Raw genomic sequence first — 230,686 nt, 5'->3', positions numbered from 1 at the left:
GCTTTCGGTACGCCTTTTTGACATCGTCCTCCGAGGCCGACTTCTGAACGCCCAGAACCTCATAATAGTCTCTTTTGTCCGCCACTCAAATCAACTCCTGAAAACCTCGGTTAGTTCACATCTTTAAAATCCGCGTCGTATACGTTTCCGTCGCCGCCAGGATTTCCGCCGTTGGGGTCAACAGAGCCCTGGGCGTTGGGATCACCTTGAGGCGCGGCCTGCTGATACAGCTTCTCACTTACAGAATAAAGGGCCTTCTGTAAGTCGTCCATATTGGACTTGATAGTGTCGAGGCTTCCGCTGTTGATACTGTCGCGCAATGCGGCCACTTTGGCGTTTATTTCGTTCTTATCAGCTTCGCTCAGCTTATCGCCGCTGTCGGAAATAAGTTTTTCAGCAGAGTAGCACATGCTCTCGGCATTATTTTTTGTATCGACCTCTTCCCTGCGTTTCTTATCCTCCTCGGCAAACTGCTCGGCAGCCTTCACAGCTGCATCAATGTCCTCCTTGCTCATATTCGAGCTGGAGCTGATAGTAATATGCTGTTCCTTACCTGTGCCCAGGTCTTTTGCCGAGACGTTGACAATACCGTTCGCGTCGATGTCAAAGGTGACCTCAATCTGAGGAATGCCCCTGGGAGCCGGAGCAATGCCGTCCAGTTTAAACAGGCCCAGCTGCTTATTGTCCCTGGCAAATTCTCTCTCGCCCTGGAGGACGTTTACCTCAACCTGAGTCTGACCATCCGCAGCGGTGGAGAAAATTTGGCTCTTCTTTGTCGGGATAGTTGTGTTGCGGTCGATTATCTTTGTCATAACGCCGCCCATTGTTTCAACGCCCAGGGACAGGGGAGTAACGTCCAGCAGCAACAGGCCCTGGACCTCGCCGCCCAACACGCCGGCCTGAATGGCCGCGCCTATGGCCACGCACTCGTCAGGATTTATTCCCTTGAAGGGGTCCTTGCCGATAAAGTTCTTAACTGCCTCCTGGACAGCCGGGATGCGGGAGGAGCCGCCTACCAGCAGCACCTTGCTGATATCATTAATAGACAGGCCGCTGTCCTGCAGCGCCTGGCGCACAGGGCCCATGGTCTTCTCCACCAGATCAGAGGTCAGCTCGTTGAACTTAGCTCTGGTCAGAGTCATCTCCAGGTGCTTTGGGCCGCTTGCGTCCGCAGTAATATAAGGCAGACTTATAGTTGAGGTGGTTACGCCGGACAGGTCGATCTTCGCCTTCTCTGCGGCCTCCTTAATGCGCTGCATGGCCATCTTGTCAACGGTCAGGTCCACGCCCTGCTCCACCCTGAAGCTGTCTACCATCCAGTTTATAACGCGCTGGTCAAAGTCATCGCCGCCCAAACGGTTATTACCCGCTGTGGCAAGGACCTCCTGTACTCCGTCGCCCATCTCAATGATGGACACGTCAAAGGTGCCACCGCCCAGGTCATACACCATAACCTTCTGGTCGTTATCCTTATCCACGCCATAGGACAGAGCCGCAGCCGTCGGCTCGTTAATAATACGCTTGACCTCCAGACCGGCTATCTTGCCAGCATCCTTTGTGGCCTGGCGCTGGGCGTCGGTAAAATAAGCGGGTACGGTGATAACCGCGCTGGTGACGGTCTCGCCCAGATATGCCTCCGCGTCGGCCTTCAGCTTCTGAAGGACCATGGCGCTTATTTCCTGGGGGGTGTAGTTCTTGCCGTCAATACCCACCTTATACGCAGTGCCCATTTCACGTTTGATAGAGGAAATAGTGCGGTCGGGGTTCGTGATAGCCTGGCGCTTTGCCACCTGGCCCACCATTCGCTCGCCGGTTTTGCTAAACGCCACCACAGACGGCGTAGTGCGCGCGCCTTCTGCGTTGGCGATAACCACTGGCTCGCCGCCTTCAATAACCGCTACACAGGAATTTGTAGTACCTAAGTCAATGCCGATCGTCTTTGCCATAATAAATTACCTCTCTTTAATAGTTTTTTAGATTCATATGGTTACCGTGCTCCCACGGCTGTAACAGTTCTAGTTTGCCACCTGCACCACGGCGTGGCGCACCACCCGGTCGCCCAGCATATAGCCCTTTTGATATACCTGGGATATGACGTTTTCCTCAAGGCTCTCGTCCTCGATATGGGCTATGGCGTTGCACAGATTGGGGTCAAAGGTCTCCCCCGTTTCCCCCACTGTGGCGATACCCAGCTTTTCAAAGGCGGCATCGATCTGGGTCTGTATCATCTCAATACCCTTTCGCATATCCTCAGCGGAAGCCTTTTCCTGGCTCAGCGCCAGCCCGATATTGTCCGCTATTGGCAGTATGGCCTGGACCGTATCAGAGACCGCGTTATTATATATAGCGCTTTTCTCGTTTGCCGTGCGTTTGCGGAAGTTGTCGTATTCCGCAAGTACACGGAGATATTGCTGTTTATGCTCGTCCAGCTCTTGGCGCAGCTTTTTAAGTTCTTCCTCCAGCCTGGACATTTCCTCGATCTCTGGCGGGGCCTCAGCTTCTGGCGGTTTCTTTTCTTCTTTATCCTTCATGTTGAGCAGCTCCTTTCCTGCTATTTTGTTATTGTATATACGCTCCCTAATTATCTCCTGTCAGCTGTGTCAGCTGGGCGCTGAGCGTATCTGTCAGATATTCCAGCACAGCGGTGAGCCGTGGATAGTCCATGCGTACCGGTCCAACCACCGCAACCGCCCCGGCGTCCTGTCTGTCTATAGTATAGCGCGATACCATCATAGACACTGTATCCAGTTCTGGCCGTCCGCACTCTCGGCCTATCATAGTGGTCACTTTGCCCGGCTTCTGCCGCAAAAGCATAGAGAATTCCTCTTTATTTTCCAGCAGACCCAGAATATTCCTGGCGTTTCTGGGCTCAATCTCCGGGTAAAAAAGCAGATTCATCTGTCCCCCAAGCAGCATCTCAGTACGCGCGGTGTCATGGGCCGCCTCCAGCAGCGCTCTCAACGGTGCGCCCACTAGAGCGTACATTTCACCAAGAGACGCTCCGAGACTCTGCAAAAACGCTGGGGTAATGTCAGAAACCTTTTTACCAGCAATCCTTTCGTTGAACGCTCTGAAGAACACACGGAGAATATCTGTGGTCAAATCATAATCACATCGAAATATGCGATTCTTCATAGTTCCTGTTGAGCTCATCATCAGCAGCATAGCCGTGCGCCGGCTGGTCTGCACCAGCTGTATCGCCCTGACCCTAGCTCCTGCACCACCTGGAGTGGTGACAGCCGCCGCACATCTGCTTATAGAAGCCGCCAGCTCAACAGTGCGCACCAACAACTGCTCCGTATCGTACAATACCGGCGCCAGCTTCGCATCTATCAGCCGCTTTTCCTCCGGGGTCAGCGAAGGCACCTCCATCAGCCGGTCCACAAATTCCCGGTATCCCTTCTGAGAAGGCACACGGCCCGCCGAAGTGTGCGGCTGCTCCAAAAGCCCCATTTCAGTTAGGCCGGACATTTCGTTACGAACGGTGGCCGAAGAAACGCCTATCTCCTCGGCGATAACTTTGCTTCCAACCGGCTCTCCACTCTTGAGAAATTCCGTGACTACCGAGCTCAATATCTTTTCTTTCCGCAGGGTAAGTTCCACTTGACAGCCCTCCCTTCTGTTGGGCCTCGCTTAGTTCTCCTGCCGCATTTAGCACTCATTATTATCGAGTGCTAAACTGTATCTATAATGTACCACGATGGTCAGAAAAAGTCAAGACAGTAATTTGTAAATTGTTTATGAATTACCAGAATTTTCAAAAAATTTGCCGTAGGAAGGAGAATGCCCTTTCCCCTGCCTACGGCGTGATACTTATTTCTCTGTTTGCAGCGCTGATGTTTTAACCTGCATTACCCATTGTCCTATCCCCAAATAGCTCACGGCAAATAGGGCTCCGGCCGTGACTGTTTGAATAAAGACCTGCAAGAATCTGTTGGATATAACTAAATTTACTAATAGCAATCTGCTCAAACCTACTGCCAGAACCGCACAGAACATTGGAAGCAGAATATGCTGAACTACGGAAATGTGCAGATGGCTTACCTTCATTAACCGGTGCAGGCTCAAGGATGCGTTAAAAATCGTGCTGAAAAATAGTATACATACATAACTCTCCATTCCGAAAAAGCGCAAAAAACATAATACCAGTATAACGCGTATCAGTGAATCTGTAAAGTTATATTTCATGGAATTGAATTGTTCGTCCAGACCTTTTAGGAGATTGTCAACCACTACATCCAAATATGTCAAGGGAACCAGTGGAGCTAGTATCCGAAGGTACTGGCCAGCACTATCGCTTTTGTAAAACGCCTGGCCCCAGCTGTCTCCGAAAGCCATAAAAAGCGCCGCAAAGAACATTCCAAAGGCCAGAGCTGCCTGCACGGCCCGCCCCGATATATATGCAACCGCGTTTTTATGGCTCAACTCCCGTTCCTTCGCAATCTTCGGTATCAACAGTGAGGCAAAGGATGTCAAAAATGAAGACGGAAAGTATAGCATTGGCATTGCCATACCCTGTAAAAGCCCATACTGGGACAAGGAGGCTGAGTAGCCAAGGCCATACTTTTGCAGTTCCCGTGGTATCAGCAGGTTCTCCCCAGTATTCAGCAGGCTTCTTGCGGCGGAGCTGAGTGTACAGGGCAGCGCAATATGCCCCAGACTGCGAAGCACGCCGCTGCTCTTTTCCCCTCTTTTGGGCGTGTGTCTGCGGATACTTCTCCTATACGCGCACCAGCTTACTGCAAAGGAGACCGCCTCGCCCAGGGTCGATGCCGCCATAGCGGCCAGACACGCGGACTCTATACTCTGCGGGGCAAATTCCCAAAAGAAAAACACTGTCGCGCCGATGGTAAGTATCTGCTCCAAAGCGTCGGAAACCGCGGTTGAGAGCGATTCGTCAACGGCCAGAAAATAGCCCTTCATACAGGTGCACATGGACATAAATGGAAGCCCAAACCCTAATATTCTCAGGCAAGGCGCGGCCGTAGGATCCCCGAGAAAAATCCCCGCCGCAAAGTCCGCGGTTAAAAATAGGCCCACCGCTATACAGACACTGATGGTCAGGCAGAACCCAAAGCACTTTGCCACAACGGAGCGCACCGTCTCTCCCCTGCCCTTTGCCAGCGCAGCGGTTACCATCCTTGTCACAGCCAGGCTTATGCCGGAGGTGGAAAGGGTCACCGTGAGCATGAATATGGAGAATATAAGCTGATAAAGCCCCATGCCCTTTGCTCCTATCTGCTGGGACAGATAGGAGCGGTACCCCATATTGGTGATGCGCAGGAATAGGGATACTAGGGTAAGCAAAGCTCCCTGGAGAAAAAATTTTTTCTTAGTCATGGGGCCACTCCTTCTAAAGCAGTTAAAATGGTAAAGATTTCCGTAGAAATATTGACAAAAAAACCTGCGGGGTTTAAAATGGCTATCAAGATAATGGTGGAAATATACCAGGAAAGAGTTGAGCATATGAGTGAAAACTGGACCGAGATAAAAATATGCGTGCCCTCGTCAAAGGCTGACCTTGCCGGGGACATTGCCAATATGACGGTGCCTCATGGTATCTATATTGAGGACTACTCCGATTTAGAAGAAAAAGCCCTGGAAATAGCCCATATTGACCTGATAGACGAGGAGCTGCTTGCCAAGGACCGCACCAAGGCCATCATACATATATATATTAGCCCCGAGGACAACCCCACCGAAGCGATCTCTTTTCTTGAGGAGCGGTTGAGCTCCTGCGGTATCGAGTACAGCATCGACCGGGTGGACTGCGCCATGGACGACTGGCTAAACAACTGGAAGAAATATTTTAAGCCTATACCCGTGGGCAAAAAGCTGCTTATACGCCCCATCTGGGAGGAGGACTTTGACAACATGGGCCGCGCCGTGCTGAACCTGGAGCCCGGCTTGGCCTTCGGTACTGGCACCCACGAAACCACACGGCTCTGTATGGAGCTTATCGAAGAGTACCTGACCCCCGGAACAGATTTCCTTGACGTGGGATGCGGCAGCGGCATACTGTCCGTGGCCGCGTTGCTGCTGGGCGCGGGCTCCGCTGTTGGTGTGGATATAGACCCTCTGGCGGTAAAGACCGCAGCCGAAAATGCCCGGCTCAACGGCGTTGAAGGAAAGTTCATCGGTATCTGCGGCAATCTCGCGGATAGGGTCTCCGGGAAGTACCAGATGGTAGCCGCGAACATTGTGGCCGATATCGTAATCGAGCTGAGCTGCTCTGTGCCGGAGTTTCTTGCACCCAATGGAGTGTACATCATCAGCGGCATTATCGACACCAGGGAGCAGGATGTACTGGATGCGCTGGCGGGCAGGTTCACCGTCCTACAGCGGAAAACGGAGCGAGGCTGGGTGGCAATGGCACTGAAAGTGAAGGAAAGGTAAGCAAAATGGAGTTTATTCATAAAAGCGCTGTGCCCTCACTTAGCAACCCCGGTGTGATTTCCCGTCAGCTGCTGAACCCAGATAACTCCTCCAGCACCCGGGTCACCATCACAGAGGTGCATTTGGAGCCAGGCGCCTGTCAGCCCCGGCACGTCCATGATTGCTCGGAGCAGATATGGTACGCCCTACAAGGCTCGGGCAAGCTGCTGTTTGAAAGCGGCACAGAGATGCAGTTCAACGCCGGAGATGTGGTCCGCTTCGGAGATGGGGATATCCATGGGCTGCAAAATGACGTACAGGAGAAATTTGTGTACCTGTCAGTTACTGCTCCGCCCATACACTTTGGGTATGCCTATCAAGATAAAAATAACGAAGAAGGAGACTAGAACCATGAATATTGCGCTGGAAACAGACCGAATACGATTACGCACCTGGCATATGGAGGATTTGCAGGATTTCTACAATTACGCCAAGGATCCAGACGTTGGCCCTTGGGCGGGCTGGGAGCCCCATGGGAGCATAGAGGATTCCCGGAAAAGACTCAGTAGGTGGGTAAACAATACTGACGAAAATGACATCAAGCTGGCTGTTGAGAATAAAGAAAACGGCAGGGTAATCGGTTCTATAGGCATTGAGCCTGACGGCAGCCGTCCAGACGTTAAGGGTTGTCGGAACCTTGGATATGTACTTGGCAAGGACTATTGGGGCCAGGGGCTCATGACCGAGGCGGTCCGCGCCGCTATAGACTATGCCTTCCGAGCGCTGAAGCTGAGACTGCTGACCGTCAACCACTACACCATAAACCAGCGTTCCCGCAGGGTGATAGAGAAGTCCGGCTTCACGTACGAGGGCACTCTGCGTTCCGGCAGCGTAATCTATAACGGCGAGGAACGCGACCTGTGCTGCTACTCCATGCGCGCCTGGGAATACTGGGCGATGCGTGCAAAGGAAGCTGGGTTTTCACTGGAGCTGCCAGAGAATACCGACCGTATAGAGCTTGAGAATATGCAGCGTGAGTTCATCGAAGTTGACAAAGACGTTACCCCCTTCGGTCTGGACCCAAAGGATATGAGCTTTGAGCGATGGCTGGAGCGCAGTATAGCTTGGCGTTTTGTTGTGCCGAAGCCCACATATGCTAAATCAACGCTGTACATACTCAACAGCCAGCATACCGGCCCCACAGGCGCACTGGACCTGCGTCACTATCTCACCGAGCGTCTCCTGAACGGCGGCGGAAACATCGGCTACGGCATCCGCCCTAGCCAGCGTGGGAACGGCTTTGCGCCATACATGCTGGGGCTGGGTATTGAGAAAGCTAAGGAGAGGAATGTAAGTAAGGTTCTGGTCTGCTGTGACGACAATAATCCAGGTTCCGCACACACTATTGAGGATTGCGGCGGCGAATTAGAAAACTTAATCGACGGCCTACGGCGCTACTGGATAACAATATAAAATTAAAATCCTAGAGGTCAGTACCCTTCACATGAAAGTGAAGGGTACTATGACAACTATGTGTTAAATTACGGTACAGTCCTAGAGAGTGTTTTTAAACCATCAAAGTAGCCAAACGGGATACAAGAAAGACAAACAACGGCCTGGAAATAAAGAGCCTTCTTCTCGTATCTGGTAGCAAAGCGGCGGTTATTTTTGAGCTTGAGGAGCAGATTTGCCACCAGATGACGTTCTTTAATATGTGTGCCCTTAAGCTTTTCTGGGAGGTTTAGCGATGCTTTAGCTGGGGATCACCACAATCTCGCCCCGTTCCTCCAGCCAACGTATAAACTGATCGCTGTTATATCCTTTGTCCGCCAGTATGTGTTGCGGGTGTTCAGTTCGGGCTACTCGAGAAGTTCGCATAGCTTGTATGGACTGCGAGGTGCCTATGGTGCAGGTAAACAAAATTGAATGTTAAATCAAAACCACTAGTAAACTAGTGGTTTGCACAGACCCCAGAGGGGTCAGAATATGCTGACCCCTGGAAGGGGCACTGAGGATTTGCCATCGCACCACAATTACAGGCAGCCGCTGAAAGCGACTGTTTTCTTTGCCTACTTTCTCTTGCTATTCGTAAACGGGTCCATGTACTCCTTCAGTGATATCTGGTCCACCGCCAGCTCCTCCAGTTGGTTCTGGATGCACTCCCATTTTCTTTGCATTCTTTCCCACTGTATCCACATAGTCCCTCTGCACCAAAAGTTTCGGCTCCCATATTTATACTTCAAGTTTGCATACCGGTCGAATGTCCTCAAGGCACTTTTGCTCTTGAGGCTTCCCACAAACTATGGTAAAATCTTATTTTCTCTTATTTTGACCGCGCAAGATACCGGTCATAGCCCGCTTGCCGGAGCTCCAGGTAGCGCTCCAGCCCAAGATCCTTCAGTTGCTGCTGATAGGCGGCAAAGGTATCGGGGGTTAGCTCGTCGCGGCCTATGATGAAGTTGGCGATCTTGCCGTTGGCATAGTCCTGCATATTTGTGTTGATGGTGTTTATCTCGCTGGTCTCCTCCGGAGTAAAGGTCACGGAGAGCGGGAATACGTTGGCGTTGCCGTACTTTGTCCAGGCCTCGTGACCTACGTCAGTATAGTAGATGCCATCGATAAGGTCGCTCTCCCGGGCGGGATAGTCCACTTTTACGCCGGGCATACGGTCAGAGGCAAAAGCGGTAACGCCTTCTGTGTTTTTCTCCATCTCGGCAGTCCACTTGCGGGAGTTGGGCTCGCGGGTACCCTTGGTGATACCCTTTTCGATGTAGTCCTGGCACTCAGCCGCACCCTCCTCGCTGGTAAGGCCCATAGTGCGCACACAGGAGCCCTCCTCCGTATAGAAGTAGTCGAAGGCGTTCAGCACGCGGATCAGTTTCTCCTCGTCACAGGCGGTGGAGACGGCGAACCCGGCATTGTTGCTGGCCCGGCCCGAATCCAGGTAGATGCCAAGAGGCTTTTCTATTCCGTGCTCTGTGTCAGCCGGCGAGTTGATGGGCTGGACGTCCATGATCAGCTCATACTCCGGCAGAGACATGGCCCCGCCAAGATTGGCGGCAAGCCCGTACCAGACCCCCGCCGCGCCGCCGTAGGTCAGAGCGGTGTTGGGCAGGTAAAACAGATCCTGGGAGCGGCTTGCGAAGTCGGCGTAGACGTAACCTTTTTTGTACCACTCCTTCATTTTGCTCAGGTAGTTGTAGAAATTGTCCTCGGCTATGCCATAGGCCGCCTTGCCGTCGTCGGTGATGTAGTCCACGCCGCCGATGCCGAAGCCGCCCATCAGCTCGCCAGTGGAGAAGTAGCCGGAGGCGGGAATGATAAGACAGGCTGTCTCGGGCATCCCGGACGTGTCAAAATACTGTTTCATCAGGCCCAGCATATACTCCCAGTCCTCTACGGTGGAGGGCTCGTTGTTCCCGCTGGGGAAGGCGATATTTCCGCCGGTCATGGTCTCAAGAATGTCCCGGCGGTACACCAGCCCGCCCCACTGCTTGGGGTTCTCCTGCACGGTGGCAATGCTGTAGATATGCCCCTCATCGTCATACAGCGCTGACTTCACATCGGGATTGGCTTCCAGCACGGCCTTATAGTTGGGCATATACTTGTCTATGTACTCAGACAGCTCATAGATAACCCCATCCTGACAGAGGGTGCTGAGGTTCTCGGTATTGAAGCCCAGGTCTATCACGTCCGTGTAGTCTCCTGTGCCGAACATCATGCTCAGCTGCTCCTGCTCACTGCCCTGGGGCGGTTTCTGCCACTCGATCTCCAGGTTAAACATTTCCTTCCAGTAGTTCAGCACAGCGCCATCGTCCCCGGGAGTTCCCTCTGGTACATCGTCAGCCTGCATGAAGATGCTGATGCTCTGGGTCTCGCTGGTGTCCACCGTGGGTTCCTCCGGCTGGCTCGCGGCCTCGGAGCTGCTCTCGCCGGTGCTTGCGGCACTGCTGCCGGAGCTGCTGTCCGGCTTACCGCCGCACGCCCCCAGTAAGGTCAACAGCATGGCAAGAGCCAGTGTCAGTGCCAGTAATTTCTTTGACATTTGGTTTTCCTCCTTCATATTTTCGCTCAATTTATCCTTTAACCCCGCCCAGGGTAATACCTGAAACAAAATATTTCTGGGCAAAGGGGTAAGCCAACAGAATAGGCGCTGTGCCAACTACAGTGACACAGTATTTCACCAGGTTCCCCGCCATATTTATAGCGGCGTTTGCGTCGTTGGCGTTGGTAACTATTTTGGACGCGTCGTTCTTCACCAGCAGGTCGCGCATGAATAGCTGCAGGGGCCACTTGTCCCGGGCCTTCACGAGATAAATAGATGCCAGGTACCAGGAGTTCCACTGCATGATTACCGTGAACATCACCACCACCGCCAAGGTGGGCTTCACCATTGGCATAAGTATCTTAAAGAGGATGGTCAGCGAGTTTGCGCCGTCCAGCTTTGCCGACTCCTCAAAACTCATGGGCAACTGTTCAAAAGCCGACTTCATGATGATAATATAGTAGGTGTTCATGAGCCCCGGTACCAGGATAGCCCAGCGGGTGTTGAGCATACCCATATTGCGTATCACCATGTAGGTGGGGATGGTTCCGGCACTGAAAATCATCGTGAACATGATAAACAGCGTCAGAGGCTTTGCCAGCTTGAAGTCCGTCCGGGATACAAGGTACCCGGCAATGGCAGTGAGTATCGTACCGAACACACTGGTGAACAGCACATAGAAGATGGTGTTCCCATAGCCTACCAGAATGTTCCGGTTTTGGAGCACCATGCCGTAGCCCTCAAGAGTGACCTTACCCAGTGGCTTCACCAGTATCCCGGAGGCTCCCATTAAGAGCCGTGGGTTGCTCAGTGAGGCCATCACCACGTGCCACACGGGCATGATGCACAAGAGTGCAAAGATTATCATAAAGCCATAGTTAAAGACATTGAACACAAGGCGCGAGGGCGTTCTTTTTTCAATCACACTGCTCTCCCCTTTCTCAGAAAATAGACGTTTCGGCATACTTGCGGCTCAGGGCGTTGGACAGGAACAGCAGTATAGTGCCAACCACCGAATTGAACAGCCCCACGGCTGTGGAATAGCCATACTGTGCCTGCTCAATACCCAGGCGCTGGACGTGGGAGCTGATTACGTCCGCTGTGGAATAGATGCTGGGGTTATAGAGCAGCAGTATCTTCTCAAAGCCCACGCCTAAAATCGTGCCGCACTTGAGTATCAACATGGTGACGATGGTGGGCATAATGCAGGGCACCGTTACGTGCATCACCCTCTGCAGCCGGGAGGCCCCGTCCGGAGCTGCGGCTTCGTGGAGCTCAGTGCTGGCCGAGGTAATAGCCGCCACGAAGATAATGGAGCTGTAGCCCAGATTCTGCCACAGGTCGGATATGATGTAGATGGCCCAGAAATAGCTTGGATTGGTCAATAGGTTCTCCCGCTGTATGCCGAACACTGTTACGAGAAAATCTGTAATGACCCCCTGGGAGGAGCAAAACTCCGTCACCAAGCCGCATATCACCACCAGAGAGATAAAGTAGGGCATATAACTGATGGTCTGAACGGCCTTCTTAAATGGCGTCAGGTTTATCTCGTTGAGCAGCAGGGCGAATATGATGGACAGCGGAAAGGACACAAACAGTCCCAGCATACTGATAGCCAAGGTATTCCGAAGCAGCTGCCAGAAGTTGGGGCCTGTAAAGAAGTCGATAAAATGCTTAAGCCCCACCCATTCGCTGCCAAAAAGGCCGCGCTGGGGCTTGAAGTTTTCAAAGGCCATCAGCAGGCCGCCCATGGGTATGTAGTTGAACACAACAAAATAGACGACCACCGGAACTGCCAGCAGGTACAACCACTTGTTCATACGGAAATCGTGCCTCCAGCCGGTCTTGCTCCCCGCCTGGGTTTTATAGGTTGACATAAGCGCTTGCTCCTTCCTTACACTCAAACTCATATGATTATACTGTACAAGAGGAAAAGCCTCTATCACCTTTCACACTTTTTTGGCAGTATTCTTTTATGAAATTTGCAAATCTATAAAAATCCTGCTATAATGGTTTATATAGCTGTCTATTATGTGGAGGAGGACACCTATGCAGCACACCGTCATCCTAAAGCACCTGTCAGAAATAACAGGCTCGCCCCTGAGAGTATTCACCTTGTCCCCAGATGGGCTTTGGAAGGAATCCATTTGCTACGCTAAAAGCGCCGCCCCCGCCCTGTCCCCTCCGCTCGCTGAGTGGCTTCGGGAGGACATCTCTGTGCCGCCCCTTGCCGCCGTGGACGGCACAAGGTATTATGCCATAATACCCCTGGGAAGCGTGCGGTATCTGCTGGGGCCGGTGCGGCTTGCCTCGGCGCTGTCCGTGCGGCGGCAGTTTGCCGTGGAAGGCGAAACACAGGAGGACACTGTTTTCCTGTGTGATACCGCCGTGTTCCTACAAGCGGTGCTGCTGCCCTGGAACCTGCACACGAAAAAGGAGATGCTCCCCCAGGAGCTGATCGCCTCCAACTGCTCCGACCGCTCTAACATTGACGTGTAGAAATACTATGCCCGCCTCACCTACGAAAATAGGGAGACAGGCAGTCATCACAACGCCTACAGCCAGGAGCTCCGGCTGCTGGGCAGTATTGAGTGGGGGGATATAAAGCTTTTGGAGCAGTGCCGGGATGAAGGCGGCTCCGGCAAGCTCGGCACCCTCTCCCCCAACGCTGAGCGGAGCTATCGGAATGTAAGCATCGCCGCCGTGGTACTGGCCAGCCGGGCGGCTATCCGGGGCGGCATGAACCCCGAGGCGGCTTTTTCTCTGTGCGACGCCTATATCATGAAGATAGAGGCCCTCCGGGACATAAGGGAATTGCAAGGCCTGGTGGGAGGGGCACAGAATAATTTTGCCTCCCTGGTGCGCTTTCTCCGGCAGGACAGCGGCAGTGCCCGGCAGGTTCAGCGCCATCCGCTGGTGGAAAATGCGAAGAACTATGTGTACGACCACCTCCACGAAAAAATAAGCCTGACCAATGTGGCCAGGCTTTTGCATACGAACCCTAACTATATCTCAAATCTTTTTGTACGGTGCGAGGGCATCTCCTTCACCGACTTTGTGCTCAGGGAAAAGATGGCCCTTGCCCGGAGCCTCTTGGTCTACTCCCAACTCTCCTGCCGGGAGATAGCCAGCACCCTGGGCTTTTCATCTCAGAGCCACTTCGGCAGACATTTCAAGCGCTTCAGCAGCATGACCCCCGCCCAATTCCAGCGGCAGTATGCCATCACGGAGCTTCCTGAGACATCACCCGAAGCGTGACGCTCACCTCCTGAAGCCCCTCCGCCGAGAACGTGACCCTGCACTCGCCGGCGTCCATGCCGCCGCGAATAACCGCCATCACCCGCCCGTGAAACGCCGGGCAGGTATTGCTTTGATAGCTCCCCTCGCTGCTGGGATCAGCCGAGCCGAAGCCCTGCAAACTGCCCGCGCCCTCGACCTTGACCGTGACAGTTCTGCCGTCAGACAAATTGGCAGCACCCTTCTCGTCCACCAGATCAGCCATAACAAAGCTGAGACCCTGTCCCCCGGCCTGGACAGTCTCGTTGTAAACAGTCACCTTTATGGCTGCAACAGCACCCGCCGTGCTGAGTAAATCCTCACCGCAAGGCTTGTCGTCCCGGTAGCCCACGGCTTTCAGCTGGCCCGGCTGGTAGTCCACTTCATAGGCGGCGGTGTAGGGCAGCACTTCGCCTATCTTCTTGCGGCCCAGTGGCTTGCCGTTCACAGTCAGTTCTACCTCGTCACAGTCGGCCAGCACGTACACTCGGGTAGGCTTGCCCTCCTGACCGGGATACGTCCAACTGTGCAGGGAGTCAAAATATTTCCAGTTGTTGCTGTCGAACGCCTTGCCGAAAACCTCCGGCCGATGTACGGCAATGTACGGCTCATGGCGAAGCCCAAAGGCTATCTCTCTCAAATAGCTAACCGGCCTTCTGGCGGCATTCAGGTCGATATCCCCACAGTAGGCCAGCCGGTCGGGGAACATTCCCTGGGCCGTGACCTCGCCATAGTGGGGGATGCCGATGCCCGCCTCGCCCAGGTAATCATAGCCCGTCCAGGTGAAGTCGCCGATGACGTGGGGGTTGTCCCGGACGATGGGCCAGAGACGCCCGATCTCCGGGGGGAAGGTCTCGCTACCCACAACAACCCGGTCAGGGTGCCGGAGGTTCTCGGGGATATGCCGGGCGGTCAGGTAGTTGTAGCCGGCAACGTCCACGCTGCTGACAGAGGGCTCCAGGCGCTCCGTGAGCAGGGCACTTTCCGAGAACTTGTCGGTCTGCTCCCACTGGGACGCGCCCATCATGCTGTTCAATGCCTCGCTGCCCGCCCCGGCATTGCTGGCGTTGATGGTCTCCTGCTTCTCCTGCTCCATCATGCTACCCAGAGCGTCCGACACCGCCAGAAAGCCGTTGATACCACAGGTTGTGTACCTGGTGGGGTCAATACGCTTTATCTTCTCCGTAATGGCCCGATGCAGGGCGTAGCCCTGGGCCTTGCTGATCTCCGGAATTTCGTTGCCGGTGCTGTAGAGCACCACGCTGGGGTGGTTGTAGTCCTTGGCCACCATCTCAGCCGCCGCGTCCTCCCAGAACTTGGCGAAATCCAGGCCGAAGTCGTGGGGGTTCTTGGGCTCGTTCCACATATCCGCCAACTCGTCCATCACCAGAATACCCACGTCATCACAGGCTTTCAGCAGGGACGGCCCCGCAGGATGGTGGGCGCTGCGAATGGCGTTGAAGCCCGCCGATTTCAGCCGCTCCATGCGGAAGCGCTCAGCCTCGTAGAGGTTCGTGCAGCCGATCACGCCGTTGTCGTGGTGGATGCAGGCTCCCCGCAGCTTCACGGTCTTGCCGTTGATGCGAAGCCCCTGGCGGGCGTCCAGCTGTAGGGTGCGGATACCGAAGCGGGGTGTTTCAGCGTCCAGCATGATCTCGCCCTCATAAAGCTCGGCTTTGCAGGCGTACATCTTTGGGGTCTCCGGCGACCAGAGGGCGGGACTGTCCACCGTCACTCGCTGGAAGAAGCTGTTCTCCCCAAGGGCCAGACACAGCATTGCAGAAAAGGGCGCCGCGCCCTCAATGTTCAGCCGCAGCTCCACGGTTTTGGGTTGGGCGCTTTGGTTCACGGCTCTGCCGTCCACACGGAGCACGGCGTAACCCTCCTCGATAGTCTCAGTGGTAATCTTAATATCACTTATATACGCACTTCCCCCCTGCAAGAGGTACACATCACGGTAAATCCCCATGCCGGAGTACCACCGGGAGGCCTTCTCCTGGCCCAGAGCAAGCACCTTCAGCTCGTTCTCCTGACCGTAGCGGAGATAGGAGGTCAGGTCCACGGTGAAGCCGGTGTAGCCGTAGGCGTGGCTCATAAGGAACTCACCGTTCAGGTAGACCATGGCTTTCTGCATGACGCCCTCGAACTCCACCAGGGTGCGTCGGCCCTGCCAAGTCTCGGGGGCGGTGAAAACTTTGGTGTAGGTGTAGGACTTCGCCGGGTAGAAGCCCGCCTGACCGCCGCTCTCGCAGTTGGGGTCCCGGTCCTCCTCAATCATGGCGTCGTGGGGCAGGGTCACGGGCTTGCCCTGGGCCGCGCCGCCGAAGAGGGCTGAGAAGGGGTCTTGAACTCCTGGCTTGACTGTCCAGTTTTCGTTGAATAGTGTTCTTTTCATGTGTGCCTCCTTATATAGTTATATTTGATGTTTAGCATATCCGTTGTCCGGCGTGATTCAGGTCAGCCTGCGCGCCTGCTGGGGACTAAAAAAATCTCACGTAGTCACGCTGGGAGCACGCTCGCTTATTCGCCGCTCTCTTCGGTAACGCATAGGCGGCACGCCGAACCTCTGCCGGAATAGCTTCACAAAATAGCTGCTGTCCCCGAAACCGCAGGCATACCCGGCCTCGGTAACGCTGCACTCTGTCTCAAGCATAAGGGCAGCGGCCCTGTTCAGGCGGTAGTCGTTGAGGTATGCCACCGGGCTCAGCCCTGTGTACTGCCTGAACTGGCTGTAGCACTGGGTGCGGCTGACTCCCGCAAAGGCGGTCAGCTGGTCTATGGTGATTTTCTCCTGATAGTGGTCATGGATGTACGCAAGCATTTTCTTCACCGGCCCATGAGCAGCCCCGCCGTCGTTCCGCTGCCCGCCCTGCTGCATACGCCGGGAGGCATAGAGCCATATCCTGCTTATCTCCGAAAGGCACATGAGCTCATAGCCGTACTCCCCCTCCCGGAGCCCCGCGAGCCGCTCAAGGGCCAGGCGCACGGGAACCTCCTCCTCGCCGGCGCCGTCCCAGACAAGGCTCTCCTCCGAGCCGGAAAAGTATCTGAGAAAGCCCGAGTCCGGGTGCTCCTTGGCAAACAGGCTGGGCCGAAACACCACCACCATGATGAGGGCGCTCTCCATATCCTCCCGCTGGCGGGCTGTGTGCAGAACTCCGGAGTTGAGGAACAGGCACTCCCCGGCGGTCAGCATCTGCGGGCGGCCGTTGATGGTGAAGTCCACGCCGCCGCGCAAAACGTAGTCCAGCTCCAGCTCCGGGTGCCAGTGGCAGTTCAGGGTGCGGCCTATTAGGGCTGAATAATCCTCAAAGAAAATGTAGAAGGGAAAGGAAGGGTCTGGAAACAGGTTCTCCTCCATGCCCTCATGGTTCACCTGGACGTTATACACTGGCGTCCTCCGTATGATCATTATATAATTCGGGACAATCTATATATAAATTCTCCAAATATAGTATTATAATCATAGCATATATGAATTTATATTGTCAAGAAAAAGAGGGTTGAAATATGGAGCGGGAAAAGAATATGACCACAGGCAGACCACTGAGGCTTATCGTGACCTTTGCGGTCTCGCTGATGATTGGCGGCATCGGACAGCAGTTGTATACGTTAGTGGACTCCGCCGTGGTGGGCCGGGGCGTGGGCGTGGCGGGCCTTGCGGCAGTGGGCGCCACGGACTGGACTTACTGGGTATTCTTGTGGGGGATTCTCGGCCTGGCCCAGGGGTTCTCCATCCCCATCGCCCAGGAGTTCGGCAAGGGCGATAAGGCCCGGGTGAAAAGGGCCGTGGCCATGTCCCTCCTGCTGTCGGCAGCGCTGAGTATCCTCCTGACCCTGCTGGGGCTGGCTGCCCGGGGACCAGTGCTGAGACTGCTGAAAACCCCGGAGGATATTTTCGACAGCGCTGTGGCGTACATTACGGTGCTGTTTATCGGGCTCAGCGCGGTAATGGCCTACAATATGGCCTCCTCTATTTTGCGGGCCTTCGGGGACGGGCGCACGCCACTTATCGCTATGGTGGTGGCTTCGGCGATAAATATCCTTCTGGACTTGCTGTTCGTGCTGGTGTTCCGCTGGGGCGTGGTGGGCGCGGCGGTGGCGACTGTAATCGCTCAGGTTTTGGCGTTTCTGTACTGTGCCCTGATCCTCTCAAAAAGTCAGTGGCTGGCCCTAACAAAAGAGGACTGGAAGCTGGACGCGCCCATGCTCCGCTGGCTGTGGAAGACCGGGGCTACCATGGCGGCGACACAGATCCTTATTGCCATAGGCGGCATGGTCTTGCAGTCGGCCATCAATGCCCAGGGCAGCGTGTTCCTGGCTGGAGTCACGGCGGTGAACAAGCTTATTGGTCTGCTGGAGAGTTCAGCTATCGCCCTGGGGAGCGCTGTGACTACTTATATAGCGCAAAACTTTGGGGCCGGAGAGTACGGGCGGCTGCGTAAGGGACTGAAAGTTTCGCTGGTTGTGGGTGTGCTGCTCTCGCTGGCCATCAGCGCTGTGATGATTCTTGCCGGGCGGCTGATTCTAAGCATGTTCATCGACCCCGGCGACCCCAGCGCCGGGACTGTGCTGGACATCGCCTACCACTACCTGTTCATCATGAGCGTGCTGCTGTCCTCGCTGTACGTGCTCCACGTCTGCCGCAACACCCTTTTGGGCATGGGCTGCAATATGGGCACGGTAGTCTCGGGGCTGATGGAGTTCTTCGCGAGAGCCTCTGTGGCGGTGCTCTTTTGCGGGATATGGGGCGTGGAGACGCTCTATTTTGCGGAGCCTTTTGCCTGGTGCGCGTCTACGGTCAGCTTGATCTTTATGGTGATTTGGCAGGTGAGGAGACTGCCAGGGTAGGTTGTGGCTGGAGCTTTTCTTTGTTTAGCGGCGCAAGTGTAGTCAAAGTCTATGTCTACCAGAATGCGGTCACGCAATCGGACAAGCCGTCTGAAAATGCCTAAAAATTGCAATTCGAAGGGCAATTTCATGGATTGTCAACATACCTAAACTTTCAAGCGGTACTCCGAACATACCGGCGGCTGGGCGCACTTTTTGTGAGCCTGCAATTTATTTTCATAGTTTCTTTACTCGTCAGCAGCCTCCTCAGGCTCTTTTCCGCAGCCGCCTTTTCGGTAAGCGGATGGCGTGACCCCATATCGCTTTTTGAACAGCGAATAGAAATAATTAGTGTTCAGCACACCCACCGACTCGCTGACGCGGCTTACGGGCATACGGGTGTTCCTCAGCAATTCTGCGGCTTTTTCCAGGCGGACCTGATTCACATAATCATTGAAAGCATAGGCGGTCACGGCTGTGAAGACCCTGCCCAGGTAGGCCGGGGAAAGCTGGACCCGCTCCGCAAGCATACGCAGGGAAAGCTCCGGGTCGTCATAATGCTCGTCAATATATGCCTTGGTCTGCAACGCTGCATCCTGATTGCTGTTCTTTCGGCCCACCGACAGCCGGTAGCTCAGAGAGGAAAGCAGTTCTAAAAACACCGAGCGCAGGGCCCGGACGTTTTCGCACCGGTCCAGACTTTCCAGGCGCTCCATCATTTTGGAAAAGAATTCATTGTCCCGCTCCAGCGCCGCGAAAAATACATCCAGCACCGACATCAGAATATGCCGGAAATAGGTACGAGCTGACTTGAAGCTGATCTCCTTCATAGCCGCCAGGGCCTGGTCAAACTCCCGGGCACAGGCCTCCAGGTCCCCGCTTCGCACACAATCCGCCAAGCGAGTATGCAGACCGCTGTAGTACAAATCACTGCTCATGGCCTCCGGGGCGTCCCACGCGAAGAACACCCGTCCATAGTGGCTGGCCGTGCGGGAATGCAGGGCGATCTTCTCCTGCTCATATACCAGATTGATGTCCATCCAAGAATCCACCACCTGCCCCACACAAATACTGGTATCTATATGAAATTCCCTGGGCATCAGGTCCACGATAGTCTCCAGCCCCTGGCGCAAAGTGTCGTTAAGCTGGGGCTCCTCCAGATACAGCAGCACGGCAAAGTGGTTTTCACCGATCCTCATAAACTCCACCCCCAGGGCAGGACCCATCAGTTCCCTGGTAATATTTTCCAAGGCATAGTATGGGATAAATAGGTTTTCCTTCCCGCCTACTTCTCTGCTCATGTCCTCCTGGGGAACACATTCCAGCACGACCACCTCATAGTATGGGGCGTTAAGATTGATCCCCAGCCGCCGGTAGGTAGACAGAGAACCCTGCACCCGCTCCCTTTCTCCAGAGAGCAAGGCCCGTAGGTAAAAATTTTTAGATTCATGGAACGAGGCAATCAGTCCTCTCTCCAACTCGTCCGCCTTCAAATACATATCAGAGAACGCCTGGCTCAAAAGTTCCAGTTCATTCCCCTTTTTCTCCCCAGCGCTGTCCACATAATTTTCATACAGGGCCTTTATGGGCTGATACAGATGTGTACTGAGCCATCGGGACAGCACATAGCCAAAGGCCAGCGTCAGAAGGGTCATGGTTACCGTCAGAATAGCCGGTGTCACTAAGGCCCCTAGTACCACCTGATATGGAAGCATATTATAAAAGGTCCACCCGACTTTTGCGCTTCGGACATATGTAGTGAACCAAAACTGCCCCGGCGTATGGAAGAACATAGAGCCGGAGCTTTCCATTGACTTAGCCTCCGGATAGTCCGCGCCACTGCCGCCCGCAGCCACAGAGAAAAGCTCCTGGGCCGGCAGGGCAGACATCTCAGCGATAAACTCCTGCTCCGTTCCCTGAAGCAGCACCCGCTGCTCATGTTCCTCCACGCGGATTGGCGCCAGAGCGTTGTTGAAATAGCTCTCATTGACATCAATAATGACCAGATCCGAGGAACCGGAATTGGGTTTGAGGTTTATACGGAACACAAAAGTATAGGCCATAGCCTTTTTGTTGAGCTGCACATTATAGGCGTCGCCAATGGGCCTGAAAAAACAGACATAGGGTTGATCCCCCAGGCGGTCGTAAAACTCCTGGGCATTCAACTTAATGTCATCTCCCGCATAGCCGCTGGAAACAAAGCGCTTACTGGTATCATTATATAATGTAATAAAGCGAAGATATGGATTGGCAGTACAGAGGGTACGTATTTTCAGGCCAACCGCCGCTTCCCGAAGGCGGTTGGTGGACTCGCCAAGCAGAAATGTGGCCGTGTCCGCGTCGTTGGCCAGCTGGTTTACTACAGCCTCCATGGACTCAAAGAGGATATCTGTGGAGGTGCGTACCTGTTCAAGCTGACTGACTGAGTTTTTGGCAGCTGTGGAGATCTGAGCGGCGCAATAGATGGAAAACAGCGCAACAGTAATGAGAAAGTCGATAATGATAACGACTATAAAAATTGACCACAGATATGTGGTGCTGAGTTTTTCCCTGTTTTGAAGCTTCTTTATCATTTGACCCTCCACAAACGTCCCTGCTGCCAGTGTTCTACAAACAAGTATAACAATTTTCTGACAAAAGTCAAGTGAGGACAGCAAAGCCTCACTTTTTTCAATTATGGAATAATTTTTGTAGTGCACGCTCTCCCAGTGTTAAAAAATGCAGATTTCCTCATAAAACTGAGTATAAAAAATCTGCAATTTTTTCGCATCAGTGAAAATAAATGGAGAAAAAGCGGATAATAGAAGTTTACACCAGTTCCGCCTTGTGCTATAAATATTGGTATCAGGTACATCTGCTGTAATTTTTGGCAAGATTGATTTCGACAGGTAAAGAAAGGATGAAAGGAAATGATGAGGAACCAAACAGTCGCCGCGCCCCGCCGGCGCATAAACCCCCTCAAAGAGCTCTGGAGAAACAAGTTTTTATATCTGCTGGTTCTACCGGCCATGCTGTATACTTTTGTATTCTCCTATATGTCCCTGCCGTATATGGCCATCGCCTTTGAGAAATTCAACTATAAAACCGGCATCTTCAGCGAGTTTGTAGGTCTGAGGAACTTTGAGTATTTCTTCAAGTCCAGCTGGGCCTGGACCATCACCCGAAATACTTTGGTCATAAACGTGCTCTTCCTGGCCGTGGGCACCGTATGCGCCGTGGCGCTGGCCATCGCCCTCAACGAGGTGCACGCCAAGCGCCTTTTGAAGGTCAGTCAGTCCTTTATGCTGTTCCCTTACTTCATCTCCTGGGTAATTGTCAGCTATATGCTCCAGGGCATCTTGGGTACGGACAACGGCCTTATCAACAACATCATCGTCAGCATGGGCGGACAGAAGGTCAATTTCTATGCAAATCCCGGCTATTGGTACCCTATCCTGCTGATTTTGAACATCTGGAAGACCACCGGCTATAACGCCATCGTGTATCTGGCGGCCATTACCGGCATTGACGAGGGGCTCTATGAGGCCGCCTATATAGACGGAGCTACCCGCTGGAAGCGTATTCGTTATATTACCCTGCCACTTTTGATGCCCACTATCTGCATTTTAACGCTGATGTCCGTGGGGCGCATCTTCTACGGCGACTTCGGCATGATGTACGCCATAATCCGGGACAACAGCTCCCTTATGCCCATCGCGGAGGTTATCGACACCTATGTGTACCGCACCTTCAAAAATACCGGCGACCCCAGCCTCTCCATGGCCGTTGGCCTGTACCAGTCCATTGTGGGCTTCATTCTGGTGTTCACCTCAAACTGGATTGTGCGCCGGCACTTCCCTGACGGGGCGCTGTTCTAAACTAATTACCTATACACAGAGAACAATAAGTGAAACCGTGCGGTTTCACTTTCCCAGAGCTGCCGGCAGCTCCCGCATATATCCATGAAAAATGAAAGCTTGAAAGGAGTTTTGCACCATGTCCGCTAATCCAGCCGGCGCACTCAGCGCCCGGAACAAAATAAAGACCAGCAGTAGCGACAAGCTGGCGCAGTTTCTTATTTATTTCCTGGTGATACTATTCGCCCTGGTCTGTCTGATACCCTTTATCCTCGTAATTATCGTATCTTTTACAGAGGAGAAGTCCATCACCATAAACGGCTATTCCTTCTTCCCCGCCCAATGGTCCCTTGACGCTTACCAGCGGCTCTTCTCCAAATCCTCCAATGTGCCCAGGGCCTATCAGGTTACCGGCCTGGCAACGGTGGTGGGCACCCTGATAGCGTCGCTTATCACCTTTGGCGCGGGTTATACTCTTGCAAATAAGCAGTGCCGCTACCGCAACGGGCTGTCCCTGTATTTCTACATCACGATGGTCTTTTCCGCGGGCATGGTGCCCTGGTACATGATCTCAAAAATGGTAGGCTGCTACGATAATATCTGGGCATTGATAGTGCCCTCCCTTCTGTTCTCCCCCTTCAATATGTTCCTGGTCCGCAACTTCGTGCGGGGCATCCCGGACGCATTAAATGAGTCGGCCCGAATTGACGGAGCAGGAGAAGTGCGGATCGCCTTTACCATCTACCTTCCCCTTTGTATGCCGGTGCTGGCTACCATAGCCCTGTTCTATGCCATCGGCTACTGGAACAACTACTTCAACTGCGTCATGCTCATCAACGACCAGAAGTATTATAACCTCCAGATGATGCTGTTAAAAATACAGTCCGAAATTACCGCCATGCAGAAGGTGGCCCAGGGCGCGACCCGGAGCGCTCCCCCCAAGGAGAGCTTCAAGATGGCTACCTCCGTTATCACCATGGGGCCTATCATTCTCCTCTACCCCTTCCTCCAGAAATACTTTGTGAAGGGCATGGTAATCGGCGCGGTGAAGGGCTGAATTTATCCTGGTTTTATCAGGCCCTGCCTGTTGAAACAATAAAAATCCTATATGAAGGAGACGAAAGAAATGAAGAATCTGAAAAAGATCGCCGCTCTGTTGCTGGCGATGGCTCTGGTGCTGTCCCTGTTCGCCGCCTGCGGCAACGACAGCGGTAGTTCCGGCAGCTCCACACCTGAAAGCTCTACCGCCAGTGGCGAAAGCTCCGAGGAAGCCCCGGAAAGCTCCGAAGCCTCCACCAGCGGCGACGACGGGGAGATCCATCCCATGCGTATCGTGCAGCCCGGCAACCTGCCGGACGAGTACGAGCAGGGCATCGCCGCCGTCAATGAAAAGCTGAAGGCCGACGGAGTGAACATCGAGGTTTCCGTCCAGCGCATCCCCTGGGATTCCTATGCTGAAAAGCTGAACCTGATGCTTACCACCGGCGAGGAGTTCGAGCTGCTGCACGTGATGCAGGACGTGAAAAACCTGTCCTCTATCGCGGGTATGGGCGCTATTATTCCTCTGGACGACCTGCTGGAGAAGTATCCCGACCTGGTGGGCCGCTTTACCGAGAACGAGTGGCTGGGCGCTGTCTACGCCGGCGACCACTACGCTGTACCCTGCTCCTGGAGGAGCTTTGAGAACACCATGTCCTACATGAACCTGCGTACCGACGTTATGAAAAAGGTTGGTTATGAGGAGTTCCCCGCCGACAGTGTGGAGGACGTGCTGGACCTGATGAAGAAAAGTCAGGACTATATCCTTGAGGAAACCGGCATCAAAGCCTACAACTGGTTCCACCAGAACCAGGACACCGCCCACTGGCTGCACAGGACCTATGATACCTATCCCTTCTATGTTGAGAACAGTCTGGGCATAATTCTCGCCCGCCAGGACGGCACTATCGATTCCTTCTATGAGAGCGAGGAGTTCAAGAAGGACTGCGAGACCTACTACAAGATGTACCAGGAGGGTCTTGTGAACCCCGACGTGCTGAACATCGACCACTCCGCTATGTACGACGAGGCCAAGCTGGGCGCCTTCCTTCCCTCCCAGACCTTTGACCCCTCCGAGGCGAAGATAATCATGCAGAACACCGACCTTAAGGACGTCACTGCCGACTGGGTGAAGATGTGCCCTGAGAAGCCCGAAATGGTCTACACCTTCGTGCAGAATCTGAACGCCATCTCCTCCACCTCCGAGAATCCCGAGTCCGGTCTCAAGTTCCTTGATTGGCTCTATAGCAGCCAGGAGAATCACGACCTGTTCCACCTGGGCACCGAGGGCAAATACTTCACCGATGAGGGAACCGGTATGTTCTCCCGCACCGACGAGATGAAGAATGAGAATGGCGACGCTCTGTACCAGCTGGACACCTGGATGACCGGTTATATGCCATATATGCGCTATGATGCGGCCACCACCACCGACGAATATCTGGACTATATGAACTATAAGGCCGATAACTACGTGGTCTCCCCCATTGCCGGTTTCCTGTTCGATTCCAGCAATGTGACTACGGAGCTTACCAACCTGCAAACCGAGATTATTGCCTCCATCTACCCCATCAAGATAGGCATGGTCCCCTATGAGGAGAACATCGACGCGGCTATCGAGAAGCTGAAGGCCGCCGGCCTTGACAAGTACCTGGAGGAGTACCGCACCCAGTTCGCCAAGTATCTGGAGGACAACCCCGACGTTATGGAGATCGCTAAGGGCTCCACAAAGTAATTCGATTATTCATTGACCAGGGCCCGGGACTTTTGCCCCGGGTTCTGATTATTTTTCCCAGGAGAAAATTCAGTATGATAAATATTTTGGACTATGGAGCCTCAGGCGACGGTCTGACTCTAAATACCGGCAGCTTTTGCAAAGCCATAGCCGCAGCTAAGGCCAGCGGCGAGGCCGTGCTGGTGCCCGCCGGAGGTTTCCTTACCGGCACCATTGATCTGCAGGGAGTGTCCCTCCATTTGGAGAAGGGCGCTGTGATCAAAGGCTCGCCTAACCGGGAGGACTACCCAATAATGCCCTTTCACCATAATGAGCTGGGCGATCTGCAGGCGTTGATAGTGTGTCTCGAAGGCGAAGATGTTGTAATAGACGGAGACGGCGTTATTGACCTTAACGGCTCGTCCTTCTTCGACTTTTCCCGCCCGATCATACCCGAAAGCCGGGTTGAGATGACCCAAAGCCAGCTTGAGGAATGCACCGTTGAGCGGGAATGGCGACCTACCCAGTCCATCTTTTTCTACAAGGTAAAAAAGCTGACCATGCGCGATGTCACCGTGCTGGACGCTCCCTGCTGGACTATAACCGTCGCTGAGTGCGTAAACGTAAAGCTTACCGGGATGAACATCGACACCAACCTTAGGGTGCCAAACGACGACGGGATACATATTTCCAGCTGTGACGATGTGATCATCTCAGGCTGCAATATCTCCAGCGGCGATGACTGTATTGCCGTCTCAGGAATCACCAACTGGGCGAAGCCCTGTGAGAACCTGGTCATATCAGACTGTATCCTACGCTCCTGCTCCAAGGCCCTCGTGCTGGGGTATATTTACAGCCATGTCCGCAATGTGGTCATTAACAATATTATAATCAAAGGCAGCAACCGCGGGCTCACCTTTATGTGCAACGACAAGGGCGGCCTTGTTGAAAATGTTCGGGCCTCAAATCTGCTTATCGACACCAGGATACAGGCAGGCAACTGGTGGGGCAACGGCGAACCCATCTTCTTTATGGGCGTGGAGCACGACTCCCATATTCCTCCCGAGCAGAACCCACATCGGGATACTCCTGCAAACTTCAGGAATATTACTGTCCAAAATGCGTTCTGTACCTGTGAAAACGCCGCTGGTGCGGTGGGCACAGGGGATAACTTTGAAAATGTCCTCCTTAGGGACATCACCGTACAGATGAAGGATTCGGAGAATCTTACCCTCAAGGGGCACACCTTTGATATCGCGCCGTCGCCCTGCATATGCGAAGTGCCGGAAAATACAGGGGTATACGTAAAATCGGCCGGAGGGTTGAGCCTTGAGAAGGTCCGCGTGCTGCCCTTCCATGGAACAGAGCAGAAAATTCTCGTAGAGTAATAGGAGACGCTTTATTATGAAAACAGTTGGATTCATTGACTACTATCTGGATGAGTACCACGCCAATAATTACCCTCAGTGGCTCAAGGACGCCTCGAAGGGCGAGCTGGAGGTCAGGTACGCCTATGGGAAGATAACCTCGCCCATCACCGGCATGACAAGCGAGGAGTGGTGCGAGAAGCACGGCATGGAGCTGGTGGGGAGCATTGAGGAGCTCATTGAGAGGAGCGACTGTCTGAATGTGCTGTCCCCTGATAACCCTGAGATGCATCCTGAGCTCTGCCGCCTGCCTTTAGAGAGTGGCAAGCGGGTGTATGTGGACAAGACCTTCGCAAACTCCAAGCGTGAGGCCCAGGAGCTCTTTGACATTGCCGAAAGAAACGACACCCCTTGCTTCTCCGCCTCCGCCCTGCGCTTTGCGGAGGAGCTAGAGCCGGTGGACCGTGCCCGGCTGGCCGGGCTGGTTAGCGAGGGCCCCGGTCCCCTGGATAACTACGCCATCCACCAGATAGAGCCTATCCTAGCTCTGATGGGCAGGGCGGTGAAGCGGGTGAAATTTACCGGCACCCAATCCCTGCCCGCCGGGGTGCTGGAATTTGCCGACGGAAGGCTCTCTCACTTCTCCCACCACGGCTGGGACTGTCCCTTCGCCATGACCTTGGACAAGACGGACGCCTCCACCCAGCGCATAGAAATCGTCTCTGACTATTACCACAGGTTCATGAAGGAGATGGCCCGGTTCTTTCTGGGGGAAGATCCACCGGTCTCTCACGAGGACACCATTGCCGTAATTGCCACCCGGGAAGCTTTGCTGAAAGCCTCTGTTCAGCCAGACGAATGGGTGAAGCTCTAAGCGGAGGAAACGGACGCAGCCTTAATGGCCGCGTCCGTTTTACTCATAGTTGACTTAACTGCTCCTGCCAGCGGCGCTTCTGGTCCGGCGGGACCGTCTTTAGATCCTCAAAAGCGTAGGACCGCCCCAGCGCCTGCCACTTGCCCCGGCCGACGTCATGATAGGCCATGACCTCTACCTGCTGAATTGAGGCATACTTTGCCCGGATATCCCGAAGCGCCGCAAAATGGGCCTCACCGTCGTTCACCCCGGGGATTATTGGACAGCGTAGGATAACCTTCGCCCCGGCCCGGTCCAAAGCCTGCAAGCTGTCCAGTACCGGCTGGAGAGGAGCACCTGTCCAGTGAAGATGGGGCTCTGGGTCCGTGTGCTTGCAGTCAAAGAGAAACAGATCTGTCCTGGGAATCAGGGCTTCCAAGCGCTCTGCAGAGATAAGGCCGTTGGTTTCCAGTGCCGTATGAAACCCCTGAGACTTACAGGCGTCCAGCAGCTCCCGAACAAAATTAAACCAGATGGAGGCCTCTCCCCCGGAGAGCGTGACCCCGCCGCCGGAGGCGGCATAGTATTTATCGTCCTTTCGAAGCTCCTCCATGACCTCTTCTACGGTCATCTCCCGGCCGGATAGCTCCAAAGCCCCATTTGGACAGAGACTGGCACAGACTCCGCAGCCAGAACAGTTCTCACGATGAAAGCTGTGAGAGCCGTTCTCCCTTCGGTGCGCCCCCGAAGGGCAGGCTTCACAGGCCCCGCAGGCGGTGCATTTCTCCGGGCGAAAGAGTAGCTCCGGCCTTTGTGAGAAGCTCTCAGGGTTGTGGCACCAGGCACAGCGCATATTGCAGCCTTTGAAAAATACCGTGCTGCGAATGCCCGGACCATCGTGTACACAGAAGCGCTGGACATCGAAAATCAGGGCCTTTTCTTCACGCGTCATAGGTGGTCCTCTCCAATATCTCACGCTGCACAATGGGGTTTAGGGTAACAAACCGGGCGCTGAAGCCGCCGATGCGTACCATAAGATTCTGGTACTTTTCCGGGTGCTCCATAGCGTTTTCCAGGTCCTCCCGGCCCACCACGCACAGGTTGGTCTGAACCCCGCCGTTCTGGTAGAAGGCCTTGAGCACCGCCGCCACCTTGTCGCCGGACCGGGTGAAGAGCTCTTTGGTAAAGCGCACGTTGTTGATGACTCCCACATGCTTTGTGTTATCAAATTTAGACATAGAGTTGAGAAGCGCCGTAATACCGCATTTGTCCGCGCCGATGGAGGGGCCGTTGGCGTTGGCCATGGGATCGCCTTTTTTCCGTCCGCAGGCGGAGGCGGAGCAGAAATTGCCCCATTCAGCGCTCATGGAGTTGTTAACGCTGACAATATTGTACCGATGCAGTCCTGCCTTCTTCCCTGCCTCTAAGGTGATATCTCCCATGTCGCTGAAAAGCCGCTGGGCCATGCTGTCGGCAATGTCGTCGTCGTTGCCGTATTTGGGCGCTTCCAGGCAGAGCCGGCGTATCTCCTCCCTGCCTTCAAAGTTTTGGTCCAGGACCTCCACCAGTTCCTCTAAGCTCAGGCGTTTCTCCTCATACACTAGTTTCCGAATGGCTGTAAGGCTGTCCGCACAGCTAATTACTCCAAAGGTCTCGCTGGAAGCATTCAGGTAACGTACACCTCCTTCAAAGACCGGCTTTCCAGTCTCCACACAGTCGTGCAGCAGCAGGCTCAGATGCAGATAGGGAGCGTTCTCTCCGGCGACTATATAGTTGAGGTACTTATGCTCAGCAAATCGCTCCATTACCGGCTTAAGCTGATTGAGAACCGCCTCATAGAGCTTCTCGAAGCCGTCAAGCTCTGAGAGCTCCCCGGTTCGAGGCCCACATAGGACGTTGTGATATGAGTCCCGCCCGTTATGCAGGGCCAGATCCAGAGCCTTCAGGGCATTGATGCCGTTGTTGGGGGTGCCCACGCTGTACCCTGCCAGCACGTATTCCCCGCAGCCAAAGGGCACATACTGCTCTGCCTCCTCCCTGCCGACCCCATATACCTGCTGTACCGCGGGCACGTTGGTGTCGTCAGAGTAAATAATGGGGAAGGTGACCCCTTCGGCGTTCACCTCCATGGCCTTATGGAACACCGCTTCGCTCATGCCGGTATAGTACCGCAGGGTCAGCTGGGGCACCGCCTCCCGGAAGCGCCGGGTCGCCTCCATAATGGCAACGGCCAGCCTGTCCGCCTCCCGGGGATGCCGGCGGCCTACGCCTCCCACAATCACACGGCAGTCGTGGATCTTGTTTATCTCCAAAAAGTGCTTATATAAGTATAGGATAATCTGCACGCCCTCCTCCTCCGTAAGCCGTCCGGCATCTAGGTCCCCGGCGTAGAGCGGACCCAGATAGTCGTCCATACGGCCGTAGTTCATCAAATCACAGCTTACGGAGTAGATCCACATAAGCTGCACGCCCTCCAGGAAACTCTGAGGAGGCTGGTGCTGGAGGTGCTCCAAAGCCCCCGCTAAATCCAGGAACCGCCGTCTGGACTCCTTGGAGGTGCTGTGGGCCGCCAGCTCCAGGGCCTGGCGGCGGTAGCGCTCACAGGCTTTTTGCAGGCTCCCGATCCAGAGCTTAAGAGCTTCATAGAAGCTGGAGTCTCCGTTTTCCTTTATCTTCTGTTCAATCTCCTTTTCAAGGCCGTCAAAACCAAGGTCCACAAGCTTGTGGAAGTCAAGGTTGGTCCCCGCCACCCGGCAGTCGCAATTTCCCACGCCCGGGGCAGGATAGCCCTTACCCGGGACATAACCATACCGGCGGGCAAAGGCCAGGTCCAGCTTTCTGGAGGTATTCTCCTCCTTCCAGAAGGCTTGGGCTGCCTGCAGGGCATAGTTCTCGGAGGCAGTCAGTTCCCCGGCACAACGCTGCAGGGCGTTTACGAACTCAAACTCCTTAAAGTAGTAGGTGTACCCGGCACCCAAGACAGAGTAGCCCCCAGTCTGGGAGCTGAATCCAACAAAGCCATGGTCATAACGTCCGGCAATTCCCGCCTCTTCGTCCAAAGGCACCAGGATATGCTCCAGTTGGTAGTCTAAGCAGCGGGCCTCTCTCAAATAGATATCCCCGCTGTTTTCCTGGTAGATGCGTGTAAATTCCAGAACCTCCCGAAGCTTCTGTAAATCAGTTCGGCTCATAGCATAACTTCCTTTCTGAATTTTCAGTATAATTTCTTTCCAAAGTTCTCGTTTATTGATTTTTCTCTTGCGCTTTCCTCCTCCGAACGATATAATGGGGATAAACCAAAAAGGAGGCGGTTTTATGGAGGCGGTCCTGCTGCGCCAGACGGAGGAGGAAATGCGCCGGACAGGTGGCAAGGCCCTGCACCAGTACGGTGTACACTCCACCTACCGGCTGCACACCCACGACTTTTATGAGCTGTTTCTGGTCCCTCAGGGCAGCGCGGTCCACGTAATCAACGGTCAGACCCAGCTGCTGACCGCGGGTTCCCTAGTGCTGATCCGTCCCACGGACACCCATAGGTACGAGTTCCTCAATAACAGCGACTTCGAGATAATCAACATCGGTATCCCCTGCCCGGTCTTTCTCCGACTGTGCGAATATCTGGAGATAGACAGGGCCAGGTTTGATGCTCCCCCGATATCCCCCTTGCGGGTGCTCTCCGGCCCAGCGCTTTGGGACGCCCAGAAGAAACTCCTGGAAAATCAAACCATTTCGGAGAACGAGACCTCCTACCGGCATATGCTCAGCGTGTTTCCATACCTAGTAGGGCTGTTCCTTGCAATGCCAGAGGAAACCGACCGCCTTCCCTCCTGGTTGGCTCAGCTCGTGGATCAGATGGAAAGCCCGGAGCACTTTGTCCCGGGACTTTCCCATATGCTGACACTAGCAAGGCTCTCCCAGGAGCACCTAACCCGCTCCTTCCGCCGGTATCTGGGGGTTACGCCCACAGAGTTCATCAACGCAAAACGCCTTAGCTATGCGGCGCAGCTGCTGCTCACCCAGGATCTGCCGGTGATCGAGGTTGGCGCTCAGTGCGGCTTCAACAGCCAGAGCCACTTTTACAGGCTCTTTACCCAGCGCTACGGCTGCCCGCCCAGAGCCTTCCGAGAGACCTTTGGCGACTAGGAACACTCTCTGTCTCTATTATATCGGCAGTAGTCTTTGGTTTCTACCCTCTCTTTGACTTCTTTTTCCACTATATTGATTTTATATTCCCCTAAGAGAATCTATTTTCCATAAGCTCGCAAGATAGTGCACAATTTTCAGACCGCAATTAGCTTTGCTGTGCAGAAATCAAACCCCTAGTAAACTAGGGGTTTGATTTCTCTTTTTGCGGCTCCGGCGTATTAGTCCTACTCCCCGGGGTCCACAAATACCGTCTTATAATTCACATATATCACCATGCCCGGCCTTGCCCCCTGAGGCTTGCTGACGTTACGCACCTGGGTATAGTCCACCGGCACCTGAGAGGAGCCCTTGGCCCGACTGTGTCGGGCGGCCAGCACGGCGGCCTCCTCCATGGCTTTCTCCGTCGGCCTACGGCCCTCTGTCACCAGTACGGTGTGGGAACCGGGTATATTCTTGGTGTGGAACCAGATATCGTTATTGCTCGCCAGCTTCATGGTCAGCCGGTCGTTCTGGCGGTTATTCCTGCCCACAAGTATTGTGAAGCCGTCAGAGCTCTGAAAACTCATGGGTGCGCTTACAGCGGGGGGCCGCTCCTTTTTGCCGCGACTGGTCTTGAGATACCCCTGCTCCTTGAGCTCGGTGCGTATCTCCATAAGGTCCCGCTCGGTCTCGGCCCGAGCCAGGGCCTCCAGCACCGACTCGAGGTAAGTAAGCTCCCTGCCCGCCAGCTCTATCTGCTCGGTGAGCTTCTCCTCGGCGGTCTTTGCCTTGCGGTACTCCTTATAGTATTTCTGAGCGTTCTGGTTGGGGGTGAGGGCCGGGTCAAGCTTTATCCTTACCGTGGGCCCGTCCTCCTCGTAGAAGTTTTGCAACTCTACCGATTCCCTCCCCTTTTCAAGGCTGTAGAGGTTCGCACTGAGAAGATCGCCCATCACCCGCAGATTATCCCGCTGGGCACACTGACTGAGCTCTGCCTGCTGGGCGCTTATCTTCCTTGAGAGCCGCTCGGAGTGGTTAGAAAGCAGCCGCAGAAGGTCCTGCTCCCGCACCCGCATACGCTCCAACTGGTCCTTCTCCTGATAGAAGCTGTCCAGAAGCCCCGAAAAGCTCTCCCCCTTTCGCACCACGGCCGAGGTACCGTACTGCTGTATGTCTATAAACGAGAAGTCCATGGGCTTTTTCTGCATATTCACCGCCATATACGGCTCGCCACTTACGTCCCTCACCGTCTCCCGCAGCTTCTGGTAGAAGAAGCCAAGCCGGAAAAGCTGCTCCTCGTCCATTGTCATCACCGTCAGCTCCCGGCCCCGGCCCACCCGGTGGGCCAACTCCCGGCAGACCACCGGGGAAACTCCTTGCAGCACGCTTAAAAGCCCCTTGGAGAGCTCCATATCCCTTGGCAGCCCCTGCAGCGCCGCCGTCAGCTCCTGGGGGGCGGCCGTCAGCATACAGAGCTTGTCCTGGGGCGGGGGCAGCTGGTAAGTAAGCCCAGGCAGGACCAGACGCTGGGAGGTCATGGACGCGTCCACCCGCTTTAATGCGTCGATTATCTTGCCGTCGGGGCCGCTGAGGATTATGTTGCTGTACCGGCCCATTATCTCCATCGTCAGGGTCAGCACCACCCGGTCCCCCAGTTCATCTATGCAGTCGAAGTCGAAGTGCAGAAGCCGCTCCAGCTCCGGCTGGCGTATCTCCCGAAGCTTTGCCCCCAGCAGCCGTTTTCGAAGGAGCATACAAAGCATCGGCGGCTGGGCCGGGTTTTCCAGGGGTATCGCAGTTAGGTGTACCCGGGCGCTGTTGGCCCGGGCTGAAAAGAGCACCTTTTCGGCTCCCTCCCGGCTTCTGAAGGATATCACAAGTTCCTCGCGGTTGGGCTGGTGGACCTTGTCCACCCGAGCCCCCAGGAGCCGGTCCTCCAGTTCTTTTTTTATGTGGCGTAGAAACGCGCCGTCAAGTGCCATTTTGTGTTCCTTTCTGTCCGTAGATTTACAAATCCATCTGCATTATTTTTCTGGAATCCCTAAAGCCCAGGTTCTCATACAGCCTGATGGCCCCCTCGTTCTGCGCCAGCACGCCCAGCTCGATAAACTCCGCGTTCCGGCTTTTAGCCCACTCCTTTACCGCACCCATCAGCGCCCGGCCGACACCTTGTCTGCGGCACTCCGGGTCTACCACCAAGTCCATTAGGTATGTATACCGCCGCTGGATAAACGCGGGGTATGGCGGCGTGTCCTTATCCTGCACAAGGGCCAAGCCCAGGACCCTCCCGTCCTCCCGCGCCAGGAGGAGGTCACCTCTTTCACTTTCCAGCACGGAGCGGATAAACCCGCCGTCCTCCCCAGCAGGCCGGAACATCTCCGGCTGCAGGCGGGACATATCGGTGTTGAGCGCTTTGTAGAGTCTGGAAATACCCTCCATATCCTCAAGCTTTGCCGGTTCTATTGTCATACCGTTGTCTCCTCTATACCGTCGTGAAGGGCGCGCTCTCCGCCCTGCTCACCAGGAATCCGGTATCAGGCGCCCTCTTTTTAAGGTACGCCGCCAGATACTCGGCAAAGACCCGCTCCGTCTCGTAATGCCCGGCAACCACGCAGGTAAGGCCGGTTTTTCTAGCTTCAAGAGCCTCGTGGTGTTTCATCTCGCCAGTCAGGTACGCGTCACCGCCGCGCATGGCGGCGTATGGGGCGAACTCCCCGCCTGCGCCGCTGCACAGGAACACGCGCTTTACCATGCCGTCGCCGGGGAGGAGCTTCAACGCGCCGGCTGAAAGCCGCCCCTTTACGTGTAAGGCGAATTCCTCAGGCTCCATGGGCTCCAGGAGCTCCCCGGAGTAGAGCACGCAGTCCTCGCCGAAGGCCTCCTCGGGCCGGATATTCCTAAGCCCCAGTCTATTTGCCAGGGCAACGTTCACCCCGCACACCGGGGAGATATCCAGGTTGGTGTGGCAGCAGAGAGCCGCTATGCCGTTCCTCGCCAGCAGATAGGCCGGGTCCTGGCTACTCAGGGACTTTATAGGGTCGAATATCACAGGATGATGGCTGATTATCAGGTTAGCGTTCATGGCCCCTGCCTCGTCTATTACCTCCCGGGTTATGTCCAGGCAGATAAGCACCCGGGTGACCTCCGTGGCCCTGTCCCCCACCAGCAGGCCGGAGTTGTCAAAGGCCATCTGGCTGTCAAAGGGGGCGGCGCTGTTTATAATGTCGTATATGTCGCAGATTCTTGCCATATTGTGCTCCTTATTATAGGTATTCCCTCTCTATCCCCTCTACCACTTCCCGAAGCCGCCGGGCCTCCTCGGAATTGTCGTTGTGCTCCGCGCCCTGCAGGGAGTTTTTAATGCCCCGCAGGGTCTTTTTTGCATATGCAGATACTTCGCTGGTGCCAGACTCCAGCCTGCCCATATATGGGTAGATACTGCCCATCTCCCCCAGCTCTCCCTTATACCGCACAGAAAATGCCGAGTAGACCTTACCGTTCTCCATAGCCGCCAGCTCCTTCTGCACATTAAAACCCCGCTCCCACAATCCAATCCGAAGCTTGTCTGCGGCGCTCATGGGCTGCAATACTATATTCTTATCTGTACATTTGACCCAGGGCGCGCCGTCGATTATACGCAGAATGAGCTCCCCGCCCATGCCCGCTATAACTATATCCTCCGCGTCCTCCGGCGATATGGCCGAAAGGCCGTCCGAGAGGACCAATCTCAGTTTCACCCCATACATCTCCGCGTGCTTTCTTGCTGCCTCCAGTGGGCCGGGGTTTATATCGCAGGCTATGGCTCTTGGGGCCGCACCGGTCCTTAAAAGCCAGATGGGCAGATAGCCGTGGTCCGTGCCGATATCCGCCATGGGTCTGCCCGGGCGCAGAAGCCGGGCGCACAGGCTGAGCCTCGGGCCCAGGGAAAAGGGTTCCTTCATCGCTGTACTCTCCAATAAACGAAGCCGCCGCGAAGCTGCGGGTCTCCCCTAGCCGCGCGGCTGCCTTTCGTCGCTCTCCCGCTTACTTGCTCAGATGTGCGTTGATCTTGCTTACCAGCTCCTCCGGGTCCACGCCGTGGACGGCGCAGGCCTGCTCCAGGGTCTCGCCCCGGGCAGAGGGGCAGCCCAGGCAGTGCATACCCATCTCCAGGAAGAAGGGGGCTGTGGTCTCGTCCAGATCCAAAATCTCGCCGATAATAGTGTCTTTGGTTATAGATGCCATTTTTTGTTCCTCCATATTCCGGCTTATTCGCCTTCTCTTTTTGTTATTATACTATTTTTGCCGGAAATATGCAAGACCTAAAAAGGGAAAATATACTAAATTGGTGTAGTTTGTTTTTCGCGCCTCGCTCTCTCGAGACCTTGGGGCGCCGCCCCAAGCCCCGCAAAGGGCCTAACGCCCCTTGACCGCGCACCTAGCCGTCACCAAACTCCTGCCGCATATACGCCAGCAGCTTCTTCTCCCTGCGGCTCACCTGCACCTGCGTCATTCCCAGCTCCTCGGCGGTCTTGGCCTGGGTCATGCCCTTGAAGTACCTGCATCGGATAAGCTCTCTGTCCTTCACTTCCATCCTCTCAATAATGGCGTAAAGGGTCAGCCGCTCCGCCGTCTGCTCCTCCGAGGCCTCTACTGGTATCTCCAGCTGCTCCCCCTCCTCCCCGCCGGTCAGGGACATGGGCCGTCTCAGGGCCCCCAGAGCCAGCGCCGCACGCTGTGGGGTAACCCCCAGCTTATCCGCTATCTCCCCAACGGTGGGCGCACGGCCAAGCCCGGCCTCCAGCCCCTCGGAGATCCTCTGGGCCTGCTGGGCCAGCTCCCGAAGGCCCCTTGAGACCCGCATGGCCCCGCCGTCCCGAAACAGCCGCCGTATCTCTCCCAATATCACCGGCACGGCGTAGGTGGAGAACCGAAGCCCCCGCCCCGGATCAAAGTTCCTCGCGGCCTTCACAAGCCCCAGGGATCCGGCTTGGACCATGTCCTCATAGTCTATCCCACGGCCAACAAACCGCCGGGCGCACAGGTGCACAAGGCCCATGTTCTCGGTGACCAGGGGGTTGTCCTCCTTCAGCATTTGGGTGTAAAACGCTTTATAAGGGTCACGCTGGTGCCCTTACCCACGGTGGAACTCACCCGCACGCTGTCGCAGAAGCTCTGCATGACGGCAAAGCCCAGCCCTGCCCGCTCCTCGCCGCCGGTGGTAAAAAGGGGTTCCATGGCCTGCTTCACGTCCGGGATGCCGCAGCCCTTGTCCCGCACCCGCACCTGGGCATGTCCGTCCTCATATATCTTCACGCTTATGTACACTGTGCCAAGCCTGTCCCTATAGCCATGCACGATGGCGTTGGTGACGGCCTCGGAGACCGCCGTGCGGACATCCGACAGGTCCGCCACCGTTGGGTCCAGCTGGGAGAGGAAGGCCGCCACCGCCGCTCTGGCGTAACCCTCGTTCACGGAATTCGATGAAAAGCTTATCTGTGTCTGGTTTATGGGCTTCATCAGCCGGCCCTCCTCTCTATGGCAGCCACGCTGGCTATGCCGGAGAGCTCCACCATCTTGTTTAGGTTTTGCGACAGGCCGCAGAGGACCACCCTGCCCCGCCAGAAATTGCACATACGCACCCGCCCCAGTATCAGCCCCACCCCGGAGCTGTCCATAAAGGGCACCCGGCTGAAGTCCAGCCGCAGACAGTAGGGCTTCAGCTTCTGGGCGGTGTCGTCGATGGCCTCGCGCATCTCCCGGGCGTTGTGGTGGTCTATCTCCCCGGAGAGCTTTGCAGTCATTACCCCTTCCTTATAGCTTATCTGGACGCTCATATTTATACTTCCTTTCTTTAATTATGATTCACATGATATGTGTTCCGCTAAAGAGAAAGTCCCGGCAAAAAGCTGGTTTTCGCTGGGGCTTTTCAAGCTTATTCTACACGGCGCGCGCCGCGCTTTTTGTTAAAGTCTGTCACCTTGCCGGAAATTTTTCCAGCAGAAGGGGCCTGAGCTCCCCGGCCAGATAGAAGGAGCCGCAGGCTATCAGCGCCTCCCTGTCAGAGACATCCTCCAGGGCCATGTCCAGCGCCTCCCGGCAGCTGCCCACTGGGACCGCCTCAGGGCAGAAGCGGGCAGCGGTCGCCGCCAGGTCCTCCGCGCTGAGAGAGCGGGGGTTATCGGGCCTTACCGTAATCACCTTACTGAACATGGGCCCCAGTATCTCAAGGGCGGCGGCGCTGTCCTTATCGGCCATCATGCCCATTATGGCCACCTTGCGCTCCGGCACATAGCGCTCCAGGACCCCCCTCAGCGCCAGGGCGCAGCCGGGGTTGTGTCCGCCGTCCAGCAGGCAGAGGGGGCGCTCGGACAGGAGCTCCATCCGGGCGGGGATAAAGGCCTTTTTAAAGCCCACCGCCAAATTCTCCTCCGAAATATTAAAGCCCTGCTCCCGCAGCACCTTCACAAGCTCCAACGCCACGGCGGCGTTATTTATCTGGTGCCAGCCCATAAAAGGCGTGTGCAGCTTAATACCGCCCATCACAAAATCCGTGCCGTCGACGCCCTCTGTCCACACCTGTGTCTGGCGTATGTCAGGTATGTGGAGCTCTGCCCCCCGCTCGGCACAGACTCCCTCAATTATTTCCGTTACCCCGTACTGCTGCTCCGGGTAGAGCACCACCCGGCCGTTGCGCTTTATTATGCCGGACTTCTCCAGGGCTATCTGCTCCACCGTGTCCCCTAGCCATGCGGTATGGTCCAGGGAGATGGACATGACTGCCGCTGCCGCCGGGGTGGGTATCACATTGGTAGCGTCATGCAGGCCGCCCATACCCACCTCAAGTACCGCTATGTCGCAGCCTTTCTTTGCGAACCAGTGCAGAGCTATGGCCGTCACCAGCTCGAATTCGGATATCACGATATTCCGGGCGTCCAGCCGCTCTACTGCGGGCCAGATTACGTCCATCTCCCCCGCCAGCTCCTCCTCGGTGATCATCTGGCCGTCTATCTGAAAGCGTTCCCGGAAGTTCAGCACATATGGCGAAATGTTAAGGCCGGTCTTATAACCGCTCTCTTTTAGGACGCTTGAGACCAGGGCGCAGACGGAGCCCTTACCGTTGGTGCCGCAGATATGCACAAACTCCACCTTCTCCTGGGGCCCTCCCAACTCATCCATAAGGGCACGCATACGCTCGAGCCCTGGCTTCATACCGAAAAGCAGCCTTGAATCTATCTTTTCCACGGCCTCCTGATATGTCATCGGTAATCCCTCGTTTCTGCAATAATTTAAATACCTGATAAATTTTTGTATAACACTATTTTGTACCCTTCCCTTGACATTTCGATCGGGTTCCGGAGGTTAGGAGCGGTGTGGTAATTTGTCGCGGTCCATCGGGGAATCATCACATGGATTAAGTTTATAGATATACCGCCCCTTGATTTTCATTTTTTGCCCAGGGCTTCGTCCTGCAGAGCGTCAAAGGCTACCATGCACTCGTCCACCGACGCGCCGGCCAGCAGGTCCCGCACTATAAGGCAGGTATTGCCCCACTGCTCCACGTCCATCTCGGCGTTGGAGCCCAACACATAGACCCCTTCTTCAATGCGGTCGTTAAGAGAGCGGAGTGCAGGGACACATTCCACCTTCACATTCTTGGAGGGTGAGATGACCCGGTTGGTCTCGGCAAAGAGCTGCAGCGCTTCGTCGGACATCATAACGTCCATCACCAGCAGGGCGTCCTCGGTATGCTCCGCTTCGGCGCCCACCGCCCAGCCGGTCATGGGTATAACAGGCATCTGGCCCCGGCTGCTGGGGAATCCTATGACCTGCATCTCAAAATCAGTCTCGCCATAGGCGGTCTTGGTGTTGGCCGCTCCCCAGTAGGCCATGACTATTGGGGTCTTTCCAGAAAGGAAATCCGCGCCCTCTCCCTCTATGGCTTCGCTTATAAGCGCCTTTTCCGCGTCTATATAGTCCTTATCAATAAGGGTCTTGAGAAACTCGAAGCCCGGACGCATATAGTCGCTGTACCGCGCCCTGCCGCTGTTGAGGTCGGCAATTTCCGCCTCAGTATTACCTCCGTTATAGAGGTCCGCATAGGCCTGGGCAAAGACGAAGGTCTCCAGCCACCAGCGGTTCGCGCCCACCGGAGTCTCGATGCCGTTCTCCTTAAGCACCCGACAGCACTCCAAAAACTCCTCCGGCGTGTTCGGCAGTTCCAGGCTGTACTTCTTGAAAATATCCATATTCACAAACAGGCCATAGGCCACCACCTCCTGGGGAATGGCCACCAGCTTGCCGTCCACCGTGTTGGCGACGCGGATAATGTCCCTCAGATTTTTTGCGCTGTCCAGCCCGGACAGGTCCCGAAGCTTACCCTCCGCTCCCAAGGTCAAAATAACGTTAGGGTTCAGCAGATACAGATCGTCCATATTGTTCCTCGCCCGGTCCAGGGCCACCTCGTCATAGGTGCGATCCTGGTAATTTTCTGCTGTATAGGTCCAGTAGGCGACATTTACTCCCAGCTCCTCCTCGGCCATAGCCACCGTCAGATCCGCCGCAGTTCGGGCTACGTTCTCAGCATCAGGGTTGGTCTTTTCCATGGGGCTGAACAGGTCTACCACCCGCTCCTCCGTCGGCGTATTCTTCTTAACTAGGTTCCTTGAATCCTCTTGGCCGCAGGAGACTATTGTCATGACAACAAACGCTGACAGACATAAAGAAATGAACCCGCGCTTTTTCATATTTGATCCAAACCTTCCTTTCGCTGTTTAAGCTGTCGGATAACCTTCTTCAGCGCCTCTATATCCAGAGGCTTCGGCACGTGTGCGTCCATTCCGGCATCCAAAGCGGCCTTTTCGTCCTCAGCAAAGGCGTTTGCCGTCATGGCAATAATAGGAATGCCGCCAGCCTCCTCCCTGTCAAGAGCGCGAATAGCCCGGGCGGCCTCGTGGCCGTTCATCACAGGCATCTGGACATCCATCAGAATCGCGTCGAACTCGCCCTTTTCAGAGCTTCGGAAACGCTCAAGCGCCAGAAGGCCGTTTTCCGCAATCTCACAAGCAGCCCCCTCCAGTTCCAGAAGCTCCGTAAGAATTTCTGCGTTTATCTCATTGTCCTCAGCGGCCAGGAAACGCATACCGTCCAGAGTATAACCTTTCTCCGGGCTCTGAGGCTCTGACTTTTGCAGCTCCTGTATCTTAACGCGAAGGGCCGAAGCAAAGAAGGGCTTGGTGAGGGTGTCTATGGAGCCAAGCCGCAAGGCCTCCTCCAGGCCTTCAGCGTCATACTCTGCCAGAAGCAGGAGGAGGACGCCCTCCGGGAGTACGGCGCGAAGGGCCCTGGCCTCGGGCATGCCCCCGGTCTCCCAGTCCAACAGTGCCAGCTGGCAATTTTCGGTATTGTGAGCCTCCTTCGCTGTGGCGGCGGTGTCCACCCGGACGCCTGTATTTCCCATAAGCGCCAGTATATTCTCCCTGCTTTCCGTGTCTCCGCCCACAGCCAAAATGCACGAAATGCCCCGCTGCTCCCAGAACTGCCGGTCCGCCGTCTCCTCCAGGATACGAAGCTCCAGTTCCACCCGGAAAAGGGAGCCCTTATCGACTTGGCTCGTGACCTCTATGGTTCCGCCCATAAGCTCGACAATGCTCTTAGTGATGGCCATACCAAGGCCCGTGCCCTGCACCTTATTGGTCGTACTGTTCTCCGCCCGGGTGAAGGCATCGAAAATGGTCTCCAAATACTCCGGCGTCATACCATAGCCGGTATCCTCCACCTCAATGCAGATATGCTCATACTGACTGGACCTCTGCCCAAGCCCAATGATGCGAAGCCAGATCTTTCCGCCCTCCGGGGTGTACTTGACGGCGTTGGAAAGGAGATTGATAAGTATCTGGTTTATCCGGGTCTCGTCCCCAACCAGGTATTCATGCCGGAGGCCTGTCATCTCCTGGTGAAATTCCTGTCCCTTGGCCTTTGCCATAGGCTGGATAATGGCGTCCACCGAGGAGATCACGTCGTTAAGGGCGAACCTTTCCGGGTTCAGCACGACTTTTCCGCTCTCGATTTTTGAAACGTCCAGAACGTCATTGATAAGGCTTAAAAGGTGCTGGCCGGAGGCGGTAATCTTCTTTGTATATTCCCGCACCTTGGCCGGGTCCTCCGCGTCCCTGGCAAGCAGTGTGGTAAATCCCAGCACAGCGTTCATGGGCGTTCGGATATCGTGGGACATATTTGAAAGGAAGGTGGTCTTGGACTCGCTGGCTATCTGGGCGGCCCGAAGAGCCTCAGATAGCTGCTGGGCATGGAGTCTCCGCTCGGCCTCCCGCTCTTGGCGGACCTTATCCTGCTGCCGCCAGTTTAGATAGTATACGACAATGCACAGCGAGAACGCCGCCAGCAGAGAGATTACAACAGTGGCTATATTATGGTTGACTGTCCTCCCCTCCTGCTGAATGGCCTCCACAGGGACATAGCCCACCAGAAAAATGGTGCCGCCGTTCACCGCCCACATATAGTTCAGAGCGTCCACCTGACGGATGTCATGATAGAACAGGACATTGCGCCCGTTGAGAAGGCAGTCCTCCACCTCCGCCTTTATATCCGCCTCCTGAATACTATTCGCCCGATAAAAATCCGTCAGGTTCAGATGCCCGGCGCTTCGCATCCCCATGCCCTTGGGCTTTAAGACAAAGCGCTGGCTCTTTGAGTCCATAATATACAGCGACGCCTGCTTGTTGTAAAACCCATCTGGGAGGGACTGATCGATATAGTCATAGACATACTCTATATAAAGGGTACCGATGCTCTGCCCATTCCGCTCCACCGGGCATTTCATGGTATAAGACCAGGTACCCATGTGATTCACATAGGACTGGGAAACCGGCAGGCCGGCTACTGTCCCGCCCGCGGAGAAGTCTATGCCCTCCTCGGTAAACCGCTCTCCGTTGTTGGAGACTCCCTCAGTATGGCCGGAGAGGATAAACGACATTTTCGCAACGAAATCATTTCTTTCACATGTGCGGATATACGCCTCCGGGTCCGATGCCCGACCAATCTCCTTGGCAATCGTTTTCTGGAACTCCGCCTCGCTTTGGAGAATGGCTTCGATGGTGCTCTGTATCAGATCCAAGCTCTCGCTAAGGTTCTGAATGGCAGATTCGGACATTTCCCTGGAGATTTTCTGTGAAACCGAAAAAACTATCGCGCCAAAGATCCCGAAAATCACTATAATTGCGAGGAGCAAGGGGAATCCGCCCGCTTTTTTTCGTGCCCTTCCCTTTTCGTTCATTGACGCACTCCCCCTTCCCTATTATCTGTGACAGCCTTTCGCGCCAAAAGAAAAATTCCGGCGGCTATATTACATTTTATTATACTATTTTCTTTTGGTTGATGTCAATACATTTGAAGCCGCATTTTTCTTTCTCCCGCCTTTTTGGACAGCCGCATTTAAACCCTGGCTTGTCCGCACATACCCGAACAAAGTTCGGTTCAGTAAATATGCTTTCTTCCTCCTCCAGCCTTTCTTGGTCAGTCCTATATTATATGCCATGATCCCATGAAAGGCATCAAAATCTTCTTCATCGGAGCAGATATTCCTGTTTTTCTGGTAGAAATAATCGAAAGATATTTCATCTGCCTTGCAGTAAATCGAATTGGACAGAAGGTCCCTTGCTTTTATTCCGTTTTTTTGTTTTAAGGCGCAAAATTTAACGGCACTCTGCAGCTTTGCAAAGTGCCGTCTATATTTATCAATCATATGGAGGGCAAGCGGTTTGGAAAGGAATCGCTGTCACCAAAATGAAACCTAATACCCCTGTTTCCCCTTCCATTTTCCCCCGCGCTGGGTATGGCCACCACCGGCAAGTACAGCGGACCAAGAAACAGACACTGGAGCGTGTGCCCATATTGTGGGCGCAAAGTCGGGAAGCATCGGTGTTTTGGCACTGACAAAGATAAAATCCCCAGCGAAAGCCCTCCCCGGTCACATTCCATCACATCTTTTCAGGTTTTTGGGACGGCTGCCTCCGGTCAATGTCCACCCTTGAACTGATGGCCTTCGTGGGACAAATTTCCCGGCACCTCCCGCAGCGGAGGCACTCCCCGCTGTTGATATCCTTGGTGACCTCCACCGCCATGGGACATACCCGCTCACATTTTTTGCAGCCCACGCACTTATCCCTGTCCAACTTCATCTGGTAAAAGCCAAAGCGGTTAAACAGCGAGTAGAAGGCTCCTAACGGACAAAGGTACCGACAGAAGGCCCGGGGTATAAACACACACGCCAGCAGTATCAGCGCCAGCACCAGCGCCTTCCAGCTGAACAACGCGCCTGCCAGCGCCCTTAGAGACGGGTTTGCCGTCAAAAGAGGTATGCCCCCGCCCAAGGTGCCTGCCGGGCAGAGGTATTTGCAGAAGTATGGCGGGGTCACGCCGGTGTCAGTGACAGCAAAGGCCGGGAGCAGTATAACCATGACCGTCAGGACTATATACTTTAACCAGCGTAGGGGCCGGTCAATTTTCTTCGGTACCTTGAGCTTTGGCGAAGGTATCTTGTGCAGCAGCTCCTGCACAAGCCCAAACGGGCACAACAACCCGCACACCAACCGTCCCAGCACCACCCCAAAGAGCATTAACAGGCCCAGCACATAGAAGGGGAACCGATGGCTCGCACCGCCCAAAACGGCCTGGAGGGAGCCGATGGGACAAGCCCCCAGGGCTCCCGGGCAGGAGTAGCAGTTGAGCACGGGCACGCAGACGGCTTTGGTGCCGCCGGTGAAGATTTTCCCCTTGGCAAAGCCCACCGCGTATCCGTTTATCAGCACGGCGGAGATGAGCTGTACCTTACGCTGAAAGCTGAGCTTAAAGCTTCTTAGCCTATACCTATGCATTCCAGGCATATTTTCACCGCCTTTTGCAAAACCTCGATATGCTCCCGACCCAAAAGGCCTATGACGATAAACGCTATTGCCAGGGCGAGCAGGCCGTACCTGACAGCCGTGAAAGCTTTACTTTTCAATGCTTATCTCACCCTTTCCCAACTCCTTCAGGCACGAGTTTATGGCCGACAGGTAGGCGCTCTCCAGGTCCGGCTGCATACCGATGATCTCCTCCCCTATCTGACTTCCGTCAGGTCCCACAAATACGGTAGTAGGCACAGCCTGTATGCCGTTGAGAATACTGTTGAAGCTCTCGTCACCGGCAGTAAGCGTTATGCCGGTATAACCCGCCTGGTCCAGCAGGTATCTGGCAGTCTCCTCGTTTCCCTGGGCGTCCACACAGATTGTGATAAGCTGCACATTGTCCGGCAAGGACTTTTCAAAGGCCGCAAGGTCCGGCATCTCGGCAATGCAAGGGGAGCAAAAGGTGCCCCAAAAGTTTATGACGGTCAGGTCCTTTGCCGCTATGTCTCCGCCCTTAAACGTGCCGCCGTCCAGAGTGTCGGCAGTAAACGAGCCGTACTCTCCTCTGGCCTGAGAGCAGCCGGTAAGAATAAGGGCTGTAACCATAAGGAGGGTCAGAAGTATCAAAACTGCTTTCTTGCTTTTCATGCTGAGAACCTCTTTCCTTAGTTTTGGGGGATAAATCTTTGAAAGAACACCCCATATTTTAACATTATACACCATATACGGCAAATTGCAAGCGAAAAACCGATCGGTCTCGGAATGCGTCAACAACACAGCGTACAGCCCTTGCGGGGAAAGTCCTCTGACATTTTTACTTTTTCTATGTTCCCGTAAAACCTTTTTCCTTACTTTGCGGCGCAAATCTTGATCGCAAAATAATGTTCTTCCTTCTCCCCTCTAGAAACAGGGAAGAAAGCCGAAAATTTCCGGCTCCTGCCTTCGGCGTATAGCCAAATATTATGTTACAATCTTGGATATGAAAAGGGAAACTGTGTGACACAAAAAGCAACGAAAACACGGAAGGCTTATGCACATGATAGAATCTGGTATTATAAATCTCAATATAAATTCATTTTCCTTGATTTCACAAAAAAATATGTTGTATAATCAAATATCAGCGCAAAAGCTAAAAGGAATCTGCGTGTCAAAGGGGTTTGAATATCGGAATAATTGAAGTTTCCTCCGAGTGCTCTTTTTGTCCGATATATTTTCGATAAAAAGCCGTATACAACGAGCAGTAATATTTCACATGAGATAAGCATGAAACCATTTCAAAGCGCTTCCCGCCATGTTTCCCGCTTTCCCAAAGTGGAGGTAAAACCATTGACCAGGAAATTTATCAGCAGGAGCCGCGCTCCCTTACCGGTGATGGAGGCAGGTCCGCCTTTCGGCATGGAAAAGAGCAGTACCACGGAGAGGAAAAACACCGCCGCGCTGAGTTCAAAAAACCGCTGATCTGCTTGTTGCAATTCGCTTGTATAATGCGCAGTATGCCGTTTCCGACGGAGAACACAACGGCCGCCTCCTGGCAGAGCTGTATAGGCTCGCGCATATGGAGTCTGTCCTGATTGAAGCAGACGTTCGGCTAACCAATACTCCAACCCCAGGCCATCAGGTCCCTCGGCTTTCCGTGGTTTGACATACAAAGTCCCGCAAACCGGCCGGAGCCGACACTATTCGTCCCGAAAAAGTCTATTCCTCCGTCAGGCCTTTTGGGCATAGTGCCGGGGTGGATTGGTGTCTGATACGCTGTAGCTTCTCCCCTTTTCATCAAGTGCTGACCACTCCGGGTGCTGTTCGACATCGTTTATCTCAAAGGTGCCGGAATAGTGCGCGAACAGACCCACGCCGTACTTGCCGGTTATCTCACGCCATGTTTTAAGGATATCGACGCCACTGTCTATCTCGATATGACCGCCCACCTTAGTGGGATAGGCGGAGAGCCGAAGTGGTCCTTTGTGTCCCAATCAGCGCCCAGACTCATTTCGCCGTTGATAAAGGCAATACGACTGCCGTCAAGATAGGCTTTCATGGATGTCTTCAGCTGAGCCAGCTCCTGAGATGTCTCAGCTTCATATACGATAGGCCCAAGAGGGTACTTTCTTGCCTGCATACTCCTCATAGCGGTCGGTATAGTATCCCAGAATACACACGATGGCATTGCTATGGTTCTAGTCCTCAAGCCCGGCTATCGTAAGCGAACCCGCCGTAGTCGTAATCCTTGCACATGAAGCCAGGGCGCATGAAGAGCAGATCGTTCACGGCGGACATCTCCTGGTATGAACTGTCTTTGTCCTCTTCTACTAGATCGACGATAGCTTTCGTGCCGGCTTGAGCCTCCTTATCCGTGTCCTCGGTGATATATTCCCAGTTTCCCAGGCCAACAAAGTCGTTCAGGGTATAATCAATGCTGAGTATGTAGTCGAAAAAGCGGAAGGTAATTTCAGGATATTTACACTCTTTGGAGATCGCCAGGGACGCGCCCGAGCCGATGCCCTGGGCACGTAGAAGGAGGCTCTCTGCCCGCTTGTGCCCCGGACACGGTGCTCTTAACGTGGCTGCCGGTGCCCTGGGTCGACCGCCGCCCGCCAATAGCAGGCATACAAGCTGCTCGCTGATTTCACTTTTCATGTTAAAACTCCTTTTCAGTTGATTTTATTTTGACAGAGCTTTCACTCCCCAAAGTACGAAGGTTAGACTTTCCTGCTGCGCTTATCCCTTGATTGCCCCGATCATGTGACCCTTCACAAAATTTTTCTGGATAAAGGGATAGAGCATATGCATCGGCGCGGTGGCCAGCACGATACAGGAACCTTCAGCATATACTGCATTTTCCTCCTGATAAACAGCTTCGGGTCCTACAAGGTTCATGGTCTTAGCGGAAATCTTTGTCGAAAGCAGGATATTCCGCAGGATAAGCTGTAGAGGATATTTGCTCTCGCTGCGCAGGTAAATTGAGGCGGCAAACCAGCTGTTCCAATAGCCCACGGCGTACATCAAAAAAGCTACCGCTAGGATCGGCATAGAAAGAGGCAGCACGATCTTGAACAGCCCTACGGCCCAAAGCTATACTGTCCCCACTGGATACCCACTTTATAGACATAAGTGGAGATGATTTCAGAAACCGCCATATTGGCGCTGGTCTGCATAAGCAGAGCCTTTTCAAAGCCCACCCCCTGCCAGCCCCCGGATCAGACGTACATATTTCTGAAAGCTATGCCGACTACACTCAGCACAGGAAACCCGACGATAAGGGAATAGACGCTCAGAGCGAGAGTATTTCACAAAAGCGTGGCAAAATTCGGAGAATTGAAGAACATAGCAAAATACTTGAGGCCTACCCATTCGCTGCCAAAAATCCCCTTTGTTATTCAATAATCCTCAAAAGCCATAAGAACTCCGCCCATAGGCGTGTACTGAAATATGAGCAGCCATGCCAGTAGGATTACCAGCAGCAGGTACAGCCTTCATTTCCGGGCGATAAGCTGCGCCGTTTTTCGACGAAGGTGAGGAGGGCCAGCAGAGTTTGCTGAGTGGAAGGAACAGCGGAAAGCGGACGAACAAGAGGACAACGGAGAATAAGGACGAACAGGGCGGGAGCACCGTAGAAACGGCTGCGCCCACCCTGTTCGCGGTTATGGGGTCTACTTCTTCCATGGGCCTCTCGGCTTAAAGGTTGGTTTGCGCTCCACTCCGTTGCGGAAATGGATGCTTTTGTATCAGCCAAAGAAACTAAATAATCCGAACCCATCTCTCCTATTGGAAACAGGTTCGGATTATTTAGATTTGGTGCGCGAGACGGGACTTGAACCCGTACGCCAAAGGCACACGCACCTCAAACGTGCCTGTCTGCCAGTTCCAGCACTCGCGCAATTACAATGCTATTATATCACTTAATTGTCGAGTTGTCAATCGGTAATTTAGATATTATTAGAAATTTTCTAAAAAAAATTCAAATAGCTTCTTTCCCTCCACTGCATCTGTGCGTTTATGCCTTAATGTCAAACGCTCTGGATGCCACTGCACAGCATAAATTTTCTTTACCGGCGACTGTATAGCCTCTATCCCACCCTCCTCAGCCCGGGCAGCTATTTGAAAACTGTCACCAAGTCTCCCCACACCTTGGTGGTGGGCACTGTTAACCGCGAAACGTCTACCATATAATTTGAAAAGAAAGCTCTCCTTAGACACTATGACTGTATGTACACGATCACCAATACCCTCCTCCCAACGATGTGCAGCGGCAGTGGGAAGGTTCTGTATCAGGGTACCGCCAAAAGCTACATTCAGTACCTGCATACCACGGCATATTCCAAGGATTGGCCGGCAGCTATCAGAAAAAGCCTGTGTCAGCTCCAGTTCGGTTGTGTCCAGAGCCAGGTCTATTCCATGACTACACAGATTTTCCTCGCCGTAGAGTCTGGGATCCATATCGGCCCCTCCGGGCAGGAGAAGAGCATCGCAGTGTTCAGCCTCATGTGTGTCCAACGACACCAGGACCTGCGCACCGCAGGCCTCAATGGCCTCTACATAGTTTTGGCGCTTTTCTCTGTCTCCATAAATATAGATTTTCTTCATTTACATAATCCTCCTTATGTAATAAAAATAGCAATTTTTGAGCTTAACTACCGTTCCCCACACCAATGTTTTTTCTATTTGTCTCTTAAAACTTTCTTAGCTAATCACGCGAAAAATAGGAAACTGCAATATATTGAGGGAACTTTGTAGTATTGTGTCGTATACTGTAGAACGATTTTCCCCATATGGCAGAAAGTTTACAGAGTATCTGTTGACTTGGTGGTTTTTACCCATTATAATATATTTTAAATATCTTAAATCACGAAACTAAACTTACCTTTTCCAGCCATTTTCCGTCTAAACCTTGGTTGACAGAAAGGGTCGTGAAACAGCATTATATATCTAACAATCTTTTTCTGTCAAGTATTTTCTTCATAACATCGACAGGATAGTAGGACAATTTTTACCGGCCGGGCCCACATCCCCAATATTATGAAGATAACTCAGAGAGGATGATTATAGTGACAGAAAATAGGACGCGTGAGTATAGAGACATACCCAACGGCAAAAGACGCAAAGCCAATCGCAGACCGTCAGAGAGGACAGTGGGGAGGACATCACAGGAAAATGTCTCCCGCCGCCCAAAGCAGCAGCAAAAACGAATCAAGGAGACCTTGGCGGCGGTCGTGGTCATTATCGCTGTGCTTGTATGTATGTCTGCGGTAATTATATCATTATATTTTGCCGGCGGATATGAAGACGAGCCGGTACAGCCAACTGCCGGAACACCCATACGCATGGAGAGCGGAGCACAGCAGGCAACGGAGGCCGGACAGGCACAGGCGGCGTCTAATGACAGCGGCTTCAAACAGCTTTCAGATCCGTTCCTGGTTCTGGTAAACGACGAAGTTCCACTGCCGGAGGGTTGGGAGGTCACTCCCAGCTTTATCGGTGAGGAGTCTGTGGATATCCGTGTATATGACCAGTTGAGCTCAATGATACGTGACGCCCAGGAGGACGGCGTTAGCATTTGGATATGCTCAGGCTACCGCAGCGTTGAAGAACAGGAGATAATCCTAAATCGTGATATAGAGCTGCACATGAGCGAAGGGATGTCCGAGGAGGAGGCAAGGGAGCTTGCCTTGCGTACCATTGCCCGCCCGGGACACAGTGAGCACCACACGGGCTTTGTGGTGGATCTCAACGATGTTGACAACGCTTTTGAGGAGACAGAAACCTATCGGTGGCTTAGCGAGCACGCGGAGGACTACGGCTTTGTGCAGCGCTACCGCTCAGATAAGGTGGACATTACCGGCATTGACAACGAGAGTTGGCATTACCGCTATGTGGGGGTTGAGAACGCCAAAAAAATGAATGAGCTCAACATGTGCCTGGAGGAATACGTCCAGTACCTGAAGGATCAGGGAATCGCATAAAAGACCCAAAGGCTTCTTAATCAGCCGTCCCGTGGCAAAATTTTGTCCGGGCGGCTAAATTTTTTCTTGCCAATTACGGCGGTTTATTGTATTATAAAAGGCAAAGCTAACGAAGTGGAAAGAGGGAACATCATGAGCAAGGTAAGGACAAGATTTGCGCCCAGCCCCACAGGGTTTATGCATGTGGGCAATCTGCGCACGGGGCTCTACGCGTATCTGACCGCTAAAAGCCAGGGGGGCCAGTTCGTTCTGAGGATAGAGGACACCGACCAGGAGCGTTTGGTGGAGGGCGCGGTAGACGTTATCTACCGTACTCTTGACCGGGTAGGGCTGAAGCACGACGAGGGGCCGAATATAGGCGGGCCATATGAACCGTATGTACAGAGCCAGCGGCTGGAAACCTATAGGCCATACGCCGAGCAGCTGGTCAGGGAGGGCAAGGCATACTACTGCTTCTGCACCAAGGAGCGCCTGGAGCAGCTTCATGAGCAGGGCTTCGGCGGTTATGACCGCCACTGCCGGGAGCTCCCCCGGGAGGAGGTCCAGCGACTTCTGGAGGCTGGCACACCCTATGTTATACGACAGAAGGTGCCGCTTACCGGCTCCACCACCTTTAAGGACGCGGTGTTTGGAGAGATCACCATTGAGAACAAGGAGATAGAGGATCAGGTGCTTATAAAAGCCGACGGCTATCCCACATATAACTTTGCAAATGTGATAGACGACCACTTGATGAGCATTACCCATGTGGTGCGCGGATGCGAGTACCTAACGTCTACACCCAAGTACCAGATGCTGTATGAGGCGCTGGGATGGGAGCAGCCCACTTATATCCATCTTCCGCTCATTATGGGCCGAAACGAGGACGGCACTACCTCGAAGCTTGCAAAGCGCCACGGCTCCACCAGCTTCGAGGGGCTGGTACAGGACGGCTATCTGCCAGAGGTCATCACCAACTATATTGCGCTGCTGGGCTGGGCCCCAAAAGATAACCAGGAAATCTTCAGCCTTGAGGAGCTTGTGAAAAGCTTTTCTATTGACCGTATAAGTAAATCTCCGGCAGTGTTTGACTATGATAAGCTAAACTGGTTCAACGGTGAGTATATCAAGGCAATGAGCAGTGAAGACTTCCGTGCCCAGGCCATGCCGTTTTATAAAGAGGTCTTCGGGGACGAGGAAAAGCCCTGGGAGGTCCTGGACTCTATCCTGCGGGCGCGGCTGACGAAATTTAATGAGATACCCGGGCTTTTGGGCTTCTTCAAAGAGCTGCCCGATTACCCTGTAGACTTTTTCGTAAATAAGAAGTCCAAAACAAACCTTGAGAATTCACCAAAGATGCTTGAAGCGGCAATAGAAGCACTGGAACAGCTATCCGCATGGGAACTGGAGACTATCCATGAAGGGATGATAAATTTGGCCCAGAAGCTAGAGGTTAAGAACGGCACCCTGCTCTGGCCGGTGCGCATCGCGGCCGCAGGCACTTTGGTGACCCCGGGCGGGGCTATGGAAATACTGACACTGCTGGGCAAAGAAGAAGCACTCAGGAGACTAAGGGCCGGGCTCAGCAAGCTGGCATGAAAAGAAATAATATGAAAAGAAGGGAATATCATGAGCGAGGAATATAAAGGCGGGAATACGGAGATTGTCAGCACAAACTTTATAGACGAGTTTGTAAAGGAGGATATCGGGCCCGGGGGACGCACTGAGGGTATGCAGGTGCACACACGGTTTCCGCCGGAACCCAACGGCTACCTGCACATTGGCCACGCAAAGGCAATTTATGTGGACTTTGGCACAGCGGAGCGTTTCGGTGGTATCTGTAACCTGCGGATGGATGACACCAATCCCACCAAGGAGGATGTTGAGTATGTGAAGGCCATAAAGGAGGACCTTCACTGGCTTGGATACGACTGGGGGGACCGCTTCTATTACGGATCGGACTTCTTCGAGGAGATGTACCAGGGCGCTGTCGAGCTGATAGAGAAGGGCCTTGCCTATGTCTGCGAGCTCTCCCAGGAGCAGATGAGGGAAATGCGCGGGGACTTGACTACTCCCGCCAGGAGCCCTTACCGGGACCGTCCCAAGGAGGAGAGTTTGGAGCTGTTTAAACGTATGCGGGCCGGAGAGTTTGAGGACGGCCGCATGACCCTGCGGGCCAAGATAGATTTGGCCTCGGGCAACTTCAATATGCGCGACCCGGTGATATACCGCATAAATCACACCTCCCACCATAGGACCGGCGACAAGTGGTGCATTTATCCCATGTACGACTATGCCCACCCCTTTGAGGACGCTATGGAGCATATCACCCACTCGTTGTGCACCGTAGAGTTTGAAGCGCACAGGCCCTTTTATAACTGGGTGGTTGAGAACGTGACGCTGCCCTCTAAGCCCCGCCAGATTGAATTTGCGCCGCTGGGCATCAATAATACGGTGCTGAGCAAGCGCAAGCTGAGAGTGCTGGTGGAGAAGGGCTATGTTGACGGTTGGGATGACCCCCGTATGCCCACTATCTGCGGCCTGCGCCGCCGGGGATATACCCCCAGGGCCATACGCAATTTCTCAGAGAGGAACGGCGTGTCGAAGGCTGCTTCCACGGTGGAGTATGCGTTTTTGGAATACTGCCTGCGCGAGGACCTGAATATGACAGCCCGGCGGGTGATGGCAGTGCTGCACCCGGTAAAGCTGGTTATTACTAACTACCCGGTTGACAAGTCAGAGACGTTTACAGTGGAAAACAACCCCAACCGGCCCGAGGACGGCAGTAGGGAGATAACCTTCTCCAGGGAACTTTGGATAGAGGCCGAGGACTTCCTTTCGGAGCCTGTGCCCAAGTATAAACGCCTGTACCCTGATGGGCCGGAGTGCCGGCTGAAGGGGGCGTATATCGTGAAGTGCACTGGCTTTACAGCTGATGGAGACGGCAATATAACGGAGATAACCGCCGAATACGACCCGGACAGCCGGGGCGGAGATCCTGCGGACGGGCGCAAGGTAAAGGGGGCCACTTTACACTGGGTGGACGCTGGAACGGCTGTGGACGCCGAGGTGCGTATATACGATAACCTGTTTACAGTGGACAACCCGGAGGAGGGCGACTTTCTGGACTACTTGAACCCGGACTCTTTAGAGGTGCTCACAGGCTGCAAGGCTGAGGCTTCACTATCCGGGGCGAAGCCCGGCGAGAGCTACCAGTTCATGCGTCAGGGGTACTTTTGTGCGGACAGCAAGGACAATAAGCCTGGGCGCTTGGTGTTTAACCGCTCGGTAAAGCTCAAGGATGGGTTTAAGCCTGGGAAATGATTATCCAATATCTTTAATAGCGCTATATGAACACATAAGCGCTGATCCCTCCATAAGCTATTTGTTCCGCGCCATGAACTCTTTAACCCTCTCCCTCCCAGGTATGGAGGTTTGGGCTCCCCGCCGGGTCACCACGAGCCCCGATACGTATATGGCAAGCTCCAGTGCGTCCCGGAGCCCTCTCCCCTCTGAGAGCCCATAGGCCAAGGCGGCGGTGAAGCTGTCACCGGCGGCAGTTGTATCTACCACCTGCAAGCCGGTGACAGGCGGAAAATTCCGGGTCCGTCCGGCTTCGTCCCGGAGGAACGCCCCCTTATCCCCCATAGTCACCACCACGTTCTTTACTCCCCAGCTCTGTAAAACCGCTGTGGACTCCTCCAGATGATTACGAGCCTTGCTGTCCTCCAGAAGCATACCCAGCTCCACCTCGTTAGGCTTGATATAGTCCACACACCGATAGAGTTCCCTTGGTATGTCCGCCCGGGCAGGGGCAGGGTCCAGTATCACCGTCTTTTGAAGCTCCTTTGCCCGCCTGGCGCAATACAGCACCGTGTCCAGAGGTATCTCCAGTTGCAGCACCACTATATCGCATTCCCTGAACCTTCTATCATGCTTCTTGATATACTCCTCGTTTACCCGGAGGTTGGCCCCCTGGGAAACGAGGATGCTGTTGGAGCCGGCGCTGTCCACAAATATAAATGCCGTGCCGGTGCTCTCTCCCGGGAGGGTCATAATCTCTGAAACATCTACCCCCACCGCTCGGAGATTCCCAAGAAGTTTCTCACCCGGCCCGTCGTCTCCTACAGCTCCCAGCATGGCCACCTTGCCGCCCAGCTTGGCGAGAGCGTAGGCCTGATTGGCCCCCTTACCTCCGGGTGCCAGCTCATAACCGCCGCAGAGCAGGGTCTCCCCTGTTTCGGGCATTTTGGGGACGTTTATCACGTAGTCACAGTTAATGCTGCCTATTACTAGAACTTTTTTCACTCTTTAGCACTCCTTTTCAATTAGTTATATTTTATTTGAATAGTGGGGAAAATTAGCATTGGATCTATTTTTAACCAGCAAGATTGACGCTACAGCCAACCTGAACGGCAGGCGTATGGCCGGAAAGATTGACGACCGTTTCGGCTTCCTGACCCTTTTTAAAAAGTGCCTGCGGGAAACGAAGCTAATGCTATACATTTCCAGCAGTCCCGAACCAAACGAAAAAATATCCGACTGGTTCCAGAATACGATAGACGCTCTGGAAAGGGAGGATATACGGTTCGGCGAATGTGTGCTGATCGATGGGCGCAACGCATGGGCGCTGGAAAAGCTGGCAGCTCAGGCAGATGTAATATTCCTATCCGGCGGACATCTCCCTACCCAAAACCTATTTTTCCAGAGGATCGGGTTAAGAGACATTCTAGCGGAATTTGACGGAATAATCGTAGCTCAAAGCGCAGGCAGCATGAACTGTGCAGAGGTTGTCTATGTCTGCCCGGAACTGCCCGGCGAGAGTAAAGATCCAAATTTTGAGCGTTTTCGTCCTGGGCTGGGGCTGACGGACATCAACCTCCTTCCACACTATAACGATAACCAAAACCTTACTCTGGACGGCAAAAGCTTCTATGCTGACATCGTATGCCCGGATACTTTCAAAACGCCTATTTACCTTCTCACTGACGGCTCATATTTTTACATACACGAGGGCAAGGCCGAACTTTTCGGTGAGGCCTATTTGTTCCGCTGTGGAAAACTTGAGCGGCAGAAAAGCCACCTGGAGCCTCCTCTTGCTTTTCCAGGCAGTGTGGTGGACAATATACATAAAACCTATAAAGGAGTTACTCATATGACAAAGGAAGAAGCCAGGATAAACAGAGGCGTACTGTTCGCCCCCGGGGACCCGGAGCTTGTGGCCATAAAGCTTCGCACCCATAACCTTAATGTGGACTACAATATGACCCATGAGGACGAGTATGAAAAGCGCTCCGCTATACTCCATGAGATTATCGGTGAGTTTGACGAGGGCGGCCGCATACAAGGGCCCATCGCCTTCCATTATGGAAAGCACACTAAGATAGGCAAGAGGTTTTTTGCCAACTTTAACTTTACCGTACAAGACGACGCAGAGGTTACCATCGGTGACGACTGCAACTTCGGCCCAAACGTCACCATCGTAACCCCGGTGCATCCCCTGCTCCCCGGTGAGCGCCGTGAGCTCTATGATTCCGAGGGCAACCCAAAGCATCTCTGTTGGGCAAAGCCTGTACATATCGGCAGCGACTGCTGGTTCGGGGCCAACGTGGTGGTCTGCCCAGGAGTCACTATCGGCCACGGCTGTGTTATCGGCGCGGGCAGCGTTGTTACCCGGGATATTCCCCCAAATTCTTTTGCAGCCGGTGTCCCCTGCCGTGTGATACGCGAGATAACAGAGGCGGACTCTGTTGAGAATTTCCCAGAAATTTCCGAGGGCTTCTCTGCCCATAAGCCTGAATAATCAAGGAAAAACATACCCCTGCGCAAAGTCCCTGAGCACGGCCCTATCCGTCTCATAAGTGACAAGCTTTAGCGCCTGTCCAAGTGTCAGCCAGCGGAGGTCCACGACCTCCTCCTCTTGCCGCCGGAGTTTCCCTCCTATGGGCTGGGCAGCAAAGTATACCACGTCCTTCATTACCCCGGGCTTTGGGGAGAAGGTCACCACCCTGCGAAAGCCCGGGTCAAGTTTAACTTTAAGCCCGGTCTCCTCCATTATTTCCCTGAGCGCCGTCTGCTCCTCTGTCTCCTTCCCCTCTACATGGCCCTTTGGGAACGCCCAGTGCCCACCGTTCTGGTGCTGCAGGACCAGAACATGGGGCAGGCTCTCCTGCTCCCGCCAGATTACAGCGCCGCAGGATTTTTCCATCTTTACGTTCAGTTTCATATCTATTTCCTCCAAATCAAAGAGGGCCTGGCTTGATTTCACCAGGCCCTTTTACTTTTACTTTACAGAGAACTTATAGGAGGTTTTGCTGATAAACTCCTCCTCCGGGCGCAGATATCCCCCGGGGAAATCCGGGTGATGGACCGTGTCCGGGTAAAACTGGGTCTCAAGGCAGAAAGCCGTGTGGGGGCCCATCTGCTTGCCGTCCCTGCCAATAAGCCCCTCGTCGGGCCTGTTGAAGGTGTACAGCTGCATACCGGGCATATCGGTGAAGGCCTCCATCACCCTGCCGCTGTCCGGCTCATAGGCTTCGGCTACCTTGCGGAAGCCTGTGCCGTCCAAACAGAAGTTGTGATCAAAACCGCCGCATAGGTTTACCAGGTGGTCGGAGCTGAACATATCCTCCCCCAGCTTCTTGGGGCTGCGGAAGTCCAAAGGTCCGCCGTCTACCGAAAGAAGCTCCCCGGTGGGTATTAGGTCGTCACTGACTGCGGTATACCTTGTGGCGTTGATGGTTAGATATGTGTCCAGCACCTTCTTTTCCGGGTCGCCGGAGAGATTGAAGAAGCTGTGATTGGTGGGGTTAAAAAGGGTCAGCTTGTCCGTTTTTGCCCGATAGGTGATAAGCAAGGAATCCTCCTCGTCCAGCCTATAGATCACCTGCACCCTTATGTTCCCGGGAAAGCCCTCCTCGCCGTCGTGACTCTCTAAGGTGAAGATGATCTCAGGCTCGTCGCCGTCCCTCACCTCAGCCTGCCAGAGGGCCTGATGGAACCCCCCTGGCCCACCATGAAGGGAATTCTCTCCGTCGTTCTTTGCCAGGTGATACTCCTGGCCCTCAAGGGTAAAACACGCGCCGCCTATACGGTTGCCCACACGGCCTATCGTGGCCCCCTGAAAGTTTTTACCCAGGTATCCCTCAAGGGTATTATGTCCAAGCAGCATATCCCCCCTTCTGCCGTCCCTGTCCGGGGCCATCAGGTGCAGTATACGGCAGCCGTAGTCGCTGGCGGTCAGCTCTAAATTCCCCTTGCCCTTCAGGGTATAGGCATGTGCAGGCCTGCCGTCCGGCAGAATCCCAAACTCTTTTACTTCTACAGACATAGGCTCAACCTTCCTTGCCCAGCATGGCCGCGCCGATTATGCCCGCGTCGTTACCCAGCTGAGCCTTGCAGATCTTGGTGGCCGCGTCGGGATTATGGCCGTACTGCTCCTTCTCAACTATCGCGCGCACAGGCTCCAGCAGACTCTCGCCCTCGTTGCCAACGCCGCCGCCCACACACAGTATGTTGGGCTGGAAGATATTGATCATGTTGATAAGTCCCACGCTCAGATATTTTATGTACTCGTCTACTATCTTCTGTCCCACCGGGTCGCCCTGGCGCATAGCGTCAAAGGCAGTGCGGCCATTGACCTTATCGATGTCGCCGCCCACCTGGTTCCAGAGGGCAGACCCCTTTGGCGCGTCCTGCATATGCTTCTTGGTGCGCTTGATAAGGCCGGTAGCAGAAGCGTAGGCCTCCCAGCAGCCAAGGCGCCCGCAGGTACAGGGCCAGCCGTCGGCAACTATTACAGTGTGGCCAAGCTCTGCCCCGGCGAAGTTGCTGCCGGAGAAAATCTTGCCATCGATAATGATGCCGCCGCCCACGCCTGTGCCAAGGGTAATGGCCATGGCGACCTGCGCCCCCTTGAGGGCCCCAGCCATGTACTCGCCAAAGGCCGCAGCATTGGCATCGTTCTCCATATAAACCTGCTTGCCGTCCAGGCGCTCGGAGAGCATCTTCTGCATGGGGGTGTTTAGGAAGGGGAGATTATTGGCGTACTCAATAATGCCCGTGGCCTTATTGATCGTACCAGGAGAGCCCAAGCCCACCCAGGGCACATCGTTAAGAGTGATCCCGGCCTTTTCAAGAGCCTGCCTGGCAGTGGCGGCCATGGCGTCGGCTATCTGCTCGGCGTTTTCGGTGGCAGTGGAGGAGCTGGCCTTAGCGACTATTTTACAGTCCTCGTCCACAACTCCCACGGCGATATTGGTACCGCCCAGGTCGATTCCCAGATAATACATAAGCAAATGCTCCTTTACGATAATTGGGGCCACCCATATGAGGGCCCTCTTCTGTTAGTAGTATACTATATTCCTGGCTGGAAAGCAAATATTTTCAAGAAGTTTTTTCAAAAATTTTTAGGGGTAAAATTTCCCGCCGTACTTGATTTTTTCTTCGGTACATGTTAAAATATTACAGATGAGCCGCTGTGGTGGAATGGCAGACACAAGGGACTTAAAATCCCTCGGCAGCGATGCCGTACCGGTTCAAGTCCGGTCAGCGGCACCAAAACCTTGGACCCGCAGGGTCCAAGGTTTTCGTTTGTGTAGTCCGTGGCCCAAGTCCCCAAGTTCCTGGAATCTTCGATTCCAGGAACTTTTGCGTGTGTGTAACTTTTTGGCGGATGCGTTTCTGTACCCGCTATTTTTGCGTCTCCCCCTTTATTTTCGGCTCTTTTACCTTCAGCATGTAGTAAGCCAAGCCCACAATATCTGCCAGCACCCAGCCTATGGGGACGGACCACCATATGCCCGTTACGCCCACCAGGCCCGACAGGATATATGCCAGCGCCACCCTGGTGCCCAGAGATACCGCCGTCAGCACCACGGACATCCCTGGCCTGCCAAGGCCCCTATACAGGCCATACAGCAGGAAAAGACAGCCGATGCCCCAGTAGAACGCCCCCTCTATGCGCAGATACGCAACGCCCTCGGCAATTATTGCGCTCTCTCCGGCGTCTACAAACAGCCCCATCAGGAGCCCTGCAAAGATAAACACCAGCAGGGACACAGCTGTACAGAAGATAAACGCTGCCAGCACTGCGGAACGAAGCCCTTTTCTTATCCTCTCCTTTTCCCCTGCGCCGTAGTTCTGGGCGATGAAGGTGGAGAAGGCGTTGCCGAAGTCCTGCACCGGCATATAAGCGAAGGCATCTACCTTCACCGCCGCTGCAAATGCCGCCATGACCGTAGGACCGAAGCTGTTGACCAGCCCCTGCACCATCAAAATGCCCAGGTTCATGACCGACTGCTGCACACAAGTCAGCACTGAGAAGCTTGAAATAGATTTAACACTTTGAAGGCTTATGCGCATTTGCTTTCCGGGACGAAGCTGAGGGAATTTAATAAGACTGTACACTGCTATACCAAGCCCAGACAGATACTGTGATATGACCGTGGCCGCTGCCGCGCCCGGCACTCCCCACTCAAGGCCGATAACGAACCATAGGTCCAGCACAATATTCAATAGCGCCGACACTGCTAAAAAAGCTAGAGGTACTACGGAGTTCCCCACAGCCCGCAAGAAGGAGGCAAAAAAATTATAGAGAAACACTGCCAATATGCCGGTATAGATGACGAAAAGATACTCCCGCATCATTCCCCAAACCGCCCCGGGCACATTGAGAAAAAGCCGGATATCCTTTAGAGTGGCGAAAGCGGCAGCTATTAGCACCACTGTAAGCCCTGCTACCAGCGCGAAAGCGGCGAATACTCCCTCCCGCAGCCCCGCCTGGTCCCTCTGGCCAAAGCGTATAGAGAATACGGTGCCGCTGCCCATGCAGAGGCCCAGGAGTATAGAGGTGAGAAAGGTCATCAGCGTGAAGGAGGAGCCCACCGCAGCTAGAGCGTTTGGCCCAAGGCACCGCCCTATTATCAGGGTATCGGCAATATTATAGCACTGCTGCAAAAGGTCGCCAAGTATCATGGGCACGGCAAAGCGAAGCAGTCCGCCCACAACCGGGCCCTGGGTAAGGTCCTGGTTCATTCTGTCTATCCCTCCTGTTCCTTCTCTTCCCACTCCCTGAGCTTCTGGAGAAAGGCCTTGCCGTACTTTTTGGCCTTGACCTCCCCCACGCCGGAGACCATAAGAAATCCTTCCATATCCCTTGGCCTGCGTCGGGCCATATCCTCCAGGGCTGCGTTACTGAATATCATATACGGCGGTATCCCCGCGGCCTGGGCCAACTGCCGCCGAAGGGCCCGAAGCTCCTCATACAGCGGACCGCCCTCCTGGACCTTCGCCGCAGCGGCAGAGACGTTCTCGGCCCATTCGGTCTTTCTGTATAGATAAGTCACGCGCTCCTCCCCCGACAGCACTCCCCGGGCGTTTGCGCCAAGGCGCACCACCGGGTATTCACCTCCCTCGGTGCAGAGATAACCCTCCTGTATCAGAAAGTCCATGTAGTCCCGGATAAGCCCCCGGTCCACGTCCTTCATTATGCCGTATGTGGACAGCCGGTCAAGGCCCAGCCTGGAGACCTTCTGTTCCCTGCTTCCCACGAGCATAAGCGCAATGGAACCGGCACCAATCCCACGGCGGTATTTGCGCTGTGCTCTGGCCACTGCCGATAGTATTTTCCGGGCCTCAACAGTGATATCCCGGCTCTCAAGCCCCTTTTGGCAGTTTCCGCAGCTGCCGCACTCCCCGAGGGTCTCCTCTCCGAAATATTCCAGAAGGTAGGACCTAAGACATCCAGCCGTTTTGCAGTAGCCAGTCATTTTATCTAGGCGCTCCATATCCCTTTGGCGCAGTATGTCCTGCTCCGCTTCTGTCAGACTCTCATTATCCTGGGAGTTAAATATAAGATACTTTGCCGTGTTCACGTCGCCCGGGGAAAACAGCAGCACACATTGGGCGTTGGAACCGTCCCGGCCCGCCCGACCGGCCTCCTGATAATAGCTCTCTATATCCTTTGGCATGTTATAATGCACCACAAAGCTCACGTTGGACTTGTCTATGCCCATACCAAAAGCGTTTGTTGCCGCCATAACCCGTACCCTGTCGTTTACAAATTCCTCCTGGTTCATGCGGCGCTCCTCGTCGGAGAGCCCCGCGTGGTACCGGGCGGCGGCTATGCCCCTTGCTCCCAGCATCTCGTAGATAGCTTCTACCTGCTTGCGTGTGGAGCAGTAGACTATGCCGCTCTCCTGTGGGCGAGACCTCAAAAAGCTGCAAAGCCAAGCGGCTTTATTTTTGGGCCTTTCCACGCTGAAAAACAGGTTGGGACGGTCAAAGCCGGTGGTCACCCCCAGCGGTTCCTTTAGCAGAAGGAGCCTTGCTATGTCCGCCTTCACCTGCCGGGTGGCTGTGGCCGTAAAGGCCCCAAGCACTGGGCGCTTTGGAAGGGCTTTGATGAACTCAGGTATCTGTAAGTAGCTGGGCCTAAAATCCTGGCCCCATTGGGAGACACAGTGGGCCTCGTCCACCGCCAGCAGGGATATGGGCGTCCTTTTTGCAAGGGACAGGAATCCTTCGGCCAGCAGTCTCTCGGGGGCAACGTATAAGAGCTTGTACTCCCCCCGCCGCACTCCAGCCATAACCTGATAATACTCCTCCTGTGACAGGGAGGAATTGAGGTACGCCGCCGGTACGCCGGACTGTAAAAGGGCCCCCACCTGATCCTTCATCAGAGAGATAAGCGGGGATATCACCAGAGTGATCCCCGGCAGCATCAGGGCCGGCAGCTGATAGCATACCGACTTGCCCGCCCCTGTGGGCATTACCCCCAACACGTCCCGGCCGGAAAGCAGGGCGTCTATAAGTAACTCCTGCCCGGTCCTGAACTTGTCATGGCCGAAAAACGTCTTCAATAGAGATAATTTTTCCATACTGCCGGCTCCTCGCTTTTAAACGCTCTCATTTCTATTCAAGCAAAAAAGGGCACATTATGCGCCCCTTTTCCTGATGTGACCAAGTCTGTAAGCCGAGTTCTGTCTTGAGCAGTCATCTATCTTGGCCCGCCGTTGCCGACGGGCTCGCGCCACCTCCACGGAACGCGCGGGCCGCGCTGAAGACATTTAGCTGACGCTAAAGTCTCCTGTTCCTCCACGGTGTTGCTTCGGATAGGGTTTACAGGGCCGCGGGGTCTCCCCCGCGCCGGTGAGCTCTTACCTCGCCTTTCCACCCTTACCATGATATTGTGGCTTGCGCCCCAAATCAGGCGGTATATCTCTGTTGCACTTTCCCTGGGGTCGCCCCCGGCGGCGGTTAGCCGTTATCCTTGCCCTATGAAGCTCGGACTTTCCTCAGACGCGGGTTTTCACCCTGCGCCCGCAACTGCCCGGCTTGCTCACGTTATCATTTTAATTCATACTCTCTTTTATGTCAATAGTTTTTTTCTGAGAGCATACGGTTCTTCTCGTCCCAGAGCTTCTGGGACAGGTCCACATAGTAGCTGTGCGGGTTTTCAAACCGGGTGACCTCCTCCCATAGTGTGTCCACCTGGGCCGCGCAGTAGGCCTTGATGGCGTTAAGAGCCCGGGGTGTGTAGACGCACTCGCCGTTTTTAAATATCTGTGTCAGCAGGGGCACAGCGTGGAAATTCTCCACTGTCTTGCGTTTCCAGGTATGGTTTGGGTCGAACAGCACATAGGGCTGTTCCTCGTCTATCACCTCGTCGTGCATAGTGACCACGTCGGCAATGGCCTTGTCGGTCTCTTTATCAAAAAGCCGCCACACGTTCTTGAAGCAGGGCGTGGTTATCTTCACAACATTCTCGCTTATCTTTATCTTGGGCTTTACTGTGCCGTCCGGGTTCTCAACGCCCACCAGCTTGTATACCCCGCCGAACACAGGCTCGGAGGAGGAGGTTATCAGCCGCTCGCCCACGCCGAAGGAATCCACCTTCGCCCCTTGGATGAGCATATCGCGGATAATGTATTCGTCCAGGGAGTTGGACGCGCATATCTGGCAGTCCTCAAAGCCCGCATCGTCCAGCAGCTTGCGGGCCTTGCGGGACAGATAGGTGATATCGCCGCTGTCTATGCGGATGCCCGTGGGCCGGTAGCCATTTGGCACCAGCACCTCGTTAAAGACCTTTATGGCGTTGGGCACGCCGGATTTCAGCACATTATAGGTATCCACCAGCAGCACGCAGTTGTTGGGATATGCCTTGGCGTAGGCCTTAAAGGCCTCGTACTCGGAGTCGAAGAGCTGTACCCAGCTATGTGCCATTGTGCCCAGTGCCGGAACCCCAAAGAGTTGGTCGCTGATGGTGCAGGCCGTGCCGGCACAGCCGCCGATATATGCCGCCCTTGCGCCGTATACGGCCCCATCGAAGCCCTGTGCCCGGCGCGAGCCAAACTCCATTACAGCACGCCCCTGGGCCGCGCGGACTATTCGGTTCGACTTGGTGGCTATAAGGCTCTGGTGGTTTATGCACAGCAGTACCATGGTCTCGATAAATTGGGCCTGTATGACAGGGCCGCGAACGGTAACAACAGGTTCGCCGGGGAAAATAGGCGTACCCTCCGGGATAGTCCATACGTCGCAGGAGAACTTGAAATTGCGGAGATACTCCAAAAACTCCCCGCTGAACATATGCCTCCCCGAGAGGTATTCAATATCCTCCGTGGAGAAGTGCAGGTTTTTCAGGTACTCCACCAGCTGCTCCACCCCAGCCATTATGGCAAAGCCGCCGTTATCGGGCAGCTTGCGGAAAAACATATCAAAATAGCATATAGTGTCCTTAAAGCCCTCCAAAAAATATCCGTTGGCCATGGTTATCTCGTAAAAGTCGGTGAGCATGGTCAGCTCGCGCTGTGAAAACATCTTGCTCATTAGGAATCGTCCTCTCTGATTTCTCATCTGTGTATCTTCATATTTTGTATATTATAGCAGGCCAAAGATGAAAAGTACAGCCTTATTTTTCCTTTCTGGCACAATGACAAATTTATTTCTAAAAGGTACTTGATTTTTTACAAATATGCTATTATAATGTATATATGTAATGAGGGAAAATATATTATATAAAACCTAAAGTTAAAACTAAGATACTCAAGGGAGTGAATATGCTATGAGACTGCGGGGGCAGCCATTAGGCACAAAGAATCTGATCGGTGCACGGGTGGAGAATGCCCGCAGAAATCAGGGCATGAAGCAGAAGGAGCTTCTTGCCCAGCTACAGGTGCGGGGCGTTGACCTTAACGCCTCCGGGCTTTCAAAGCTCGAGGGGCAGATACGGTACGTGACGGACACGGAGCTCCTGGCCCTTTCCCAGATTTTGGGCGTATCGGTCATGTGGTTGCTGACAGGCGAGGAACGGCCCCAGCAGCATAATTCCTAAAAAAGCATATCTATATGCCCCGCTGCGGCTTTTGACGCCGGCGGGGCATTTTCATGTGATGCGCTCACGCATATTTTGTCCAAATGTCCCCATATTACCATAGTGTATTTAGTATCGGATATGGAGGCGTATATGTTTCACACAGAGGAGCTAAAACGTCTGGCCCCCATTGGGGTGTTTTTTGCCGTATACAGCCTTGCCTTCCTTCTTTGGAAAGCCACCTTTATCTATTCATTGCCGTTCCTGTTGGGCCTTCTTATAGCTGCGGCGTTGCAGCCGGTCATAAGGTGGACTCAGGGTAAACTGCGCCTAAGCAGGGCTGCCGCCTCCGGGGCAGTCACGGCTTTGGCGCTGGCGCTGCTGCTCTCGGCGCTGATACTCTTAACGTTCCTCGGCGTGCGGGAGTTGGCGGACTTTCTCGCAAGGGCCGCCGGCGGCGGGTTTCCCGAGTTTTCCCCGCCGGTGCAGAGATTCTTTCGGTGGCTTGGGGATCTAGTTCGTCAGATAGACGCGGAGTTTCTGGAGCGTCACCGGGAACAACTGATGGAATTCTTGAAGAACAGCGCGGACCTGGCCATGGCCGCGCTGAACAGAGTGCTGGGCGTGCTGGGGTCGCTGCCGGTCCTGCTGGCAATGGCCCTGGTGACGGGCTTTTCAGCCTTCTTCCTTGCCCGGGATTTTGACAGGCTGCGCGGCTGGGCCAGGGGATTTTTAAGCGATAAAGCTGCCGGTCAGCTCCGGCGTGCTGCTGCGCACTCCTCCGGCGCCGGAAAAAAGTATCTGTTGTCCTATGTGCTGATATATTTAATCAGCTTCTGCGAAGCCTTCGTTATACTGTCCATCTTAAACGTGCCGTACCCCCTCATAAGCGCAGTTATCACATGCTTCGCCGATATACTTCCCGTGCTTGGGCCCGGCTTTGTCCTGGGCCCCATAGCGGTCTGGCAAGCCCTCTGCGGGTCCTATGGCCGGGCGGCCGGGGTCCTGGTGGGGTGGGCAGTAATGGGCTGCGTGCGCCAGGTTATAGAGCCGAAGCTGGTGGCCTCTACGGCAAAGCTACACCCGCTAACCATGCTGGCGGCGGTCTATTTCTCGCTGGCGGCAGGCAGCCTTTGGGTATTGGTCTACACCGCCGGGCTCTTTATGCTGTACTCCCTATTGCGTAATGCCGGGATACTGCCTAGGCTTATTTCGCCATCGTCTTCACCATGACCGCCTTCTGGGCGTGCAGGCGGTTCTCGGCCTCCTCAAAGATATGCTGGGCGTTCTGCTCGAATATCTCTTCGGTAATCTCCTCTCCCCTATGGGCTGGCAGGCAGTGCTGTACCATGGCGTCGGGCTTGGCCTGGGCCATTAGCTCTTTGTTCACGCAGTAGCCCTTAAAGGCCGCCTCGCGCTTTTGACGCTCCTCCTCCTGGCCCATGGAGGTCCACACGTCGGTGATGACCACATCGGCGTTTTTTGCCGCCTGCATAGGATCGTCAGTCAGCTCGAAGCAGTCATAATTCTTTGCAAAGTCAAGTATCTCCTTTGGCGGGCGGTAGCCCTCCGGGCAGGCAACAGAGACGGCCATACCGACCTTTAGTCCCCCCACAACAAGGGAGTTCATCATATTGTTGCCGTCCCCGATGAAGCACATTTTCAGGCCATCCAGTGAACCCTTAAATTCCCGGATAGTCATAAGGTCCGCCAGCACCTGACAGGGATGGCAGAAGTCTGTCAGGCCGTTTATCACCGGCACACTGCCGTATTTTGCCAGGTCCTCCACCTCCTGCTGGCTGAAGGTGCGTATCATAATGCCGTCCACATATCTTGACAGCACCCGCGCCGTGTCCTGCACCGGCTCGCCCCTGCCTATCTGGGAGCCCTCTGAAGACAGCACCACGGCGTAGCCCCCCAGCTGATTTATCCCCACCTCAAAGGAGACTCTTGTGCGGGTGGAGGACTTCTCAAAAATCATTCCAAGGCACTTGCCCTTTAAGTGCGGGTGCTCGATGCCGTGCTTTGTCTCGTATTTAAGCTGGTCGGCAAGGTTCAGCACCTCGATTATCTCCTCGCCGCTCATGTCCAAAAGCTTTAGTAAATGCTCCATATCAGTTTTCCTCCTGCAAAACTTTTTCAAATATCAAAAGTCCTTTATCGATCTCCTCCATGGTGATAGTCAGTGGCGGCAGGAACCGCACCAGCTCTTTAGCGGTGAGCACCAATAATCCCTGCCGGGCACATTTTACAAGCACGTCATGGGCGTCGCCGGATTTCAGCTTGATCCCAAGCATCAGCCCTCTGCCCCGCACAAATTCCACCTGGAAAAGCTTCTCAAGTCTCTTGGAAATATACTCCCCCTTCTCCCGGACAGTCTGCAAAAACTCCGGGGAGCTTACCCGCCGGACCACCTCTCTGGCCCCGGCGCATACCACCGGGTTGCCGCCGAAGGTGGAGCCCTGCTGGCCGGGCTTCAAGATATCCCGGAGCTTTTCAGCCACCAGACATATTCCTATGGGTAGGCCGCCCGCAAGACCCTTGGCGCTTGTCACCACATCAGGCTGAACGCCATAGCCCTGATAACTGTAAAAATGCCCCGTGCGGCCCACTCCTGTCTGTACCTCATCGATAATTAGAAGCACGTCCCGCTCATGGCATAGTTCGCCGAGAGCCTTAAGGAAATTCGGGTCCATGGGCACCACACCGCCCTCGCCCTGAACGGTCTCTATCATAACGGCGCATACACTGCCATCTAATAACGCGTCCATAGCCTTGATATCGCCCGCCTTGGCGTATAGGAAACCCTCTGTAAGGGGCAGAAAATCCTTATGGAAGCCCTCCTGGCCGGTGGCGGCCAGGGTCGTCAGGGTGCGTCCGTGGAAGGAGTTTTCAAGGGTGGCAATTTTATATGCGCCCCGCTTTTCCCCATATTTCCGCGCTATTTTTATTGCGCACTCGTTGGCCTCTGCCCCAGAGTTGCAGAAGAAAGCCTGGGCCATTCCGGCGGCTGTGCACAGTTCCTGTGCAAGGGCTGTGTTCTGGGGCGAATAGTAATAGTTACATAGGTGCTGAATCTCCCCTGCCTGTTTTGACACGGCGGCAGTCCAATCCGGGTCGCTGTATCCAAGGCTGTTCACACCTATGCCAGAGGTGAAATCAATATACTCCCTGCCCTCCACATCCCAGGCGGTAGCGTTTCTACCCTTTACCAGCGCCGCGTCCACTCTGCCGTAGGTGTGTATGATATACTCTTGCTCCTGGTCCTTTATCTCTTGAAATTTCATAGCCTGATCTCTCCTAATAGAACATAGTACCGATGCCCTCGTCGGTGAAAAGCTCCACGAGGATCGAATGCGCGATGCGCCCGTCAATTATATGGGCCCGGTTCACACCCCGGCGGACCGCGTCCACACAGCAGTCTATCTTGGGTATCATGCCGCCGTTTATCACGCCCTCTTTTTTGAGTCTCCGCACATCGCTGACGTTCACCACCGGAATAAGGGTGTTCTCGTCATCCTTGTTCCGCAAAAGGCCGCATACGTCCGTCATAAGTATCAGCTTCATGGCCCCCAGCTCCGCAGCTATCCGAGCGGCGGCAATGTCCGCATTGATGTTGTACACCTCGCCGTGATAGCCCGCCGCTACAGTAGAAACGATGGGGATATAGCCGTTCTGGGCGGCGTCACGCAGGATATCCACATTGACCTCCCTTATCTCCCCCACGAAGCCTAGGTCCTCCTCCAGCCGGTCTGCCTTTAATAACGAACCGTCCAGGCCACAAAGCCCTATGGCCCTGCCACCCGCGTCCTCAAGAAGCTGCACAAGGTCCTTGTTCACCTTCCCTGCCAGCACCTGCTGAACGATACCGATAGTTTCCTCGTCCGTATAGCGCATACCGCCGATGAATTTGCTCTCCTTGCCGATCCTTTTCAGCATGGCGTTTATTTCCGGCCCGCCGCCGTGGACCAGCACCACGTTTATGCCCACCAACTGCATCAGCACGATATCGCTCATAACCGCCGATTTCAGCTCGTCGTCCAGCATGGCGTTCCCTCCGTACTTCACCACCACCGTGGCCCCTGCGTACTTTTTGATATACGGCAGGGCCTGCACAAGGATATTAGCCCTCTCGCTGTTTGATACCTGCATTTTTCCGCCCCTCTCAATTTGTGGCCGCCAAACCGCCCCAAGCGAATATGAACAGGAGGACCGCTGCCACAAAGAATATAATTATAAGGAAATCAGCCGCTATCCCGCCCAGCAGCAGCCTGCGCCAGAGCTTTGACGACCTCCTCCTGGTAATAAGATGGGTAATGATTGCCGCGATAAGCAGCGCCGCCGTCAGCAGTGACGGCGCTGCATATAGGAGCAGCACGCCGGTGGCGGCAAAAAGCAATATCACAAACACAATAAAGTTTAGGTACAGCAGCACCGAAAGTACCGCCGGAACAATATCCCACCGGCTCTTTACGCCGAGCTTTTCCAGCATATTACCCTCCTCAAGTGCGGTAGTCCGCGTTTATCTTCACGTAGTCGTAGGTGAGGTCGCAGCCATAGGCCTCGGCGGATACATCTCCCATATGCAGGTCTATAAGCGTCTCTATCTCCGGCTCCTTTAGGACCTCAAGGGCCAGCTCCTCGGAGAACTCTATGCCCAGGCCAAACTTCACCACCTCTACCCTGCCCTTTGCGGACTTAAAGGCAATGTCTATCTTCTCCACGTCCACCCGGGCCCCGGAGTAGCCCACGGCGCACATGGCCCGCCCCCCGGCGTTGGCGTCCGCCCCGAAGAAGGCGGCCTTTACCAGTGTGGAGCTGCTGACGGCGCGGGCCACTGTGCGGGCGGTCTCAAGGTCCGGGGCCCCGCTCACCCGGTAGATTATCAGCCTTGAGGCCCCCTCGCCGTCCTTCGCCATCATCATGGCAAGCCTCCGCCCAACCGCCGTAAGGGCCTCTACAAAGGCGGCATAATCTTCGCTTTCTTCTGTAATCTCCACATTCCCGGCAGCTCCGTTTGCCAGCACCATAAAGGTGTCGTTGGTAGAGGTGTCGCCATCCACGCTTATCATGTTGAAGGTGGCGTCGGCGGCGGTCTTAACGGCCTTTTGCAGCAGTGCCGGGTCGATGGCGCAGTCGGTGGTCACAAAGCAGAGCATGGTGGCCATATTGGGGTGAATCATGCCGCTGCCCTTTGATATGCCGCCCATATAGGCAGTTTTTCCGCCCACGGTAAATTTAACGGCGGCCTCCTTTGGTACGGTGTCGGTGGTCATGATAGCCGTTGCCGCCGCCAGAGAGCCTTCCCCGCTAAGGGAGGCCTTCAACTCCTCTATGCCGTTGGCTATGGGCTCTATTGGCAGAGACGGACCGATAACGCCAGTGGAGGCCACTATAATGTCCTCCGGCTTCAGCCCCAGCGCCGAGGCCGCCACGCGGCACATGGCTTCGGCCTTTTCAAGGCCGTCCGGGGCACAGGTGTTTGCTATGCCGGAGTTGCAAATGACGGCCCAGGCTCTGCCGTCTGCTATGTTCCTCTGGGTGACCGTTATGGGCGCTCCCTTCACCAGATTGCGGGTATAGACCCCGGCGGCGGCACATTCCCGGTCGCTGAGGATAAGTGCCAGATCCGGCTTCGTCTTATTCTTGCGGATCCCGCAGTGGAGGCCACCCGCTGAAAAGCCTTTGGCGGCGGTTACGCCGCCCTTGATAAATTCCATTTCTCATTCTCCTAAAAATTTTTTAAAACGCCGGCGGTACCAGCTTAAGCCCGGCAGTCTCGTCAATGCCCAGGGCAAGATTCATGTTCTGTATGGCCTGGCCCGCCGCGCCCTTCACCATATTGTCAATAGCCGAAACAGCTATGAAGGTGCCGGTGCGCGAGTCAGCAAAAAGGGATATGTCACAGAAGTTTGTGCAGCGCACATTCTTCACATTTGCGCACTGTCCGTCTGGCAGCAGTCGAATGAAGAACTCCCCGGCATAGCGATTTTCATAAGCTTTGCGTATGGCGGCAAGCTCCGCGCCCGGAGCCAGCTTCGCGTAGCAGGTGGCCAATATTCCCCGGTTTATGGGCAGCAGATGGGGCACAAAGGTCAGCTTTATCTTCTGTCCGGCTATATGCGAAAGGGTCTGCTCCATCTCCGGGGTGTGCCTGTGGGCCGCGACCTTATAGGCGGTGAAGCCCTCGTTCAGCTCCGGGTAATGGTTTCCCTGGGTGGGCTTGCGCCCCGCGCCGGTCACGCCGGACTTGCAGTCTGCAATTATCCCCTCCGGCTGTATTAGCCCCGCCTCCAAGGCCGGGGCTAGAGCCAGGGGCACGGCTGTGGTATAGCAGCCGGGGTTCGCTATGAGCCGTTTACCCCTTATCCGCTCCCGGAAAAGCTCCGGCAGTCCGTACACCGCCTCCTGGTGCAGCGCCTTATCCGTGAAGCTGCCGCCGTACCACTCCTTGTATTCCTCCTCGCTCTCAAGCCGGAAGTCCGCCCCCAAGTCTGTGAACGCCTTACCGGCCTTCACGCACTGGGCCGCCAGCTCCTGGGACAGCCCGTGGGGCAGCGCGGCAAAAATAACCTCGCTCTTTTCCAGCACTTGCTCCTGGGTTCCGCATATCATGTCGCACATATGGAAGTATGCCGGGTACACCTCCGAAAGGGTTTTGCCCTCAAAGCTCACCGAGCTTATAGCTGACAGTTCCGCCTGGGGATGGCCCATTATCAGCCGGCAGAGCTCCACCCCGGCATAACCTGTAGCCCCCACAATTCCAACCTTTACTCTGTTCATTATCCCTCTCCTCTTTCCAGCAACGCCAGCACATATTCCGCTTGGGCCCTTACATTCTCCGGCGCGGGCCCGCCCAGCACCTTTCGGTCACCAACACATTTGTCCAAAGAAATAACGTTATACACGCCCTCGTCAAAGGCCGGGTGCACGCGCCTATACTCCTCTAAGGGAAGGCTCTCCAGGGTTTCGCCATGCTCAATGCACAGAGCCACAACCTCGCCGGTTATCCTGTAAGCGTCCCTAAAGGGCAGGCCCTTCGAGGCCACCAGCCAGTCCGCGCAGTCCGTAGCGTTTATAAAGCCGCCCGCCGCCGCTTTGCGCATATTCCGCTCCAAAACCTTCATTGTCTCCAGCATGGGTGTCAGAGGGGTCAGGCAGAGCTTTAAGGTGTCCACCGCGTCAAACACAGCCTCCTTGTCCTCCTGCATATCCTTGTTATAGGCCAGCGACAGTCCCTTCATCATGGTCAAGAGGGCCGTAAGGTCCCCAACGACCCGCCCGGATTTCCCCCGGATAAGCTCCGCAAGGTCCGGGTTCTTTTTCTGAGGCATTATGCTTGAGCCAGTACAGTACGCGTCGTCCAGCTCGATAAACTTAAACTCCCAGGAGCACCAGAGCACCAGCTCCTCGCAGAGCCGGGAGAGATGCACCATGCACAGCGAGACCGCAAAGGCTATCTCCGCGCAGAAGTCCCGGTCGGACACGCCGTCCAGGCTGTTCCGGGTGGGTGATGAAAAGCCCAGAAGCTTTGCTGTCATTTCCCGGTCCAGGGGGTATGTGGTCCCGGCCAAGGCTCCGCTGCCAAGGGGGCACTGGTCCATGCGCTTTAAGGTGTCCTCAAAACGTGAGATATCCCGCAGGAGCATTTCGGCATAGGCCATCAGATGGTGCCCGAAGGTCACCGGCTGGGCCCTCTGCATATGGGTGTACCCGGGCATTACCGTTGCGCTGTGCTGTGCGGCCTTCTTGCAGAGCACCCGCACCAGTTCCTTTATCTGTTCCATAAGCCCCGCACAGTCCTCTCTGAGGGTCAGGCGTATGTCAAGGGCCACCTGGTCGTTGCGGCTGCGGCCGGTGTGCAGGCGTTTGCCTGGGTTTCCCAGTCTGGAGGTCAATTCCTGCTCCACGAAGGTATGAATATCCTCGGCGTCCGGGTCGATAGCCAGCACACCGCTGTCTATATCGCTGCGTATCTTTTTAAGCTCCGCGCATATTTTATCGCTCTCGTCCATGTTGATAATGCCCTGCCGCCCCAGCATTGTGGCGTGGGCAATACTGCCCTCTATGTCCTGGCGGTACATACGGCTGTCAAAGGCTATGCTGGAGTTGAAATCGTTGGTCCTGGGATCTGCCTCTTTTTTAAAGCGGCCCTTCCATAGCTTCATTTTTATTCCTCCGCTGTCAAGAAGTCAAGAGCCGTACTGCCCGGGTGTTCGGTGAAGTCCAGAAACGCATCTCTATAGTCCCGCATATGGTCCGTAAGGGAGGGTGCAAACTCCCCCGCCCGGGCCATTTCGGCGAACTCCTCAAAGGTCACCCATTTGGCGTCGCAGGTCTCGCCTTTCTGGAAACGCACATCGTTCAAGTCTACGTCCATGCGCACCCCGAAGTCCCGGCCGATGTACGGCCAAGTGCAGGAGCGGCCAAGGAGAGTTATCTGCTCCTCCTGGACAGTGAGGCCGGTCTCCTCAAAGAGCTCCCGAATAACGGCGTGGACCGGGTCCTCGCCCGCCTGCACGTGACCGGCGGGGTTCTCCCACTTGCCGGGGGCGTACTTCTTTTCCATGCTCCGGCGGGTGAGGAATATCCTGCCGCCCCTGTCCACTATCCACATACCCACAGCCATACGGTACTCCCCCGGCCCAAGGGGCGCTTCTTTGTCGCGAACGGCGCCGGCCTTATTGCCGTCTTTATCGTATATATCTATCAGCTCCATCTAGGAGGCCTCCCCTTACTTATCGTAGGTCAGGCCCTTCTTCGCCTGTACCTTGATGGGCAGCCCGAACAGGTTGATGAATCCGGCGGAATCTGCCTGATTATATACCTCGTCCTCATCGAAGGTAGCTATGTCCTCGTCATAGAGAGAATAGGGCGAGGTCACTCCCGCGTCGATAATATTGCCCTTATAGAGCTTCAGCTTTACGTCGCCGGTGACGGTCTCCTGGGTGTTGTCCACAAAAGCCGACAAGGCCTGGCGCAGCGGAGTGTACCACTGGCCGTTATAGACAAGGTCGGCAAACTTTAGGGCCACCTGCTGCTTATAGTGGTAGGTTTCCTTGTCAAGGCAGAGCTCCTCCAGCTTGTTATGGGCGTGATAGAGTATTGTGCCGCCGGGAGTCTCATAAACTCCCCTGGACTTCATACCCACCAGGCGGTTCTCGATAATATCCGCAAGGCCGATGCCGTTCTTGCCGCCCAACTCGTTGAGCTTCGCCACCATCTCAGCGCCGGAAAGGCTCTCGCCGTCCAGGGCCGTAGGCACGCCCTTTTCGAAGTGCAGGCTGATATATGTGGGCTCGTCCGGGGCCTGCTCGGGAGATACCCCCAGTTCCAGGAAACCGGGCTTATTGTACAGCGGCTCGTTTGAAGGGTCCTCCAGGTCCAGGCCCTCGTGGGACAGGTGCCAGAGGTTCTTGTCCTTGGAGTAGTTGGTCTCGCGGCTTATTTTCAGAGGAATATTGTGGGACTCTGCGTACTCTATTTCCTCCTCCCGGGACTTGATGTCCCATATACGCCAGGGGGCGATGACAGTCATGTCCGGGGCGTAAGCCTTTATTGCCAGCTCAAAGCGCACCTGGTCGTTGCCCTTGCCGGTGCAGCCGTGGCAGATAGCGTCTGCCCCCTCCCTCTTGGCGATTTCAACTATGCCCTTGGCTATGATGGGCCTTGCGAAGGACGTGCCCAGCAGGTACTTATTCTCATAGACAGCCCCGGCCTTCAGAGTTGGGTATACATAATCCTGCACAAACTCCTCCTTCAGGTCCAGCACATAGAGCTTTGAGGCCCCGGTCTTCTTGGCCTTTTCCTCCAGGCCGTCCAGCTCCGTACCCTGTCCCACATCGCCGGACACGGCAATTACCTCACAGTTATTGTAGTTCTCCTTGAGCCAGGGAATAATAATAGAAGTATCAAGACCCCCGGAATACGCCAGCACTACCTTTTTTATTTCTTTAGCCATAACGGACATTCCTTCCCTCTATGTTTTCTTTCATACATCATTATACACTAAAATCCCAAAAATCAAGGTCCAAAATGAATAATTATACATTTTGGACCTTTTGTCATACATTTATTCAAGTCTGGCGGTAATTTCGGGAAACTTGCCCTTTAGAAAATGCTTGTATGTGGGGATATCCGCCGCCTCATACTGCTGCTTGATAGAGCTTTCTATCCATGCCAGCATTTTCTCCGGCAGCTGCTCATAGCGGCGTATAAATATCTGTCCCAGCTCCGCCGCGATAAGGAGGGCTTCGTATGCGTCCGGCACGTACTCGCAGCCGGTGACCGGTACCGGCTCTGAGGTTATCACAGCGTCCGGGATGCCCTTCAGCTCCTCCCGCCCGGGCACGGTCTCGGCGGCGTAGATATAGCCGGATACTCCCTTATAGGTCTCCTCAAGTGCGTTCGGCCAGTATTCGTCAATGCGCAGCTTTCCCTCAAAAAAGCCGTAGCTGCCCCACTTATACCAGGGCCCCTCATGGGGAAAGCCGGTCTCTCTGCAATACTTTTCCACAGCGTTGGAAAGGTACGGCAGCACGTTCTCCCTCTTTTTCGACAGATATACCAGCGGCTTTCCATGATTAGAAACTCTCGGCTCCAGCACCTCAATACAGTGCGTAGGGCTTGCATGGTAAAACATACTCACTCCTCCTCTCTTGGGTTGAGGTCATACTCCTTTACAAGGCCGTAGAGCCGCCCATCAACCCTGGCAGTAATTCTCAGTCCCTCCTCTACATATTCCTCGCTAAGCAGTGCGCCCTCGTCCCGGAGCCTTGCGGCAAGGCCGCTCTTTGCAAAGGGCAGCAGCAGCTCTACGTCAAAGGTTTTCTCGGGCAGGTTCTCCTCCACCGCTTCCAGCAGCCGGTCAATCCCCTCGCCGTTCAGCGCGCTGATGCGCACCGCCCCCGGCAGGCGCGGGGCCAGCTCCTCGTCCCCAACCGCGTCCCATTTATTGAGCACAGGTATCACCGGGCGCTCCCCTGAGCCAAGGCTCTGGAGCAGTTCCTCTGTCACCTGTAGGTGCTCCCGGGCTTCATCGCTTGACGCGTCGCAGATATTCAAAAGTATATCAGCCGTGGCCGCCTGCTCAAGGGTGGACTTGAAGGCCTCGACCAGATGATGCGGCAGTCTCCGTATAAGGCCGACAGTATCTATCAGCATGACCGTCTTCCCGCAGGGCAGCTTTAAGGCCCTGGCGGTCGGGTCAAGGGTGGCAAACAGCTTATCCTCGGCCAATACCCCCGCCTGGGTCAGACGGTTCATAAGCGTACTCTTGCCGGCGTTTGTATAGCCCACCAGAGCCACAGAGATCACCGAGTTCTTCCTCCTGCGCTTTCCTGTTACCGCCCGGGCGGCTTCGGCCTCCTCCAACTGCTCCTTCAGGCTCCCTATCCTTCGCCGGATATGCCGCCGGTCCGTCTCAAGCTTTGTCTCGCCGGGGCCCCTGGTGCCGATGCCGCCGCCCAGCCTTGAGAGGGCAGTGCCCCGGCCCGTGAGCCTTGGCAGCATATAGCGAAGCTGGGCAAGCTCCACCTGGAGCTTGCCCTCCCGGCTCTTTGCCCGCTGGGCGAAGATATCCAGTATAAGCATGGTGCGGTCAATTACCCTAACGCCGAAAAGCTCCTCTAAGTTCCGTATCTGGGTGGGGCTCAGTTCCCGGTCAAATATGCACAGGTCCAGTCCCTCCCGCTCTATCAGCTCCGCCGCCTCCTGTGCCATGCCCGAGCCAATACAGGTGGCCGCGTCCGGCGCAGGGCGCTTCTGCATAAGGGTAAAGGCCGGGTCCGCGCCGGCGCTCTCCACAAGCTCGCAGAGCTCTGCTAAAGAGGTTTCAGCATCGTATTCCCCAGTGTCCAGGGACACCAGCAGCGCCCGCTCCCGGCTCTCCTCATTTTCAAACATAGAACCCCTCCTCCGTTATATCTTACCTTCCGTTTATCTCCGTATACTGGAGCACGTTGCGGCAAAGGAACATTACCAGCAGCGCAACGGGCACGTTGGCGGCTATAATGCCCAGCAGCATACCGATAAACCCCGGCAGAAGCTCCAGGCTCAGCAGCAGCACGCCCAGCACGATCCCCGGCGCCGCCAGTATCATCAGCGAAATGATGTAGAAGAACAGTATCAGGCCCTTGGAGCGCACTGTGCCGAATACCCTCTCCACCAGCATATTGCCCGAGGTGAACAGCAGCGCGAAGGATATCCGTGCAATTATGCAGAGGACAGTTTCAATGGGGCCGATATTTAGGATAAGCCCGATGGGTACAAACAGGAATACCGCCTCTACGCAGTCGGCCAGCAGAGTCTCCGCCGTGGCCCAGAGCAGCTTCTTAAAGGGCGGCTCCGGGATAAGATAGATATAGGGCTTCGATATCTCCCAGCTGAACCGGCCCATGCTCTCAGAGAACATCTGCATATAAGTGCTCATGGTGAACACGGCCACAAAGGCGGCGGTGCTGTCACCCTCGTCAGAAAATATGAAGCTGTACATGACAGCGCAGCCTATGGTGATGCCCATAAAGATCAGGGTCATCTTGGAGAACATGAACACCCCGGAGCGCCGGTTCTCCAAAAGGTGCTTATAGAACATGGCGCTGGAGCCGCTGCCCTTATCAAGGCCGGTCTTGCCCACGCGCACCTTCTTGGGGGTCACCTCGGCGGGCTGGCCCTCCTTCTTGGCGGTAATGGCGGACTGAGCCACCTCGGCGGTTTGCAGCACGTCCTCATAGTAGTTGTTCTTATTCTTTATCACCAACAGCAGCGCTATGGCAAAGGCCGCCAGCATCAGCAGGGCGCATATGCCCGCTGTTATGTACTCACCGGTAAATACGCCGCCGATGAGCCCTGCCGCCCAGCCGGACACCGGGAAGAAAACGCCTATAGCGGAGAGGAATTCCGCCCCCGCATCAAGAGCGCCGTACAGGGCAAAGGAAAGCATCTCCTCCGAATTTGCGCCAACTGTTATCTTCGGCATGCAGCTATAAATCAGCCCTGCCACGAAAGCCACGGTTATGCCATAGACAAGATATCTCACCACGCGCCGGGCGCTGTCGTTGCCGCTGGTGCGGGTATATGCCGCCATGGCGCAGATCTGTCCAAGGAACAGGCAGAGAGCATATCCCAACACTATCAGCACCAGGTGCAAATATCCAACGCCGTATGCCGCGTGCATCCAACTGTATTGGAACAGCAGGAAGAAACCCAGTAGAAGCGACAGACCCAGCTGCCGGGTCAGGCCATAGAACAGGACCTTATTTGGCTTTAAGGGCGACGGGAACAGCATACTCACGTCGGACAGGGTGAACATGGGATAATTCCCCGCCCCGCCGTTCAGTCCGTTGATAAAGGTCATCAGGAACATCAGGCTGTAGAACAGTACCATTATGGCCGTCAGTTCAGAGAGCGGGCGGAGCTCCATCTCCGTGTCCCGCCCTCCTATGGCGGTAAGCAGGAGCATAGCGGCCAGGAACACCACATAGAACAGCTTTGCCGGATGCTTCACAGCCTCCTTTAGCTGGTTTTTCAGCTTAACTAGTGTCAGGTATACCAGCGGGCTTCTCATTTTGCTCCCCCCTCTGTTATCTGGAAGAACAGGTCCTCAAGACTCTCACCCTCGCTGCCGTCGTTGAGCATGGTGGCGGCAAACCGGCCGTTCATCATGATGTTCGCCACGTCCCAGTAGTCCTCGACGCTGTCTATCATGTGGGTGCTTATGAGCACAGATACGCCGTCCGACTTCAGTTCCCTAAAGATATTCTTCAACTCCTTGATGGCGTGGGGATCAAGGCCCACCAACGGCTCGTCGAAAACGGCGACCCTGGGCCTATGGCACAAAGCGCAGCAGATAGAGAGCTTCTGCTGCATACCTTTTGAAAGCTCTTTGCCCAGCTTATCCTTCTTATCCCAGAGCTCCAGGCGCTCCAGAAGCTGCTGTGAGTAGGCCTCGTCCTGCACCTTATATGCCCGGCGTATGAACTCCAGGTGCTCGGACACGGTAAGCAAGTCGTACACGGCGGGCATCTCCGGGATATAGCCCAGCTGGCGCTTGGCCTCGACCGTATTATTGAGCGCGCCGTTTATTTCTATGCGCCCGGTAAAGCGCAGAAGGCCGGTTATGCACTTGATGATGGTGGACTTTCCCGCGCCGTTTGGTCCCATAAGTATCCCTATCTGCCCGTCGCCAACGGCAAAGCTGATATTGTCGTTGGCAACGGTCTTGCCGTACCTTTTTGTGACTCCGCTAATTGACAGCATAAATAAACCCCTTTCTCTTATTCGCAAGCTTACAGCCATATATTTTAGCACAGTAAAAGGGCCCTAGGCAAGAGCCCTTACAAAATCGTAAGATATATGAAAGATTTTTGTTTGATATCATTTTGATATTATATTTCTGCCTTAGGCCTATTCAGATTCCTGCGGGCCCATGTGAGGAAGGAGATCGTCGTGACAAGGGCGGCGGTGATATCCGCAATGGGCTCGGCTATAAACACACCGAACAGCTTGTTCTCAAAAAACAGCGGCATTACAAAGATAAGGGGTATCAAAAGCACTATCTTTCTAAGCAGCGCCAGCAGCAGGGACACCTTGGCCTGGCCCAGGGCCAGAAAGGAGTTCTGAAAGGCCCCCTGGAACCCGAAGGCGAAGACTCCCGCCAAAAATATACGCATAGCCCAGACGGTCATTTCCGTCAGCTCAGCATCGCCGGTAAACATCCCCACAAACACCTGGGGCACCAGCATCAGCGCCAGCCAGAACAGAGTGCCATATATAACGGCCGTGGTGGTAAGAAGCCGCACAGATTTTTTCACCCGGTCAAAGTTCTGCGCGCCGTAGTTGAAGCTTGTGATGGGCTGGGCCCCCTGAAACAGGCCCTGCATAGGCAGGTTGACTATCTGCATAACGCTGCCAATAACAGTATAGGCCCCCACGGCGATGTCCCCGCCGTACTTTAGCAGGGAGGTGTTCAGCACCACGCTCAAAAGGCTCTCGGTACTCTGCATGATAAAGGGCGATACGCCCAGAGCCAGCACCGGCAGCAGGATCTTCGGCCTTATCCTCATACCGCGCTTTCTGATGCGCAGGGTAGTCTTTCTCCCCGTAAGGAATTTCAGCACCCACGCGGCCGAAACCCCCTGAGATATGATAGTTGCCAGGGCCGCTCCCCGCACACCCATGTTGAACACAAAGATAAACACCGGGTCAAAGGCTATGTTCAGCGCCGCGCCGATAACTACGGTGAGCATACTTATCTTGGCAAAGCCCTGGGTGGTGATAAACATATTCATGCCGAGAGCAATCTGGACAAACACCGTGCCTATCACGTATATCTGTAGGTAGTCGTTGGCATAGCCGATAGTGTTGTCGCTGGCCCCAAAGGCTCTGAGTATTGGCTCGCCGAAAATGAGAAACACCGCTGTAAGCGCCGCCGCCACTATAAGCAGGCTTGTGAAACAGTTGCCCAGTATACGCTCGGCCTTCTCGTTGTTCTGCTGGCCCATGGCTATGGCCGCCTGGGGCGCGCCGCCCATGGCCACAAGAGAGCTGAAAGCCATAATCAGCATGATTATCGGGAAACAGATGCCCACGCCTGTGAGCGCCGCAGAGCCTATCTCAGGGATATGTCCGATATATATGCGGTCCACGATATTATAGAGCAATTTACCAGCTGGGCGGTTATAGCCGGGACAGCCAGGGTAAACATAAGCTTTCCTATATTATCAGAGCCCAAGTCCTGTTCCTTTTTAACCTTTGTCGTGCCCTTCATAGCTATTCGTCCTCCTTCTCACCGTCTTCGTCTATGGGAGGCAGCTTAATAATAAGCAGACGGTAGAGCCGCCTGTCCTCGACCTCCAGCACTTTTATGCTGAGACCCGCCACCTCCACCTGGGGCTGTTCCCCCTCCTTTGGGATATACCCAAGCATCTCAGTGACAAGGCCGCCAATAGTATCGTAATTGCCCTCGGGGAGCTCGGTCTCCGTCAGGTCCGATATTTCATCGATAGAGGCGGTGCCGTCCACAGTGAACTCGGTCTCGCTGACCCGGTGTATCTCCTCCGTCTCGTTGTCGTACTCGTCCTGGATGTTGCCCACAATAGACTCCACCAGGTCCTCAAGGGTTATAAGCCCGGCTGTCCCGCCGTACTCGTCCACTACGATGGCTATCTGTACCTTGCGCTCGGTCATCTCGGTAAAGAGCTGGCTGCACTTTTTAGTCTCAGGAATAAAGTATGCGGGACGCATAAGCCGGGTAACGGAAACGGCCTTCGGCAGAGTCACCCCCACATATGGAAGAAGATCCTTTACGTAACAGATTCCCACAACAGAGTCGATATCCTCGTGATACACCGGCACCCTGGAGCAGCCGTGCTCCAGGGCCAGAGCCACCACCTGGGTCACGTCCGAGTCATCGGAAACGGCAGCGATATCCGTGCGGTGGGTCATTATTTCCCCGGCGGCGGTGTCGTTGAAGTCCAGGATATTGGCTATCATGTCCTTCTCCGTCTCCTCAATAACGCCCTTTTCCTCGCCCTCGCCCACCATCTGCATTATCTCCTCCTCGGTGACCGCGTCCTCAAGGCTGTGGGGGTCTATGCGCAGCAGGCGCAAAATGCCGTTTACTATGGCTTTGGTTGCGGCAAGGAAGGGCATGGCCGCGCCGGAAAGCCTTTTTATAAACTTATGGTGGCCGTATGCAAAGCTCTTGGCCCAGTGCCTTGCGGCCTTCTTCGGCAGCAGGTCGCACAGCAGGAAAAACAGAACGATGTACCCCAGCGCGGCAAGCAGACTGCCAAGGGCCAGGCGCAGCCCGGCCCCTATTGTATCCGGGAACAGCGAAGCTATAGGGCGCTGCAGGGCCGTGATACAGCAGGCGAGCCCCAGAAGCCCGCAGAGAAGCAGGCCCGATTGCAGAGGCGATACCACGGTCTCCTGGGCCTCAATGATCTTCAATAGGGCCTTTGCCCTCCTCCCGCCGGAATCCGCCTCTCGCTTCACCTGGGAAACTGACAGGGCGGAAACCGCCGAGGCCCCCGCTGCGTAGAGCGCAGAGAGGAGCATGAATATGACGGTCAGTATAATCGGTATGACGGCAGTACCGTCAGGGTCTTCTGGCATGGCTGTGGAAACTCCTTTCTTGAATAGGAAAATTCGGTAAATTATTTCTTATTTTACAGTAAAGGGGCCGCATTGTCAATCATAAAGTCGTTTTAGGCTTTGGAAGACACCTTATACCTATGAAAGAGAAGGTTTATCAAAGGGATTCACCCAAAAGATGAACCCCCTTGACAAATCGATATTATCCATTATTGGGCCGATAAGTCCGAAACTCCAGCCCACCAATATTCTGTGTACCCAACTGTCGTTTCTCTTTTACCGAACGGTTCAGCGTCAGAGTGTTTAGATTGGTGAAACCCAGCCGATGGTAAAGCCGGATAGCCCCTTCGTTAGCAGGAACTACCTCCAGATACATGGTTTCCAGCCCCTTCTCCCGCAGCATAGCCCAAGCCGCCTCAATGGCCGTACTCCCAATACCTTGTCTGCGGAAGTCTTCCCGGACAAACACCTCCTCCAGCCAGTCACAGGCATCGCCCCGACTTCCCATATGAAGGAAACCCACCTCCAAACCATTGGAAAAGATAGCGTACAGTGCGTGCCCCTCTGATGTCCATTCTTCTATTATTGCCCGCCGCCTGAGCTGGAGTAACAGTCTGGTAATGGGTGCTCCAGAAAGCTGCAATATCCTCCAGCATAGTTTCCTTGTGGGCGTTTTCATATAGTTTAAGCTCTACTTTATTCATGCAAGATTCCTCTCTCAACTAATCCGTTTGTACGGGTTCTAATCCCAAATTGCTGACTTTTAATAGTTTTCACAGTATACTGCAGGCATGGACTGATTGTCAAGCCGCATTTGTTAAGTGCTCCCTATCGGTGGCCTATTAATAGAGAAAGTAGCGTTCAGATTACCCTCAGACGCTCCTGCACTGATTCTTTTTGGGCACAAAAAAATCGCAAAATGGCGATTTTGTCCTTTACAGAAGCCAAATTTAATGGTAAAATATATTGGTAAGTGCGAAGGTCCGGCTCTGGCCGCCCGGCACACCGAGCATCCTAAAAGGAGGAAATCGTTAAAATGCCAAGAAAAATGAAGACCATGGATGGCAACAACGCCGCCGCGCATGTTTCATACGCGTTCACGGACGTTGCCGCCATCTACCCCATCACGCCCTCTTCCGTGATGGCCGACGAGACCGATAAGTACGCTGCCGCAGGCCGCAAGAACCTGTTTGGCCGCGAGGTGCGTGTCACCGAGATGCAGTCTGAGGCCGGCGCCGCCGGCGCTGTCCACGGCTCACTGGCCGCAGGTGCGCTGACCACCACCTACACCGCCTCCCAGGGTCTCTTGCTGATGATCCCCAATATGTACAAGATCGCCGGCGAGCTGCTGCCCAGCGTCATACATGTTTCCGCCCGCACAGTGGCCACCCACGCTCTGAACATCTTCGGCGACCATTCCGACGTGTACGCCTGCCGTCAGACCGGCTACGCCATGCTGTGCTCCAACTCCCCTCAGGAGGTCATGGACTTGGGCGCGGTAGCCCATTTGGCCGCTATCAAGGGCAAGGTGCCCTTCCTGCATTTCTTCGACGGCTTCCGCACCTCCCACGAGGTACAGAAGATCGAGACCTGGGACTATGAGGACCTGGGCGAGATGCTGGACTGGGACGCTGTGGACGAGTTCCGCCGTCATGCCCTGAACCCCGAGCATCCCGTGCTTCGCGGCCAGGCCCAAAACGGCGACATCTTCTTCCAGGCCCGAGAGGCCTGCAACAAGTACTATGACGCCGTACCCGAGGTGGCCGTCGAGTACATGAACAAGGTAAACGAGAAACTGGGCACCGACTATAAGCCCTTCAACTACTACGGCGCTCCCGATGCGGACAAGGTCATCATCGCCATGGGCTCCGCCTGCGAGACCATCGAGGAGGTCATCGACTACTTGGTGGCCGCCGGCGAGAAGGTGGGCCTTGTGAAGGTCCACTTGTACCGCCCCTTCGTGGCCAAGTACCTGCTGAACGTTATGCCGGAGACTGTCAAGACCATCTCTGTCCTGGACCGTACCAAGGAACCCGGCTCCATCGGCGAGCCCCTGTACCTGGACGTGCTGGCCGCCATCAACGGCACCAGCTTCGGCGCGTGCCCCGTCTACACCGGCCGCTATGGCCTGGGCAGCAAGGACACCAAGCCCAGCGACATCATCGCCGTCTACCGCAACATGGAGAGCGCAGAGCCCAAGAAGCGCTTCACCATCGGCATCGTGGACGACGTGACCCACCTGTCCCTGGACGTGAAGGAGGATCCCGACACCGCTCCCGCCGGCACCACCAGCTGCAAGTTCTGGGGCCTCGGCTCCGACGGCACTGTGGGCGCCAACAAGAACTCCATCAAGATCATCGGCGACCACACCGACATGTATGCCCAGGGCTACTTCGACTATGACTCCAAAAAATCCGGCGGTCTGACCATCAGCCACCTGCGCTTTGGCCACACCCCCATCAAGAGCACCTACTATATCTCCAAGGCCGATTTCGTGGCCTGCTCCAATCCGGCTTACCTTGACACCTATGATATGGTGCAGGATCTGAAGAAGGGCGGCAGCTTCCTTCTGAACTGCTCCTGGGACGCGGCGGAGCTTGACAAGCGCCTGCCCGGCAAGGTCAAGAAGTTCATCGCCGACAATGAGATCAACTTCTACACCATCGATGCCTTCGCCATCGGCAAGGAACTGGGTCTTGGCACCCGCACCAATACGGTGCTCCAGTCCGCCTTCTTCTCCATCGCCAAGATAATCCCCGAAGAGGACGCCATCAAGTATATGAAGGATGCCGCCACCAAGTCCTACGGCAAGAAGGGCGAGGCCGTGGTCAAGATGAACCACGACGCTATCGACCGGGGTGCCAACGGCTATGTGAAGGTGGACGTGCCCGCCGCCTGGAAGGACACCGTGGACGACTCTCAGAAGAAGGTCGCCACCGGCACCCGTCAGGATTTGGTGGATTATGTCAACAACGTGGTGTTCCCCGTGAACACCTTCCACGGCAAGGACCTGCCAGTTTCTACCTTTGAAAAGTATGCCGACGGCACCTCTCCCCAGGGCACCGCTGCCTACGAGAAGCGCGGCGTTGCAGTGGACGTTCCCGAGTGGATACCCGAGAACTGCATACAGTGCAACCAGTGCTCCTATGTGTGTCCCCATGCGGTCATCCGTCCCATTGCCATGACCGACGAGGAGCTGAAGAACGCTCCCGAGGGCACAAAGAGTAAGCCCATGACCGGCGTGCCCGGCATGAACTTCGCCATGGTCATCTCCACCCTGGACTGCACCGGCTGCGGCAGCTGTGTCACCACCTGCCCCGCCAAGCAGAAGGCCCTGCAGATGGCCTCCATCGACTCCCAGCGTCCCCAGCAGGCCGTGTTCAACTATGGCATTGACCTGCCCGCAAAGGAGGCTGTGGCTGAGAAGTTCAAGGAGACCTCCGTCAAGGGCAGCCAGTTCAAGCAGCCTCTGCTTGAGTTCTCCGGCGCCTGCGGCGGCTGCGGCGAGACTCCCTATGCGAAGCTTGCTACCCAGCTGTTCGGAGACAAGATGTTCATCGCCAACGCCACCGGCTGCTCCTCCATCTGGGGCGGCTCCGCTCCCGCCACTCCCTACACCGTCAACAAGAAGGGCCACGGTCCCGCCTGGGAGAACTCCCTGTTCGAGGACAACGCCGAGTTCGGCCTTGGCATGTGCCTGGCTCAGAACGCCGTGCGCGGCAGGCTGGCCGAGCTCACCGAGAAGCTCATCGCTGTTGACTATGTGGAGCAGGAAGTTAAAGATACCGGCAAGGCCTGGCTGGAGACCATGAACGACTCCAAGGCCAACGAGGCCGCTGCCGAAGCGTATATCGCCGCGCTGGAGTACAGCCGCGCGTCCATCGACTGGGTCATCGACTTTGCCAAGTCCGATAAGGCCGTGGAAGTCTTTGGCAGCCGTGAAGCCGCCGACAAGATGCTGGCCCATCACGAGGAGCGCAAGGCTGCCGGCGACAAGTATTGTGACTGCGAGGCCTGCCATCTGTGCAACGAGATACTGAAGGACAAGGATTACCTTGCCAAGAAGTCCGTCTGGATCCTGGGCGGCGACGGCTGGGCCTATGATATCGGCTTCGGCGGTCTGGACCATGCCCTTGCCTCCGGCGAGAACATCAACGTGCTGGTCTTCGACACCGAGGTGTACTCCAACACCGGCGGTCAGGCTTCTAAGTCCACTCCCTGCGGCTCCGTGGCACAGTTCGCCGCCACCGGCAAGGCCCAGAAGAAGAAGGATCTGGCAGCCATCGCCATGAGCTACGGTTATGTGTACGTGGCCCAGGTCGCTATGGGCGCCGACATGAACCAGTGCATCAAGGCCTTCGCCGAGGCCGAGAGCTATCAGGGCCCCTCCATTATCCTGGCTTACGCCCCTTGTATCAACCATGGTATCAAGGGTGGCATGGGCATCTCCCAGCTTGAGGAGAAGAAGGCTGTTGCGGCCGGCTACTGGCACAACTTCCGCTTCGACCCCCGCAGGGCTGACGCTGGCGAGAACCCCTTCCAGCTGGACAGCAAGGAGCCCACTGCCTCCTATCGCGACTTCATCATGGGCGAGGTGCGCTATAATAGTCTGACCCGGGCTTTCCCGGAGCGCGCTGAAAAGCTGTTCGCCAATGCCGAGAAGTTTGCCGAGGAGAAGTACGCCAAGCTGAAGAAGATGGCTGAGTAATTTTCCGAGAACAGTGAAATAGCATAAGAAATACCCGCCCGGGTAACTGGGCGGGTATTTTGATGTTCTGTGATTTATCCCTCTGCCAAGTGGTAGTTCACATTGCGTATAAACTCATTTGCAGCCTTTGCCGCGTCGGCCTGGCTATAGTCCTGCACTTCGATAGTGTTCCCCACGGTTCTGGTATACTGGTAAAATTCCTCGTCTATCGACGAAATAAACCGCGCATTGTCGATGGGCACCTCCAGGAAGGGCAGATCGCTGTCCTCCACGGTAACGCTCAGCAGCGCCTCTTTCCTCTGGCTGTTCCCGCCATCTGTCGCCTTGAAACCCTCCAGCGTACTGTTCCACCTACTCTCGGCGAAGCCCTTATACCTCACCGGCCAGCCAGGGAACGGACCTCCATGAATACTCTCCTTCGCCCACTCAAAGTTCATATTATATGTCTTTGCAGGGGTTTTCAACTGTCCCTCATGCTGCACCTCCGGCGTAAGGAAAAGCCGCAGGAACTCATAGGCAAGCTTTTTGTTCTCGCACCCCGCGCCTATGGCCCCCCAGTAGGTTATCTCCGCGTTCAGGGTCCCGTCTATAGCCCGGACAGGTATTATCTCCATCTCATGGCCCATAGACTTGCCGCAGCCTACGGCATCGATCACCTCGCTCATGGAGGAACAACTGCCCGGATAATCCTCCCCAACCGCAAACGCCACGCTGGTGTCCTTCGGGGATGAATACAAGTATGACTCAGCATGAAAGGTCCGGCCAGGGATTGTCTCGCCAGCACTCAGCTTTTTCTGCCACTCCTCATCGACTATCCTCGTACACTCGGCCAAGTCCAGCAGAAGGCTCTCCACCTGCTTGCTGTCTATCAGCGCCTCCTCTTTCTCATAGTCGCAGGCCTTCGGCAGCAACGAAAGGTCCAGACCATAACCAAAATACGAACTGGCAGCCCAACGTGAGTCCCCCTGCTCGCGCAGTTCCATAAAGGTATCCATCATGCTGTCCACCCCGGCGTTAAGCCGCTCCCGGTCTATGCCCGCGTCCTCCAGCAGGTCCTTGCGGGTTATGTATACCGGCATTTCATACCCAAGGGGCAGCACATACCTTGCCCCACCGATGGTCCCCGCGTCCATCACGGCTTTATTCAGCTCCTCAGTGTGCAGCTCCGTGTCGCCGTTATAAAGCCCGCTGATGTCCGCAAACCAGTTATTGCTCATGGCCTGGGCCACATCCTTAAAAAGGGGCTCCATTGGCTCATAGCTTATCTCTGCAAGACTGGAGGTGGGCATCAGATAGATATCCGGCACCTCCTTTCCAGCCATCATAGCTGTCCGGCGCTGCTTAATATTGGCCTCCCGCTCCTCCTGGTCCGTGGGGAGATATTCAATATCAATCTTCACGTCAGGGTACAGTTCCTGGAAGTAAAACATGACGTTTGCAATATTGTCCCGCACCGGCGAAAAGTTGTTGGAATTCACGTTACTCATGGGACTGTTCCAGCAGAACCGCTCGCTTAACACTTTCAGTGTGCCTTTCAGCTCGCTTTCCTCCGCCCTGGGCTCCGGCGGGGTCTCGCTTACCTCGGGCTCCTTTGGCTTTGCGCACGAAAACAAGCTTACCAGCACCAGCGTGACCAATAGAAGCGCAGTAAGTTTTTTCATTAGCTTCACGTCCTTTCAATTATAGTTTTCCGATCGGTACTATTATATCATAACGCGCTAAAGTTGTAAAGCAAAAACCCGCCCAACTGAAGGGACGGGTTTTCTATAAAGTTACGTCAACTTACAGATTCCTGGCGTTATACAGGAACGTGACGATCTGCCCGCGCGTGCAGGTCTTTTCATGGCTGAATTTGCCGTTGCCGGTTCCAGCAATTATGCCGCTTTCGACGGCCCAGTTCACCGGCTCGGCGTAATATGCCCCAGGCTTTACATCGGTAAATGAGGTGAAGGAGGTTGGAGGGGTGGGAGGATTGGGCTCCGAGGGGGCTATGCAAACATAGGTGGCCTTATCTCCTGACGATGTTTTGGGCATTTGAAAAAAATCATATTTTGTTTCTGATTTGCATAGCTCTAATGGGAAATCATCGTCCTCTTTGGTTCCGCCTGTTAAAACTAAGCCATCTTCTATAGAAAGTTCTGCGCGAGTATAATCCGATAGAAGCCTTATGGACTAGATAAGAATATGGGTATGAAATATACATACCAGCCAGACTGTTTATGCTCCCTTTTTCAAGGACTACCTTTTGCAATATCCCATACACGCATCTTCCATGATAGCCCTTCAAGGTTAGTGTTTCTGTTCTCCGGTCATAGGTCCACGTCTTTCCATCGCCATTATCTCCATTGTATACTGTAAGCTCATGAACGGTTCCATCCATATCAACAAGGTATGCCCCTCTCCCACCAGCAGAAACAAAAATAGGGCAAAACCCGACAATCAAACAAAAAGTGCGCAGCCCGAAAGCCACGCACGAAAAATGCTTGACTCCGATTGCTGCGACACAACTTTCGACTAACCATAGGGAAGCGAAAGAGAGTCTGCATTTTTACCGAAAGGTAATACAGATATTCTTCCCTTGGTTAGTCTAAAGTATTAAGTTGTGTCGCAAAATTATCATACCACACCCCTCTGAAAAAGTTAAGATAAAAATTGGAAAAAGCTCCCAAACCCCTTTATTTTGCGCACGATTTGTAATATAATAATAAAAAATCATCTGCCGAAAGGATGCTTGGAATGGATAATATACTGGACAGCGTGAAAAGGCTGCACTTTGTGGGCATTGGTGGCTCCGGCATGTGCCCTATGGCCGAGCTGCTTATGAATAAGGGCTATGAGATAAGCGGGTCGGATATGAACGAGTCGGACACCCTTGACCGTGTGAAGGGCTGGGGTATTCCAGTGTTTATGGGGCATAGCGCCGGGAATATTGGGGATGCGGAAGCAGTGGTGTATACTGCAGCCTGTCGGGCCGACAACCAGGAGCTTGTTGCCGCCAGGGAGAGGGGCGTGCCCACCTTAGAGCGCTCTGTAATGCTAGGGATGTTAACGGCCAAGTACCCTCGTCTTTTAGCGGTATCCGGCACCCACGGTAAGACCACCACCACCTCCATGCTCACCCAGATATTCATCGAAGCCGGTGCGGACCCCAGCGCCATTATCGGCGGCAAGCTGCCTCTTATCAACAGCAACTGTCGTGTGGGCGGCAGCGATACCATCATCTGTGAGGCCTGTGAATATGTGGACACCTTTTTGCAGCTGCACCCGGCGGTGTCGCTGCTGCTGAATATTGAGCCGGACCACCTGGACTATTTCAAGACCCTTGAGAATATTGTCAAGTCCTTCCGGCAGTTTGCTATGCAGACCGACAGGCTGCTGGTGGTGAACGCCGGGAACGAAAGCGTTATGAAGGCCGTGGCCGGGCTTAATAAAGAGATAGTCACCTTTGGCCTGGGGGAGGGCTGCGACTACTACCCGGCCGAGCTCAACGAGGAGCCCAGTGCCTGCGAGGATTTCACCCTCATGCATAGGGGTAGGGCCTTGGGCCGGGTAAATCTGGCTGTCCCGGGCAGGCACAATATGCTCAACGCCCTGGCCGCCGCAGCAGCAGCCCACTCCCTGGGCATTGAAGCTGAGAAAATATGCTCCGCGCTGGAGCATTTCGGGGGCGTGCACAGGCGCTTTGAGATACTCGGGCAGTTTGAGGGGGTCACCGTAGCGGACGACTTCGCCCACCACCCCACCGAGCTCACCGCCGTGCTGTCCTCGGCCATGCGTATGGGCTATAGGCAGGTCTGGGCTGTGTTCCAGCCCCACACCTATTCCCGCACCTACACATTCCTGAACGACTTCGCCAAGGCCCTGTCCCTTCCCGACCACCTGGTCATGACGGAGATACTGGCCGTGCGGGAGGAAAATATCTACGGTATACAGACCAGCGACCTGGCCGCAAAGGTGCCCGGGAGCGTATGGTTCCAAAGCTTTGAGGAGATCGCCGGGTATGTGATGAAGGAAGCCCAAGCTGGTGACCTGATACTCACGCTGGGCGGCGGGGACATATACAAATGCGCAAACCTGATAGTTGAACGGTATCAGGCAAAAAAATGAGATATGCAAAAACCTCCGGGGCTACCCGGAGGTTTCGTTTTATATTAGATGTCAGAACTCCGCAACACCAGTAGTACGCGGGAAGGGCAGCACATCCCGGATATTGCTTATGCCGGTAAGGTACATCACCAGCCTGTCGAAGCCGATGCCGAACCCTGAGTGAACCGTGGTACCAAAGCGGCGCAGGTCCAGATACCAATACATATCCTCCTCGCTCATGTCCAACTCCCGCATCCGGGCCCGCAGCACATCATAGCGCTCTTCGCGCTGGCTGGCGCCTACCAACTCGCCGATGCCCGGCACCAGCAGGTCCGTGGCGGCGACAGTCCTGCCGTCGTCGTTCTGACGCATATAGAAGGACTTTATCTCCTTGGGGTAGTCTGTAACGAATACCGGCCGGCCGAAGTGCTTTTCGGCCAGGAAACGCTCGTGCTCTGTCTGGATGTCCTCACCCCATACAGCCTTGTATTCAAACTCTCCGTTATGCTCTTCAAGTATCTTTATAGCATCAGTGTATGTCACCCGGGCGAAGTCAGACCCGGCCACGTGGCGCAGACGCTCAAGAAGGCCTTTATCCACAAACTGGTTGCAGAACTCCATGTCCTGGGGACAGGTATCCAGCACATAGTTTATCACGTACTTCACCGCCGCCTCAATCACGTCCATATCGTCAGAGAGGTCCGCAAAGGCCATCTCCGGCTCAATATGCCAGAATTCCGAGGCATGCCGGGGGGTATTAGAGCGCTCGGCCCGAAATGTTGGCCCGAAGGTGTACACCTTCGAGAAAGCCTGAGCCGTACACTCCACCTGTAGCTGGCCGGAGCCGGAGAGAAATACCTTCTTCTGGAAAAAGTCCTGGCGGTAGTCCACGCTGCCGTCCTCATTCCTTGGAAGGTCCTCTTGGTCGAGAGTGGTGACCTGGAACATCTCCGCACCCTCACAGTCGGTGGTGGTTATCACCGGGGTGTGGATATACACAAAGCCGTTCTCTTGGAAGAATTTATGCATACCGAAAGCCGCCGCCGAGCGGACCCTGAAGGCCGCGCTGAACAGATTGGTTCGGGGCCGAAGGTGCGGTATGGTGCGCAGGTACTCAACGGTATGCCGCTTCTTCTGTAAGGGATACTCCGGCGTTGACGCGCCCTCGACTTTTATCTCATGTGCGTGAATCTCAAAGGGTTGCTTGGCCTCCGGGGTGACGATCAGCTCTCCAGTGACGATAAGAGCCGCACCCACGTTCTGGGCGGCTATTTCCTTAAAATTGTCGATCTTGCCGTCCTCGAACACCACCTGCACGCCCTTGAAGCAGGTGCCGTCGTTCATGTCGATAAAGCCCAGGGTCTTCGAGTCACGAATAGACCGCGCCCAGCCGCACACGGTAACGGTCTTACCGGCGTACGCGTCCAGGTCCTTATAAAATGCCGATATGTCCTGATGTTTCATTGTGTTTGCTCCTTATATAATAAAATTATCAATTCAAGCTATATGTCCAGTCTTCATAACGCCAATCTGAACCCATATTAGCTGTATCTTTAGGCGAGTAGGACAACTCACTAATATTGTCGTCAAGAAAGACCCGCAGGGTTTCCTCCCAGACTTCTCTAATAACTGCGTCAGCGAAGGATTCACCCGGCTCAATGTGTCCGCCAGGAAATGTAATGCCCGACCACTTGGGGTCTATGCGGTCTTGTACCAGAACTTTACTGCCATCACATATCATGCACATGTTTGTCAGCTCCGCCTGTGTAGTCATAGCACACCTCCAAAGTTTACTCCAGCACTATTCGCCAGTCGTTATCGGGGTCCTCCCGGAAATAGGAGAGCTCGCTGATACCGTCGTTGAAGAACACCTCAAAGGTCTCCTCCATGCCGCTGGAGAGATTCATACCGGGCAAACCGGCACGATTTACCCAAAATACCTCCCCCTCCTCCGAAGATTTTAGCTCCCCGGAAAATGTACTGCACTTATATAGAAATACGATATAGCGTGAGCCATCGTCCTCTATCCAGTCTTTTATGCCGCAGAGTACCGGGTGGTCAAGTGTAAGCCCGGTTTCCTCCCGGACTTCACGTATCACCGACTGGGTTATGCTCTCTCCCGGCTCTACGTGACCGCCCGGGAAAGTGACTCCCGGCCAACCCTTTTCAGGGGTGCGGCACTGGACAAGCACCTCATTGCCCCGGTATATCATGCACATATTCGTAAGCTCAGCTTTTATCTCTCTGGCCATTTATACCCCATCCCTTATGTTTACAAAAGCCTTAATTCCTGTACCTCTCCGTTATCGCCGCGCCTTAAGAAAAACTCACTGTAGCTATCCTCAAAAAACACCGGCAGCAGCTCATACATGGTGTCGGCCAGCTTCATGCTTTCCAGGTCCGCCCTCTCTACCCAGCGGTTCTCGCCCTCGTCGCAGGAGCGGAGCTCCCCGGAGAACTCGTCGCACTTATAGAGGAACACAATGTACCGCGACCCGTCCCGGTCCAGCCGCTCCTTCACCCCGCACAGCTTCGGGCTGACTATCTTAAGCCCGGTCTCCTCATAGACCTCCCTGGCCGCCGCCTCGGTGAAGGTCTCCTCCGGCTCCACATGACCCCCGGGAAAGGCTACGCCCGGCCAGCCGGGGTCTACTCGGTCCTGCACCAGCACCCTGTCCCCTTCGTACACCATGCACATGGTCACAAGCTCAGCCTGCACTTTTCTGGACATAGCTCTGACCTCCCAAAAGATTAAGAGCGCCGGAAAAGCTCCGACGCTCTCTTAGTTGGCGGAGAGGATGCGACTCGAACGCACAATGCCTTGCGGCACACCACATTTCCAATGTGGCTCCTTACCAATTAGAATACCTCTCCGTATCCCCGGCTCGATTATTATAGCTTATCCTGAGAAAAAAATCAAGAGTTTTTTGCAAAAAATTTCAGGTCAATGAAAATGTAGTTCAAAGCTGCCCTCACACAGCCGGGTAAACCCAAGCCGCTCCAGCAGCCTAACTGACGGAAGGTTTTCCTCAGCCGTGCCGGTAACCAGCTTTTCAAGCCCCAGTTCCTCTCGGGCATATCTAATTATGCGTCTCGCCGCCTCTGAAGCGTACCCCTTCCCGTGCCAATGGGTGTGCAGGCAGTAGCCGAGATTTCGGGAAGCTTCGTCCACGTAATTCAGACTGACAAATCCGATGATTTTATGCTCCGATTTTTCCTCAAGGGCCCAGAACTCGTCCGAGATTGCGAAAAAATTTAAAACCTCCATTAGGGCCGCATCCTCCGTTGGAAAGGTATGGTCGTATTTTGCGTATGGAGAGGCCATCTTATCCCTTATGAGCTCGCAAAAGCCGGGGAAATCCTCCTTGGTGTACCTGCGTATGTAAAGCCTTTCGGTCTCCATATTCATGCCTCCAATATGAGATTATTGCCGCGATTATACCATACAGCCGGTTTGACCGTCAAGCGCCGCAGGCCTGACCTTTGAAAAAATATAAAAAGTTCCGAAAATGGGTTTGAATATTTCTGCGCAATTTGGTATAATCAGGACATAGAGTTTCTTTTAGGAGGGATATTCTTGAACAAAAAAGGCGCTGCCAACGCTGCGGCGGTCATTGAGATAGGCACCAACAATATCAGTATGCGTGTGGCTCAGCTTTCAAAAGGAGAGGTCCGCACCCTAGATTACCTAAAATACCCCGTCAGCTTGGACCACGACGTGTTCGAAACCGGGGCTATCAGTTTTAATGGCCTGAGGCAGCTCTCGGGCGCGCTGGACAAGTTTTCAGAGGCGCTGCTGTCCTATGGGGTGGAGAAACCACGGGTGGTGTCCAGCACTGCTCTGTTGGAGGCACGCAACCGCTCCCTGGTAGTGGACCAGCTGAAGGTGCGTAACAACCTGGACGTATCGGTGCTGGACGGCAGCCAAGAGAAGGCGTATATCTTTTCGGAGCTGAAAAAAAGCCTTGCCGGTGAGCCGTCTGTCAAAACCGGCTGTACTTTGGCAGCCTATATCGGCGCGGGAAGCGTAGGTCTGGCGGTGCTGGACGACGGTAAGATCGTCTACTTCCAGAACATACCCATAGGGGCGCTGAAGCTCCACGATGTTATGGGCGACCTGCGGCGGGGGGCCGAGGATTTCCACTATATCCTGGAGGAATATATGGATACGGTCCTGGGCCGCATGAACCTGTCCGGCTTCCCCATACGCAGCCTGGTGCTCACCGGCACCCAGATAAACCTTATAGCAAAGCTCTGCGGCGGCAGGCAAATAGGCCCTGTGTTCCACATAGAAGTGCAGAAGCTGCAGGGGCTGTATGACTCAGTACGGGCCATGACCGCCGAGGGTATAGCTCTGCGCTATGGCATAACGGAGGGCCGTGCCGCGCTGTTGTATACCGCGCTGTTCATCTATAGGGGTATGATACGCTTCTCCCCGGACGTTCAAGAGATACTCTCCCCCCCGGTGGATCTTACCCAGGCTGTCCTCCGCTATATGCTGAGCCCCAAGGCCGACAGCGAATGGGCAGACTTCCTTCGGGAGAACGCCTTGGCCTGCGCCGGGACAATGGCCGGAGCCTTCCACTGTGATAAGAACCATAGCCGGCTTATCGGCGAGTATGCAGGAAAGCTGTTTGACAAGCTGAAAAAAGTCCACGGACTTGAGCCCTCCAAGCGGCTTATACTGGAGCTTGCCGCAACGCTGCACAGCTGCGGAAGCTTCGTCAGCGCCCGGCAGCACAGCCGGTGCACCTTTGACATTATCCGCGGCATGGATATCTTCGGGCTGTCCTCTAAAGAGGTGCTAGAGGTGGCCCTTGTGGCGGGCAGCATCTCCAACAACCTGAATGACCCTGAATTCGCCGCCCTTCCTGTCCGGGAACAGATAGTGGTCTCCAAGCTCTCCGCCATCTTCCAGCTGGCCAACGCCATGGATAAGTCCCATCTGGAAAAGCTGAAGAATGTGAAGATGAGCCTGGAGGAGGACCGGGTGCTCATCAAGGCCCAGTCCTCCGCCAACACGCTCTTAGAGCGGTGGGATTTCGAGTATGCCGCCAGGTTCTTTAAGGAAGTTTTTGGCCTATCGCCTGAGCTTTCAGTTAAATTCAATATGATATGAGGTGTTTCGTGTGGCTGAAAAAAAGATGCCCTATTATAACCGTGAGCTGAGCTGGATGGACTTTAACGGCCGTGTGCTGGAGGAGGCCACCAAAAAGGAGAATCCACTGATGGAGCGGCTGCGCTTTCTGGCTATAACCGGCTCCAATCTGGACGAGTTCTTTATGGTGCGCGTGGCCGGAGTCAAGGCTCAGGTCAACTCAGGGTATAAACCCAAGGAGAGCTTTGACCTCTCGCCCCAAGAGCTCTTAGCTGCTCTGGAGGAAAAAACCCACCACTTTATGGAGCGGCAGTATTCCTGTCTTCACCGTTCCATACTGCCCGCCTTAGAGCGCAGCGGTATACGCTTTTTAAATTTGGACGCCATGGATAATAGGCAGAAGGAATGCGTAGACAAATACTTTAAGAATGTGCTGTTCCCGGTTCTCACCCCCTTGGCCGTGGACGGCAGCAGGCCCTTCCCCCAGCTTGCCAACAAGTCCCTGAACATCGCCGTGCGGCTTGAGAGCAAGGATACTAAAGAAAGGGAGAAGGAAAAAGCCAAGGATAAGGACAGGGACAAGCAGTTTGCCATTGTCCAGGTGCCCGCCATCCTTCCCAGGTTCCTGGAACTGCCCTCTAACGAGGGCCGGGCCTTTACCCTTTTGGAGGATATTATAATTGACAACCTTTCGGAGCTCTTTGAGCTGCACAGCATAAAAGCCGCCTGCCCCTTCCGGGTCACCAGGGATTCGGACCTGGAGATAGACGAGGAGGCCGAGGACTTCATGAGCGAGGTGAAGAAGTCCATCAAGCGCCGCAAGCGCGGACGTCCAGTACGCCTGGAGCTGCTGCAAAAATGCGACAAGGACCTGCGCAGTTTCCTTATAGACCAACTGAAAATAAAGAAAAACGAGATATACCAGCTGGCCGGCCCCCTGGACCTGACTTTCTTCTCAAAGTTTGCGGGCATAAAGGGCTGCGAGGGTATGTGCTTCAAGCCTATTATCCCGGTCGCCCCGGCGGACTTCTGGGGGTATGACGACATCTTCGCCGCCATACGGGACAAGGACAGGATGGTGCACCACCCCTATGAGAGCTTCGACTGTGTGGTTAAGTTTATTGAGCAGGCCGCCGAGGACGAAGACGTGCTGGCCATCAAGCAGACCCTCTACCGGGTCAGCGGCAACTCCCCCATCATAGCCGCCCTCATACGCGCCGCAGAGAACGGCAAGCAGGTGACGGTGCTGGTGGAGCTTAAAGCCCGCTTCGACGAGGAGAACAACATCAACTGGGCCCAGAAGCTTGAGAAGGCCGGATGCCACGTTATATACGGACTCCACGGTTTAAAGACCCACTGCAAAATAGCCCTGGTGGTGCGCCGGGAGGAGGACGGCATACGCCGCTACCTGCACCTGGGTACAGGCAACTACAACGACTCCACCGCCAAGATATACACGGACGTAGGGCTCTTTACCTGCAACAGCCAGTACGGCGCGGACGCCTCCTCCCTCTTTAATGTGATAACCGGCTATTCCCGCCCGCCGGAGTACCAGCACTTCGCAGTGGCGCCCCACGGGCTTCGGAGCTTCTTTGTTCGGCGCATTAAAATCGAGACGGAGAACGCGAAAAAGGGCCTGCCCTGTGGCATTACCGCCAAGGTGAACTCCCTGGTGGACCCGGAGATAATCTCCCTGCTCTATGAGGCAAGCTCGGCCGGTGTGCCGGTAAAGGTCGTAGTGCGGGGTATCTGCTGCCTGATACCGGGGCTGCCCGGGGTCAGCGAGAATATACAGATAATCAGCATAGTGGGCCAGCTTCTTGAGCACAGCCGCATATTCCGCTTTGAAAACGGCGGCGACCCGAAGATATATATGGGCAGCGCCGACTGGATGCCCAGGAATCTGGACCGCCGGGTGGAGCTGGTCTTCCCCATCGAGGACGCCGATTTGAAGGAGCGGGCCTTTGGGATTTTGGACACCCTGCTCTCGGATAACACCAACGCCCGGATAATGCAGCCGGACACCAGCTATCAGCACGTGAACCGCAGGGGCCGGTCGGCCTTCAGCAGCCAGTTGACCTTCTATAAGCAGGCTCAGGAGAGGCTAAAGGCCTTACAGCATGTGGAGCATGACAGTCCGCTTATCCCCATACACTCCGCTGAGGAGGTACGGTAAAGCATCAGGATATTATTTTGAAAGGATGATATATTATGAAGCGAGTAGGCATTTTGACCAGCGGCGGCGACTGCCAGGGGTTAAACCCGGCCATAAGGGGCGTTGCCAAGGGGCTCTATGAGGAGTTCGGCAAGAATGTGGAGATTTACGGCATCAAGGACGGCTATAAGGGACTCATCTTCGGGGAGTACAAGCTGATGGAGCCCTCGGACTTCTCCGGCATCCTGACGGAGGGTGGCACTATCCTTGGTACCTCCCGCCAGCCCTTCAAGACCATCAGAGTCATCGACGAGAACAGCGTGGACAAGGTGGCGGCCATGAAGTCCCACTATAAGAAGATGAAGCTGGACTGCCTGGTGATTTTAGGCGGCAACGGCACCCAGAAGACCGCCAACCTCCTCCGAGAGGAGGGGCTGAACGTCATACATCTGCCCAAGACCATCGACAACGACGTTTGGGGCACGGACATTACCTTCGGCTACCACAGCGCGGTGGAGGTGGCTACAAACGTCATCGACTGCCTGCACTCCACCGCCACTTCCCACGGGCGCATCTTCATCGTGGAGGTCATGGGACATAAGGTAGGCTGGCTGACCCTGTCCGCCGGCATTGCCGGCGGCGCGGACGTTATACTGCTGCCGGAGATCCCCTACGACATCAATAAGGTGGCAAAGACCCTTAACAGCCGCATTGACAACGGCAAGAAGTTCTCCATTCTGGCCGTTGCCGAGGGCGCTATCTCCAAGGAGGAGGCAAAGCTCTCCAAAAAGGAGTTCAAGAAGAAGCGGGCCGAGGAGAACTACCCCTCTATCGTATATCGCATCGCTGAAGAGCTCCAGGATAAGATCGACAACGAGATACGCGTCTGCGTCCCTGGGCACTTCCAGCGCGGCGGCAGCCCCTGCGCCTATGACCGTGTGCTCTGCACCCGCCTGGGCGCAACTGCGGCTAAGTTCGTGAAGGAAAAGACCTTCGGCGTGATGGTGGGTATGGTAAACGGCCAGTGCGTGCCGGTGCCCCTGGAGGAGGTGGCCGGAAAGCTCAAGTCCGTGCCGGTGGACTGTGGGGAGATACAGGCCGCCAGACAGATTGGTATCAGCTTCGGAGATTAACTCCGGACTGTTCGCCATATAAAAATTCAGAGGAGGTTTATTATGGATTTCCGCATTATCGCCCTTCCGCCCTTTACCGCGGTCACCTCCGGCCCGGACCCTGAGTTTGACTTCTCGCCCGAGGGCGTACTTGGCCGATTCAACGCATATTTCAGCGCCATAAGCCCCGACAACTGCCCTCCCAGGGATTTCCTGTTCTTTAATAAGGAAGCCGGCGGGCTGGAGTGGTGGTACGCTATAAACGACAGTATGCCCGACGGCGGCTATAATAGGGTTGGGTTTGACGGTGGGATGTACCTCACCTACACCTACCGCGACCACGACGAGGAGGCCAACAATAAACTGTATCAGGAAGCTCTCGAGTATATAGAGAAAGGCAAGGTTCTCGAGTTGGACGAGCGCCCCGGGCACTACTCTATGGGCCATATTATAACCCCGCCGAAGCTTATAAAGGCCCGGGGCTATGCCGTGATGGAGTGCTACGTTCCTGTAAAGCTCAGGGAAAACTGATTCGTTATCCCATTAAATTTATTATATTAAAATATATTATTTTTTAGAAAGGAACATTTTTATGAAATTCTCAGTAAGTCTTTACAGCTTCTTCAGCGCCATCCGCAGCGGGGAGATAACCCCCATAGAGTGCGTGGCAAAGGCCAAAGAGTTCGGCTTCGACGCTATTGAGGCGGTGGATTTCGTGATGGGTGCCTCCTCCCCGGAGGAAATGCCCGAGGTAGCAAGAAAGCTCCGAGAGGAGGCGGACAGACAGGGTATGCCCATCTCCTCCTTCGCCGTGGGCGCGGACCTTTTGAACGGCTCAGACGGCGACAGGAAAGCCGAGATAGAGCGGGTGAAGCGCATGGTGGATATAGCGGAGGTACTGGGTGCGCCCCGTATGCGCCACGACATCACCATGGGCCAGAAGGACTCCCCCAAGAGCTACGCCGCCCTGGTGCCGGAGCTGGCCGAGGCCGTGCGTGAGATAGCCGAGTATGCCGCCGGGAAGGGCATAGTCACCATGACAGAGAACCACGGGTTCTTCTCTCAGGACTCAGAGCGGGTGGAGCTGCTGTATAACACCGTGAACCACCCGAACTTCGGCCTGCTATGCGACATCGGCAACTTCACCTGTGCCGACGAGAACCCGGCCACGGCTGTAGCCAGGGTGGCCCCCTACACCCGCTATGTCCACGCAAAAGACTTCATCATCAAGAGCTATTATGACAACGACCCCGGCGAGGGCGCGTTCCAGACCCGGGCGGGCAACTATCTGCGGGGCACAGTCATAGGCCACGGCAACGTGCCGGTGAAGCAGTGCCTGAGCATACTCAAGCGGGCAGGGTACGACGACACCATCGCCATCGAGTTTGAGGGCATGGAGCCGGCGCTGACGGCCATACGCATTGGCCTTGCAAACCTGAAGAAGTATTGGGACGAGGCCTAATAGTAGAAGCCCTCCTCTCTTAGCAGCCTGACAAACTCGTACATTTTGTCCCTGCCCACCTCCCTATCAAACTGAAAGGAAAATCCCAGTTCCTTCTCCTGGGATTTTCTCATATTCTCCCTGAAGGTTTCCATGCTCATACCCGGGGCATAGTAATCCTCGTCCAGGTACTGCTCTATGCTGAACACCTCGAAGGGAACCCCGGAAAACCTGCTGAAGGAATAGTCCAGCGTATTAAGCCTATTTCGTTTTGCCGTCACACTGACCGAGTCAAGGTTTACCTCTATATCGCATAAGCCCTTGACGGTGATTACTGGTATTGGGTATTCCGCGCGCTCGTACATGCCTTCACTGTCTTTATAATAGTGTCCATTGTACCCTCCCCCTTCGGTTTCCAATATCCTGTGCTGTAGGCCCAGCATTAGGACATTGCACCTCATTTGAAGCTTGTAATAAAATTCATTCAGCTCTTTTATGTCCATTTTCAGAACGACCTTTCTGTTTTTCAAAATTATATCACGCAAAAAGGAGAAATGCTATGCTTAATTTTGGTACCGTCGGCTCCGGCTGGATATGCGAGGAGTATATACGCGGCGCAAAATCCACAGGCCTTTGGCGGCTTTCCGCCGTGTACTCCCGGGATAAGGCCCGGGCAGAGGAGTTCGCGCGGAAGCACGGCGCAGAGCACACTTTCACTGATATTGAAGCCCTGGCCGGATGTCCCCAAGTGGACGCGGTGTACGTGGCAAGCCCCAACGCCCTTCACTATGAACAGTGCAAGGCTATTCTGACCCGGGGCAAGCATATTATCTGCGAAAAGCCTCTCTGCGCCCAGGCTGATAAAGTGCGGGAGCTGGCAGAACTTGCCGCCGAAAAGGGCGTGGTGTTCATGGAGGCCATCATGTTCCTGCACCTGCCGCAGCGGAAAATTCTAGAGGAGGCTCTCCGCCGGATAGGGCGGATAAACATGGTGAAGCTGGACTTCTGCCAGCGGTCCTCGAAGCTGGACGCTTACCTCTCCGGCAGCCTTCCCAATATCTTCAACCCCAAAATGGAGACCGGGGCGTTGATGGACCTGGGGGTATACTGTGTGTACCCGGCGCTGTACCTTTTCGAAAGGCCGGAAAAATGGTCGGCAAGAAGCGTGCTCATGGAGACCGGCGCGGACCAGTCCGGGGCCATAATTATGGAGTATCCGGACAAGCTTGTGAACATCACCTACTCCAAGGTAGGCCAGGCGGGAGCCGGGTCCGACCTCCAGGGGGTGGACGGCACGGTGGCCGTGGAGTCCATCTCCACCCTCGGGAATATGTCCCTGCGCATGAAGGACGGCTCTGTGGAGACACTTTTCGGGCGTGAGGAGAAGCACCTGCTCATGGGCCACGAAGCCCGGGATTTTTACCGCTTTATCACCAAGCCCGATGAAAGCCGGGAGGAATACGCCCTGTGCACCCGGCTGAGCATTGAGGTGGCTGAGTTCATGGAGCAGGTGCGTAGAGAGTGCGGCGTTCTGTTCCCAAGTGATAAAGGAGAATAGCATGAAGAAGCGAGTTATCAAGATTGCCACCATAGTGCTGATAATTATCGCCGCGGCGGGCATGATTGCCCGGGCAAACAGTGTGTCCCTCTCTCTGGCCCTGGGCGGGTACAAGGGCGATGCCGTAGTCATTGAGGAGGGCGTCAACTATACCCAGAGCCCTGTCCGCTGGCGGGTGTTCCTGGCCGAGAAGGACGGCGTGAACCGGCTTGCCCTTATGGAGCAGGGGTTCCTGGGATTTTGGGGCCTGCCTAGGGCCGCAGACGGCCTTGAGGGCAAATATGAGGATCTGGAATATATCACTGTGTCCTCTGCGCCCGCCTATGGCTTTCAGTACGGCTATGACCCCTTTGATATGTCGGACACCATGACTCACACGGAAAACTGGAAATTCGCCCCGGTACAGATAGGCCGGTCGGACTGGTTCTACCACGGCACAAACGCGGAATATACCGTTACTGTGCCAGAGGAGTCGCTGCCTGTTGACAGCACCCTTCAGATATATCAGGCGGGCCCGGAGTATGTGCTGCACCTATGTCAATACTGTAAAGGTGACGGCGCTTTCGACGGCGGCTTTGAGGACATTTATCGGGCTCTGCTGGATAATGGCAGTCTGAAAACAGAATAAAAAAGGAGCTTTATCATATGAATAAAAGCCAGCTTGCAAATACCCTCGACCACACCCTTCTGCGCGCCAATATCACTCGCGAAGACCTCACAGAGCTCTGCCGGACTGCTATGCGCTGGGGGTTCCACTCCGTGGCCATAAACAGTGCCGTTGTGTCCCTCTGCCGTGAAACTCTCGGGGACAGTCCGGTGGTCTGCGACGCCACGGTAGGTTTCCCTCTTGGACAGACTAGTGTTGAAAGTAAAGTCTTCGAGACCCGGGACGCTATCAAGAACGGCGCAGGCGAGATAGACTATGTGGTGGACCTGGTGGCCATAAAGAGCGGCGACTGGGCCTATGTGGAGGACGAGATGTATAGGATAACCTCCACCTGCCGGGAGCTTGGGGCGGGCTGTAAGGTCATCTTCGAGACCTGCTATCTTACCGACGAAGAAAAGGAGCGTCTATGCGAGATAGCCTGCCGCGTGCACCCCACATTTATTAAGACCTCCACCGGCTTCGGGACCCCCGCGCCCGGGGTCCCGAACGGCGCGACTATAGAGGATATCTGGTTGATGAAGCGCTGCGTCGGCGATGAAGTGCTGATAAAGGCCTCCGGCGGCATACGCACAACTGAGCAAGCCCTCAATATGCTGGAGGCCGGCGCATCGCGTATCGGCACGAGCAACGGGGTCGCCATTGTTGAGGGCTTTGTTGAATAAATAATCGCTGCATTATAGAGCTCCGGCACGGTCATAGAGACTGCGCCGGAGCTTAACTCTATCCTGACGTTACTTTTCCAAGCTCTCAAAATAGGCCCTATTATATGCCACCGCAGGGGAATCAGGCTGGAATATGGCGGCACGCTCATTATACGCCCTGGCCTCCTCCTGCCGCCCAAGCCTGCTATAGCAGACGCAGAGCTGTATACAGGGCTGGAAACCGTAGCACTCAGGCTGAACAAAGCCTCCCCTGCCGTCCCTGCGCTCACAAGCTAACGCCCGGCTGTACCAATACGCGGCCTGTTCCCAGAGTTGACGGTCAAAGAAGTGCCGGCCGATGTCACAGCATATCTCCGCCCTGGGAACATCATATGCAAAGCTGGAAAACAGCGCCGTCAGCGCCCTATCCTCGCGGTTCAAGGCGTACCAGCAGTATGCGCATTGCCGGCAGGCCTCTATGTTGTTTTCCAGCCAGCCGCGTCCCTCCTCCAAAAATTTGCCAAATACCTCCAGAGCCTCCAGATAACGCCCATGATAATAAAGCTCCCGGCCGTAATAATACTGCTGGCGTGGGTCCAGGACCTCCCCCTCTTCCAGCATCTTCTCAAAAATCCGCAGATTCCTGTCCGGGTCAGAGGGCCGCAGTTTGCTGTGCGTTATGCCACAATCAGAGTAAATCACCTTCCCTCGCGTCTCAATTACCTCATGCACTTTCCCCTTCCAGACCATACCGGCTCCATTTTTTATAATGCGCTCCCTATAATATGAAAATGTGACCCTTCCATTGCTGTCAAATCCTGTGTAGTACGGCATCATGACTACATCCGTATTGCCGTCAAGGCTCTCCTTCAGCGCCGGGAATTTTTCCCGGTCCGGCTGCGCTATCACATCGTCCGCGTCCAGCCACATGCAGTAATCGCCGGCAGCATGAGAAAAAGCAAAGTTCCTGGCCGCCGCAAAATCCTCCCTCCATGTAAAATCAAAAAGCTTATCCGTAAAGCTTTTTGCTATCTCTTTAGTGCGGTCCTTCGAGCCCGTATCTACAATAATAATCTCCTCCACCAGGTCTGCCGCCGAACTAAGACAGCGAGCCAATACGTCCTCTTCATCCCTAACTATCATACAAAGGCTTATAGTGCCCATTGTCCTCCCCCATTTCATAACAGTGAATAAATGCAGAAAAGCCTCCAAAAGATAGGAGGCTTTCCAGCATGGGAAAAGCGGTCTGTCAAGCCAACCTAACCGCTGTCAGCGAAGCGCCTGACCCGCCTTGCAAGACTACCGCCGCGGCAACTCCTGACAACTGGAGTGTTAAAGTATCGCCTGCTGTCAGTGGAGTGATAACCGTGGCTTCATAGCTTACGGTGGCTACAGGTGAACGTACTGAGCCCGGAATAGCCGTGCCGTTTCGGAGCACCTGAGACGTCATCGCTACAGCCACCGTGGGGTTCACATGATAAGTGATCAGGTAAGTCCCGGTCTGCGGCACAGTGAACACCGTGTTTGCACCGTTAGCAGTGAATCCGTCAAGGCTCTGGGCGTTTGGCAGCGGCACAGGCGTGCCGCCCAGGATCACTGTTAAGGTCTGCCCGGTGGTATTTGACGCGCTCATGGACGCCGCTGTAACAGCTTCCCCAGTGGGACCTGTGGGCCCTGTCGCCCCGGTGGCTCCTGCCGCTCCTGTCGGGCCGGTGGGACCTGTAGCTCCGGCTGCTCCTGCTGCACCGGTGGGGCCTGTGGGGCCTGTGGCTCCGTTTTCCCCGGTGGCTCCAGTAGCCCCGGTGGGACCGGTTACACCATTCGCCCCGGTAGCTCCCGCCGCGCCTGTCGGGCCGGTGGGACCTGTAGCTCCGGCTGCTCCTGCTGCACCGGTGGGGCCTGTGGGGCCGGTTACACCATTCGCCCCGGTAGCTCCCGCCGCACCTGTCGGGCCGGTAGGACCTGTAGCTCCGGCTGCTCCTGCGGCACCGGTGGGGCCTGTGGGGCCGGTTACACCATTCGCCCCGGTGGCTCCCGCCGCGCCTGTCGGGCCGGTGGGACCTGTAGCTCCGGCTGCTCCTGCGGCACCGGTAGCGCCTGTCGCACCCGCCGTTCCAGTGGGGCCGGTGGGACCTGTAGCTCCATCTACACCGGGAGCGCCCGCCGGGCCTGTGTCACCTCTAGGGCCAGTAGGGCCTGCAAGACCGTTCGCCCCGGTGGGGCCAACGGCTCCCGTCGGGCCGGTATTGCCGTTAGCTCCGGTGGGCCCGGTAGGCCCGATCTGTCCAGTCTCTCCGGCGGCCCCCGTCGGGCCTGTTGCCCCGGTAGGACCTGTTGGGCCGGTAGGCCCGGTCGGGCCAGTGGGGCCGCCGGCCGGACAGGGCGGGCATGGCGGCGGGCAGCAGACAGGCGGACAGGGCAGCGGCTCACAGCAGCCGTTGCCGTAAGGATACGAGGAACCCGAATAGATCTTCATTTTCATGCTTGGATTACCTCCAAAATTCGTGTGGCTCCAGCTCTCGTACATAAAGCCGGGCCTAATTTTAGTATATGCCTGTCCTCAAAAAAGGTGCCAAAAAGCCGTGCAGACAGCATCTATATCAGCAGGTCTTCCGAAAGTCTATACGGACCACCTCTCTTGGACTTCGTTATATAGCCAGTCGTTGATGAGAATGAAACAACTGATAGTTGGACTGTTGGCCACAGCTATTGCTTCCGCGGCCCCGTCTCGATATAATGGTGAACCGCTCTGCCCTGGGGTGATTTTTATGTTTTCCGAACACGCTACGGGTAAAAAGCGCGGAGCAGACATAACTTGATAGATGGTCCCTGAAGTCTTATACATAGTCCAACTACCCCATCCGGCGGCAGTTTGCAATTCCTCTGGATATCCCTGGCTCTTATAGGTTTTCCCTTTCATGTCGGAAAAAGAGTTGGTTGCTCGCACATTGAGGCAGCTTATGTTAAGTGAAAGACTTGATTCCAGTTCAATCACAGCCCAATCGTCAAACATCCCTAAGTTTAGATAATCGCCATTATCAACAGAGCAATTGTCTTTGTAATCCCCACCTATCCAATAGCGTGTGGCTTTTCTATAGACCGGCCTATCTCCGTTTGAAGCGCCTGGATACACTGCCACATGTTTCGCGTATCCGTTTCTTCCGTTCTGTGCATATTCTGGTTTGTAAACTATATGCGTCGCAGTGAATAGGTACCTATTATTTATCAGAAATCCAGTCCCTTTTTCTACGTCAGTATCGTTAAAACGGTCGCCAAGAAGGCAGGTGCTTTTTTCATTATCTGATCCATCCTTTCTTTAATTGTTTTTAGTGTCACTTCACCTCAAAGTCGAAAGAGCCCAATTCATTTAGCATGACAAGCTTGTACAAGCCCGGCCGGGACACGATGGCGGAAGGGACGCCATACTCAATAATCCTTTCACCGGGTGTTAGGGGGGAAGCGCTGGCTTGCACCACGAAATCGGGGTCACAGACCAAGTACCAATATCCGTCCTCTTCGCAGAACCAATATAAGGCTTCATATACCCCTTCCGGCTGCGGGTCGCGCAACCTGTCAACCGGTGCTGTTTCAGAAACAGTCCGTTTGACTCTTATCACATCTTCTTTCTGTTTGGGCCGCCCGTCGGGGACATGTTCCAGGAATTCGTACTCCACATAATCTTTAGGAAGCCAATATTCGTCCTCCGAGAACTTTGGATCCATCCGCAAATACCCCACGTTTATATGCTGCGGTACCTCCAGCCGAAGCGGCGGACCCCACTTGGCCTTTTCGCTGGCCTCTGCAAACAGCCCTCCTGCCACAGCTACCAGCAGCACATTGAACGCCGCATATGCCGCTAAGATGATTTTCACCCGCTTTTTCATCGATTTCACCTCCTTTCCTAATCTGTGTGAGATAAGGCACTACCCATCTCTATGATTTGAACAAAATAAGTATACTATAAACCAATAATTTTGTCAAGTAATATTTTTGCCTTGACAAATATAACGCAAAAAATCGGTACTGCAAAGTAAAAATGGAAATATAAGGCCCAAAAATCAGAAAATATCTCTACGCAACGAGCAAAAGCTCACGTTTACTCCTTTTGGAAAGCTGTGGTTCGAGTGTATGTGGGGCGCGGAAACGATCTGGAAGGAGGACACAAAGACCTGTGAGACCGCCGTTACCGCCGGCAAAGAACTGCTAATGCGGCTGTTTGAACACCCGGACAAATGAGCATGAAAAAGAGGAGGGCTCCCTCCTCTTTCCAATTTATTGCAGCTTAGACTATAATCAGTCTCCGCTCGTTCACATGATGTCCAAACTCAGGCATAAACACAAAGCTCTCTTTATCCGGGTCCAGCGCGGCCTGCATGACGGGAGGCATATAGCTGGAGGTGAAGCAGAACCCATACTTCAGATCGTGATAACCCTGGGTAAGCCCGCCGGGCTTCTTCACCTTTAGCACCGCTGTTTCAGTGGGGTTCCAGTGGGTCTTGAAATCCTCCGCCATTTCTTCGGCGGTGTATTCCTCGCCCTGGAGGCACCAGGTGATCTGCTCCTTTGTAAAGTTCTCCCCGTCCACCGTCAGTGTGCCCGGGCGCAGCTGGCTGAGGAATACGCCCCTATAATAGGGCAGACGGAGCTTTAGCTGAAAGCCTATAACTTCACCGTTTTCCACTATATTTCGGAATCCAACGGACTGAATAACTTCTCTCTCCACAAATCTGCCCTCCTCAGTCGCCCAAGAGATTTTTCAGCATGATATGCTGTTTGCGCAGAGTCTGCCCCACCTCATAGCCGGGGTCGTACTTGTCCGCGCCCTCGTATTCGCTTAGGAGATAGCCGTCCCACTCATTGTCCTGCAACAGCTTGATGATTTTCGGATATGGGAGGGTGGTCTCCTCAAACTCGTCGCTCATGTGGTTGAACTTGGCGTGGCAGCAGGCTATGTAGGGCAGCAGCGGCACAATGTCCTCCGGCTCGTTGGGATGAAAATCCGGGCTGCGCCACTCGCCATCGGCGAAGCGATTGCGGAACACGGAAAAGTCGATATTCAGCCCGAAATTCTTGGTGCCGGTCTTCTGGATAAACTCCACATAGTCCTGGACCATCTTGCCCTTTAGGTTAGACGGCGTGTGGATCTCCGGACACATCACCAGGCCCAGCTTCTCCGCTAGGGGCAGCGCGGCCTTTATTATCTCCCGCCAATTCTCCACCGGTTCCAAAGCGTCGTTGATGACGGGCATCTTGGTGCGCAATACCGTAAAGCCCAGCCTATGAGCCAGGCGCAGGTCGCGCTCCAGCATTTCAACGGATTCCTCTGTGGTCAACTCCCGGCCGCCCAGCACATGGCTGTCTATCCAGTGGCCGTACTCCACTGGCACCAGCTCATACTTGTCACAGAGCCGCCGCCACTTCTCGACCCATTCTTCAGTGGGATACGGATAGTTTTCAATGTGTGTGTTGGCCAGAATTTCTATGCCGTGGGCGCCCATATCGTGTATATCCTCAAAGCAGTCCTCCAAGGTCTTTGTCAGACCGAACTCCGCAGAGTAGCTGTACAACGCCACGCCACGCTTGGGCCCCTCTTTATCGTACTGATACATGGTTCTCCCCCTTAGCCAAGGATAATTTCCTTCCCGGACTCTGCGGACTGATAGATTGCCTCAAGTATCTGAGTCACCACAAAGGCCTGCTCGGGCTTCACCACCGGCTCGGTGCCGTTAATAATGGCCTCCAGCCACTGACGGTTATCCACCACCCCCGGAGCGGAAGCGCCGCCCTCAAAGTAGGCTATAGAACCGCCGCCAGCAATCTCCTCGTTCATCAGCTGGCCGTGACGGCCCCGGTTATAGACCAGCTTGTTGTCGGGATAGCTCATGCCGGAGTAGATCTCCGCGCCTGCCTTGGTACCACAGAGAGTGGTGCTGGCCTCCCTGGACTCGGTCATATTGATGGCCCATGCAGCCTCGAGAGCGATAGCAGTACCATCCTTCATCTTGATAAAGCCCATGGCGCTGTCCTCCACCTCGTAGGTCTCCGGGTCCCAGGGGCCGAAGAGGTTACCCTCGGTAGCCTGAGGCAGATTTCCCAGCTTGTAAAACACACTGCCGGAAACGCTCTGCGGCTCATAGTTATCCATCATCCACAGGGTCAAGTCCAGGGCATGGGTGCCGATATCAATCAGCGGCCCGCCGCCCTGCTTGGACTTATCCGGGAACACGCCCCAGGTGGGTACAGCACGCCGGCGCACGGCATGGGCTTTGCCATAGTAGATGTCGCCCAGTTCCCCGGCCTCGCAGGCCTTCTTCAGGTTCTGTACCTCGGGCCGGAAACGGTTTTGATAGCCGATGGTAAACTGCTTGCCGGACTTCTTCCATGCCTCCAGCATGGCCTTGGCGTCGTCTGTATTGTGGGCCATGGGCTTCTCGCAGTAGACATGCTTACCGGCCTCGAAAGCCGCCACGGTTATCGGGCAGTGGGCCACGTTGGGGGTAAGCACGTGAACAACTTCAACCTCGCTGTCGGCCAGCAGGTCGTGGTAGTCCTCATATATCCTTGCCCCCTCTGCTCCGTATTCCGCAGCGCCCTTCTCGGCCCGCTCCTTGATAATGTCGCAGAAGGCCACGATCTCGCACAGGTCGCTGTTTGCCTTCATGGCCGGGAAGTGCTTCTGGTTTGCAATACCACCGCAGCCCACGACCCCGATCTTCAGTTTGCTCATAATAGTTCCTCCTATGTTTTTCCGATTTGTGGATCTCTCCACCTGATTTATATAATAATACCATAACCCCTTGCTTTTGGTTGTATCATATGCTACAATAAATCAAAAAAGGTGATAAAAATGGAGTATATATCCGACCGGGAATTATTAAAAACCACATTAGAGAAAATGGGTATTTCCGGCCATTTTGATTCTTTGGGGCTGCAGTTCCATCTGGTCGAATACCATAAGGGCGAGCTGCTAGTGGCCCCCTTCAAGCCTATGGATCAGCTTCTGTTCCTGGCGCGCGGCAGGGTCAGCATCTATGGACTGCGAGAGGACGGCAGCAGCTTTTCCGTATACCTGGCCGGACATTCCGTACTTCTGGGCGACGTTGAGTTTATCAGAAAAGAGCCCCTTCCCTTTTACACTGAGGCGCTGGAGGAGGTGCTCTGTGTGTCCCTTTCAACAACACGGCACAGGGAGTCGCTGGAGAAGGACGTCAGGTTCCTAAACTTCCTTCTTCACAGCGTGGCAGATAAATTTCATATGTTCTTCCAGATGGGCAACCCCGCCCAGCCGGTGGAGGAAAAGCTGGTGGCATTTCTCCGGGATCTTCAGCCGGACCACACACTGCATGGGATGAAGGTTGGAATCCTGCAGCTTCATTGCAGCCGCAGCCAGCTGCAAAGAGTGGTGCGCAAGCTCTGTGAGCAGGGTGTGCTTGAAAAGCTTGGAAAGGGCCAGTACCAGCTGGTATAGCGCGCCGGCTCGATCACAAAAGCGCCGGGAGACGATAGACCCCTCCCGGCGCTTCAAGCTTTGGTTTTTTAGTTTGTTACAGATAATACTCCATAGGATAGGTCAAATAGGTTACGGGCTCCAACTGGTCGGCGCTCACGAAGCCCGCAGGAGCACGGAGCAGCGAGGGCAGGCGGTTTACCACCGTGGCGCAGGTGTGCTCCACCGTAGCCGGCTTTACCACATGGTACTCGGCGTCGGGTTCGCCGGTGAACCACCAGTCGCACTGGTCTCCGTCGCCGGGGCCATAGACCTTGCCAATAGTCTCCTCCTCCACCGTGATACCCTGCATAGTCTCGATAGTCACCACGGCGGACATGCCGATACATTTTCCCGCTTCAATGGTCCTGTCCAACGTATCTGAATAGATATCTTTATCGATTACGCATGGCACGTGCTTCTGATCAATGGACTTTATGGTAAGCCCCAGCTTATTGCATATGGCCTCGGCGGCGTTCCAGGCATATGAGGGCTCGAATCCGGCAGGAGGGGCTATCTCCTTCTCAAACTCCTGTAGGGAGAGTCCGCAGCCGTGTGCCTTTGCCAGAGCCATGCCGTACTCGTCTACATTATAGCTGTAAGCCCCTCTAATTTTTTCGAGCTTATGGCAGCCCGCGGCGGCCATAGCCACCATGTTTATCCAGAAGATGTCCTGCATACCAGAACCTGTGATGGTGCAGCCGGTCTCCTTTGCCAGAGCGTCCAGCCGGTTTATCTGCGCAGCGGAGGTAGTCCATGGGTAAATGGCCTCTTCACAGGTAGTGATTACGTTAATACCCCGGCGCACACATTTTTCCACATGGTCATAAATATCACTGATGAAACTGAAAAGCGTAACAATAGCCACGTCGGCGTCGCACTCGTCCAGCACCTTGTCCGCGTCGCCGGAGATAACAACGCCGGTCTTAACGCCCAGACCAACGTAATCGCCCACATCCATACCCACTATATTGGGGTCTACATCGATAGCCCCCACGATCTGCGCGCCTTTTTCATAGAGATACCGCAGGGCATATTTTGCCATCTTACCGCAGCCATACTGTACAACCTTAATCTTATCCATGGAAAGCCCTCTCTTTCGGGTAATTTACTTTTATATTATGCCCTTCATGGCCGCTTCATTATACGGTTGATTAAAAAATAGGGAAAAAGCAAAGCCCCCAGTAAACAAGGGGCCTTGCAATAAAATTATTATTTAGATGTTTCACTATCGAATATTTCTTTAACCGACGTTGCCAGTCCGGCTAGGCTTTGGATATTTGACGGCACAATAATTTTTGTTGCGCGCCCATCCGCTGCGGTCTGGAACGCCTCCAGACTCTTTAGGGCAATGACCTGTTCGCTGGGATTGGCTTCATTCATCAGCTTGATGGCATCGGCCATGGCCCGCTGCACCGAGAGGATAGCCTCCGCTTCGCCCTGGGCCTCCCGGATCTTGGTCTCCTTCACAGCCTCGGCTCTAAGCACCGCCGACTCTTTTTCGCCCTCGGCAATCAGTATGGCGCTGCGCTTTTCACCTTCAGCGTCCAGTATCTTCGCCCGGCGTTCACGCTCAGCCTTCATCTGCTTCTCCATGGAGTCCTGTATCTCCCTGGGCGGGATGATATTCTTCAGCTCTACCCGGTTCACCTTGATTCCCCAGGGGTCCGTGGCCTCGTCCAGGATGACCCTTATCTTGGAATTGATAACGTCACGAGAGGTCAGGGTATGATCCAGTTCCATCTCGCCGATGATATTCCTGAGAGTGGTGGCGCTCAGGTTCTCAATGGCGGAGATGGGGTTCTCCACACCGTATGCGTAAAGCTTCGGGTCGGTTATCTGGAAATATACCACCGTGTCTATCTGCATTGTCACGTTGTCCTTTGTGATAACCGGCTGGGGAGGGAAGTCTATTACTTGTTCCTTAAGGCTGACCTTCTTCGCTATGCGGTCAATGAAGGGTATGGTGATATGCAGCCCAGTGTTCCAAGCCGCGTGGAAAGCTCCCAGGCGCTCCACTACATATGCGTGGGCCTGGGGCACTATCTTGATATTGGAGATTATCACCAGCAATAGAAATACTATCAGCACCACAAGAACCAGCACACCGCCAATGGCTCCAAAATTCGGCATGGACGACAATAACGCGAATGAATTCATAACTTTAATATCTCCTCTCTAAATTAGGTGCACCCTACCGGCTCACGGGCGCGCCACTATCAGCTTCACGCCCTCAATGCGCACAACGGTAACTGTCTCCCCCGTGGGTATTGTCTCTCCGGCCCGCTCGCTGCGTGCAGCCCAGCTGTTGCCCATCACCGACACCCGCCCGGCCCCCTGCAGGTTGTCGACGGCCTCGGTAACTACCGCCGTAGCGCCTATTACCCTGTCGGCGTTGGTAGACGTGGGTCCGGGCCTTTGCAGACGGCGGGCCAGGGGCCGTGTCAGCGCCAGGGCCGCCGCCGAGCCCAGAAAGAACAGGACCACCTGCAACGCCAGCGATCCTCCCGCCAGGCTAGCCACCAAGGCAAGGAGACCGCCAGGCACGAACCAGATGGAGACCAGGGCCGGGACCGCCGCCTCGACGATCGCGGCAAGGATAGTTACCCCCAGCCAGATCACGTCTATTATATCCATAAGCCTTCCCCCTCTCCCGCGATATGCGGTTTCTATCTGTATTATACAATGGAATTTCTAAAAATGCAAGCAAAATTTGTGGGTTATTACCTCCTTATTGAGTCTCCTGTCCACGCCGGGCAAGCTCCGCAAAATAGGCGTTATTCTCCCTCAGCTCATGATACCTCCCCTGGCATACTATCCTGCCCTCCCGGAAAACTATCAGCCGGTCGAAGCCCGCCACGGAGCTCAGCCGGTGGGCTATGGCAATAACGGTGCACCCCTCCAGCCGCTCCACCAGCCCCTGCATTACGGCTGTTTCGGTTATGTTGTCCATGGCTGAGGTCGCCTCGTCCAGAAGGGCTATCTGGGGCTTATTCAGCCAGAGCCGTGCCAAAGCAAGCCGCTGCTTTTCCCCGCCGGACAGACCGGCGCCCCGCTCCCCGATATCCCGGTCAAGGCTCCCCGCCAACTCGGGAAGCCGCGCCTTTTCCAGCGCGGTCTGGAGCTGCTCCTCCGTAAAGCTCTGGCCGAGCGTCAGGTTCTCCCTAAGGGTGCCGTCAAATACCGGCGGCTCCTGAGAGCAGTAAAATACCCAGCGGTACAGGTCGTTCAGCTTTAGGTCCCTGAGCTCCCTGCCGTCCAGCCTTATGCTGCCGGAGGAATACTTCAAAAGCCCTAATATAAGCTTAACAAGGGTAGACTTACCCGAGCCGCTCTCTCCTACAAGGGCAACCTTTTCCCCGGGCTTAACGTCCATAGTCAGCCCCGAGAACAAAAGGCTGTTTTCATAGCAAAAGACAAGCTCCTTTATCTCTATCCCTCCGCGCAGCCCTTTGACCGCCTGACCCTCCTCCAGCTGCCGGTCGTCCTCCGCGCAGAGGAAACGCTGATAACGGGCAAAGGCTGACTTGTCAAGCTTGTACTGCACAAACAGCACATTGAATATGGCTATGGGCATATAGGCGTTCTCGATAAGCGACAGCAGCGCCACCACTTCGCCCACGGTCAGGGTCTGTGTCCGCCAGGCAAAGATCAGTATAGTCACGTCCAAAACCGACACCAGCAGCACAAATATAGTAAAGAACGCCTCGTGTATCAGCGTCATCTTCACCTTTGAGGAGACTATCTCTCCCTTTGCCCTCTCCGCCTTTTCCAGCTCCTTCGGGAACTGCCGGGCCAGTCGGAATGTGGCCATCTCCATAAGCCCCCGCACCAGAAAGTGGTTCAAAAGCTCTTCGTTGTCCAGTATCCTGTCCTTTATGCGGTACAGGGACTTTAGCAGGAGGTTTGTGACGATAAAAATAAATACATAGCCTATGAGCAGAATGCCAGTAACTAGTGGGCTTGTCCGCCAGATGAACCATATGCTGAACGCCACTGTGGGTGCAAGCTCCCTGAGGACCTTCAGCCAAAAGCCCTCAAGTATGCTCTGCCCGGCCCGGGCTCCGTTCTCTATAAGCTGCACCAGCTTGCCGGTGCCTGTCTTCAGATATTCGGCATAGGTTATTGTGCCGCACTTTTTCAGGGCCAGCAGCTTGAAATCCAGAAAAATGCCGTGTCTCAGCTTCTCATAGGGATAGTTGTCCACGTAGTTCATGACATATAGGACCGCCAGTATCAGGCCGTACAGCAGAATGGTCCCAAGGACCAGCGATCCCTCCGCCAGGCCGTCCACCAGTCTTTGGAAAAAGCCCACCTTGAATATGGCCATGAAGGAGTTGAACACTCCCAGGGATAGGCTGGCCGCCAGAAGAACCCTGTTCTTTCTTATTACTTCTTTTGCGTACTTCATTTTCTGTACCTCTTTTCTATGAAATATTTGCTTTTCATAGCGGTACAGCTTTAGCTGTCAGCGGCGGGGTACCCGCTTGACCCCGGCACAGCCCAGCTCAAGCCGTACCGGGGGGTTAATTCGTGGAATCGCCATATGACGCACCTCTTTCTATGCTATACTGTAAAAATATTCATATCAGGCTTCCTTACACCGCTTTCTTCGCTCCCACAAGCTTTATGCCAAAGATCGCCGCCACCATCAGAACTATAGCTATGGGCAGAGCTATCAGCGCATTTGGGACAAAGCCAGCGACGATATATGCCACAAAGCTGACGGCCGCCGCCACCACGGTATAGGGCAGCTGGGTGGAAACATGGTCCACGTGGTCGCACTGGGCCCCAGCAGAGGCCATGATGGTGGTGTCTGAGATAGGCGAGCAGTGGTCGCCGCAGACGGCCCCGGCCATACAGGCGGACACGCATACCACACCAAGAGGATTCGTCAGCGGGAAGACGCTCAGTGTGATGGGGATAAGTATGCCGAAGGTACCCCAGCTTGTGCCCGTTGCAAAGGCCAGGAAACAGCCGATAAGGAACACCACCGCCGGCAGGAGGGACTGGAAACCCCCGGCAGAGCTCTTAACTATGCCGGCCACAAACTCCTTTGCCCCAAGGGAGCCGGTCATGGTATTCAGAGACCAGGCGAAGGTCAGGATAAGTATGGCAGGAACCATGGCCCTGAAGCCCTCGGGAATACAGCCCATGGTCTCCCGGAAGGTCATAGTTTTTCTCAGGCAGTAGTACAGGAGGGTGAACGCCAGGGCAAAGGCAGAGCCCAGCATAAGCCCCAGGGACGCGTCGGAATTGGAGAAGGCCTCGATAAAGGAGGCGCCCTCAAAGAAACCGCCGGAGTATATCATGCCGATGACGCAGGAAAGTATGAGCACGGCCACGGGCAGCACCAGATCCAGCACGATTCCCTTTCCGTCCTCCTCTTCCTCCGCTCCCGCATAGGGGTTCTTGCCGCCCCAGAGATCACCCTTAGTCTCGGCGTTATGCTCGAACTTGGCCATAGAGCCGAATTCCAGCTTCATCAGAGCCATGCCCACCATCATGACTATGGTTAAGATGGCATAGAAGTTAAAGGGTATTGCCTGAATAAACACACTAAGCCCATTGCCCTCCTCTACGTAGCTTGCCACCGCCGCAGCCCAGGAGGAAATGGGCGCTATGATGCATACCGGGGCCGCCGTGGCGTCGATAAGGTATGCCAGCTTCACCCGGGACACTTTATGCTTGTCCGTCACCGGGCGCATAACCGAGCCCACGGTGAGGCAGTTAAAGTAGTCGTCAATAAAAATGAGTACGCCCAAAGCCACAGTAGCCAGCTGAGCCCCCACCCGGCTTTTGATGTGCTTGGCCGCCCAGCGCCCGAAGGCCGCGGAGCCGCCCGCCTTGTTCATCAGGGCCACCATAGCCCCAAGGATAACCAGGAACACCAGTATGCCTATATTACTGGCGCTGGACAGCACGCTGACAATGCCCCCCTGGAACACGTGGAGGACGGTGCCTTCGAAGTTATAGCCGGAATAGAGCAGCCCGCCCATCAAAATGCCCACGAACAGGGAGGAATAGACCTCCTTGGTGATAAGGGCCAGGGCTATGGCCACCACCGGCGGCAGCAGGGCCCAGCCTGTGCCATAGAAGCCGCCGCCCTCCTCGGCGGACTCGCCGCTGCCCATAAACAGCGGGACCAGGAACACCGCCAGCAGAATAACCGCCAGCAGCACGCCCTTGATAAGGTTTGATCTCTTCATGTTTTTCCCTCTCTCAATGCAAAAAGTCATGACATAACTCTGCCATGACTCCATATATGCGGTATGAAAAATCATAGACAGCGCTCCGCCCCGGAATATGGGGCGACAGTCCCCGGGATCTTCTCCCGGGGCCCGGCAAAAGGAGCCTGGGCACAGGCCTCCCCGCCTCGGCGGAATCCCCTTTCAGGCCGCTCCCCATGCCCTGGGCTTACAGCAGCCGTACTCATGTCCTCCGCGCCTCTATCATGCTGGTATCTATAATATTCTATTTTGCGCCCGATGTCAACACATTTTTATGCTTCACAGCTCCCGGAGCTTCCTGAACACCTCCAGCGTATGGTGGGACCAGCCGGTCATGTCCTGACGCTCGCAGATGGCCAGATGATATTTAACATACAGCTCATAGGTCTCGTCGTCCATTGCGTCCACGGTCTCGCGCATATGCTGAGTGAAGCCGTCCGCCGCTATAAAGTGCAGCCGTTCCACAGGCAGCGTTTCGCGCAGACTGTCGATGTCCTCCGTGCGGTAGAGCTGAAAGATGTTCCAAGGGTCGCTGTGGGGCTTGAAGGTCTCCTCGTCCAGCATCCCCTCCCTCATAAGCTCCATGATATTCCCCTTAATGAACCCGAAGGCCACAATGCTGGGGTCCCCCATGCAGTAGGCCGCGAATATCACGCCGCCGGGCTTTGTCACCCGCACGGCCTCAGAAAGGGCCCGCTCCTGGTCCCCGCGGGTGAACAGGTGGTACATGGGCCCCAGCAGTAGAGTAATGTCATAGGTATCCTCGCCGCACATATCCAGCTGTCTCGCGTCGCCCTGGGCGATTGTCACTTTCTCTCCCGGCTGAGTGTTCCGCTTGAACGCCTCAATATTGCTCTCGATCAGCTCCACCGCGTCCACTGTATACCCCTCCCGGGCCAGGGCGTGGCTGTAGCGGCCCGTGCCCGCGCCGATCTCCAGTACGCGCATACCGGGGCGCAGGTACTTCTTGATGTACTTCATGGTGGTGATAAACTCCACCATGCCGTGCTTTGAGAGCAGCCTGCCGTCCTCGTCATAGCCGCCGTAGTATTGGGCCAGATAGTCTTTTGCCTGCATATTACCGCCTCCTAAAAATTTTAACCAACAAAAAACAGTGCAGCGGGTGTATACCCTGTCTGCACTGCTTTACTTTGCCCGGAGAAAATCACCCTTACGATGGCATACACAGCAACGCAGACCTACCCTTGTACCAATAGGTAAAGGTAGGCCAAGCAAATATCGCGTTCAGTTTTGCCGTGAGTGACGTCATGGGAATCGCTCCTGATGTTGGTTTTCTACATTATAGCACCATTGCCGCGCCCTGTCAAGCCTTTTTTCTCAGGGCCGGAACACCATACAGCAGCCCCCAGCATATTGCCGCTATCGCAGGTATGCCCAGAAGATACCCCGGGCTGCCCAGAAAGCTCTCGAACCAGCTCAGGGGGTTGCCCTCCCCAGCCCTTGAGAGAAACATAAAGTTGGTGCCAAAGACCCGGTTGAAGCAATATACCAGCCCCACTACCGCCAGCGCCGCCGGAAGGGTCCCGGCAAACCGGCGGATATCAGGCCGGAACCCGCCGGCTATCAGCAGCAGCGGGTACAAAAGCAGCAGGAGATGGGCCGTGAAGCTGTGTATGCAAAGTGCGTTCCAAAGGGGCAGGTAATTCCACCCCGGGAACAACAGAGCGAAAAACGCCCCGGGCAGGCAGACAGCGTACAGCACCTCCCGAAGCCGCTGGTTTGGACGTATGACGTCGGCTGCGATAAGGAAGATATTTATGCTGCACAGGTGCAGCGGCAGAAACGATGGCCTGAACTGGCCGCTGTGAAGGGCTATGCCATACTTGAACAGTTCATCGCACACCAGCAGAGCCGCCAATATCCTGCGGCAGAGCCGCCTTTTACCCGCGCCCCACCTGCTGTAGAATATCCACAAGGCAGCGCATAGAGCCAAAGCGGACCCCAGCCAAACAAGATGCCCCGGGCAAAAATGGGAAAAGCCCGGGGCGTCAGGCGGCATAGTATATTCAGTCTCCCAAAAATACGAAGTCTCCATATCTCACGCTCTTGTTGGCAAAGCCGGCCGATTATTTACGTGTAGTTTTGCCTGTTTTATATGGGATATACTCTTTATGCGGTGCATTTATGCGCTGTGCATATCATGCACAACGGCACTTTGTGACTATGACCTCCCCCATGGACTTGGGGTCATCCCGGATAATCTCCCCAACGCACGGAACATATATATGGCCGGAAAGTGGGTTCTTTATGCTTACAATGGGCGCGGTCAGCGTGGCCTCTACCTCTGAGCGCTCGAAGCTGAGATCTGTATCAATCATCTCGCAGTCGACAAGCTTTAGGCCCTTACAGTAGCATAGGGGCTGGGTGCCGATTATCTTGCAATTCACAAAGGTGACGTTTTCGCAGTACCAGGCCAGGTATTCGCCCTTTATAACGCTGCTTTTTACGGTAACGTTCTTTGCGTGCCAGAAAGCGTCCTTGGTGTCGAAATTGCAGTTTTCAAACACGGAGTCCTCGAGGTACTGGAAGGAGTATTTCCCCTTAAGCGTCACGTTGTCAAAATTCAGCTTATCTGAGCGCATCATAAAATACTCGCTCTCGGCCTTGCAGTCCCGCATCTCAAGGCCATGGACAGACCAGCCAAACTCCGGCGACACAATGTGGCAGTCCTGCATTTTAACCTCCGCGCACTCCCTAAGGGCCTTTATGCCGTGGAGCTTGCTGCCAGTTATCTCCACATGATGGGAGTACCAGAGGGCGGCGCGGCAGAGCTCGGTCATTTCACAGCTGTTGATAACCGCCCCTTCGTCGTGCCAGAAGGGATAGCGCAGGTTAAAAAAGCAGTCCTCAGTCCGGATATCCCGGCATTCCTTAAAAGCGCTCTCTCCGTCCGCCGGCCCGTCAAAGCGGCAGTTTTTTACAACAAGATTCACGCTGCCGTACAGTGCGCGCTCTTCGTCAAAGGTCTTGTTCTCTACTATTGTCATATTCCATACTCCTTTACGTCATAAGCGGGTCTTTACCCTTTAATGTCTACCATTATACTCCACTTTATCGGAAAATGCAAATGCTTACGACGTATAGGTTGATATGCCCAAGGGGCATACCTTATTTCTCCTACTTCTGCTCCTCCGTGTTCTTCTGGTCACGCATAGACTGTATCAGCTCTTTTTGCTGCTTGCGGCGCGCTCTGGCCTCGCGGCGGCGTCTGGAGGTAGCCAGCAGGATTATCAGGGCGATAACCCCCAACAACAGAAGGGTGGGTATATGGGTAACGAGGAACAGCCCAAGCTCCTGGAGGAACCTGCCAATGCTCCTGGCGTTGTCCTTCATCCCTTGTACAGCCCGGCTGCCCCAGCTCTCAGGTTCTGGCTCCGTGAGCTCAACCACCTCGCGGACGGACAGATGCACGGTGCTGTAGTTTATCTGGTTTTCATACACCCTCAGGGTGGACTCGTAGTTTTGCAGCTGGTAGCGCACGGTGGTCAGCCGGTCCTCGATGCTCATAATATCCGTCAGATTATCTGCCTCTTCCAAAAGCTCCATCAAGCGCTCCTGTTCCACCAGCAGGGCATCGCGGTAGCTCTCCGCGTCCACATAGTTTAGGGTAACATCCTCCTCTGTTACAGAACGCTGTAAAATATTGCAGGTCTCCCCCATTTCCTGCAAAAATCCGTTCAGCTTGTCCGCGGGAATGCGCAGTGTAAGGTCACAGCTGCGCTCACGCTCGTTGTAGGCATACATATCCGAGGACTCTATATACCCGCCTGTCCCGGCCACATGGGACTCCAGCCAGGACATGAAGGTGTCGTACTCCTTGGTTTCAGCCTGAAGGTTCACCGTGGTTATAAGCTTGCGGTCCTGTGGGCGGACCGTCTCCGTACCGCCGGTCTCGGCTCCCTCGTCAAAGCCGGCCTCAGACTCCGGCATATCCTCCATATCTGCCGACTGGTTCCCGCTCTGGGAGGCGGCGCTGCTGGCCGATTCACTCTTGTACGTATCCCCGCCGCTGCCGCCGCAGGCTCCAAAGCTGAATAGGAGCAGCAAAGCAAGGCTTAAAACCAGAGCGTTCTTTACAGTGCGTTTCATATCCTAACCTCCTGTTCCGTCCATATATTTTACAATATTATATCAGGAGGCGGCATGAACTTCAATGAGTATCTCACAGCTGTAACCCGCGGTTACAATATTGTAAGCCCCATGGCGCCTGTCTCAAAATTTCACCTTGCTTTTACGGTTGGCGCCCAGCACACCGCCAATAGCCCCGCTTATGAGTATAGCAGCAATCTTGCCAACGCTCCCGGGGCCCGGCTCTATCCGGAACGCCAGAACAGACACCAACCCCGCGCACACCAGAAAAACCGCCCCTGCCCCAATTCCCAGCAGCAGCCCCTTCTCCCGCGCCGATATGGAGGACAGCAGCCCGCCCAAAAACACCGCCGCGCAGGCGGCAAGGGTTGTGACGACGGTAACGGAACCCCTTGGCAGGGACTCTGAACGGCAGACGAAAAAGGCGATTGCCGACAGCAGCCCAAGACCCGCGCCGGCGGTAATGGCAGTGGAAAGTATCAAAGCTCTTACCCATTTCATAACAAAAAGACCTCGCAGCTATCAGTATTTAATAGTAAGCACAGAGAAGTGCTTACTATTAAATACCTATGAGCCGCAAGGTCCTTTTATTCATGAATTTTTACTTATATCAGGCGTCGTCCTCGTGCACAGTGTCAACGCTGCCGATGGCCCAGCGCTTCACGCGCAGCTTTGATTTGTCGCTACCGGTCTCGATAATGACCGACTCGGACTCGTCCTTCACCGCCACAATACGTCCGCAGATGCCGCCGATAGTGGTAATCTCGTCGCCCACCTGGGCGTTCTTGCGCATCTCGGCCTCCTTCTTTTTCTTCTTATTCTGGGGGCGGAAGAAGATAAAGTACAGAGCCGCGAAGAACACGCCGTATACCAAAAGCATAACGATAAGGCTCATGCCACCGCCGCCCTGGGCCGCCGAAGCGTCCAGCAAGTTGAAATTGTACATCTTTTGTGAACACATCCCTTCAAATGATTACTATTGATTATATCAGGAAACCCGAGAAGTTGCAAGCATTTATTTTCGCAGCGCTATATTCTCCGGCCGACAGTCTCGATATTCTCCTTGTAAAACGCCTCAAACCGCCCCTCGTCCAAAGCGTCACGTATCTTTGCCAGCAGATGATTGTAGAAGTACAGGTTATGCATAACCGTAAGGCGCATGGCCAGCATCTCCCCAGCCTTGAACAGGTGGTGGATATAGGCCCTGGTAAACCTCCGGCAGACCGGGCAATCGCAGGTCTCATCCAGGGGAGCCTCGTCCAGGACATACTTGGCGTTTAACATATTCCTGCACCCCTCCATTGTAAAGGCGTGCCCGTGGCGGGCATTCCTGGTGGGCATAACGCAGTCAAACAGGTCCACGCCCCTGCGCACGGCCTCCAGGAGGTTTGCAGGCGTGCCCACACCCATCAGGTAGCGTATCTTGTCCTTTGGCATATGCGGCTCTATGGCCTCGATAACCGAGTACATCTCCCCGGCGGTCTCCCCCACCGCAAGGCCCCCTATGCCGTAGCCGTCCAGGCCCATTTCCGCTATACGCTTCATATGCTCTATGCGAAGGTCGTGATAGGTGCAGCCCTGGTTTATGCCAAAGAGCATCTGGTTCGGGTTCAGCGTGCCCTCCTCCCTGTTGAGCCTTGCCATCTCAGCCTTGCATCTTTCCAGCCATCGGGCTGTGCGGGCGCAGGACATTTTTGCGTATTCATACTCGGCCGGGTTCTCCACGCACTCGTCAAAGGCCATGGCGATGGTAGAGCCCAGATTCGACTGTATGCGCATACTCTCCTCCGGGCCCATAAAAATCTTACGGCCGTCTATATGGGAGGAGAAGGTAACGCCCTCCTCCCTGATATCCCGGAGCTTTGCTAACGAGAACACCTGAAAGCCCCCGCTGTCGGTAAGTACAGGGCCCTGCCAGCCGGTAAATTTTCTTATGCCCCCCAGCCGCTTTACAGTTTCGTCCCCCGGACGCAGGTGCAGGTGGTAGGTATTGCAAAGCTGTACCTGGCAGCCCAGCTCCATAAGGTCATAGGCCGAGACGGCCCCTTTTATGGCCCCGGCCGTAGCCACGTTCATAAATCCCGGGGTCTGCACCATTCCGTGTACGGTGGCAAGTTCTCCCCGGCGGGCAGTGCCCTCGGTTTTTATCAGTCGGTACATTTGAACCTCCATAGATTTTTCTCCCAATATTATACACTTTATCCAAGCTTATTTCAACTGTTTGTTGAAATAACCCCTCATATCTGGTAGAATAAATTAAGGTAAAACTAAGCTCTGCGCCCTATAATACAACCATGAGGTGATTACTATGAAGCTCCTATACGCCGAGGACGAGCCCGCCATGTCCGAGGCCGTGGTGGATATACTAACCTATCATAAGTACATCGTTGACCCGGTATACGACGGCCAGGCGGCCCTGGATTACGCCCTTTCCGGGCAGTATGACGGCATAATCTTAGACGTCATGATGCCCAGGCTCAGTGGCCTTGAGGTCCTGCAAAGGTTAAGAAGCGCCGGGCGGCGGACCCCTGTGCTGCTGCTCACGGCAAAGGCTGAGATCGAGGATCAGGTCCAGGGGCTGGACCTGGGCGCGGACGACTATCTCCCGAAGCCCTTCCCCATGGAGCTGCTTCTGGCCCGGGTGCGGGCCCTGCTCCGGCGGCGGGAGGAGTATACGCCGAACCTTTTAAGCTGCGGCAATATAACCTTAAACCAGAAAAGCTGCGAGCTCTCCTGCGGGAGCCAGTCCTTTGTGCTGCCAAGGCTCGAGTACCAGCTGATGGAGCTCCTGATGCTGAACCGGGGCATATACCTCTCCACGGAGGAGCTACTGTGCCGGGTCTGGGGCTATGACACAGAGGCGGAACTCGGCGTGGTGTGGGTGTACATATCCTACCTGCGCCGTCGGCTCTCCGCCTTGAAGGCCGATATCACCATCGCCGCCCGGAGGAATGTTGGCTATACCCTGGAGGAACACCATGGTTAAGGCGCTGCAAAAAAGGTTCGTAATTGCCGCCATGGCCGCCATCACCGGGCTGATACTGCTGCTGCTTGGAGCCATAAACGCCGCGAACCTCATGCTGATAAGCCAGCGTATGGACCGAACCCTGGAATTGTTATGCAGCGCCGACGGTGACCCCGGCAATCTGCCTCCCACCGATAAGCCCTCTGGCAGGCCCTTCCCCTTCGGTGTTCCTGACGGGCCCAGGGAGGTCTATAGCGCTTTTGTGTCCGGGAGCTTCTTTCTGGTGCGCTTCGGGCCGGATTACGAGCCCGTATTCGTTGACGTTAGCCGCGCCTATTCCGTCAGCGAGGACCAGGCCGCAGAGCTTGCGCTCAAGGCCCTGGAGAAGGGCAATAAGCGCGGCGAATACGGGCATTTTCGCTATCTTATAAGAGAGGGACCTGGCCCCGGTGCTCTGGCTGTGTTCCTGGACACCTCCGGCGAAAGCGGCTCCTTCTGGCGTGTGCTTATTTTATCGGCTGCCGTTGGGTTTTTCTGCTGGGGGATTATGCTGGTCTTTGTGATACTCCTATCCCGGCGGGCCATACGCCCCATCGCGGAAAATATCCAGCGCCAGAAACAGTTTGTAACCAACGCCGGACACGAGCTCAAAACTCCCCTTGCCATCATACAGTCCAACGCCGAGGCCCTGGAGCTCTATAACGGCGAGAGTAAATGGAGCCGGAATATCCGCGAACAGACCGCAAGGCTTGGGGGGCTGGTAAAGGAGCTGCTAATGCTGGCCCGAATGGACGAGAGCCCAATACAAGGGGAGCCCGAGAATTTTTCACTCAGCGGGCTTATTGAGAGCTCTCTCCGGGAGTTTTCCCAGCCCATAGCCGCAAAGGGGCTTAACCTTGCGGCGGATATCACAGCGGACGTCAGTATCCGCGCCGACCGGGAGCAGGTGCGAAAGCTTGTCTCCATACTGCTGGACAACTGCGTAAAGTATGCGGACCCCGGGGGCCGGGCCATGGTCACACTGGTAAAAAGCGACAGCCGGATAGATCTCTCCATAGAAAACACCTGCCCGAAGCTGCCGGCGGTCCCCCCGGATAAGCTCTTTGATCGTTTCTACCGGGCCGACCCCGCCCGCACCCAGAAGGGCGGTGGCTACGGCGTGGGGCTGGCTATCGCCCGTTCCTTGGCGGGGGCGAACCGCGCCGCTATTTGGGCAAGGTATATCCAGCCGAACCTTGTCCGCTTTACTGTGCGGTTCAGGCAATAGGCGTTCACAGAAGCTTCACAGAAGCGTCCCGGAAAGTTCACGGGGCGCTTCTCCTTTTCTAAACCAGCTCTAAGGTTCGGCTGTTACTATTTTATCGAAGTAAAAACGGAAGAGGTGAAGCAGCGTGGATTTCCGCCACGAAGGGAAACATGAAATATCCCCCGGGGACGTGCTGGCCCTTAGAGCAAGGCTGTCCGCAGTGATGGCCATAGACCCCCACGCCCGGGACGGCAGGTATACCGTAAGCAGCCTATACTTTGACACGCCTGACGGCAGGGCTCTGAGGGAGAAGATAAACGGCGTTAGCCGCAGGGAGAAGTTCCGGCTCAGGTATTATAACAGCGACACGTCGCTGGTCCTCCTTGAAAAGAAAATGAAGATAGACGGCCTGTGCTCGAAGCTTCAGACCGCCGTTCCAAGGGAGGAGGCTATGGCTCTGGTCCGGGGAGAATACCAAGCTTTCAGCAGGGACGGCCCGCCGCTTTTGCAGGAGCTTTACGGGAAGATGGCCACACAGGGGCTACGCCCCCGGACCGTTGTGCGGTATACCCGAGAGCCGTTTATTTATACCCCGGGCAACGTAAGGGTGACACTGGACTATAATATACGCGCCGGGACTGACTGCGGCGAGTTTCTTGACCCGGACGGCTGTACCATACCCCTCCCGAATAATGCGGCGGTGCTGGAGGTCAAGTGGGACAGCTTTCTCCCCTCTGTTATCCGGGACCTGGTGCAGATCCCCGGCGTCCACACTGGGGCCTTCTCAAAATACGCGGCCTGCCGGGTATACGGTTAGATCAAAACAAATACAGAAAAGGAGCATATATATGACATTTCAGGATATATTCAAATCCAGTTTTTTGGAAAAAATTTCAAGTGTGAGTATACTCGATATGGCGCTGGCCCTTGCCTTGGCCTTTGGCACAGGTATGTTTATCTTCTTGGTCTACAAAAAGACCTTCGCCGGGGTAATGTACTCCTCAAGTTTCGGAGTTTCCCTGGTGGCCATGACCATGATAACCACCTTGGTGATACTGGCGGTCACCTCCAACGTAGTGCTGTCTTTGGGCATGGTGGGCGCGCTGTCCATCGTGCGCTTCAGAGCAGCCATAAAGGAGCCGTTGGATATCGCCTTCCTGTTCTGGGCCATAGGCGCGGGCATAGTCCTGGCAGCGGGGCTTATCCCCCTAGCGGTGTTTGGCAGCGTAATAATCGGCGTGGTGCTGCTGGTCTTCGCCAACACCAAGCCCCATATGAACCCATATATATTGGTCCTGCACTGCCAGGACCACGAGAGCGAGAGACAGGCCATGGGCTTTGTACAGCGGCAGGTAAAGCGCTGTGTGGTAAAGAGCAAGACCGCCCAGAAGGGGTCTGTAGAGCTGAACCTTGAGGTGCGCATGAAGGACAGCGGCACGGAGCTTGTGAATATCCTCTCGGAGATGAACGGCGTGGAGCACGCGGTGCTGGTGAGCTATAACGGCGACTATATGAGCTGAGAGAGGAGGCTTAGTATGTCAACCCATAGATATATCGACAGGGTATGCTGTGTAATTTTGGTCCTGACCCTTATGCTGACGGTGGTATTTGTAAGCGCCAGCGGGGCCGGCTCAGAGAGCGCGCCCCGGGCCATGGGCTATGAGGACCGGCTGTTCGATACCAGCACAGTCCACACCCTGGACCTCGTGATGGACGACTGGGACAGTTTTATCAGCACCTGCAAAAATGAGGAATACTCCCCCTGCTCCGTTGTGATAGACGGCGAGTCCTTCGGGAACGTGGGGCTCCGGGCCAAGGGCAACACCTCCCTGACTCAGGTGGAGAGCTACGGCAATAACCGCTACAGCTTCAAGCTGGAGTTCGACCACTACGAGAGCGGGCAGACCTATCACGGCCTGGATAAGCTGAGCCTTAACAATATTATCCAGGACAACACATACATGAAGGACTATATCACCTACCGCATGATGGGTGAGTTTGGGGCGGTTTCTCCCCTTTGCAGCTATGTGTATATCCGGGTAAACGGTGAGGACTGGGGGCTCTATCTGGCCGTGGAGGGTGTGGAGGAGGCCTTCATGCAGCGCAATTACGGCGGGGACTACGGCGAGCTGTATAAGCCTGACAGCCAGAGCTCCGGCGGCGCTGGGGACATGGAGGACGGAAAGGGCTTTATGGAAAAGCCCGGTATGGACGGGCCGGAGCTTCCAGAGGGAGACCGTATGCTTGATATGCCCGAGGGCGGCATGGAAGCGGGCGGCGCACCTGGCATGGGCAATTTTGGCGGCGGAGAGCCCAGGGGTGATTTTGGCGGCTTCAACGGCTTCGGTAGCAGCGATGTGTCCCTTATATACACCGACGACGAATACTCCAGCTATGAGAATATCTTTAATAACGCCAAGACAGATATTACTGACGAGGACAGGGACAGGCTTGTCGCCGCCCTGAAAAGGCTGAACTCATTTGAGGATATTGACAGTACCGTGGACGTGGAGAGTGTGATACGCTACTTCGTGGTACACAACTTTGTATGCAATTTCGACAGCTATACCGGCTCTATGATACACAACTATTACCTCTATGAAGACGCTGGGCAGCTCTCCATGATCCCCTGGGACTATAATCTGGCCTGCGGCGGCTTTATGGGACAGGAGGACGCCACGGCCCTTATAAATTATCCCATAGATACCCCGGTGTCCGGCGGGACCGTTGACAGCCGCCCCATGCTGGCCTGGATATTCTCAAGCGAGGAATATACCCAGCTCTACCACCAGTATTTCGCGGAGTTCATCTCGGGCTATTTCGACAGCGGCGCGTTTTCAGCTGAGCTTGAGCGGGTACAGGCGCTGATATCTCCGTATGTGGAGAAGGACCCCACCAGCTTCTGCTCTTATGAGGAGTTTCTTGAGGGCGTTTCGGTGCTAAAGGATTTCTGTCTGCTGCGGGCCGAGAGCGTAAGCGGCCAGCTTGACGGCTCCATACCCGCCGCTTCGGCCGGGCAGGCGGAAAACGCCGATGCGCTGATAGACGGCTCTGATGTGGATATATCCGCAATGGGCTCCATGAACAACGGCGGCTTTGGCGGCATGGGCCGGGACAGACAGCAGAACCAACAAGATCCGATGGACAAAGCGGAGACCGGCGATAACGCCAACAGCAGTCAGCAGCCTCCATCTGAAGGGGGCGCGGCCCCGGCCGGCGGGCCCCTAGAGACGGTGCGTACCAGAGAATCGAACAGTACCAATACGCAAAACGAAGAGGGGCTTATTACGGTTCTGGTCTGCGCCGCCGTCCTTGCCACGGCTATAGCCGGTATGCTGCTGTATAAAAAGAAGGCCTGATGCGCCCTATAACGCGCCCAAGGCGGTCGTTAAGGGGCGGGCTCCCCCGCTTCAAAGAGAAGCCCTTCTGTCAAGGTGGTCTTCCCCGCGTCCGCGTGGGCCACTATGCCGATGTTGATAATGCCACCCATCTGCTCCCTCCTATACGAAAGGAACCGGGAAAGCGCCTGCTTTCCCGGTTCCTTTCGCCTATGCTGTCGGTATCTCAGTAGTTTACAGAATTATCTCGCCGTCCACAGTTCCCGGCAGAGCGGCGGCATTAGACTCGTCGGTGTCTACGTGCATAGCGAGGGCATAGCTGGGGCTGACCCGGCAGACCACGTCGCCGAAGATCAGGCTGCGGCCGTTATAGTCCACCTTAACGGAGACTATCTGCTTGTCGGTGACCCCGGCCTCCCTGGCCTCATCGGGGTTGAAGTGGATGTGGCGCTTGGCGGCGATAACGCCCTTCTCGATGGTGACCTCTCCGGCGGGGCCCTTCAGGGTGCAGCCGGGGGTGCCCTCCAGGTCCCCGGACTCGCGTATGGGGGCGGTAACGCCCAGCTTGCGGGCGTCGGTCAGGGATATCTCCACTTGGGTCTCCTTGCGGCAGGGTCCTAAAATGGACATGGACATGGAGCCCTTGGGGCCTATGACCTCCACCTTCTCGGCGCAGGCAAACTGCCCGGGCTGGGACAGGTCCTTCTTGTTGGTGAGGATTGCGCCGGGCCCGAACAGGGTGGCAAGGTCCGCCTCGGACACATGTACATGATGGGCGGAAGTTTCGACCATTACTTTCATTGGAATCTCCTCCTAAAAAAATTAAGATTATGAATAATATGGAAAAATGCCGTCCCCGGAGTCAACCGTGCCACGGCGATTTTACTGTGTATCATTTCTTTCTGGCGGCCAGCAGGATATGTATGCCGTCAGGGCGGGTATGCTCCTTTGCCATGGAATCGAATTCCCTCAGCGTTCCATACGCTGTATATTATACTCCCCCAAAAAGAAAAAATCAATGGGAATTTGACTTTATATCCCATGTATGGTAAAATCATACGGAGATTTGGAGGTGTCGGTATGTACAATAACTGGAGCGATCTGGAAAAGGCCTGTTTACAGTGCGAAAAGTGCGGGCTCTGCTCCGGCAGACATAACGTGGTGTTCGGCGTGGGCAACCGCAGGTCCAAGGTGATGTTCGTGGGCGAGGGCCCCGGCGAGAATGAGGATCTACAGGGGGAGCCCTTTGTGGGCCGGGGCGGGCAACTGCTGGACAAGTATCTGGCCGCTGTTGACTTGGACCGAAAGACGAATGTCTATATCGGCAACATCGTCAAGTGCAGGCCCCCTAAGAACCGGGACCCGCTGCCCGAAGAGCAGGAGGCCTGCATAGACTGGCTCAGAAACCAGTTCGCGCTGATACGCCCGAAAATCGTTGTCTGCCTGGGCCGGGTGGCGGCTATGCGCATTATGAAGCCAGACATCAAGATCACCAAGGAGCACGGCGAGTTTATCGACAAAAACGGTACGCTGATGATGGCGACGCTGCACCCCGCCGCTCTGCTGCGCAACCCCGGCCAGAAGCCCGCCGCCTTTGAGGACTTCTTAAAGCTGAGAGAGAAAATAGACGAGCTGGGGTGCGACGTGGCAAAGCAGTAACGGCTAGCGGCCTGCCGCCCACTGAGAGTGTTCCTCGGGCGAGAGGTTATAACAGACTATCTCCGCTCCTTTTCCCTCCCTGCGTATGACCGAAATGCAGGTATTTTTCAACTGTGTCTTCCCGGTCCCTATCTCGTGCCGGGACAGCACAGCCAAGACGGCGTTTATCCACGCCCCATGGGACACCATGGCTATGCGGCTGTTCTCCCCGTGCTCACTGGCGCGCCTGTCCACCGCAGCCATAGCCCGGCCCGCCAGCGCCTGCCAGTGCTCCTTCCCGCTGGGCAGGCCCCTTGCCTCCCAGGCCACCCGCTGGTCCTTTGTCAAGCCCGAGAGCTTTCCATAGTCCCGCTCTGTCAGCGCGGGGTCCGGCGTGACGCCACACGGGTGGTATAGGGCGAGTTCCCCGGCGGTCTCAAGGGCCCGCTTAAGGGGACTGCTGTAGATCGCCGTGAACCCGGCTTCGCTTAAAGCCACGCCGCAGGCCATGGCCTGACGCTTTCCGTTACCGTTCAACGGGAGGTCCTCCCTGCCTTGAAGCTTTCCCTGGGCATTCCAGTCTGTTTCTCCGTGGCGCACCAAATATATTTCCACTGTCAGTTCTCCCCGCCATCCGGCGGCTGGGCCGGCTTTTTTCTTCCGTAGAAGAACTGATCCGCTACCACCACCAGCGCCCCGGCTATCACCACCAGGTAATAGGTGAAGAAGCGCCATACCATCACCGCCGCATAAAGGTCGTTATTCACAAAGTATGGCCGCAGGAAATTCGAGAAGCCTATCTCCTGTGCCCCTGAGGCCCCCGGCATGGGCATGAAGGAAACTGATAACTGGAGCAGGCTCTGGACTGCCACTATCTCCAGGTACCCTGCCTGATGGTAGCCAAAGGAACGAAACACAAAATAGAGTACGCTCATTTGTAGGAGGAACTGTGGTACTGACAGCAGTATCCCCCAGATAACGCTCTTTTTCTTCTCCTTAAAATCGTCTGTATAGCTGTCAAAATCCCTCTCAAACTTATCAATGGTCTCTACGGCGTGAAAGCGCTCCGACAGCTTCGGAAACCGCCCCGTCAGCCATTTTGCAAAGCGGCATATCACGCCCAGCACCGGCCGGAAAAACATGGAGCCGAAGAACAGAATGGAACCGCCGTTTATAGCCATGCCAAGATATATGAACGGCAGGAGCCCGGGGTTTTCCGCCGCGAGCTTCTCGTGCATGAATATCAAGGCAAACACCGAGCACAGCACAAAGGCGCACTGGAAACAAAAGAACTTCATTATCAGCACCGCCGTGGACAAGCCCACCGGCACGTTGTCCCGCTTGAGGTATGCCGCCTGCATGGGCTGGCCTCCGGTAGAGCTTGGAGTGATATAGGAGTAATAAATACCTATAAGCCCGATTTTCATACTTGAGCCCAGGGACATAGGTATGCCCTGGCTGTGCATCAGGAGCCGGATTATGCCTCCCTCAAAGAAAAAGTAGATAACAGTAACCACCACACCCGCAGTGAGGAAGCCAGGGGCCAGATGGGTTATGGTGTAGAATACGTTTCCGAATTCCCGGTTGAACACCCCGAACAGTATAACGGCTATAATGGTTGCAGCTATGTAGAGCATACCCCAGGGTATCTTTCTTTTTTTTACGGGCTTTGCTTCCTTCATCTATGGTGTCGTCCTCCGTTATGCGGTCATTTATCAAAAATATACGCGTAATTTTTCAGTTATAGGCCATTAGCGGATTAATTTTGCCGTGATCCGTGCGGTCCATCTTGTCAATGAACTTCACCGCCCTGCCCGCGCCGTTCACCACGCAGTTCTCAGGCTCCTCCCCCACCGCCACTGGTATCCTCGTCTTTTTGGACAGCAGCGTGGACAGGCCATACAGATTTGCAGAACCGCCGGTCAAATATATGCCGTCTGTAAAAATATCCGCCAGCAGCTCCGGCGCGGTCATTTCAAGGGTGGCCTGGACTATGCGCACAATGGAAATGGCCGGCTCTATCAGGGCCTCTATCATGTCGTCCGAGGTCATAACCGTGGTGCGCGGCAGGCCGTTCAGCGTATCCAGGCCTTTAAGTGTGTAGGAGGTAAGCTTCCGCCGGGGATAGGCGCAGCCTATGGCTATCTTTGCGTCCTCTGCCATGCGGTCGCCGATAACAAGGCCAAACTTCCGCCGGACGTACTTTATAATGGCGTCATTGAAATCCTTTCCGGCAATATGTACGGAGTTTGCAATGGCTATACCGTTGAGGGATATCACCGCCATATCGGTGGTGCCCTCACCCACGTCCACTATCATGCAGCCGTGGGGCGCGGCAATATCCACCCCGGCGCCGATGGCCGCGGCCACGGGTTCCTCGATAAGACAGACCTTGCGCACCCCGGCGGCGCTGATGGCGTCCACCACGGCCCGCTTCTCCACCCCGGTTATTCCGCAGGGGACGCTTACCACCACCCTGGGCATAAATACACGGCTGCGGCCTACCCGGCGAAGGTAGTAGGCAATAAGGTGCTCTGCAAGGGTCAGGTCGGAGATGACTCCGTTGCACAACGGCTTTGCCACCGTTATCCGTTCAGAGGTGCGGCCAAGCATACCATAGGCCTCCGTGCCGATGGCTATTATTTCCTCGGTCATATTGTCTACGGCAATGACAGCGGGCTCGTTCAAGACGATGCCCCTGCCCTCCTGATAGACCTTAAAGCGGGCGGTGCCCAGGTCTATGGCAATATCGTTACCCATTGTGAAAACCCATCCTCCACTTTTACGCGCAGCAGCCATATGCCCCCGGGGCCCGCTCTGCGGAAAGAAAGAAACTCTCCCTTTATCATACCACAATTTCTGCCGTAATGCAAGAGCAGACCTGTACTAAATATTGGGCCGGTATTTATATATTTCAAACAACAGCGAGCTGTTCTATCCGGCCCGGATAAATCAGCCCGCCTTGATCCCTTTTATCACTATATTCCGCTATTCCACCTCGGGTCCGGCGCTGACAATCACCGTGATGGTCTCGCCGTAATCCACCTCGTCGCCCGGCTCATGGTCCTTATAGCCGATGACATAGCCCAGCTCCACCTCGGTGCTGTAAACGTCCTCCTTGGCCGGGGCAAAGCCCTCGTCCCGAAGCCTTCCCTGCAATTCGGCGAAGCTTAACCCCTCATACTCCGGCAGCGGGCGTATCGCCTTGCCCTGGCTGACCGTCACAGAAACTGTGCCGCCGGGCTCCACCGTCTCGCCCTTTTCCGGGGTCTGGTCTATTATATAGCCTTCTTCTACCGTATCGTTATATTCCTTGCTCTTAACATTCAGCTTAAAGTTGAACTCCCCGCTCTTGGTGCGGTTCTCCCACTGGGTATAGCTCTGGCCCACCATATCCGGCACATCCACCGGCGTCTCGGCCGCGCTGCTGTCGAAAATCTCCCCCAAGTCGCCAAAGGACATACCCTGGTCCCCAAGCCAGGAGGAGGCTATCACAAACAGCACTATCAGGGTTGCCGCGCAGGATACTATCAGCCACATCACCGGCGGCATATAGAAGCGGCGGCGGGGCAGGTCCCGGGAGACCGGCGGCAGGCGGCGGATAGCGTCCGTCTCCTCCACCTCGTCCACCAGGGCCGGGGCGGAGTTCAGTTCTGTGCGGAAGGTCTCAAAGCTGCCGGTACGGTCGGCCTGCTTTATTTGGAGGGCGTTGGCTATCGCCGTCACCGCGAAGGGCGGCACGGTTTTCAGCGCGTCCTTGGATATCATAAGCCGTTGGTCGTGCAGCCGCTTTGTGGCCTCTCCGGGCAGCTGGCCGGAGATACAGAAAAGCATACACGCCCCCAGGGCGTACACGTCGCTGACCTCTCCGCAGGCGGCCTTGGCGCTGTACTGCTCGATGGCCGCGCAGCCCGGGTGCAGCTCCAGGTTCAGCAGGGACCCGGCCCTGTGCACCGCGTTGATGTGAAAGCCGGTTATCACCATATTGCCCTCCCGATCGACTCTAAGGGTCTCAGGCGAAAGGGCCAGATGGCTGACGCCCAGGGAGTTTATCAGACTTAGGGCCGTTATGACCGGGGTAAACAGGCGGCTGGTCTCGTTCCAGGTGAGCCGCCCGCCGGAATCCCGCACATAGCGGCGCAGGGACACGGTCCCCTCGTCGGCATAGACGGTATAGACGGTGCCGTTCTCCTCAACGATGTCCAGCACGGACTCCACCACAGTGACCTCCCGAAGGCGGCTGACGCTTTTCGACAGCTCAAGAAAATCCTGGCTGTACTGGCGGAAGGTCCGGGCGTGGTCCGGGCTTGGGACCACCGCGCCCAATTCATCTCTGCCGGCTATGGCCCGGGGGAAAAACTCCCGCAGCGCCACCACCTTCTGTGTGGTCCTGTCCAGGGCGCAGTAAGTAAAGCCCTCCCCGTTGGCAGCTCTGACGCGGCCCACTACATACCGGGAGGCGATCTCTGTCTCATAGGGAAGCGCCCCGTGGGGCTGTGGCTTCCCGTTGTCCCAGCCGCAGTTCAGGCATTGGCCGGTACCCATATCCGGGTGGTATTCGGAAAAACAATTCATACAGAGTCTCTCGGACATTTTCTTACCCCACTGCTCATTTTTCGGGCGGAAACGGCACACTCCGCCCAGAATATCATATTTCCATGTTATTTTAACATATTCCGCCACAAAATACAAGGGCCGTTTTTATCCACCTTTGAGACCGGATTTATCAGAATATCAGGAGGGCCGCCCCTCTCAGGACGGCCCTCCAAACGTATCAGCCTATTTCTGATTTGTACTCTTTCCATGGCACAGGGCGCTGTTGGGACACCCCGAGCAGCCGCAGCCACAGCCGCTCTCTCCCCGCTTTCGCCTGCGTATGCCACGGACTATGATCACGATGAACACAGCCGCGACTATGGCCCCGATGATAATAGTGGGCAGGTTTACCGCTGTGGTTAACGGCATATAATAACCCCCTTATTTCCCTGCGGCGGCCACCGCGCTCACCGCCAGATGATTGTCGTCGTATTTATTTTTGCGGGCCATTAGGTAGACAACAGCCGCCAACAGCACCGCCGCAAGCACTGTGCCAACCCCAAAGCCGCCCATAAAGGCGCTGCCTATCTGGTATACCACAAAGGAAGCGATATACGCAAATCCGCACATATAACCGATAGCTCCCAGTGTCCATTTCCAGTTGTTCATCTCCCGCTTGATAGCGCCCATGGCGGCAAAGCAGGGAGCACAGAGCAGGTTGAAGATCATGAAGCTGTAGGCCGCCAGGGGCGTATAGGCCAGGGCCACCTCTGCGCTCAGGTTCCCGGGGTACAGCACGCCGAAGGTGCTGACCACCTCCTCCTTTGCGATAAGGCCAGTAATGGTAGCCACCGTGGCCTGCCAGGTGCCGAAGCCCAGGGGGGCGAATATAAAGGCAATCGCGCCGCCAACAGCCGCCAGCAGAGAGGAGTTATTGTCCTCCACCATGCCAAAGGCGCCGTTCTCAAAGCCGAAGCCCTGGAGGAACCAGAGTATAATGCTGGAGGCCAGTATAATTGTCCCCGCGCGCTTGATGAAGGACCAGCCCCGCTCCCAGGTGGACCGAAGCACGTTCCCGGCGGCGGGCACGTGATAGGCTGGCAGTTCCATTACAAACGGAGCTGGGTCGCCGGAGAACATCTTTGTCTTCTTTAATATTATACCCGATATCACTATGGCGGCCACACCGATAAAGTATGCGGAAACGGTCACCAGTGTTTTCGACCAGGTGCTGCCGGCAAAGAGAGCTCCCGCGAACATGGCGATAATGGGCATCTTCGCGCCGCAGGGCACAAAGCAGGTGGTCATGACAGTCATACGCCGGTCCCGCTCGTTCTCGATGGTGCGGGAGGCCATTACCCCCGGCACGCCGCAGCCAGTGCCCACCAGCATGGGTATAAAGCTCTTGCCTGAAAGGCCGAACTTGCGGAAAATGCGGTCCATGATAAAGGCTATCCGGGCCATATATCCGATATCCTCAAGGAGGGACAGCAGCAGGAATAACACCAGCATCTGCGGCACAAAGCCCAGCACGGCCCCCACACCGCCTATTATACCATCGGCGATAAGCCCGGTCAACCATGGGGCGCAGCCAATTTCCTCCAGCCAGCCGCCCACGGCCCCGAAGCCCGGCACCCATACGCCGTAGCTGTGGGGGTCCGGCTCCTCCACGGTCTGGGCCTCAGCATAGAGGTCCGCGTCCAGGGCAACGGTCTCCGTCTCGCCGGTCTCGTCGTCATAGAGATATATCTCGCTGTCCCCGGCCTCGTAGCCCTCTATGATGGACGAGGCCTCCTCAAAGGCCCCGGCGGCCTCGTCATAGCCGTCCACGTCGGAGACAAAGGGCACCAGCCAGCCGTCGCCGAACAGGCCGTCATTGGCCCAGTCCGTAAGGGCCGTACCGATAGATACCCTCCAGCCGCCCATGGCTATGGCGTACACCAGGAACATCACCACCACGAAGATAGGCAGGGCCAGCACCCGGTTTGTCACCACACGGTCTATCTTGTCGGAGACGGACAGGCTGTGCTTAGCAGCCTTTTTCTTTACCGCCTTGTTCATAACGGTGTTGATGTAGCTGTACCGTTGATTGGTTATAATGCTCTCCGCGTCGTCGTCCAGTTCCTTCTCACACTCGGCGATGTGCTCCTCCAGGTGGGCTTTAAGCTCATTGCCTATGTTCAGCTCCTCAAGAACCTTCTCGTCCCGTTCGAATATCTTTATGGCGTACCAGCGCAGATAGTCTTCACTAACCATGTTGGAAACGGATTCCTCAATATGTGCGATGGCGTGCTCAACGCTGCCGGTAAACACATGTGGCAGCTCGCCGGCGCGCTTCTGTTTAGCCACCTCCACCGCACGCCGGGCCGCTTCTGTGCCGCCCTCGCCCTTCAAAGCGCTCATCTCCACAACCTCACAGCCCAGGGCTCCGCCCAGCTTCTTCAGGTCGATGGTATCGCCGTTTTTGCGCACCAGGTCTATCATGTTCACCGCCACCACTACCGGCAGGCCAAGCTCTATAAGCTGGGTGGTAAGGTACAAATTGCGCTCGATATTGGTGCCGTCCACTATGTTGAGGATGGCGTCAGGCCTCTCATTCACAAGGTAACTTCTTGCCACCACCTCTTCAAGGGTATAGGGCGACAGCGAATATATGCCCGGCAGGTCCTGAATAATTACATCCCTTTCCCCCTTCAAACGGCCCTCCTTCTTCTCCACCGTCACCCCGGGCCAGTTGCCCACATACTGACTGGAACCGGTCAGAGCGTTGAACAGCGTGGTCTTGCCGCAGTTTGGGTTGCCGGCAAGGGCTATTTTTATCTCCATTTCTTATCCCTCCTATTATTAGTTTGTGCCAACTATAGAGCAAAAGGTCATGCTATCTCTATCATTTCCGCATCAGCCTTGCGCAGGGAGAGCTCGTACCCCCGCACGGACAGCTCCATAGGGTCACCCAAGGGAGCCACCTTGCGCACCAAGACCTCTACTCCCTTGGTAATGCCCATGTCCATAATGCGCCGCTTTACAGCGCCCTCTCCGTGGAGCTTCACCACATGTACGGTGTCACCCACCCTTGCCTCCTTCAGCGTTCTCATTCCTAATCCCTCCATGATGTTAAATCTGTATTCGGTTCGCCATGGTCTTATCCAGCGCGATACGGCTTTCCTTCACCTGCAGTATCAGGTTCCCGGCAAGCTCGCTGACCACCGTCACCTGGCTGTCCACCACGAACCCCAGCTCCGCCAGATGCTGGCGCACCTCGTCCTTCCCGGTTATCCTGCGGATAGTCACCGTCTCGCCGGCCGCCGCCATAGTTAATGGCATCATTTTGCCTCCCTCCTGGTCCTCAATTTGTTAGACTTCCCTAACTCCGTTAATTAGTTTACACTAACTCCCCTCTTTTGTCAAGAGGGAAAAATAATTTTTACCAGCGGAAAACAAAAAAGGTTTCTGCTGGGGAGAAACCTTTTTTGTTTTCCGCATTTTCTCGCCTTGCTCCCGACTAAATTTGCATGGTCTGGTAGCGCTTTAGCATTATGTCGTTGCCAAAGCCGTAGGAACCGCAGAAACAGCCCGGTCTGTCCCATATCAAAGAGAAGTCTCCGCTCCCCGGTCTGGACATAAAGCGACAGGCCATGCTCACTGCCGAGGCGGCCGTCTATGGCGGTATCCTCCACTAAGGCTGTTGTCTGCATTTGATCGCCTCCCTATGTTTTTCTCCTTATATCACAAATCTGCTTGGAGTTTTCCTATACTTTTGCGAAGCAAAAGGCGAGCTCTTCGGGCGAGAGGGAAACTCCGAAGGTACCCTTTACGTACATTATATCACATCCCACCGTCAAAGAAAACGATATATCAAAATTTGTGAAAACTCTATGCCATAAAGATTAATATGCCAAAAGGGCAGGCCGTCCGGGCAAATTCATACATGGCCCCGCCTTGTACCAGAAAGCAGCTTCAAAACGGACAAGGACAGGGTATTTGCCAAGAGCTCCATAAACTTGTAGTCCGTAAAGAAGGCTATAAAATCCTTAAGCCACACAAACCCTTGCAGAAGAATATTTTCGACTGAAAATTCTTATCGTACAATCTGCTCGATTCCTTATCCTTAATATACTGAAATCCTTCATGACGCACAAATGATAATTTTTTATTGGACTGTCATATCTTTTGTACGCGATATACATATGAAACCTTTAAAGACCTCGGACAGTTAAAGATAGGCAACCAACAAAAACGCACCGTGCCCCCGCACAGTGCGTTTCTCCTCCGATATTGTGTTCAGCTCTACCGGCTCAACATACTGAGTTTTGGACAGTGCCGGCCAGCCAGGCCTTCAGGTTGCCGAATACGATCTCTGCCCGGCGCTCCAGAGCCTCTACCGTGGCGAAGGCCACATGGGGCGTCAGCAGGGCGTTGGGCGCTTTGACCAGGGGGTGGTCCTCGGGTATAGGCGGTTCGGCCTCGAACACGTCTATGCCGGCGCCCCTCAGCCTGCCGCTTTCCAGGGCCTCGGCAAGGGCATTGCTGTCAACTATCGGCCCCCTCGCGGTGTTTATGAGTATTGCCCCCGGCTTCATACGGCCGATAAGCTCCCGGCTTATCATGCCGCTTGTGGAGGTGTTCTGTGGCACATGCAGGGTGACGATATCGCTCTCCTCCATCAACTCCGGCAAGGATGTAAACCTCACCCCCAGGGTCTCCAGCTCCGGCTTTACCGTGCGGCTGTGGGCTATTACCTTCATGCCGAAGGCCAAGGCGATACGGATAACCGTTGCGCCTATTTTGCCGGTTCCCACCACGCCCAGGGTCTTGCCGAAAAGCTCCGTTCCCACAAGACCGTCCTTGGTTCCGGCTCTGCGCACCACTTGGTTGCAGGGCACAATATTCCTCGACAGCCCCAACATCAGCCCAAAGGCCAGCTCGGCCACCGCCACGTCCGAATAGCCCGAGGCGTTGGATACAGAGATGCCCCGCTCCTTACAGGCGGCGATATCAACATGGTCCACGCCTGTGAAGGCTATGTCAATATACTTTAAGTTTCCGCTGGCCCCGACCGCCTCTTTGGGGAAAGGCAGGTTCGCCACCATCACCGCGTCGGCCCCTTCGACCCTGGCGCAGAGCTCCGCTGTGTCCGCAGGCCGCGCGGCATATGATACGAACTCATGGCCCAAGCCGCGTATCTCTCCGGCATATTTTTCCAACAGCTCAGAGCTTATGCCCAGGGGCTCTACCAATACAATTTTCATACAAATTCCTCCTGATTATGGGTTCACAACGTTTACCGGCTTGCCGTTTAAGAACCCCCGAAGGTTCTCCACAGCAATATCCATCAGCCTTGCCCTGGACTCCTTGGCGGCCCAGGCGATATGGGGGGTGATAAGGCAGTTGGGCGCGCCCAGCAGCGGGTTGTCCGCTTTTATGGGCTCCACACTCACCACATCCAACGCCGCGCCGCCAAGTGTGCCGCTCTTTAACGCCTCTGCCACAGCCTCCTCGTCTATCAGCGGGCCGCGGGCAGTGTTCAGCAGAAATGCGCCGCGCTTCATCATCGCCAGCCGCCGGGCGTTTATCATGCGGGTATTCTCCGGGAAAAGCGGGCAATGCATAGACACCACGTCGGCCCGGCCTAGAAGCTCCTCTAGATCCACAAATTTGACGCCGGGCTCCGGCTCTTTGGGCGCGGGCTCCGTGTACGCCAAAAGTTCCATCCCAAAGGCCTTCGCAAGCCTGCCCACGGCCTGCCCTATGCGTCCATAGCCGATAAGGCCCATGGTCTTCCCTCCGAGCTCCATCAGCGGGTAGTTCCAGTAGCAGAAGTCCCGGCTTTTTGTCCAGTCTCCCCTGTGCACGCTGTCGCTGTGGGCGCCCACATGATGGCACAGCTCCAGAAGCAGCGCCATGGTGTACTGGGCCACCGCGGAGGTGCCGTAGGTAGGGATATTGGTAACGGCCACCGAATGAGCCTTTGCGGCCTTCACCTCCACCACGTTATAGCCGGTAGCCAGCACGCCTATATATTTAAGCTTCGTGCACCGGGCGATGGTCTCCCCGGTCAGGGGCGTCTTGTTGGTCAGGACTATCTCCGCCTCCTCCACCCGAGCCAGTATCTCCTCTGCCGGGGTATAGTCGTACACTGTAAGGTTTCCCTCTCCCACCAGCTCCTGAAAGCCCTGCCAGCTGAGGTCGCCGGGGTTCTCCGCGTAGCCGTCCAAAATAACTGTCTTCATGCTGCTCTCTCCTTTCGTTTTTATACCAGTCTCCATGCCTCGTCCAGAAAACGCTTGCACGAGGCCAGCACCACGTCCGGGTCCTCCTCCCTCCAGGGCTTCACCTCAAAGCTGAGCACCGGCGGGTTCTCCCTGTTGAGAAACCCCACCTCCAGCAGGGTGCGCAGGAACTGCACAAGCTCTGCCTGTCCGTTGGCGCTGCCGGGGAAGCCGAACCTGGGGTGCGCGTCCCCATAGGCCTCCAGGGCTGGGTCAGCTACAGCGTTGCCGATATGTACGTGGGTTATCAGGTCCCTTACAGGCAGGACGGACTCCTCTATCCCCTCGTGTATAAGCGGGAAGTGGGACAGGTCTATTAAAAGGCCGAAGTTATCGTATTCCTGGCGTATCTCCTTGGCAAACCGCTTTGCGTATGGGGTCGGCCCGATAAGGCTTTTCTTGTCCACGTCGTAGTCGAACACCTCCAGCTCCACCTGCATGTCCAGTTCCCTGGCCAGGCGGCATATCTCCTTAGTAGACTTTACCAGCGCCATATAGGACTGTTCCTTTGTCTCCTCCTCGTACCTGCCGCTTAAATAGGCTATCCCCTTGGCGCCCAGCTCCCGGGCCTCATAAAGGCCCTCCCTCAAGGAATCCAGGGCCCTAAGCCGGCCCTCCTCGTTGAGGTCGTTTATGTTGAGCCCCGTGGTCAGAAATCTTGGCTGCGCGCCGTAGCAGACGGTAAGGCCGCTCTCTTTAAGCAGCTCCGCCACCTTTGCGCGGACCGAAGCGTCCTTTATCCAGCTGCATTCTATGGCCGTAAAATAGGGATCTTTGGCCAGCTTTTTTATGGTCTCCAGCATTGGCCCCTCGCCCTTCATGATATCTGGATAGCTCATAAAGGCGATGGTTCCAAGCTTCATATAGGCATATATAGGTTCGTTCATACACTCATGTCCTCTCTTAATGATATCACAGAAATTATATCTCCTTAAGCAGCACCGCCGCGAACTCCTCCAGCCTGTCCAGGGAGACCTTGGTGCGCTCCTGTCCGGCCTCTGCGGTGAAGGCTCCCCCCGCAAGGACCCTGTCCACCTCCAGCCGCCCGGGAAGTTCCGCCCATAGTCCGGAAAGGCTTACCGGCTCCTCCACCGTCACGCCATGGTGGCCTGTAAGGTTCAGCAGCTGCAAAAGGAATCCGTCCCCTGACCTGTCCCAGAATGCCTCCACCTGGGGCGGCAGGTTTCCTCCTATCTGTAGAGTCTCCGGCGATACCTCTGAAAGTACCAGGCCCAGCATCTCCCGGTACTCCGAATAGCCCAGCCTGTGGTACAGTCCGCCTAGATCCCAGGGCAGCAGCACATGACCTCCCGGCGAGCGCAGCAGTCCACGGTCCTCTGTCAGCCTATGGCCGAAGCAGCGCTCCGGCGGACCGAACCATGCCCTCTCCACTCTAGGCAGTGTCCCGGGCCAGCCGGTATATCGGGCAAAGGAGCCGTCCAGCAATATCCATCCACGGCCCTCCAGAGGCTCCAGCCCGTTAGAGGGCTCCACCTGAAGGTAGGCGGAACGGTTCTCGGTAATCTCTCCTGTGCGGCACAGACCCAGCCGCTTTTGCATCTCACCGTCCATCTCGCCGGACCCCAGCAGGACCAGTTTTTTACTGGCGCTTTCGGCCGCCGCCAGAGCCTCCGGCAGCACCTCCCCAAGCTCCGGGGCCAGCACCGTGGTGTAACGCTCAAGGAGCGACGGCTCCGCCGCCGCCCTCGCGTCCAGAATACAGTCAAAGGGGAGGTGCAGCTCTTTAAGCGCCCGGAACACCCCCCGGTACGCGGGACTCTCCCGGCGTGAAAGGGGCAGGAGCACCGCGAGCTTCGCCAGGGAATCCAGCCGTCCGTATACCTCCTGGTGCTCAGCGTGGTATCTGAATACCTCCTTGGCGGCGGAGACGCTGTCCTGGTCCGGGTAGCCCTCGAACACGCCTATTATGCAGAAATCCAGTCCCGAGCCCTCCGCCATATTCTCATACAGCCGCAGCCTTGTAAGTGCCGGGGGCACGGCGGAGAACCGGTAGAACAGGTCCGCCGCATTTATCACACAGTTGCTGATAATTTTATTGTCCCAGCTTGAGCGCACCTTTGCCACGTTGGAGGAGGAGTTATACAGCCAGAAGGGCAGGGGCCTGTCCACGGCGCTGTTGCTCTCGTCCCGGATGATGTCCACGTCGCTGTGGTGATAGGTGCAGACCGCTATATCGTCGCCATAGCTCCTCACCAGCCTGTGGACGCGCCCCAGCAGCTCCTCCACCACCTGCTCCTGAAACGCCCGGTATTCCCTAAAGTCCGGCTCGCCGGGGTCCTCGGTCTTTGGAAGCTCCTTTCCGCCGCTGAACTCCGCAAAGCGCTTTTTGCAGCAGTCGCAGTGGCAGGGGCCGTAGTAATTCCCGCTGTAGTCCCAGGTAATGAAGCCGAACATATTGAAGAAGATGCCGTCCACCGGGTATCCTTGCAGCACCTCCCCGATTATCTCCAGTGCGCGCTCCTGCTGGTACTCGCCACAGACGCAGGTGGCCACCGTGTCGTTATAGGGCACGGCCCGGCCGTCCTCAGAGCGGTAGTACCACTCCGGGTGCCGGCGGAAGAAGCTCTGGTGGGTCTTGCTGAAGTCAAACCTGGCTATTACCCTTATGCCCTCTCTGTGGCATTTTTCTATTATCTCCCCAAGAAGGTCCCGGTCCTCAAGCCATGGGGACGTGCGCTGGAACTCAAGCCTTGTGGGATAAAAGGCGGATATCCCCCCGGCCCCCACCATCACCACGCTGCAGCAAAACTCCTTGAGCTCCGCTATAAGCTTATCCACGTCCATACCACCGTCTATGTCCCGCATATTGATCTGCACAAGGCGCAGATTATTTTCCCTCCACCATGCCATTACTCTGCCCCCCTCTTTGCCAGCGTTATCTTCACCATATCCCAGTAGGAAAGCCTGGGCACCTCGATAGTAAGCCGTTCACCCTCCTGCTTCCACAGAGGCTCCTCCCCGGACAGCTTGAGCTCTACCCCCTCCGCCCTGCTGCCTTTTGGCAGCCTGACGCTGAACTTTGCGCCGTGGTATTCTATGGTGTCCATCAGCGGGCGCTGGCCCACGCCGTTTAGCAGGTGGACAAGAATATCCCGCCCCTTCTCATAGCATAAGGCCTCCAGCCCGTTCACCGGCTTCATGTCAAAGGTCTGTTTTTCTCCCAGCATAAAGCGAACAAGGTTCCTCCCAAGGCGGCTGTGCTCTGCCAGTCTAAACTCGCCCATAAGCCTGCCCAGCATAAACGTCAGCGTCAGCGCCGCACCCTTCCCCTCCTGACGGTAAAGGCATAGGGGCAGCTCTGTGTGCTCCACCAGCATACTGGCCCGCTCCGGCGGCGCACCCACCGAATTCAGCGGAGCGAAGGGCGGCACCAGCGTGGCCAGGACCGCTGTTCCCGGCAAGGGCTTACAGTAAGCCGTCCGTCCTCTATGAGGCAATAGCGGCGTCTTTTGGAACTCCTCACCGCGCAGAGGAGCGCCCTCCGGCTCAAACTGCCAGTAACAGGCGGTAAGGGACTCGCTGGCGCTTATTGACTCTGAAATGCCCAGAAGCCCCGCCACAGGCGCCAGCTGCTCTCTGTCCGCGCCCTCAAAGATAAGCCTGCCGCCCTTACTGACATATTCCTCCAAAACCTTTGGCAGCCCGTTCTCCAGCGGGAAACCCTCCGGCACTATGACCAGGGGATATCCCGCCAGCCGCTCCCTGGTGGCCTGATACGGGGCCGCAAGGTCGAACTGCAGCTGGTTGTTCATCAGGATATCCGCCCAGCCCTCGGCGCTTTTGCCGCCGCCCCAGAGCAGCAGCGCGTCGGAGCGGGGACTTGCGCTGTCCATGTCCCCTTCTATCTTCGCTATCTTATGGTTCACCTCGGTCAGCGCCTTTAACAGCCTCTTATCGCTGATGGTGCCGCAAAAGCCAGTAATACTGTGCCAAATACTCCCGCCGCCGACGGCCACGCCGCTCATCCAGAACAGGTACTCGGCCGTGGGCAGGCCCGTATGCCGCCAGTCCATCCCCGGGCAGGAGTGGATTATGCCAAAGGGCGCGGGCCTGCCGGGAGCCGAGGACCCGAACTTCATGGAGAGCACCGGGTGCCATAGGGGCGGCAGGTCACGCCAACCCCTTGACAACACGTCCTGAGATTCGGTGCAGATCATGTCTGCGGTGGCGTAGCGCTCGTCAAGATTGTCCCTATGAAGATTATAATACAGTATCAGCGGCAGGTCAACACGCTCTGCCTTGACGGCTCTATATATCCCCTCCATATTGTCCCGCACACAGCGGCTGGCAAAGCCGGGCTCAAGGCCTCTGGCCTGCTTTATAGCGTAGGTGGTGTTCTGCTCCACGGCGGAGCTGTCCATGGGCAGCTCCTTGCCGTACAGCTCGCGGTATTTCCTCTTGCAGGCCTCGCAGCAGCAGTATTCATAATTGGGCGCGTTAAAAAATATGCCGTCGATGTCGTAACGATCTATGACCTCCTCCAGCACCGGCACAGCCACCTCATTATTCCTGTACCCGGCGTTTATACACGTCAGATACAGGTTGGACCAGGCCCCGGGCCGCATGGCACCGAACACCCGCGGAGACATATCCGGCTCGCGCACAAACCATTCGGGGTGGTTCTGATAGGCCAGGTCGTCGGCCTTGCTAAAATCGAACCGGGCCACCAGCTTTACGCCGTGCCTGTGGCACGCGTCGATAAGCTCCTTCAGAAGATCCCTCCCCTTTGGCAGCCACTCGTTAATATGGTGATATTTCACCCGGCTCTCATACCAGGCGTATATGCCCCCCACATTGGTGACCAGCACATTGCCGCCCATCTCCACGATTTCACAGGCGATCTTCTCCGGGTCCATCTTTGGTGTGTCCATCACCTGAAGGTTGGTCTGGAGGACACGAAGGGGTCCGTGCCACCAGTATTTTTTCTCTGTCACTATACTCCACTCCTTTTATTACGGTATCGCCTCATTCCACCACCAGCAGCTCGTGGTCCTCTATCCGCTCTATCACTATTTCAATTCTGCCGCCCTTCACCGTGACACCGGGTCTGCCGCCGGACACCCGCAGTTCTGCCCTATAGTCGTCTCCGCTGCTCTTGACAGGCAGCGAGACCTTTATGGGCCCTATGGGGGCCGCCCCCTCGCAGTAGCCGGGGTTTATGGAGCAGTCCGTCAGGTTCACAAGGTGAAGCACCCTTCTGTCCCCCTGGCGGTAGATGGTGCAGTCCAGCCTTCCGGGCCCGGAGATATTCACCGGCAGGCTCTCCCCTGCGGCATATCGCACGCCGCTTAGCAGGAGCTCCCTATGGTCCGGCAGGTGCTCCCTTCCGAAGCAGCGGTCGACGTCCGCGGCAAAGTACACCACCCTGCCGCCGCTGTCCAGGGTCCCTGCGAAGATCGTGCCCAGCTCCGGGCGCTCCTCACGTATCCAGCTGAACTCCGGCGGGTATATGGGGAAGGCCGGTATGTACCCCGCTATGGGCTTTAGCGGCCCCGTGCTCTCCGCCCTATAGAAGCCTCCGCCAAAGGCCAGGATATCCGTCTTCTCAAAGCCCTTAAGGATCTGGTGCCGGTCCTTTGGCAGGAGCAGATAATTGTGCATATCGTAATACTCCCAGCTGGCGGTCTGATCCCCGGAGGCCCCGAAGAACTCCTCGCCAAGCTTCAGGCCCAGCCTGTTCAGCAGCCTATTATCCCGCCGCTTGTTCCCGTCCTCGTCCAGGGAGCCGGTCTGCCCGGTCAGCACCAGATTTCCGCCCCGGTCCAGGAAACTGCATATCTCCTCCGTCTGATTGTCCGTCAGCACCGCTATGTCCGGCAGGATAAGGGTCGCTATCCTGTCCTTATATCGCCCGATATCGCCGGCATGTACCGGCAGGAAGGGTATCCGGCCCGAAGAAAGGGCCCGGCAGAATCCGCTTAGGGGATACGAGCAGCGCTCATCTATATTGTCCCGGCCATAGAAGTCATGGTTTTGCTGGCTCCACACCACCGCCACATTGGCAATGTTCTCCCTGCCGTACAGATACTCCTCGTTTTCCTTGTGCCACTGGAACATGGGCACAGGGGTATCAAACTGCCGCCTGTCCCGCCGGCCGCCGCCGACATGGTGGAACCACGGCGTTATGCCCCCAGCTATCCCCTCTGCTATCCAGGTACGGGTCTCGGCGGCGGGGTTTGCCGCCAGACGGAAGGCCCTATGGCCCCGGACATAGTTTGCCATGCTCTCCGGCACCTCCACGTCCTCCGAGGGAGAGGCAAGCTTGAAGAGCATACCGTTAAGGGAATTCTGCTCAAAACCGCTTATGACCTCCCTTGACTGGTGGTCGCTGAATATCACCTTCGAGCGGGCGCAAAGGGCCTTCAGGTCCGCAAAGCCCTGGCAGGACCCGGCTACGTCGGCGTTTAGCATTCCAAGCCATAGGCAGTCCTCGCCGCCGTATTTCCTTGTGGTCTCGTTGAAAAGATCCCAGTTCTCCGTGCGCAGGCCATAGCTCCACCGGACCCACTTACGGTATACCGGGTCGTTCCAGTCCACCTTCTCCGGCAGCCCCTCGTTGCAGTCCTCCCTAAAGCGCCTGCGGCAGTTGTCGCAGTAGCATATGGTATTGCGCCCCAAGCCCTTCCAGCTGTTGTCGGAAAAGCCGTCCGGGTGATAGCGCTCGATTATCTCCCGCAATACGCTTGGTATATACTCCTTATAGTAGCCGCTGTTCACGCAGGAGAAATACCGTCCCTGGGACATAATGGGCAAACCGTCCTTATGGCGGCAGAACCAAGAGGGATGGGCCTCGAAGAACTCCTGGGTGGCCCGGTTTATGTCCATGCGCGCCACCACCGCCAGCCCCGCTTCTCTGGCGGCCTTATTGAACTCGCCGTAGTAGTCACGTCCTTCCAACAGCGCGGCCCGGTACTGCAGACCGAACCTGCTAGGGTAATAGGCCACGATCCCGCCGCAGTTTATGATGACCCCCTGCACGGCGGTGCGCCTCCACTGCTCCCTCCAGAACTCCAGGTCGCAGTTTTTCGGGTCCTCCTCGGTCAGATTGGTCTGTCCCCAGCGGCGCACACGCCTGTACCAGGGGAGATTATGCTCCGTCATGGTCCTTCGCTCCTTTATAAAATATTTATTGTATATTTAATATATTGAGGGGGGAACCCAGCTGCTGCCCGGCTCCCCTCTCCTTTCACGTCACAGCCCATAAGCCAGGGCTCTGTGCTCTTATTTTATTTTTTGGAATCAAAGTATTCCTGCCACATGGCCACATACTCCTCGGTACGAAGGCGCTTGCAGTTTTCCAGGTGCTCGTTCCACTGGGCCTCGGTCAGGCCGTTTACCACCGAGGTGGCCACGAACTTGCTCATATAGTTGTCTATATCGGTGAGCAGCAGATTGCGGGCCGCAGTCTTTTCGGGGTCATACAGGCCCTTGGGCATCATGGTAACACAGTAGGGCAGTATGCGCTCCGCCGCCTCGCGCTTCTTGGCGTTGCGCGGGTCGGCCACCTCCAGGTCGGCGTACTTCTTCCAGATATAGTTGGGGCTGTTCACGCTGCCGCAGATGGTGCGCTTGAAGTAGGTAAGGTTAGTGCCCTCGGGCACGAACTCCTGGGTCTGGGTCCAGTGGCCCTCGTCGTCGGTGTACTTCCACAGCCCCGCTCCCTCGGGTCCCCACTGCCACTCCATGATGGTGGTCTCGTCCTTCATGCAGTAGTCATAGTAGCGGATAAGCACCTCGGGGTCCTCGCAGGCAGTGGTAACGCAGTAGCCAAAGGTTGCGGTGGGCTGCTTGCCGCCGTACCAGAGCTGGTCGCCTTTTGGACCCTTCAGTGGGTCGAGAACGATGTAGTCGGCGTACTTTGTGTCCATGGAGTCGGGTATCCAGTAGATAAGCGAGCCCATGAGCACGTCCTCGTTCTGGGCCTTGGCGTTCTGCTCGTCGTTGGTCATGGTGAAGGTGTCATTGTCCAGCAGCTTCTCGTCATAAAGCATATGCAGCCAGTTCAGCGCGTCGAACAGGCCGGGCTCCGTGCCGCCGAAGGTGACGGTCTCCCCGTCCAGAGAATACACATAGTCGCTGGGCAGCACCACGCCGAAGGCGCCGAGTATAGCGCTGAGGTTATGGGCATAGTCGTTGGCCTGGCGAGCCTGGAAGGGTATCTCGTCGTTGGGGTCGCCGTTGCCATTCATGTCGTTGTCGCGGAAGTATCTGAGCACCTCCACAAATTCGTCGGTGGTGGTGGGCGCCTTCATATTCGCCTTTTCCAGCCACTCGGGGTTCATCCACAGCATATTGTCGACCCGGTTGGAGGGGTTGTCCTTGTTTGTGGGGAACACGTATATCTTGCCGTCGGGGGCGGTAAGCGCCGTCTTCAGCACGGTATCCGTGTCCAGCATCTCCTTGACCGCAGGGGCTATCTCGTCCACATAGTCCCCTATGGGCACAAACAGTTCCAGATTGGACATGATGTCCACCTCAGCGCCGCAGAAGGCGTCTGGCAGGTTATCGCCGGCTATCATGATATTCACCTGCTCCTTCCAGGAGTCGGAGGGAATATCCAGCCACTCGATGTCCACGTTGGTGGCGGCGTTGGTCTCCTGCACGCACTGCTTGTCCGCAAAGCCGTTCTGGGAGTTGGGGTCCTTGTTGACGGCCACACGGTAGGTCTTCTTTTCCTTTAGGATCTTGTCTCCGGACTTGTAGATGTTGCCGCGGATAAGGTCCGCGGCCTCGCCGCCGTCCTCCGTCACACTGGAGGAATCAACGGATACCTCGGACGAGCTGCTGCTCGGCTGTTCGCTGGGCTCTGCGCTGGAATTTTCTTTTCCGCCGCAACCCGCGAAGGTCCCTGTTATCAGCAGCAGAGCGAGCGCCGCCGCCAACATTCCTTTAAGCTTTTTGTTCATTTTTTTACCTCCTGATTTGTCTATATTTCACGGCTTGGGCAAAAGAGCCTGTACCCAGCCGGACTGACCAGAAATTACCCCTTGATGCTTCCCATCATGACCCCCTTGACAAAATACTTCTGTACAAAGGGATAGAGCGCCATAATGGGCAGCGTTGAAATCACCATGACCGCGTACTTTATGGTGGCGGCCAGCCGCTGCATCTCCGCTATATCCGCCGCGTCCACGTCGCTTTGGATAGTCTGCCCCGCCAGCAGCACTTCTCTCAGAATAAGCTGGAGAGGATAGAGCTTCTGGTTCGACAGATAGATAAGGGCATTGAAGAAGGAGTTCCAGCTGCCCACAGCAATATAGAGCAGTATGACCGCCACTATCTCCTTTGACAGCGGGAGCACCACCGAGACGAAAAAGCGTCCATTGCCGCAGCCGTCCAGCTGGGCGGCCTCCCACAGGTCGTCGGGTATCTTTGAGATGAAGAAGGTGCGGGCCACTATCAGGTTGAACACCGAAAACATCCCCATGATTATCATGACGTACCGAGTGTCCGTAAGCTTCAGGTTCTTTACCACCAGATAGGTCGGCACAAGGCCACCCTGGAAATACATGGTGAACACCACCAGCTTCATGATGACATTCCTGCCCACCAGATCCTTCCTGGACAGGGCATACCCGGCGCATATGGTCACCGCCGTGCCCAGTAAGGTTTGGAAGAAGGTGTAGAATATGGTGTTCCCATAGCCCCTCCATATGCGCGTGTCCGCGAAAACGTATCTATAGGAGGCAAAGCTCACGTCCACAGGCAGAAGCAGCGACTTCCCGGTTATAATAGCGTTTGGAGAGCTGATGGAGGAGAGCACCACGTAGTACAGCGGATACAGCGTGATAATGGCCGCCAGCACCACCAGACAGTTCACCACTATGTCGAATACCCGGTCGCCCCTGGACTGGGCCAGGGCGTTCCCTCTCTTTTCCCGCTTCTTCACATTTTCCACAAGGCCGCCCTCCCTTACCATAAGCTGCTGCCGGACAGTGCCTTTGAGGCCTTGTTGACGCTGATCAGCAGAATGAAGTTGATGATATTGTTAAACAGGCTCACCGCCGTCGACAGGCTGTACTGGGCCCCTTGTATGCCCACCTTGTATACATAGGTGGAGATGATCTCCGAGCGGGCCAGATTCAGGTCGTTCTGCAAAAGCAGGGACTTCTCAAAGCCGATGCTCATCAGGTTGCCCACGGCCATTATAATAAGAATCACCATTGTGGGCAGTATGGACGGTATGTCTATGTACCAGACGCGCTTTAGCTTGCTGGCTCCGTCCACTATGGCCGCCTCGTGCAGGTCCTCGCTGACGCTGGACAGGGCGGCGATATATATTACCGCGTTATAGCCTGTGCGCTGCCATACGCCGGACATGACGTACATGGTCTGGTACAGGCCGGGTATTCCCAAAAATGAGATAGGCTCCAGCCCAAACTGCTTGAGCAGTATGTTGAACAGCCCCGTGGAGCTGCTGAAGGTATTGAGCATACCGCACATCACCACCACGGATATCAGGTGCGGAGCGAAGGTGGAGCTCTGGGTCAGCTTCTTTAACCATGGCACGGTGGTATAGTTCAGCAGCAGCGCCAGTATCACCGGCATTGGTATTGTGGCCACCAGCTGGTAGAAGCTCAGGGTCAGGGTGTTATACAGCAGATCCTTGAACTGGTAGGAATTGAAGAAGGATTCAAAATGCTTGAACCCCACCCATGGACTTCCCCAGATGCCCAACGCGCCCCTGAAGTCTTTGAAGGCTATCTGTATTCCGTAAAGCGGCGCGTAGTTGAATATGATGAGGTACACCGCCATGGGCAGCAGGAACAGGTATAAGAGCCAGTTCTTTCGGATATTGGACCAGAGCCTGCCCCAGTTCCTTTTCTCCCTTGGTCGCGCCGCCTTTTTCCGGCCGGCAGTGCTTTTTTTAGCGGCTGTCATATGACCACCCCTCCTTATAAGCTGATAGATTTTTCACCGGCCCCCCTCGGGGGTATGAGTGCATTTTACACAATAACTCTCTAAATGTCCACGAGCATTTATTGAATCTCTCCCTTCCCCCCCTTCAATTTTCGTATAATCTTCTTGTTTTTTGAATATTTCTGTGGATTTTTGTCCCCCTCCTTCAATAGATGCAAATTGCTTTCCACCCCTTGGGATGGTTATAATATAAATGCCAACGGCAAGGACACTTTTTTATTACGTCTGTTTCAGAAGGGAGATGCCGCTTGCGTGAAAAAGCCCCGTGAGAAACGTCCTGTCTTCTTTAGTATACTGCTCTCCTATCTCTGCACCATGGCCCTGCCCATAGCTCTGTTGAGCCTGCTGTTCTTCTGGTTCCTCTATCAGACCTATGATAAGGAGCTTATCCAAAGCGAGGAGGACTCCCTGCACTGGAGCCAGACGCTTATGGACAACGTGGTGCGGGAGATGCAGAGCAACGCCATTATCCTGCTTAACTCCAACGAGTTCCAGCCCGAGCACCTGAGGGCGGCATACGGTAATTTCTACGACGTGACCCGCCGCCTTGCCAACATAACCTATACCAATACCTTTGTGGATGGCTACTATTATCTTAACAGCGAGGTCAAGATACTGTTCAGCCGGGAGACCATGTTTGACTATGAGCGCTTTTGCAAATTTGGCCTGCGCCACGAGGGCATGACCCCGGACAACCTGGAGGATATGCTGCTGCAAAACCGGGCCAGCTACTGGCTTGCGGCAGAGCCCGACAGCGAGGAGGGTTTTGTCACCTATATAGCCACCAATAAAACCAGCTGGAATCCTCCCAGCGCGGCCATACTGTTCCAAATAAAGGAGTCCACCCTCAAGGAGATACTCAGCCGGGACAGTCGCCGCCAGCAGCGCCAGATAATGATGCTCTATGACGGCGGGCTCCTATACAGCAGTTCCCCAGAGCTTTCAGACGGGCTGCTCGCCTCCGTAGGAGAGGACATATCCCATGGCAGCGGCAAGCTCAAGGTCTCGGTAAACGGCGAGGACCATCTGGTCTTTTACACCAGCTCCGGCGCCGCCGCCAATCTGCAGTATGTATCCATAGTGTCCTTTAACAGCCTTATGCAGACGCTATCCTTCTACCAGTGGGCCTTTGTGGCCGTACTCCTCGCGGCTTCACTGGTATGCAGCTTCGCCGTGCTGCGGTTCATGAATATTATTTATACGCCTATGCAGCAATTCAGCGATATGATAAACGAGATGTTTGGGGCCGCCCCCATAAATTCAGACAGCGAACAGCTCTCCGTGGCCCGCAAGGCGCTGACCGAGCTTCAGGAGGGGCGGCAGAAGAATCTTCGCCGGGACCTGCTTATGGAGCTCTTAAGCGGCTGCTTCAGCACCCAGGAGGAATTTCAGCAGAAGGCCCAGGAGCTGGACCTGGAGCTTTACGGGGAGCGCTTCAACGTCATACTGCTCCAGCTGAAGTACGGAGACCTGCATACGGCCCCGCTGTATCTCTGTGAAAACATCGGCGCTTTCTGGAGCGAGAGCCTGCCGCCGGGCCTTAGCGTGCAGTTCCTGCCCCTGCCCGACACGGCCTCGGTGGCCCTGCTGGTGGCCGGCGCAGAGGAGGACCTGGAGTCCCTCTATCTCAGGCTGGACGGCCTGCGTCTTGCCATGGAAAGCACCTGGGACATGAAGATCGTGGTGGGCGTGGGCATAGAGACCGCCTGCCCTCAGGTGCCAATGGCCTATTTCCAGGCGGCAAAGGCCTGCGACTACAGGCTGTTCCAAAAAAGCGGGGGCCTGGTTTTCTTTCGGGACATCACAGGCGACAGCAGATGGAAGGGGTTATATCCCAGCCGGGAAATAGACACCCTCTACAACGCCATACTGAAAGTGGACCAGGGCCCGGTCCACCTCTCCCTTCAATCCCTGTTCTCGGAGATACTGAGCAACGACAGCCTGCTCTACTGCAGCTATATCCTGCGGGACGTCATTACTACCTCCATGAGGGCCCTGAGAGAACTGAACTGCGGCACAGATAGCCTGGAACGGCTTTCTTCGGATTTCAGTCAGGCCCTAAACAGCGAGGAGTCTCTAAGGCAGTATATCTCCGATCTTGGCCACGCCATCACCGACAGTTTCTGCAAAAAGGCCGAGGGCGGCACAGAGACAGGCAGCAAAAGCAGCTCTTTACAAAGTCTGCTTGACTACATCGGAAACCATTTCTGTGAGGAGAACTTCTCCGTCAAGACCGCCGCCGACAACTTCAATATGTCCGTCTCTAACCTAAGCCACTTTTTCAAGAATAATACCGGGCAGAACCTGTCTGAGTATATTGCCTCCCTGCGCTTTGAGCGGGCAAAGCAGCTCCTTCGAGACACAGACTGCCTGTTGCAGGATATCAGCACCCAGTGCGGCTATCTGCACCTGTCCACCTTCATGCGCCAGTTCAAGCAGCGGGAGGGCTGCACGCCGGCCATCTATAGGGCGCGCTTTAGGCAGAAAAGCTGAATAAGTTATGAAGCATAATTTACACAAGGAACCCCCTGGTAAAACCAGGGGGTTCCTTTACTGAAGCCTGAAATATTTAAGTATCTACATTACCTCCCCATCACTCTTGACCGGCTGTACAACCTCAACTCCAGTTTCCCGGGCCAGCGCATACCCATTTTGAAGGTATGCGTCCAACAGCTCCGGCGAGTGGGCGTCGGAGTTGACTACTGCCTTCACCGCTAAGCGCGTCCCTGTCCATTTTATCGCCGCCCCAGGGCCTCGGCCGCGTAATCGGCCGGCGTGCCGGTGGCGTGGCCGCAAAGGTACGTGTGAGTGTGCAGGTTTACCATAAGTATTCCTCCATTTCTCCTGCTCAGCCCTTGATGGAGCCTATCATTACCCCGGACACAAAATGTTTCTGTATAAAAGGGTACAGCACCATCATGGGTATTATAGACATCATTATGACGCAGTATTTTATCAGCACCTGTATCACGTTCACCTCATTGGGATCCCCAGTCTCGCTGCTGGCGCTGTTCTGGAGCACTATCTCCCGAAGAATTATCTGTAAGGGGTAAAGGCTGCGGTCGGTGACATATATGGCCGTGTGGAACCATGAGTTCCAGATCTGTATGGCATAGAACAAAGTCACAACAGCCAATATAGATTTTGACACCGGCAGCACCACGCTCCAGAGGAGGCGGAAATGCCCCGCTCCGTCTATCCTTGCGGCCTCCAGCATCCCCTCGGGTATGGCGGCAAAGGAGGTACGCGTCACCATTATGTTGAACACGGACACGGCGGTGGGCAGTATTATGGCAAGCCTTGTGTCCAGCATACCCAGGTTGCGCACCACCATGTATGTGGGGATTATCCCGCCGTTGAACATCATGGTGAAGGTTATAAACAACGCTATGGGCCTTGACCACATGAGCTTTCTTGACAGCCCGTACCCCGCCAGCACTGTCAGGGTCAGGCCGAAGGCCGTGCCGGTTATCAGGTATATTATGGAGTTGCCGTAGCCGCGTATCAGGTCCTTATTCTTAAAGCACTGCTCATAGCCCTTCAGTGTGGGCGTGCCCAGCGGATGGAACACCAGCCCCCGGTGGGCGGAGAGCTTCAGCGGGTCGCTTATTGAGCAGCATATGCAGTGCCATATGGGTATCACGCAGGCAAGTCCGACGGCCAGCAGGATAAGCGCATTGAAAACGGCGAATACCTTTTCGCCTTGGGTCCTCTTTACCATACTTTTCTCCTCCTTTCCGTCCTAGAACAGGCTGGTTTCCGTGTATTTACGGCTCAGGGTGTTGGCACTTACAAGTATCAGCGTGTTTATCGCCGAGTTGAACAGGTCCACTGCCGCCGCATAGGAGTAGTTGTTCTCCAGCAGGCCCTTGCGGTACACAAAGGTAGATATCACGTCGCCGGTGGTATACACTGCCGGGCTGTACAGCAGGATTATCTTCTGGTAGTTCACCGTCATCAGCTGGCCCATGCGCATGATGAGCATTATCATGATAGTGGAGATTATACCGGGCAGCGTGATATGTAGCGTCTGTTTCCAGCGCCCTGCTCCGTCTATCCTGGCGGCCTCGTACAGCTCCGTGTCTATGCTGCCGAGAGCCGAGATGTAGATGATAGATCCGTATCCCAGGTTCTGCCAGAGGTTAGAGCCCACCACTATGGAGCGGAAGGCCCCGGCGTTGGATATGAGCTCAGAGGGTCCTCCCAATGCCTGGGAGATAAGGGATATGGCCCCGCCGGACTCCGTGAAGGTCTTCACCAGCCCGCAGACCACCACCATGGAGATAAAATACGGCAGATATGAGATGGTCTGTATGGTGCGCTTGAACAGGCGGTTATGTACCTTGTTTAAAAGCAGGGCGAAGATTATGGACGCCGGGAAGGACACGCACAGGTCATAGACGCTCAGCGCCAGTGTGTTCCCCAGCAGGCGGGTGAAATAATAGCTGCCGAAGAAGTCTGTAAAATTCTTAAAGCCCACCCACTGGCTGCCCAGGAGTCCCTTGCCGATGTTCAAAATGTCAGCGCTGGTTATAGCGGTCCACGCCAGCCTGCTTGAGCTCGGTGGCCCTTTCTATGCCCATGGACTTTAGCTGCTTGCGGAACGCGTCGAAGTCCTGGGTGTCCTGGCCCATGATAGTGTTCACGGTGTACTCTGCCACATAGATGGTGATGTCGCTCATGACGGAGGAATACTCATCCTGTTCGGCCTCGCTCATGGTGACGGCCACCGGCACGGCCCAGTCGTCCTTGCCAGATTGCCATGTCTGCTGTGCATTCAGCTAAATATCCGACCAAGCACCCATAACGCGGCTATAATCCTCATAGGGAGCGTTCAGGGTAGTGTACTTGGTGCGGGCCTGGTTCTGGGTAAGCCCCTCCGGATTGTCTGTAATGAGCGTGCCCCACTTATATGTGCCGTCGGCTTCTATAGTGTAACTCTCGCCCTCGCGGGTGCCGTAGTTAGCTACTAGGCTGGCCTCCTCGCCGAACTGATAGTCCCTCCACTTCACACACAGCTCAGGGTGCTTAGTTTGGGCTGAAAGGGCAATGCTCATAGTGTTCATCAGGAGATCCTTGTTTCGCAGATGGGTCACCTCCCCTTCCTTCTGCACAGGAATAGGAGCACCCACCAAGTTGAACTCGGGATTGGTTGCACCGCGGCTTGGGTAATACTTATCGCCGCAATAGGTAGCCGGAACTATGACCGCACCTATTTTATCGTTAAGAATTAGGTCATCCTCCAACACACCGTTTCTGGTGGAGAAGCTCTGGTCGATAAGGCCCTCGGAATACCACTGCTTCATCATATCCAGGTAATCTTTATAACCGTCCTCCATGGGGCCGTATTTAACAGTTCCGTCCTCAACAATAAATTCTCTGCCGATACCGAAGCCAGCCAAAAATTCGCTGTCTCCTGTGGTGCCATCATTTGAGCTGCTGGAATAGAACAGAGGTATCTCAATATTTAGCTGCTCCTTAAAGGCCTTAAGCACGTCATGCCAGTCGTCGAATGTGACGGGCACATCCATTTTCACCTTGTCCAGGAAATCCTGACGGATAGTTGGCCCCTGGTTCGCAAGCCTTCCGTCTTTATATAAATAGTTAAAAGCCCAACGATTGCCATCGTCAGTGATAGTGTCCTTTTGAAGCCTTGGGTTAGCGTTTATTAGCGCCATATAGTTTGGCGCGTATTCATCGCAGAGCTCGTTAAGCCGCAAATACACATTATCTGCTATGGCCACATCCGGTCCGGAGGCATATTCACGCCCGGACTGGTTCATTATCAGGTCAGGCATTTCATCGCTGGCAAAAATCAGGTTAAAGGATTCCTGCTCTGTACCCTCAACTGGCATTATCCACTCGATGTGCACTCCGGTCTTTTCCTCCAGCCACTGATAGTAATCCGAATCGTTATAATCACTCAGGCCGTTGGCTGCGGGAAGGTAGAACCACATTTTCAGCGTCACCGGCTCCTCCGTCAGCGGCAGGCCTGTGCCGGTCTCTGCGGGCTCGGAGCTGCTCTCCTCCTGCGCGGAGCTGTCCTCCTTGCTCTCCTCGGGCTGCAAGCTGCTGCTTTCGCCGCTTGTAGAGCTGTTGTCCTTGCCGCCGCAGGCCGCTAGGCACGTGACGAGCAGGGCCGCCGTCAGCAGGAGCGCCAGACAGCGTTTCAGGGTTTTGTTCATTTTTTAGAACCTCCGTTTCTTTGTTTTGGTTTTCGTGCTTGACAAGGCGATTATATTTGATATTTTCCGTAAATGGCCTTATAATGAGACCAAACTTTTTTCAGGCTCGAAAGGAGGTCTCAGCAATGCAAGACTCTGGCCCTTTTACCGTCTCCCGTCCGGGGACCTCTGTGAGGACCTCCCTGTTTGTCTCGTATCTGCTCACCCTCCTGCTGCCCCTCCTGCTGAGCTTTCTTGTGTTTGCCGGCAGTTATCAGGTCACCTCAAGGCAGGCCCGGCACACTGTTAGCGTAGTGGGCCGGCATCTGGCCTCGGTGGTGGACACCTACCTGGACGAGGCCCGCAGCGAGAGCTTCGCGCTGATACTCAACGACTATTCCCAGAAGCTAATAAACTACACGTCCCCCTCCCCCACTACCCGGCAGATAGTGTATCTCTCCGAGCTTCAGAAGGAGATGCGTTTTAAGGTTGCCGCCTCCAACTATATTGGGACAATGTACGCGGTATTTCCCAAGTCCGACGTGATACTCAGCAGCTCCGGGGTATACTACGACCATAATTTTACCTACCGATGCCAGGAGGACCTGGGTATGACCATTGAAGAATGGGACGACTTTTTGGACTTTGACGGCCACAGACATGAGCGACTTTCTGTCCTCTCTCACCCCTCTGTTCCTCAGCGCCGGAATATACCTTTTCTCCGCGTTTATAGGCGGCATAGCGCTCAGCTCCTACCTTTCAAACTGCCACAGCAGCCCAATGCGCGAGCTTTCCCGCCGGATGCTTGCCGCAGTTGAGCAAGCCCCGCTGGAAAAAAATGAGTACCGCCAAGTACAGCACGCCCTGACGGAGCTTCTGCACCAGCGCTCCACCATGGTAGAAGAGAATGAGCTCGCGCGCAAGGGGCTTAGGGAGCATGTGCTGCGCAGCATACTCTCCGGCAGGGTCAGTAAGGACAGCTTAATATACCGCCACGCCTATAACAGCGGTATAAACCTTGAAAGCGGGCGCTTTCTGGTGGTGCTCTATGATGTGGAGGAATTCGGCAAGGTCTTTTCCGGGGTGGGAGCCGACGGTGACGGAGATGATTTTACATAGGGCATAGCTGCAAAATGCTGCCTCTATAATGAGATATCCGCCGGTCTCGGTTCCCGTTCCCCGGCTATCACAGGTATACTTGAGCGGGAGCGGCAACTGTGCAATTGTGTTCGCGCAGGTGAATATCAGTCGTCACGTCAGCTGCTGCGAGGGATAGCGCAAGATCTGGCCCAGGGCTCCTGCTCGGCGGCGGAAGTCCGCCTGCGAATGCTGGGGCTGGTCAGCGCGGTAGAGCCTACGTTAGAGGAGGTGGGAACCGCTCTGGGTCTTGAGGGCCTGCCCAGCCCAGAGTGCCGGCTGCAAACAAAGGAGGTAACCTCCATAACCTTACAGATCGACGCTGTTCTGGAGACTCTGGCCGAGGCTTCGGCACAGCAGCGCATAAACAGCCCCTCCCGTCTGCGTGAACAGTTCCTCCAGTATGCCGAGAGCCACCTCACCGACCCTAACCTAAATGTGACTATGGCCGCTGAGAGCTTTGACATGAGCCCCTCATACTTTTCCCGCCTTTTCAAAAAAAGCGTGGGCGCAGGATTTCTGGACTATGTCCACCAAAACCGTGTACGCCTTGCCGAAGAAAAAATGCAGGCCAACCCCGCCTTGCCATTAAAGGACATCGCCGAGCAGGTGGGTTATACCACCCCGCTGGTCCTAAACCGCGCGTTCCGAAAGTATGAAGGCGTTCCGCCAAGTGTGTTTAGGAAACAGATGTAGAGCTTTCCCATAAAATATTCCCCGGAAAATCAGGGGGGCAGGGATTTCTCCCTGCCCTTCTTTTTCACGCTACTTTATGCGTCATGTTTTAAGAAGCTTCCCAGCTGTCAAAGCCGAATTCGTCATAGCTTGTCTTATACTCGGTCATGGCCGTTTTTATCTCCTCCATCTCCAGGAGCTGCTGCTGATAGGCCCGGAAGTCCTCAATAGTTTTGGCGCCTGTGATCACGTCGGCACGGAAAGATTCGAACTCCACTTGGTTCACAGCCCAGAAATCGGCCCAGGTCTGGGAATTAATGATGTTGAAGATCAGGAACGGCGCGCCGTCGATCTCTTTTGCCAGCTCGTCTACCTTGCCCACTTTTTTCTGCATTTCCAGGTTATACTCGGCTGGAGCCAGAGGGCTGTTCACCTTGGTGTAGGTAGCGGAGGCCAGCGTAAAGGGTATATAGAAAGAATTGTTGACTACTTTTTTGCCCTCCTCGGTCAGGGACGGGAACCCGTCCACAATCTCGAAGTGGGTGCCCTCAATACCATAATAGAAGTAGTTGTAATTGTCGGGATCACTGGTATAATCCATGAACTCCAGAATGCGCCGGGCCTTTTCATCGCCGACAGAACTGTTGATGGACAGGCCGCCGGAGTAACCCATATCATAGAACACGCTGGTGCCGCCGGGTCCCTCCAGGCCGAAGATGGGCTCAAAACTGCCCTCGGGGTTCACCTTTTTGATTTCCTCGTTAATGCGGTAGCTATGCCAGGCGTTCTTGGAGTAGATTCCGCCCTTGCCGGAAACCATCAGGTCCTCGGTCTGGTCGCCGTTGAGCAGGGCGAATTCTTTGGAGAGCAGGCCCTTGCCGTACAACTCGGCCATGTACTCCACCGACTTGGCGTAGCTCTCCGTCAGCCTGAACGGAACAATGCCGGAGCCGTCCTCGGTGTATACGGGAAGGATATTGCCCGGTCCAAAGGCGGACTGCACCAGCTCAATGGGGCTGTCCACATTAGAGGGAACCGGCACCATGCCGTCCTCTTGGGCAATGGCCTCAAAATAGGCGGTCAGTTCCTCGATGGTGGAGGGCAAAGGCAGATCGTACTTGTCCAGCAGGTCCTGCCGCAGGAAGTAGCAGTTGTTGTACTGTCCCCTGGAGTTGGGTATCAGGTAGTTTCTGCCTTTATACTTGGAGTTGGTCCAGGCGGCGGGGTTTAGTGCGGAGAGGTTGGGCAGGCCGTCGCTGCCCAGGGAGTCGGTAAAGTCATAGAACATACCGGCCTCCAGGGCCTTTACCACCCAGGGGGTGGAGAGGTTTTCCACACGTATGATATCCGGCAGATCGTTGGTGGAGACCAGCAGGCTTAGCCGGTCGTTGTAAGAGGTGACGGGCACCCACTCGGGGGTGTAGATCACCTTGCACCGCTCCTGCATATCCTGCCAGTATTCGCTGTTCACGTCCACAGGGGTTTCGAACATGGTGAGCACGGCGGTGATCTCCAGGGGCTCCTGGTCATCGCCACTGGTTTTTTCCTCCACAGCGGAGGAGGACGGTTCAGAGCTCTCCTCGCTTGAGGACGGCGTGTTGGCAGAAGAACTGCCGCCGGAGGAGTTGTCCTTCTGCGAGCAGGCGCCAAGGCCGGCGACGAGAGCCAGGGCCAGGAGCAGTGCCGCAATGCGCTGTAGTTTGCTGCGTTTCATAGTTGGGTTGACCTCCTTCAAATTTTTACTGCGTATATATCAGGCGGGCTCAGCCTTTCACAGAGCCCACCATAACCCCCTTGACAAAGTATCTCTGCACAAAGGGATAGACGCACATGATGGGGAACATGGCCAGCACCACTGTGGCCATTCGGATGCTCTCGGAGGGGAGTACGCGGTCGCTGTCCACCGCGTTCATGCCCATGGTGTCCGAGTCCACCAGCAGGGACTTTAAATAGACCTGCAGAGTGTGGAGCTTGTAATCGTTGAGATAGAGCAGAGGTTTAGTATATTGGTTCCAGTTTCCCACCGCGATAAACAGGGTAAGCGTGGCAAGGGAGGCGGTGGAAAGGGGCAGGATTATGTGAAAGAACGTGCCGAAATAGGAGCAGCCGTCAATCTTCGCAGCCTCCTCCAGCTCGCCGGGAATGCCCTGGATAAAGTTCCTGGCAATCACCACGTTCCAAGAGGAAATCAGGCCGGAGAGGATCAGGGACCAGTGGTTGTTCAGCAGACCCAGGCTGCGGATGTTCATATATTCGGGAATCATGCCGGGATTAAAGAGCAGCCCGAACAGAACTATTGCCACGAACACCCGGTGAAAGGGTATCTCCTTTTTCGAGAGACCATAGGCAAAGGTAAAGGTGGTGAAAATACTCAGCGTTGTGCCGATCACAGTGACGTACACCGTGTTGCCCAGGGTACGCAAAAAGGTGTCGGTGTTCAAAATGGACCAGTACACGTCAAAGGAGAATTTTTCCGGAATAATCTGGAACTCCAGCGGGACGTATACGGCGGGGTCCGTAAAGGACACAATAAATACATAGAGAAAGGGCAGAAAGCAGAGCAGCACAATTACAATGAGGAGGGCGTGAACCACCACGTCGAATAGGGTGATCTTCCGGTTCAGCCGGCTTTTCTGCGGCTTTATGGCGTTTGCGTTTGTCATAATATTTCTCCTCCTTTCCGTCAATAGATGCCTTCGCCGCCGGCCTTCTTTACCAGCCGGTTGCTGCCGATGACCATACACAGGCCCACCACGCTTTTGCACAGGCCTACCGCCGTGCCAATGCTGTAGTTGCCCTGCTGCATACCCACCTTAAAGGAGTAGATATCGAAGACCTCAGAGACGCTGGTGACAAAGCGGTTGTCCATCATCAGCACCTGCTCAAAGGAGACATCTAATAGGTTGCCCAGCCGCATGATAAACATAACGATAATGGTAGGCATGAGACATGGCAGAGTAATGCGCAGCAGCTTCTGCATACGGGTAGCGCCGTCCACCGTGGCAGCCTCATAAAGGCTGGTGTCAATTTGCGAGATGGCAGCCAAGTATATAATGGATCCCCAGCCGCATTCCCGCCATATGTTCTGGAACAGCAGCACGAACCAAAAGGTGCTGGGGTTGGAAAGGAAACGCTGGGCCTCGCCGCCGCTGGCTACAAGGAACTTGTTGACCACGCCCACGTCTATGCTGAACAGAAAAAATGTAATGCCCGTAATTACCGGCCAGGAAAGGAAATGGGGCATATAGACAAGGGACTGGGAGAGCCGCTTAAATTTCTCGCTACGCACCTCGTTGAGCAGCAGCGCCAGCATAATAGGCGCGGGAAACGCCAGGAACAGGTTTAGCAAGCTGATGCCCAGAGTATTGCGCAGCATACGGAAAAAGCGGTCGGTGGTAAAAAGATTGATGAAATGCTTCAGGCCCACAAAAGGGCTGTTGGCTAAGCCGCCAATAATGTTGAAATCCACAAAGGCCAGAGAAAGTCCCCAAAGCGGCAGGAGACGGAAGATGAGATAGGCCAGCAGGCCCACGCCCATTAATACGTAGATCTGCCAGTACTGCTTCATTCTGGCGCCAAGGGATTTCTTTCTCTGCGGCCGGACGCTGGTTTTGTCCGTGTTTGTCATAAGATGCAGCCCTCCTTGTTTTCGGTGTTTGTTGAGAAGATCATAACCCATCGGACGGGGTATGTCAATGCTCAATAGTTTGGATTGTGGGCGTTCTTTTGTTTTTGGATAATATAGCCTGTTATATAGGTGCGCATTTATTATGATACATATGCAATACTTGTGATTTTGCTAAAAATATAATTATTTCTATGGACATATTTAGCCACTTAGTATATAATTAGTTTGCAACCAACAGAGCCGACTGGAAAAATTACGGCTGCCTTGCAGCGCAAAAAGAACGGAGGGCCGAAAATGAAACGGATCACAACAAACCTGTGGGAGGTCACCAAAAGGCACAGCATTTTTTATATCTGCTTTGTCTCATATCTTTTCGTTCTGCTTTTTTCGCTGCTGTTCAATATATACAATTACACTGCTTATATCGCGGAGCTTCGGACACAGAAGGATCTATACGACCAAGTTATGTTCCAGCAGTTTGACGAGATGGTCAACAGCGAGTTGAACAAGGTGGACTCCCTCCTACTTAATGTCCTTACGGACACAGACATCCTTCGGTCCGTGTCCTCTGACGACTTGGTTTCCTCCCACCAGCTTTCTAAAACCCTGCGTACCTCCATCCTTATGCGGAACTACTCCAACGATGTGGCCGGGATGTACATCTATTTTGACAACAACGACGCCATAGTAATGGAGGGCGCCTACTATCGGGCCGAGGATTTTTACCGACAGTTTGTGGACCCGGAAAAGATCAGCTATGAGGAGTGGCACCACAGGCAGTCCGAATTGTTTTACCGGCAGTATGAGCCCTCATACAGCGGAGACCTCAACGAATTTGTACTGTACCACACGGTTTACGGGGTCTATGGGCGCAAGGCGCTGGTGGCGGTTACCTTTAGCCTTGAGGATATCTTCCGCATCTTCCAGAATTCGTTTTTCTCCGGCCAAATGGCCTTCCAAATCACGGACGCCAGCGGGGAGGTGCTGGTGAGTTTTGGCGGCGAGAACTTCGAGGAGGCCGACAACCGGTATATAGCGCCCTACACCTCCTCCCGGACCGGCTGGACCTACCTCTCAGCTATTCCCTCCAAAATCTACGACAGCGCCATAAATGAGTTGATCTTCCGCACGATTTTAGTGCTGCTGGCAGAACTTGCCATAGGAATCTTGCTCTCGTTTTTCTTTGCCCGGTTTAACGTGGCGCCGGTGCGCGCTCTCTATGCCCGAATCACCGGCCAGGGCTATGCCGCGCCTGCCAGATGGAAGGAGGTCGGCAATGAATATAAGCTGGTGAACTCCCATTTTGAAAGCCTGCTGGCGGAAAAGGACCAGCTTTTGGAACACCACAACCAGGTGGTACGCAACAATATGCTGTTGGCGGTTCTGAACAGCAGCCTTGCCTTGAACGAAATGGAGAACGGCTACCTGGACGCCTTAGGGCCGGAGCTTTCCGGGCCGGAGTACCAGGTGGTCAGCATCCTGATTGAATATGGCAACGCCTCCCGTGCCAACGGACTGGAGCGCCAGCCGCTGATGAAATACTATCTTATGGACCTAATAGGCCAGGGCGTTGCGGCGGCACACCGTCCAAGCTTTGTGGACGTGAACTGGAACCAGATCGCGGTGATTATCAACGGCGACAGCCTGCAGGGCTGGACCAACGCCTTGTGCCAGGAACTGGACGGAATCAGGCAAGGGTTTGAGTCAGAATTTGACGCGTTCCTCTCCATCGGGGTGGGAGGCGTGCACGGCTCCTTTGAAGAGATTGGGGCCTCCTATGGTGAGAGTATGTCCGCCCTGGAATACCGCATCTTAGAGGACCGGGGCGCTGTGTGCGCATACCAGGACGTAGGCGTTCGTGAAGCGCCCAAAGCGTTCTACCCTGTGATTGATAAAGCAAAGATCAAGGCCCGCATCCGCGCGGGAGACGGACCCGGCGCGGTGGCTTTGCTGGACAATGTGTTCGAGAGGATCTCCTCAAACCGAATGGACCTCCCCTTGGAGGTGGCAAAGTGCCTGTTCTTCGATATTATGGGCATGGGGCTGGAGGTGCTGTCGGAGATAAAACTGGAGCAGGGCAGCTCCTATGGTGAATATTTGGATATGCTGTTTGCCTGCCAGAGCATTGGCAGGCTGCAGCGCACCTTAAACCATATCCTGCTGGAGATCTGCGACTCTATTAAGAAAGGCCAGAGCAACCGCAACCAACAGCTTTTGGAGCGGATTGACGGGTATATTCTGGACAACTGCTTTGACAACAGCTTTAGCTTGGTGGGCCTGGCGGATCATCTGGGCCTGACGCCCACTTATCTTTCCAGCTTTTTTAAGGAAAAGATGGGCGAGGGCTTGATGGACCGTGTGACGCGGCTGCGCATGACCAAGGCCAAAGAGCTGCTCTGTTCCTCAAAGAAAAACGTGGCTGAGATCGCTGCCCAGGTGGGCTATGCCAGCAGCGGCACGTTTATCCGGGGTTTCAAGAAGCTGGAGGGAATCACCCCCACCCAGTATCGCCAGGAACAGTCTGCCGGAAAGGAGGACGGCAAACGCACTTGAAAATTATGGAACACTGATTTCGCCCCAAAAGAAAAACCGCCGCGTCCAAAAGGACCGGCGGTTTTCTCTATAGGAGGCAAGTAGCAAGCATAATCAAATATCTATACTTCCCAAAAGCTAGGTAGCCTTGCATACTCGTTCTTTATATTCATTCCCCAAATTCTCTCTGCTCTCAAAAGGCCAGGATTGGGCCATTTTTAGCCGCCTACGGAGCCGTCCCAGGTGTCTACCTTTTCCCGGTTAGACTCCTCTGTGAACCAGGTGGAGGTGACCACCTTATTTTCCGTGAAGAACCGCACACCGTCCTTGCCCAGGGTGTGCAGGTCGCCAAAGAAGGACTGCTTGTGCCCTGAGAACGGGAACATACCCACCGGCACCGGAATGCCCACGTTCACGCCGACCATGCCGCCGTCGATCTGCCGGGCAAAGTTTCGTGCGTAATAGCCGTTTTGGGTGTAGATCACCGCGCCGTTGGCATAGGGGTTGGCATTGATCAGGGCCACGCCCTCCTCAAAGGTCTTCACCCGCTTTACACATAGCACCGGCCCAAAGATCTCCTGCCGGCCCACAGACATCTCCGGCGTCACATGATCCAGAATAGTTGGTCCGATGTAGTAGCCGTTCTCATAGCCCGGCACCTGCACGTCCCGGCCATCCAGTGCCAGCCGCGCGCCCTCTTTTAAGCCGGTATCGATCCAGTCCAGAATGGAATCCATATGCTTCTTCGTAACGACAGGACCCATTTGCGAGGACTTATCATAGGCACAGCCCACCTTGAGCTGTCCGGCCAACTCAGCCAGGCGCTCTACCAGCCGGTCCGCTATCCCCTCCTGGGCCACCACCACAGGCAGGGCCATGCAGCGCTCACCCGCGCAGCCGAACGCGGAGTTGATAATTCCCTTGGCGGTTCGTTCCAATACTGCGTCGTCCATGACCAGGGCGTGGTTCTTGGCTTCGCATAGTGCCTGCACCCGTTTGCCGCTGGCTGCGGCGGCGGAATATATCTTCAGGCCTGCCCCGGTACTGCCCACAAAGCACACCCCCTTGATCCTAGGATCACTGAGCAGGGCCTGGGCGTTGTCCCGCCCGGTGGTAAGCACGCTTACCACCCCTTGTGGCAGTCCGGCCTCCTCCAACAGCTCCAACAGCCGCATGGAAGTCATGGGTGTGGTGCTGGATGCCTTTATTACCATGGTGTTGCCTGTGGCGATACATAGCGGCACCATCCAGCCCATAGGGATCATGGCCGGGAAATTGAACGGCGCTATCCCCGCAAACACACCCAGCGGCTCCCGGTAGAGCACGGTATCATAGCCGAAGCTGGTATCCATCAGGCTTTCTCCCATCATCAGGGTAGGCGCACCGCAGGCCAGCTCAACAGGCTCCTTTACTTTCAGCAGATCGCCCCGGGCCTCCTCCCACACCTTGCCGTTTTCCCGGGCCAGAATATAGGTCAGCTCGTCCATATGCTCCATCAGAAGCTCACGGAACTGAAACAGCACCTGGGTGCGCCGTATCACAGGCGTGCGGGACCAGGTCCGATAGGCTTCGGCGGCCTGGGCCACCGTCTCGTCCACCTCTGCCGCCGTGCAGCAGGGGGCCTGTGCGATCACCTGGCCGGTGCTGGGGTCCATAACGTCCCTCCATTTTTCTGTGGCGGACTGCTTCCAGCCGCCCTTGCCGTAAAACGGCAGCTTAACGATTTCGCTCATTGTTAGCCCTCCTTTTCTTTATGCAAACCCATGCTCCACCCTCTTCAGGTGTATCTCCTGTGAAGCCCTGCTCAGCAGCACATAATAGGCGGACCAGCCGCCCATGCGCACCCGCAGACCCCGGTACTTCTCCGGCTCGGCCATGGCCCGGCGCAGTTCCTCGGCGCTGGTGATGGTCAGGGTCATCATGTTGCCGCCCTCCTGGAGGAAGGCCTTGATGAGCCCCTCCACCCGCTTGGTGCCGGCTTCTCCCTCCAGGCCGCTGCTGCTCACCCGCAGGTCGATGGGCGCTCCCGCGGCCATGGGAGCCGTGTTCAGCTTCAGATAGGAGCGCACCGCCGCGGTGGGACCGGAGACGTCCCGGCCCGGCACAGGAGACAGGTTGGCCGCAATGGGCTCCCTGGCCTTGCGGCCCTCGGCGGAGGCTCCAATCTTTTTGCCAATAGAGATGATCCAGGAATAGGTGCCGATACAGGGGGAGAAAATGAAGTCCGGGTACTTCTTTCCGTGGAACTCCGCCCGCTGAAGGAAGTAATCCACCATTTCCTTTGCAATGTCATCCACATAGGGAATATCGTTGCCGAATTTCGGGACCTCGCTAATACACTTCAGCCGCAGGCTCTCGCCCTCCTCGCCGGCCCAGTCGCGTTTAAGTATCTCTACCATTTGAGGCAGAGTCAGGCGCTTTTCGTCATACACAAATTTTTTGATGACCGCCAGGGAATCGGCGGCATTGGCCACCGCCTCGCCCATCAGGTGCCAGAGGTTATACTTGGCCCCGCCGTGGGTCAGGTCCGTCAGACTCTCCACACAGCCTTGGGTCAGCACCGAAAGGATAGGCTTGGCGTCCAGCGGTCCATGGGAGCCCCCTGCTCTTACATTGGCGGCCACATACTCCATAGACTTGCTCATCATGCAATCCATTTGTAGTTTCCAGGCATACATCAGGTCGTCAAACGTCTCCAGCGCGGCCGGGTTCTTGGTCTCAACCCCCTCCACCATGTTATAGGAGACGCAGTAGCTGGCCCCAAAGGTCATGGGGTCGCCGCGGTCGGGACCGTGCTGGCCCTTCAGGTCATCTTTATATAGGAACGGCTGCCCCTGGTTCAGGGCCAGCTCCAGGAAGTAAAGGAAGTTCAGCCCACGGATCATCTCCTGGTTGCACATACCCTGCAAAAGGGTCTCCCAGCAGTTGGAGTTGGCGTATTTGCAGCCGTCCTCTCGAGGAACGCCCAGGCGTTCGTAGCCCGCCACTATCACATCGTCGTTGTTTATGTAGGGCATACCGCCGCCGGTTTTCAGCACCTCCGCCGCCCGGTGAAGCAGCTGGGGCGGGGTGTTTTTGTGCATACGCACGGTGAGCACCGGGCTGGTCATGGAGAACTTCTCGTGGGCGTTCAGGAACAGGTAAGTAAGGGCATTGGTGGCGTCGGAGCCGTCGGCGTTCAGCCCGCTTATCAGGATGTTCTGACCCCAATGGTTGATAGCGTCGGCCTGGTCGTTTTCCAACGAAGTGACAAAGCCGTAGCCGTAACCGATCCGGCACTGCTGGGGCGCGCCGGGCAGGGATTTCTGGTCCTTTAAATAATACTGCTTGGGGTCCACCTGGGCGCGGTCGTTTACATGGAGAACAAAGCTGTCCACCAGGTCCTGGGCCCGGGCCAGGGTGATTTTCCCGGCGTTCCAGTCCGACTCAAAATAAGGGTTCAGCACCGCGTCGATGTGCCCGATGGAGATATTGGAGTACACCTCAATCATAGCCAGGTTAAAGAACCACAGGGACTGGAGGGCTTCGTGCAGGCCGGTGGCAGGGAATTCCGGCACCCGGCGGCAGACCCGGGAAATTTCCAGCAGCTCCTCCCGCCGGATAGGGTCGCTCTCCTTTCGGGCGGCGGCTTCGGTGATATCACTGTAGCGGTTGGCAAGGGCTATCACCGCCTCGGCCTCCCGCACGCAGGCTTCAATAAAGTCCAGCTGGCTCTGGCGCACGTCCGCAAAGGGCTGGGCCTGCGCCTGAGGCCGCCGGGATTTCAGCTCATCGATTATGGAGCGCAGGCCCCGGCGCAGCAGGGTCTCGTAGTCAGGACATTTGTGGGACATCTGCAAGGAGCAGTAGCCGAGCTCCTGGTTCAAGAGGTAAATCGGCAGTGCACAGCGCACCACCGCCCCCTCAATGGCGCAGCTTCCTACCACCACGTCATAGGGCTCCAGAGCCAGGGGCATTTCCCTCATGACCTTCTCAAAGGCCAGGGACCGGCGGATAGCGGCGCTGCGACGGACGGTTTCCTCGTTGAGCACAGAAAGGTCGCCGCCCCACATCCTCTGCCGCCGGCGCATACGGTGCTCCAGGGTGTCGAAGTGCAGCCTGATTTTGGGGGACATCCCCCGTAAGGACAGATCGGTTCTTGCTTGGTCCACTATGGTTTCCACAGTACATACCTCCATTTCAAATTTGGATCTGCTATTTTACTAAAAGCGTTCCCGATTATTCCCGCAGGAGGGTCATGCCCTCCTGCCCGGCGGTCTGGTCCAGCGACTCATAATAAGCCTTGTCCCGGGGCTCCCGGTCCGACAGGGCATAGCCCGCGCCGATCCATTTGTACTTTTCCCCAGCCATGGGGTTATAGGGCAGCAGCTGCATTTGGGAAATTCCCAAACCTCTGGCGTAGCGGGCAAGGGCGCGTATCTCCTCGTGGCTGTCGTTTACGCCGGGGATGCAGGGCGTCCGCACCGTTACCCGCTCCGCGTGTCCGGCGGCGCAGAGGGCCTCCAGATTTTGAAGAATCACCCGGTTGTCCACCCCGACCCATTCTTTATGCTTTTGCGGATCCATCAGCTTGAGATCAAAATAGATCATGTCGCAGTGGACGGCAATTTCCAGCAGCTCTGTCCGGCTGCCATGGCCGCAGGTCTCCAGCAGGGTATGCACCCCCAGCGCTTGGCACGCGGTGAGGAACGTCAGGGTAAACCCCGGCTGCATCAGCGGCTCGCCGCCGCTTAGGGTGACGCCCCCGCCGGAACTGCGGAAAAAGGGCAGATCCCTGGCTACCTGCCGGGCCAGCTCCTCCGGGTCCGCCTTAACGCCCCCCACTCGCAGAGCCTTGAAGTGGCAGGCCCCCACACAGGAATAGCAGCTTTTGCACTTTGTTCGGTCAACAGCGATTCCCGGCTCCTGGCCGCCGGCGGCGGTAACCGGGGAAATGGCCACCGCAGGGCAGGCGGCGGCGCAGCGCAGACAGGCGGTGCAGCGGGCCTGTTGGTAGAGCAGCTCTGATTTATACTTTTGGGACTCGGGCGAATGGCACCACCGACAGGAGAGAGGGCAGCCCTTGAGAAACACCGCCGTGCGGATCCCCGGCCCGTCGTGGGTAGAGAAGCCATCCATATCAAGCAGTAAGCCTTGTTTACGCAAAACACATCATCTCCAAATACCTGCCCCGCAGGGGCAGAGGATAGGGAAACGCCGGCCGCTGTTTCCCTTACAGCTTTATTAAACCCCATATGCCCTCTTTTCGCAAGCTTCAATCCTTTGGATAAGCCGAAAATCTTGCGGCTTTCCACATAAAAGGATAGGCTTTTTTTCAGATAATAGGCAAAAGCTATACTTGCCCGGGTGTGCTTGCCCATGGAATAAAGTAAGCGCACTTGAAAAAGGTAAAGTACCTCTTTTCAAGTGCGCGGATTATAATGGTCTTATATAATTTGCTTTGCCCAAAAGCACGGCTTATGGCGCTAGCATTGCCACCGCCACATCATTCACATTCGTCCCCGTGGGCCCGGTAACGATAAGCCCGCCTACCGCCTCCAGGGCATGATAGGCGTCGTTCTCCTTCAGAACCGCCGGAATATCCAGGCCCCTCCCCGCAAGCTCCGGCTGGGTCTCCCAGTCCACATAGCCTCCGGCGGCGTCGGTAGGACCGTCGGTACCGTCGCTGCCCACGGAGAAGACCGCCGCGCCGGTGAGCCCGGCAAGGCCTGGGGCAGCGGCCAGGGCCAGCTCCTGGTTCCTGCCGCCCAGGCCGCTGCCTGTAAGGTGCACGACGGTCTCTCCGCCGGCAATAAACGCAAGGCTGCGGCCGTCCTTTGCGTGGCTTTGCAGGAGGCTCGCCAAAAAGCTCCCTGCCTCTCTCGCCTCACAGGCAAGGCGGTCGGTTAGAAGCACGGGCTCATAGCCCAGCTCCCGGCAGGCTTTTGCCGCAGCCGCACAGAGCTCACGGACGGAGCCGGTAATGCGGGTGGCCACATTATCAAGCTCCTTCGGGTTCTCTCTGTCAAGAAGCGCTTTTGCGGTGTCCGACAGTTTTAAGCCATACTTTCGGACAATAGCCTTGGCCTGCTCACAGGTGGAACTGTCCGGGTAGGCAGGGCCGCTGGCTATCATGTCCAGGGGGTCGCCGATGATATCGCTGAGCACGATGCTGAAAACACGGGCCGGGGCGCAGGCCTGGGCAAATCGCCCGCCCTTTACCTCTGAGAGACGTTTTCGGATAGTGTTCATCTCCACTATATCCGCGCCGCAGGCCAGAAGCTGGCGGGTAATATCCTGCAGCTCCTCTCCCGGCACCAAGGGGCGCTCGAACAAGGCGCTGCCGCCGCCGGAGAGCAGAAAGAGTACCGTATCGCTTTCTGTCAGGCCCCTGACCAGTTCCAGGGCCTTTTCTGTAGCGGAAAAGCTGTTTTCATCCGGCACAGGGTGTCCTGCCTCATAGCAGCTCACCCCTGGTATCTTCCCCTTCACATGGCCGTATTTTGTCACCACTACGCCGCCCTCCACGTCTCCGAGAGCGTCCACCGCCGCCTTTGCCATCTGCCAGGCGGCCTTCCCCGCCGCCACCAGCAGAGTGCGCCCTGGGCCGGGCTCAAAGTCCTCCAGGGCCCTGCGCACCGCCTCGTCCGGGAGGACTGCTTTTATGCTGGCGGCGATTATTTTGTCGGCGTCATGCCGAAGTTTTTTATCCATAAGGCACCTCCTTGTATAAAAAGGCCGGCAGAGACCACACCCTCTGTGCCGCCCGAGTCGGTAAGGATAACCATGTTGAGGGTAAAGTATGGCGCGTGGGCTCCGGATATGTTCAGTCTCTCAAATAAGCTCCATCTCTCTAAGTACCGTGCGCAGCTTCTCCTTCTCCTCTACTGTCAGCTCACCTATGGGCTCCAGGCACTTGCCCACCTGGAGGCCCTGGAGGTTCAGCCCCTCCTTGATGACCTCGGGGAAGGTGCCCATACTGCACGCAATGCGCAGGGGGGCCAGCCTGTACTGAGCCTCGAGGGAGCCCTTATAGTCGCCGTCGTGAAACTTGTCGTAGATATCAGCCACTACCCTTGGGGCCACGTTGGCACAGCTTGCCACAGCGCCGGAGCAGCCGTAGTGCAGGCCCGCACAGATAAGTGTGTCACGGCCCATGATAACGTCGAAGCGCTCCCGAAGGTCCCTTGTAAGGCGCAGATACTCCTCGGTATTTGTCATGTCCCCGGTGGAGTCCTTGATGCCGATGATGTTTGGACAGGCCCGGGCCAGGCGGGAGACCGTTGCGGGCTCGATGGTCACGTTGGTCTTTGGCTTATTATTGTACATGATAATGGGCATTTCGGTACTGTCGGCAATTGTCTTATAGTAGGTGTAGAGCTCGGCCTGGGTCTGGCTGACAAACATAGGGGTCAGCACGGAAATCGCGTCATATCCTCCCACCTGCTCCACCAGCTTTATGAGCCGAATTACCTCGCGGGTGGTGATATGACTGCACCCGGCAATAAGCTGTATGGGTTTTCCGTACCTGTTTGCCTTGCCCTTCACAGCGTCCCGAACGGTTTCAAGACCCTTTATGAACTCCCCGTCGGACACCGCGTAGAACTCGCCGGTGGTGCCAAAGGGGAACAGGCCGTGCACACCGTTGTCCACCAAGAACCTTGACATCTGTGCCAGAGCCGGACAGTCCACATATCCCTGATCGTCAAAGGGGGTAATTATGGGAGGGATAATTCCGTAGGGTTTATACATAGAAATTCCCCCTTTCGGTCAGCGGCCAATCTTGATGCCGGTCAGGTACTCATAATACTGGGCAAGGGCGCTGTGGTCCTTCTGTCCGCCCTCATGGCTGTGCATCCACTGTAGAATCTCCTGGACCTGAGCGGTCATGGGCACCGGAGCACCAACGGTGTGGGCACAGTCAAGGGCGTTGTTCAGGTCCTTTATGTGCAGGTCTATCTTGAAGCCGGGGGCGTCGTTACCCTCTATCATCATGGGGCCCTTGGCGTTCATAACGGTGGAGCCCGCAAGGCCGCCTCTAATGGCCTCAAACACCAGCTGTGGGTCCACGCCGGCCATCTGGGCCAGGGTGAAGGCCTCGGACACGGCCTGGATATTACAGGCCACTATAATCTGGTTTGCAAGCTTGGTGGTGTTGCCCGCGCCCACCTCGCCACAGCGCACCACCGAGGAGCCCATGGCCAGGAGCACCGGCTTGAACTTATCAAACACCTCCTGCTTGCCGCCAACCATAAAGCTTAAAGTGCCGTCGATGGCCTTGGGCTCGCCGCCGGAGACGGGCGCGTCCAGCATCTCAATGCCCTTCTTCTCAAGCTCGGCGGCTATCTCCTTGGAGGCCATGGGATTGATGGAGCTCATGTCGATAAAGGTGGCGCCGGGCTTCATATGGGCGGCAACGCCGTCCTCGCCCAGCATGACCTCCTTGACCTGAGGGCTGTTGGGCACCATGGTGAGCACCAGATCACAGGTCTCGCCTATCTCCGCATTGGAGGCGGCCCTTGCCCCTGCCGTCTCCAGTTCCTGGGCAGCCGCCGGATTGCGGTCGTTGACGGTCAGATCGTAGCCTGCCTTTAGAAGATTTTTTGCCATAGGACGGCCCATAATGCCCAGGCCTATCATACCGATTTTCATAAATGACCCGACTTCCTTTCAAATAATTATTGTCACGTCTATTTCGCTGTTCCACTGTTCTTGAGACGAATTATAGTGTATCACCGGGAGAGGAATTTTACAACCGGCATACGCCACAAAAAAGCCGGGCAAACTTGGTTATTACGCCATATATTTCAGATTTTGAAACGTGTTACGGGCTTGACGTTTCACTTGGTGAAACCTCCAATGAAACTCTTAAAATGCAATTTGAAACGCGGCATGAAACACTTTGAAAAACAGGCAAATTTCCCCAAACCTACGCATCGCGAAGTCCGGCGGTCATTTTTATACTCGCTCTCCGCCCAGTCCCAGCCGCTTCATGCGCCGCCAGAGGGTGGTCTTGCTTATGCCCAGTTCCTCTGCCACCGCCTGCCTGCTGCCCTTATGCTTTATGAGCAGCTCCGCCAGGCGGCGGGCCTCCTGGTCCTGGTATACCGGGGGACCGGCGTCCGCCCGTGGCTCCGGGTCCCTCTGCTCCAGTTGCTGGCGCAGGAACAGATCGTTTACGTGGCGCTTGTCCGCAAGGAGCACCACCCGCTGGCAAAGGCCCCGAAGCTGGTTCAAGTTTCCCGGCCAGCTATACCCGGTAAGATAGGCTCTGGCCTCCTGGGTCAGGGCCACATAGCGCTTATGCTTGCGCTGATACTCCTCAAGGTACATATCCACCCAGCCCAGTATGTCCTCACGGCGGCGCCGAAGAGGTTCCAGGCGCAGATGCAGGGCGCTTAGCTCATAATACAGGTCCGAACGGAACTCTCCCTCTTGTACCTTGGCGAAGAGGTTCCCGTCACAGGAGGCGATGACCCGGGCGTTGGAGGCCATCAGCGGGTGGGACCCGTTATGGCGAAGGCGTCCCCTGGCCAGATCAAGCACCTTATACTGAAGCTCCGGGGAGAGCGCGTCGATATGGGAAAGGTAAAGGGTACCATTCTGGGCGGTCTCCGCAAGGCAGAGGGTCCCGCTCTGGCGGCTGGTATAGTTTCCGAAAAGCATGGTGTCCAGGGTGTCCTCCTGAAAGGCCGCACAGTCCAGAGGCACGAAAGCGTTGTCCCGCACAAGACTCTCGTTGTGTATGCACTGGGCAATCATAGCCTTGCCGCAGCCGGGCTCCCCGGACAGGAGCAGAGGCGCACTGCAGCCCGCCACCCGCTTTGCCATAGCTATCAGCCGCTTGCTCTCGGCGCTCTCCTGGGGCAGCTGGCTGAAGCGCAGGCGGGCAAAATATCCCTGCTGATACAGGTCCCGCCGGAACTCGCCGCTCATCTCCTCCACCCTCTCCCCCTCCTGGAAGGTGAGGATGGCCCCGTGTATGGCATTGTCTACCAGGATCGGGGCGATGTTCACTATGACCGCCAGCTTGTGCAGGGGCACATGGATGGCGTAGGTTTCCTTGCCCTCGTGGAGCGCCTGATCAAAGAGAGACCTGGGCAGCTCGGGGAGCACGTCTGCAATGGCACTGCCCAGCATATCGCCGGGAGCGAGTCCCAGCATATTAAAGGCCATGCGGTTGGCCCGGAGCACGGTGCCCCGAGAGTCCAGCTGCACGATGCCCGTGAAGGTGTAGCTGAGCATGGTATCCATCTCCGCCCGGCTGCTCTTCTCCAAATCTATGGCATAACCCACCTGGGAGGCCATTCTGAAGGCGTCCTCCAAACTCTCCCGCCCGCAGGGTATAAACCGGCACGGAAGCCCCAGCTCCCTGGCCCTCTGGCAGACCACCTCCCCGCCTATCACCGCATGGCAGCCCTCCTGCCGGGCCTTGTCTACAAAGCGGGAAAGCTCCTCCTGGCTCTCGGCCATGTACCTGGGCAGCTTGACGCCGAAAAGGCCATGAAAGCTGGCGGTATCGCTGAGAGCGTTGGAAAAGCCCACCAGCCCTATGCGCGGACAGGGCTCCTCCAGCTCTCCCTTCAAATCCAGCGCCAGCATACCTATCTCCTGGCTTGTCACGCGTATCTCCACTATAGGTATCTTCACCACCTGCCGGGCCAGCGTGGCCTGCAGTCCCCGTGCCACTATGAGTTCGCAGCCCTGCCGCTCCAGTTCCCGGGCGCGGCTCTGTACCCTGCAGGTCTCCGCATATTCAATGCACATCGGGCTGAGATATCCATACCTGGCCGCCATGGGCCGCGCCATGTCCCTCATCTCAGCGTATGGTACAAGAACCGCCATTTTTGCCACATGGAACACTCCTTTTCTTTTGGTGGAAAAGCCGCTCTCCCTTCCCGGAGACCGGCTTACCACTACAGATTTTCTCCATTAAAATTAAGAGGTCTTTATATGTTGGGAACTATTCCTCCTCCCGGAGGCGGCAGATCATGCTCCACATGGCGGCAGCGCTGTTGAAGTTTTCCGGTACCAGGTACTTAGGCGATATCTCAATATCAAAGGTGTTGGCGATTTCAGACACCAGGGATACGATGCTGAACGAATCCAGCAGCTTGCCGTCTATCAGGTGTTCAGCGGTGGTATAGTCAATATCAGGATCAATGTCCTCCAAAATTTCCAGCAGTTCCTCCATTTTCTACATCTCCTTTATGAAAGCTATATGCCCAGGCTGAGTCTCAGGGCCGGGCGGTCAATTTTACCGTTTGCGTTTAAAGGGATCTCCGGCAGCAGAACCACCTTTGAGGGTACCATATAGTCGGCAAGGGACTGCTTCAGGGCGGCGCGTATGTCCCGGGCCGTCTCCTGGCAGCCTGGGGCCAGCTGGCAGGCCAAGATAATTTTGCCCCGCTCCTGCTGATACATACAGCAGCACCGCAGGATAGGCTCCAGGGCCAGAGCGGCGGCTTCTATCTCCCCGGCCTCGATACGCCTGCCCATGTGCTTGAACTGGTGGTCCCTCCGGGCGGCGAACATTAAAAGGCCGTCCTCACGGTACTGGGCCAGGTCCCCGGTGTGCAGAACTTTTTGTGCCCCCTCCTGACGAAATACGGCGGCAGTCTTCTCTTCATCGCCATAGTAGCCCAGGGCCAGGGCTGGAGAGCACACGCAAATCTCACCGATCTCACCTGGCCGACGGACAGGCTCCTGTCCGTCAGACAAGAAGACCCGGCAGTTTGGCAGGGCCCGGCCAATGGGAAGAGCGTCGCTGTCGGAATAATCTCCGGCGACTTCATAATAGCAGCACACCCCCGCAAGCTCCGTGGAACCGTATAGGTTTGTGAACCGCACATGAGGCAGGGCAGCGCGCCAGCGGTTCAGCTGCTTCATGGGAAAGACCTCCCCCACAAAGAAAACCTGCCGAAGATACTGAGGTTTTATTTCCTGAAACGTGTTCAGCTGGGTTACAAGGGCCAGGGCCGAGGGCACCCAGCTGATACAGGTAACCTGCCGGCGGTTCATGTGTTCGATCAGCCGCACAGGAAATGTGAACAAGCTTGCGTCAAGGACCTCCAACCGGGCCCCAAGGCGCATTGAAAGGTACAGGTCCTTAGCAGAAGCGTCAAAGAAAAACGGCGTTTGGTTCCCCAGCACCTCATCGGGTGAAAGGGGAAAGGTGCTGAGAAACGCCTCCACAAAGCTCTTAACGGCCCCGTGGCTTTTCAGCACCCCCTTTGGCGTGCCGGTGGAGCCGGAGGTATAGAGCAGGCACAGAGGGTGCTCCGGCCCACCTTCGGGACATGGAAGGGGCCGTCCGGCTCCCCGACTAAGAGCGTCTGCCAGACATACAGTCTCCCCGGAGAAGGGCAAAGGGTCCCCGGCGTCGGTGGTAAGCACCAGAGAAGGGTTACAGTCCGCTAACAGCCTTTGCAATTTAGCGCTGGGAAGCTCCGGGTCCAGCGGCACATAGAAACAGCCGGCCCACAGCGCCCCATAGAACAGCAGCGGGGTGGCGGCACAGTGCTTGGCCAGCACCCCTATGGGCCGGCCGGGCGGCTCCCGACTGGAAATAAAGGCCCCGACCTGGCGGGACTGTTCCAGAAGCTCTCTATAGGTGAAAGCCTGCTCACCGTCAGCCAAGGCAACCTTATCCGGGCAGCGGGCCGCTGCCTCTACCAGATATTGCAGGACAGAATCCATAAGCCTCTCCTTTCATAAGAAAGACATTTTAGGGGGCCTGGTACCGGGCGTGAAGGGCCTCCTCATAAGAGCCGTAAAAAAGGGCGTCGGGTTTTTCCGCCATGAGTACCTCCGCCAGGTCATATGGAAAATCCCGAGCACTGGCTTCGCAGAGATGGTGCTGGTCGAAATAGGCGGTCTCCTCCGGGTACCGCTCCAGCTTGTCCTTCTTCAGATTAAAATCGTAAAAGGGTACGCCCCATTTTTCACTTACCGCACGGTGGGTCGCCAGGATTTCGTCAAATCCGCTGGTACTCCAAAGCATATATTCAGAAAGAGGCGTGGCGATCATCACCACCCGAACGCCCCTTTCCCGGCACAGGGACAGGCACATATCCAGCCAATAAAGGTTGTCCTCTTGCGGGACTGTGGAAAGAGCCTCTGTGTGATAATCCTTTTCATAATTTTCCGGGCCGGGCATAGGCGTGCTTTCCAGACCCGGCCAGAAGCCGTGGGTTTCATAGTGCTTGGGTACGGACAACTCACCGGCAAGCAGCTGCCGCCAGGTATGGACACCTCGGTTCATCGTGTCATACAACAGATGAGCCCAGTCGGCGGGAGGGACCTGTCTGAAAAAGTATTCCACCCAAAGCCCCAGGTTATCTGACCGCCCCAGCTGATATATGCTGCCCTCCCTGCCATAATCGTTGTAAGAACGGGAAAGGGCGTCATAAGAAAGCTCTAAGATAACAGTTTTCACCGGGTTGCGATCCAATTCCTCCTTAAGAAAAAGGTAGCGGCCGTACATAGTTTGCAACGGAGCTCCCAAATCATAGCTTGTGCAGCCCAGGGCGTCGTCCAGGGCCCTTGGGTCTATGGCCCGCAGTCCCTGGGAGGCGCTGGACACCAAGAGGTCAAACTGACCCGCCATGTCTTTACGGACCTTCGCGTCCTGATAGGGGTACGTACCCCAGGCGTAATATGGAAAAACGATGACGGCGGTTATCAGCGAAAAGCATACCAGCACCGCGAGGACCGAACACAGAGCCCTTCTAAAATTGCGCATAGAGGAAACCTCCTACATTGCCGGAAGCCGGCACGCCAAAGTAGACGGTAAGCACCAGAAGCACCGCAAGGGTAAAAGCGCGCACGGGCAGAGGGGCCCTCCCGAACCAGGCACGCACAGATCCTTTGCGCTGGAGCAGGCTGACAAGCAGCAGCGCCCCTGTGGCAACGGCAACCATTATAAGGGAGGAAAGGGGCATACCATAGGGAAACAGCTCTGCAAAGGAGGGCAGCCGCCGGCCGGTGAAAACCTGCCGCCACAGCCCCAGACCCTGGCGAAGACCGCCCACCTCCGGCAGCACCTTTATAAAACAGACCAGCAGATAGGTGCGCGCCACCTGGAACAGCCGCCAGCCGAAGGAGCTTTCCCGGAGGTGGAGCTTGTCCCGGCCCCATTGGTACAGAGGCTCGAGCCACAGGGAAACGATGATGAACAGGCCGTTGACCCCGCCCCAGGCGATATACGCCCAGCTGGCTCCGTGCCAAATACCCGTCACAAGCCATACGGCCACTAAGGCGATAGACGCGGGCAAAGCCTGACCGAAGGTCTTGCCGAAACGGCCGCGGGCCCATTTACCCAGGCGCGTGTTCCACTTGGAGACGGCGATAGGGTAGTAAATGTAGCTTTTGAACCATGCCCCCAGGGTGATGTGCCACCGCCGCCAGTATTCGGCAATGGACTTTGAGAAATACGGACGCAGGAAGTTCTCCTCAAGACGTATATCCAAAACCTGGCACAGGCCGCACATAATATCCATATAGCCGGAAAAGTCGGCGTATATCTGTATGCTGTAAAAAAATACGCCTGTCAGCACGGCGGGGCCGGAATATTGGGCGTAGTTTTCAAATACCGCATGAACGCAGGGGGCCAGGGTATCGGCCAGAACCAGCTTTTTAAAATAGCCCCAGATCATACGCTGGCACCCGGCGGCAAAGTTCTCATAGGAGAAGCTGTGGGGCTGGAGGAACTGGCAGGACAGCTGTGAATAGCCGCTGATAGGCCCCTGGGTAATCTGCGGAAAAAAGGAGGTGAACAACAGCAGTTTAAAGAAATTCCTCTCCGGGGGCGCCTTGTCCCAGTATACATCGATAAGGTACCCCATTGTCTGGAAGGTGTAAAAGGAAATACCCAGGGGGACCAGTATGGAAAAGGAATTATCGAATTGAAAACCGCCGAACAGACCCAGCAGACGGTTTATCTGATCTAATACGAAGTGGGCATATTTGAAGACGCTGAGCAGGCCAAAATTGAGCAGCAGCGCAGCTATAAGGGCCAGACGCTTCCTCCGGGTATTCTTTTGGCGTATGGCGCCCTTTTCCTCCCTGGAAAGCTCCTTGTGGGCCTGGAAGAAAGCCTTTTGCCCCTGGGAGACGCGGGCCATCCACAGGGCGCAGGCATATGCGGAAAGAGCGGTTACCAGAATATATACTCCGTGCTTTGGCCCGGACATAAGATAGAAAACGGCGCTGAAAAGCAGCAGAACCACCCACTGGAACCTTTTTGGCACAAGATAGTACGCCGCCGCCAGGACGGCCGCAAAAGCCACAAAGGCCAGAGATGTAATGGACATGGCCACTCCTCCGCAGTTTCTAAACTTAAAAAATAGCGACGGCCCTAACAGCAGTCGCAGACTTTCCGGGGACAGGCAGGCAAAAAGCTGTTAAGAATTCCGTTGCTATCTTACCATAAGGGGACGATTATTGTCAAGAGCTTTCTACGGGCGCACGCTCCAGCGGGAGATGAATCTCAAAATTATAAAAAACGCCTGCTTTTAAAATATCTGCGGGCCCGCCCCAGCGCCCATATCCACAGGGACGTAAGCAGGAGAATAAGCAGAAACTCCGGGAAAGTAAAGCGCCAGCTGGTACGCAGCGCGTCCATGCCCTGCTGCGTAAAATGCGAGAAAATCCACACTACATCTACCATGACCGGTATATGAATAGCCATAGCGTAGAAGCTGTTTTTTCCAATCCAGGAGAGCCAGGCCACAGGCTTTGTGAGAATGCCTTGTGAGAGGGAGAGAGAATCAGACAGAAGAACGCTAAACAGCAGCACAGCCGCCACTCCAAGTAACCCATTCAGATAGAACAGAAAAAGGCAGTCGCCAAGGCTGCCCTGGGCAATGGTCACATGGCCGTTGCCCGGGCCAAGGAGCAGAAGAAGAACGGCTGCTGCCCCGGCAAGGGCAGCTCCGATACCCTTGCGGCGCAAAACGGCGGTATATAGAACAGAAAGAGGGAATTTGCGAACAAACAGATTTCCCGCGCCATAAAATACTACCCCAGTCATGGCGGCTTCTATGCTCCAGGGCAGCAGCTTAAAATCGAAGAAACTGTGGGGCTGTACCATCCAATACCCCACCCCGCCGCACAGAGCGCACATAAGGGCCGTAGCCCAAGGCGGAAGCTTGCACAAAAAATAGTAGAGTGTTTCCACTACAAATAGGCAGGTAACAAACCAAAGGGCTACATTGTGTACAAGAAATCCGGCGGAGCCCTGAGCCAGCACAGTTTGCGCAAGCGGTTTCCAATAGCTTCTCACCTCTATGTGCAACAGGGTGCAGCGCAGCGCCCAATATGTCCAGGTGACTAAGGAAAAAGCGGCATAGGGCAGCAGGAGGGTTTTGGCACGGTGCTTTGCGAAGCATAAAAGGCTTTTATGCTTTTCCTGTCGGAATAACATTCCCGACAGGAAAAAGAACGCCTGTATATGAAAGGCGTACGCCAGACGATTGCTTGCGCCCGCCAGCATCAGATGCCCCCACACTACCGCCAGCATACACAGTCCTTTGGCAATGTCTATATATTCGTATCGCTCGGTGCTGTTGGTATGCGTGTCGCGGTACATAGGGAATACACGCTCCTTTCCATGCCGTCAAAATATGCGGATACAACAGCGGCTGGAAAAACGGCGTTCCGCGAGACGGACCTCTATGAAGCTATTCTAACCCCAAAGGCTTATCTTGTCAATAATCTTGTCCCGTGCTTCAGCAGATAGCCCTGCGCGCCCAGGCGTAGGGCACACGGTTGAGACCGCCCGGAGCAGAACCTTGACTTGCCGCTTTCGGTGTTTTATAATGTAATAATAAGGGGAAATGCGCGCCGAAAAAGCCGCTCATCGGAAAAAGAAAAAATTTTTTTGAAAAAGCTGCAACCATTTGCCGAAAAACTGACTTCTTATAGGTAGAAGCATTTCTCCGGCCCCTTCCCTGCCGCATTTGGAGAGTGCGCAAATTATTGGACAGGAGGTACCAATATGAAGTTCATTTTTACAGAGTCCGGCTACCAGCTGTTCCGCTACCGGGGACGCTCGGTGCTGCTGTGCTGCGTGTCGCTGCTGCTGTGCGGCTGCATCGCGTTCTATATCGGCAGCCTGAGCAGCAACCGCCGGGCCCTTGAGACCCTCAGCGAGAATACTCCCGCCAAGGTGCGCATCAGCAACGTCAATGCCGACACCTTCGACGACCTGACCATCTCCTATACCTACGGAGAGCTGCTGGAGATGCTGGGGGTGGGCAGGGTCGTGGCCACCTGCCAGGCGGGGGGCTACTACTCAGAGGAGAGCCGGACGGCCCTGAACACAGCCCACGATGAAATGGTCCGCAAGATAGAGGATCGGGAATCAGACTGGGTATACGTCTCTTCCTATATGCCCCAGGGAGACGTGCATATCTACGGCGTCACCAACTTTGAGGCCACTGGCCTTGGCTGGGCCGGGGACGTAACCCTGGGAGAGGGCTATGACCTCTCCTTCCTGGAGGGGGGCGAGTCTCTCTGCCTTATCAGCGACAAGATGGCGCAGAGTACGGGCCTGGAGATAGGCGACACCTTTGAAATGCCCATCTGCTTCCTGCAATTCACCAGCGGCTTTGGGGTGGGCAAGGCGTACTCCTATATGAACGAGTACAGCTTCACCGTAGCGGGCACCTACCCCGCGCGCATTGAGACAATACATCCGGCGGATATGTATCTGCCCCTTACCTGGCTGCGCGCCAGGCTTGCGGAGGACCAGCCCAATAACCCCTTCACCTATACAAGCTACGGAGGGGACCTGAAGGACTCCATGAAGCTCAACGAATTCAAGGACAGCCTGAAGGACAGCGGCCTGGGCCAGCCCTTCTTCATCGATACCCATGAGATGTATGTCAGTCTGGTGAATGCCCGCACGGTCTACATGGACGACGAGGAGTTCATCCGCAGCGCGGAAAAGCTGGGACAGAGCATGCGCCAGTACGAGATGTTCCTTGTGCCCTTCTTTGTGGTGGTCGTGTTCCTTGTCACCCTCGCCATCTTCCTGGTGCTGCGGGGCTGCCGCAGGGATATGGCCATAGCCTGCTCCTTAGGCCGTCCAAAGGTGGTAACGGCCTTTTCAACCCTGATGGCGGCCCTGGCGGCACAGCTTGCGGGGGCGCTGCTGGCGGTCCCCGTCTCCATGCTGATGACGGGCATCGGCTTTGGCACGGCGCTGCTGGTGTGCGGGACGTTCCTGCTCTGTGCCCTTATCGGGGATATTGTGGGACTTATAATCCTGCTGCGCTTTGACGCATTGGCCCTTCTAACGGCCACGGAATAAGGAAAGGAGGATATTATCATGAAAAACAGTCTGAAACAGCTGCTCCGACGGCCCGGACGTGCCATATTGTTCTTTCTGCTGATGGCGGCCTCTACCCTGCTGCTGGTGTTCGGCGCGGCCATGTATATGCAGAACCAGATACGTATCGATTCTCTGGACGAGTCCTTTACCACCGTGGGCTATATAAGCCAGCAGCCCAAGGACAAGGGCGGCTCCTTCAACCCGGTGTTCTGGGACTATGGCGAGGAGGGAATCATATATCCCGATACGCTGGACTTTGAGGGAGCGGATTACATAGTGCCCCCGGAGAGCCGGCCGTACTATTTGGCCTGTATAGAGGGGGCCTGGGTCGAGGGCGGCAACCGGGATTCCATAGCGGTGGACGACAACATTAACCTGTTAGAGTTCCGCGTAAAAGGCCCAAACCCGGAGAATCCCTATCTGATTGAGGCCGAGCTCACCAAAATTCTAGAGGGCAGCGGACAGGTGCTTAAACTGAACCTTTACGAAGGCGATGCAGACTCCAGGGCCTCCATCAGTTATATGCCCTGCGACCTTGAGATTGGCGAGACTATGAACTTTGTGGAGTTTTGGCTAGAAGAAGGCGAGCTTGAACCCGGCAAGACCTACGTGGGCCTTCTGACGCACAACACCGCAAACCCCCTGTCCGACGTATCTGTAATGGACAGGGACGGAAAGATGGTGAGTCTCAATGCTCTGGGAGATAATTATGCCGCTCTCAGCTCCCCGGGTACGTCCCTGGTAGACCGGCGGGGCAACCCGGTAGAGAGCGATATCTTTAACACAGACGAAAACGGGCGTTCTTCGGGCTTTGTAGAGGTCACCCCCGGCTACTATGACGAGGGCGGGGCCTTTGAGGCCTGGAGGAGCCTTACGACGGAAAACGAGATGAAGAAGCTCACGCACCCGGTGCTGCCTGTAAGCGATCCGAACCTGCTGACCTTTCACCGGCGGAACATCGCCAATATCCGGGGCCGGGAGATAACCGAGGAGGAGTACGCCAGCGGGGCCCGGGTGTGCATGGTGGCAAAGGAGTTTGCCCAAAAGAACCTGTTGTATGAGGGGGACAAGATCACCCTGCCCCTTATCGGCTCACTCTACGGCTATCAGGAAATAAACGAATTTGGCTCGACCACCCGCTTCAGCCTGCCGGTACAGCATCTGCTGGACGCACAGGGCAAGCCCTTGGAGCCCTTCTTTGAGGCGGAATACGAAATCGTTGGCATTTTCGACCCCCGCTACCGCTGCGAGGAGCTGACCTACAGCGATCTTATCATTGTCCCCAGCCGGTCCATAGAGGGCTCGGACGAGGGGCATATACTCTATGCCGGGGCCATGGACGACAGCAACACCTCCTTCATGATACCCAACGGCAGCATCGAGGAATTTGACGCTGCACTGCGTGAGGCTGTGCCGGAGGCGGAGAGGCTGGATATCTACTATGACGACATGGGCTATGCCCGGTCGGTGGAGAACCTGAACGACGCAAAGAAAACCGCCGCGCTGCTGTTCGCCGTGGGGGTGCTGGCCGCCGGGGCCATTATTGCCCTGCTTCTGTACTTCTTCGTGGTGATGGAGAAGAAGCGCACCGCGGTAGAGCGCAGCCTTGGCATGACCAAGGGCCAGTGCCGGGTATCCCTGATGGCGGGTCTGATGGTCCTTTCGCTGGCCGCCACCGCCATAGGCAGCGTAGGAGCCGGAGTGCTGCTGGACCGGGTGGACGCCTACAGCCTGGAACAGGCCCAGGCCCAAAGCGCCAAGATGGAGGAGGGCAGGGTGGTGGACTGGAACCTTGGGGGCATCTATAATTTTAGCGCCAAGTACAGTCCCTGGGCCATGTGGGACGTGCAGGGCAACAAGGCGGAGCTGCAGAAGATAGAGGCGCCCGCCGGCGTATTTATGGCGGCCCCCCTGGCGCTGGATCTGCTGGTTTTACTGCTGGGCCTTTGCCTTATTGGCCGCAGCCTGCGCATTGAACCCCTTTTGCTGCTTAACGCAAAACAATAGAAGTATAGGCCGGGGCGGCAGGTAATGCCATAATGTACACAAAGCGTACATTATAAACGGGGGAAATGGCTATAACACGGCCATTTCCCCCGTTTTTGCTATTCATTTTGTATGTGCATATTTATCAACGCCAAGGGACAAAGTTTTAGGGAAAAGCTTGCTTTTCCCTATGAGATTTGATATGATATATGCAGAAAAGGAGATGGGGATATGCATAAATATGATTACTCGTTCCTGGAAAAATTCCCTCTGCCGGAAAACGTATCCAGCTTGCTGGAATGCCTAAGGGGTATGCAGAAACGGCTTGGCGGCAAGGCCGGTGCGGGAAACCCGGCGCAGAAGCCGGACCTCAGCGAATTCCCCGAAAAGATCATAACAGCATATAAGCGCTCTGACGCTGAACCCCTGCTTCTGGTTCCCTGCGTCACCTTGGATATGCTCTGCACCCTGCCTAAAGACCCCGGCTCCCAAAGCGCCGCTATCGGGCTGGCGCAGCAGCTGCTGAGCCGGTCCGGGTACCCTATGTGCAGAAATTTCCCTCTGGAGGACAAAATCTGCACATACCGCTTTTTCTACCAGAGGGCTCTGGAGCGCGCTTCTGTCCATTGGGAGCAAAACGGAAACGCTTATCTATATTATATAGAGATATTTCTCTCACTGCTCTATCTGTGCGGCAAGGATATGGCGCCGACTGTGCGCCGGCGCGGCAGGACAAAGCGCGCCGCCATCGAGGAGATAGTGCTGGGAAGCGCGGCTCCTATCTCAAAGGCCGAGATATGCGCAGCCCTGCCGAACGTGAGCCCCACCACCGTGGAGGCCGCACTAGGGGCCATGGTGCGGGCCGGGCGCATACAAAAGGTGGGGGCCGCCCGGGCGGCCCGATATATCAGGGCCTAGTCCGCTCCTTCAGCAGCGGGTATGAGCACAGCCCTTCCCTCTGCCAGCGGCAGTCCCCGCAGACATACCGAAAGTCTTCTTCGCTGAGCTTTTCCAGGCGTTCCCGCAGCTCCGCCCAGTCCAGCACCTGCCCCGGAGCCGTGCCGGTGACCTCCATGGCGGCCGCGTCCCTTCTCTGCACATCTTCTGTGCCCAGGGCGCAGCCCTCCGGCTCCCTGTTGGGGCAGTATCTGCATATGTCGTCATTGCCTTGTACAAGCTGGAATTTCTCGCCCTTCTGCATATTCTCTACCAGCCGCCCCATATTATCCGCAAAGGCCTGGTTATACCCGCTGCCAGAGAACAGTCTTGTGCAGAACATATGGTGCCCTCTGAGCGCCCTCATGCCAGGTCCCCCATACCGGCCTTCTTTAGGCTTACCGCTATCCCCGCCGCTGCCAGATACGCCAGCACTACGGAGACCGCGTCTTTAATTAAGAAGGGCACGGACACGGCCATAACAGAAGCGAAAAAGCTGGTGCCGCTTACAAGCCCAAACTGGAAGGAGCCCGCCAGATGGCACAGGAGCAGCCCCGCCCCGCCCAAAAGCAGGGCTATGTATTTTTTGCCGGCCCTTACCCCCAGGCCGCACAACAGCGCCATGGGTATGAAACCCCAAAGGAATCCTCCTGTCATGCCCATAAACGCGCCCACTCCCCCGCTGAACCCGGCAAGCACCGGCACTCCAACGGCGGCCAGGGCCAGGTATACTACAACTGCCAGCGTGCCCAGCGCCGGGCCCATCAGATAGCCGCACAGGGCCACTGCAAAGGTCTGTAAGGTGATTGGCACGCCCACGGGCAGTGGGATAGATATCTGCGACATAACCGCCAGCAGCGCGGCCATTACGCCGGTCATAACTGTGCGCCGGATTGGATTTTTGCTGTGTTCCATAATACTTTCTCCTTTTTATAAAAAGCTGTGGTTTTGTTTTTATGCACATAACGTCAGTTTGTGCGTATCTGCTCAAGAAGCCCTTTCTTAACGATGGCGACTTCTCCGGCGCTAAACGCCTTCTCCTCGCCGGAGTCCAGCCGTACCACAAGCCGGGCCTCGTTATCGATGCCAAGCACTGTGCCCTCCCAGGTCTCCTGGCCCTGCTGGAATGTTATCTCCAGGCCGGTCAGCAGGGAGAGCTTTTTGTATGCGTCCATATAGCTATGCTCCGGCAGCGCGCGGTAAAACCCGAAAAAGCGGTTCAGTATCTCTGCCGCCAGCCTTGTCCTGGTGTCCGCCGGAGCCTCCTCCCTATATAGCGCGCCCGCTGTCTCCGATATCTCGGGAGGGAACCCTCCGGGCGGTTCTAAAATGTTTACTCCGATGCCAAGCACAGCATAGTTTAGCTTGCCGTTCTCAAAGTCTATGGCCGCCTCCGTCAGGATACCGCATATTTTCCTGCCCTCAAGGTACACGTCATTGACCCACTTGATCATAGCCTGCCGCCCCGTGACCCGGCTGACGGCCTCCGCCACGGCCACCGCCGCCGCCGTGGTTATGGCCAGCGAGTCCTCCGCGGGAAGCTCTGGGCGCAACAATATGCTCATATATAGCCCCTGCCCCTGGGGTGAGTAGAAGGACCGGCCCAGCCGCCCCTTGCCCTTCACCTGGCTTTGTGCAATTAGCACCAGTCCCTCGGGCCGCCCCTGCTCGGCCAGTTCCTTTAGCACTGTGTTTGTAGAGGTAACCTCCCCTCGCAGATCGATCTCGATTCCCTCCATGCCAGGCTCCAGACGTCTTTGTATGTTTTCCGGGCTTAGAGCACCGCTTTCTGACACCAAACGGTAGCCTTTGTTTGTGGCTGCTTCAATTTTGTACCCCTCCTCCCGCAATTTTCTGACAGCTTTCCATATCCCGCTGCGGCTGACACCCAACTGCTCCGCTATGGCTTCCCCGGAAACTGCCTTTGGGCTCTCCCGCAGTATCCGTAAAATGCTGTCTGTTATATTCAAAATTATCACCTCCCAAAGTTTTTATCGTATTGTAGCATAGAAGGTCAAGATTGTCAACCTACGATTTGGGTTTCAGGCGACAATCTTTGATTTGATCAAAAAATAAAATTATTTTTTTGCAAAAAAGGGGTTGCAAAATTGAAAGAAATATGGTATTATAATTGAGCGCTAAGGGATAGCGTAGAAGATTCGGGGGTATAGCTCAGCTGGGAGCCCGAAAAATCATTTATATGCCCCCACTGAGAATGCAAAAAGCTTTAATATCTTGTTTATAACGACCAAAATTGAATATTGTGTACCTCGATATCAGATATCATAGTATGATAGAAAACTCGGGGGTATAGCTCAGCTGGGAGAGCGCTTGAATGGCATTCAAGAGGTCAGCGGTTCGATCCCGCTTATCTCCACCAAAAGGTACACATGGGAAAAGGCTTGTTTCAAAAGAAACGAGCCTTTTTCGTTATTGTGGCATTTGCAGACCAGAATATCCCAGCCAGACAAGTGCCACTCCCCTTAAAGGGCGTTCAGGATTTTATTGAATGCCCTTTTTTCATGCCCATTTTTAACAGTTATCAAAAAATAAGAAAGGAGCGACTACATGGCTTTTGATTATTTCTATGGCGGGGAATCGGAACAGTTCAGTTTCTACCGAATCCCCCGGCAGCTTATTGTCGGCCCGGAGTTCAGGCATGTTTCTACCGACGCCAAGCTGCTCTACGGCCTTATGCTGGACAGGATGGGCCTGTCCGCCCGGAACGGCTGGTATGATGAAGAAAACCGCGTCTTTATCTATTACCCGCTGGATGAAATCCGGGAGGCTTTGAATTGCGGCAACGATAAGGCGGTCAAGCTGCTGGCCGAGTTGGACACGGGCAAAGGTATTGGCCTTATCCAGCGCGTGAAGCAGGGACAGGGTAAACCGGCGAGAATCTATGTCAAGCGGTTCACCACTTCGGAAAAACCATCGGGAGAAGATATACAGCCCTCTCCCCCGTCCAGACTTCCGAAAAGCGGAAACCCAGACTTCGGAAAAACCGAAGTCAAGAGTTCGGAAAACCAGAAGTCAAGACTTCGGGAAAGCAGAAGTGCAGAGTTCGGAAAATCGGAGTGTATCTATACTGATAAAAGTTATACAGAGTTGAACCAGACAAATCCATCTATCCATCTTTCGGTTGATACAATGGATAGGGCCGGGTATCGGGAGGTGGTGATGGAAAATATCGGCTATGAAAAGCTGGTGGGCGAATACGGGCAGGAGGACACGGATGGAGTGGTGGATTTGATAGTTGACACCCTTACCACCACCCAGCCCACGGTACGCATTGGCAGAGAGGACATTCCCGCAGAAGCGGTACGCTCCCGGTTTCTCAAGCTGGACGATTCACACATTGAGTACGTCTTTGACTGTTTAAATCAAACCACCGGGAAAGTCCGCAACATCCGGGCCTACTTGCTTACCAGCCTGTACAACGCGCCGACCACTATCGGTCGGTACTACCAGACGCAGGTGCAGCACGATTTATACGGAAGCTCTTAATCCACAGAAAATTTTTTTAAGGAGGTTTTGCCCACGAAAAAGTACATCCGTTTTATCGACAGCAGCTACAATACCCTGTTCCACCTGCCGGACGGCGGGCGCATCCGGATCACCCGCCCGAACGGGGAACAGATTGAGCGAGTATGCCGGTTTCTGGACGAGTGCCACACGCAGGTGGGAAATAATGTTTACCACATCTGCGAGTTTGCGGAGCGCATGGAGGGCATCGGCGCAAAGTATACGCCGCTGGACTACATACGCGAGCTTGAATTTTACCGGAAATTCTACTTTACCAAGGATAGCACGGCCAAGGGCCCGCCCTATTTTATCATTGATGAAATATCCGCCCACGGCTTTGCTTTTGCACCGAAAGGGGCGGCAAAGGGCCGGAAATACTGCATTTTTGAAATACTGCAAATTGGCCCGAACCGCCGCCAGATTGGAAATGTCATCCTCTGGGGCAGTTCGCTGCGGGATATCCATCCCCGGGAATGGGGCTTTGATATGGAGAAAATCAGGGCCGTCACGCAGAAGCCCAAAACCAAAAACGGCCCGGACAGGTAGCGGGTAATGTGTCCCAAGTTGGGACACAAAAAATCAACAGAGAAATCCGTCCCAAGTTGGGACACAAAACGGCTATAAGCCGTTATTTTTTTACCCCGAATGGGGAGAAAGGAAATCAGTATGACAGTAAAACGTCCTATCGCCTACATTTCAGCCGCGTGGAGTGGCAGCAGGAGCACAGACAGGGAGAACGCCGCCTATTATTGCAGGCAGGTGTATGAAGCCGGGTTCTCGCCCATATGCCCCCTGCTGTTCCTGCCGGACTTCATTCACAAGGAGGTGCCCCAGGAACACAAGGACGGACTGGACATGGCCCGGGAGTACCTGCGCCGTTCCCGGGTGCTGGTCGTCTGCGGAGGGCAGGTGGATGAAACGGTCAAGAGCGATATTGCCGTGGCCCAACGCCTGCGGATTGCCGCCACCACCCTTGAGGGCATTTTGACCGTGAAAGGACAGGGAATTGCCGATGAATGATTATTTGATTCACAAAATCCGGGCGCCCCCTTTTCCCTTCACCCGCCGAAAACATCAAAAAATTAAAAGGAGGACTTCTATTTGAATAAAATTTCCCAAAAATTCCTGGCTCTGCTTTTGAGCCTTCTGACCGTCCTTGGCCCCATGACCACCGCCGCCCTTGCCACTGAGGCCAGCCCCGGCGAATCCGGCAACATGACCGAGCGTTTTCTTGATGAAAGCACCAGCCGGGAACTGGCCGCACCTGCCGTCAGCAACCGCGTTTACCTTGGCTACACCACGGAGATTACCTATGTCTACCATCACGGCAATTCTGTGCTGACCGGCTCCAAGGACGTGGACAGGGCCGAGGCCAGAGTGGGCGATACCCTGCACTACTCCATCACCGTTGGCAACGATGAATCTGCTAACGCCACTCTGCGTAATGCCGTTGTAAAGGACACCATCCCGGAACATCTGGGCTTCGTGTACGGCTCTGTACTGGTGGACGGCGAGAATGGCAGCTATCAGTTTGACATGAAGTCCGGCCTGCTGACCGTTAAGGTGGGAGACCTTGCCCCCGGTGAGAAAAAGCAGGTGACTTTTGCCGCCATCGTTAAGGACACCGCTTACGGCGAGAGCCTTTCCAACACCGCCATCCTGAGCGCGGACAGGAACGAGGACAAGCCTGTTACAGACGCTGGCACGAAGATAGAGGACGGCAGGCCCGGCCTGACTGCCACAAAGACTGTTGATAAATCCACCGCAAAGGTAGGCGATACCCTGACTTACACCGTCACCGCCAGCAATGCGGAGGACGCTACCGCCCCGCTTGAAAATGCAACTCTCACTGATACCCTGCCCAGCTTCGTTGATTTTGTGCAGGGCAGCGTCATGATGGACGGGGCCAGTGGCCGCTATAGCTTCGACAAGGGCATTTTAGCTGTTGAGTTGGGCACCATGGAACCGGGTGCTGCAAAAACCGTTACATTCCAGGTGACTGTCAACAAAAGCGCCTATAACCAGACATTCCAGAATACCGCTGTGCTGAGCGCGGATAATTCTGACTCCGTTGTCCCCTCTGACGTGGGCGTGACTGTAGAGGACGGGATTGCGAAAATGTCTGCGGCAAAGTCTGTTGATAAGGCCGAGGCCCATGTGGGAGACACTTTGACCTATACCGTTACTGTCAACAACGCGGACACCGCCACTGTCCCCCTGCGGGATGTGGTCATGAGCGACACACTTCCGGAGTATGTCACGTTCAATCAGGGCAGCGTGGCCGTGGACGGCAATACCGTCCACACTACCTTTGACAGCAAGACCCGGCAGCTTACGGTTGACTTGGGGGATATCAATCCCAACGAGACAAAAACCGTGACGTTTTCTGCTACAGTCAACACCAGTGCTTGCGGAAAGAAATTCACCAATACCGCTGTTTTGAGCGCCGCCAACGAGGAAGATAAGCCTGCCACCGACAGCGGCGTGACCGTTGCCGCCGGCACGCCCGAGGGCTACACAGGCGCAAAGACCGTCAATAAGTCCCGGGCGGCGGTTGGCGATACCCTCACTTATTCCATCGCCCTGCGCAATTCTTCCACAGCCACCGCAGCCTGGGAGAAGGCCAAGGTTACGGACGTTATCCCGGAACACCTGGCTTTTGTCCCCGGCAGCGTGGAAGTGGACGGACGGGCCAGCAACGATTACTCCTTTGACGCAGATGCCCGCACCTTGACCCTGCTGGCGGACAGCATTGCCGTGGGCCAGACCCGGACATACACCTTCCGCGTCACGGTGGAAGATGGGGCACAGGGTTTGCGTATCGTGAACACCGCCAAAGTCACCAGCGAGGGCCGGGAAGATATGCAGCTTCCCGATACCGGCGTGGAGATTGAAGGCGGCAGTGTTGAACCCTCCATGACTAAGACCGCCAGCGTCAGCAAGGCCAAACCCGGCGATACTTTCACCTATACGGTAGAAATCAAGAACGGCGCAAAGGCCACCGCCGACTGGAAAAACATTGTGCTCTCCGACGTGCTCCCCGCAGGCGTGGAACTGGTGGACGGTTCAGTTGCCGTTGATGATAAAACCACCGAATATACCCTTTCCGGGCAGGTTTTGAGCGTGGAAATTGGCAGCTTGAAGCCCAACGAAAGCGTCCGGGTGACATTCCGGGTAAAGGTTCTGGAGCGCGCCGCCGGGGATATCATCCGCAACGTGGCAACCGCCCAGGGCGATAACGGCAAGCATACCGCCAGCGACAACGGCGTGGCCGTGGGACTTGGCAAAGGCCAGCTAAGCGGCACAAAGACTGTAAGCAAGACTACCGCAAAAGTAGGCGATATTCTCACCTACACCATCACCGCCCACAATTCCGACAAAGTGACGGCCAATCTGAAGAATGTGACCGTGACCGACACCCTCTCCGAGTACCTGACCCTTGACCCCGCCAGTGTGCGGGTAGACGGCCTTACCGCCCGCAGTTTTTTTGACGGGGCGGCCCGGCAGCTCCGTGTGGAGCTGGGAGATATTGCCCCGGGCCAGACGAAAACCGTGACCTTTACGGCCGCGGTCAATACCAACGCTTACGGTAAGAGGTTCGGCAACACCGCTGTGCTGGCCGCTGAAAACAGCGGCCCCGTGACTGTAACAACTCCCGGAGATGTAGCCGTGGAGGACGGCAAGTCCGAGGGCTCCGTAGGAGCTAAGACGGTGGATAAATCCAGGGCCAAGGTTGGCGACACACTGACATATTCTATCGCTGTGCGCAATGCTTCTACTGCTTCCGGCCCGTGGAAGAATGTGGAAGTCATCGACGTTATCCCGGAACACCTGACCTTTGTTTCCGGCAGCGTGGAAGTGGACGGGCGCTCCACCAATGACTTTTCGTACAATGCCAGTGCCCGCACTTTGAAGCTGATAACGGACAGCGTAGAGCCCGGCCAGACCAAAACCTACTCCTTCCGCGTCACGGTTGACGAGGGCGCGCAGGGTATGTACATCACCAACACCGCCGTTGTGAAAAGCCCGGACCGGGAGGATATCCAGCTTCCCGACACAGGCGTGGAGATTGACGGCGGCAAGACAGAACCGGCCATTACCAAGAGCGCCAGTGTGACGAAAGCCAAGCCCGGAGATATTTTCACCTATACCATTCAGGTCAAGAACGGCGCAAATGCCACTGCTGACTGGAAAAATGTCACGGTTTCCGACGTTATCCCGGCTGGCCTTGAGTTTGTTGCCGGTTCTGTGCGGGTGGACGGGCAGACCGTCTCCTATGGTATTTCCGGCAGGGCAATCGAAATCCCGGTTGACGACCTCAAGCCCAATCAAACTGCTGTTGTGGAATTTGATGTGCGTGTGCTGGGTAATGCTCAGGGTACTGCCATCACCAATACCGCTATAGCCAGGGGCGATAACGGTGAAAAGACCGGCACAGACCCCGGCGTTACCGTGCCCGCCCTTACCCCGGACGATACGGCTGATAACAAGCCCGCTGGAACAAAAACAGTGGACAAGACCATCGTAAAGCCCAGGGAATCCGTGACCTATACCATCACCGCCAGCAACACTACAGATATGGTATGGGAGAATGTACAGGCGCTGGATATTCTGGACAGTTCCATGCTGACCCTTATAAACGATTCCGTTTCCATCAACGGCGTGAAGTCCAGCCAGTGGAGCTTCAACGGGTGCGAGTTGGTGCTCAATCTGGGCGATATCCAGCCTGGCGGCTCTGCCGAGGCCCAGTTCCGGGTGGAGTTCAAGACGGACGCTTCGGGAAAAGCCTTTACCAATTATGCCACCCTGAAAAGCCCCAGCCATAAGGATGTGGGCCTGACGGCCCCGGAGGTTTCCGTCCTTGAGGATGTTACTGTACCGTTTACGGATATCCACTATAGACTTTTCTATGGGTATGGCGACAGCCAGGGCAACCCCACTTTCAAGTGGCGCCCGGAGGAGCCCATTACCTTGAGGCAGGTCTGCCAGCTTGCCGTACGTATCATGACAGACGATTACCGTAAATCCCTTGGCTATGGGACGAAGGCCGTGCCGGAGGGCGTTACAACAAAGGACGCAAGGTTCCTTATTTCACTGGGCATGGTGTCCACCGCCGAATACTCGTCCGAGTCAGATGGCCGCAAGCCCGCCACACAGGCGCAGACCTACCGTATTCTGAGCGCCGCTTTCCAGCGTGATCTTACTTCCTACATCGTCAGTGCAGAGGGAGAGGTCAGCCGGATCAAGGTGGCTATGGACTTGTGCGAAATCACCAGCCGAGACACAAACCCCGACCGCAGCGGTTTAGAGGGCGCTTTCTTCACCGACGTCAGTTCCTATGCGGCTCTGGTGGCTGAGGTCAGCAACGGCCATGAGTATACGAAGGACAGCAGAGGCCGGGAAACATGGATAAGGCTTATTGACTAAGGAAGAAAACAGAATCAGGGAGAGGAGGCTTACTTAAACGGAGAAAGCCCCCGGCTATACAGCCGGGAGCTTTCCCTACATTATATATGTTTATGTTTGTTCATTGCCGGGGCCATCCGTATATGTCATAGATGGTATGGTCGAAAAAGTACAACGGCTGCTTGCTGAACAGGTGTTCGGCGTAGACATTGTTACCCACCACATAACAGGAGACCGCTGCCACGTCCATAGAATCATGGAGCATATTCTGCCGGTGGCCGGTGGAATTGTACCAGGCGTCCACAATGGCTTTTGCCATCTTCCGGGTATCGTCCCGGATATAGGCGGGGTAGCCGATGCCCTTGTAGATGTTCTCCACGTTCAGGCCCTCGCCGACGGTAAGGCAGACTTCGCCGTTGGGCCGGACATGCTCAAAACGGATAACGCTCTCTTTGGCACGGATATCCGCCCAGTCTCTTACAAGGGGGTGGAATAACAATTCGTTCAGGCCCTTGCTTTTCCGAAGCTCGTTTATCTGCTCCATAACCTCGTTTGCAAGGTCATAATCGAAATAGCCGCCGTTTGAGTCTGCCGCCGACCTGCCCGTGGGTTTTTCATAGGTTGGATTGTAGTTGTACCACGGCGGGTCCTCGCCGGGGGTGGGCGTGGGCGTAGGGGAAGGATTCTCGGCTGGCTTTTCAAAACTCTTTAGCCTGCTGAAATTGAGGAATATCTGCGCCACCTGCGCCCGGGTCGCTGAACTCAAAGGGTCAAGCCTGCCGCCGGAACCGTTGAGTATGCCGTAGGCAGTCGCCCATTTCATGGCGTCCTGCGCTCCGGGCGATACCTTTGCGCAGTCCGAAAAAGAGGCGTACTTGGATTCGCGCTCCGTCAGGGGGAAGCCGAACTTCTGGAAATAGCGGTAGAAAAACACCGCCATATCTTCCCGGGCGATGGGCTTGTTGGGATAGAAGAAATCGCCGTCCGCGATACCGTTGTCCCTGGCCCATACCGCAAAGGGATAGAAGTATTCCCCTTGATAGACGTCATTGAAATTGTAATAATCAAACCGGCCATAGGTGGCTTCCACCCCATGCAAACGGCCCAGCACGGTGATGAACATGCCCCGCGTCATGGTACTGTTGGGGCTGAACTGTGTGGCCGATGTGCCGCTGAAAAGCCCGGCGTTTGCGGCATACTCCACGGCGCCGTAGTACCACGCTTTTGGGGAAACGTCCGTGAAATCCGAGACGCTTTTGGTGCTGGCCGGGATAGTGAGGGAGGCGGTAAGGAGCAGGGCGGCTAACATTATGGAAATCTGTTTTTTCATAGAGAAAACCCCTTTCAATATTTGGTGAATTTCTACAATGTAAGTATAGCACGCCTTGTGAGAAATTGCAAATTTCTGTAAAAAACCTAGGGGAATATGGCATGGAAATGTGTCCCAAGCTGGGCAATGCCATTAAGTTAAGCGCCGCCAAAGATCCCGGCTATCGTGCCGGGAGATAAAACCAAGAAATCCGATTACCCGAGGAAACAGGTCTCTGGAAAGCCCGTCCCCGCCTTACTGGAAAGCGTTTCCTGTAAAGCAACCCTTCCAGTTCTCGAAAAGGTTTCCGTAAGAAAGCACAGCAGGCAAAGACAGCATCGGAAAAATTGAGGCGCTGCTTTTGTTTTGTCTTGTGGCAGGAAAGCTCCACGTTCCAGGCTGCTGCCTGTGCAAAGTTAAAAATCAGGAAAGCAGCAAAAACCTCCTGTAAAATAAGTTCTGGAATTTTGGAGTGGAGATGAATGAGCGCCACTGAATATTTCAGGCTGCGGAAAGATGTTTCGATGCCCCAGCGTTTGGCGTAAAGAGCTTTCAAAGTTTCGGGCGGAAATTGATTTTTATTCAGATTTGTCAGGAAGGTTTCCGTTTTTCCATTGCAGAAATTTACGCGTACGATACGGAAAGAAAGCCGGTAAAAGCCAACGCTTTCTGCAGGCAGGAAATCGAAAACACGCTGACTTGTAAGCTTATAAAAATCTGCCGGAACAGGGATATTTCTTGTTTCCAGTTTTCGTTTTGTGAGGCGCCCCAAAGTGAGGCTTGCGGGTATATCAAATTCGGGAAAACAAGGAAGCTTTACACCAAAAACCGAATCCCTTTCCTTCAGGCGGAGGACATATTTCCAGCCCCGGTTTTCCAGATGCGCCAAGTTGTTCAGGGACGCATAGTTCCGGTCGGCTAAAAGGATAACCGGCTCTGAAATCCGCGAACGGTCTGTCATTTCACACAGAGCTTTGCCTTCATTTTTCTCGTGTTCCTTTTGGACAATTAAGTCTGTATAAATGCCGTTTTCCAAGTCAAAAAGAGCGTTTATCAGGTGCTTGTTCCAACCGTGCTGGCGGTCTGTTCCGGGCAGATAAGAAAGCAAATCTGCAGGGTATGCTGATGATTTCAAGGACATTCCATCCACTGCCAGCAGCCGATATCCCCGGTACTTCTTTTCGGGGGTAAGTGAATTTGAAAAGCTGTGAAATAAGTCCTCCAAGGCTTTAGGCAAAAGCTTTTTCCGCTGCTGCACAAAAGCGGAGGCAGAGGGTGTTTTTTCTTGAAAACGGAAAGCTTTCATGAGATTTTTGCCCACGCTTTCACAGCTCATGGTAAGCAGCAGGAGAAGGATTTTTTCAAAATCCAGCGCCCTGCGGCGGGTGAAATCCCGTCCTGGCCGGCTGGCGTAAATTTGGGGATTCTTTCCCATTTTCCTTACCTGAGACAGCAGCTTTTTTCGTAAGTTTTTTGCGGTTTGTTTCATTTTATAAGCCCCTTGAAGTTTTTATTTTTCAAGGGGCTTCGCCGCATATTTTTCTTATTTTGTCAAGGGCTTTTTGCCGATTTCTTTATCTTTTTACAAAATGCTTAACTTAATGGCATTGCCCAAGCTGGGACGCATTTCCGGCCCTGTTTCCTGATATCATAATCTGTCCCAAATTGGGACGCATTAAAAGGAGGAATTTAATGCCCGAAAATAGAAAGATAGAAAATACTACAAAATCCACTGATACCAGAACCGTGTCTGCCACCAATGACAAAAAGCCCGAGACCCCGGCAAGGCCCGCTGATACCAAGGCCACGCCTGCCGCTGGTGATAAGAAGCCGGAAACCCCGGCGAAACCCGCCGATACTAAGGCCGCCGCTGCCGATGGTGATAAAAAGCCCGAGAACCCGGCAAGGCCCGCTGATACCAAGGCCGCGCCTGCCGCTGGTGATAAAAAGCCGGAAGCCCCGGTAAAGCCCGCTGATACTAAGGCCGCCCCTGCCACTGGTGATAAGAAGCCCGAGGTTCCCGCAAAGCCCGGTGATACCAAGGGCACCCCTGCCACTGGTGATAAAAAGGCAGAGGGCCCGGCAAAGCCCGCTGATACCAAGACCACCCCTGCCGCTGGTGACAAAAAGCCCGAGGGCCCGGCAAAGCCCGCTGATACCAAGACCACCCCTGCCGCTGGTGACAAAAAGCCCGAGGTCCCGGCAAGGCCCGCTGATACCAAGGCCGCGCCTACCACTGGTGATAAAAAGCCCGAGACCCCGGCAAAGCCCGCTGATACCAAGGCCGCGCCTACCACTGGTGATAAAAAGCCCGAGGTCCCGGCAAAGCCCGCTGATACCAAGGCCGCACCTGCCGCTGGTGACAAAAAGCCCGAGGTCCCGGCAAAGCCTGCTGATACCAAGACCGCCCCTACCGCTGGTGATAAAAAGCCCGAGAACCCGGCAAGGCCCGCTGATACCAAGGCCGCGCCTACCGCTGGTGATAAAAAGCCAGAGAACCCGGCAAAGCCCGCTGATACCAAGGCCGCGCCTACCGCTGGTGATAAAAAGCCAGAGGTTCCCGCGAAGCCCGCTGATACTAAGGCCGCCCCTGCCGCTGGTGATAAAAAGCCAGAGGACCTGGCGAAACCCGCCGATAGTAAGGCCGACCCTGCCGCCAGCGATAAAAAGCCCGAGAACCCGGCGAAGCTCGCTGATACCAAGGCCGCCCCTGCCGCTGGTGATAAAAAGGCAGAGGCCCCTGCCGCTGGCCCGGGGAAAGCTACTGCGGTTGAACCGCCCAAGGGCATCCGCGTTACACAGGTGTATGGAGACAGGCTTCAAAAGCTGGCCCGTTCCTTCGGCCTGCTGTATTTTATCCCGCGAAAGAAAGGCGACAGCAGCCCCATGTTGAACGTGGTATCCAACGAGGCCAATGCCGCCAAGCTCAACGCGGTTTTTCAGGCTATGGGCTATCCCATCCCGGCAAAAGAGGTTAAGGAGGAGCCTGCCGCAAAAAAAGCCATCCCCCGCGTTCCACAAGAACGATCCTTGCCCGGGCGCGGGAATGGCTTGAAACAGACGACGGAGAAATCGACGGATAAACCGTCTGTGAAAAACCGCCTGGAAGCCCTGCGCGCCGCCAGCGACAGCATGAGGTCCGGGCCTGTCAAAGTAAAAGAACATATAAGATAAAGGAGTGTTTCTAATGGCAAATTTAGCAGATATCGTATCGCGCAAGACACAGAACGACCAGGAATGGAAGGCCCAGCGTCAGGCAGACAGGAGTACAACGATATTCTTATTGGCAAGGCCGCCGAAAGCAACGATCTTGTGCAGGAGAAGTATATCACCCTGTCTATCGCCCAGCGGAAAATCGAAGATACCCGCGCTTATTTCCGCCGGGTAGACGGGAACCTGAGCAAGAATTTTGGGCGGCTGGATTCTGGCGCAAGAGCCATTTCTAACTATGAGCGTCTGCGCCTTCTCCACGACTTTTTCCGTCCGGGAGAGGAGCAATATTTCACCTTCGACCAGGCTGCCGCCATCCGCCATGGGCTGGACTACAAAGACCTTATCTGCCCGGACGGTCTGCAATTCAAGGCGGGCCATTTTGAGATGGGCGGCAAGTTTGGCCGGGTGCTCTTTCTGAAGGAGTACGCCAGTTACATCAAAGATGAAATGATTGCCGACCTGTCGGACTTCGCCCGGAATCTGGTGATTGCCATTGACATCCTGCCGGTTCCCACTGACGAAGCGGTGAAAGAAATCCAGCAGCGCATTTTGGGCGTGGAATCGGACATTACCCGCTGGCAGCAGCGGCAGAACTCCAAGAACAATTTTACCGCGTCCGTGCCCTATGAACTGGAGCAGCTTCGGGCAGAAACGAAGGAATTTCTCGACGACCTTACCGTGCGCGACCAGCGGATGATGTTCGCGGTAGTGACATTGGCCCACGTTGCCGACTCTCTGGAGCAGCTTGACGCGGACACGGAAACGCTGCTTGCCATAGGCCGGGAGCACCTCTGCCAGTTTTCCATTTTGCGGTATCAGCAGGAGGATGGATTGAATACAGTGCTGCCCTATGGCCTGCGCCGGGTAAAGGCACTCCGGACCCTGACCACGGAAAGCGCCGCTGTGCTTATGCCCTTCCGGGCACAGGAGATACAGGACCCAGGCGGAATGTACTATGGGGTAAATGCCGTGTCAAAAAACCTGCTTATCTGTGACCGCAAACGGCTCATATCCCCACACGGTTTTTATCTGGGCGTGTCCGGTTCGGGCAAATCCATGGCTATGAAGTCAACAATAACAAATGTCGCGCTGGGTACGAATGACGATATCATTATCATCGACGCCGAGCGCGAATACGGCCCGCTGGTCCGTGCCCTGGGCGGCGAAGTGGTGGAAATATCGCCCCACAGCCCCCACCACATTTCCCCTCTGGACATGGCCGAGGGTTACGGCGAGGACGAAAACCCCGTAGCCCTGAAATCCGAGGTTATCACCAGTATTCTGGAGCAGCAGATGGGTTCCGGGAGGATCACAGGCAGCCACAAGTCTATCATAGACCGCTGTACCGCTAATGTGTACAGGCCCTTTTTGAAATCCAAGGGCAAGCTTCCTGCCCCTTTACTCACGGATTGGCGTGCCGAAGTGCTGAAACAGACCGAGCCGGAGGCCCGGGAAATTGCCCTTGCCGCCGAGCTCATCACCGAGGGCAGTCTCAATGTGTTTGCCCACGAAACAAATGTGAACATGGACAACCGGCTGGTGGCTATCGACCTCTATGAAATGGGAGAAAGCCTGCGGCCCACAGCGCTGGTGGTTACGCTGGAGGCCATACAAAACCGGGTTGCCGCCAACCGCAAGAAAGGGAAATACACCTGGGTTTTCATTGATGAAATCTATCTGTATTTCAAGTACCACTATTCGGCGGAAGTCCTCTACCGGGCGTGGAAACGCTGGCGCAAATACGGAGCGCCGCTGACAGCCGCGACCCAGAACGTGGAGGAATGTCTGCGTTCGGAAACAGCCCGGCTCATGTTTGCAAACTCTGAATTTCTGCTGTTGTTCAATCAGGCGGCTACCGACCGGGTTGAGCTTGCCCAGCTTCTTCATCTGTCCGACACGCAGATGGGTTACATCGAAAATGCCGAGGCCGGGCATGGCCTACTCCGCATGGGCGGCGCGCTGGTGCCCTTTGTCAATACCATCCCCAGGGACACGGAACTGTACAGGCTCATGTCCACGACGCCGGGGGAATCCTAGTGCTGACCTTGGGCAGTCTCTTTGATGGCATCAGCGTATTCCCACTGGCGGCAAGGCTTAACGGCATTGAGCCTGTCTGGGCCAGCGAGATCATGAAAGCGCCGGTCTCCGTCACAAAGCGCCATTTCCCCGGTATGCTTCACTTGGGGGATATTACCCGGCTCAACGGTGGGAAGGTTCCCCCTGTTGATATTATTACTTTTGGCTCACCCTGCCAAAATCTTTCACGAATCGGGGACCGCCAAGGTCTGGGCGGGGTGAAATCAAGCCTGTTTTTTCAAGCTATACGAATCATAAAGGAAATGAGGGATGCTACTGGAAATATATTTCCAACAATCGCTGTTTGGGAAAACGTTATGGGAAGTCTTGTATCAGGAAACCGGGCTGATTATGGAGCCGTGCTTGCAGCTTTCACAGGGCGCGCGGTTCCAATGCCTGCTTCTGGACGCTGGGCCAACGCCGGAATGGTTAGAGGGGCCGGGATTGACCTTGCCTGGCGGCTCATGGACGCCCAATATTGGGCAAGCCCCCGGCTGGCCCGAAGGCAGAGGATTTTCCTGGTGGCGGATTTTAGAGGGCGGCGTGCTGCCGAAATACTGTTTAAGCCCCGGACAGTGCAGCACATTACTGTCGCTGGCGGCAAAGGTGGGAATCCCGCCGCCCAGGGAAATAGAGGCCCTTTTATTGAAACAGGGGGGCGTATACCCCAGGTCCGGCCCTTTCAGATGTACAGGATGAGGGCCGCGGCAGTCAAGCAGAATCACGCGCAGTTTATTGGCAGCTTTGGGCGGGAAGGAGACCCATACACCACCATCCTGTCCAGCAGGGCCGCGCCCTTTGCCTTTTGGTACGAGGACGACCAGGCAGGCGGCTGTATCCGCTGTCTGACCGAGAGGGAGACCGAACGGCTTATGGGCCTGCCGGACGGCTGGACAGAGTTCGGTGTAACCGGTGAAAGAATAAGCCCCACGCAAAGACAGAGGGCTTTGGGCAACTCCATTGCCCTGCCCTGCGCCTGTTACATCATGGCGGGCATACGAGAAACTATAGACTAAGGCTGGAAATGCGTCCCAACTTGGGACGCATTTCTTTCTGTATTTTGGAGGTGTTTTTATTCGGGTAATAAGAGAAAAAAGCGCGGTTTCCGCTATAAAAGGGAAACCCAAAATCCAGCCCAGAAAGGCAGATAATATTTTGCCAAAAAAACGCGCTTTGAAACTGGGCCGGGATACATTCACAAGGAAAATCGGCGAAGCTGTGAAAGGTGAAAATATAGACCAGCGAGAAACCCTGAACAGTAACCATGCCGTTGACCGCACTGGGCAGGCGGTTGAATATGGTGTTGATAAATTTATCGGTTCCGTGAAAGCTGGCACGCAAAAGGCGAAAATCGCTATCCAGAAGCGGCAGAATTTTATTAAGGAACGCAGGGCGCAAGCCGCTGAGAAAAAAGCACAGGCGGCGGATTCGGTTCGCCGGGAACAGGGAATTGCCGAAGCCGGGGCACAGCAAGAGATTCTTACGCCGCCTATGAATGACAGGGTACAGATACATACAGGGATTGAGCCTGCGACTTCCGACCAGATACTTGAAATCCCTTATTCCATTTCCGCGCGGCCTGCTCCTTCTGGTGAAACTGCTTTGAAAGGGAAAGTATCGTTCCCGTCTTTATCCACAAAAAGCAGCGGCACGCAAACCCATCCATCAATCTATCAATCCAGCCAGCCGACCAAGGGGGAGGCTGGCCGTTCGGCGGTCAGAGAGCGCTTTTCTGAGAATATCTCTCCCAAGGAGAAGCCTGTGCGCGGCCCTTCCGCCATTAAATCCCGCCGCCCGGAGGAATCCGTTAAGGCTATGGCAGAACCCATCAAAACAGGCAGGGCAGGCGCCAGCAAACCGCACTTTCCCACTAAATCCGCAAATTCTATCAGGACAGGCAGATTCACGAGCCCCCGCATGTCCGCTGGCAAGGCCCTGATGGAACGTGCCGCCCGCAGGATGAAACTCCACAGCCAAAAACAGTTAGTAAAGCAAACAAGCTGCGCCGTAAAGGCTGCGGGAACTGTCACAAAGAAAGCTGCCGCTGTCACTGTTAAGGTAGCTCGCTCTCTGATGAGTGCTGTCATTGGGCTGATTGGCGGCGCTGGATTTTTCGTCCTGCTGGCAGTTATCCTCCTGGGCGGTGCTCTGTCTGCGTTCGGGAGCTCTCCGGGCAGTGGCAGCTATACCCCGGTCAGCGCGGAGGTGGAAGCCTTCGACCCTATTATCCGCATTTATGCCACACAGCACGGAATCCCGGAATATGTGGATTTGATAAAAGCTGTGATGATGCAGGAATCCGGCGGCAGCGTGGAGCTGGTGGGCGGTGATGTTATGCAGTGTGCCGAGGGTATGGGCCTGCCGGTGGGCACGCCGGTTGACCCGGAAAAATCCATTGACTTCGGGACAAGCATAATCGCAGACAACCTGCGGCTTGCGGGGGCCACCGGCCCCGGCGATATCCCGCACATCAGCCTGGCCTTGCAGGGCTACAATTTCGGCAACGGCTACATAAGCTGGGCGCTGGCCCGGGGCGGTTACTCCAAAGAAAACGCCCGGGAGTTCTCCATCCAGCAGGCGGCGGCCCATGGGTGGAGTGGGTACGGTGACATGGACTATGTGGAACATGTTCTCCGCTATTACCCCCTGGCCGCAAACCCGCTGGACGGAGCCAGCGCCATTGCAGAGGGGCGTTTCGCTTTTCCCTTTCCCGGCCATACCTGGGACACATACCCCGGCCACAACGGGATAGATATTTCTTTTGCAAACTGCTACGGAGAGCCGGTCTATGCCTGCGCTCCCGGTACTGTACGGTACATACAGGACGGATGGACGCCTGCCCATGGCGTAGACAATATGTGGTCCTTTGGCAACTGCGTGGTGGTGGATCACACGGACGGCTGGCAGTCCGTTTATGCCCATTTGTCACGGCTGGCGGTAGTGCCGGGCACGCCGGTACGGCAGGGCCAGCTTGTGGGGTATATAGGCAGTACGGGCAATTCTACCGGGCCTCACCTGCATCTGGCTCTGTACTATCATGGCAGCGCGGGCGAGAACGGCATGAATTATGCGGAAATGGCCTGGCCGCAGTATAGAGATTGATGCGTAAAGGCTTCAGGACATAAGCATTTCCACCTACAGCTATTTGAAACAGGGAAACTATACTGTCCAGACTTCACGGAAACTTTCAAAAGTGCTAGACCCGGCTAGTGACCTGTTCTTATTCTCAGAGAAGTACAGTGTAGGCGAATAATGGGAAAAGAGCCGTGAATACCTCACGGCTCTTTTGTAAAATATGCGGTTGGCGGGTGCTCCACTATATGCCGGTCCTATCCTATGAGCATATATGCAGTCAGGAAAGATTTCCGTTTCTGTCGCAGGTTAGGGTTACAGTTTTATCTGTATAAATTCTTTTATACTTTACTGTTGCAGTGCCGACTGCAGAAGAGCCGCTGGTATAAGCGTTCTTGCTTATAGTAGATGTGTTGGAATCATACCGAGTTATGGAGCATGAGGCCGATGTTGCAGTTGAAGTAGTTCCGTTATAGGAAAATGATCCATTTACAGTCACGGCCCAAACAGCGACATTACTCGAAGTGTAATAAGTAGCAGTTTTATAACCGTTTTTCGTTGAAGCTCTCGCGGAAGTTGGATAAGATCCCGTTTCAATAATAAAGTAACTTCCATCAGTAAATGTCTCAATGGAAGTTGATGTGTTGATAGACACTACTTCTTGAGCAGAAGCGGGAAACGTAAAGCACACAAACGCAAGCAAAAAAACAAGTCCAAGAGATATAATCTTTTTCATAGAATTAGTCAACCCCTATTACAGTTTAATTTAATGTTGTAGCAGGTATTTCACCGACTGTTTCAACATAATGGCCTCGTCGGTACCCCTCATTTTCCAGATAATCGACAAAAAATATTATGGAAAACACCACAGCTAATAGCGCTATAACCGCCAAAACCGCCCCAAATATCCTCCGGCCATACCGAAGTGACTTACCTAATACTACCGGATCAGCTTCTTCAAGGAAGCTTTTTGCAATTTCATCAGGTGTACCAAATTTTGCTGTTAGGTCACTCATGGTAGCAGCAGGATTTTCAGAAAAGTATTGTGCGACGCTTTCCTGCATCTGCTCCAAAAAAAGGGCCTTGCGAGCTCTTGGGCAATGTAACTCATGCTTGATTGCTTGCAGGTAGCGCCTTGCTTCAGCCCCCAGTCCATCCGGAAGATTCGGATCTATGTTCTTGGCTGTATCGGAATACATTTTCTATTCCCTCCTGTACTTCATAATACTCCTTTTCTAACTGTTCCAGCCGCAAAATCCCTTTGGGTTCCATATAGTATACCACCCGGGTGCGCCTACGACCAAACTTTGTTTCTACGGTTTCATCCCGGCCGGAAATATAGCCAGCATCTACCATACGGTAAAGTAGCGGATAGAGAGAGCCTTCCTGGACCGTAATGATCCCCTTGCTCCGTTCCTTTAGCAAGTGGACAAGCTGATACCCATAAATGTCCGTTTCTCGCATAATAAGCAGGGTCAACATTTCAATAGAGCCTTTTTTAAAAGTATCGATTGCCATTTTGCCACACTCCGTCTTTCTAAATATTATTATAGCATAATCGAGGCTATTTGTAAATACCTATATAAAATAAGTAAAATTATATTGACAATAAGACTAAATCGCGATATTATTGTGGTGTAAAAAGCAGCATTGCAAAATTTGCTATAATTATTTCCATGCTTATTGCGTTTTTTTGTGGGATTGGTTTTGGAGGTGAGAACCTACTGTTACAATTATGTTTGAAATAAATTCGGCTTATTGGAGGGGGAACAGATGGTTTGATAAGTTGCTAAAGCTTGACAATAGTGAATATGGACAAATGAGACAATCAATTTCTTTGCCGGAACGGTTGAACAAGAAAAAACAATATTGTCACCGTGAATCAAGTGAAACCACAATCTCTGGTTTTCGCTTTAGCCGCAAAAGAAAATACTGTCTTCTTGAGTAAGTCATGAGAAGCAGCACTTGTAATGGGTGAATTAAACGAAGGATCTTTACAAGAAATAGTTCGTTCTCTACGATCCACCAACCACTGGCATCCTTATAAATAAGTGCAGAACATTCAGTCCTAGGAGTGAGACTTAATCACTACCACATCATTATACAAGGGGGATTAAGATTCTTCTGAGTTCCAACTGTGTTTATATCAATATAGAAAGGGGGGATGGTATGTTATCCCAAAATGGCAAGCACTGGCTTTTATGCGCATTTTTAATGGCGTGCGTTCTAGTTGATTGCTTTTTCATATCCAGAGTGAGGCTGTTCTATAGCACTTCTCTTCTCATTTTTGTTTTTCTGATTTCCGTTTGTTATTGCGTGAAGGATTTTTGTGAAATGAGAAACGCAAGAGTGAAACGGCAGGAACAGCAAAAAAAGGTATCCTTAGATCGAAAGACCCATGAAAATGAAATAGAAAAATAACCGATAGGAGAGATGTTTTATGAAAAAACTTGTTGCTCTAGTACTTGTCTTAGCAATTTTTGTGAGCACGAATATTACTGGATTTGCAATTTCTCCCAATTCCTTCGGCGCAAATGAGAATTTTCAGTTATCAGAGTTTGAGGAGATCAATCAGAGCGACTTGGAATTGTCGGGAGAGGTAACAGAGGAGTTGGAAACAGAGTCTGTGAAAGAAATTTTGGGTTACAAAATCCCACAAGAGCCTACTGTTGCCCTTGATCCAGCAGAAGCTATGATCTATGAAGGCGAAGGAAATGTTTATACAATCCTTACGGCCATGGACGAACAAAGTAGAATAACAAAACTTTACAGGAATGGGGTGTTACGTCAGAAAGCCCTGGGAGACCGGTATTCAAATCTTATCTATACGGAGCTTTATGATATAGAGCTAACATCGCCTGATGAAACGCTCGTACAGGTCAATCCGGAAAGTTCGTTTCAGAAGATCGATGGGGAGACACAAGAAATTAAAGAGGAAAACGGCTTTACATATATCACTGTACATAAGCCAGTTTCTTCAGAAGTTTTAGACATTCCGTCTAATACCGGGATGATAATCAGTCAAAGTGCGGCCGCAAGTACTTATGCAGCTTCAAAGAGTCCCATGGAGGATGAGCCTCCTACAAATGATGGCCTGTCCAAGTCACAGTTTAGCGGCGATCTCGACTATTTTAAATTGGGCTCAAATAGCATATCCTACGATGGCTCTCAACTATATACTGGGACATTGTATCGACGAATTTCCAGCTTCAAACACATGGGTACAGCACGTGAACCATACAAAATTTCACCCGGAACGGCAGTTGGGACGGTTATTTCGGCAATTGGTCTGTTTTTGGATCCGTCAAAGATTTCTGTCCTGCTTGGGATCGGGTCAGTCGTAACGACAGAAGTCTTTAACTACGCTACTTCTGTGCAAGTAAACATTTACAATCTTGATGGGGACTATAAGGTCAGAGTTAATTCTGCTGGAAATAATCCTTACTTTACTACTCGTCGTATCACTTCGTACTACAAAGTCTATAATACCTATTTAGATAGATGTGAGTACCAAATTAGACGAATTGAAGATGGCTATCCTCTCAGTAATCCTAATCTGGTAAATGAAGGTATCAGCAATTATGGGTATTACCATTTCTTTGATATTATAGAACACTGGGCTAAAGATAATATTAGGTGGGCTTACGGGAAAAATTTCATGAGTGGTACGGGAGAATACAAGTTCAGCCCCGAGGCATCGTGTAATCGTGCCATGGCAATTACCGTGATTTACAGAATGGCGGGACAACCCAATGAAGGAACCAGTTCGGGCTTTACAGATGTGAAAAGCAACGACTACTTTGCCAAGGCAGTTACTTGGGGCAAGAACCACAAAATTGTCAGCGGTACGAGCAGCACGACATACAGTCCTAACCAGAATGTAACCAAAGAACAATTTGTCCTTATGTTATATAATTATGCGAAATATAAAGGGAAAAACTTAACTGCTTCTGGAGATCTAAATAAATTCACCGATGGCAATGATGTAAGTACTTATGCAAAAACTGCCATGAAATGGGCTATTGGTAATAAAATTGTCTCTGGGAACAATGGAAAACTGAATCCAAAGTCAACCACTACGAGAGCTGAATTATGTGTTATGATAAATAAGTATTACAATAAATTCGGATAATGGAATTTCTAAGACTGGGCACGGAAATTACATGGTTTTGATTAGGCAAAGCGATATTTCTGGCGTGATTATGCTTACTTACTGATAAAGCGTTTTCATTTGCAACTTAATGTTGTTTCTTCATTAACTTTTTTGGTAGGTGTGATTATTTAGTTCACTTTTTCTTTCATATGACCGGAAAAGAAAAATGAATTATTTTAGTTGCTTGCTCTTGCATTCTACTTGTTGCAGAGATTACCGTTTGGATTTCCTGTGAAAATGTATTACAGCTGTATTATGCCTTGCAAATGATTGTCTATACTCTTCCTTTCGCTCCTAGTATAATAAGCGAAATAATCACAGTTTTCGCCTATAAGACTGTTAGGGAAAATCATCCATTATTGAAGTGCGCCCTAATTTGGGGCGCACTTCTTTCGGATATGACAACAATGCGTTTCATCAAGGACACTGTTGACAAAAGTACTACAAGAGAGCAGGAAGCATGATATAAATGGTATAATAAAATGCAAGACAGGAGTTAAACATATCCTATTGAAAGAATGAGATGATTTGCCCTCCGCCTTGCAGAAAAATCGACTGTTAATCTATAAAGGCAAACCAAAGCCTTGTGGCTTGTTCGGTTTGCCTTTTTTTAACCCCCACTACTTGAATACCCCGGATATTTTCCCATTTTTGCCCTTGCGAAAGTTGTCCAGGCTATGCCCTGACAACTTTTATTTTTTTACCCGCTGGCGCAACGAATTGTTACGTTATCTATGCCTGTTAGCGGATGTGTTTAACCAAATACAGCTAATTCGACTGTTTTACGCTGCCCGTGCTCCACCTTGCATGGATGTTCTATCTGACATCGCAAAACATCCATGCAAAGGAGCAGTAATATATGTTTGACAACAAAAGCGATTATGCCCTGAATAAAAAAACCCCGGTGCCATTGTGTTCAAGACGGCGACCGGGGCCTTTTTGCGTTTACGCCGCGACAATTTTTCGTCTGAAGAGGAATTTCAGAAGTGGAAGGACTGGTCAGACGAAGATTACCGCGTCAGTGATAACAGGAACAGTACATACATGAAACACACTGTATGTATAGAAGATACTACCGAGCAAGGCGAAACTCCGTCCCCGGAGCAGCTTTTGTTTGAACAGTACGACCAACTTGACAGAGAACGGTTTGTTAATCTTCTTTTGGAGGGTATCAATACCTGCCTGTCCGAACCCCAGCGCCGGAGGCTTTTGAAGTATTACTTTGAGGGCCAAACGCAGGAGGAAATAGCTCAATCTGAAAATGTTGCCCATCAGAATGTGGCAGAAAGCCTTTGGCGGGCCAAAGAAAATTTAAGAAAATTTTTCAAAAAGGCCATGCTATAAGGGCCGATTTCAGACGATAGGTGAGGGACAAACTTCCTGCCGAATCGTCTGGCCGGGTAATGCGTCCCAACTTGGGACGCATTACTTTTGTCCCGTCGTTCTTTGAAAACTGAATAGGGCAAAGCAGATACATTCCCTATGCGGGGAGCCATGCTGTTCGGCGCGCGATGATACCTTTGTGGAGCGATAAAGCCGAGTAGTAAGTTGTCAGGGCAAGGCAGCGGGCCATGAGCCGTATAGTGGGTACAATGATACTTACGCTGGCTGTGCGTCACAGCGCAGGGCGTCCGTCATAAGAATGACGGAGGAAATAGTTGACTACGTTAACTATAAAAACTATGGAGCGGCTGCCATCCGCCGTCTGCATGAGCCTATAATTTTTATGAGGAGAATCGCCATGCAAAAAATAACACCCGCAACAGGCGTAACTTTTGTAGACCAGTCCAATCATACTATTTATATGAGCGTGGGCGGCTGCCAGGTTACTATCGCCTGTTTACCCGAAAATAATACAAGATTATATGATAAAGTAAAAGATATTTTAGTAGACGCTGCTTTCCATATGCCCAACAGCAGCGAAACTAAAGAAGCCACCGATACATCATAAGAACATTATCTGCATTTTAACAGGTATTGCTTGCAAAACACAGCAAAACCATGTATACTATAAAATAAAGGAAGTGACTCCCATGCCCATAAAGCCTTTTAAGGATTTGAGCCTTGTAGACGACTTCATGTTTTCAGAAGTCATGCGCAGGCCCGAAAATATCAAGCCGTTTCTGGAGGCCGTGCTGGAAAAGAAGATCCAGCGGGTGGTGACTATCGACAAGCAGAAGGACTTGAAGGACACCTACGACGCCCACGGCATACGATTGGACGTGTATCTGGAGGATGAAAATCATACCAAGTATGATGTAGAGGTACAGGCCCGTCTGCACCGCAAGCTGGAAAAGCGTATACGGTATTATTTGAGTGGCATTGACCGGCACAGTCTTGAAATGAATGAAGATTATGAGAAAATGTCTGACAGCTTTGTGATTTTCATTTGTGTGGAGGACTACTATGGCGCGGGGTTAGCGGTATATGAGCGTGAAAGCCATATAAAGGGGGCGCCGGAAATCCCCTATGAGGACGGTTCCCACGCATATATCCTCAATGCGAATTTCACAAAGGAAAACGGAAACCCGGCTGTGCTGGATTTTCTACGGTATGTCCGGGCAAGCTACAAAGGAGAGCCCTATGATATTTCAGAATCCGTCTATCTGAAGCAGATTGACGAGGCCGTAAGTGAAATCAAAGAGGACAGTGGAAGGGAGATGGAATACATGACGCTGGCGATGAAGATGATGGACGAGCGCAAGGACGCCTTTGAGCAGGGAGAAGCCAGAGGCCGAGCCAAGGGTCGCGCAGAGGGCCGGACAGACGAGCAGATTAAAATCGTCAAACGTATGCTTGCCCGAGGGCTGAGCCTTGAGGAAATCAGCGACATGATTGACGTGGGACTGGACGAGGTAAAAAAACTGTCCGAACAGGAATAATCAACAAACAGATTTGTACAAGGGGTTCCCTATCGGGAGTCCCTTTTCTTTTGCGGAATTTGACAAAAGGCTGGCAATATGAGATAATATTATTGGGGAGACCCAATATGCACCTTGAAAACTTCATACTTGGGATATTGCTGGTCTGTCATTTTTCATTTTGTAAAAGGAAAAGGATGAACAGAATATGAAAAATACAAGCATTATCCCAAACCATGTTTCAGAAACCCTCATTTTTAACAGGGCCACCGGCTGGCGGGAAGATATGCCAGCTTACATTGAGCCGGGCACCAGAGTTTTGTGCCTGTACCGCGTCTCGACCGATAAGCAGCTTTACCACACCGAGGACAACGAGGCCGACATCCCCATGCAGCGGAAACGCTGCCGGAAGTATTGTGAATCCATGAATTGGACTATCGTGTGCGAATTGCAGGAGGAAGGTGTTTCCGGGCACAAAGTCCGGGCGGAAAACCGGGACAAGATACAACAGATTAAGGAGTACGCCAAACAGGGAAAGTTTGACATACTCCTTGTGTTCATGTTTGACCGTATCGGACGAATCTCGGACGAAACGCCCTTTGTTGTGGAATGGTTCGTTCGCAACGGCATCCGCGTCTGGAGCACACAGGAGGGTGAACAGCGTTTTGACAGCCACACGGACAAGCTGACAAACTACATCCGATTCTGGCAGGCGGACGGCGAAAGCGAAAAGACCTCTATCCGCACGGCAAACAGCATGGGCCTTCTGACCGAGGAGGGCTGCTTTACCGGCGGGTGCTGCCCATATGGGTACAGCTTTGTAAAGACTGGCAGAACGAATAAACGCCGTCAGGAAGTCAATGACCTTGCTATTTGCGAGCAGGAGGCCGAGGTCGTCCGCATTATGTTCCAGCTTGCCGCAAAGGGCGGGTATGGGGCACAGCGTATAGCGAATTATCTGAATGGGCGAGGAATAAAGAATCACTCCGGCAAAAACTGGCACCCGGCGTCCATACAGGGTATGCTTCGGAATATCCTGTATACAGGTGTTTTACGGAGTGGCAAAAGCCGTTCGGAACCGCTGGAAAGGCTGAAAATTGTGGACGAGCGAGAATTTCAAACAGTACAGGAAATGCTGGCCGCACGTTCGAGAGCCAATGAAAAAATCCGTTCAAAACCTCTGAACACAAGAGGAAAATCGTTGTTGTCCGGAAATATCTTCTGCGGGCACTGTGGAGCCAGATTGTGTGTTACCACCAGCGGGAAGGGCAGGAAATCAGCAGATGGGACAGATACGATACGCATGAGATACACCTGCCAGACAAAGAGCCGTACCCATGGGGATTGTGACGGACAAACCGGCTACACGGTGGAAAAGCTGGACGGAATAATCGACATCATCATTCATACCATCTTTGACAAAGTGAGCAGCCTGAGCCGGGACGACATTCTTGCGGAACGGTTTGCACAGGACTGTAACGCACGGAAAACCGCTTTTGAGAGCGCTAAGAAAGAATATGAGAAAGCCGAGACCGAATTGAAGAAACTCAAAAGCGAGATCATCAAGTCGATATCGGGCGAGAGCGCTTTTGCGCCGGAGCTTTTGAACAGCATTATTCAAGAGCAGGAACAGAAGTGCGACGAGTTAAAGAAAGCATGTTTAACGGCACAGCGGGAATGGGAGGACGACACTTCGGCCCTTGCCAACATGGGCCAACAGTACGATGATATTCTGGAATGGTCCGCTGTCTATGACCATGTAACCATGCCGGCAAAGAAAGTCATAGTTTCGCATATTATTGAACGAGTGGACGTGTTCCGGGGCTATCGACTCAAGCTACAGTTAAATTTGAGTGTGGAACAGTTCCTTCGCGGGCTGGACTGTATGCCCATAGAGGAAAAGTACGGAAAACCAGCTTAAAAAATTTTGATTACTCCTTTCTGAAAAGATACTGTTTTTTCGTGGGGGCGCACATGATTCGCCTGCACGATGGGGGCATAGAAAACATGATTTGGGAGAGCGCTTGAATGGCATTCAAGAGGTCAGCGGTTCGATCCCGCTTATCTCCACCACAGGGTACACGAGAGAAAAGGCTTGTTTCAAAAGGAACGAGTCTTTTCTTGTATGTTGTATGTGTTTCGTAGGCCAGCATATCCCGGCCATACAAGCACATTCCCACTAGGGGCGTTCAGAACTTTATGAACGCCCCTTTTTTCATGCCAATTTTTAGATACTATCATTATAGAAAGGAGTTTTCCCCATGAAAGACCGCCTTGACTATGATTATTTTTACGGCGGGGAATCCGAGCAATTCAGCTTTTACCGTATCCCCCGGCAGCTCATTGTGGTCCCGGAGTTCAAGCACGTCTCCACCGACGCCAAGCTGCTCTATGGCCTTATGCTTGACCGTATGGGCCTTTCCGCCCGGAACGGCTGGTACAACGAAGAAAACCGCGTGTTCATCTACTATCCTTTGGACGAGATAAAGGAGGCCCTGAACTGCGGCAACGATAAGGCGGTCAAGCTGCTGGCAGAGCTGGACACCGGCAAAGGCATCGGCCTGATCCAGCGGGTCAAGCAGGGTCAGGGAAAGCCTGCCAGGATTTACGTCAAGCGCTTCACGACCAGGGAGACACCCGATACTGATAACCGCCCCTCTCCCCCGGCCCGAAATCCAGACTTCGGAAAATCGGAGTGTAATTATACTTACAAGAATCAGACTGAAAGAATCTATACCGATCCATCTATCCAGCCAGTGACCGATGGGATGGATTGGGAGACTTGCCGAAAAGGGGTGATGGAAAATATCAGTTTCAACCAGCTTGTGGAGGAATACGGCAGGGAGGACGTGGAGGGGGTTACTGACCTGATCACCGATATCCTGACTTCTACCCAGCCCGCTGTCCGCATTGGCAAGGAGGAATTTCCTCTGAGCATTGTCCAGGCCCGTTTCCGTAGGCTGGACGAAACACATATCCAGTACGTTTTTGATTCTTTGCGCCGGAATACCACCAAAGTCCGCAATAGATAGATGCGTTCATAAGTTTGCAGATAAAGTAATCTGAATTTGCCACATTATATCACAGCTCGCGCTTGATTTCAATGCTTGCGCTTATTACATAAACAGGTCTAATGCGTCCCAACTTGGAGCTGTTGACAAAGTGCCCCCAAATCGCTCGAAATATGGTATAATTAGAGCAGGGGGGGCGAGGAAATGCAGTTAAAATATCACATGGTAACGATAGAGGATTTGGTACCGGAAAATCATTTTCTGCGGAAATTGGAAGCGGCGCTGGATTTATCGTTTGTGTATGAGGAGACGGCGCACTTGTACAGCCGGAGGTATGGCCGTGCGCCCATAGACCCGGTAGTAATGGTAAAATACCTGTTGCTGGTTTTTTTGTACGGCATCCCCTCGGAGCGGCAGATCGAGGTGCGGTGTGCGGACAGCAACGCGTTTCGTTGGTATCTTGGAATAGATTTGGATGAACGAGTGCCAGACCACAGTACGATCAGCCAGCTGCGGCGGCGGAAGCCTGCGTTTCGGAAGGTGTTCCGGCGGCTGTTTGAGGAAGTGGTGCGCCAGTGCGTGGAAAAAGGTCTGGTGAGCGGACGGCTGGCGGTGACGGATTCCACCCACGTCAAGGCCAACGCGTCCAGGGCCTCGAAGCAGGAGGTAGATGCGCTGGAAGAGGTGGGGAACTATTGGGAGCGGCTGGACGCCTATGAGGAGGAGGGACTGGAGGAGCTGAAACGGCAGACAGGGCAGCGCCGGGCGAAGCGTACAAAGCAGGTGAAAAAGGACAAGCGCCGTTCCCACAAGAAGGTGAGTAGTACCGACCCGGAGTCGGGCTACATGAAGCGGCCCGGCAAGCCCAGCGGTTTTTATTATCTGTCTCACCAGACAACCGACCCGGACCACGGTATCATCACCGCTGTAACCGTGACGCCGGGGGATGTCCATGACTCACGGCCCTATTTGGAGCAGTTGGAGTACGTCCATAAAAGTGTTGTGCCGCTGCAAGCCGCCGCGGCGGACTCCGCCTATGACTTCCCCCTGGCACACCGAGCGCTGGAAGAACTGGGCATCGACTTCTTTGTCGTGCCACAGCCCGCCCATGACCGCACGAAAGCTGAACTGAAGCGGGATGCATTCACCTATAACGAACAGCGGGACGTATACTTGTGCCCTAACGGGAAAGAACTGCGGCGCAAGCGGCTGTATCGAAGTGGCAGCGGGCTGTTCTGGGAATACTGGGCGGAAAAGAAAGACTGCGGCAGTTGTCCTTTGCGGCAGAAATGTTTGAATGAGACGGACAAGGCCGGCGCCAGAAAGCTCCAGGACAGTTATTTCAAGACTGTTGTTCAAGAACATTTCTCCAGGCGATGGGAGCCGGATTACCGGGAGGCGCTGAAGCAGCGGCAGATCTGGTGTGAGGGTACTTTTGCCGCACAGAAATGGGGACACAACCTGACGCGTCTCCTGCGGCGAGGTTTAGAGGCAGCGGAGGACCACTGTCTCCTTTCCGCCGCGGCCTTGAACCTCAAAAGAATGATTAAACACTCAGTGTGATGCCGAAAGGCATCTTTTTTCTTGCCTGAAATCTCCCTTGTCCCTTTATTTCAGGCACTTTGTCAACAGCTCCAAATTGTCCCAAAGCAAGGGTGGAAAGGCCGCCACGGTAAAGGACAAGGAAGAGGCCCCCGCCGCTCCTGCGCCGGAACAGCCGCCCCAGCCCCGTGACGCGACCCACGCCGAAAAGGAAGAGATTGTCTATCTCAACCTCTCGGAGCTGTTCCCGTTCAAAGACCATCCCTTTGGGGTGCGGGACGATGCGGAAATGAAAGGGCTTGTGGAGTCCGTCAAGGACAACGGCTTACACCAGCCCGCGCTGGTGCGTCCCCGGGAGGGCGGCGGCTATGAAATCATCGCGGGCCACCGCCGCCAGCGGGCCAGTGAGCTGGCCGGGTTTGCAAATATGCCTTGTATCGTCCGCAACATGACGGACGACGAGGCCATCCTTAGCTGCCTGTTTCAGATTGTGGATTTTCGCCCACTGTTCCTAAGATTGCTACGAATGTTTTTATCCTTTATGCCCTTATCCCTTACTACGGAGAAAAAGCTGTTTTGCCAAACTCACGCAAAAGAAAAACGCTGCAATCTTCAAAAAAAGATTGCAACGCTCTCTAAACCTTTCATCGCCTGCAACTGTATAGTCAGTCCACTCTTTAGCGATACCCACATCTGCAAACTATTCATCATTTTTGCAGCCGCTTGCCCGCCTGATACTCCCGCGGACTGCACCCGACATACTTCTTAAAAAGCTTGCTGAAATACCTGGGATTATGTCCAAGCCCTATCTCCTCGGCCACGGCGTATATCTTGTTGTCCTTCCCCGGCTCCAGCAGCTCCTTGGCCCTCTGGATCCTCCGGCGGTTAAGGTATGTCAGGAAGTTTTCGCCGGTGTGGGCGGCAAAGGCCTTTCCCACATAGTCCTCGTTGCGGAAGACCAGGTTGTTGGCTATCCACTTCAGGCTAAGGCGGCTGTCGCTCAGGTTTTGGTTCACATACTCGATAATCTCGTCCACGAAATGCTGGCTCTTTTGGGGTGCGGAGGCCTCGGGGTCAGGAGCAGGGAAAGCCGCCCTCGGGCGCTTTGCGCAGTCCTTCTGCACCCTCTCCAGCACCTCCCCCAGTTCCTTCTCCCCACAGGGCTTCAGAAGGTAGTACCGTATGCCGAAGCTCATAGCCCTCTGGGCGAACTCAAACTCGCTGAAGCCGGAGAGTATGACAAATTCCGCCTTGATCCCCATCTCCTTGGCCTGCTTTATCATCTCAATCCCATCCATCACCGGCATTTTCACATCGGTGATAACTATGTCCGGGGGCGAGACCTCCATAAAGCGCAGAGCTTCTATGGCGTTCTCGCAGGTGCCCGTCAGCCGCACGCCGTAATTCTCCCACTTAATTGTGCCTGCCATAGCCTCCAGCACGTCCTTCTCGTCGTCTACCAGCAGTAAATCCAGCATGGGACCAGCTCCTTTCTCAGCGCCACTTCTCATCCCCGGGCTTCGGCAGCAGGAGCTCCGCGCGGGTCCCCCGGCCGGTGTTATATACCCGCAGTGTGTACCGTTCTCCCAGCAGCAGCGAAAGCCTTTTTCGGATATTGATAAGGCCTATCCCCTCGTCCGCCCCCGCCGGGTTCTCCAGTTTTTTAAGTGTATCTTCGTCTATCCCCGGGCCGTTGTCCTCCACAAACAGCAGCAGCTCATCGCCGCTCTCCCCCGCGCCGATCCTTATCACACAGGGCTCCAGCATATTCTCCAGAGCGTGCTTTATGGAGTTTTCCGCCAGGTTCTGCAGGGCCATCGGCGGTATCATGGCCCCGCCCCATTTCTTTGGCGCCTCTATCAGCACGCTGAGCCGCTCGCCGTATCTGTACTTCTGTATGGAGACATATCCTTCAACTATCTCCAACTCCTCCCGCAGGGGCACCAAAGTCTCCTTTTTATAGAGAGTGTAACGCAGTATCTTTCCCAGGGCCTCGGTAATATGGGATATCTCCTCCTGCTTGCCCGTCTTCGCTTTCCAGTTGATGGTCTGCAGGATATTAAACAGGAAGTGGGGGTCTATCTGGTTTTGCAGAGATTTCAGCTGGGCCTCCTGTACGGCGATCTTTGTCAGATAATTTTCCTCCACCAGCCTTTTCACGTCCCCGGCCATCTTGTCAAAGGAGCGGTTGAGATAACCCACCTCGTCTTTGCGGTTGTCGCTTCTATACCTGTCAAGCTCTTCATAGCGCCCCGCCTGGAACAGGCGCATTTTAGTGACCAGCACGTTAAACTGCTGTATTATCTGGGACACAAGCTTTGAGCAGAACAGGGTATTCACCAGCATGACCAACACCGCCGCGACAAAGGTCATGGTTCTCAAAAGCCGCAGGGAGCGGGCCACTGAGTCGAAGGGCAGGTACATGGCGTAGCTCATGCCAAAGGCCGAGTGGGTCGCGTAGCTGACAAAGTAGTCCCGTCCCTCCAGGCGGCAGACCCGGTATCCGTTTTCGGCGGGCTGGACCCGAAATTCCTCTCCTGCCTCGGTGAAGCTGGTGAAAAGCAGGCCGCCGTTCTTTGAGAATATGACGATCTCCGGCTGGTAATTCAGGTTTTCCCGGCTTTTAAGGCTGTCGGACACGATCCTCTGCAAATCTACCTGGAGCGCCAGAAGCCCTATGGGCCGCATATTCATCTCCCTCATGCTTACAATGCTGCGCACATAAAAGAGCCTGCCCCCGCTCTCATGGAGCACCGGCCTGCCCCCGCCCTTTGAGGCCTCCAGAGTGAGCTCCTCTATAAGCGCAGCCTCCATGGCATAAGCGTCTCCTATGCCAAGGCTCTTCCCATTAACGCAGACCGCCGCAGAGAGCACGTAGGGAAGCCGGCCGTAGTGGTTTAAAAGCAGGTCGTTCAATGACAGATAGGCCCGCCCGAATGGATAGACCGGCTCCCTGGTGGAAAAGTCAAGCCCCGGGTCCCGTAGTATATCCTGCACCACATCTCCCGTAACCACATAGGCGCTGGTCTTGTCCACAGCGGAAAGCTCCTGTTCGATGGAATCTATGCTCATGTTGAGAAACTGGGAGGTGTTCCTATAGAGCTCCTCCTCATACTGGCGGAATACATACACCGACGTAGCCAGCACCGTCACCACCGAGAACAGCATAAGCGAGCAGAACACCAGCATGAACTTTGGCTTCAGGCGTATATTGAGCAGCTTCATCTAGTCCGTAAGCCTGAATATCATCCCGGCACTTTTATGCTCACAGTAGTGCCCGGGCTCCGTGAGTATCTTCTCCTCCGATATCTCCCCGGAGAGAAGCCTTTCACACAGCTCCTTCATATCCCTTATTATCCCCCCGGAGATAGGCAGATAATACGAGGACTGGCCGCTGAGATAATCCTCCTGCCGGTCCAGGTCGCAGCCGTTCTCCTGAAGGAAATGTCCTCCGTACCAGGCGAAGTCCTCAAGGCCGGGGAGTCTTTTCATAAAGCGCCCCAGTTCCTCTTTATAATGGGATATAACCTGCCGCCACTCGTTCCTGCCGCAAATCATCAGCACAATGAACCCTGACCCAATGGCGTCCCCTGTGAAGATGCTCTTATGGGCCCGGTCTATGAACACCACAGAGTTTGGCGTATGCCCTCCAAGCTCCACCGCCTCGAGCTGCACTCCACCGCCCAGGTCTATCACCGTGCCGTCCTCAAGGGGGCAAAACTGTTCGGCCTTCGGGGCGGGGGCCAGGGTCCTGCCGAATACCTCCTCCATCTGCCGCCTGTTCCTTTCCATAGACTCAATGTCCCGCCGGTGGAGCCAGGTTTTGGGGAAGCAGTGCGCCTGGGCCATATGGTCCTCGTGTGGGTGAGTCACAGCCACCTCCACCGGCAGGGGCGTCAGGCTCTCTATAAGCGCGGGCAGATCACCCTCGCCAAGGCCCGTGTCTATTAGCAAGGCCCTCTCGGTGCCGCAGACCAGATACGCCGACGAGGTAAAATAATCGTCAATGCGGAACAATCCCGGGCAGAGGTAAGTCACCTCGAACGCGTTTTTCCTGTCCTGCCGGAACAGCCAGTCAACCACCGCATCATTACCAAAACAGGCTGACCAGACATCTCCCTCCGGCACGTTCGTATACCGCACACATTGTCCCCCGCAGGTGCGTATGGCGGCGGCAAGGTACTTTGGTGCTGCGGGCACCTTCCTGTCCTCCGGCTCACCCTGTCCAAAGGCCCACACAGGCGTGAACTTCATGTTCCTGGCGGCATAAGGGTCACCCCGCCCTCCAAGAGCCAAAACGCCGGCAAAGAGCCTGGGAAAGCGGGAACCGATGGCCCAGGCAGCGGCTCCGCCCACCAGATATCTTCTGCACCCGTCCGTCTCCTGCTCCAGCTCAAAGAGGAGCGTGCGAAGGTCCCGCCCCTGCTCCCATTCCGTCAGGTCCTCTTCGCTCTGCACCCACAGCAGGGCACAGGGGTGTCTCTCCTGGAATCTCTCGTCGAGGAATATCTCGGGCCGGGCCCTATACTCCGGCTCGTCCAGTACCACCAGCAGCGGCAGTCCCGCCTCCCCGCTCCAGAACCGGCAGTTGAGCTTACCTATTTTGTACTCTTTAGCTTTCACAATATGATCCTCCGTTTCTATAGTTTACTCTTTCACGGCGCCCATCACTATACCTGTTACAAAATATTTTTGAAGGAAGGGATATATCACCAGTATGGGCACCATAGACACCACGACCTTCGCCGAGTTGAACGTCAGGCTGGACATGGCCAACTTCTCCTTTATCTCCTCCGGGGACATGGTTGCCATCTGCGTCGGGTCCAGGGTGGCCGAGAGGGACTGGATATATGTCTGTAGCGGCAGCTTTGAAAGGGAATTGATATAGAGCTTCCCGTCAAAGAAGCTGTTCCAGTGGTTCACCACCGCGAACAGGGCTATTGTGGCCAGCGAGGCCTTGGAAAGGGGCACGAAAATATGCCAGAGGATATACCAGGGACTGGCTCCGTCCACATAGGCCGCCTCCTCCAGGGCAGCGGGTATGTTCTTAAAAAAGTTCATCAGCAGTATCACATTGAACACCGGCACCGCCGTGGGGAGCACCAGGGCCCATATGGTGTCCATTAAGCCCAGATGCCGTATTACCATGAAGGTGGGCACCAAGCCGCCGTTGAACATCATAGTGAACACCACGAACCACATATAAAACTTCTTGCTCTTAAACACCCTGGGGCTCTTTGACAGGGGATACGCCATGAGTATGGAGAGTATCATATTTATGGACCCGCCCAGTATCACTCTCAACACTGATATCATAAAGGACTGCCCGAACTGCCGCTCCTCCATCATGGCCTTATACGAGGATAGGGTGAAATTCACCGGCAAGAAGCTGACCTTCCCCAAAGCGGCGCTGGTGCGATCGCTAAAGGAGATGGCCACAGTGTTGAGTATGGGCACAAGGCATATGAGCCCGCAGAACAGCAGGGTCGCCCCGATAATTATGTCTGCCGCCGCAGGTTTCCGGCGTTCCGGCGTTTCTTTTTTCTTCATGTTAAGTCCCCTCCCTAGAATATCCTGTACCCGCAGAACTTGTCCGCAAGCTTATACGCCAGGGCCAGCAGGCCGAAGCTTATTACCGATTTGAAGAGCCCCACCGCCGTGGCGAAGCTGTACTGTATATTCACAAGGCCCTCCCTATAGACATAAGTGTCGATAATGTCCCCGGTGCGGTAGACCAGGGGGGAATACATATTGAACACCTGGTCGAACCCGGCATTGAGCACATTGCCGATGCTTAAAGTCCCCATGAGTATTATAGTGGGAAGTATCCCCGGTATGGTGATATTCATGATCTTCTTCCAGCGGCCCGCGCCGTCGATGTCCGCGGCCTCATAGAGGGTGGGGTCAATGCTGGTCATAGCCGCCACATATATCACCGCGTTATAGCCAAACTCCTTCCAGACGTCCGTGCCAATGATAATGGGCCGAAACCAGGTGTTGCTTATCATAAACATCACCGGCTCCCCGCCAAAGGCCATTATGATCTGGTTGATTATGCCGGTATAGGAGAAGATATTGCTGAACATCACCGCCAGTATGACCCAGGAAAGAAAGTGCGGCAGATACACCGCCGTTTGAATGAACCGCTTATACCGCACGTTTTTGCACTCGTTGAGCAGCACCGCGAACACCACCGCCAGCAGTGTGCCCAGAAGGATCTTTGACAGGGCGATTATCAGGGTGTTCTCCAGGATCTGCCGGAAATCCGGAAGCATAAACAACCGCTGGAACTGGGCCAGTCCCACGAACTTTGAACCGAAGATGCCCTTTGCCGGAACAAAATTCTGAAAAGCCATGACTATGCCGAACATAGGAACGATGGAGAATATCACAAGAAATATCATTCCCGGCAGGAGCATGGCGTGATAGTATCTGGCATTTTTCTTATTATACACTAAGTAAGACCTCCTTAAAAGCCCGCCAAAACGGCAAGGGCACGCCCGGCAACCCAGGCGCACCCTCCCCGCAGGCAATTTTTATATTACCCCTTGTCGACTATGGCCTGAACTTCCGCGGTCAGGGTGTCGCCGCCCAGAGCCTTCCACTGGCTGACAAACTCGTCGAAATAATCCACCGGCTTGTCGCCCACTATTATCTGAAGGTACATCTCGTCCTCCAGCTTGTCCAGCGCAGCCTTTAATGTGGTGGAGGATTCTGTCTCGTAGTAGTAGGCGGGGTAGACCGGGCTGCCCTCCTTGGTGACGTTGCCGCCCACATAACGGGTCCAGTAGGCCCAGAAGCCCATCTCGTCCTTGTCGCCGTCGGCAAACTTCTTGGCGGCGACGCACTGGCTCCTGTCATAATCCGTCATGCCGGGATATTCTGTGTAAGAGCCGTTCTCCACGTTATCCTTAACGCAGACGCTCAACTTTGGTACCACGTCGAAATAATCGAAGGTGAGCGCCCCCAGGACATTCAGGCTCCTGCCGCCCGCGTCGTCCACAGCGCCGCTGTTGCGCATTTCCAGACTCTGTGCGGCATACTTGCAGGCTATCTCGTCCTCCGGGTCCTGCGTGCCGCGAACGACCTCGTTGTTGGCTGCCAGGGCTATAACGGCGGCCTCCGGGTGCTCGCAGTCCTTGCTCACAACACAGACGCTCTCTGTGGGGGAGCCGGTCATATAGTTAAACTCGCCCTTGCTGTTCACCGGGCCGGGTATCGCCACATACTCAATATCGGGGGTATTGGCCAGGGCGTCGTTGGCAATGGCCCACCAGGCCCCGAACTTAGCCCCCGCGGTGCCCGAGGTCCATAGAGCCTCCGTCTCCCCGGAGCCAATGCGGGTGGGGAACTGCTTGTCGATAAGCCCCCGCTGATACCAGTCGGCCAAGAGAGTGAGGGCCTCCTTCATCTTGGGGTCGGTGGAGCCGTAGTAGACCTTCCCCTCCTCGTCCTTGAGCCACTGCGTGGGGAACACGTCAAAGGCGTTAAACACAGACTCCAGGCCGTAGTTATTGGCGTAGCCAAGCACGGGCTTCGTTGCCTGCACCACTAGGCCTACAGTATCATCCTGTCCGTTGCCGTCCGGGTCCCTGGTTACAAAGGCCTCCAGGGCCGCCGCGATCTCGTCAAGGGTCTTGGGCACCTCCAGTTCGAGAGCGTCCAGCCAGTCCTTGCGCATCCACAGCAAATTCTGCGCATAGCCCAGGTTGCTTCCGGGAATGGCCAGCTGTTTGCCCTCCACTGTGACCGCCTCAATGTTCCTGTTCTCAAAGCTGTTGTCCACCAGCTCCAGGGTAGCCCCCCGATACTTAGGATAGACCTCCGTCAGGTCGGCCAAAAGGTCGTTCTCGGCCATCTGCCGGAAGGTGAGGTACTTGTCCACATACATCAAGTCGCAGAGCTCGCCGGAGGCGATATTGATGGAGAGCTTGTTGTTGTATTCGGAAGCCTCCGCGCTCCAGGCCAGCTTCATCTCGATATTGTAGCGCTCTTTGAGGAAATCGTTGATGTAGTTCTGCTCCGGCGACTGGTCTGCCGGGAATTTCGCGCCGGGGTACATAACCTTGCTGTAGGTAATGGTCACCGGCTCCTTATACCTGCCGTCCTCGTCGAAGGGGCTGTCGCCAGCCGTGTCCTGCTCCGAAGGGGAAACGGCGGACGAGGTCTCGCCCGAGGAACCCTTTTCCTCCTCCGAGGAGCCGGGAGCGTCCCCGCCGCTGCATGCCGCCGCCGAAAGCGCCAGAAGTGCCGCTATCAGCAGGGCTGCCAGTTTTTTCATTCCTTTCATTTTACATCACCTTTCATTCGTTGTCCCGCCGGTTTTTTTATCTCCGTGGGCTGTAGTTTTAGTATACTATATCTCTAGGAGATAAAAAATAAACAAACCCGACATAAATTGTGCACAAAACCGATATAAGTTTATACGGCAGAATATAGCACGACGCTATGTTTGAGAGATGGCGTGTTAGGGCAAATATGTGCATCTCTATTGCAACACCCATACTCCACTGTAACGCTACACAAGCGAATATTAAAGTCAGCAGGATTGAGTTATATAAATTCTCACGCACTTCGTCACACTTTTGGGACAAGAATGTGCGAAGCAGGAGTGAATGTGAAGGTAATTCAGGACACTCTTGGTCACAAGGATATTTCCACCACGCTTAATATCTACATCGATGTGACAAAGGAACTCAAGCGTTCCGAATTTGAAGGTCTTGACTTATACTTCAAAAATGAGTAAAATAATATAGTCCTGATGTTCCCGTATCGGGAATGTCAGGACTTCTCTTATAAAATCAGAAGTTAGTCATAAGAGCATACATCATTTACATCAAATCGTACACATACACGATGTAAAAGTGATTCATAGTATGACCTGATTGAAGATTGACATTTTCGAGAATCGAGAAAATAGGACAGTAAATCAGGTTATAGAGGGACTATATCAATATGACCGATTTCATCCCGACGATGAAGTCCTTACCGAACGAAAAAGGCTAAAAAGTCCCTATTTATGCGGGTTGCGGGACTTGGCAGAACGCCGAAAATTACATCTTTACATCAAACTTACATCAAATGGTGCAGGATTTCGTGCAGAGGTGAAAAAATCGCATAATTTTGTATTTAAGACCTTGAGAGGACAACACCTTTCAAGGTCTTTTTTTGCGTTGTACGGTGTATCCGGTCGCAAACTACAAGTTTTCTTTGATTTCCAATACAATGTAATTGCAAAGGAGGTTGAGGTTTGATTATGAGTAACAGTTTATCGGCTATGCGCCCGGAGCTTGTGCGTGAGTGGTCGGACAAAAATCCTCCGCTTACGCCGGATATGATAAATGAGAAATCCCGAAAAATGTATGGTGGAAATGTAAGACTTGCGGCAACGAGTGGAAGTCGGTTGTTTATGTCCGAATAAAAGGTGATGTAGTAATGAAAGAAACAAAATATCATCTTTATCTAAGAACCTGTTTAGTATCTAGCCAACCATCCGGTCCAGTGATAAAATAGAGGGGATGAGGGGGGAAGACAGGTGAGGAAAAGCTATCCAAGTGACATCAGTCGGAAACAATTTGAAGAAATACGCGAGGAATTGTCCAGAGTCAAAAAGCTAACACATCCCAGAAGCTACGACCTGTATGACATATTTTGTGCAGTTTTGTATCTGTTGAAAGAAGGATGCACATGGCGAGCCATCCCACATGATTTCCCTAAATGGCAAAATGTGCGGTATCATTACGACATATGGTCAAATCCAGATGAAAATGGAGTCAGTGTTCTTGACAGGGTTTTACGCAAACTGGTGGAAGCAGAGCGGGAAAAAAACGGACGCAAGGCACAAACAACAATGATAATTGTCGATTCCAAAAGCATTCAAAATGCTGATACCGCAGAAGAAAAGGGCTATGACGCGGGGAAAAAGTATCTGGGATAAAACTACATATTGGCGTGGACATTTTGGGGCTACCCCACGCAATTATGGTGACGACCGCCAATGTAACAGATCGAACCGGCGCAATTGATATGGTTGATTATTATTGTGATGTAACCGACCATCTGTCTGCGCTCAAAAAGATTATGGCAGATGGAGGCTACACCGGAGAAACATTTGCAAACTCAATCAAGGATCTTTCTGGTGCGGAGGTTGAGGTCGTTAAGCGCAACGAGCTCCATACTTTTGCTGTCCTGCCAAAGCGCTGGATTGTGGAGCGCTCTTTTGCCTGGCTCGACAAATGTCGGAGACTCTGGAAAAACTGCGAACGTAAATTACAGAACTCTTTTCAAATGTTTTCTCTTGCCTTTATTCGTCTGCTCTTAAATAGATGCTAAACAGGTTCTAAGGCTCCATACAAATTATAATACAAATCTTCTGTTTCCCGCGTGTTATGTGGTTTTAAAAACTCATGATATTCGTCAAGGCCATCTAAAAATAGTATCGTTTTTTTGCATTTGGATCATTTCTCAGCTTATCAAAATTTTCCAACTCACTGGCATTGAAATACTTCAAACGATGTTGTTTTAACACAGTTCGCAAAATGAGACGGTGATAGGCTTTAACACATAAAAACGATTTTCCTACTCCACTTTCTCCTAGCACAAGCACCATACCCACTTGACGGTTTTTAAATAGCAGTTTCGGCAGTAACCTATCTATTTTTCCTCTTTTCCCATTCCATCCTTCAATGGTGTATTGGCAGTTAATGTAATCCTTTATGTTCCCATGATAAGCAAGGTTCCTTAAATCCTCAGAATTTGTTTTGATGTGGAACAGCCATTTAATCCACGCAAAAAGTGCGCCTAAGATAGCAAGCGCTGAAGCTATTGCACCTAGATATTTATCCCATTCCATAGTAAGATTTGTTCCTTTCTGTTTATTTTTTGATAACAACTTTGAGTAGCCCAGTTCATACTGTAGCATGGACCCAGAACAGTTCAGACTGACTTGTTCATTCCATTCTTCATCATCCTCAATATTCCGATTTGGATTTCTACACCGACTAGATTTCATTTCCTCTACAGCAAAGTACGTGGCGTGGTCAATAATACCAAACGTGTACTTATAGTTGTTTAATAGTTTATTTAGCACATCACGGCTCCACACCGTTCTTCCAGATGGAGAAGGAACTCCTTGCTTGTGTAAGTGCTCCTGAATTTTTTCCAGACTCTTGCCTTCCAGACAAAGGTCAAACATCTCCCGCACGATTTCCGCATCCTGCTCAACTATTTCTATCCGCTTGTTCTTGTCACGCCGAAAGCCATAACATACCTTGCCAAAGATTTTTGATTCTAACGAGGACAACTTCACGATTATCTTCCTTTCTTACATTGTAGTGGATTGCTCGAGCATTTTCAAGTAGAACATACAAATTAGTGTAATTAATTTCGCTTTTTCTTCTGTTGAACATGATTATTAGTGGATTATTAGGTGTTTCTTACAGATGAGAACAAAAAAAGCGTGGATTATGACGCTATCCACGCTTTTTTGTTTCTGCAATAGAACTTTAGAGCATAAAAAAGGAGGCAAAAGCCTCTAAATTGCTTTTGTCTCCTTTTGTGAACCCACGACGAAAAAGATATTTTTGCCAAATCTGTATGCGTATCTGAACCCTCACATCAAACTGGTATCGTCTGCTCAACTTCCAGACCTCCCGCAAAAATCACCTTAATCTTCTCCTTCAACTCCACCACCACACATTCCAGCACCTGCCGTACCAGTCTGTCATCATATTCCATGGGGTGGTTTTCCAGCCCATCCAGAATAGTAAAAATCTCATCCAGCCGGGACTCTGCATTCTCCTTTTCCTGCTGTGCATTGTCATATTGAGCCAATTGTTGCTCCAGGCTATTTTTCTCAGCCATGAGCGCTGTTGCCCTCTGCTCATCGAATTCCTCAACTGTATCGGTAGCTATGGCCTGGAGCATGGCCTTGAATTCCGCATCGATTTCTGCTATCCTTATCTGGATATCCAATCTATTATTCTCACCATCATCATTCTTCAGCCCCATGCCGATGTGAAGTTTCAAAGTGCCCAGCACATCGGCACTCTGTTTCGCCATACGCATGATCGCCGCCATGACAGCCTCTTGCAGTACACCTTCCTCCATCGTGGGCGAATGGTGGCAGTATTTCTTGCCGAAGTCCAGCCGGTTGATGCAACGCCAGACTGGTTTCTTTTCTCCCTTGACCGTCCAGGTGCATCGGCGGTAGGGGGTACCACACTCGCCACAGACCAGCAGTTCTGTCAAAGCATACTTGCTGGAATACCGGCCCTGCTCTGTCTTAGTGCCCTTTTGCTTGACCTTCCGTTTCCCGGTACGCCGCGCCAGTTCTTCCTGTGCTCGACCGAAGGTGGCAGGATCGATGATGGCGGGATGATTGTTCTCCACAAAGTACATGGGCCTGGCCTTACCATCGTTACGTTTGACTTTCTTGCTCAAGCAATCCACAACGTAGGTTTTATTGATAATTGCATCGCCTTTGTATCGTTCATTTTGCAGGATCGAGCATATCGTGGAGCGGTGCCATTTTCCTTGGCCGCCAGGGATGGGAACGTCCATATTATCCAGCATTTCCACGATCCCTCTCATGCTGTCCCCGGCCAGGAACCGCTCATAAATCAGCTTGACGGTCTTAGCTTCTTCGGGGTCAATTTCGGGCTTGCCATCTTCGCCCCTGCGGTAGCCGAGGAAGTTTTTGTAGTGGAAAGCAACCTTGCCCTCTTTCGCACTTTGATTTTTGCCCCAGATGACGTTGGCGCTGATATTCTCCGATTCGCTTTGGGCGATGCTGCCGTAAATCGTGATATAAAATTCAGCCCCAGGCTGGGTGCTGTGGATGTTCTGTTCCTCGAAGAAGATGTCCACGCCAATCTCTTTCAGCATTCGCACATACTTCAGCACGTCAGCCGTATTTCTCGCAAACCGGCTGATGGACTTCGTGATAATCATGTCGATTTTACCGCGCCGACATTGCTTTATCATCTTGTTGAACTCGTCACGCTTTTTGGTGCTTGTGCCGGAAAGCCCCCTGTCCGCAAAAATGCCCACAAAGGCCCATTTCGGCTCGCTTCTGATCTTCTCGGTGTAGTACCTTACCTGCACGTCATAGCTGTTTAACTGCTCCTCCTGGGCGGTGGAAACACGGCAATAAGCCGCCACCCGGAGCTGCCGGTGGGCCTGTTTGATTTCTTCAGCTATGTTGATTTTCGCCGGGATTTTCCGCACTACTT

General features: G+C 54.6%; 204 protein-coding genes, 4 tRNA genes, 1 other RNA gene, 4 pseudogenes and 1 riboswitch (3 of these 214 only partly in view). Of the genes and pseudogenes, 67 read left to right on the top strand and 146 right to left on the bottom strand.

Translation table 11 applies throughout. From position 1 onward, the window contains the following. The 5 genes from dnaJ to ADH66_RS19990 form a co-directional block, all read right to left on the bottom strand. Positions 1 to 85, bottom strand: partial view of a molecular chaperone DnaJ gene (gene dnaJ / locus ADH66_RS08870; protein WP_066533407.1) — the beginning only. Its footprint begins 1,064 nt before the window's first position; the window shows 85 of its 1,149 coding nt (coding positions 1-85); the start codon lies at positions 83 to 85; its stop codon lies beyond the left edge, outside the window. Between the two features lie 25 nt (positions 86 to 110). Then, positions 111 to 1,946, bottom strand: a complete 1,836-nt coding sequence (dnaK, locus tag ADH66_RS08865; protein WP_066533408.1) for a molecular chaperone DnaK — start codon at positions 1,944 to 1,946, stop codon at positions 111 to 113. Between the two features lie 69 nt (positions 1,947 to 2,015). Beyond that, positions 2,016 to 2,531, bottom strand: coding sequence for a nucleotide exchange factor GrpE (locus tag ADH66_RS08860; RefSeq protein WP_084384135.1), 516 nt, complete (start codon positions 2,529 to 2,531; stop codon positions 2,016 to 2,018). A 46-nt stretch (positions 2,532 to 2,577) separates the two neighbouring features. Further along, positions 2,578 to 3,603: a heat-inducible transcriptional repressor HrcA gene (gene hrcA / locus ADH66_RS08855; RefSeq protein WP_066533410.1), complete on the bottom strand. Its 1,026-nt coding sequence runs from the start codon at positions 3,601 to 3,603 to the stop codon at positions 2,578 to 2,580. A gap of 210 nt (positions 3,604 to 3,813) precedes the next feature. After that, on the bottom strand, positions 3,814 to 5,340 hold the full coding sequence (locus ADH66_RS19990; RefSeq protein WP_066533412.1) for an oligosaccharide flippase family protein: 1,527 nt from the start codon (positions 5,338 to 5,340) through the stop codon (positions 3,814 to 3,816). A gap of 126 nt (positions 5,341 to 5,466) precedes the next feature. Here ADH66_RS19990 and prmA point away from each other — a divergent pair, with 126 nt between their 5' ends. The 3 genes from prmA to ADH66_RS08830 are packed head-to-tail and all read left to right on the top strand — an operon-like array spanning position 5,467 to position 7,848. After that, a complete protein-coding gene (gene prmA / locus ADH66_RS08840; protein WP_066541530.1) occupies positions 5,467 to 6,396 on the top strand; it encodes a 50S ribosomal protein L11 methyltransferase in 930 nt (309 codons plus the stop codon). A 5-nt stretch (positions 6,397 to 6,401) separates the two neighbouring features. Next, positions 6,402 to 6,782, top strand: a complete 381-nt coding sequence (locus ADH66_RS08835; protein WP_066533414.1) for a cupin domain-containing protein — start codon at positions 6,402 to 6,404, stop codon at positions 6,780 to 6,782. Between the two features lie 4 nt (positions 6,783 to 6,786). Further along, complete coding sequence (locus ADH66_RS08830; protein ID WP_066533416.1) at positions 6,787 to 7,848, top strand: GNAT family N-acetyltransferase; 1,062 nt, start codon at positions 6,787 to 6,789, stop codon at positions 7,846 to 7,848. A gap of 596 nt (positions 7,849 to 8,444) precedes the next feature. Here the strand turns inward: ADH66_RS08830 and ADH66_RS08825 are convergent. The 4 genes and pseudogenes from ADH66_RS08825 to ADH66_RS08810 all read right to left on the bottom strand — a co-directional run. Continuing rightward, positions 8,445 to 8,675 (bottom strand): annotated as a pseudogene (locus tag ADH66_RS08825) (transposase); the annotation flags it as partial. A 23-nt stretch (positions 8,676 to 8,698) separates the two neighbouring features. After that, on the bottom strand, positions 8,699 to 10,420 hold the full coding sequence (locus ADH66_RS08820; protein WP_066533420.1) for an extracellular solute-binding protein: 1,722 nt from the start codon (positions 10,418 to 10,420) through the stop codon (positions 8,699 to 8,701). 31 nt (positions 10,421 to 10,451) lie between these two features. After that, positions 10,452 to 11,345, bottom strand: coding sequence for a carbohydrate ABC transporter permease (locus ADH66_RS08815; RefSeq protein WP_066533422.1), 894 nt, complete (start codon positions 11,343 to 11,345; stop codon positions 10,452 to 10,454). 16 nt (positions 11,346 to 11,361) lie between these two features. Beyond that, positions 11,362 to 12,297, bottom strand: a complete 936-nt coding sequence (locus tag ADH66_RS08810; protein WP_066533424.1) for an ABC transporter permease — start codon at positions 12,295 to 12,297, stop codon at positions 11,362 to 11,364. Positions 12,298 to 12,469: 172 nt separating this feature from the next. Here ADH66_RS08810 and ADH66_RS08805 point away from each other — a divergent pair, with 172 nt between their 5' ends. Further along, on the top strand, positions 12,470 to 12,919 hold the full coding sequence (locus ADH66_RS08805) for a hypothetical protein (protein ID WP_066533426.1): 450 nt from the start codon (positions 12,470 to 12,472) through the stop codon (positions 12,917 to 12,919). A 111-nt stretch (positions 12,920 to 13,030) separates the two neighbouring features. Beyond that, the gene (locus tag ADH66_RS08800) at positions 13,031 to 13,678 is read left to right on the top strand and encodes a helix-turn-helix domain-containing protein (RefSeq protein ID WP_066533428.1); all 648 of its coding nucleotides are present in this window, start codon (positions 13,031 to 13,033) and stop codon (positions 13,676 to 13,678) included. On the opposite strand, the gene ADH66_RS08795 is transcribed toward ADH66_RS08800, so the two are convergent. Next, positions 13,644 to 16,091, bottom strand: a complete 2,448-nt coding sequence (locus ADH66_RS08795) for a glycoside hydrolase family 2 protein (RefSeq protein WP_066533429.1) — start codon at positions 16,089 to 16,091, stop codon at positions 13,644 to 13,646. The genes ADH66_RS08800 and ADH66_RS08795 overlap by 35 nt on opposite strands. A 96-nt stretch (positions 16,092 to 16,187) precedes the next feature. Beyond that, positions 16,188 to 17,087 carry an AraC family transcriptional regulator gene (locus tag ADH66_RS08790; protein WP_066533431.1) on the bottom strand — a complete coding sequence of 300 codons (900 nt, stop codon included), beginning with the start codon at positions 17,085 to 17,087 and terminating at the stop codon, positions 16,188 to 16,190. Positions 17,088 to 17,206: 119 nt separating this feature from the next. On the opposite strand from ADH66_RS08790, the gene ADH66_RS08785 reads away from it, so the two are divergent. Continuing rightward, positions 17,207 to 18,547 carry an MATE family efflux transporter gene (locus tag ADH66_RS08785; protein WP_066533435.1) on the top strand — a complete coding sequence of 447 codons (1,341 nt, stop codon included), beginning with the start codon at positions 17,207 to 17,209 and terminating at the stop codon, positions 18,545 to 18,547. Positions 18,548 to 18,774: 227 nt separating this feature from the next. Here ADH66_RS08785 and ADH66_RS08780 read toward each other — a convergent pair whose 3' ends face one another. Continuing rightward, positions 18,775 to 21,099 carry a helix-turn-helix domain-containing protein gene (locus ADH66_RS08780; RefSeq protein WP_066533437.1) on the bottom strand — a complete coding sequence of 775 codons (2,325 nt, stop codon included), beginning with the start codon at positions 21,097 to 21,099 and terminating at the stop codon, positions 18,775 to 18,777. A 336-nt stretch (positions 21,100 to 21,435) separates the two neighbouring features. Between ADH66_RS08780 and ADH66_RS08775 the strand changes: the two genes are divergently transcribed. The 5 genes from ADH66_RS08775 to ADH66_RS08755 all read left to right on the top strand — a co-directional run bounded on the left by ADH66_RS08775 (position 21,436) and on the right by ADH66_RS08755 (position 27,355). Next, complete coding sequence (locus ADH66_RS08775; RefSeq protein WP_236757221.1) at positions 21,436 to 22,383, top strand: ABC transporter permease; 948 nt, start codon at positions 21,436 to 21,438, stop codon at positions 22,381 to 22,383. Between the two features lie 118 nt (positions 22,384 to 22,501). Beyond that, positions 22,502 to 23,419, top strand: coding sequence for a carbohydrate ABC transporter permease (locus tag ADH66_RS08770; RefSeq protein ID WP_084384142.1), 918 nt, complete (start codon positions 22,502 to 22,504; stop codon positions 23,417 to 23,419). A gap of 69 nt (positions 23,420 to 23,488) precedes the next feature. Beyond that, on the top strand, positions 23,489 to 25,135 hold the full coding sequence (locus tag ADH66_RS08765) for an extracellular solute-binding protein (RefSeq protein WP_066533439.1): 1,647 nt from the start codon (positions 23,489 to 23,491) through the stop codon (positions 25,133 to 25,135). Between the two features lie 74 nt (positions 25,136 to 25,209). Then, positions 25,210 to 26,502 (top strand): glycoside hydrolase family 28 protein, encoded by a 1,293-nt coding sequence (locus tag ADH66_RS08760; protein ID WP_066533441.1) that lies wholly within the window; start codon positions 25,210 to 25,212, stop codon positions 26,500 to 26,502. A gap of 16 nt (positions 26,503 to 26,518) precedes the next feature. Then, entirely contained in the window at positions 26,519 to 27,355 is an 837-nt protein-coding gene (locus tag ADH66_RS08755) for a Gfo/Idh/MocA family protein (protein ID WP_066533443.1), read from the top strand. Positions 27,356 to 27,398: 43 nt separating this feature from the next. Here the strand turns inward: ADH66_RS08755 and ADH66_RS08750 are convergent, their stop codons facing one another. Further along, a complete protein-coding gene (locus ADH66_RS08750; protein WP_066533445.1) occupies positions 27,399 to 28,286 on the bottom strand; it encodes a glycyl-radical enzyme activating protein in 888 nt (295 codons plus the stop codon). Further along, positions 28,276 to 30,525 (bottom strand): pyruvate formate lyase family protein, encoded by a 2,250-nt coding sequence (locus ADH66_RS08745; protein WP_066533446.1) that lies wholly within the window; start codon positions 30,523 to 30,525, stop codon positions 28,276 to 28,278. The genes ADH66_RS08750 and ADH66_RS08745 overlap by 11 nt, the downstream gene beginning before the upstream one ends. 124 nt (positions 30,526 to 30,649) lie before the next feature. On the opposite strand from ADH66_RS08745, the gene ADH66_RS08740 reads away from it, so the two are divergent. Next, on the top strand, positions 30,650 to 31,477 hold the full coding sequence (locus tag ADH66_RS08740; protein ID WP_066533448.1) for a helix-turn-helix transcriptional regulator: 828 nt from the start codon (positions 30,650 to 30,652) through the stop codon (positions 31,475 to 31,477). A 227-nt stretch (positions 31,478 to 31,704) separates the two neighbouring features. On the opposite strand, the gene ADH66_RS08735 is transcribed toward ADH66_RS08740, so the two are convergent. The 20 genes from ADH66_RS08735 to ADH66_RS20535 form a co-directional block, all read right to left on the bottom strand. Continuing rightward, entirely contained in the window at positions 31,705 to 33,441 is a 1,737-nt protein-coding gene (locus ADH66_RS08735; RefSeq protein WP_066533451.1) for an Rqc2 family fibronectin-binding protein, read from the bottom strand. Positions 33,442 to 33,466: 25 nt separating this feature from the next. Continuing rightward, a complete protein-coding gene (locus tag ADH66_RS08730) occupies positions 33,467 to 33,928 on the bottom strand; it encodes a GNAT family N-acetyltransferase (RefSeq protein WP_066533453.1) in 462 nt (153 codons plus the stop codon). Between the two features lie 13 nt (positions 33,929 to 33,941). Next, the gene (locus ADH66_RS08725) at positions 33,942 to 34,709 is read right to left on the bottom strand and encodes a Nif3-like dinuclear metal center hexameric protein (protein WP_066533455.1); all 768 of its coding nucleotides are present in this window, start codon (positions 34,707 to 34,709) and stop codon (positions 33,942 to 33,944) included. 13 nt (positions 34,710 to 34,722) lie between these two features. Next, on the bottom strand, positions 34,723 to 35,400 hold the full coding sequence (locus tag ADH66_RS08720; RefSeq protein ID WP_066533456.1) for a class I SAM-dependent methyltransferase: 678 nt from the start codon (positions 35,398 to 35,400) through the stop codon (positions 34,723 to 34,725). An 82-nt stretch (positions 35,401 to 35,482) separates the two neighbouring features. Continuing rightward, complete coding sequence (locus tag ADH66_RS08715) at positions 35,483 to 35,683, bottom strand: DUF1858 domain-containing protein (RefSeq protein ID WP_066533458.1); 201 nt, start codon at positions 35,681 to 35,683, stop codon at positions 35,483 to 35,485. 193 nt (positions 35,684 to 35,876) lie between these two features. Continuing rightward, entirely contained in the window at positions 35,877 to 36,533 is a 657-nt protein-coding gene (locus tag ADH66_RS08710; protein WP_066533460.1) for a sigma-70 family RNA polymerase sigma factor, read from the bottom strand. Further along, a complete protein-coding gene (spoIIAB, locus tag ADH66_RS08705) occupies positions 36,527 to 36,958 on the bottom strand; it encodes an anti-sigma F factor (protein ID WP_066533463.1) in 432 nt (143 codons plus the stop codon). Before spoIIAB ends, ADH66_RS08710 begins: the two co-directional genes overlap by 7 nt. Beyond that, positions 36,958 to 37,275, bottom strand: coding sequence for an anti-sigma factor antagonist (locus tag ADH66_RS08700; RefSeq protein ID WP_066533465.1), 318 nt, complete (start codon positions 37,273 to 37,275; stop codon positions 36,958 to 36,960). The genes spoIIAB and ADH66_RS08700 overlap by 1 nt, the downstream gene beginning before the upstream one ends. A 139-nt stretch (positions 37,276 to 37,414) precedes the next feature. Continuing rightward, complete coding sequence (locus ADH66_RS08695) at positions 37,415 to 38,701, bottom strand: bifunctional folylpolyglutamate synthase/dihydrofolate synthase (protein WP_066533466.1); 1,287 nt, start codon at positions 38,699 to 38,701, stop codon at positions 37,415 to 37,417. A 182-nt stretch (positions 38,702 to 38,883) separates the two neighbouring features. Then, entirely contained in the window at positions 38,884 to 40,137 is a 1,254-nt protein-coding gene (locus ADH66_RS08690; RefSeq protein WP_236757220.1) for an ABC transporter substrate-binding protein, read from the bottom strand. Positions 40,138 to 40,181: 44 nt separating this feature from the next. Continuing rightward, positions 40,182 to 42,572 carry a hybrid sensor histidine kinase/response regulator gene (locus ADH66_RS08685; RefSeq protein ID WP_330397723.1) on the bottom strand — a complete coding sequence of 797 codons (2,391 nt, stop codon included), beginning with the start codon at positions 42,570 to 42,572 and terminating at the stop codon, positions 40,182 to 40,184. 243 nt (positions 42,573 to 42,815) lie between these two features. Further along, positions 42,816 to 43,199 (bottom strand): hypothetical protein, encoded by a 384-nt coding sequence (locus ADH66_RS08680; RefSeq protein WP_066533472.1) that lies wholly within the window; start codon positions 43,197 to 43,199, stop codon positions 42,816 to 42,818. Positions 43,200 to 43,434: 235 nt separating this feature from the next. Further along, on the bottom strand, positions 43,435 to 44,340 hold the full coding sequence (locus ADH66_RS08675) for a 4Fe-4S binding protein (protein WP_066533474.1): 906 nt from the start codon (positions 44,338 to 44,340) through the stop codon (positions 43,435 to 43,437). Next, positions 44,313 to 44,459, bottom strand: coding sequence for a CD1871A family CXXC motif-containing protein (locus ADH66_RS20430; RefSeq protein ID WP_169714845.1), 147 nt, complete (start codon positions 44,457 to 44,459; stop codon positions 44,313 to 44,315). Before ADH66_RS20430 ends, ADH66_RS08675 begins: the two co-directional genes overlap by 28 nt. Beyond that, positions 44,449 to 44,991 (bottom strand): TlpA family protein disulfide reductase, encoded by a 543-nt coding sequence (locus ADH66_RS08670; RefSeq protein ID WP_066533475.1) that lies wholly within the window; start codon positions 44,989 to 44,991, stop codon positions 44,449 to 44,451. Before ADH66_RS08670 ends, ADH66_RS20430 begins: the two co-directional genes overlap by 11 nt. 626 nt (positions 44,992 to 45,617) lie before the next feature. Next, positions 45,618 to 45,815: a hypothetical protein gene (locus ADH66_RS20615; RefSeq protein WP_207653057.1), complete on the bottom strand. Its 198-nt coding sequence runs from the start codon at positions 45,813 to 45,815 to the stop codon at positions 45,618 to 45,620. A gap of 234 nt (positions 45,816 to 46,049) precedes the next feature. After that, entirely contained in the window at positions 46,050 to 46,268 is a 219-nt protein-coding gene (locus ADH66_RS08665; protein ID WP_088364411.1) for a hypothetical protein, read from the bottom strand. Beyond that, positions 46,247 to 46,459, bottom strand: a complete 213-nt coding sequence (locus ADH66_RS20610) for a hypothetical protein (protein ID WP_066533476.1) — start codon at positions 46,457 to 46,459, stop codon at positions 46,247 to 46,249. The genes ADH66_RS08665 and ADH66_RS20610 overlap by 22 nt, the downstream gene beginning before the upstream one ends. A gap of 65 nt (positions 46,460 to 46,524) precedes the next feature. Further along, positions 46,525 to 46,977: a hypothetical protein gene (locus ADH66_RS08655; protein WP_066533477.1), complete on the bottom strand. Its 453-nt coding sequence runs from the start codon at positions 46,975 to 46,977 to the stop codon at positions 46,525 to 46,527. An 81-nt stretch (positions 46,978 to 47,058) separates the two neighbouring features. After that, positions 47,059 to 47,370 (bottom strand): ABC transporter permease family protein, encoded by a 312-nt coding sequence (locus ADH66_RS20535; protein WP_201448074.1) that lies wholly within the window; start codon positions 47,368 to 47,370, stop codon positions 47,059 to 47,061. Between the two features lie 502 nt (positions 47,371 to 47,872). Here ADH66_RS20535 and ADH66_RS19985 point away from each other — a divergent pair. Continuing rightward, positions 47,873 to 48,019, top strand: a complete 147-nt coding sequence (locus tag ADH66_RS19985) for a hypothetical protein (protein WP_157130555.1) — start codon at positions 47,873 to 47,875, stop codon at positions 48,017 to 48,019. 114 nt (positions 48,020 to 48,133) lie between these two features. Here ADH66_RS19985 and ADH66_RS08645 read toward each other — a convergent pair. Both ADH66_RS08645 and ADH66_RS08640 read right to left on the bottom strand, forming a co-directional pair. Then, positions 48,134 to 48,217, bottom strand: a tRNA-Leu gene (locus ADH66_RS08645). Positions 48,218 to 48,276: 59 nt separating this feature from the next. After that, positions 48,277 to 48,924: a gamma-glutamyl-gamma-aminobutyrate hydrolase family protein gene (locus tag ADH66_RS08640; protein ID WP_066533483.1), complete on the bottom strand. Its 648-nt coding sequence runs from the start codon at positions 48,922 to 48,924 to the stop codon at positions 48,277 to 48,279. Positions 48,925 to 49,469: 545 nt separating this feature from the next. On the opposite strand from ADH66_RS08640, the gene ADH66_RS08635 reads away from it, so the two are divergent. The 3 genes from ADH66_RS08635 (at position 49,470) to ADH66_RS08625 (ending at position 53,603) form a co-directional block, all read left to right on the top strand. After that, positions 49,470 to 50,300, top strand: a complete 831-nt coding sequence (locus ADH66_RS08635) for a M15 family metallopeptidase (protein ID WP_207653056.1) — start codon at positions 49,470 to 49,472, stop codon at positions 50,298 to 50,300. Positions 50,301 to 50,432: 132 nt separating this feature from the next. Further along, positions 50,433 to 51,878: a glutamate--tRNA ligase gene (gltX, locus tag ADH66_RS08630; protein WP_066533485.1), complete on the top strand. Its 1,446-nt coding sequence runs from the start codon at positions 50,433 to 50,435 to the stop codon at positions 51,876 to 51,878. A gap of 30 nt (positions 51,879 to 51,908) precedes the next feature. Beyond that, positions 51,909 to 53,603 carry a glutamine--tRNA ligase/YqeY domain fusion protein gene (locus ADH66_RS08625; protein WP_066533486.1) on the top strand — a complete coding sequence of 565 codons (1,695 nt, stop codon included), beginning with the start codon at positions 51,909 to 51,911 and terminating at the stop codon, positions 53,601 to 53,603. A 57-nt stretch (positions 53,604 to 53,660) separates the two neighbouring features. On the opposite strand, the gene rbsK is transcribed toward ADH66_RS08625, so the two are convergent. Continuing rightward, positions 53,661 to 54,587, bottom strand: coding sequence for a ribokinase (gene rbsK, locus ADH66_RS08620; protein ID WP_066533488.1), 927 nt, complete (start codon positions 54,585 to 54,587; stop codon positions 53,661 to 53,663). A gap of 58 nt (positions 54,588 to 54,645) precedes the next feature. On the opposite strand from rbsK, the gene ADH66_RS21415 reads away from it, so the two are divergent. Beyond that, the gene (locus ADH66_RS21415) at positions 54,646 to 56,082 is read left to right on the top strand and encodes a DapH/DapD/GlmU-related protein (protein ID WP_269466835.1); all 1,437 of its coding nucleotides are present in this window, start codon (positions 54,646 to 54,648) and stop codon (positions 56,080 to 56,082) included. Here ADH66_RS21415 and ADH66_RS08610 read toward each other — a convergent pair whose 3' ends face one another. Genes ADH66_RS08610 through ADH66_RS08600 form a run of 3 tightly spaced genes read right to left on the bottom strand, consistent with a single transcriptional unit; the run spans position 56,083 to position 58,570 of the window. Then, positions 56,083 to 56,505, bottom strand: a complete 423-nt coding sequence (locus ADH66_RS08610; RefSeq protein ID WP_084384147.1) for a bis(5'-nucleosyl)-tetraphosphatase — start codon at positions 56,503 to 56,505, stop codon at positions 56,083 to 56,085. It abuts the gene before it with no gap. A gap of 57 nt (positions 56,506 to 56,562) precedes the next feature. Further along, complete coding sequence (locus ADH66_RS08605) at positions 56,563 to 57,609, bottom strand: aldose epimerase family protein (RefSeq protein ID WP_066533489.1); 1,047 nt, start codon at positions 57,607 to 57,609, stop codon at positions 56,563 to 56,565. A 4-nt stretch (positions 57,610 to 57,613) separates the two neighbouring features. Then, positions 57,614 to 58,570 carry an ROK family protein gene (locus tag ADH66_RS08600; protein WP_066533491.1) on the bottom strand — a complete coding sequence of 319 codons (957 nt, stop codon included), beginning with the start codon at positions 58,568 to 58,570 and terminating at the stop codon, positions 57,614 to 57,616. A 182-nt stretch (positions 58,571 to 58,752) separates the two neighbouring features. Here ADH66_RS08600 and ADH66_RS08595 point away from each other — a divergent pair. Next, a tRNA-Leu gene (locus ADH66_RS08595) sits at positions 58,753 to 58,838 on the top strand. Positions 58,839 to 58,970: 132 nt separating this feature from the next. Here ADH66_RS08595 and ADH66_RS08590 read toward each other — a convergent pair. The 4 genes from ADH66_RS08590 to ADH66_RS08575 form a co-directional block, all read right to left on the bottom strand. Further along, complete coding sequence (locus ADH66_RS08590; RefSeq protein WP_066533493.1) at positions 58,971 to 60,314, bottom strand: MATE family efflux transporter; 1,344 nt, start codon at positions 60,312 to 60,314, stop codon at positions 58,971 to 58,973. A 5-nt stretch (positions 60,315 to 60,319) separates the two neighbouring features. Continuing rightward, on the bottom strand, positions 60,320 to 62,158 hold the full coding sequence (recQ, locus tag ADH66_RS08585; RefSeq protein ID WP_066533494.1) for a DNA helicase RecQ: 1,839 nt from the start codon (positions 62,156 to 62,158) through the stop codon (positions 60,320 to 60,322). Positions 62,159 to 62,233: 75 nt separating this feature from the next. Beyond that, positions 62,234 to 62,622, bottom strand: an RNA gene (rnpB, locus tag ADH66_RS08580) — RNase P RNA component class A. Between the two features lie 32 nt (positions 62,623 to 62,654). Continuing rightward, positions 62,655 to 64,100: a nicotinate phosphoribosyltransferase gene (locus tag ADH66_RS08575; protein ID WP_066541540.1), complete on the bottom strand. Its 1,446-nt coding sequence runs from the start codon at positions 64,098 to 64,100 to the stop codon at positions 62,655 to 62,657. A gap of 244 nt (positions 64,101 to 64,344) precedes the next feature. On the opposite strand from ADH66_RS08575, the gene ADH66_RS08570 reads away from it, so the two are divergent. Then, positions 64,345 to 64,614 (top strand): helix-turn-helix domain-containing protein, encoded by a 270-nt coding sequence (locus tag ADH66_RS08570; protein ID WP_066533496.1) that lies wholly within the window; start codon positions 64,345 to 64,347, stop codon positions 64,612 to 64,614. Between the two features lie 132 nt (positions 64,615 to 64,746). Beyond that, entirely contained in the window at positions 64,747 to 65,826 is a 1,080-nt protein-coding gene (locus tag ADH66_RS08565) for an AI-2E family transporter (protein ID WP_066533498.1), read from the top strand. Here the strand turns inward: ADH66_RS08565 and argF are convergent. The 16 genes and pseudogenes from argF to ADH66_RS08485 all read right to left on the bottom strand — a co-directional run bounded on the left by argF (position 65,801) and on the right by ADH66_RS08485 (position 82,366). Next, positions 65,801 to 66,706, bottom strand: coding sequence for an ornithine carbamoyltransferase (gene argF / locus ADH66_RS08560; RefSeq protein WP_066533500.1), 906 nt, complete (start codon positions 66,704 to 66,706; stop codon positions 65,801 to 65,803). The two genes, ADH66_RS08565 and argF, sit on opposite strands and share 26 nt — an antisense overlap. A 1-nt stretch (position 66,707) precedes the next feature. Then, positions 66,708 to 67,880, bottom strand: a complete 1,173-nt coding sequence (locus ADH66_RS08555) for an aspartate aminotransferase family protein (RefSeq protein WP_066533502.1) — start codon at positions 67,878 to 67,880, stop codon at positions 66,708 to 66,710. Positions 67,881 to 67,893: 13 nt separating this feature from the next. Beyond that, positions 67,894 to 68,745 (bottom strand): acetylglutamate kinase, encoded by an 852-nt coding sequence (argB, locus tag ADH66_RS08550; protein WP_066533506.1) that lies wholly within the window; start codon positions 68,743 to 68,745, stop codon positions 67,894 to 67,896. A 13-nt stretch (positions 68,746 to 68,758) separates the two neighbouring features. Continuing rightward, positions 68,759 to 69,085, bottom strand: coding sequence for a hypothetical protein (locus ADH66_RS08545; RefSeq protein ID WP_066533508.1), 327 nt, complete (start codon positions 69,083 to 69,085; stop codon positions 68,759 to 68,761). A gap of 10 nt (positions 69,086 to 69,095) precedes the next feature. Continuing rightward, positions 69,096 to 70,313, bottom strand: a complete 1,218-nt coding sequence (gene argJ, locus ADH66_RS08540; protein ID WP_066533511.1) for a bifunctional ornithine acetyltransferase/N-acetylglutamate synthase — start codon at positions 70,311 to 70,313, stop codon at positions 69,096 to 69,098. A 22-nt stretch (positions 70,314 to 70,335) separates the two neighbouring features. Next, positions 70,336 to 71,376, bottom strand: coding sequence for an N-acetyl-gamma-glutamyl-phosphate reductase (gene argC / locus ADH66_RS08535; protein WP_066533514.1), 1,041 nt, complete (start codon positions 71,374 to 71,376; stop codon positions 70,336 to 70,338). After that, positions 71,376 to 72,761, bottom strand: coding sequence for an argininosuccinate lyase (argH, locus tag ADH66_RS08530; protein ID WP_066533516.1), 1,386 nt, complete (start codon positions 72,759 to 72,761; stop codon positions 71,376 to 71,378). The genes argC and argH overlap by 1 nt, the downstream gene beginning before the upstream one ends. Before the next feature lie 2 nt (positions 72,762 to 72,763). After that, positions 72,764 to 73,312: an NUDIX hydrolase gene (locus ADH66_RS08525; protein ID WP_066533517.1), complete on the bottom strand. Its 549-nt coding sequence runs from the start codon at positions 73,310 to 73,312 to the stop codon at positions 72,764 to 72,766. Positions 73,313 to 73,327: 15 nt separating this feature from the next. Next, a complete protein-coding gene (locus ADH66_RS08520; RefSeq protein ID WP_066541541.1) occupies positions 73,328 to 74,554 on the bottom strand; it encodes an argininosuccinate synthase in 1,227 nt (408 codons plus the stop codon). Between the two features lie 111 nt (positions 74,555 to 74,665). After that, positions 74,666 to 75,235, bottom strand: a complete 570-nt coding sequence (locus ADH66_RS08515; RefSeq protein ID WP_066533519.1) for a hypothetical protein — start codon at positions 75,233 to 75,235, stop codon at positions 74,666 to 74,668. 2 nt (positions 75,236 to 75,237) lie between these two features. Beyond that, positions 75,238 to 76,497: a GTPase HflX gene (gene hflX / locus ADH66_RS08510; RefSeq protein ID WP_066533520.1), complete on the bottom strand. Its 1,260-nt coding sequence runs from the start codon at positions 76,495 to 76,497 to the stop codon at positions 75,238 to 75,240. A gap of 22 nt (positions 76,498 to 76,519) precedes the next feature. Then, a complete protein-coding gene (locus tag ADH66_RS08505) occupies positions 76,520 to 78,157 on the bottom strand; it encodes a putative ABC exporter domain-containing protein (protein ID WP_066533522.1) in 1,638 nt (545 codons plus the stop codon). After that, the gene (locus tag ADH66_RS08500; protein ID WP_066533524.1) at positions 78,154 to 78,849 is read right to left on the bottom strand and encodes an ABC transporter ATP-binding protein; all 696 of its coding nucleotides are present in this window, start codon (positions 78,847 to 78,849) and stop codon (positions 78,154 to 78,156) included. Before ADH66_RS08500 ends, ADH66_RS08505 begins: the two co-directional genes overlap by 4 nt. Before the next feature lie 128 nt (positions 78,850 to 78,977). Continuing rightward, positions 78,978 to 80,359, bottom strand: a pseudogene (locus ADH66_RS08495) (MATE family efflux transporter). A 2-nt stretch (positions 80,360 to 80,361) separates the two neighbouring features. Then, positions 80,362 to 81,708 carry a hemolysin family protein gene (locus tag ADH66_RS08490; RefSeq protein ID WP_066533526.1) on the bottom strand — a complete coding sequence of 449 codons (1,347 nt, stop codon included), beginning with the start codon at positions 81,706 to 81,708 and terminating at the stop codon, positions 80,362 to 80,364. A gap of 181 nt (positions 81,709 to 81,889) precedes the next feature. Then, positions 81,890 to 82,366 (bottom strand): GNAT family N-acetyltransferase, encoded by a 477-nt coding sequence (locus ADH66_RS08485; RefSeq protein ID WP_066533527.1) that lies wholly within the window; start codon positions 82,364 to 82,366, stop codon positions 81,890 to 81,892. Between the two features lie 357 nt (positions 82,367 to 82,723). On the opposite strand from ADH66_RS08485, the gene nifJ reads away from it, so the two are divergent. Beyond that, positions 82,724 to 86,395, top strand: a complete 3,672-nt coding sequence (nifJ, locus tag ADH66_RS08480; protein WP_066533529.1) for a pyruvate:ferredoxin (flavodoxin) oxidoreductase — start codon at positions 82,724 to 82,726, stop codon at positions 86,393 to 86,395. 74 nt (positions 86,396 to 86,469) lie between these two features. On the opposite strand, the gene ADH66_RS08475 is transcribed toward nifJ, so the two are convergent. Together ADH66_RS08475 and ADH66_RS08470 are read right to left on the bottom strand one after the other, a co-directional pair. Further along, positions 86,470 to 88,056, bottom strand: a complete 1,587-nt coding sequence (locus tag ADH66_RS08475; RefSeq protein WP_066533534.1) for an ABC transporter substrate-binding protein — start codon at positions 88,054 to 88,056, stop codon at positions 86,470 to 86,472. A 121-nt stretch (positions 88,057 to 88,177) separates the two neighbouring features. After that, entirely contained in the window at positions 88,178 to 88,429 is a 252-nt protein-coding gene (locus tag ADH66_RS08470; RefSeq protein WP_066533536.1) for an S-layer homology domain-containing protein, read from the bottom strand. Positions 88,430 to 89,131: 702 nt separating this feature from the next. Here ADH66_RS08470 and murC point away from each other — a divergent pair. Then, positions 89,132 to 90,502, top strand: a complete 1,371-nt coding sequence (murC, locus tag ADH66_RS08465; RefSeq protein WP_066533538.1) for a UDP-N-acetylmuramate--L-alanine ligase — start codon at positions 89,132 to 89,134, stop codon at positions 90,500 to 90,502. A 51-nt stretch (positions 90,503 to 90,553) separates the two neighbouring features. Here the strand turns inward: murC and asnS are convergent, their stop codons facing one another. From asnS to ADH66_RS08435, 6 genes are all read right to left on the bottom strand, one after another. Then, positions 90,554 to 91,945 (bottom strand): asparagine--tRNA ligase, encoded by a 1,392-nt coding sequence (gene asnS, locus ADH66_RS08460; protein WP_066533539.1) that lies wholly within the window; start codon positions 91,943 to 91,945, stop codon positions 90,554 to 90,556. Between the two features lie 28 nt (positions 91,946 to 91,973). Then, a complete protein-coding gene (locus ADH66_RS08455) occupies positions 91,974 to 92,255 on the bottom strand; it encodes an NUDIX domain-containing protein (RefSeq protein ID WP_201448073.1) in 282 nt (93 codons plus the stop codon). Between the two features lie 16 nt (positions 92,256 to 92,271). Beyond that, the gene (locus ADH66_RS08450) at positions 92,272 to 92,733 is read right to left on the bottom strand and encodes an 8-oxo-dGTP diphosphatase (RefSeq protein WP_066533542.1); all 462 of its coding nucleotides are present in this window, start codon (positions 92,731 to 92,733) and stop codon (positions 92,272 to 92,274) included. Positions 92,734 to 92,753: 20 nt separating this feature from the next. Beyond that, the gene (locus ADH66_RS08445) at positions 92,754 to 93,212 is read right to left on the bottom strand and encodes an 8-oxo-dGTP diphosphatase (protein ID WP_066533544.1); all 459 of its coding nucleotides are present in this window, start codon (positions 93,210 to 93,212) and stop codon (positions 92,754 to 92,756) included. A gap of 56 nt (positions 93,213 to 93,268) precedes the next feature. Continuing rightward, positions 93,269 to 93,355: transfer RNA gene (locus ADH66_RS08440), tRNA-Ser, on the bottom strand. A gap of 70 nt (positions 93,356 to 93,425) precedes the next feature. After that, entirely contained in the window at positions 93,426 to 93,884 is a 459-nt protein-coding gene (locus tag ADH66_RS08435; RefSeq protein ID WP_066533546.1) for a GNAT family N-acetyltransferase, read from the bottom strand. A 174-nt stretch (positions 93,885 to 94,058) separates the two neighbouring features. On the opposite strand from ADH66_RS08435, the gene ADH66_RS08430 reads away from it, so the two are divergent. From ADH66_RS08430 to ADH66_RS08410, 5 genes are all read left to right on the top strand, one after another. Next, entirely contained in the window at positions 94,059 to 95,600 is a 1,542-nt protein-coding gene (locus ADH66_RS08430) for a Ppx/GppA phosphatase family protein (RefSeq protein WP_066533548.1), read from the top strand. 10 nt (positions 95,601 to 95,610) lie between these two features. Continuing rightward, positions 95,611 to 97,755 carry an RNA degradosome polyphosphate kinase gene (locus tag ADH66_RS08425; protein WP_330397721.1) on the top strand — a complete coding sequence of 715 codons (2,145 nt, stop codon included), beginning with the start codon at positions 95,611 to 95,613 and terminating at the stop codon, positions 97,753 to 97,755. A 35-nt stretch (positions 97,756 to 97,790) separates the two neighbouring features. Beyond that, on the top strand, positions 97,791 to 98,867 hold the full coding sequence (locus tag ADH66_RS08420; RefSeq protein WP_066533552.1) for a 6-phosphofructokinase: 1,077 nt from the start codon (positions 97,791 to 97,793) through the stop codon (positions 98,865 to 98,867). 42 nt (positions 98,868 to 98,909) lie between these two features. After that, positions 98,910 to 99,377: a hypothetical protein gene (locus tag ADH66_RS08415; RefSeq protein ID WP_066533553.1), complete on the top strand. Its 468-nt coding sequence runs from the start codon at positions 98,910 to 98,912 to the stop codon at positions 99,375 to 99,377. Positions 99,378 to 99,438: 61 nt separating this feature from the next. Then, positions 99,439 to 100,308, top strand: coding sequence for a sugar phosphate isomerase/epimerase family protein (locus ADH66_RS08410; RefSeq protein ID WP_066533554.1), 870 nt, complete (start codon positions 99,439 to 99,441; stop codon positions 100,306 to 100,308). On the opposite strand, the gene ADH66_RS08405 is transcribed toward ADH66_RS08410, so the two are convergent. Beyond that, positions 100,305 to 100,790 (bottom strand): hypothetical protein, encoded by a 486-nt coding sequence (locus ADH66_RS08405; protein ID WP_066533556.1) that lies wholly within the window; start codon positions 100,788 to 100,790, stop codon positions 100,305 to 100,307. The two genes, ADH66_RS08410 and ADH66_RS08405, sit on opposite strands and share 4 nt — an antisense overlap. A gap of 56 nt (positions 100,791 to 100,846) precedes the next feature. Here ADH66_RS08405 and ADH66_RS08400 point away from each other — a divergent pair, with 56 nt between their 5' ends. Genes ADH66_RS08400 through deoC form a run of 3 tightly spaced genes read left to right on the top strand, consistent with a single transcriptional unit; the run spans position 100,847 to position 103,174 of the window. Next, complete coding sequence (locus ADH66_RS08400) at positions 100,847 to 101,845, top strand: Gfo/Idh/MocA family protein (protein ID WP_066533558.1); 999 nt, start codon at positions 100,847 to 100,849, stop codon at positions 101,843 to 101,845. Position 101,846: 1 nt separating this feature from the next. Further along, positions 101,847 to 102,473, top strand: coding sequence for a hypothetical protein (locus tag ADH66_RS08395; protein ID WP_066533560.1), 627 nt, complete (start codon positions 101,847 to 101,849; stop codon positions 102,471 to 102,473). Positions 102,474 to 102,490: 17 nt separating this feature from the next. After that, the gene (gene deoC / locus ADH66_RS08390) at positions 102,491 to 103,174 is read left to right on the top strand and encodes a deoxyribose-phosphate aldolase (protein WP_066533562.1); all 684 of its coding nucleotides are present in this window, start codon (positions 102,491 to 102,493) and stop codon (positions 103,172 to 103,174) included. Between the two features lie 69 nt (positions 103,175 to 103,243). Here the strand turns inward: deoC and ADH66_RS08385 are convergent, their stop codons facing one another. The 7 genes from ADH66_RS08385 to ADH66_RS08360 all read right to left on the bottom strand — a co-directional run bounded on the left by ADH66_RS08385 (position 103,244) and on the right by ADH66_RS08360 (position 109,880). Next, positions 103,244 to 104,317: a glycosyltransferase gene (locus ADH66_RS08385; RefSeq protein WP_066533564.1), complete on the bottom strand. Its 1,074-nt coding sequence runs from the start codon at positions 104,315 to 104,317 to the stop codon at positions 103,244 to 103,246. An 85-nt stretch (positions 104,318 to 104,402) separates the two neighbouring features. Next, positions 104,403 to 105,635 carry a BclA C-terminal domain-containing protein gene (locus tag ADH66_RS08380; RefSeq protein ID WP_236757219.1) on the bottom strand — a complete coding sequence of 411 codons (1,233 nt, stop codon included), beginning with the start codon at positions 105,633 to 105,635 and terminating at the stop codon, positions 104,403 to 104,405. Between the two features lie 138 nt (positions 105,636 to 105,773). Further along, entirely contained in the window at positions 105,774 to 106,379 is a 606-nt protein-coding gene (locus tag ADH66_RS21720; protein WP_407922924.1) for a trypsin-like serine peptidase, read from the bottom strand. A 106-nt stretch (positions 106,380 to 106,485) separates the two neighbouring features. Further along, entirely contained in the window at positions 106,486 to 107,037 is a 552-nt protein-coding gene (locus ADH66_RS08375) for a hypothetical protein (RefSeq protein WP_066533569.1), read from the bottom strand. Positions 107,038 to 107,435: 398 nt separating this feature from the next. Next, positions 107,436 to 107,876 (bottom strand): C-glycoside deglycosidase beta subunit domain-containing protein, encoded by a 441-nt coding sequence (locus tag ADH66_RS08370; protein ID WP_066533570.1) that lies wholly within the window; start codon positions 107,874 to 107,876, stop codon positions 107,436 to 107,438. Between the two features lie 13 nt (positions 107,877 to 107,889). After that, the gene (locus ADH66_RS08365; RefSeq protein WP_066533571.1) at positions 107,890 to 108,762 is read right to left on the bottom strand and encodes a sugar phosphate isomerase/epimerase family protein; all 873 of its coding nucleotides are present in this window, start codon (positions 108,760 to 108,762) and stop codon (positions 107,890 to 107,892) included. A gap of 11 nt (positions 108,763 to 108,773) precedes the next feature. Continuing rightward, positions 108,774 to 109,880: a Gfo/Idh/MocA family protein gene (locus ADH66_RS08360; RefSeq protein ID WP_066533573.1), complete on the bottom strand. Its 1,107-nt coding sequence runs from the start codon at positions 109,878 to 109,880 to the stop codon at positions 108,774 to 108,776. Positions 109,881 to 110,000: 120 nt separating this feature from the next. Here ADH66_RS08360 and ADH66_RS08355 point away from each other — a divergent pair, with 120 nt between their 5' ends. Beyond that, the gene (locus ADH66_RS08355) at positions 110,001 to 110,621 is read left to right on the top strand and encodes a Crp/Fnr family transcriptional regulator (protein WP_066533575.1); all 621 of its coding nucleotides are present in this window, start codon (positions 110,001 to 110,003) and stop codon (positions 110,619 to 110,621) included. Positions 110,622 to 110,697: 76 nt separating this feature from the next. On the opposite strand, the gene ADH66_RS08350 is transcribed toward ADH66_RS08355, so the two are convergent. The 12 genes from ADH66_RS08350 to tgt form a co-directional block, all read right to left on the bottom strand. After that, a complete protein-coding gene (locus ADH66_RS08350; protein ID WP_066533576.1) occupies positions 110,698 to 111,723 on the bottom strand; it encodes an NAD(P)H-dependent amine dehydrogenase family protein in 1,026 nt (341 codons plus the stop codon). Between the two features lie 128 nt (positions 111,724 to 111,851). Then, positions 111,852 to 112,772 (bottom strand): SPFH domain-containing protein, encoded by a 921-nt coding sequence (locus ADH66_RS08345; protein WP_066541543.1) that lies wholly within the window; start codon positions 112,770 to 112,772, stop codon positions 111,852 to 111,854. Between the two features lie 69 nt (positions 112,773 to 112,841). Beyond that, positions 112,842 to 113,276, bottom strand: coding sequence for an NfeD family protein (locus ADH66_RS08340; RefSeq protein ID WP_066533577.1), 435 nt, complete (start codon positions 113,274 to 113,276; stop codon positions 112,842 to 112,844). A 94-nt stretch (positions 113,277 to 113,370) separates the two neighbouring features. After that, the gene (locus tag ADH66_RS08335) at positions 113,371 to 115,050 is read right to left on the bottom strand and encodes an ABC transporter ATP-binding protein (RefSeq protein ID WP_066533579.1); all 1,680 of its coding nucleotides are present in this window, start codon (positions 115,048 to 115,050) and stop codon (positions 113,371 to 113,373) included. Positions 115,051 to 115,237: 187 nt separating this feature from the next. Further along, a complete protein-coding gene (locus ADH66_RS08330) occupies positions 115,238 to 116,848 on the bottom strand; it encodes a Na+/H+ antiporter NhaC family protein (protein ID WP_066541545.1) in 1,611 nt (536 codons plus the stop codon). Positions 116,849 to 116,918: 70 nt separating this feature from the next. Further along, a riboswitch (Lysine riboswitch) is annotated at positions 116,919 to 117,099 on the bottom strand. A gap of 49 nt (positions 117,100 to 117,148) precedes the next feature. Further along, positions 117,149 to 117,946 (bottom strand): class I SAM-dependent methyltransferase, encoded by a 798-nt coding sequence (locus ADH66_RS08325; RefSeq protein ID WP_066533581.1) that lies wholly within the window; start codon positions 117,944 to 117,946, stop codon positions 117,149 to 117,151. A 247-nt stretch (positions 117,947 to 118,193) separates the two neighbouring features. Further along, the gene (locus ADH66_RS08320; RefSeq protein WP_157767201.1) at positions 118,194 to 118,889 is read right to left on the bottom strand and encodes a YwaF family protein; all 696 of its coding nucleotides are present in this window, start codon (positions 118,887 to 118,889) and stop codon (positions 118,194 to 118,196) included. A 139-nt stretch (positions 118,890 to 119,028) separates the two neighbouring features. Beyond that, positions 119,029 to 119,877: a DUF3737 family protein gene (locus ADH66_RS08315; protein ID WP_066533585.1), complete on the bottom strand. Its 849-nt coding sequence runs from the start codon at positions 119,875 to 119,877 to the stop codon at positions 119,029 to 119,031. Between the two features lie 130 nt (positions 119,878 to 120,007). Next, the gene (locus ADH66_RS08310) at positions 120,008 to 120,979 is read right to left on the bottom strand and encodes a DUF4349 domain-containing protein (RefSeq protein WP_066533587.1); all 972 of its coding nucleotides are present in this window, start codon (positions 120,977 to 120,979) and stop codon (positions 120,008 to 120,010) included. A gap of 123 nt (positions 120,980 to 121,102) precedes the next feature. Beyond that, positions 121,103 to 121,480, bottom strand: a complete 378-nt coding sequence (locus tag ADH66_RS08305; protein ID WP_066533588.1) for a TIGR04086 family membrane protein — start codon at positions 121,478 to 121,480, stop codon at positions 121,103 to 121,105. A gap of 109 nt (positions 121,481 to 121,589) precedes the next feature. Then, a complete protein-coding gene (gene yajC, locus ADH66_RS08300; RefSeq protein ID WP_066533590.1) occupies positions 121,590 to 121,925 on the bottom strand; it encodes a preprotein translocase subunit YajC in 336 nt (111 codons plus the stop codon). A gap of 83 nt (positions 121,926 to 122,008) precedes the next feature. Then, positions 122,009 to 123,139: a tRNA guanosine(34) transglycosylase Tgt gene (tgt, locus tag ADH66_RS08295; RefSeq protein WP_066533591.1), complete on the bottom strand. Its 1,131-nt coding sequence runs from the start codon at positions 123,137 to 123,139 to the stop codon at positions 122,009 to 122,011. Between the two features lie 148 nt (positions 123,140 to 123,287). Here tgt and ADH66_RS08290 point away from each other — a divergent pair, with 148 nt between their 5' ends. The 5 genes from ADH66_RS08290 (at position 123,288) to ADH66_RS08270 (ending at position 128,549) form a co-directional block, all read left to right on the top strand. Then, a complete protein-coding gene (locus tag ADH66_RS08290; protein WP_066533592.1) occupies positions 123,288 to 123,965 on the top strand; it encodes a response regulator transcription factor in 678 nt (225 codons plus the stop codon). After that, positions 123,958 to 125,211: a sensor histidine kinase gene (locus ADH66_RS08285; protein WP_066533594.1), complete on the top strand. Its 1,254-nt coding sequence runs from the start codon at positions 123,958 to 123,960 to the stop codon at positions 125,209 to 125,211. Before ADH66_RS08290 ends, ADH66_RS08285 begins: the two co-directional genes overlap by 8 nt. A gap of 124 nt (positions 125,212 to 125,335) precedes the next feature. Continuing rightward, positions 125,336 to 126,007 (top strand): polyphosphate polymerase domain-containing protein, encoded by a 672-nt coding sequence (locus ADH66_RS08280; protein ID WP_066533596.1) that lies wholly within the window; start codon positions 125,336 to 125,338, stop codon positions 126,005 to 126,007. 31 nt (positions 126,008 to 126,038) lie between these two features. Beyond that, positions 126,039 to 126,710, top strand: a complete 672-nt coding sequence (locus ADH66_RS08275) for a DUF4956 domain-containing protein (protein ID WP_066533598.1) — start codon at positions 126,039 to 126,041, stop codon at positions 126,708 to 126,710. A gap of 15 nt (positions 126,711 to 126,725) precedes the next feature. After that, complete coding sequence (locus ADH66_RS08270) at positions 126,726 to 128,549, top strand: CotH kinase family protein (RefSeq protein ID WP_066533600.1); 1,824 nt, start codon at positions 126,726 to 126,728, stop codon at positions 128,547 to 128,549. A gap of 29 nt (positions 128,550 to 128,578) precedes the next feature. Here the strand turns inward: ADH66_RS08270 and ADH66_RS08265 are convergent, their stop codons facing one another. Together ADH66_RS08265 and ADH66_RS08260 are read right to left on the bottom strand one after the other, a co-directional pair. Then, the gene (locus ADH66_RS08265; protein ID WP_084384151.1) at positions 128,579 to 128,680 is read right to left on the bottom strand and encodes a GTP-binding protein; all 102 of its coding nucleotides are present in this window, start codon (positions 128,678 to 128,680) and stop codon (positions 128,579 to 128,581) included. 82 nt (positions 128,681 to 128,762) lie between these two features. Continuing rightward, positions 128,763 to 129,329: a PduL/EutD family phosphate acyltransferase gene (locus ADH66_RS08260; protein ID WP_066533601.1), complete on the bottom strand. Its 567-nt coding sequence runs from the start codon at positions 129,327 to 129,329 to the stop codon at positions 128,763 to 128,765. Positions 129,330 to 129,608: 279 nt separating this feature from the next. On the opposite strand from ADH66_RS08260, the gene ADH66_RS08255 reads away from it, so the two are divergent. Continuing rightward, the gene (locus ADH66_RS08255) at positions 129,609 to 130,187 is read left to right on the top strand and encodes a uracil-DNA glycosylase (protein WP_066533603.1); all 579 of its coding nucleotides are present in this window, start codon (positions 129,609 to 129,611) and stop codon (positions 130,185 to 130,187) included. Positions 130,188 to 130,190: 3 nt separating this feature from the next. Here the strand turns inward: ADH66_RS08255 and ADH66_RS08250 are convergent, their stop codons facing one another. The 18 genes from ADH66_RS08250 to ADH66_RS08165 form a co-directional block, all read right to left on the bottom strand. Continuing rightward, positions 130,191 to 130,781: a histidine phosphatase family protein gene (locus ADH66_RS08250; protein ID WP_157767200.1), complete on the bottom strand. Its 591-nt coding sequence runs from the start codon at positions 130,779 to 130,781 to the stop codon at positions 130,191 to 130,193. Between the two features lie 2 nt (positions 130,782 to 130,783). Further along, complete coding sequence (locus ADH66_RS08245; RefSeq protein ID WP_066533606.1) at positions 130,784 to 131,848, bottom strand: lysylphosphatidylglycerol synthase transmembrane domain-containing protein; 1,065 nt, start codon at positions 131,846 to 131,848, stop codon at positions 130,784 to 130,786. Between the two features lie 55 nt (positions 131,849 to 131,903). After that, on the bottom strand, positions 131,904 to 132,926 hold the full coding sequence (gene mreB, locus ADH66_RS08240) for a rod shape-determining protein (protein WP_088364406.1): 1,023 nt from the start codon (positions 132,924 to 132,926) through the stop codon (positions 131,904 to 131,906). A gap of 228 nt (positions 132,927 to 133,154) precedes the next feature. Beyond that, complete coding sequence (locus ADH66_RS08235) at positions 133,155 to 134,741, bottom strand: PASTA domain-containing protein (protein WP_162288747.1); 1,587 nt, start codon at positions 134,739 to 134,741, stop codon at positions 133,155 to 133,157. 204 nt (positions 134,742 to 134,945) lie between these two features. Continuing rightward, positions 134,946 to 135,131, bottom strand: a complete 186-nt coding sequence (locus tag ADH66_RS08230) for a FeoB-associated Cys-rich membrane protein (RefSeq protein ID WP_066533611.1) — start codon at positions 135,129 to 135,131, stop codon at positions 134,946 to 134,948. Positions 135,132 to 135,143: 12 nt separating this feature from the next. Continuing rightward, a complete protein-coding gene (feoB, locus tag ADH66_RS08225) occupies positions 135,144 to 137,528 on the bottom strand; it encodes a ferrous iron transport protein B (RefSeq protein WP_066533612.1) in 2,385 nt (794 codons plus the stop codon). A 47-nt stretch (positions 137,529 to 137,575) separates the two neighbouring features. Then, the gene (locus ADH66_RS08220; RefSeq protein WP_066533614.1) at positions 137,576 to 137,797 is read right to left on the bottom strand and encodes a FeoA family protein; all 222 of its coding nucleotides are present in this window, start codon (positions 137,795 to 137,797) and stop codon (positions 137,576 to 137,578) included. A 19-nt stretch (positions 137,798 to 137,816) separates the two neighbouring features. Continuing rightward, a complete protein-coding gene (locus ADH66_RS08215) occupies positions 137,817 to 138,029 on the bottom strand; it encodes a FeoA family protein (RefSeq protein ID WP_066533615.1) in 213 nt (70 codons plus the stop codon). 77 nt (positions 138,030 to 138,106) lie between these two features. Further along, a complete protein-coding gene (locus ADH66_RS08210; protein WP_066533616.1) occupies positions 138,107 to 138,397 on the bottom strand; it encodes a hypothetical protein in 291 nt (96 codons plus the stop codon). A gap of 600 nt (positions 138,398 to 138,997) precedes the next feature. After that, positions 138,998 to 139,951: a 2-hydroxyacid dehydrogenase gene (locus ADH66_RS08205; RefSeq protein ID WP_066533619.1), complete on the bottom strand. Its 954-nt coding sequence runs from the start codon at positions 139,949 to 139,951 to the stop codon at positions 138,998 to 139,000. Between the two features lie 15 nt (positions 139,952 to 139,966). Next, positions 139,967 to 140,932 carry a D-2-hydroxyacid dehydrogenase gene (locus ADH66_RS08200; RefSeq protein WP_066533620.1) on the bottom strand — a complete coding sequence of 322 codons (966 nt, stop codon included), beginning with the start codon at positions 140,930 to 140,932 and terminating at the stop codon, positions 139,967 to 139,969. Between the two features lie 20 nt (positions 140,933 to 140,952). Next, on the bottom strand, positions 140,953 to 141,858 hold the full coding sequence (locus ADH66_RS08195; RefSeq protein ID WP_066533621.1) for a sugar phosphate isomerase/epimerase family protein: 906 nt from the start codon (positions 141,856 to 141,858) through the stop codon (positions 140,953 to 140,955). A gap of 34 nt (positions 141,859 to 141,892) precedes the next feature. Next, positions 141,893 to 143,842, bottom strand: a complete 1,950-nt coding sequence (locus tag ADH66_RS08190; protein ID WP_066533624.1) for a family 10 glycosylhydrolase — start codon at positions 143,840 to 143,842, stop codon at positions 141,893 to 141,895. Further along, positions 143,842 to 145,926, bottom strand: coding sequence for a family 10 glycosylhydrolase (locus tag ADH66_RS08185; RefSeq protein ID WP_201448072.1), 2,085 nt, complete (start codon positions 145,924 to 145,926; stop codon positions 143,842 to 143,844). The genes ADH66_RS08190 and ADH66_RS08185 overlap by 1 nt, the downstream gene beginning before the upstream one ends. A gap of 31 nt (positions 145,927 to 145,957) precedes the next feature. Beyond that, positions 145,958 to 148,093, bottom strand: coding sequence for an alpha-amylase family protein (locus tag ADH66_RS08180; protein ID WP_066533626.1), 2,136 nt, complete (start codon positions 148,091 to 148,093; stop codon positions 145,958 to 145,960). A gap of 125 nt (positions 148,094 to 148,218) precedes the next feature. Next, positions 148,219 to 149,898, bottom strand: coding sequence for an extracellular solute-binding protein (locus ADH66_RS08175; RefSeq protein ID WP_066533628.1), 1,680 nt, complete (start codon positions 149,896 to 149,898; stop codon positions 148,219 to 148,221). Between the two features lie 74 nt (positions 149,899 to 149,972). Continuing rightward, the gene (locus ADH66_RS08170; protein WP_084384154.1) at positions 149,973 to 150,911 is read right to left on the bottom strand and encodes a carbohydrate ABC transporter permease; all 939 of its coding nucleotides are present in this window, start codon (positions 150,909 to 150,911) and stop codon (positions 149,973 to 149,975) included. Further along, positions 150,905 to 151,873: an ABC transporter permease gene (locus tag ADH66_RS08165; RefSeq protein ID WP_066533631.1), complete on the bottom strand. Its 969-nt coding sequence runs from the start codon at positions 151,871 to 151,873 to the stop codon at positions 150,905 to 150,907. The genes ADH66_RS08170 and ADH66_RS08165 overlap by 7 nt, the downstream gene beginning before the upstream one ends. Before the next feature lie 291 nt (positions 151,874 to 152,164). Between ADH66_RS08165 and ADH66_RS08160 the strand changes: the two genes are divergently transcribed. Beyond that, on the top strand, positions 152,165 to 154,405 hold the full coding sequence (locus ADH66_RS08160; RefSeq protein WP_066533633.1) for a helix-turn-helix domain-containing protein: 2,241 nt from the start codon (positions 152,165 to 152,167) through the stop codon (positions 154,403 to 154,405). An 84-nt stretch (positions 154,406 to 154,489) separates the two neighbouring features. Here the strand turns inward: ADH66_RS08160 and ADH66_RS21325 are convergent, their stop codons facing one another. The 5 genes from ADH66_RS21325 to ADH66_RS08140 all read right to left on the bottom strand — a co-directional run bounded on the left by ADH66_RS21325 (position 154,490) and on the right by ADH66_RS08140 (position 158,097). Next, positions 154,490 to 154,624 (bottom strand): hypothetical protein, encoded by a 135-nt coding sequence (locus ADH66_RS21325; protein ID WP_255202632.1) that lies wholly within the window; start codon positions 154,622 to 154,624, stop codon positions 154,490 to 154,492. 136 nt (positions 154,625 to 154,760) lie between these two features. Beyond that, entirely contained in the window at positions 154,761 to 155,633 is an 873-nt protein-coding gene (locus ADH66_RS08155) for a carbohydrate ABC transporter permease (RefSeq protein WP_066533635.1), read from the bottom strand. Between the two features lie 21 nt (positions 155,634 to 155,654). Then, the gene (locus ADH66_RS08150) at positions 155,655 to 156,428 is read right to left on the bottom strand and encodes an ABC transporter permease (RefSeq protein WP_066533637.1); all 774 of its coding nucleotides are present in this window, start codon (positions 156,426 to 156,428) and stop codon (positions 155,655 to 155,657) included. 4 nt (positions 156,429 to 156,432) lie between these two features. Next, on the bottom strand, positions 156,433 to 156,648 hold the full coding sequence (locus ADH66_RS08145) for a hypothetical protein (protein WP_066533638.1): 216 nt from the start codon (positions 156,646 to 156,648) through the stop codon (positions 156,433 to 156,435). A gap of 45 nt (positions 156,649 to 156,693) precedes the next feature. Continuing rightward, positions 156,694 to 158,097 (bottom strand): type 2 periplasmic-binding domain-containing protein, encoded by a 1,404-nt coding sequence (locus tag ADH66_RS08140; protein ID WP_066533640.1) that lies wholly within the window; start codon positions 158,095 to 158,097, stop codon positions 156,694 to 156,696. Positions 158,098 to 158,222: 125 nt separating this feature from the next. Here ADH66_RS08140 and ADH66_RS08135 point away from each other — a divergent pair, with 125 nt between their 5' ends. The 3 genes from ADH66_RS08135 to ADH66_RS08125 all read left to right on the top strand — a co-directional run bounded on the left by ADH66_RS08135 (position 158,223) and on the right by ADH66_RS08125 (position 159,909). Next, the gene (locus tag ADH66_RS08135) at positions 158,223 to 158,894 is read left to right on the top strand and encodes a hypothetical protein (RefSeq protein ID WP_066533642.1); all 672 of its coding nucleotides are present in this window, start codon (positions 158,223 to 158,225) and stop codon (positions 158,892 to 158,894) included. Next, positions 158,878 to 159,195: a hypothetical protein gene (locus tag ADH66_RS08130; protein ID WP_066533644.1), complete on the top strand. Its 318-nt coding sequence runs from the start codon at positions 158,878 to 158,880 to the stop codon at positions 159,193 to 159,195. Before ADH66_RS08135 ends, ADH66_RS08130 begins: the two co-directional genes overlap by 17 nt. 207 nt (positions 159,196 to 159,402) lie before the next feature. Next, positions 159,403 to 159,909, top strand: coding sequence for a helix-turn-helix domain-containing protein (locus ADH66_RS08125; protein ID WP_066533646.1), 507 nt, complete (start codon positions 159,403 to 159,405; stop codon positions 159,907 to 159,909). Positions 159,910 to 159,997: 88 nt separating this feature from the next. Here the strand turns inward: ADH66_RS08125 and ADH66_RS08120 are convergent, their stop codons facing one another. The 3 genes from ADH66_RS08120 to ADH66_RS08110 are packed head-to-tail and all read right to left on the bottom strand — an operon-like array spanning position 159,998 to position 163,516. Then, on the bottom strand, positions 159,998 to 161,602 hold the full coding sequence (locus ADH66_RS08120) for an extracellular solute-binding protein (protein ID WP_066533649.1): 1,605 nt from the start codon (positions 161,600 to 161,602) through the stop codon (positions 159,998 to 160,000). Between the two features lie 49 nt (positions 161,603 to 161,651). Then, positions 161,652 to 162,551, bottom strand: a complete 900-nt coding sequence (locus ADH66_RS08115) for a carbohydrate ABC transporter permease (RefSeq protein WP_066533650.1) — start codon at positions 162,549 to 162,551, stop codon at positions 161,652 to 161,654. A 20-nt stretch (positions 162,552 to 162,571) separates the two neighbouring features. Continuing rightward, on the bottom strand, positions 162,572 to 163,516 hold the full coding sequence (locus tag ADH66_RS08110; RefSeq protein WP_066533652.1) for an ABC transporter permease: 945 nt from the start codon (positions 163,514 to 163,516) through the stop codon (positions 162,572 to 162,574). Between the two features lie 294 nt (positions 163,517 to 163,810). On the opposite strand from ADH66_RS08110, the gene ADH66_RS08105 reads away from it, so the two are divergent. Further along, positions 163,811 to 166,069, top strand: a complete 2,259-nt coding sequence (locus tag ADH66_RS08105; protein WP_066533654.1) for a helix-turn-helix domain-containing protein — start codon at positions 163,811 to 163,813, stop codon at positions 166,067 to 166,069. A gap of 197 nt (positions 166,070 to 166,266) precedes the next feature. Here ADH66_RS08105 and ADH66_RS08100 read toward each other — a convergent pair whose 3' ends face one another. The 12 genes from ADH66_RS08100 to ADH66_RS08045 all read right to left on the bottom strand — a co-directional run bounded on the left by ADH66_RS08100 (position 166,267) and on the right by ADH66_RS08045 (position 182,618). Continuing rightward, positions 166,267 to 167,781: a CoA-acylating methylmalonate-semialdehyde dehydrogenase gene (locus ADH66_RS08100; protein WP_066533655.1), complete on the bottom strand. Its 1,515-nt coding sequence runs from the start codon at positions 167,779 to 167,781 to the stop codon at positions 166,267 to 166,269. An 18-nt stretch (positions 167,782 to 167,799) separates the two neighbouring features. After that, positions 167,800 to 170,211, bottom strand: a complete 2,412-nt coding sequence (locus ADH66_RS08095) for a pyruvate formate lyase family protein (protein ID WP_066533656.1) — start codon at positions 170,209 to 170,211, stop codon at positions 167,800 to 167,802. 55 nt (positions 170,212 to 170,266) lie between these two features. Then, on the bottom strand, positions 170,267 to 171,193 hold the full coding sequence (locus ADH66_RS08090; protein ID WP_084384157.1) for a glycyl-radical enzyme activating protein: 927 nt from the start codon (positions 171,191 to 171,193) through the stop codon (positions 170,267 to 170,269). A gap of 312 nt (positions 171,194 to 171,505) precedes the next feature. Beyond that, positions 171,506 to 172,741, bottom strand: a complete 1,236-nt coding sequence (locus tag ADH66_RS08085) for a glycerate kinase type-2 family protein (RefSeq protein WP_066533658.1) — start codon at positions 172,739 to 172,741, stop codon at positions 171,506 to 171,508. A 120-nt stretch (positions 172,742 to 172,861) separates the two neighbouring features. Continuing rightward, positions 172,862 to 173,779, bottom strand: coding sequence for a dihydrodipicolinate synthase family protein (locus ADH66_RS08080; protein ID WP_066533660.1), 918 nt, complete (start codon positions 173,777 to 173,779; stop codon positions 172,862 to 172,864). Positions 173,780 to 173,797: 18 nt separating this feature from the next. Next, positions 173,798 to 174,679, bottom strand: a complete 882-nt coding sequence (gene garR, locus ADH66_RS08075; protein WP_066533664.1) for a 2-hydroxy-3-oxopropionate reductase — start codon at positions 174,677 to 174,679, stop codon at positions 173,798 to 173,800. Between the two features lie 306 nt (positions 174,680 to 174,985). After that, positions 174,986 to 176,872 carry a sigma 54-interacting transcriptional regulator gene (locus ADH66_RS08070; protein WP_207653055.1) on the bottom strand — a complete coding sequence of 629 codons (1,887 nt, stop codon included), beginning with the start codon at positions 176,870 to 176,872 and terminating at the stop codon, positions 174,986 to 174,988. A gap of 118 nt (positions 176,873 to 176,990) precedes the next feature. Next, the gene (locus ADH66_RS08065) at positions 176,991 to 177,221 is read right to left on the bottom strand and encodes an acyl carrier protein (protein ID WP_066533672.1); all 231 of its coding nucleotides are present in this window, start codon (positions 177,219 to 177,221) and stop codon (positions 176,991 to 176,993) included. A gap of 23 nt (positions 177,222 to 177,244) precedes the next feature. Further along, positions 177,245 to 178,726 (bottom strand): amino acid adenylation domain-containing protein, encoded by a 1,482-nt coding sequence (locus tag ADH66_RS08060; RefSeq protein ID WP_066533677.1) that lies wholly within the window; start codon positions 178,724 to 178,726, stop codon positions 177,245 to 177,247. 28 nt (positions 178,727 to 178,754) lie between these two features. Then, positions 178,755 to 179,771, bottom strand: coding sequence for a hypothetical protein (locus ADH66_RS08055; protein ID WP_066533678.1), 1,017 nt, complete (start codon positions 179,769 to 179,771; stop codon positions 178,755 to 178,757). Beyond that, complete coding sequence (locus tag ADH66_RS08050; protein ID WP_066533680.1) at positions 179,758 to 181,341, bottom strand: MBOAT family O-acyltransferase; 1,584 nt, start codon at positions 181,339 to 181,341, stop codon at positions 179,758 to 179,760. The genes ADH66_RS08055 and ADH66_RS08050 overlap by 14 nt, the downstream gene beginning before the upstream one ends. Positions 181,342 to 181,523: 182 nt before the next feature. Then, a complete protein-coding gene (locus ADH66_RS08045; protein ID WP_066533682.1) occupies positions 181,524 to 182,618 on the bottom strand; it encodes an acyltransferase family protein in 1,095 nt (364 codons plus the stop codon). A gap of 408 nt (positions 182,619 to 183,026) precedes the next feature. Here ADH66_RS08045 and ADH66_RS08040 point away from each other — a divergent pair, with 408 nt between their 5' ends. The 3 genes from ADH66_RS08040 to ADH66_RS08030 all read left to right on the top strand — a co-directional run bounded on the left by ADH66_RS08040 (position 183,027) and on the right by ADH66_RS08030 (position 187,268). After that, positions 183,027 to 184,343: a hypothetical protein gene (locus ADH66_RS08040; protein WP_066533684.1), complete on the top strand. Its 1,317-nt coding sequence runs from the start codon at positions 183,027 to 183,029 to the stop codon at positions 184,341 to 184,343. Between the two features lie 18 nt (positions 184,344 to 184,361). Further along, positions 184,362 to 186,371 (top strand): FtsX-like permease family protein, encoded by a 2,010-nt coding sequence (locus ADH66_RS08035; protein ID WP_066533685.1) that lies wholly within the window; start codon positions 184,362 to 184,364, stop codon positions 186,369 to 186,371. A gap of 210 nt (positions 186,372 to 186,581) precedes the next feature. Beyond that, the gene (locus tag ADH66_RS08030) at positions 186,582 to 187,268 is read left to right on the top strand and encodes a hypothetical protein (RefSeq protein WP_066533687.1); all 687 of its coding nucleotides are present in this window, start codon (positions 186,582 to 186,584) and stop codon (positions 187,266 to 187,268) included. Here the strand turns inward: ADH66_RS08030 and ADH66_RS08025 are convergent. From ADH66_RS08025 to ADH66_RS08015, 3 genes are read right to left on the bottom strand one after another with little or no spacing between them, the layout of a single operon-like run. Then, positions 187,258 to 187,653, bottom strand: a complete 396-nt coding sequence (locus tag ADH66_RS08025; RefSeq protein WP_066533689.1) for a DUF1284 domain-containing protein — start codon at positions 187,651 to 187,653, stop codon at positions 187,258 to 187,260. The genes ADH66_RS08030 and ADH66_RS08025 overlap by 11 nt on opposite strands. Beyond that, complete coding sequence (locus ADH66_RS08020) at positions 187,650 to 188,201, bottom strand: biotin transporter BioY (RefSeq protein WP_066533691.1); 552 nt, start codon at positions 188,199 to 188,201, stop codon at positions 187,650 to 187,652. Before ADH66_RS08020 ends, ADH66_RS08025 begins: the two co-directional genes overlap by 4 nt. Before the next feature lie 53 nt (positions 188,202 to 188,254). Continuing rightward, positions 188,255 to 189,256, bottom strand: coding sequence for a biotin--[acetyl-CoA-carboxylase] ligase (locus ADH66_RS08015; protein ID WP_066533693.1), 1,002 nt, complete (start codon positions 189,254 to 189,256; stop codon positions 188,255 to 188,257). Positions 189,257 to 189,590: 334 nt separating this feature from the next. Here ADH66_RS08015 and ADH66_RS08010 point away from each other — a divergent pair. From ADH66_RS08010 to ADH66_RS07985, 5 genes are all read left to right on the top strand, one after another. Next, positions 189,591 to 189,666, top strand: a tRNA-Ala gene (locus tag ADH66_RS08010). A 188-nt stretch (positions 189,667 to 189,854) separates the two neighbouring features. After that, positions 189,855 to 190,793, top strand: a complete 939-nt coding sequence (locus ADH66_RS08000) for a DUF6017 domain-containing protein (protein WP_066533696.1) — start codon at positions 189,855 to 189,857, stop codon at positions 190,791 to 190,793. A 27-nt stretch (positions 190,794 to 190,820) separates the two neighbouring features. Then, positions 190,821 to 191,357 carry a hypothetical protein gene (locus ADH66_RS07995; protein WP_066533698.1) on the top strand — a complete coding sequence of 179 codons (537 nt, stop codon included), beginning with the start codon at positions 190,821 to 190,823 and terminating at the stop codon, positions 191,355 to 191,357. A 120-nt stretch (positions 191,358 to 191,477) separates the two neighbouring features. Then, the gene (locus tag ADH66_RS07990; RefSeq protein WP_066533699.1) at positions 191,478 to 191,831 is read left to right on the top strand and encodes a DUF7768 domain-containing protein; all 354 of its coding nucleotides are present in this window, start codon (positions 191,478 to 191,480) and stop codon (positions 191,829 to 191,831) included. Positions 191,832 to 191,912: 81 nt separating this feature from the next. Beyond that, positions 191,913 to 196,238 carry a DUF7927 domain-containing protein gene (locus ADH66_RS07985; RefSeq protein ID WP_066533702.1) on the top strand — a complete coding sequence of 1,442 codons (4,326 nt, stop codon included), beginning with the start codon at positions 191,913 to 191,915 and terminating at the stop codon, positions 196,236 to 196,238. Between the two features lie 100 nt (positions 196,239 to 196,338). Here ADH66_RS07985 and ADH66_RS07980 read toward each other — a convergent pair whose 3' ends face one another. Further along, on the bottom strand, positions 196,339 to 197,547 hold the full coding sequence (locus ADH66_RS07980; protein WP_066533703.1) for a CAP and S-layer homology domain-containing protein: 1,209 nt from the start codon (positions 197,545 to 197,547) through the stop codon (positions 196,339 to 196,341). 160 nt (positions 197,548 to 197,707) lie between these two features. Further along, positions 197,708 to 199,015, bottom strand: a complete 1,308-nt coding sequence (locus ADH66_RS07975) for an IS4 family transposase (RefSeq protein WP_066533705.1) — start codon at positions 199,013 to 199,015, stop codon at positions 197,708 to 197,710. 203 nt (positions 199,016 to 199,218) lie between these two features. Between ADH66_RS07975 and ADH66_RS07970 the strand changes: the two genes are divergently transcribed. From ADH66_RS07970 to ADH66_RS21710, 4 genes and pseudogenes are all read left to right on the top strand, one after another. Further along, complete coding sequence (locus ADH66_RS07970; RefSeq protein ID WP_066533707.1) at positions 199,219 to 200,700, top strand: DUF3801 domain-containing protein; 1,482 nt, start codon at positions 199,219 to 199,221, stop codon at positions 200,698 to 200,700. Positions 200,701 to 200,763: 63 nt separating this feature from the next. Next, entirely contained in the window at positions 200,764 to 202,776 is a 2,013-nt protein-coding gene (locus ADH66_RS07965) for a VirB4-like conjugal transfer ATPase, CD1110 family (RefSeq protein ID WP_157130558.1), read from the top strand. Next, positions 202,776 to 203,132, top strand: a pseudogene (locus ADH66_RS21715) (DNA cytosine methyltransferase); the annotation flags it as partial. The gene ADH66_RS07965 and the pseudogene ADH66_RS21715, both read left to right, overlap by 1 nt. Positions 203,133 to 203,207: 75 nt before the next feature. Next, entirely contained in the window at positions 203,208 to 203,831 is a 624-nt protein-coding gene (locus ADH66_RS21710) for a DNA cytosine methyltransferase (protein ID WP_407922942.1), read from the top strand. Here the strand turns inward: ADH66_RS21710 and ADH66_RS19975 are convergent. Beyond that, entirely contained in the window at positions 203,821 to 204,330 is a 510-nt protein-coding gene (locus tag ADH66_RS19975) for a hypothetical protein (protein ID WP_162288733.1), read from the bottom strand. The genes ADH66_RS21710 and ADH66_RS19975 overlap by 11 nt on opposite strands. A 402-nt stretch (positions 204,331 to 204,732) precedes the next feature. Between ADH66_RS19975 and ADH66_RS07955 the strand changes: the two genes are divergently transcribed. After that, positions 204,733 to 205,917: a lysozyme family protein gene (locus ADH66_RS07955; protein ID WP_066533717.1), complete on the top strand. Its 1,185-nt coding sequence runs from the start codon at positions 204,733 to 204,735 to the stop codon at positions 205,915 to 205,917. A 250-nt stretch (positions 205,918 to 206,167) separates the two neighbouring features. Here ADH66_RS07955 and ADH66_RS19970 read toward each other — a convergent pair whose 3' ends face one another. Genes ADH66_RS19970 through ADH66_RS07945 form a run of 3 tightly spaced genes read right to left on the bottom strand, consistent with a single transcriptional unit; the run spans position 206,168 to position 207,405 of the window. Further along, the gene (locus ADH66_RS19970) at positions 206,168 to 206,623 is read right to left on the bottom strand and encodes a hypothetical protein (protein WP_157130559.1); all 456 of its coding nucleotides are present in this window, start codon (positions 206,621 to 206,623) and stop codon (positions 206,168 to 206,170) included. Between the two features lie 25 nt (positions 206,624 to 206,648). Further along, entirely contained in the window at positions 206,649 to 207,086 is a 438-nt protein-coding gene (locus tag ADH66_RS07950) for a hypothetical protein (RefSeq protein ID WP_066533719.1), read from the bottom strand. Then, a complete protein-coding gene (locus ADH66_RS07945) occupies positions 207,028 to 207,405 on the bottom strand; it encodes a PadR family transcriptional regulator (protein ID WP_066533721.1) in 378 nt (125 codons plus the stop codon). The genes ADH66_RS07950 and ADH66_RS07945 overlap by 59 nt, the downstream gene beginning before the upstream one ends. A 922-nt stretch (positions 207,406 to 208,327) precedes the next feature. Between ADH66_RS07945 and ADH66_RS07935 the strand changes: the two genes are divergently transcribed. The 8 genes and pseudogenes from ADH66_RS07935 to ADH66_RS19585 form a co-directional block, all read left to right on the top strand. Continuing rightward, positions 208,328 to 210,019 (top strand): S-layer homology domain-containing protein, encoded by a 1,692-nt coding sequence (locus ADH66_RS07935; RefSeq protein ID WP_066533723.1) that lies wholly within the window; start codon positions 208,328 to 208,330, stop codon positions 210,017 to 210,019. Between the two features lie 1,065 nt (positions 210,020 to 211,084). Beyond that, entirely contained in the window at positions 211,085 to 211,384 is a 300-nt protein-coding gene (locus tag ADH66_RS07930; protein WP_066533725.1) for an RNA polymerase sigma factor, read from the top strand. A gap of 298 nt (positions 211,385 to 211,682) precedes the next feature. Then, positions 211,683 to 211,991, top strand: coding sequence for a hypothetical protein (locus ADH66_RS07925; RefSeq protein ID WP_066533727.1), 309 nt, complete (start codon positions 211,683 to 211,685; stop codon positions 211,989 to 211,991). A gap of 82 nt (positions 211,992 to 212,073) precedes the next feature. Beyond that, positions 212,074 to 212,922, top strand: coding sequence for an Rpn family recombination-promoting nuclease/putative transposase (locus ADH66_RS07920; protein ID WP_066533729.1), 849 nt, complete (start codon positions 212,074 to 212,076; stop codon positions 212,920 to 212,922). Between the two features lie 187 nt (positions 212,923 to 213,109). Beyond that, positions 213,110 to 214,822 carry a recombinase family protein gene (locus ADH66_RS07915; RefSeq protein ID WP_236757217.1) on the top strand — a complete coding sequence of 571 codons (1,713 nt, stop codon included), beginning with the start codon at positions 213,110 to 213,112 and terminating at the stop codon, positions 214,820 to 214,822. A gap of 340 nt (positions 214,823 to 215,162) precedes the next feature. Beyond that, positions 215,163 to 215,933: a replication initiator protein A gene (locus ADH66_RS07905; RefSeq protein WP_066533731.1), complete on the top strand. Its 771-nt coding sequence runs from the start codon at positions 215,163 to 215,165 to the stop codon at positions 215,931 to 215,933. Between the two features lie 183 nt (positions 215,934 to 216,116). Beyond that, positions 216,117 to 217,475, top strand: a complete 1,359-nt coding sequence (locus tag ADH66_RS07900) for an IS1182 family transposase (protein WP_066533733.1) — start codon at positions 216,117 to 216,119, stop codon at positions 217,473 to 217,475. 91 nt (positions 217,476 to 217,566) lie between these two features. Continuing rightward, positions 217,567 to 217,929 (top strand): annotated as a pseudogene (locus tag ADH66_RS19585) (ParB N-terminal domain-containing protein); the annotation flags it as partial. Positions 217,930 to 218,161: 232 nt separating this feature from the next. On the opposite strand, the gene ADH66_RS07890 reads toward ADH66_RS19585, so the two are convergent. The 6 genes from ADH66_RS07890 to ADH66_RS07865 all read right to left on the bottom strand — a co-directional run bounded on the left by ADH66_RS07890 (position 218,162) and on the right by ADH66_RS07865 (position 225,735). Then, entirely contained in the window at positions 218,162 to 218,932 is a 771-nt protein-coding gene (locus ADH66_RS07890; protein WP_066533736.1) for a response regulator transcription factor, read from the bottom strand. A gap of 16 nt (positions 218,933 to 218,948) precedes the next feature. Then, positions 218,949 to 220,679, bottom strand: coding sequence for a sensor histidine kinase (locus ADH66_RS07885; RefSeq protein ID WP_066533737.1), 1,731 nt, complete (start codon positions 220,677 to 220,679; stop codon positions 218,949 to 218,951). Continuing rightward, the gene (locus ADH66_RS07880) at positions 220,680 to 222,077 is read right to left on the bottom strand and encodes an MBL fold metallo-hydrolase (protein WP_066533740.1); all 1,398 of its coding nucleotides are present in this window, start codon (positions 222,075 to 222,077) and stop codon (positions 220,680 to 220,682) included. 24 nt (positions 222,078 to 222,101) lie between these two features. Continuing rightward, positions 222,102 to 223,004: a carbohydrate ABC transporter permease gene (locus tag ADH66_RS07875; protein WP_066533742.1), complete on the bottom strand. Its 903-nt coding sequence runs from the start codon at positions 223,002 to 223,004 to the stop codon at positions 222,102 to 222,104. A 14-nt stretch (positions 223,005 to 223,018) separates the two neighbouring features. Further along, positions 223,019 to 223,873, bottom strand: coding sequence for an ABC transporter permease (locus ADH66_RS07870; RefSeq protein WP_066541555.1), 855 nt, complete (start codon positions 223,871 to 223,873; stop codon positions 223,019 to 223,021). 122 nt (positions 223,874 to 223,995) lie between these two features. Beyond that, entirely contained in the window at positions 223,996 to 225,735 is a 1,740-nt protein-coding gene (locus tag ADH66_RS07865) for a type 2 periplasmic-binding domain-containing protein (RefSeq protein WP_207653054.1), read from the bottom strand. Positions 225,736 to 225,918: 183 nt separating this feature from the next. Between ADH66_RS07865 and ADH66_RS21320 the strand changes: the two genes are divergently transcribed. The 4 genes from ADH66_RS21320 (at position 225,919) to ADH66_RS07850 (ending at position 227,786) form a co-directional block, all read left to right on the top strand. Then, positions 225,919 to 226,200 (top strand): tyrosine-type recombinase/integrase, encoded by a 282-nt coding sequence (locus ADH66_RS21320; protein ID WP_257789569.1) that lies wholly within the window; start codon positions 225,919 to 225,921, stop codon positions 226,198 to 226,200. A gap of 289 nt (positions 226,201 to 226,489) precedes the next feature. Next, positions 226,490 to 226,708 carry a hypothetical protein gene (locus ADH66_RS20605; protein ID WP_207653053.1) on the top strand — a complete coding sequence of 73 codons (219 nt, stop codon included), beginning with the start codon at positions 226,490 to 226,492 and terminating at the stop codon, positions 226,706 to 226,708. Positions 226,709 to 226,802: 94 nt separating this feature from the next. Next, on the top strand, positions 226,803 to 226,967 hold the full coding sequence (locus ADH66_RS20975) for a zinc-ribbon domain-containing protein (RefSeq protein WP_236757241.1): 165 nt from the start codon (positions 226,803 to 226,805) through the stop codon (positions 226,965 to 226,967). Between the two features lie 22 nt (positions 226,968 to 226,989). After that, positions 226,990 to 227,786 (top strand): IS5 family transposase gene (locus tag ADH66_RS07850; protein ID WP_088364400.1). Its coding sequence is split into 2 segments (ribosomal slippage): positions 226,990 to 227,380 and positions 227,380 to 227,786, totalling 798 coding nucleotides; the frame shifts between segments, so codons are not numbered across the junction. 94 nt (positions 227,787 to 227,880) lie between these two features. Here ADH66_RS07850 and ADH66_RS07845 read toward each other — a convergent pair. Beyond that, a complete protein-coding gene (locus ADH66_RS07845; RefSeq protein WP_066533753.1) occupies positions 227,881 to 228,762 on the bottom strand; it encodes a recombinase family protein in 882 nt (293 codons plus the stop codon). A 308-nt stretch (positions 228,763 to 229,070) separates the two neighbouring features. Beyond that, a protein-coding gene (locus ADH66_RS07840; RefSeq protein WP_066533755.1) for a recombinase family protein crosses the window boundary here: on the bottom strand, positions 229,071 to 230,686 show its 3' portion. It continues 28 nt past the right edge of the window; only the last 1,616 of its 1,644 coding nucleotides appear in the window; its start codon lies beyond the right edge, outside the window; it ends in the stop codon at positions 229,071 to 229,073. Then, positions 230,647 to 230,686, bottom strand: partial view of a recombinase family protein gene (locus ADH66_RS07835; RefSeq protein ID WP_066533759.1) — the end only. The gene runs 887 nt beyond the window's last position; 40 of the gene's 927 nt are visible here — the last part of the coding sequence; its start codon lies beyond the right edge, outside the window; the stop codon is at positions 230,647 to 230,649. The genes ADH66_RS07840 and ADH66_RS07835 overlap by 68 nt, the downstream gene beginning before the upstream one ends.

It is taken from the genome of Acutalibacter muris (genome assembly GCF_002201475.1).
In the GTDB taxonomy this organism is placed as follows: domain Bacteria; phylum Bacillota; class Clostridia; order Oscillospirales; family Acutalibacteraceae; genus Acutalibacter; species Acutalibacter muris.
This window is presented reverse-complemented; position numbering and strand designations above follow the sequence as displayed.

Coding starts and splice junctions, on each gene's coding strand:
- dnaK (WP_066533408.1), bottom strand. CDS start 1,946: ATGGCAAAGACGATCGGCATTGACTTAGGTACTACAAATTCCTGTGTA.
- ADH66_RS08860 (WP_084384135.1), bottom strand. CDS start 2,531: ATGAAGGATAAAGAAGAAAAGAAACCGCCAGAAGCTGAGGCCCCGCCA.
- ADH66_RS19990 (WP_066533412.1), bottom strand. CDS start 5,340: ATGACTAAGAAAAAATTTTTTCTCCAGGGAGCTTTGCTTACCCTAGTA.
- prmA (WP_066541530.1), top strand. CDS start 5,467: ATGAGTGAAAACTGGACCGAGATAAAAATATGCGTGCCCTCGTCAAAG.
- ADH66_RS08835 (WP_066533414.1), top strand. CDS start 6,402: ATGGAGTTTATTCATAAAAGCGCTGTGCCCTCACTTAGCAACCCCGGT.
- ADH66_RS08830 (WP_066533416.1), top strand. CDS start 6,787: ATGAATATTGCGCTGGAAACAGACCGAATACGATTACGCACCTGGCAT.
- ADH66_RS08820 (WP_066533420.1), bottom strand. CDS start 10,420: ATGTCAAAGAAATTACTGGCACTGACACTGGCTCTTGCCATGCTGTTG.
- ADH66_RS08810 (WP_066533424.1), bottom strand. CDS start 12,297: ATGTCAACCTATAAAACCCAGGCGGGGAGCAAGACCGGCTGGAGGCAC.
- ADH66_RS08805 (WP_066533426.1), top strand. CDS start 12,470: ATGCAGCACACCGTCATCCTAAAGCACCTGTCAGAAATAACAGGCTCG.
- ADH66_RS08795 (WP_066533429.1), bottom strand. CDS start 16,091: ATGAAAAGAACACTATTCAACGAAAACTGGACAGTCAAGCCAGGAGTT.
- ADH66_RS08785 (WP_066533435.1), top strand. CDS start 17,207: ATGGAGCGGGAAAAGAATATGACCACAGGCAGACCACTGAGGCTTATC.
- ADH66_RS08780 (WP_066533437.1), bottom strand. CDS start 21,099: ATGATAAAGAAGCTTCAAAACAGGGAAAAACTCAGCACCACATATCTG.
- ADH66_RS08775 (WP_236757221.1), top strand. CDS start 21,436: ATGATGAGGAACCAAACAGTCGCCGCGCCCCGCCGGCGCATAAACCCC.
- ADH66_RS08770 (WP_084384142.1), top strand. CDS start 22,502: ATGTCCGCTAATCCAGCCGGCGCACTCAGCGCCCGGAACAAAATAAAG.
- ADH66_RS08765 (WP_066533439.1), top strand. CDS start 23,489: ATGAAGAATCTGAAAAAGATCGCCGCTCTGTTGCTGGCGATGGCTCTG.
- ADH66_RS08760 (WP_066533441.1), top strand. CDS start 25,210: ATGATAAATATTTTGGACTATGGAGCCTCAGGCGACGGTCTGACTCTA.
- ADH66_RS08755 (WP_066533443.1), top strand. CDS start 26,519: ATGAAAACAGTTGGATTCATTGACTACTATCTGGATGAGTACCACGCC.
- ADH66_RS08750 (WP_066533445.1), bottom strand. CDS start 28,286: ATGACGCGTGAAGAAAAGGCCCTGATTTTCGATGTCCAGCGCTTCTGT.
- ADH66_RS08745 (WP_066533446.1), bottom strand. CDS start 30,525: ATGAGCCGAACTGATTTACAGAAGCTTCGGGAGGTTCTGGAATTTACA.
- ADH66_RS08740 (WP_066533448.1), top strand. CDS start 30,650: ATGGAGGCGGTCCTGCTGCGCCAGACGGAGGAGGAAATGCGCCGGACA.
- ADH66_RS08735 (WP_066533451.1), bottom strand. CDS start 33,441: ATGGCACTTGACGGCGCGTTTCTACGCCACATAAAAAAAGAACTGGAG.
- ADH66_RS08730 (WP_066533453.1), bottom strand. CDS start 33,928: ATGACAATAGAACCGGCAAAGCTTGAGGATATGGAGGGTATTTCCAGA.
- ADH66_RS08725 (WP_066533455.1), bottom strand. CDS start 34,709: ATGGCAAGAATCTGCGACATATACGACATTATAAACAGCGCCGCCCCC.
- ADH66_RS08720 (WP_066533456.1), bottom strand. CDS start 35,400: ATGAAGGAACCCTTTTCCCTGGGCCCGAGGCTCAGCCTGTGCGCCCGG.
- ADH66_RS08715 (WP_066533458.1), bottom strand. CDS start 35,683: ATGGCATCTATAACCAAAGACACTATTATCGGCGAGATTTTGGATCTG.
- ADH66_RS08710 (WP_066533460.1), bottom strand. CDS start 36,533: ATGCTGAAGGAGGACAACCCCCTGGTCACCGAGAACATGGGCCTTGTG.
- spoIIAB (WP_066533463.1), bottom strand. CDS start 36,958: ATGAAGCCCATAAACCAGACACAGATAAGCTTTTCATCGAATTCCGTG.
- ADH66_RS08700 (WP_066533465.1), bottom strand. CDS start 37,275: ATGAGCGTCCAGATAAGCTATAAGGAAGGGGTAATGACTGCAAAGCTC.
- ADH66_RS08695 (WP_066533466.1), bottom strand. CDS start 38,701: ATGACATATCAGGAGGCCGTGGAAAAGATAGATTCAAGGCTGCTTTTC.
- ADH66_RS08690 (WP_236757220.1), bottom strand. CDS start 40,137: ATGACAATAGTCTCCTGCGGCCAAGAGGATTCAAGGAACCTAGTTAAG.
- ADH66_RS08680 (WP_066533472.1), bottom strand. CDS start 43,199: ATGATTGATAAATATAGACGGCACTTTGCAAAGCTGCAGAGTGCCGTT.
- ADH66_RS08675 (WP_066533474.1), bottom strand. CDS start 44,340: ATGCCTGGAATGCATAGGTATAGGCTAAGAAGCTTTAAGCTCAGCTTT.
- ADH66_RS08670 (WP_066533475.1), bottom strand. CDS start 44,991: ATGAAAAGCAAGAAAGCAGTTTTGATACTTCTGACCCTCCTTATGGTT.
- ADH66_RS20610 (WP_066533476.1), bottom strand. CDS start 46,459: ATGCAGGCAAGAAAGTACCCTCTTGGGCCTATCGTATATGAAGCTGAG.
- ADH66_RS08655 (WP_066533477.1), bottom strand. CDS start 46,977: ATGAAAAGTGAAATCAGCGAGCAGCTTGTATGCCTGCTATTGGCGGGC.
- ADH66_RS20535 (WP_201448074.1), bottom strand. CDS start 47,370: ATGCCGATCCTAGCGGTAGCTTTTTTGATGTACGCCGTGGGCTATTGG.
- ADH66_RS08640 (WP_066533483.1), bottom strand. CDS start 48,924: ATGAAGAAAATCTATATTTATGGAGACAGAGAAAAGCGCCAAAACTAT.
- gltX (WP_066533485.1), top strand. CDS start 50,433: ATGAGCAAGGTAAGGACAAGATTTGCGCCCAGCCCCACAGGGTTTATG.
- ADH66_RS08625 (WP_066533486.1), top strand. CDS start 51,909: ATGAGCGAGGAATATAAAGGCGGGAATACGGAGATTGTCAGCACAAAC.
- ADH66_RS08610 (WP_084384147.1), bottom strand. CDS start 56,505: ATGAAACTGAACGTAAAGATGGAAAAATCCTGCGGCGCTGTAATCTGG.
- ADH66_RS08605 (WP_066533489.1), bottom strand. CDS start 57,609: ATGTCTGTAGAAGTAAAAGAGTTTGGGATTCTGCCGGACGGCAGGCCT.
- ADH66_RS08600 (WP_066533491.1), bottom strand. CDS start 58,570: ATGTATTATCTGGGAATCGACCTGGGCGGTACCAATATCGCCGTGGGA.
- ADH66_RS08590 (WP_066533493.1), bottom strand. CDS start 60,314: ATGAACCAGGACCTTACCCAGGGCCCGGTTGTGGGCGGACTGCTTCGC.
- recQ (WP_066533494.1), bottom strand. CDS start 62,158: ATGGAAAAATTATCTCTATTGAAGACGTTTTTCGGCCATGACAAGTTC.
- ADH66_RS08575 (WP_066541540.1), bottom strand. CDS start 64,100: ATGTTTTCACAGCGCGAGCTGACCATGCTCACCGACTTTTACGAGATA.
- ADH66_RS08570 (WP_066533496.1), top strand. CDS start 64,345: ATGAGACTGCGGGGGCAGCCATTAGGCACAAAGAATCTGATCGGTGCA.
- ADH66_RS08565 (WP_066533498.1), top strand. CDS start 64,747: ATGTTTCACACAGAGGAGCTAAAACGTCTGGCCCCCATTGGGGTGTTT.
- argF (WP_066533500.1), bottom strand. CDS start 66,706: ATGGAGCATTTACTAAAGCTTTTGGACATGAGCGGCGAGGAGATAATC.
- ADH66_RS08555 (WP_066533502.1), bottom strand. CDS start 67,880: ATGAAATTTCAAGAGATAAAGGACCAGGAGCAAGAGTATATCATACAC.
- argB (WP_066533506.1), bottom strand. CDS start 68,745: ATGCAGGTATCAAACAGCGAGAGGGCTAATATCCTTGTGCAGGCCCTG.
- ADH66_RS08545 (WP_066533508.1), bottom strand. CDS start 69,085: ATGCTGGAAAAGCTCGGCGTAAAGAGCCGGTGGGATATTGTTCCGGCG.
- argJ (WP_066533511.1), bottom strand. CDS start 70,313: ATGGAATTTATCAAGGGCGGCGTAACCGCCGCCAAAGGCTTTTCAGCG.
- argC (WP_066533514.1), bottom strand. CDS start 71,376: ATGAACAGAGTAAAGGTTGGAATTGTGGGGGCTACAGGTTATGCCGGG.
- argH (WP_066533516.1), bottom strand. CDS start 72,761: ATGAAGCTATGGAAGGGCCGCTTTAAAAAAGAGGCAGATCCCAGGACC.
- ADH66_RS08525 (WP_066533517.1), bottom strand. CDS start 73,312: ATGGAGCTGATAGATATATACGATAAAGACGGCAATAAGGCCGGCGCC.
- ADH66_RS08520 (WP_066541541.1), bottom strand. CDS start 74,554: ATGGCTAAAGAAATAAAAAAGGTAGTGCTGGCGTATTCCGGGGGTCTT.
- ADH66_RS08515 (WP_066533519.1), bottom strand. CDS start 75,235: ATGTTTTACCATGCAAGCCCTACGCACTGTATTGAGGTGCTGGAGCCG.
- hflX (WP_066533520.1), bottom strand. CDS start 76,497: ATGTTTGAAAATGAGGAGAGCCGGGAGCGGGCGCTGCTGGTGTCCCTG.
- ADH66_RS08505 (WP_066533522.1), bottom strand. CDS start 78,157: ATGAGAAGCCCGCTGGTATACCTGACACTAGTTAAGCTGAAAAACCAG.
- ADH66_RS08500 (WP_066533524.1), bottom strand. CDS start 78,849: ATGCTGTCAATTAGCGGAGTCACAAAAAGGTACGGCAAGACCGTTGCC.
- ADH66_RS08490 (WP_066533526.1), bottom strand. CDS start 81,708: ATGCCAGAAGACCCTGACGGTACTGCCGTCATACCGATTATACTGACC.
- ADH66_RS08485 (WP_066533527.1), bottom strand. CDS start 82,366: ATGAAAACGCCCACAAGGAAACTATGCTGGAGGATATTGCAGCTTTCT.
- nifJ (WP_066533529.1), top strand. CDS start 82,724: ATGCCAAGAAAAATGAAGACCATGGATGGCAACAACGCCGCCGCGCAT.
- ADH66_RS08475 (WP_066533534.1), bottom strand. CDS start 88,056: ATGAAAAAACTTACTGCGCTTCTATTGGTCACGCTGGTGCTGGTAAGC.
- ADH66_RS08470 (WP_066533536.1), bottom strand. CDS start 88,429: ATGCCCAAAACATCGTCAGGAGATAAGGCCACCTATGTTTGCATAGCC.
- murC (WP_066533538.1), top strand. CDS start 89,132: ATGGATAATATACTGGACAGCGTGAAAAGGCTGCACTTTGTGGGCATT.
- asnS (WP_066533539.1), bottom strand. CDS start 91,945: ATGAAACATCAGGACATATCGGCATTTTATAAGGACCTGGACGCGTAC.
- ADH66_RS08455 (WP_201448073.1), bottom strand. CDS start 92,255: ATGACTACACAGGCGGAGCTGACAAACATGTGCATGATATGTGATGGC.
- ADH66_RS08450 (WP_066533542.1), bottom strand. CDS start 92,733: ATGGCCAGAGAGATAAAAGCTGAGCTTACGAATATGTGCATGATATAC.
- ADH66_RS08445 (WP_066533544.1), bottom strand. CDS start 93,212: ATGTCCAGAAAAGTGCAGGCTGAGCTTGTGACCATGTGCATGGTGTAC.
- ADH66_RS08435 (WP_066533546.1), bottom strand. CDS start 93,884: ATGGAGACCGAAAGGCTTTACATACGCAGGTACACCAAGGAGGATTTC.
- ADH66_RS08420 (WP_066533552.1), top strand. CDS start 97,791: ATGAAGCGAGTAGGCATTTTGACCAGCGGCGGCGACTGCCAGGGGTTA.
- ADH66_RS08415 (WP_066533553.1), top strand. CDS start 98,910: ATGGATTTCCGCATTATCGCCCTTCCGCCCTTTACCGCGGTCACCTCC.
- ADH66_RS08410 (WP_066533554.1), top strand. CDS start 99,439: ATGAAATTCTCAGTAAGTCTTTACAGCTTCTTCAGCGCCATCCGCAGC.
- ADH66_RS08405 (WP_066533556.1), bottom strand. CDS start 100,790: ATGGACATAAAAGAGCTGAATGAATTTTATTACAAGCTTCAAATGAGG.
- ADH66_RS08400 (WP_066533558.1), top strand. CDS start 100,847: ATGCTTAATTTTGGTACCGTCGGCTCCGGCTGGATATGCGAGGAGTAT.
- ADH66_RS08395 (WP_066533560.1), top strand. CDS start 101,847: ATGAAGAAGCGAGTTATCAAGATTGCCACCATAGTGCTGATAATTATC.
- deoC (WP_066533562.1), top strand. CDS start 102,491: ATGAATAAAAGCCAGCTTGCAAATACCCTCGACCACACCCTTCTGCGC.
- ADH66_RS08385 (WP_066533564.1), bottom strand. CDS start 104,317: ATGGGCACTATAAGCCTTTGTATGATAGTTAGGGATGAAGAGGACGTA.
- ADH66_RS08380 (WP_236757219.1), bottom strand. CDS start 105,635: ATGAAAATGAAGATCTATTCGGGTTCCTCGTATCCTTACGGCAACGGC.
- ADH66_RS08375 (WP_066533569.1), bottom strand. CDS start 107,037: ATGAAAAAGCGGGTGAAAATCATCTTAGCGGCATATGCGGCGTTCAAT.
- ADH66_RS08365 (WP_066533571.1), bottom strand. CDS start 108,762: ATGTATCAGTACGATAAAGAGGGGCCCAAGCGTGGCGTGGCGTTGTAC.
- ADH66_RS08360 (WP_066533573.1), bottom strand. CDS start 109,880: ATGAGCAAACTGAAGATCGGGGTCGTGGGCTGCGGTGGTATTGCAAAC.
- ADH66_RS08355 (WP_066533575.1), top strand. CDS start 110,001: ATGGAGTATATATCCGACCGGGAATTATTAAAAACCACATTAGAGAAA.
- ADH66_RS08350 (WP_066533576.1), bottom strand. CDS start 111,723: ATGGATAAGATTAAGGTTGTACAGTATGGCTGCGGTAAGATGGCAAAA.
- ADH66_RS08345 (WP_066541543.1), bottom strand. CDS start 112,772: ATGCCGAATTTTGGAGCCATTGGCGGTGTGCTGGTTCTTGTGGTGCTG.
- ADH66_RS08340 (WP_066533577.1), bottom strand. CDS start 113,276: ATGGATATAATAGACGTGATCTGGCTGGGGGTAACTATCCTTGCCGCG.
- ADH66_RS08335 (WP_066533579.1), bottom strand. CDS start 115,050: ATGAAGTACGCAAAAGAAGTAATAAGAAAGAACAGGGTTCTTCTGGCG.
- ADH66_RS08330 (WP_066541545.1), bottom strand. CDS start 116,848: ATGAAGAGATCAAACCTTATCAAGGGCGTGCTGCTGGCGGTTATTCTG.
- ADH66_RS08325 (WP_066533581.1), bottom strand. CDS start 117,946: ATGCAGGCAAAAGACTATCTGGCCCAATACTACGGCGGCTATGACGAG.
- ADH66_RS08320 (WP_157767201.1), bottom strand. CDS start 118,889: ATGCCGCCTGACGCCCCGGGCTTTTCCCATTTTTGCCCGGGGCATCTT.
- ADH66_RS08315 (WP_066533585.1), bottom strand. CDS start 119,877: ATGACAATAGTAGAGAACAAGACCTTTGACGAAGAGCGCGCACTGTAC.
- ADH66_RS08310 (WP_066533587.1), bottom strand. CDS start 120,979: ATGAAACGCACTGTAAAGAACGCTCTGGTTTTAAGCCTTGCTTTGCTG.
- ADH66_RS08305 (WP_066533588.1), bottom strand. CDS start 121,480: ATGAAATGGGTAAGAGCTTTGATACTTTCCACTGCCATTACCGCCGGC.
- yajC (WP_066533590.1), bottom strand. CDS start 121,925: ATGTACAATTTCAACTTGCTGGACGCTTCGGCGGCCCAGGGCGGCGGT.
- tgt (WP_066533591.1), bottom strand. CDS start 123,139: ATGTACCGACTGATAAAAACCGAGGGCACTGCCCGCCGGGGAGAACTT.
- ADH66_RS08290 (WP_066533592.1), top strand. CDS start 123,288: ATGAAGCTCCTATACGCCGAGGACGAGCCCGCCATGTCCGAGGCCGTG.
- ADH66_RS08285 (WP_066533594.1), top strand. CDS start 123,958: ATGGTTAAGGCGCTGCAAAAAAGGTTCGTAATTGCCGCCATGGCCGCC.
- ADH66_RS08275 (WP_066533598.1), top strand. CDS start 126,039: ATGACATTTCAGGATATATTCAAATCCAGTTTTTTGGAAAAAATTTCA.
- ADH66_RS08270 (WP_066533600.1), top strand. CDS start 126,726: ATGTCAACCCATAGATATATCGACAGGGTATGCTGTGTAATTTTGGTC.
- ADH66_RS08265 (WP_084384151.1), bottom strand. CDS start 128,680: ATGGGTGGCATTATCAACATCGGCATAGTGGCCCACGCGGACGCGGGG.
- ADH66_RS08260 (WP_066533601.1), bottom strand. CDS start 129,329: ATGAAAGTAATGGTCGAAACTTCCGCCCATCATGTACATGTGTCCGAG.
- ADH66_RS08255 (WP_066533603.1), top strand. CDS start 129,609: ATGTACAATAACTGGAGCGATCTGGAAAAGGCCTGTTTACAGTGCGAA.
- ADH66_RS08245 (WP_066533606.1), bottom strand. CDS start 131,848: ATGAAGGAAGCAAAGCCCGTAAAAAAAAGAAAGATACCCTGGGGTATG.
- mreB (WP_088364406.1), bottom strand. CDS start 132,926: ATGGGTAACGATATTGCCATAGACCTGGGCACCGCCCGCTTTAAGGTC.
- ADH66_RS08235 (WP_162288747.1), bottom strand. CDS start 134,741: ATGAATTGTTTTTCCGAATACCACCCGGATATGGGTACCGGCCAATGC.
- ADH66_RS08230 (WP_066533611.1), bottom strand. CDS start 135,131: ATGCCGTTAACCACAGCGGTAAACCTGCCCACTATTATCATCGGGGCC.
- feoB (WP_066533612.1), bottom strand. CDS start 137,528: ATGGAGATAAAAATAGCCCTTGCCGGCAACCCAAACTGCGGCAAGACC.
- ADH66_RS08220 (WP_066533614.1), bottom strand. CDS start 137,797: ATGAGAACGCTGAAGGAGGCAAGGGTGGGTGACACCGTACATGTGGTG.
- ADH66_RS08215 (WP_066533615.1), bottom strand. CDS start 138,029: ATGATGCCATTAACTATGGCGGCGGCCGGCGAGACGGTGACTATCCGC.
- ADH66_RS08210 (WP_066533616.1), bottom strand. CDS start 138,397: ATGCAGACAACAGCCTTAGTGGAGGATACCGCCATAGACGGCCGCCTC.
- ADH66_RS08205 (WP_066533619.1), bottom strand. CDS start 139,951: ATGAAAATTGTATTGGTAGAGCCCCTGGGCATAAGCTCTGAGCTGTTG.
- ADH66_RS08200 (WP_066533620.1), bottom strand. CDS start 140,932: ATGAAGACAGTTATTTTGGACGGCTACGCGGAGAACCCCGGCGACCTC.
- ADH66_RS08195 (WP_066533621.1), bottom strand. CDS start 141,858: ATGAACGAACCTATATATGCCTATATGAAGCTTGGAACCATCGCCTTT.
- ADH66_RS08190 (WP_066533624.1), bottom strand. CDS start 143,842: ATGGCATGGTGGAGGGAAAATAATCTGCGCCTTGTGCAGATCAATATG.
- ADH66_RS08180 (WP_066533626.1), bottom strand. CDS start 148,093: ATGACGGAGCATAATCTCCCCTGGTACAGGCGTGTGCGCCGCTGGGGA.
- ADH66_RS08175 (WP_066533628.1), bottom strand. CDS start 149,898: ATGAACAAAAAGCTTAAAGGAATGTTGGCGGCGGCGCTCGCTCTGCTG.
- ADH66_RS08170 (WP_084384154.1), bottom strand. CDS start 150,911: ATGGTAAGGGAGGGCGGCCTTGTGGAAAATGTGAAGAAGCGGGAAAAG.
- ADH66_RS08165 (WP_066533631.1), bottom strand. CDS start 151,873: ATGACAGCCGCTAAAAAAAGCACTGCCGGCCGGAAAAAGGCGGCGCGA.
- ADH66_RS08155 (WP_066533635.1), bottom strand. CDS start 155,633: ATGGTAAAGAGGACCCAAGGCGAAAAGGTATTCGCCGTTTTCAATGCG.
- ADH66_RS08140 (WP_066533640.1), bottom strand. CDS start 158,097: ATGAACAAAACCCTGAAACGCTGTCTGGCGCTCCTGCTGACGGCGGCC.
- ADH66_RS08135 (WP_066533642.1), top strand. CDS start 158,223: ATGCAAGACTCTGGCCCTTTTACCGTCTCCCGTCCGGGGACCTCTGTG.
- ADH66_RS08130 (WP_066533644.1), top strand. CDS start 158,878: ATGCTTGCCGCAGTTGAGCAAGCCCCGCTGGAAAAAAATGAGTACCGC.
- ADH66_RS08125 (WP_066533646.1), top strand. CDS start 159,403: ATGCTGGGGCTGGTCAGCGCGGTAGAGCCTACGTTAGAGGAGGTGGGA.
- ADH66_RS08120 (WP_066533649.1), bottom strand. CDS start 161,602: ATGAAACGCAGCAAACTACAGCGCATTGCGGCACTGCTCCTGGCCCTG.
- ADH66_RS08115 (WP_066533650.1), bottom strand. CDS start 162,551: ATGACAAACGCAAACGCCATAAAGCCGCAGAAAAGCCGGCTGAACCGG.
- ADH66_RS08110 (WP_066533652.1), bottom strand. CDS start 163,516: ATGACAAACACGGACAAAACCAGCGTCCGGCCGCAGAGAAAGAAATCC.
- ADH66_RS08105 (WP_066533654.1), top strand. CDS start 163,811: ATGAAACGGATCACAACAAACCTGTGGGAGGTCACCAAAAGGCACAGC.
- ADH66_RS08100 (WP_066533655.1), bottom strand. CDS start 167,781: ATGAGCGAAATCGTTAAGCTGCCGTTTTACGGCAAGGGCGGCTGGAAG.
- ADH66_RS08085 (WP_066533658.1), bottom strand. CDS start 172,741: ATGGATAAAAAACTTCGGCATGACGCCGACAAAATAATCGCCGCCAGC.
- ADH66_RS08080 (WP_066533660.1), bottom strand. CDS start 173,779: ATGTATAAACCCTACGGAATTATCCCTCCCATAATTACCCCCTTTGAC.
- garR (WP_066533664.1), bottom strand. CDS start 174,679: ATGAAAATCGGTATGATAGGCCTGGGCATTATGGGCCGTCCTATGGCA.
- ADH66_RS08070 (WP_207653055.1), bottom strand. CDS start 176,872: ATGGCGGTTCTTGTACCATACGCTGAGATGAGGGACATGGCGCGGCCC.
- ADH66_RS08065 (WP_066533672.1), bottom strand. CDS start 177,221: ATGGAGGAACTGCTGGAAATTTTGGAGGACATTGATCCTGATATTGAC.
- ADH66_RS08060 (WP_066533677.1), bottom strand. CDS start 178,726: ATGGATTCTGTCCTGCAATATCTGGTAGAGGCAGCGGCCCGCTGCCCG.
- ADH66_RS08055 (WP_066533678.1), bottom strand. CDS start 179,771: ATGCGCAATTTTAGAAGGGCTCTGTGTTCGGTCCTCGCGGTGCTGGTA.
- ADH66_RS08050 (WP_066533680.1), bottom strand. CDS start 181,341: ATGTCCATTACATCTCTGGCCTTTGTGGCTTTTGCGGCCGTCCTGGCG.
- ADH66_RS08045 (WP_066533682.1), bottom strand. CDS start 182,618: ATGTACCGCGACACGCATACCAACAGCACCGAGCGATACGAATATATA.
- ADH66_RS08040 (WP_066533684.1), top strand. CDS start 183,027: ATGAAGTTCATTTTTACAGAGTCCGGCTACCAGCTGTTCCGCTACCGG.
- ADH66_RS08035 (WP_066533685.1), top strand. CDS start 184,362: ATGAAAAACAGTCTGAAACAGCTGCTCCGACGGCCCGGACGTGCCATA.
- ADH66_RS08030 (WP_066533687.1), top strand. CDS start 186,582: ATGCATAAATATGATTACTCGTTCCTGGAAAAATTCCCTCTGCCGGAA.
- ADH66_RS08025 (WP_066533689.1), bottom strand. CDS start 187,653: ATGAGGGCGCTCAGAGGGCACCATATGTTCTGCACAAGACTGTTCTCT.
- ADH66_RS08020 (WP_066533691.1), bottom strand. CDS start 188,201: ATGGAACACAGCAAAAATCCAATCCGGCGCACAGTTATGACCGGCGTA.
- ADH66_RS08000 (WP_066533696.1), top strand. CDS start 189,855: ATGGCTTTTGATTATTTCTATGGCGGGGAATCGGAACAGTTCAGTTTC.
- ADH66_RS07990 (WP_066533699.1), top strand. CDS start 191,478: ATGACAGTAAAACGTCCTATCGCCTACATTTCAGCCGCGTGGAGTGGC.
- ADH66_RS07980 (WP_066533703.1), bottom strand. CDS start 197,547: ATGAAAAAACAGATTTCCATAATGTTAGCCGCCCTGCTCCTTACCGCC.
- ADH66_RS07975 (WP_066533705.1), bottom strand. CDS start 199,015: ATGAAACAAACCGCAAAAAACTTACGAAAAAAGCTGCTGTCTCAGGTA.
- ADH66_RS07970 (WP_066533707.1), top strand. CDS start 199,219: ATGCCCGAAAATAGAAAGATAGAAAATACTACAAAATCCACTGATACC.
- ADH66_RS07965 (WP_157130558.1), top strand. CDS start 200,764: ATGGAAGGCCCAGCGTCAGGCAGACAGGAGTACAACGATATTCTTATT.
- ADH66_RS21710 (WP_407922942.1), top strand. CDS start 203,208: ATGCCTGCTTCTGGACGCTGGGCCAACGCCGGAATGGTTAGAGGGGCC.
- ADH66_RS19975 (WP_162288733.1), bottom strand. CDS start 204,330: ATGTATCTGTACCCTGTCATTCATAGGCGGCGTAAGAATCTCTTGCTG.
- ADH66_RS07955 (WP_066533717.1), top strand. CDS start 204,733: ATGTCCGCTGGCAAGGCCCTGATGGAACGTGCCGCCCGCAGGATGAAA.
- ADH66_RS19970 (WP_157130559.1), bottom strand. CDS start 206,623: ATGAAAAAGATTATATCTCTTGGACTTGTTTTTTTGCTTGCGTTTGTG.
- ADH66_RS07950 (WP_066533719.1), bottom strand. CDS start 207,086: ATGTATTCCGATACAGCCAAGAACATAGATCCGAATCTTCCGGATGGA.
- ADH66_RS07945 (WP_066533721.1), bottom strand. CDS start 207,405: ATGGCAATCGATACTTTTAAAAAAGGCTCTATTGAAATGTTGACCCTG.
- ADH66_RS07935 (WP_066533723.1), top strand. CDS start 208,328: ATGAAAAAACTTGTTGCTCTAGTACTTGTCTTAGCAATTTTTGTGAGC.
- ADH66_RS07930 (WP_066533725.1), top strand. CDS start 211,085: ATGAAACACACTGTATGTATAGAAGATACTACCGAGCAAGGCGAAACT.
- ADH66_RS07925 (WP_066533727.1), top strand. CDS start 211,683: ATGACGGAGGAAATAGTTGACTACGTTAACTATAAAAACTATGGAGCG.
- ADH66_RS07920 (WP_066533729.1), top strand. CDS start 212,074: ATGCCCATAAAGCCTTTTAAGGATTTGAGCCTTGTAGACGACTTCATG.
- ADH66_RS07915 (WP_236757217.1), top strand. CDS start 213,110: ATGAAAAATACAAGCATTATCCCAAACCATGTTTCAGAAACCCTCATT.
- ADH66_RS07905 (WP_066533731.1), top strand. CDS start 215,163: ATGAAAGACCGCCTTGACTATGATTATTTTTACGGCGGGGAATCCGAG.
- ADH66_RS07900 (WP_066533733.1), top strand. CDS start 216,117: ATGCAGTTAAAATATCACATGGTAACGATAGAGGATTTGGTACCGGAA.
- ADH66_RS07890 (WP_066533736.1), bottom strand. CDS start 218,932: ATGCTGGATTTACTGCTGGTAGACGACGAGAAGGACGTGCTGGAGGCT.
- ADH66_RS07885 (WP_066533737.1), bottom strand. CDS start 220,679: ATGAAGCTGCTCAATATACGCCTGAAGCCAAAGTTCATGCTGGTGTTC.
- ADH66_RS07875 (WP_066533742.1), bottom strand. CDS start 223,004: ATGAAGAAAAAAGAAACGCCGGAACGCCGGAAACCTGCGGCGGCAGAC.
- ADH66_RS07870 (WP_066541555.1), bottom strand. CDS start 223,873: ATGCTCCTGCCGGGAATGATATTTCTTGTGATATTCTCCATCGTTCCT.
- ADH66_RS07865 (WP_207653054.1), bottom strand. CDS start 225,735: ATGAAAAAACTGGCAGCCCTGCTGATAGCGGCACTTCTGGCGCTTTCG.